Annotated in this window: 208 protein-coding genes, 4 tRNA genes, 1 other RNA gene and 27 pseudogenes (2 of these 240 cut by a window edge); 120 read left to right on the top strand and 120 right to left on the bottom strand. The window is 56.8% G+C overall.

Annotated elements, in window-relative coordinates; translation table 11 throughout:
* The 4 genes from QTO30_RS04410 to QTO30_RS04395 form a co-directional block, all read left to right on the top strand.
* Positions 1-905, top strand: partial view of a Gfo/Idh/MocA family protein gene (locus tag QTO30_RS04410; RefSeq protein ID WP_340422759.1) — the 3' portion only. It extends 199 nt beyond the left edge of the window; the window shows 905 of its 1,104 coding nt (coding positions 200-1,104); the start codon falls outside the window, past its left edge; its stop codon occupies positions 903-905.
* A 13-nt stretch (positions 906-918) separates the two neighbouring features.
* Positions 919-1,809 (top strand): TIM barrel protein, encoded by an 891-nt coding sequence (locus QTO30_RS04405; protein WP_340422758.1) that lies wholly within the window; start codon positions 919-921, stop codon positions 1,807-1,809.
* A gap of 23 nt (positions 1,810-1,832) precedes the next feature.
* Positions 1,833-2,987 (top strand): Gfo/Idh/MocA family protein, encoded by a 1,155-nt coding sequence (locus tag QTO30_RS04400; protein ID WP_340422756.1) that lies wholly within the window; start codon positions 1,833-1,835, stop codon positions 2,985-2,987.
* A 416-nt stretch (positions 2,988-3,403) separates the two neighbouring features.
* A complete protein-coding gene (locus QTO30_RS04395) occupies positions 3,404-3,943 on the top strand; it encodes a hypothetical protein (protein WP_340422755.1) in 540 nt (179 codons plus the stop codon).
* Between the two features lie 148 nt (positions 3,944-4,091).
* Here the strand turns inward: QTO30_RS04395 and QTO30_RS04390 are convergent, their stop codons facing one another.
* From QTO30_RS04390 to QTO30_RS04365, 6 genes are all read right to left on the bottom strand, one after another.
* Positions 4,092-5,087 carry a LacI family DNA-binding transcriptional regulator gene (locus QTO30_RS04390; RefSeq protein ID WP_340422753.1) on the bottom strand — a complete coding sequence of 332 codons (996 nt, stop codon included), beginning with the start codon at positions 5,085-5,087 and terminating at the stop codon, positions 4,092-4,094.
* A 1-nt stretch (position 5,088) separates the two neighbouring features.
* A complete protein-coding gene (locus QTO30_RS04385; RefSeq protein ID WP_340422752.1) occupies positions 5,089-5,340 on the bottom strand; it encodes a hypothetical protein in 252 nt (83 codons plus the stop codon).
* The gene (locus tag QTO30_RS04380) at positions 5,324-6,097 is read right to left on the bottom strand and encodes an ATP-binding cassette domain-containing protein (protein WP_340422750.1); all 774 of its coding nucleotides are present in this window, start codon (positions 6,095-6,097) and stop codon (positions 5,324-5,326) included. The genes QTO30_RS04385 and QTO30_RS04380 overlap by 17 nt, the downstream gene beginning before the upstream one ends.
* Positions 6,098-6,110: 13 nt before the next feature.
* Positions 6,111-7,184, bottom strand: coding sequence for an ABC transporter permease (locus QTO30_RS04375; protein ID WP_340422749.1), 1,074 nt, complete (start codon positions 7,182-7,184; stop codon positions 6,111-6,113).
* A 97-nt stretch (positions 7,185-7,281) separates the two neighbouring features.
* Positions 7,282-8,226 (bottom strand): substrate-binding domain-containing protein, encoded by a 945-nt coding sequence (locus tag QTO30_RS04370; protein WP_340422748.1) that lies wholly within the window; start codon positions 8,224-8,226, stop codon positions 7,282-7,284.
* 73 nt (positions 8,227-8,299) lie between these two features.
* On the bottom strand, positions 8,300-9,103 hold the full coding sequence (locus tag QTO30_RS04365; protein ID WP_340422747.1) for a TIM barrel protein: 804 nt from the start codon (positions 9,101-9,103) through the stop codon (positions 8,300-8,302).
* Positions 9,104-9,261: 158 nt separating this feature from the next.
* Here QTO30_RS04365 and QTO30_RS04360 point away from each other — a divergent pair, with 158 nt between their 5' ends.
* The 6 genes from QTO30_RS04360 to QTO30_RS04335 all read left to right on the top strand — a co-directional run bounded on the left by QTO30_RS04360 (position 9,262) and on the right by QTO30_RS04335 (position 18,266).
* Positions 9,262-11,058: a sensor histidine kinase gene (locus QTO30_RS04360; RefSeq protein WP_340422745.1), complete on the top strand. Its 1,797-nt coding sequence runs from the start codon at positions 9,262-9,264 to the stop codon at positions 11,056-11,058.
* On the top strand, positions 11,055-12,392 hold the full coding sequence (locus tag QTO30_RS04355; RefSeq protein ID WP_340422744.1) for a sigma-54-dependent transcriptional regulator: 1,338 nt from the start codon (positions 11,055-11,057) through the stop codon (positions 12,390-12,392). The genes QTO30_RS04360 and QTO30_RS04355 overlap by 4 nt, the downstream gene beginning before the upstream one ends.
* Positions 12,393-12,613: 221 nt before the next feature.
* Complete coding sequence (locus tag QTO30_RS04350; RefSeq protein WP_340422743.1) at positions 12,614-13,594, top strand: TAXI family TRAP transporter solute-binding subunit; 981 nt, start codon at positions 12,614-12,616, stop codon at positions 13,592-13,594.
* A gap of 119 nt (positions 13,595-13,713) precedes the next feature.
* Positions 13,714-15,933, top strand: coding sequence for a TRAP transporter permease (locus QTO30_RS04345; protein ID WP_340422742.1), 2,220 nt, complete (start codon positions 13,714-13,716; stop codon positions 15,931-15,933).
* Positions 15,934-16,182: 249 nt separating this feature from the next.
* Complete coding sequence (locus QTO30_RS04340) at positions 16,183-17,163, top strand: calcium/sodium antiporter (RefSeq protein ID WP_340422740.1); 981 nt, start codon at positions 16,183-16,185, stop codon at positions 17,161-17,163.
* A 17-nt stretch (positions 17,164-17,180) separates the two neighbouring features.
* Positions 17,181-18,266, top strand: coding sequence for a GNAT family N-acetyltransferase (locus tag QTO30_RS04335; protein WP_340422739.1), 1,086 nt, complete (start codon positions 17,181-17,183; stop codon positions 18,264-18,266).
* Here QTO30_RS04335 and QTO30_RS04330 read toward each other — a convergent pair.
* From QTO30_RS04330 to QTO30_RS04310, 5 genes are read right to left on the bottom strand one after another with little or no spacing between them, the layout of a single operon-like run.
* A complete protein-coding gene (locus QTO30_RS04330; RefSeq protein ID WP_340422737.1) occupies positions 18,254-19,330 on the bottom strand; it encodes an ATP-grasp domain-containing protein in 1,077 nt (358 codons plus the stop codon). The genes QTO30_RS04335 and QTO30_RS04330 overlap by 13 nt on opposite strands.
* A gap of 48 nt (positions 19,331-19,378) precedes the next feature.
* Positions 19,379-20,644 carry a CoF synthetase gene (locus QTO30_RS04325; RefSeq protein WP_340422736.1) on the bottom strand — a complete coding sequence of 422 codons (1,266 nt, stop codon included), beginning with the start codon at positions 20,642-20,644 and terminating at the stop codon, positions 19,379-19,381.
* Positions 20,598-21,392, bottom strand: coding sequence for an MBL fold metallo-hydrolase (locus QTO30_RS04320; protein WP_340422735.1), 795 nt, complete (start codon positions 21,390-21,392; stop codon positions 20,598-20,600). The genes QTO30_RS04325 and QTO30_RS04320 overlap by 47 nt, the downstream gene beginning before the upstream one ends.
* Positions 21,389-22,375 carry an NAD-dependent epimerase/dehydratase family protein gene (locus tag QTO30_RS04315; protein WP_340422733.1) on the bottom strand — a complete coding sequence of 329 codons (987 nt, stop codon included), beginning with the start codon at positions 22,373-22,375 and terminating at the stop codon, positions 21,389-21,391. The genes QTO30_RS04320 and QTO30_RS04315 overlap by 4 nt, the downstream gene beginning before the upstream one ends.
* Positions 22,375-23,343 (bottom strand): 3-oxoacyl-[acyl-carrier-protein] synthase III C-terminal domain-containing protein, encoded by a 969-nt coding sequence (locus QTO30_RS04310; RefSeq protein ID WP_340422731.1) that lies wholly within the window; start codon positions 23,341-23,343, stop codon positions 22,375-22,377. Before QTO30_RS04310 ends, QTO30_RS04315 begins: the two co-directional genes overlap by 1 nt.
* Before the next feature lie 155 nt (positions 23,344-23,498).
* Here QTO30_RS04310 and gndA point away from each other — a divergent pair.
* Positions 23,499-24,900 (top strand): annotated as a pseudogene (gndA, locus tag QTO30_RS04305) (NADP-dependent phosphogluconate dehydrogenase).
* On the opposite strand, the gene phoB reads toward gndA, so the two are convergent.
* The 7 genes and pseudogenes from phoB to QTO30_RS04270 all read right to left on the bottom strand — a co-directional run bounded on the left by phoB (position 24,897) and on the right by QTO30_RS04270 (position 32,256).
* Positions 24,897-25,583 (bottom strand): phosphate regulon transcriptional regulator PhoB, encoded by a 687-nt coding sequence (phoB, locus tag QTO30_RS04300; protein ID WP_340422729.1) that lies wholly within the window; start codon positions 25,581-25,583, stop codon positions 24,897-24,899. The pseudogene gndA and the gene phoB overlap by 4 nt on opposite strands.
* 4 nt (positions 25,584-25,587) lie before the next feature.
* Positions 25,588-26,295 carry a phosphate signaling complex protein PhoU gene (gene phoU, locus QTO30_RS04295; RefSeq protein ID WP_340422727.1) on the bottom strand — a complete coding sequence of 236 codons (708 nt, stop codon included), beginning with the start codon at positions 26,293-26,295 and terminating at the stop codon, positions 25,588-25,590.
* A gap of 12 nt (positions 26,296-26,307) precedes the next feature.
* Positions 26,308-27,108 carry a phosphate ABC transporter ATP-binding protein PstB gene (gene pstB, locus QTO30_RS04290; RefSeq protein ID WP_340422725.1) on the bottom strand — a complete coding sequence of 267 codons (801 nt, stop codon included), beginning with the start codon at positions 27,106-27,108 and terminating at the stop codon, positions 26,308-26,310.
* A gap of 11 nt (positions 27,109-27,119) precedes the next feature.
* Positions 27,120-28,463: a phosphate ABC transporter permease PstA gene (gene pstA / locus QTO30_RS04285; protein WP_340422724.1), complete on the bottom strand. Its 1,344-nt coding sequence runs from the start codon at positions 28,461-28,463 to the stop codon at positions 27,120-27,122.
* A pseudogene (gene pstC, locus QTO30_RS04280) lies at positions 28,460-29,942 on the bottom strand (phosphate ABC transporter permease subunit PstC). Before pstC ends, pstA begins: the two are co-directional and overlap by 4 nt.
* A 128-nt stretch (positions 29,943-30,070) precedes the next feature.
* Positions 30,071-31,101 (bottom strand): annotated as a pseudogene (locus QTO30_RS04275) (substrate-binding domain-containing protein).
* A 117-nt stretch (positions 31,102-31,218) separates the two neighbouring features.
* Positions 31,219-32,256 (bottom strand): sensor histidine kinase, encoded by a 1,038-nt coding sequence (locus QTO30_RS04270; protein WP_340422721.1) that lies wholly within the window; start codon positions 32,254-32,256, stop codon positions 31,219-31,221.
* Between the two features lie 154 nt (positions 32,257-32,410).
* On the opposite strand from QTO30_RS04270, the gene QTO30_RS04265 reads away from it, so the two are divergent.
* Positions 32,411-32,809, top strand: a complete 399-nt coding sequence (locus tag QTO30_RS04265) for a hypothetical protein (protein ID WP_340422719.1) — start codon at positions 32,411-32,413, stop codon at positions 32,807-32,809.
* Between the two features lies 1 nt (position 32,810).
* Here the strand turns inward: QTO30_RS04265 and QTO30_RS04260 are convergent, their stop codons facing one another.
* The 3 genes from QTO30_RS04260 to QTO30_RS04250 are packed head-to-tail and all read right to left on the bottom strand — an operon-like array spanning position 32,811 to position 34,849.
* Entirely contained in the window at positions 32,811-33,332 is a 522-nt protein-coding gene (locus QTO30_RS04260) for a gamma carbonic anhydrase family protein (RefSeq protein WP_340422718.1), read from the bottom strand.
* Complete coding sequence (gmk, locus tag QTO30_RS04255) at positions 33,329-33,967, bottom strand: guanylate kinase (RefSeq protein ID WP_340422717.1); 639 nt, start codon at positions 33,965-33,967, stop codon at positions 33,329-33,331. Before gmk ends, QTO30_RS04260 begins: the two co-directional genes overlap by 4 nt.
* A 3-nt stretch (positions 33,968-33,970) precedes the next feature.
* Positions 33,971-34,849, bottom strand: coding sequence for a YicC/YloC family endoribonuclease (locus tag QTO30_RS04250; protein WP_340422715.1), 879 nt, complete (start codon positions 34,847-34,849; stop codon positions 33,971-33,973).
* A gap of 204 nt (positions 34,850-35,053) precedes the next feature.
* Here QTO30_RS04250 and QTO30_RS04245 point away from each other — a divergent pair, with 204 nt between their 5' ends.
* Positions 35,054-35,692, top strand: a complete 639-nt coding sequence (locus tag QTO30_RS04245; protein WP_340422713.1) for a PAS domain-containing protein — start codon at positions 35,054-35,056, stop codon at positions 35,690-35,692.
* Here QTO30_RS04245 and QTO30_RS04240 read toward each other — a convergent pair whose 3' ends face one another.
* Positions 35,693-37,063 carry a class II 3-deoxy-7-phosphoheptulonate synthase gene (locus tag QTO30_RS04240; RefSeq protein WP_340422711.1) on the bottom strand — a complete coding sequence of 457 codons (1,371 nt, stop codon included), beginning with the start codon at positions 37,061-37,063 and terminating at the stop codon, positions 35,693-35,695. It lies immediately after the preceding gene.
* Between the two features lie 257 nt (positions 37,064-37,320).
* Here QTO30_RS04240 and QTO30_RS04235 point away from each other — a divergent pair, with 257 nt between their 5' ends.
* The 22 genes from QTO30_RS04235 (at position 37,321) to QTO30_RS04130 (ending at position 55,118) form a co-directional block, all read left to right on the top strand.
* The gene (locus tag QTO30_RS04235) at positions 37,321-38,253 is read left to right on the top strand and encodes a GlxA family transcriptional regulator (protein ID WP_445327176.1); all 933 of its coding nucleotides are present in this window, start codon (positions 37,321-37,323) and stop codon (positions 38,251-38,253) included.
* Between the two features lie 9 nt (positions 38,254-38,262).
* Complete coding sequence (locus tag QTO30_RS04230; protein ID WP_340422708.1) at positions 38,263-39,408, top strand: DUF1963 domain-containing protein; 1,146 nt, start codon at positions 38,263-38,265, stop codon at positions 39,406-39,408.
* A gap of 4 nt (positions 39,409-39,412) precedes the next feature.
* Positions 39,413-39,940, top strand: a complete 528-nt coding sequence (locus QTO30_RS04225) for a DUF1963 domain-containing protein (RefSeq protein ID WP_340422706.1) — start codon at positions 39,413-39,415, stop codon at positions 39,938-39,940.
* A 158-nt stretch (positions 39,941-40,098) separates the two neighbouring features.
* Positions 40,099-41,292, top strand: coding sequence for an ABC transporter substrate-binding protein (locus QTO30_RS04220; RefSeq protein ID WP_340422704.1), 1,194 nt, complete (start codon positions 40,099-40,101; stop codon positions 41,290-41,292).
* A gap of 92 nt (positions 41,293-41,384) precedes the next feature.
* A complete protein-coding gene (locus tag QTO30_RS04215) occupies positions 41,385-42,170 on the top strand; it encodes an ABC transporter ATP-binding protein (protein ID WP_340422703.1) in 786 nt (261 codons plus the stop codon).
* The gene (locus tag QTO30_RS04210; RefSeq protein ID WP_172796222.1) at positions 42,167-42,325 is read left to right on the top strand and encodes a hypothetical protein; all 159 of its coding nucleotides are present in this window, start codon (positions 42,167-42,169) and stop codon (positions 42,323-42,325) included. The genes QTO30_RS04215 and QTO30_RS04210 overlap by 4 nt, the downstream gene beginning before the upstream one ends.
* Entirely contained in the window at positions 42,322-43,149 is an 828-nt protein-coding gene (locus tag QTO30_RS04205; RefSeq protein ID WP_340422701.1) for an ABC transporter ATP-binding protein, read from the top strand. The genes QTO30_RS04210 and QTO30_RS04205 overlap by 4 nt, the downstream gene beginning before the upstream one ends.
* The gene (locus QTO30_RS04200) at positions 43,146-43,490 is read left to right on the top strand and encodes a hypothetical protein (RefSeq protein WP_340422700.1); all 345 of its coding nucleotides are present in this window, start codon (positions 43,146-43,148) and stop codon (positions 43,488-43,490) included. Before QTO30_RS04205 ends, QTO30_RS04200 begins: the two co-directional genes overlap by 4 nt.
* Positions 43,491-43,523: 33 nt before the next feature.
* Positions 43,524-44,534, top strand: a complete 1,011-nt coding sequence (locus QTO30_RS04195; protein WP_340422699.1) for a branched-chain amino acid ABC transporter permease — start codon at positions 43,524-43,526, stop codon at positions 44,532-44,534.
* Positions 44,531-45,832, top strand: coding sequence for a branched-chain amino acid ABC transporter permease (locus QTO30_RS04190; protein WP_340422698.1), 1,302 nt, complete (start codon positions 44,531-44,533; stop codon positions 45,830-45,832). The genes QTO30_RS04195 and QTO30_RS04190 overlap by 4 nt, the downstream gene beginning before the upstream one ends.
* 57 nt (positions 45,833-45,889) lie before the next feature.
* On the top strand, positions 45,890-48,355 hold the full coding sequence (locus tag QTO30_RS04185; protein ID WP_340422697.1) for a penicillin acylase family protein: 2,466 nt from the start codon (positions 45,890-45,892) through the stop codon (positions 48,353-48,355).
* A gap of 208 nt (positions 48,356-48,563) precedes the next feature.
* A complete protein-coding gene (gene mobC / locus QTO30_RS04180) occupies positions 48,564-49,016 on the top strand; it encodes a plasmid mobilization relaxosome protein MobC (protein WP_340422696.1) in 453 nt (150 codons plus the stop codon).
* On the top strand, positions 49,013-49,420 hold the full coding sequence (locus QTO30_RS04175) for a hypothetical protein (protein WP_340422695.1): 408 nt from the start codon (positions 49,013-49,015) through the stop codon (positions 49,418-49,420). The genes mobC and QTO30_RS04175 overlap by 4 nt, the downstream gene beginning before the upstream one ends.
* Complete coding sequence (locus QTO30_RS04170; protein WP_340422694.1) at positions 49,377-50,237, top strand: hemin-degrading factor; 861 nt, start codon at positions 49,377-49,379, stop codon at positions 50,235-50,237. Before QTO30_RS04175 ends, QTO30_RS04170 begins: the two co-directional genes overlap by 44 nt.
* A complete protein-coding gene (locus QTO30_RS04165) occupies positions 50,237-51,052 on the top strand; it encodes a heme/hemin ABC transporter substrate-binding protein (protein WP_340422692.1) in 816 nt (271 codons plus the stop codon). The genes QTO30_RS04170 and QTO30_RS04165 overlap by 1 nt, the downstream gene beginning before the upstream one ends.
* A 47-nt stretch (positions 51,053-51,099) precedes the next feature.
* Entirely contained in the window at positions 51,100-52,179 is a 1,080-nt protein-coding gene (locus QTO30_RS04160) for a FecCD family ABC transporter permease (RefSeq protein WP_445327128.1), read from the top strand.
* A 2-nt stretch (positions 52,180-52,181) separates the two neighbouring features.
* Positions 52,182-52,997, top strand: a complete 816-nt coding sequence (locus tag QTO30_RS04155; protein ID WP_340422691.1) for a heme ABC transporter ATP-binding protein — start codon at positions 52,182-52,184, stop codon at positions 52,995-52,997.
* Positions 52,994-53,389 carry a VOC family protein gene (locus QTO30_RS04150; RefSeq protein WP_340422690.1) on the top strand — a complete coding sequence of 132 codons (396 nt, stop codon included), beginning with the start codon at positions 52,994-52,996 and terminating at the stop codon, positions 53,387-53,389. The genes QTO30_RS04155 and QTO30_RS04150 overlap by 4 nt, the downstream gene beginning before the upstream one ends.
* Positions 53,386-53,769, top strand: a complete 384-nt coding sequence (locus QTO30_RS04145; RefSeq protein ID WP_340422689.1) for a hypothetical protein — start codon at positions 53,386-53,388, stop codon at positions 53,767-53,769. The genes QTO30_RS04150 and QTO30_RS04145 overlap by 4 nt, the downstream gene beginning before the upstream one ends.
* Positions 53,766-54,359, top strand: a complete 594-nt coding sequence (locus QTO30_RS04140; protein WP_340422687.1) for a MotA/TolQ/ExbB proton channel family protein — start codon at positions 53,766-53,768, stop codon at positions 54,357-54,359. The genes QTO30_RS04145 and QTO30_RS04140 overlap by 4 nt, the downstream gene beginning before the upstream one ends.
* Entirely contained in the window at positions 54,349-54,720 is a 372-nt protein-coding gene (locus tag QTO30_RS04135; protein WP_340422685.1) for an ExbD/TolR family protein, read from the top strand. The genes QTO30_RS04140 and QTO30_RS04135 overlap by 11 nt, the downstream gene beginning before the upstream one ends.
* Positions 54,720-55,118, top strand: coding sequence for an ExbD/TolR family protein (locus QTO30_RS04130; protein ID WP_340422684.1), 399 nt, complete (start codon positions 54,720-54,722; stop codon positions 55,116-55,118). The genes QTO30_RS04135 and QTO30_RS04130 overlap by 1 nt, the downstream gene beginning before the upstream one ends.
* Here the strand turns inward: QTO30_RS04130 and QTO30_RS04125 are convergent.
* On the bottom strand, positions 55,115-55,396 hold the full coding sequence (locus tag QTO30_RS04125) for a hypothetical protein (RefSeq protein ID WP_340422682.1): 282 nt from the start codon (positions 55,394-55,396) through the stop codon (positions 55,115-55,117). The genes QTO30_RS04130 and QTO30_RS04125 overlap by 4 nt on opposite strands.
* On the opposite strand from QTO30_RS04125, the gene QTO30_RS04120 reads away from it, so the two are divergent.
* The 4 genes from QTO30_RS04120 to QTO30_RS04105 all read left to right on the top strand — a co-directional run bounded on the left by QTO30_RS04120 (position 55,386) and on the right by QTO30_RS04105 (position 57,395).
* Entirely contained in the window at positions 55,386-56,048 is a 663-nt protein-coding gene (locus QTO30_RS04120; RefSeq protein WP_340422680.1) for a cell envelope integrity protein TolA, read from the top strand. The genes QTO30_RS04125 and QTO30_RS04120 overlap by 11 nt on opposite strands.
* A gap of 350 nt (positions 56,049-56,398) precedes the next feature.
* Positions 56,399-56,743 (top strand): hypothetical protein, encoded by a 345-nt coding sequence (locus QTO30_RS04115; protein ID WP_340422679.1) that lies wholly within the window; start codon positions 56,399-56,401, stop codon positions 56,741-56,743.
* The gene (locus QTO30_RS04110; protein WP_340422677.1) at positions 56,736-56,948 is read left to right on the top strand and encodes a hypothetical protein; all 213 of its coding nucleotides are present in this window, start codon (positions 56,736-56,738) and stop codon (positions 56,946-56,948) included. The genes QTO30_RS04115 and QTO30_RS04110 overlap by 8 nt, the downstream gene beginning before the upstream one ends.
* 264 nt (positions 56,949-57,212) lie before the next feature.
* Complete coding sequence (locus QTO30_RS04105; protein WP_340422676.1) at positions 57,213-57,395, top strand: hypothetical protein; 183 nt, start codon at positions 57,213-57,215, stop codon at positions 57,393-57,395.
* A gap of 33 nt (positions 57,396-57,428) precedes the next feature.
* On the opposite strand, the gene QTO30_RS04100 is transcribed toward QTO30_RS04105, so the two are convergent.
* Positions 57,429-57,518: transfer RNA gene (locus QTO30_RS04100), tRNA-Ser, on the bottom strand.
* Between the two features lie 129 nt (positions 57,519-57,647).
* Between QTO30_RS04100 and QTO30_RS04095 the strand changes: the two genes are divergently transcribed.
* Positions 57,648-58,763 (top strand): AI-2E family transporter, encoded by a 1,116-nt coding sequence (locus QTO30_RS04095; RefSeq protein WP_340422674.1) that lies wholly within the window; start codon positions 57,648-57,650, stop codon positions 58,761-58,763.
* A gap of 27 nt (positions 58,764-58,790) precedes the next feature.
* Here the strand turns inward: QTO30_RS04095 and QTO30_RS04090 are convergent, their stop codons facing one another.
* From QTO30_RS04090 to QTO30_RS04015, 15 genes and pseudogenes are all read right to left on the bottom strand, one after another.
* Entirely contained in the window at positions 58,791-59,444 is a 654-nt protein-coding gene (locus tag QTO30_RS04090) for a M35 family metallo-endopeptidase (protein ID WP_340422672.1), read from the bottom strand.
* Between the two features lie 4 nt (positions 59,445-59,448).
* Positions 59,449-60,165 carry an alanyl-tRNA editing protein gene (locus QTO30_RS04085; RefSeq protein WP_340422670.1) on the bottom strand — a complete coding sequence of 239 codons (717 nt, stop codon included), beginning with the start codon at positions 60,163-60,165 and terminating at the stop codon, positions 59,449-59,451.
* Positions 60,162-62,482: pseudogene (locus QTO30_RS04075) on the bottom strand (mechanosensitive ion channel family protein). The gene QTO30_RS04085 and the pseudogene QTO30_RS04075 overlap by 4 nt, the downstream one beginning before the upstream one ends.
* Entirely contained in the window at positions 62,479-63,507 is a 1,029-nt protein-coding gene (locus QTO30_RS04070) for a cysteine synthase A (RefSeq protein WP_340422665.1), read from the bottom strand. The pseudogene QTO30_RS04075 and the gene QTO30_RS04070 overlap by 4 nt, the downstream one beginning before the upstream one ends.
* A gap of 69 nt (positions 63,508-63,576) precedes the next feature.
* Positions 63,577-64,692: an NUDIX domain-containing protein gene (locus QTO30_RS04065; RefSeq protein WP_340422663.1), complete on the bottom strand. Its 1,116-nt coding sequence runs from the start codon at positions 64,690-64,692 to the stop codon at positions 63,577-63,579.
* A gap of 2 nt (positions 64,693-64,694) precedes the next feature.
* Positions 64,695-65,138 carry a TrgA family protein gene (locus QTO30_RS04060; RefSeq protein WP_340422662.1) on the bottom strand — a complete coding sequence of 148 codons (444 nt, stop codon included), beginning with the start codon at positions 65,136-65,138 and terminating at the stop codon, positions 64,695-64,697.
* Positions 65,139-65,177: 39 nt separating this feature from the next.
* Positions 65,178-66,386 carry a cyclopropane-fatty-acyl-phospholipid synthase family protein gene (locus QTO30_RS04055; RefSeq protein ID WP_340422660.1) on the bottom strand — a complete coding sequence of 403 codons (1,209 nt, stop codon included), beginning with the start codon at positions 66,384-66,386 and terminating at the stop codon, positions 65,178-65,180.
* Positions 66,387-66,512: 126 nt separating this feature from the next.
* Positions 66,513-67,909 (bottom strand): annotated as a pseudogene (locus tag QTO30_RS04050) (cryptochrome/photolyase family protein).
* A 50-nt stretch (positions 67,910-67,959) separates the two neighbouring features.
* Positions 67,960-69,180, bottom strand: coding sequence for an aminotransferase class V-fold PLP-dependent enzyme (locus tag QTO30_RS04045; protein ID WP_340422658.1), 1,221 nt, complete (start codon positions 69,178-69,180; stop codon positions 67,960-67,962).
* Positions 69,181-69,248: 68 nt separating this feature from the next.
* Entirely contained in the window at positions 69,249-70,934 is a 1,686-nt protein-coding gene (locus QTO30_RS04040) for a BCCT family transporter (protein WP_340422657.1), read from the bottom strand.
* A 209-nt stretch (positions 70,935-71,143) separates the two neighbouring features.
* Positions 71,144-72,127 carry an acryloyl-CoA reductase gene (gene acuI / locus QTO30_RS04035; protein WP_340422656.1) on the bottom strand — a complete coding sequence of 328 codons (984 nt, stop codon included), beginning with the start codon at positions 72,125-72,127 and terminating at the stop codon, positions 71,144-71,146.
* A gap of 88 nt (positions 72,128-72,215) precedes the next feature.
* A pseudogene (locus tag QTO30_RS04030) lies at positions 72,216-73,315 on the bottom strand (dimethylsulfoniopropionate demethylase).
* A gap of 2 nt (positions 73,316-73,317) precedes the next feature.
* Complete coding sequence (locus QTO30_RS04025) at positions 73,318-73,821, bottom strand: DinB family protein (protein ID WP_340422655.1); 504 nt, start codon at positions 73,819-73,821, stop codon at positions 73,318-73,320.
* On the bottom strand, positions 73,818-74,531 hold the full coding sequence (locus QTO30_RS04020) for a DUF1326 domain-containing protein (protein WP_340422654.1): 714 nt from the start codon (positions 74,529-74,531) through the stop codon (positions 73,818-73,820). Before QTO30_RS04020 ends, QTO30_RS04025 begins: the two co-directional genes overlap by 4 nt.
* A 15-nt stretch (positions 74,532-74,546) precedes the next feature.
* Complete coding sequence (locus tag QTO30_RS04015; protein WP_340422653.1) at positions 74,547-75,314, bottom strand: DUF2182 domain-containing protein; 768 nt, start codon at positions 75,312-75,314, stop codon at positions 74,547-74,549.
* 83 nt (positions 75,315-75,397) lie between these two features.
* On the opposite strand from QTO30_RS04015, the gene QTO30_RS04010 reads away from it, so the two are divergent.
* The 12 genes and pseudogenes from QTO30_RS04010 (at position 75,398) to QTO30_RS03955 (ending at position 84,228) form a co-directional block, all read left to right on the top strand.
* A complete protein-coding gene (locus tag QTO30_RS04010; RefSeq protein WP_340422652.1) occupies positions 75,398-76,132 on the top strand; it encodes a FadR/GntR family transcriptional regulator in 735 nt (244 codons plus the stop codon).
* Between the two features lie 213 nt (positions 76,133-76,345).
* Complete coding sequence (locus QTO30_RS04005; protein ID WP_340422650.1) at positions 76,346-76,951, top strand: SCO family protein; 606 nt, start codon at positions 76,346-76,348, stop codon at positions 76,949-76,951.
* 71 nt (positions 76,952-77,022) lie between these two features.
* Positions 77,023-78,372 (top strand): oxygen-independent coproporphyrinogen III oxidase, encoded by a 1,350-nt coding sequence (gene hemN, locus QTO30_RS04000; protein ID WP_340422649.1) that lies wholly within the window; start codon positions 77,023-77,025, stop codon positions 78,370-78,372.
* 66 nt (positions 78,373-78,438) lie between these two features.
* Entirely contained in the window at positions 78,439-78,783 is a 345-nt protein-coding gene (locus QTO30_RS03995) for a DUF4345 family protein (RefSeq protein WP_340422647.1), read from the top strand.
* A gap of 42 nt (positions 78,784-78,825) precedes the next feature.
* Positions 78,826-79,174, top strand: a transfer-messenger RNA (tmRNA) gene (gene ssrA, locus QTO30_RS03990).
* 84 nt (positions 79,175-79,258) lie between these two features.
* Complete coding sequence (locus QTO30_RS03985; RefSeq protein WP_340425865.1) at positions 79,259-79,909, top strand: DUF1194 domain-containing protein; 651 nt, start codon at positions 79,259-79,261, stop codon at positions 79,907-79,909.
* A gap of 72 nt (positions 79,910-79,981) precedes the next feature.
* Positions 79,982-81,235 (top strand): chromate efflux transporter, encoded by a 1,254-nt coding sequence (chrA, locus tag QTO30_RS03980; protein ID WP_340422645.1) that lies wholly within the window; start codon positions 79,982-79,984, stop codon positions 81,233-81,235.
* A gap of 64 nt (positions 81,236-81,299) precedes the next feature.
* On the top strand, positions 81,300-81,779 hold the full coding sequence (locus QTO30_RS03975) for an SspB family protein (RefSeq protein WP_340422644.1): 480 nt from the start codon (positions 81,300-81,302) through the stop codon (positions 81,777-81,779).
* A 22-nt stretch (positions 81,780-81,801) separates the two neighbouring features.
* Positions 81,802-82,362 carry a hypothetical protein gene (locus QTO30_RS03970; protein ID WP_340422643.1) on the top strand — a complete coding sequence of 187 codons (561 nt, stop codon included), beginning with the start codon at positions 81,802-81,804 and terminating at the stop codon, positions 82,360-82,362.
* Positions 82,363-82,431: 69 nt separating this feature from the next.
* Complete coding sequence (fumC, locus tag QTO30_RS03965) at positions 82,432-83,823, top strand: class II fumarate hydratase (protein ID WP_340422641.1); 1,392 nt, start codon at positions 82,432-82,434, stop codon at positions 83,821-83,823.
* Positions 83,820-83,996 carry a DUF4169 family protein gene (locus QTO30_RS03960; RefSeq protein ID WP_340422639.1) on the top strand — a complete coding sequence of 59 codons (177 nt, stop codon included), beginning with the start codon at positions 83,820-83,822 and terminating at the stop codon, positions 83,994-83,996. The genes fumC and QTO30_RS03960 overlap by 4 nt, the downstream gene beginning before the upstream one ends.
* A pseudogene (locus QTO30_RS03955) lies at positions 83,996-84,228 on the top strand (ribbon-helix-helix domain-containing protein). The gene QTO30_RS03960 and the pseudogene QTO30_RS03955 overlap by 1 nt, the downstream one beginning before the upstream one ends.
* Here QTO30_RS03955 and QTO30_RS03950 read toward each other — a convergent pair.
* The 4 genes and pseudogenes from QTO30_RS03950 to QTO30_RS03935 form a co-directional block, all read right to left on the bottom strand.
* Positions 84,213-84,371 carry a hypothetical protein gene (locus QTO30_RS03950; RefSeq protein WP_340422638.1) on the bottom strand — a complete coding sequence of 53 codons (159 nt, stop codon included), beginning with the start codon at positions 84,369-84,371 and terminating at the stop codon, positions 84,213-84,215. The pseudogene QTO30_RS03955 and the gene QTO30_RS03950 sit on opposite strands and share 16 nt — an antisense overlap.
* Positions 84,372-84,701: 330 nt before the next feature.
* Positions 84,702-86,059 (bottom strand): annotated as a pseudogene (locus QTO30_RS03945) (cytochrome P450).
* On the bottom strand, positions 86,056-87,330 hold the full coding sequence (locus QTO30_RS03940; RefSeq protein ID WP_340422636.1) for a hypothetical protein: 1,275 nt from the start codon (positions 87,328-87,330) through the stop codon (positions 86,056-86,058). The pseudogene QTO30_RS03945 and the gene QTO30_RS03940 overlap by 4 nt, the downstream one beginning before the upstream one ends.
* Before the next feature lie 30 nt (positions 87,331-87,360).
* Positions 87,361-88,116 carry a cytochrome c biogenesis CcdA family protein gene (locus tag QTO30_RS03935; protein ID WP_340422634.1) on the bottom strand — a complete coding sequence of 252 codons (756 nt, stop codon included), beginning with the start codon at positions 88,114-88,116 and terminating at the stop codon, positions 87,361-87,363.
* Between the two features lie 106 nt (positions 88,117-88,222).
* On the opposite strand from QTO30_RS03935, the gene QTO30_RS03930 reads away from it, so the two are divergent.
* The gene (locus QTO30_RS03930; RefSeq protein WP_340425864.1) at positions 88,223-88,450 is read left to right on the top strand and encodes a sulfurtransferase TusA family protein; all 228 of its coding nucleotides are present in this window, start codon (positions 88,223-88,225) and stop codon (positions 88,448-88,450) included.
* Here QTO30_RS03930 and denD read toward each other — a convergent pair.
* The 7 genes and pseudogenes from denD to purC form a co-directional block, all read right to left on the bottom strand.
* Positions 88,429-89,415, bottom strand: coding sequence for a D-erythronate dehydrogenase (gene denD, locus QTO30_RS03925; RefSeq protein WP_340422632.1), 987 nt, complete (start codon positions 89,413-89,415; stop codon positions 88,429-88,431). The genes QTO30_RS03930 and denD overlap by 22 nt on opposite strands.
* Positions 89,397-92,023: pseudogene (locus tag QTO30_RS03920) on the bottom strand (Rne/Rng family ribonuclease). Before QTO30_RS03920 ends, denD begins: the two are co-directional and overlap by 19 nt.
* A 417-nt stretch (positions 92,024-92,440) precedes the next feature.
* A complete protein-coding gene (locus tag QTO30_RS03915) occupies positions 92,441-93,772 on the bottom strand; it encodes a sigma-54-dependent transcriptional regulator (RefSeq protein WP_340422630.1) in 1,332 nt (443 codons plus the stop codon).
* An 11-nt stretch (positions 93,773-93,783) separates the two neighbouring features.
* Positions 93,784-95,535 carry a sensor histidine kinase gene (locus QTO30_RS03910; protein ID WP_340425863.1) on the bottom strand — a complete coding sequence of 584 codons (1,752 nt, stop codon included), beginning with the start codon at positions 95,533-95,535 and terminating at the stop codon, positions 93,784-93,786.
* Positions 95,536-95,582: 47 nt separating this feature from the next.
* Positions 95,583-96,252, bottom strand: a pseudogene (gene purQ, locus QTO30_RS03905) (phosphoribosylformylglycinamidine synthase subunit PurQ).
* Positions 96,252-96,482: a phosphoribosylformylglycinamidine synthase subunit PurS gene (purS, locus tag QTO30_RS03900; protein WP_340422629.1), complete on the bottom strand. Its 231-nt coding sequence runs from the start codon at positions 96,480-96,482 to the stop codon at positions 96,252-96,254. The pseudogene purQ and the gene purS overlap by 1 nt, the downstream one beginning before the upstream one ends.
* 15 nt (positions 96,483-96,497) lie before the next feature.
* Positions 96,498-97,262 (bottom strand): phosphoribosylaminoimidazolesuccinocarboxamide synthase, encoded by a 765-nt coding sequence (gene purC, locus QTO30_RS03895; RefSeq protein ID WP_340422628.1) that lies wholly within the window; start codon positions 97,260-97,262, stop codon positions 96,498-96,500.
* Positions 97,263-97,398: 136 nt separating this feature from the next.
* Here purC and QTO30_RS03890 point away from each other — a divergent pair, with 136 nt between their 5' ends.
* Together QTO30_RS03890 and bmt are read left to right on the top strand one after the other, a co-directional pair.
* Positions 97,399-97,713 (top strand): DUF1476 domain-containing protein, encoded by a 315-nt coding sequence (locus tag QTO30_RS03890; protein WP_340422627.1) that lies wholly within the window; start codon positions 97,399-97,401, stop codon positions 97,711-97,713.
* Positions 97,714-97,866: 153 nt separating this feature from the next.
* Entirely contained in the window at positions 97,867-98,883 is a 1,017-nt protein-coding gene (bmt, locus tag QTO30_RS03885; protein ID WP_340422626.1) for a betaine--homocysteine S-methyltransferase, read from the top strand.
* A gap of 250 nt (positions 98,884-99,133) precedes the next feature.
* Here the strand turns inward: bmt and QTO30_RS03880 are convergent, their stop codons facing one another.
* On the bottom strand, positions 99,134-100,216 hold the full coding sequence (locus tag QTO30_RS03880) for a PA0069 family radical SAM protein (RefSeq protein ID WP_340422625.1): 1,083 nt from the start codon (positions 100,214-100,216) through the stop codon (positions 99,134-99,136).
* 134 nt (positions 100,217-100,350) lie between these two features.
* On the opposite strand from QTO30_RS03880, the gene QTO30_RS03875 reads away from it, so the two are divergent.
* From QTO30_RS03875 to QTO30_RS03865, 3 genes are read left to right on the top strand one after another with little or no spacing between them, the layout of a single operon-like run.
* Positions 100,351-101,058, top strand: coding sequence for a corrinoid protein (locus QTO30_RS03875; protein ID WP_340422624.1), 708 nt, complete (start codon positions 100,351-100,353; stop codon positions 101,056-101,058).
* Positions 101,059-101,108: 50 nt separating this feature from the next.
* Positions 101,109-101,312 (top strand): hypothetical protein, encoded by a 204-nt coding sequence (locus QTO30_RS03870; RefSeq protein ID WP_340422623.1) that lies wholly within the window; start codon positions 101,109-101,111, stop codon positions 101,310-101,312.
* Positions 101,312-101,938 (top strand): DUF1638 domain-containing protein, encoded by a 627-nt coding sequence (locus tag QTO30_RS03865; protein ID WP_340422622.1) that lies wholly within the window; start codon positions 101,312-101,314, stop codon positions 101,936-101,938. Before QTO30_RS03870 ends, QTO30_RS03865 begins: the two co-directional genes overlap by 1 nt.
* Here the strand turns inward: QTO30_RS03865 and QTO30_RS03860 are convergent.
* From QTO30_RS03860 to purM, 4 genes and pseudogenes are all read right to left on the bottom strand, one after another.
* Positions 101,935-102,345 carry a SufE family protein gene (locus QTO30_RS03860; protein WP_340422621.1) on the bottom strand — a complete coding sequence of 137 codons (411 nt, stop codon included), beginning with the start codon at positions 102,343-102,345 and terminating at the stop codon, positions 101,935-101,937. The genes QTO30_RS03865 and QTO30_RS03860 overlap by 4 nt on opposite strands.
* 61 nt (positions 102,346-102,406) lie before the next feature.
* Positions 102,407-103,564, bottom strand: a complete 1,158-nt coding sequence (gene rnd / locus QTO30_RS03855; RefSeq protein WP_340422620.1) for a ribonuclease D — start codon at positions 103,562-103,564, stop codon at positions 102,407-102,409.
* A 67-nt stretch (positions 103,565-103,631) separates the two neighbouring features.
* Positions 103,632-104,227, bottom strand: a pseudogene (gene purN / locus QTO30_RS03850) (phosphoribosylglycinamide formyltransferase).
* The gene (gene purM / locus QTO30_RS03845) at positions 104,224-105,267 is read right to left on the bottom strand and encodes a phosphoribosylformylglycinamidine cyclo-ligase (RefSeq protein ID WP_340422618.1); all 1,044 of its coding nucleotides are present in this window, start codon (positions 105,265-105,267) and stop codon (positions 104,224-104,226) included. Before purM ends, purN begins: the two are co-directional and overlap by 4 nt.
* A gap of 126 nt (positions 105,268-105,393) precedes the next feature.
* Here purM and QTO30_RS03840 point away from each other — a divergent pair.
* The 4 genes from QTO30_RS03840 to typA all read left to right on the top strand — a co-directional run bounded on the left by QTO30_RS03840 (position 105,394) and on the right by typA (position 109,436).
* Positions 105,394-105,470, top strand: a tRNA-Ile gene (locus QTO30_RS03840).
* A 95-nt stretch (positions 105,471-105,565) separates the two neighbouring features.
* Entirely contained in the window at positions 105,566-106,774 is a 1,209-nt protein-coding gene (locus QTO30_RS03835) for an NADP-dependent isocitrate dehydrogenase (protein WP_340422616.1), read from the top strand.
* 106 nt (positions 106,775-106,880) lie between these two features.
* On the top strand, positions 106,881-107,510 hold the full coding sequence (locus tag QTO30_RS03830) for a DUF4328 domain-containing protein (protein ID WP_340422615.1): 630 nt from the start codon (positions 106,881-106,883) through the stop codon (positions 107,508-107,510).
* 108 nt (positions 107,511-107,618) lie between these two features.
* On the top strand, positions 107,619-109,436 hold the full coding sequence (gene typA, locus QTO30_RS03825; protein WP_340422613.1) for a translational GTPase TypA: 1,818 nt from the start codon (positions 107,619-107,621) through the stop codon (positions 109,434-109,436).
* Here the strand turns inward: typA and QTO30_RS03820 are convergent.
* From QTO30_RS03820 to recA, 4 genes and pseudogenes are all read right to left on the bottom strand, one after another.
* Positions 109,433-109,903 (bottom strand): MOSC domain-containing protein, encoded by a 471-nt coding sequence (locus QTO30_RS03820; protein WP_445327127.1) that lies wholly within the window; start codon positions 109,901-109,903, stop codon positions 109,433-109,435. The genes typA and QTO30_RS03820 overlap by 4 nt on opposite strands.
* Positions 109,900-110,187 (bottom strand): DUF1330 domain-containing protein, encoded by a 288-nt coding sequence (locus QTO30_RS03815; RefSeq protein ID WP_340422611.1) that lies wholly within the window; start codon positions 110,185-110,187, stop codon positions 109,900-109,902. The genes QTO30_RS03820 and QTO30_RS03815 overlap by 4 nt, the downstream gene beginning before the upstream one ends.
* Positions 110,184-112,840: pseudogene (gene alaS, locus QTO30_RS03810) on the bottom strand (alanine--tRNA ligase). The gene QTO30_RS03815 and the pseudogene alaS overlap by 4 nt, the downstream one beginning before the upstream one ends.
* A gap of 213 nt (positions 112,841-113,053) precedes the next feature.
* On the bottom strand, positions 113,054-114,136 hold the full coding sequence (gene recA, locus QTO30_RS03805; protein WP_340422609.1) for a recombinase RecA: 1,083 nt from the start codon (positions 114,134-114,136) through the stop codon (positions 113,054-113,056).
* 194 nt (positions 114,137-114,330) lie between these two features.
* Between recA and QTO30_RS03800 the strand changes: the two genes are divergently transcribed.
* Together QTO30_RS03800 and QTO30_RS03795 are read left to right on the top strand one after the other, a co-directional pair.
* Complete coding sequence (locus QTO30_RS03800; RefSeq protein WP_340422608.1) at positions 114,331-114,933, top strand: gamma-glutamyl kinase; 603 nt, start codon at positions 114,331-114,333, stop codon at positions 114,931-114,933.
* A 56-nt stretch (positions 114,934-114,989) separates the two neighbouring features.
* Positions 114,990-115,484, top strand: a complete 495-nt coding sequence (locus QTO30_RS03795; protein WP_340422607.1) for a hypothetical protein — start codon at positions 114,990-114,992, stop codon at positions 115,482-115,484.
* A gap of 146 nt (positions 115,485-115,630) precedes the next feature.
* Here the strand turns inward: QTO30_RS03795 and glpK are convergent, their stop codons facing one another.
* Both glpK and glpD read right to left on the bottom strand, forming a co-directional pair.
* Positions 115,631-117,121 (bottom strand): glycerol kinase GlpK, encoded by a 1,491-nt coding sequence (glpK, locus tag QTO30_RS03790; protein ID WP_340422606.1) that lies wholly within the window; start codon positions 117,119-117,121, stop codon positions 115,631-115,633.
* A 26-nt stretch (positions 117,122-117,147) separates the two neighbouring features.
* Positions 117,148-118,689: pseudogene (gene glpD / locus QTO30_RS03785) on the bottom strand (glycerol-3-phosphate dehydrogenase).
* Positions 118,690-118,863: 174 nt separating this feature from the next.
* Here glpD and QTO30_RS03780 point away from each other — a divergent pair.
* Positions 118,864-119,616: a DeoR/GlpR family DNA-binding transcription regulator gene (locus QTO30_RS03780; RefSeq protein ID WP_340422605.1), complete on the top strand. Its 753-nt coding sequence runs from the start codon at positions 118,864-118,866 to the stop codon at positions 119,614-119,616.
* A 367-nt stretch (positions 119,617-119,983) separates the two neighbouring features.
* Positions 119,984-120,529: an acyloxyacyl hydrolase gene (locus QTO30_RS03775; protein ID WP_340422604.1), complete on the top strand. Its 546-nt coding sequence runs from the start codon at positions 119,984-119,986 to the stop codon at positions 120,527-120,529.
* A gap of 171 nt (positions 120,530-120,700) precedes the next feature.
* On the opposite strand, the gene QTO30_RS03770 is transcribed toward QTO30_RS03775, so the two are convergent.
* Positions 120,701-121,417 carry an RlmE family RNA methyltransferase gene (locus tag QTO30_RS03770; RefSeq protein ID WP_340422602.1) on the bottom strand — a complete coding sequence of 239 codons (717 nt, stop codon included), beginning with the start codon at positions 121,415-121,417 and terminating at the stop codon, positions 120,701-120,703.
* 14 nt (positions 121,418-121,431) lie between these two features.
* Positions 121,432-122,544: a Ppx/GppA phosphatase family protein gene (locus QTO30_RS03765; protein WP_340425861.1), complete on the bottom strand. Its 1,113-nt coding sequence runs from the start codon at positions 122,542-122,544 to the stop codon at positions 121,432-121,434.
* Positions 122,545-122,786: 242 nt separating this feature from the next.
* Between QTO30_RS03765 and QTO30_RS03760 the strand changes: the two genes are divergently transcribed.
* The 3 genes and pseudogenes from QTO30_RS03760 to QTO30_RS03750 all read left to right on the top strand — a co-directional run bounded on the left by QTO30_RS03760 (position 122,787) and on the right by QTO30_RS03750 (position 125,138).
* Positions 122,787-123,083: a virulence factor gene (locus QTO30_RS03760; protein ID WP_340422601.1), complete on the top strand. Its 297-nt coding sequence runs from the start codon at positions 122,787-122,789 to the stop codon at positions 123,081-123,083.
* Between the two features lie 44 nt (positions 123,084-123,127).
* On the top strand, positions 123,128-124,057 hold the full coding sequence (locus QTO30_RS03755) for a methylenetetrahydrofolate reductase (protein WP_340422600.1): 930 nt from the start codon (positions 123,128-123,130) through the stop codon (positions 124,055-124,057).
* A 12-nt stretch (positions 124,058-124,069) separates the two neighbouring features.
* A pseudogene (locus QTO30_RS03750) lies at positions 124,070-125,138 on the top strand (methyltetrahydrofolate cobalamin methyltransferase).
* Here the strand turns inward: QTO30_RS03750 and QTO30_RS03745 are convergent.
* From QTO30_RS03745 to QTO30_RS03720, 6 genes and pseudogenes are all read right to left on the bottom strand, one after another.
* Positions 125,135-125,902: an HpcH/HpaI aldolase family protein gene (locus QTO30_RS03745; protein WP_340422599.1), complete on the bottom strand. Its 768-nt coding sequence runs from the start codon at positions 125,900-125,902 to the stop codon at positions 125,135-125,137. The pseudogene QTO30_RS03750 and the gene QTO30_RS03745 overlap by 4 nt on opposite strands.
* Before the next feature lie 83 nt (positions 125,903-125,985).
* A complete protein-coding gene (locus QTO30_RS03740) occupies positions 125,986-127,077 on the bottom strand; it encodes an ABC transporter ATP-binding protein (RefSeq protein WP_340422598.1) in 1,092 nt (363 codons plus the stop codon).
* Complete coding sequence (locus QTO30_RS03735) at positions 127,059-128,741, bottom strand: alpha-amylase family glycosyl hydrolase (protein ID WP_445327126.1); 1,683 nt, start codon at positions 128,739-128,741, stop codon at positions 127,059-127,061. Before QTO30_RS03735 ends, QTO30_RS03740 begins: the two co-directional genes overlap by 19 nt.
* A gap of 58 nt (positions 128,742-128,799) precedes the next feature.
* A pseudogene (locus QTO30_RS03730) lies at positions 128,800-129,958 on the bottom strand (carbohydrate ABC transporter permease).
* A complete protein-coding gene (locus QTO30_RS03725) occupies positions 129,958-130,965 on the bottom strand; it encodes a carbohydrate ABC transporter permease (protein WP_340422597.1) in 1,008 nt (335 codons plus the stop codon). The pseudogene QTO30_RS03730 and the gene QTO30_RS03725 overlap by 1 nt, the downstream one beginning before the upstream one ends.
* A 115-nt stretch (positions 130,966-131,080) precedes the next feature.
* The gene (locus QTO30_RS03720) at positions 131,081-132,439 is read right to left on the bottom strand and encodes an ABC transporter substrate-binding protein (RefSeq protein ID WP_340422595.1); all 1,359 of its coding nucleotides are present in this window, start codon (positions 132,437-132,439) and stop codon (positions 131,081-131,083) included.
* Positions 132,440-132,717: 278 nt separating this feature from the next.
* Between QTO30_RS03720 and QTO30_RS03715 the strand changes: the two genes are divergently transcribed.
* From QTO30_RS03715 to QTO30_RS03705, 3 genes and pseudogenes are all read left to right on the top strand, one after another.
* Entirely contained in the window at positions 132,718-133,740 is a 1,023-nt protein-coding gene (locus QTO30_RS03715; protein ID WP_340422594.1) for a substrate-binding domain-containing protein, read from the top strand.
* 10 nt (positions 133,741-133,750) lie between these two features.
* Positions 133,751-135,073 (top strand): GH1 family beta-glucosidase, encoded by a 1,323-nt coding sequence (locus QTO30_RS03710; RefSeq protein WP_340422592.1) that lies wholly within the window; start codon positions 133,751-133,753, stop codon positions 135,071-135,073.
* A gap of 8 nt (positions 135,074-135,081) precedes the next feature.
* Positions 135,082-136,049, top strand: a pseudogene (locus QTO30_RS03705) (glucokinase).
* Here QTO30_RS03705 and QTO30_RS03700 read toward each other — a convergent pair.
* The 6 genes and pseudogenes from QTO30_RS03700 to guaB all read right to left on the bottom strand — a co-directional run bounded on the left by QTO30_RS03700 (position 136,046) and on the right by guaB (position 141,209).
* Positions 136,046-137,107, bottom strand: coding sequence for an ATP-binding protein (locus QTO30_RS03700; protein WP_340422590.1), 1,062 nt, complete (start codon positions 137,105-137,107; stop codon positions 136,046-136,048). The pseudogene QTO30_RS03705 and the gene QTO30_RS03700 overlap by 4 nt on opposite strands.
* Before the next feature lie 29 nt (positions 137,108-137,136).
* Positions 137,137-137,982 (bottom strand): hypothetical protein, encoded by an 846-nt coding sequence (locus QTO30_RS03695; RefSeq protein ID WP_340422588.1) that lies wholly within the window; start codon positions 137,980-137,982, stop codon positions 137,137-137,139.
* On the bottom strand, positions 137,979-138,386 hold the full coding sequence (locus QTO30_RS03690; RefSeq protein WP_340422586.1) for a hypothetical protein: 408 nt from the start codon (positions 138,384-138,386) through the stop codon (positions 137,979-137,981). Before QTO30_RS03690 ends, QTO30_RS03695 begins: the two co-directional genes overlap by 4 nt.
* 170 nt (positions 138,387-138,556) lie before the next feature.
* Positions 138,557-138,961, bottom strand: a complete 405-nt coding sequence (locus QTO30_RS03685) for a hypothetical protein (RefSeq protein ID WP_340422584.1) — start codon at positions 138,959-138,961, stop codon at positions 138,557-138,559.
* Entirely contained in the window at positions 138,958-139,725 is a 768-nt protein-coding gene (locus QTO30_RS03680; RefSeq protein ID WP_340422583.1) for a hypothetical protein, read from the bottom strand. The genes QTO30_RS03685 and QTO30_RS03680 overlap by 4 nt, the downstream gene beginning before the upstream one ends.
* Before the next feature lie 33 nt (positions 139,726-139,758).
* A pseudogene (guaB, locus tag QTO30_RS03675) lies at positions 139,759-141,209 on the bottom strand (IMP dehydrogenase).
* 290 nt (positions 141,210-141,499) lie between these two features.
* Between guaB and QTO30_RS03670 the strand changes: the two are divergent.
* The 3 genes from QTO30_RS03670 (at position 141,500) to QTO30_RS03660 (ending at position 144,449) form a co-directional block, all read left to right on the top strand.
* Positions 141,500-143,536 (top strand): ASKHA domain-containing protein, encoded by a 2,037-nt coding sequence (locus QTO30_RS03670; protein ID WP_340422581.1) that lies wholly within the window; start codon positions 141,500-141,502, stop codon positions 143,534-143,536.
* Between the two features lie 48 nt (positions 143,537-143,584).
* A tRNA-Gly gene (locus QTO30_RS03665) sits at positions 143,585-143,658 on the top strand.
* A 296-nt stretch (positions 143,659-143,954) separates the two neighbouring features.
* On the top strand, positions 143,955-144,449 hold the full coding sequence (locus QTO30_RS03660) for a hypothetical protein (protein ID WP_340422580.1): 495 nt from the start codon (positions 143,955-143,957) through the stop codon (positions 144,447-144,449).
* A 542-nt stretch (positions 144,450-144,991) separates the two neighbouring features.
* On the opposite strand, the gene QTO30_RS03655 is transcribed toward QTO30_RS03660, so the two are convergent.
* The 10 genes and pseudogenes from QTO30_RS03655 to QTO30_RS03610 all read right to left on the bottom strand — a co-directional run bounded on the left by QTO30_RS03655 (position 144,992) and on the right by QTO30_RS03610 (position 154,017).
* Positions 144,992-145,450: a prepilin peptidase gene (locus QTO30_RS03655; RefSeq protein ID WP_340422578.1), complete on the bottom strand. Its 459-nt coding sequence runs from the start codon at positions 145,448-145,450 to the stop codon at positions 144,992-144,994.
* Positions 145,451-145,498: 48 nt separating this feature from the next.
* Positions 145,499-147,100, bottom strand: coding sequence for a glucose-6-phosphate isomerase (pgi, locus tag QTO30_RS03650; RefSeq protein ID WP_340422576.1), 1,602 nt, complete (start codon positions 147,098-147,100; stop codon positions 145,499-145,501).
* A gap of 3 nt (positions 147,101-147,103) precedes the next feature.
* Positions 147,104-147,775, bottom strand: coding sequence for a 6-phosphogluconolactonase (pgl, locus tag QTO30_RS03645; RefSeq protein WP_340422574.1), 672 nt, complete (start codon positions 147,773-147,775; stop codon positions 147,104-147,106).
* Between the two features lie 92 nt (positions 147,776-147,867).
* Positions 147,868-149,323, bottom strand: a pseudogene (gene zwf, locus QTO30_RS03640) (glucose-6-phosphate dehydrogenase).
* Between the two features lie 83 nt (positions 149,324-149,406).
* Positions 149,407-149,994, bottom strand: a complete 588-nt coding sequence (locus tag QTO30_RS03635) for an HNH endonuclease (protein WP_340422572.1) — start codon at positions 149,992-149,994, stop codon at positions 149,407-149,409.
* 224 nt (positions 149,995-150,218) lie between these two features.
* Positions 150,219-150,854 (bottom strand): GGDEF domain-containing protein, encoded by a 636-nt coding sequence (locus QTO30_RS03630; protein WP_340422570.1) that lies wholly within the window; start codon positions 150,852-150,854, stop codon positions 150,219-150,221.
* A 101-nt stretch (positions 150,855-150,955) separates the two neighbouring features.
* Positions 150,956-151,624, bottom strand: a complete 669-nt coding sequence (locus QTO30_RS03625; protein WP_340422569.1) for an alpha/beta hydrolase — start codon at positions 151,622-151,624, stop codon at positions 150,956-150,958.
* A complete protein-coding gene (locus tag QTO30_RS03620) occupies positions 151,621-152,232 on the bottom strand; it encodes a DNA-3-methyladenine glycosylase family protein (RefSeq protein WP_340425860.1) in 612 nt (203 codons plus the stop codon). The genes QTO30_RS03625 and QTO30_RS03620 overlap by 4 nt, the downstream gene beginning before the upstream one ends.
* 14 nt (positions 152,233-152,246) lie before the next feature.
* Complete coding sequence (locus tag QTO30_RS03615) at positions 152,247-152,969, bottom strand: cobalt-precorrin-6A reductase (RefSeq protein WP_340422567.1); 723 nt, start codon at positions 152,967-152,969, stop codon at positions 152,247-152,249.
* Positions 152,966-154,017: pseudogene (locus tag QTO30_RS03610) on the bottom strand (cobalt-precorrin-5B (C(1))-methyltransferase). The gene QTO30_RS03615 and the pseudogene QTO30_RS03610 overlap by 4 nt, the downstream one beginning before the upstream one ends.
* A 98-nt stretch (positions 154,018-154,115) precedes the next feature.
* Between QTO30_RS03610 and cobA the strand changes: the two are divergent.
* The 3 genes and pseudogenes from cobA (at position 154,116) to QTO30_RS03595 (ending at position 157,546) form a co-directional block, all read left to right on the top strand.
* Complete coding sequence (cobA, locus tag QTO30_RS03605) at positions 154,116-154,967, top strand: uroporphyrinogen-III C-methyltransferase (RefSeq protein ID WP_340422565.1); 852 nt, start codon at positions 154,116-154,118, stop codon at positions 154,965-154,967.
* 69 nt (positions 154,968-155,036) lie between these two features.
* Positions 155,037-156,288: pseudogene (locus tag QTO30_RS03600) on the top strand (cobyrinate a,c-diamide synthase).
* Between the two features lie 43 nt (positions 156,289-156,331).
* Positions 156,332-157,546 carry an MFS transporter gene (locus tag QTO30_RS03595; protein WP_340422564.1) on the top strand — a complete coding sequence of 405 codons (1,215 nt, stop codon included), beginning with the start codon at positions 156,332-156,334 and terminating at the stop codon, positions 157,544-157,546.
* Here QTO30_RS03595 and QTO30_RS03590 read toward each other — a convergent pair.
* The 4 genes from QTO30_RS03590 to cysS are packed head-to-tail and all read right to left on the bottom strand — an operon-like array spanning position 157,543 to position 161,785.
* Positions 157,543-158,310, bottom strand: coding sequence for a squalene/phytoene synthase family protein (locus QTO30_RS03590; protein WP_340422563.1), 768 nt, complete (start codon positions 158,308-158,310; stop codon positions 157,543-157,545). The genes QTO30_RS03595 and QTO30_RS03590 overlap by 4 nt on opposite strands.
* Positions 158,300-158,734, bottom strand: coding sequence for a hypothetical protein (locus tag QTO30_RS03585; protein ID WP_340422562.1), 435 nt, complete (start codon positions 158,732-158,734; stop codon positions 158,300-158,302). The genes QTO30_RS03590 and QTO30_RS03585 overlap by 11 nt, the downstream gene beginning before the upstream one ends.
* Positions 158,731-160,350 carry a citramalate synthase gene (gene cimA / locus QTO30_RS03580; protein ID WP_340422561.1) on the bottom strand — a complete coding sequence of 540 codons (1,620 nt, stop codon included), beginning with the start codon at positions 160,348-160,350 and terminating at the stop codon, positions 158,731-158,733. Before cimA ends, QTO30_RS03585 begins: the two co-directional genes overlap by 4 nt.
* Position 160,351: 1 nt before the next feature.
* Positions 160,352-161,785, bottom strand: a complete 1,434-nt coding sequence (gene cysS / locus QTO30_RS03575; protein WP_340422560.1) for a cysteine--tRNA ligase — start codon at positions 161,783-161,785, stop codon at positions 160,352-160,354.
* A gap of 421 nt (positions 161,786-162,206) precedes the next feature.
* Between cysS and QTO30_RS03570 the strand changes: the two genes are divergently transcribed.
* The gene (locus QTO30_RS03570; RefSeq protein WP_340422559.1) at positions 162,207-162,545 is read left to right on the top strand and encodes an MmcQ/YjbR family DNA-binding protein; all 339 of its coding nucleotides are present in this window, start codon (positions 162,207-162,209) and stop codon (positions 162,543-162,545) included.
* On the opposite strand, the gene QTO30_RS03565 is transcribed toward QTO30_RS03570, so the two are convergent.
* Together QTO30_RS03565 and QTO30_RS03560 are read right to left on the bottom strand one after the other, a co-directional pair.
* Positions 162,532-162,918, bottom strand: coding sequence for a VOC family protein (locus QTO30_RS03565; protein WP_340422558.1), 387 nt, complete (start codon positions 162,916-162,918; stop codon positions 162,532-162,534). The genes QTO30_RS03570 and QTO30_RS03565 overlap by 14 nt on opposite strands.
* A gap of 2 nt (positions 162,919-162,920) precedes the next feature.
* Positions 162,921-163,097 carry a hypothetical protein gene (locus QTO30_RS03560; protein ID WP_340422556.1) on the bottom strand — a complete coding sequence of 59 codons (177 nt, stop codon included), beginning with the start codon at positions 163,095-163,097 and terminating at the stop codon, positions 162,921-162,923.
* Between the two features lie 77 nt (positions 163,098-163,174).
* Here QTO30_RS03560 and soxR point away from each other — a divergent pair, with 77 nt between their 5' ends.
* The 3 genes and pseudogenes from soxR (at position 163,175) to QTO30_RS03545 (ending at position 165,663) form a co-directional block, all read left to right on the top strand.
* Positions 163,175-163,618: a redox-sensitive transcriptional activator SoxR gene (gene soxR, locus QTO30_RS03555; RefSeq protein WP_340422555.1), complete on the top strand. Its 444-nt coding sequence runs from the start codon at positions 163,175-163,177 to the stop codon at positions 163,616-163,618.
* A gap of 32 nt (positions 163,619-163,650) precedes the next feature.
* Positions 163,651-164,834, top strand: a pseudogene (locus QTO30_RS03550) (pyridoxal phosphate-dependent aminotransferase).
* A gap of 19 nt (positions 164,835-164,853) precedes the next feature.
* Positions 164,854-165,663, top strand: a complete 810-nt coding sequence (locus tag QTO30_RS03545; RefSeq protein WP_340422554.1) for an isocitrate lyase/PEP mutase family protein — start codon at positions 164,854-164,856, stop codon at positions 165,661-165,663.
* 100 nt (positions 165,664-165,763) lie between these two features.
* On the opposite strand, the gene QTO30_RS03540 is transcribed toward QTO30_RS03545, so the two are convergent.
* Together QTO30_RS03540 and QTO30_RS03535 are read right to left on the bottom strand one after the other, a co-directional pair.
* Entirely contained in the window at positions 165,764-166,393 is a 630-nt protein-coding gene (locus QTO30_RS03540) for an outer membrane protein (protein ID WP_340422552.1), read from the bottom strand.
* A 213-nt stretch (positions 166,394-166,606) separates the two neighbouring features.
* On the bottom strand, positions 166,607-167,713 hold the full coding sequence (locus QTO30_RS03535; protein WP_340422550.1) for an anhydro-N-acetylmuramic acid kinase: 1,107 nt from the start codon (positions 167,711-167,713) through the stop codon (positions 166,607-166,609).
* 63 nt (positions 167,714-167,776) lie between these two features.
* Here QTO30_RS03535 and tyrS point away from each other — a divergent pair, with 63 nt between their 5' ends.
* Complete coding sequence (gene tyrS, locus QTO30_RS03530; RefSeq protein ID WP_340422549.1) at positions 167,777-169,027, top strand: tyrosine--tRNA ligase; 1,251 nt, start codon at positions 167,777-167,779, stop codon at positions 169,025-169,027.
* Here the strand turns inward: tyrS and QTO30_RS03525 are convergent.
* Positions 169,024-169,164 (bottom strand): hypothetical protein, encoded by a 141-nt coding sequence (locus QTO30_RS03525; RefSeq protein WP_340422547.1) that lies wholly within the window; start codon positions 169,162-169,164, stop codon positions 169,024-169,026. The genes tyrS and QTO30_RS03525 overlap by 4 nt on opposite strands.
* Positions 169,165-169,221: 57 nt before the next feature.
* Between QTO30_RS03525 and QTO30_RS03520 the strand changes: the two genes are divergently transcribed.
* Genes QTO30_RS03520 through QTO30_RS03490 form a run of 7 tightly spaced genes read left to right on the top strand, consistent with a single transcriptional unit; the run spans position 169,222 to position 174,650 of the window.
* The gene (locus QTO30_RS03520) at positions 169,222-170,052 is read left to right on the top strand and encodes a GNAT family N-acetyltransferase (protein ID WP_340422545.1); all 831 of its coding nucleotides are present in this window, start codon (positions 169,222-169,224) and stop codon (positions 170,050-170,052) included.
* 34 nt (positions 170,053-170,086) lie between these two features.
* Entirely contained in the window at positions 170,087-170,953 is an 867-nt protein-coding gene (locus tag QTO30_RS03515) for a PhzF family phenazine biosynthesis protein (protein ID WP_340422543.1), read from the top strand.
* Positions 170,954-171,012: 59 nt separating this feature from the next.
* Complete coding sequence (locus tag QTO30_RS03510; RefSeq protein WP_340422541.1) at positions 171,013-171,432, top strand: Fur family transcriptional regulator; 420 nt, start codon at positions 171,013-171,015, stop codon at positions 171,430-171,432.
* Positions 171,433-171,435: 3 nt separating this feature from the next.
* A complete protein-coding gene (locus QTO30_RS03505) occupies positions 171,436-172,326 on the top strand; it encodes a DMT family transporter (protein ID WP_340422539.1) in 891 nt (296 codons plus the stop codon).
* A gap of 40 nt (positions 172,327-172,366) precedes the next feature.
* A complete protein-coding gene (eno, locus tag QTO30_RS03500; RefSeq protein WP_340422537.1) occupies positions 172,367-173,644 on the top strand; it encodes a phosphopyruvate hydratase in 1,278 nt (425 codons plus the stop codon).
* Complete coding sequence (locus QTO30_RS03495) at positions 173,641-174,234, top strand: GNAT family N-acetyltransferase (RefSeq protein ID WP_340422535.1); 594 nt, start codon at positions 173,641-173,643, stop codon at positions 174,232-174,234. The genes eno and QTO30_RS03495 overlap by 4 nt, the downstream gene beginning before the upstream one ends.
* Entirely contained in the window at positions 174,222-174,650 is a 429-nt protein-coding gene (locus QTO30_RS03490) for a cupin domain-containing protein (protein ID WP_340422533.1), read from the top strand. Before QTO30_RS03495 ends, QTO30_RS03490 begins: the two co-directional genes overlap by 13 nt.
* Here the strand turns inward: QTO30_RS03490 and QTO30_RS03485 are convergent.
* Both QTO30_RS03485 and QTO30_RS03480 read right to left on the bottom strand, forming a co-directional pair.
* The gene (locus QTO30_RS03485) at positions 174,647-176,608 is read right to left on the bottom strand and encodes a cation:proton antiporter domain-containing protein (RefSeq protein ID WP_340422532.1); all 1,962 of its coding nucleotides are present in this window, start codon (positions 176,606-176,608) and stop codon (positions 174,647-174,649) included. The genes QTO30_RS03490 and QTO30_RS03485 overlap by 4 nt on opposite strands.
* 208 nt (positions 176,609-176,816) lie before the next feature.
* Positions 176,817-180,464, bottom strand: coding sequence for a vitamin B12-dependent ribonucleotide reductase (locus QTO30_RS03480; protein ID WP_340422531.1), 3,648 nt, complete (start codon positions 180,462-180,464; stop codon positions 176,817-176,819).
* Positions 180,465-181,100: 636 nt separating this feature from the next.
* On the opposite strand from QTO30_RS03480, the gene QTO30_RS03475 reads away from it, so the two are divergent.
* From QTO30_RS03475 to QTO30_RS03465, 3 genes are all read left to right on the top strand, one after another.
* On the top strand, positions 181,101-181,331 hold the full coding sequence (locus QTO30_RS03475; RefSeq protein ID WP_340422529.1) for a hypothetical protein: 231 nt from the start codon (positions 181,101-181,103) through the stop codon (positions 181,329-181,331).
* A gap of 83 nt (positions 181,332-181,414) precedes the next feature.
* Complete coding sequence (locus QTO30_RS03470) at positions 181,415-181,864, top strand: glycosyltransferase (protein ID WP_340422528.1); 450 nt, start codon at positions 181,415-181,417, stop codon at positions 181,862-181,864.
* A gap of 35 nt (positions 181,865-181,899) precedes the next feature.
* A complete protein-coding gene (locus QTO30_RS03465) occupies positions 181,900-182,367 on the top strand; it encodes a hypothetical protein (RefSeq protein WP_340422526.1) in 468 nt (155 codons plus the stop codon).
* 67 nt (positions 182,368-182,434) lie between these two features.
* Here the strand turns inward: QTO30_RS03465 and QTO30_RS03460 are convergent.
* The 4 genes from QTO30_RS03460 to pdxH form a co-directional block, all read right to left on the bottom strand.
* Positions 182,435-182,511 (bottom strand) — tRNA-Pro (locus tag QTO30_RS03460).
* A 44-nt stretch (positions 182,512-182,555) separates the two neighbouring features.
* Complete coding sequence (locus QTO30_RS03455; RefSeq protein ID WP_340422525.1) at positions 182,556-183,032, bottom strand: DUF192 domain-containing protein; 477 nt, start codon at positions 183,030-183,032, stop codon at positions 182,556-182,558.
* Positions 183,029-183,556, bottom strand: coding sequence for a cold-shock protein (locus QTO30_RS03450; RefSeq protein ID WP_340425859.1), 528 nt, complete (start codon positions 183,554-183,556; stop codon positions 183,029-183,031). Before QTO30_RS03450 ends, QTO30_RS03455 begins: the two co-directional genes overlap by 4 nt.
* A gap of 113 nt (positions 183,557-183,669) precedes the next feature.
* Positions 183,670-184,275, bottom strand: coding sequence for a pyridoxamine 5'-phosphate oxidase (pdxH, locus tag QTO30_RS03445; protein WP_340422523.1), 606 nt, complete (start codon positions 184,273-184,275; stop codon positions 183,670-183,672).
* Positions 184,276-184,428: 153 nt separating this feature from the next.
* On the opposite strand from pdxH, the pseudogene fabI reads away from it, so the two are divergent.
* The 6 genes and pseudogenes from fabI (at position 184,429) to trpE (ending at position 191,042) form a co-directional block, all read left to right on the top strand.
* Positions 184,429-185,235: pseudogene (gene fabI / locus QTO30_RS03440) on the top strand (enoyl-ACP reductase FabI).
* Positions 185,236-185,238: 3 nt separating this feature from the next.
* On the top strand, positions 185,239-185,850 hold the full coding sequence (locus QTO30_RS03435; RefSeq protein WP_340422522.1) for a LysE family transporter: 612 nt from the start codon (positions 185,239-185,241) through the stop codon (positions 185,848-185,850).
* Between the two features lie 11 nt (positions 185,851-185,861).
* The gene (gene gpt, locus QTO30_RS03430; RefSeq protein ID WP_340422520.1) at positions 185,862-186,365 is read left to right on the top strand and encodes a xanthine phosphoribosyltransferase; all 504 of its coding nucleotides are present in this window, start codon (positions 185,862-185,864) and stop codon (positions 186,363-186,365) included.
* 82 nt (positions 186,366-186,447) lie between these two features.
* Positions 186,448-187,623 carry an aminotransferase gene (locus QTO30_RS03425; RefSeq protein ID WP_340422518.1) on the top strand — a complete coding sequence of 392 codons (1,176 nt, stop codon included), beginning with the start codon at positions 186,448-186,450 and terminating at the stop codon, positions 187,621-187,623.
* A 63-nt stretch (positions 187,624-187,686) separates the two neighbouring features.
* Positions 187,687-189,525: a peptidyl-prolyl cis-trans isomerase gene (locus QTO30_RS03420; protein ID WP_340422517.1), complete on the top strand. Its 1,839-nt coding sequence runs from the start codon at positions 187,687-187,689 to the stop codon at positions 189,523-189,525.
* 8 nt (positions 189,526-189,533) lie between these two features.
* Positions 189,534-191,042, top strand: a complete 1,509-nt coding sequence (trpE, locus tag QTO30_RS03415; RefSeq protein WP_340422516.1) for an anthranilate synthase component I — start codon at positions 189,534-189,536, stop codon at positions 191,040-191,042.
* Positions 191,043-191,107: 65 nt separating this feature from the next.
* Here the strand turns inward: trpE and QTO30_RS03410 are convergent, their stop codons facing one another.
* The gene (locus tag QTO30_RS03410; RefSeq protein ID WP_340422514.1) at positions 191,108-192,712 is read right to left on the bottom strand and encodes a divergent polysaccharide deacetylase family protein; all 1,605 of its coding nucleotides are present in this window, start codon (positions 192,710-192,712) and stop codon (positions 191,108-191,110) included.
* A gap of 124 nt (positions 192,713-192,836) precedes the next feature.
* On the opposite strand from QTO30_RS03410, the gene QTO30_RS03405 reads away from it, so the two are divergent.
* The 7 genes and pseudogenes from QTO30_RS03405 (at position 192,837) to lexA (ending at position 198,327) form a co-directional block, all read left to right on the top strand.
* Positions 192,837-193,418 (top strand): anthranilate synthase component II, encoded by a 582-nt coding sequence (locus QTO30_RS03405; protein WP_340422512.1) that lies wholly within the window; start codon positions 192,837-192,839, stop codon positions 193,416-193,418.
* Positions 193,415-194,432: pseudogene (gene trpD, locus QTO30_RS03400) on the top strand (anthranilate phosphoribosyltransferase). Before QTO30_RS03405 ends, trpD begins: the two are co-directional and overlap by 4 nt.
* A complete protein-coding gene (locus QTO30_RS03395; protein ID WP_340422510.1) occupies positions 194,432-195,073 on the top strand; it encodes a uracil-DNA glycosylase in 642 nt (213 codons plus the stop codon). Before trpD ends, QTO30_RS03395 begins: the two are co-directional and overlap by 1 nt.
* A complete protein-coding gene (gene trpC, locus QTO30_RS03390) occupies positions 195,070-195,876 on the top strand; it encodes an indole-3-glycerol phosphate synthase TrpC (RefSeq protein ID WP_340422508.1) in 807 nt (268 codons plus the stop codon). Before QTO30_RS03395 ends, trpC begins: the two co-directional genes overlap by 4 nt.
* Positions 195,876-196,352, top strand: a complete 477-nt coding sequence (moaC, locus tag QTO30_RS03385; protein WP_340422506.1) for a cyclic pyranopterin monophosphate synthase MoaC — start codon at positions 195,876-195,878, stop codon at positions 196,350-196,352. The genes trpC and moaC overlap by 1 nt, the downstream gene beginning before the upstream one ends.
* Positions 196,349-197,519, top strand: a pseudogene (locus QTO30_RS03380) (molybdopterin molybdotransferase MoeA). The gene moaC and the pseudogene QTO30_RS03380 overlap by 4 nt, the downstream one beginning before the upstream one ends.
* 121 nt (positions 197,520-197,640) lie before the next feature.
* Entirely contained in the window at positions 197,641-198,327 is a 687-nt protein-coding gene (gene lexA, locus QTO30_RS03375) for a transcriptional repressor LexA (RefSeq protein ID WP_340422505.1), read from the top strand.
* Here lexA and QTO30_RS03370 read toward each other — a convergent pair.
* Positions 198,321-199,904: a ComEC/Rec2 family competence protein gene (locus tag QTO30_RS03370; RefSeq protein ID WP_340422503.1), complete on the bottom strand. Its 1,584-nt coding sequence runs from the start codon at positions 199,902-199,904 to the stop codon at positions 198,321-198,323. The two genes, lexA and QTO30_RS03370, sit on opposite strands and share 7 nt — an antisense overlap.
* A 37-nt stretch (positions 199,905-199,941) precedes the next feature.
* Complete coding sequence (locus QTO30_RS03365; RefSeq protein ID WP_340422502.1) at positions 199,942-200,451, bottom strand: DUF4131 domain-containing protein; 510 nt, start codon at positions 200,449-200,451, stop codon at positions 199,942-199,944.
* Positions 200,452-200,533: 82 nt separating this feature from the next.
* Between QTO30_RS03365 and gltX the strand changes: the two genes are divergently transcribed.
* The 3 genes from gltX (at position 200,534) to QTO30_RS03350 (ending at position 203,853) form a co-directional block, all read left to right on the top strand.
* Positions 200,534-201,928 carry a glutamate--tRNA ligase gene (gltX, locus tag QTO30_RS03360; RefSeq protein WP_340422501.1) on the top strand — a complete coding sequence of 465 codons (1,395 nt, stop codon included), beginning with the start codon at positions 200,534-200,536 and terminating at the stop codon, positions 201,926-201,928.
* Positions 201,929-202,023: 95 nt separating this feature from the next.
* On the top strand, positions 202,024-203,319 hold the full coding sequence (locus QTO30_RS03355) for a citrate synthase (RefSeq protein ID WP_340422499.1): 1,296 nt from the start codon (positions 202,024-202,026) through the stop codon (positions 203,317-203,319).
* Positions 203,320-203,355: 36 nt separating this feature from the next.
* Positions 203,356-203,853 (top strand): GNAT family N-acetyltransferase, encoded by a 498-nt coding sequence (locus tag QTO30_RS03350; RefSeq protein ID WP_340422497.1) that lies wholly within the window; start codon positions 203,356-203,358, stop codon positions 203,851-203,853.
* On the opposite strand, the gene QTO30_RS03345 is transcribed toward QTO30_RS03350, so the two are convergent.
* From QTO30_RS03345 to QTO30_RS03295, 11 genes are all read right to left on the bottom strand, one after another.
* Complete coding sequence (locus QTO30_RS03345; protein WP_340422495.1) at positions 203,838-204,614, bottom strand: enoyl-CoA hydratase-related protein; 777 nt, start codon at positions 204,612-204,614, stop codon at positions 203,838-203,840. The genes QTO30_RS03350 and QTO30_RS03345 overlap by 16 nt on opposite strands.
* Before the next feature lie 60 nt (positions 204,615-204,674).
* Positions 204,675-205,124 (bottom strand): cytochrome c-type biogenesis protein, encoded by a 450-nt coding sequence (locus QTO30_RS03340; RefSeq protein ID WP_340422494.1) that lies wholly within the window; start codon positions 205,122-205,124, stop codon positions 204,675-204,677.
* A complete protein-coding gene (locus QTO30_RS03335; RefSeq protein WP_340422493.1) occupies positions 205,121-207,097 on the bottom strand; it encodes a heme lyase CcmF/NrfE family subunit in 1,977 nt (658 codons plus the stop codon). Before QTO30_RS03335 ends, QTO30_RS03340 begins: the two co-directional genes overlap by 4 nt.
* 75 nt (positions 207,098-207,172) lie before the next feature.
* The gene (locus QTO30_RS03330; RefSeq protein WP_340422492.1) at positions 207,173-207,376 is read right to left on the bottom strand and encodes a pseudouridine synthase; all 204 of its coding nucleotides are present in this window, start codon (positions 207,374-207,376) and stop codon (positions 207,173-207,175) included.
* Positions 207,366-207,866: a holin family protein gene (locus QTO30_RS03325; protein WP_340422490.1), complete on the bottom strand. Its 501-nt coding sequence runs from the start codon at positions 207,864-207,866 to the stop codon at positions 207,366-207,368. Before QTO30_RS03325 ends, QTO30_RS03330 begins: the two co-directional genes overlap by 11 nt.
* Positions 207,857-208,468 carry a holin-associated N-acetylmuramidase gene (locus QTO30_RS03320; RefSeq protein ID WP_340422488.1) on the bottom strand — a complete coding sequence of 204 codons (612 nt, stop codon included), beginning with the start codon at positions 208,466-208,468 and terminating at the stop codon, positions 207,857-207,859. The genes QTO30_RS03325 and QTO30_RS03320 overlap by 10 nt, the downstream gene beginning before the upstream one ends.
* A 45-nt stretch (positions 208,469-208,513) precedes the next feature.
* On the bottom strand, positions 208,514-208,984 hold the full coding sequence (gene ccmE, locus QTO30_RS03315) for a cytochrome c maturation protein CcmE (RefSeq protein WP_340422487.1): 471 nt from the start codon (positions 208,982-208,984) through the stop codon (positions 208,514-208,516).
* Positions 208,981-210,009, bottom strand: coding sequence for an N-acetyl-gamma-glutamyl-phosphate reductase (argC, locus tag QTO30_RS03310; protein ID WP_340422485.1), 1,029 nt, complete (start codon positions 210,007-210,009; stop codon positions 208,981-208,983). The genes ccmE and argC overlap by 4 nt, the downstream gene beginning before the upstream one ends.
* Positions 210,010-210,045: 36 nt before the next feature.
* Complete coding sequence (locus QTO30_RS03305; RefSeq protein WP_340422483.1) at positions 210,046-210,858, bottom strand: glutamate racemase; 813 nt, start codon at positions 210,856-210,858, stop codon at positions 210,046-210,048.
* Positions 210,836-211,744: a lysophospholipid acyltransferase family protein gene (locus QTO30_RS03300; RefSeq protein ID WP_340422481.1), complete on the bottom strand. Its 909-nt coding sequence runs from the start codon at positions 211,742-211,744 to the stop codon at positions 210,836-210,838. Before QTO30_RS03300 ends, QTO30_RS03305 begins: the two co-directional genes overlap by 23 nt.
* A 56-nt stretch (positions 211,745-211,800) precedes the next feature.
* Entirely contained in the window at positions 211,801-215,232 is a 3,432-nt protein-coding gene (locus tag QTO30_RS03295; RefSeq protein WP_445327125.1) for an indolepyruvate ferredoxin oxidoreductase family protein, read from the bottom strand.
* 158 nt (positions 215,233-215,390) lie between these two features.
* On the opposite strand from QTO30_RS03295, the pseudogene QTO30_RS03290 reads away from it, so the two are divergent.
* The 4 genes and pseudogenes from QTO30_RS03290 (at position 215,391) to grxD (ending at position 219,796) form a co-directional block, all read left to right on the top strand.
* Positions 215,391-216,298: pseudogene (locus QTO30_RS03290) on the top strand (LysR family transcriptional regulator).
* A 358-nt stretch (positions 216,299-216,656) separates the two neighbouring features.
* Positions 216,657-218,816 carry a phosphoribosylformylglycinamidine synthase subunit PurL gene (gene purL / locus QTO30_RS03285; protein ID WP_340422479.1) on the top strand — a complete coding sequence of 720 codons (2,160 nt, stop codon included), beginning with the start codon at positions 216,657-216,659 and terminating at the stop codon, positions 218,814-218,816.
* A gap of 98 nt (positions 218,817-218,914) precedes the next feature.
* Complete coding sequence (locus QTO30_RS03280) at positions 218,915-219,148, top strand: BolA/IbaG family iron-sulfur metabolism protein (protein WP_340422478.1); 234 nt, start codon at positions 218,915-218,917, stop codon at positions 219,146-219,148.
* 288 nt (positions 219,149-219,436) lie between these two features.
* Entirely contained in the window at positions 219,437-219,796 is a 360-nt protein-coding gene (gene grxD / locus QTO30_RS03275; protein ID WP_340422477.1) for a Grx4 family monothiol glutaredoxin, read from the top strand.
* Positions 219,797-219,821: 25 nt separating this feature from the next.
* Here grxD and QTO30_RS03270 read toward each other — a convergent pair whose 3' ends face one another.
* Complete coding sequence (locus tag QTO30_RS03270; RefSeq protein ID WP_340422475.1) at positions 219,822-220,208, bottom strand: cell division protein ZapA; 387 nt, start codon at positions 220,206-220,208, stop codon at positions 219,822-219,824.
* On the bottom strand, positions 220,195-220,665 hold the full coding sequence (locus QTO30_RS03265) for a hypothetical protein (RefSeq protein ID WP_340422474.1): 471 nt from the start codon (positions 220,663-220,665) through the stop codon (positions 220,195-220,197). The genes QTO30_RS03270 and QTO30_RS03265 overlap by 14 nt, the downstream gene beginning before the upstream one ends.
* 262 nt (positions 220,666-220,927) lie before the next feature.
* Between QTO30_RS03265 and tkt the strand changes: the two genes are divergently transcribed.
* The 6 genes and pseudogenes from tkt to QTO30_RS03235 all read left to right on the top strand — a co-directional run bounded on the left by tkt (position 220,928) and on the right by QTO30_RS03235 (position 226,434).
* Positions 220,928-222,946: a transketolase gene (gene tkt / locus QTO30_RS03260; protein WP_340425858.1), complete on the top strand. Its 2,019-nt coding sequence runs from the start codon at positions 220,928-220,930 to the stop codon at positions 222,944-222,946.
* Between the two features lie 18 nt (positions 222,947-222,964).
* Positions 222,965-223,507 carry a DUF4329 domain-containing protein gene (locus tag QTO30_RS03255; RefSeq protein ID WP_340422473.1) on the top strand — a complete coding sequence of 181 codons (543 nt, stop codon included), beginning with the start codon at positions 222,965-222,967 and terminating at the stop codon, positions 223,505-223,507.
* Between the two features lie 279 nt (positions 223,508-223,786).
* A pseudogene (gene gap, locus QTO30_RS03250) lies at positions 223,787-224,790 on the top strand (type I glyceraldehyde-3-phosphate dehydrogenase).
* 81 nt (positions 224,791-224,871) lie between these two features.
* Complete coding sequence (locus tag QTO30_RS03245) at positions 224,872-225,015, top strand: hypothetical protein (RefSeq protein WP_340422472.1); 144 nt, start codon at positions 224,872-224,874, stop codon at positions 225,013-225,015.
* A 71-nt stretch (positions 225,016-225,086) separates the two neighbouring features.
* A complete protein-coding gene (gene gap, locus QTO30_RS03240; RefSeq protein ID WP_340422470.1) occupies positions 225,087-226,088 on the top strand; it encodes a type I glyceraldehyde-3-phosphate dehydrogenase in 1,002 nt (333 codons plus the stop codon).
* A 187-nt stretch (positions 226,089-226,275) separates the two neighbouring features.
* Positions 226,276-226,434, top strand: coding sequence for a hypothetical protein (locus QTO30_RS03235; protein ID WP_247225823.1), 159 nt, complete (start codon positions 226,276-226,278; stop codon positions 226,432-226,434).
* A 48-nt stretch (positions 226,435-226,482) separates the two neighbouring features.
* Here QTO30_RS03235 and QTO30_RS03230 read toward each other — a convergent pair whose 3' ends face one another.
* From QTO30_RS03230 to QTO30_RS03215, 4 genes are all read right to left on the bottom strand, one after another.
* Positions 226,483-227,256, bottom strand: a complete 774-nt coding sequence (locus QTO30_RS03230; protein WP_340422469.1) for an alpha/beta hydrolase — start codon at positions 227,254-227,256, stop codon at positions 226,483-226,485.
* Positions 227,253-227,747, bottom strand: coding sequence for a pantetheine-phosphate adenylyltransferase (gene coaD, locus QTO30_RS03225; protein WP_340422467.1), 495 nt, complete (start codon positions 227,745-227,747; stop codon positions 227,253-227,255). The genes QTO30_RS03230 and coaD overlap by 4 nt, the downstream gene beginning before the upstream one ends.
* A gap of 68 nt (positions 227,748-227,815) precedes the next feature.
* Entirely contained in the window at positions 227,816-228,250 is a 435-nt protein-coding gene (locus QTO30_RS03220; RefSeq protein ID WP_340422466.1) for a CBS domain-containing protein, read from the bottom strand.
* A gap of 37 nt (positions 228,251-228,287) precedes the next feature.
* Positions 228,288-229,190 (bottom strand): LysR family transcriptional regulator, encoded by a 903-nt coding sequence (locus tag QTO30_RS03215; RefSeq protein WP_340422464.1) that lies wholly within the window; start codon positions 229,188-229,190, stop codon positions 228,288-228,290.
* A gap of 100 nt (positions 229,191-229,290) precedes the next feature.
* Here QTO30_RS03215 and QTO30_RS03210 point away from each other — a divergent pair.
* A pseudogene (locus QTO30_RS03210) lies at positions 229,291-230,686 on the top strand (CoA-acylating methylmalonate-semialdehyde dehydrogenase); it runs 105 nt beyond the window's last position.

Below are 230,686 nucleotides of genomic sequence, written 5' to 3'. Positions count from 1 at the left end.
TGGTGAATGATCCGCGGGTTGAGGCGGTTATCATCGCCTCCCCGCAATCCACCCACCGCGATATTGCCGAAGCGGCTTTTGCGCTGAACAAACCTGTCTTCTGCGAAAAGCCTTTGGGGGTGGATGTCGCCGACAGTCGCGCGATGGTTGCCGCAGCCGAGGCATCGGGACAGATCAATATGTCCGGCTTCAATTACATCCGTACCCCAGCCTCACAGTTCGTGAAACAAATGCTCGACGCGGGTGAGATCGGTGAAGTCACCGGGTTTCGCGGCGAACATACGGAAGACTTCATGGCCGACCCGGCCGAGCCCGCCACATGGCGCAGCCACGGCCAGGCCAACGGCTGCATGGGCGATCTTGCACCGCACCCGGTCAACTGCGCTTTGCGCCTCATGGGCCCGATCACCGAGCTGATTGCCGAGGTCGAAACGGTGATCCCCGAACGCCCCGGCGGCAAAGTGACAAATGATGACCACGCACAGATCATGTGCCGCTTTGCCTCGGGCGTGTTGGGCAATATCTATGTCAGCCGCGTCGCCACCGGGCGCAAGATGGGCTATAAATACGAAATCACCGGCACCAAGGGCGCGATCTATTTTGACGGTGAGGACCAGAACGCGGTACATCTTTACAAGATCGCGGGCCCGGCTGCACAGCGTGGCTTTACCAAGATCCTGACCGGTCCTGAACACCCCAATTATGAACCCTTTTGCCTCGGCCCCGGTCATGGCACCGGCTATCAGGATCAGATCATTATCGAGGCCAAAGACTTCCTGACCGCGATACACACCGGCCAAAACATCTGGCCCACATTCCGTGACGGGATGGAGGTCAACCAGATCGTTGCCGCCTGTCACGCCTCATCCGCCGCGCGTAGCTGGCGCAATATCTCTGACTTTTAAAGAAAGCCCTGCCATGACGATCAAAATCGGCAACGCCCCCTGTTCCTGGGGCATCGAATTCGCCTCTGACCCTGCTTACCCTACGTGGCAGTCGGTGCTGAGCCAATGCGCTGGCGCTGGTTATAAAGGGATTGAACTCGGCCCGATCGGGTACATGCCTGAAGACCCCGCGATCCTGCGCGATGAGCTGGCCAAGAATGACCTGAACATCATCGGCGGCGTTGTTTTCCGCCCCTTCCACGACGCGGCCAAATGGGACGAGGTTATTGATGCGTCCAAGCGCACCTGCGAGGCGTTGGTCGCGCATGGGGCCGAACACCTTGTGCTGATCGACAGTATCTCACCCCGTCGCGCACCGACCGCTTACCGTGCAGATGAAGCGGAACAGATGGATACCGCCGAATGGGCTGCCTTTCGCGACCGCATCGCAACCATCGCCAAAATAGGCACTGAGGAATACGGCCTGACGGTTGGCATGCACGCGCACGCGGCTGGTTTCATCGACTTTGAGCCCGAGCTGGAGCGGCTGCTGGATGAAGTGGACGACAGCATTCTTAAGATTTGCTTCGACACGGGCCACCACTCCTATGCCGGTTACGATCCGGTCGCATTTATGAAGCGGCATATCAGTCGCATTAGCTATATGCATTTCAAGGACATTGATCCGGTGGTGAAGGCCGATGTGGTTGCTAAGCGCACTGATTTCTACAAAGCCTGTGGCCAGGGCATTTTCTGCAACCTCGGCCAAGGCGATGTGGATTTCCCTGCGGTGCGTCAGGTCCTGCTGGATGCTGGTTTTGAAGGCTGGTGCACGGTTGAGCAGGATTGCGACCCGTCCATGCCGGGCACGCCGCTGGAAGATGCTGAAAGCAACCGCAAATACCTTGAATCAATTGGCTTTTAAGCCCCTCGCGAAAGACGAAGACTATGACAAAACTGAAATGGGGCATGATCGGCGGCGGCGAAGGCAGCCAGATTGGACCAGCACATAGGTTAGGTGCAGGGCTGGATAGCCTTTTTGAATTCAGCGCGGGCGCACTGGATCACCGGCCCGAATTTGGGATCGATTATGGGCAACGACTGGGCCTTGGTGACCGCGCCTATGGCGGCTGGGAAGAGATGCTGGAAGGTGAAAAGAAACGCGATGACCGCGTTGATCTGGTAACCGTCGCGACGCCGAACTCCACCCACTTTGAGATCACAAAGGCCTTCCTGGAAAATGGTTTCCATGTGCTCTGCGAAAAGCCGATGACCATGACCGTCGAGGAAGGTGAAGAGATTGTCGAAATCGCCAAGAAAACCGGCAATATCTGCGCTGTCAACTATGGCTACACGGGCTATTCGCTGGTGCGCCATATGAAGGCGATGATCGCCCGCGGTGACATCGGTAAGGTGCGCCTTGTGAACGCGGAATTCGCGCATGGCCACCACGCTGACGCGACTGACGCGGACAATCCACGCGTCCGCTGGCGGTATGATCCGGCGCAGGCCGGTGTCTCAGCACAATTCGCAGATTGCGGCATTCACGCCATGCATATGGCGAGTTTTGTCACCGGTCAGGAAGTCACGAAATTGTCCGCAGATACCGTATCTTGCATTGATGTGCGTACTTTGGAAGACGACGCGATGGTGAACTTCCGCATGGACGGCGGCGCCGTCGGGCGGCTCTGGACCAGCTCAGTTGCGATTGGGCGGCAACACGGGCTGGGGATTCAGGTGTTTGGTGAAACCGGCGGGCTGCGTTGGTCGCAGGAACAGCCCAACCAGCTTTACTACATGCCGCTTGGTAAGCGTTTAGAGGTGATTGAGCGCGGAGAGGCAGACCTATCGCCCGAGGCAGACCGCACGTCACGCGTGACCATTGGCCATGCCGAGGGGATGCCGCTGGCCTTTGCGAACATCTATTGCGATCTGGCCGAAGCGATTTCGGCACGCAAGGAAGGCCGGACGATGGACCCGGCGGCCAATCTCTATCCCCGTGCTGAGGATGGCTTGCGGTCGATGGCAGCGGTCTATGCTGTGGCTGAATCAGGCAAGGCAGAGGGAAAATGGCTCGACGCGCGCCCGCCGCTGTTTCGGTAAAATGGCTTGCTGCATCACCCACGCCGCCCGAAGATGCTGTACTAAGGTCGGATCTTCTGGTCCAAAGTGAGCATTCGCAGAAAACTTGAAGTACTGGCAATTTTTCCAACGAAACTGCCACTCGACTTATTTGCCGATGCTGTCAACTTAACTTTGCAACCTTCTTGGGTTTGTCGGTTGCGACCTGCAACTCAAAGAACTAGCCATGCAGCATGCGAGCACTACCCATAGAACTTCGAGTAGATAGTGAAAAACATCGCCTCGGCTACATTCGCGGAACGGGCCACCGTTTGGTTGTAAGTATAAGCGGTGTTGGAAATAGACGCCGGTTCTTTCCGCCCTGGGAATTCATCGCAACCGCATCAGACAATGGACAAAACCATGTCTTGTTAGTCTCGGATATGGAACGCTCGTGGATGAACAGTCCAGTCCTGCCCGAGTTGATCTCAAGTGAAATCGAAAGTATCAAAAGTACTGAAGAAATTGATGAAGTTGTTGCACTTGGTAACAGCATGGGTGGGTTCATGGCCCTCGTCTTGCCGCAATATACGCCAGTGCAGCGAGTGGTTGCTATTTCACCACAGTTCTCGGTGCATCCAGATATTGTGCCAGAGGAAGAGCGCTGGGCATATTGGCGGCAGAGAATACGCTGTTTCAGACACCAAGATATTGGAGGCATCGACGTCGAGAAACGTGGCTACTTCATTCTCCATGGCGGCACCAAAAACGAGAACCTTCATTGGGGCAGGTTTCCCAGTATTCCCAATCTGCATCACTACATATTGCAAGGCAAAGGCCATGCTGTGGTTGTAGCGATGAAAGGGTCTGGGCTAATGCGCGACGTTTTGCATCTTGCAATTGTTGGGCAGAAAGCAGAGGCAATCTCTATTTTGCCCAAGAGATTCAACTCTATTGGGCGTGATCAACTGCCTGATAAACAGAAGTTCCTATGGTGAGGCTGGGTAAGATTGGTGAACGCAACTTTGGGTTCTCAACTGCCTTTCACAGCAACTTGCACCGATATCTGTTTTCTAGTTCAGACTAGATTGGCATTCAAGGATCAAGGTAGACTAACAATTCGCGCCTGCACACATGTTTGCTCATCTAAGGGATGGGCCGTAGCGTGCCCCGTTCCACAATTGTACAAGCGAACAGCCGCGCCTCTGGGTAGCGGCTGTCGTCGTTCAACGACGCCTCTATCAATTCAATCGAAGACGCAATGATCTGCTCAACCGGATTGCGGATAGTGGTCAGGTTGATGTTCGCCCAGCCCGCCATTTCCATATCATTCAGACCGATAAGACCAATATCTTGCGGCACGTGCAGGCCGACATCTGCGATCGCGGACAGCGCCCCGATGGACAGCACATCGTCACCGCAGAAATAGGCCTCAGCCGGTGTGCTTTGCAGCAAGCGCTGCATTTCTGCACGGCCAGCGTCAAAGGAATAGTTCGAGGCATAGGTGACGGTCATCTCGATGCCAGACGCACCAATGACCTCGGCAAAACCTGCAAAGCGATCCTGCGTTGACGTCGCAGACTTCGGCCCCCCCAGAAACGCGACACGTTTATAGCCACGATCAATCAGCGTTTGACCGGCCATGCGCCCGGCCTCGATGTTATCAATACCCAAAACGTTCACTTTGGGGCTGGGTGATTGGCGCCCGAAGGAATGCACAACCGGCACACCGGCGTCCTTGAAAGCTTCTGCGAATGTGGCGGGCAATGTAGAGGAGGCAACAATCACGCCATCCACCGAATAGGCGCGCAGCATGCGAATGGAATTCTCTGGGTCGACCTCATCCGTCAGGTTCACCAGCAGAGGGCGCAATCCACGCGCCTGCAGACCCTTGGTGAAAAGGTCAAAGACCTCCAGAAAAATGGGGTTGTGAAAGTTGTTCGACACCAGCCCGATCAGCTTGGTCCGTCCCGTGGTCAGCGATGAGGCCAGCGCATTGGGGCTATACCCGAGTGCATTTGCCGCCTTCTCGACCTTGGCCCGGGTCTTTTCGGACACCGACGCGCCTTCGGTATAGGTACGCGATACAGCAGAGCGGGAAACCCCCGCGCGTTCTGCTACATCTTTCAGCGTGACCGCCACTCTAGCCGCCTCCCCTCGCGTCCTTTTCGGCTTGCGCGGCCACCGCCGCCCAGTCCGCTGTATAGAACTTCCATATCGCCGTGACGCCCAACGCAAAGAAAATCAAGGCCCAGAAGGATTCTCCATTCGCCAGTTCGACTGTCGCCCAAAGAATGGGCACAATGGCGGTCAGTACCCTCCGCCAAATGGGCAAAAAGAACGGGACTGCCAGGTCAAAGAACTTTGGCTTGGGGCGATCAGGCGGCGCCTTCATATTCTGCTCCGGTTTTTGCGCCGGTGATATATGCCACGACGTCCTGACCGTCTGTATCCTCTTTATTGAGGTTCGCGACAATACGCCCGCGCCGGAAGACGATGATCCGATCCACCAGATCAAACACCTGCCGCATGTTGTGCGAGACAAGGATCAGGCTTTCCCCCTGCTCTTTCAGCGTCCGGATGATGTTTTCCACCTGCGCGGTCTCTTGCACACCAAGGGCGGCCGTCGGTTCGTCCATGATCGTCAGTTTACTGGCAAAGGTTGCCGTGCGTGCGATGGCAACACACTGGCGCTGACCACCTGACATGTTGGCAATGGTGTTCTTGATGTTGGGAATCTTGACGCCGGTCTTCACCAAACCTGCCTTCGTGTCCTCGCGCATCGCGGCATAGTCGAGAAAGCGAAACGGCCCCAGCCAATCGAACTTTGTCTTTTCACGGCCCAGGAACAGATTGTCCGGGACGTTCAAATCATCGGCAAGCGCAAGAGTTTGGAACACCGTTTCAATCCCGGCTTCGCGGGCATCCAATGGACCAGCAAAACTCACTTCCTCGCCATCAAACACAACGGTGCCACGGGTGCGTTGTTCGACGCCCGTGATCTGGCGGACAAAGGTGGATTTCCCTGCCCCGTTGTCCCCCATGATCGCGACGTGTTCGCCATGCTTAAGCACAAAGTCCGCGTCTTCAAGGGCATGTACACCACCATAGTGCTTGGTGAGGCCTTTGGTTTCCAGAATGATATCTGACATGTCTCTTGCCTCCTTATGCCCGCGCCGCAGCACGTTGTTGTTGCCATTGATCAAGTGCCACAGCACCAACGATGATCATGCCCAGCACCATTTCCTGATAGAATGCGCCAAGACGCAGAAAGGTGAAGCCAGAGGTAATCACCCCGATAATCAGCGCGCCTATGACGGTCCCGATGATGGACCCACGTCCGCCAAACAGCGACACGCCGCCGATCACGGCCATGGCAATCGCCTCCAACTCATAGGTCAGGCCCATGCCGGATTGCGCGGTAAGGTTCTTGGAGGTCAGGATCACGGCGGCCAGACCGGCCAGCATACCCGCAATCACATAGACCAGCACAAGATGGCGCGGCACGTTGATGCCCGACATTCGCGCGGCCTGCTCGTTCGAGCCAATCGCATAGGTGTGTTTGCCGTAAACGGTGTAGTTCATGATGATGTGGAACAGCACAGCCAGTGACAGGAAGATGATCACCGGCATCATGCCTGCGCCGATCTTTGCATAGGCCTCAGTGGGGAAAGACACCGGGTTACCCAGCGACCACCACTGCGCGACGCCGCGCGCAAACAACATCATGCCAAGGGTCGCAATGAAGGGTGGAATGCGCGAATAGGCGACCAATATTCCGTTGATCAGACCGGCAGTGAAACCCACCGCAAGACCGACGAAAACTGGCACAATGACAGGAAGATCAAGCGCCCATTCCCCAAAGATAGCCTTTGGGTTTGGCGCACCGTTTACCGTGGCAACTTGCGCAAAGCTCATCGCAATCATTGCCGTCGCGCCAACGACGGAACCAGATGACAGGTCAATGCCCGCGGTGATGATCACCTGTGTGACGCCAATTGCAATAATGCCGATAATGGCGACCTGAATAATGATGATGCGCAAACGCGCCTCGTTAAAGATGCTGTCGAAGCGATCGTTTGAGTCAAAGAGCAAGCTTTGGCCCACAAAAAACGCGCCCAATATCTCAAAGACAATGATGATGAGGATAAGCGCACCAAACACATTCAACTCGTTTGGCCATTGGCGCTTCGATTTATCAAACGTCAGCCCACCGACGCCGTCACTATTCTCTGACATCTGTCAGATCCCTCCCCCTAATCGTCATCTCTTGTTTGGTGGTTGTGTGAGGACAGTCGCCCGCCCTCACACAGTTCATCAAGCCTATCGGGAAGGCTTATTGAATGAAGTCAGACAGGTTGTCCGGCGTAACCAACTTGAACGGGATGAAGACGGTCTTGTCCACGTCTTCGCCCTTCACGAGCGCCATTGCAGTCTCGATAGAGCTTAAGCCCTGACCTGCAAGGTCTTGGAACACGGTAACGTCCATGTCGCCAGCAGACATTGCCAACAGCGCATCGGATGTCGCGTCAACGCCACCAACGACGACGTCGTCCATGGAAATGCCAGCCGCTTTCATTGCCTGAATAGCACCCAATGCCATCTCGTCATTGTTGCCAAAGACCGCGTCGAATTCATCACCTGAGGACAACCAGTTTGTCATCAAGTCATTCGCTTCGTCGCGGGACCAGTTGGCTGTCTGCTCGTCAATGATGGTGATGAAGTTACACATGTCCATGCCGATCACGTCATGGAAGTCCTTTGTGCGCTGAACTGCCGCCTGGTTGGACAGCTGACCCACCAGAACATAGGCCTGCGCACCACCGGCTTTGCCCTCAGCACGCAGCTGACGGCACATCTGGAATGCAGCCAATGTACCGGACTCGATTTCGTTGGATGCCACGAAGGCCTGACCGTCCGGCAGTGTGTCCATGTTGATTGGTTGACGGTTGACGTACACCAGTGGCACACCAGCCGCCGCAGCCGCATTTGACATCGCCTCGGTCGCGTTTGTGTCCACAGCGTTTACGATGATCGCATCTACGCCAGACGCGATGAAGTTGTTGATCTGGTCAAGTTGCTTGGCCACATCATCGGTTGCGTCTTCCATTTGCAGGCTGACCTCATCGCTTGCATCGTCATAAGCTGTCATACCGTTACGCATGACGGTCAGACCATTGTCGTCGAAACGCGCAACGGAGACGCCGATTTGCAGTTCCGCCATCGCGGTGGTGCCCATCATGAGCGTGGAAAGGCCAGCGGCCAATAGGATCTTCTTCATGGTTTCCTCCCAAGTTTCGTGCCCGGCGCACGAGATACTAAAACCGGGACCTCTGTCTGAGGCGATTGGTTCATCACGCCGCCCCCACCGTCACATCGGCAAGCTGCGAATTGATGAATGCGATTGACCCGGCCAAGGCGGCGGTCGGGTCTTTCATGTCGTGAATGCTGGGGGCGAAGGCTTCGAATGAGGCGGGCCCGGTGTATCCAGCAGCGTTTAATTTGCGGAGCTGTTCGATATTGTCCAGCCGATCATCCCGATCAACCAGCACGCGGTGCGCATCGGTCATCTGATCAGCCTTCGGCACGGGATCAGTGACGCCAGAGATATGCACGATAGCGGTGAGATCGGCATAGATGCTCGCCTCACCCGCAACGTGGTGATGAAAGGTGTCGTGCACGATGCCAAAACAGGCCGGACGATGCATATCATCCAGCACGGCAACCACATCTTCTTTGAAGCGCAGCGTGCTAGTGGGAAAGCCCAATGGCTCAATCAACCCCTTAAGACCGACGTTTTGCAAAAGCGGTTGCAAAACGTCCAGCGCGCGGCGCAGCGCGATCCGTTGATCATCCCGGCTGGTCTCTTCAGATGCAACGGCGGGGATCAGAGCCACACCTTCAGCACCACACGCGACGGCAGTATGGATGAGTACTTGCGCCGCTTCTTGTTTGTCATCCGGATTTTTATTGAAGGCCTTTACCTCTGCCAAAGCCAATATCCGTTGACCTTTCGCGGCTGCGGTTGTTGCAATTGCCGTCGCGTCTTCACCTTCAAACAGCGTGCGCCCAAGGTCATTTCGCAGCTCAACGCCCACGCAACCCAAAGCTTCAGCTACCTCTAAAAGCTGATAGGTTGAGGCGTTTGGGACTGTCATATGGTTTAGTCCAATCGGCAACATTGGATGTAAATTCCCCCCGGTAGTGCGACTCACTCTAGCGGGGTTTCATTTTTTTGCAACCGGTTGCATTCGATTTGTATTGGATGGTCCACCCTTTTGAAGCGGCAATTTTGACGTTGTATGCGCATCAGACTATGCCCCATACTTATGCGATGAAGTTTTCACGCCACCGCATATTTGGATTGATTGCTGTAATCGCCGTAATAACGGCATTGGCCGGTGCCGCATCGTTTCCCGCTCTTGAGCGCCATTACATGCGCCAACAAGCCTCCCAAGACACCGTCCCATTGAACCTTGCCGCCGAAGGCCTGCGCGCGGCCCTGGAACGGTATGCCCCCCTGCCCGCCCTTATCGCTGAAAGACCCGAACTTGCACGGCTGCTGAGCCGCCCCAGTGATCCAGCACTCATCAATACGGTTAACGAAGACCTGCGCCAGACGGCTGCAACTGTGAAAGCATCTGACGTCTACCTGATGGATATCTCTGGGCTGACCATCTCCGCAGCCTCTTACCGCGAGGCGGGCAGTTATCTGGGACGCAACTTCAGCTATCAAAGCTACTTCACCCAAGCGCTGAACGGCGACCTGTCCAGTTTCTCGGTTTACGGCACAACGACGGGTGAACGCGGTTATTTTTATGCCGCGCCCGTTGAAGAAGGTGAACGGATCGTCGGTGTACTGGCGATCAAATTCAACATTTCCGCTTTTGAAAGCATCTGGCGTGGTGCCGACAGCGAATTTATGGTCGCCGACCGGAACGATTTCGTCTTCATGTCGTCGCGCCCGGATTGGCACTTTCGAGCGGTGCGCCCCCTAAGTGACGCCACTTTGCGGTTGATCGCGCAGAACCTGCAGTATCCCATCGATCGGATTGATCTGCTGCCAATGACGTCAACGCCGCTAAATGACGACGCCCAGCAGGTCTATATCGAAGGCAATCCGCGCGAGAGTTACGTCCTGACATCGCTACGTCTGAATGATCTGGATTGGACGATGTCGGCGCTCTCACCACGCCGACCCGCCACTCTGGATGCCCTGAATACCCTTTTGATCGCAGGGCTGACCGCCCTGCTCGCCCTTGCGGCCCTGCTTGCCTATCTGCTGAAACAGGCCCGCCAGGCCGAGGCCTTTGCAAAGGAGCAGGAGGCGAAACGCATGCTGGAGGCAGCAGTTGCCGAACGCACAGCGGACCTGCAAACCGCCTTAGGTGATCTGAGACAAACCCAGACCGATCTGATTCAGGCAGGCAAGCTGTCCGCGCTTGGGCAGATGTCAGCGGCGCTAAGCCATGAATTCAACCAGCCGCTGGCCGCAGTGAAATCCTACGCTGACAATGCCAGCGCGTTTCTAGAGCGTGACCGGCTGCCGGAGGCACAGGACAACATCTCACGTATCTCAAAAATGGCAGACCGGATGGCAACAATCTCGGCTCATCTGCGTAACTTCGCCCGACGACCGCAGCAGGCGACAGGCCCCTTGCTGCTCAATGCCGTCATTCAAGACGCGCTTGCCGTGGTCGAGATGCGTTTGGCGTCAGAGGGCGGCGAAATTGCCTATAGCCCCCCGACAGCCGAAATTTGGGTGACAGGTGGCCATGTCCGCCTGCAACAGGTCATCGTAAACCTGATCAACAATGCGCTTGATGCGATGGAAGATCAGACCAACCGGATCGTGACCCTGACGATTGATGACACCACTTTACAGGTCCGCGATACCGGGCCCGGTATCGCGCCAGACAGAATTGCCAATATCTTTGATCCGTTCTTTACGACTAAAGCACCGGGTAAGGGGCTGGGGCTTGGCTTGTCGATCTCTTATAATATCGTCAGCGACTTTGGGGGCACACTCTCGGTCGCAAATCACACCGACGGCGGCGCTGTATTCTCCGTTGCTCTACAGCTTGCCACACCGATTGAAGTCGCTGCGCAATGAAACAGACAGTATTATTCGTCGATGATGAAGAAGAGTTGCGGCACGCGACCGGCCAGACCTTGATGCTGGCCGACATCCCCGTGACAATCCTCGATAAGGCAGAATTGGCTCTCGCACAGATTAGCCGCGGCTTTCCCGGTGTGTTGGTCACCGACATTCGCATGCCGGGTCATGACGGGCTTTGGCTTATGCGCAAGGCACTGGAAGTTGATCCAGAGTTCCCCGTGATCCTGGTGACAGGCCATGGTGACGTGAACCTCGCCGTCGAATCCATGCGCGAAGGGGCCTACGACTTTATTGAAAAGCCCTTTGCACCGTCGCGTCTGGTCTCGACAATCCAGCGCGCCTTGGACAAGCGCCGCCTGACAATTGAGAACCGCGCGCTCAAGCGTGAAGTTGGCGGACGCGACAAGCTGGAGGCGCGGTTGATTGGCCGGTCCGATGCGATGGTTGCGCTACGCAAGGAAGTCCGGACCATCGCCGCGACCGATGCTGATGTTCTGATCACGGGCGACACAGGGGTCGGCAAGGATGTCACTGCCCATGCGCTGCATGACCTGTCCGCACGCGGGCCGCACCCCTTCGTTCATATCAATTGTGCCGCCCTGCCTGTCGATCTTGTTGAAAGTGAATTATTTGGTCATGAAGCTGGCGCCTTTCCCGGTGCCATGCGTGCCCGTTTCGGCAAGTTTGAGTTCGCGCGCCAGGGCACCGTCTTTCTTGATGAGATCGACAGCTTACCGGTGGCCGTGCAGGCAAAACTGCTCCACGCTATACAAGAGCGGCAGATCACCCGGCTGGGGGCCAACGATCCTGTTGCGCTGGATATCCGCGTGATCGCCGCCGCGAAAACCGACCTTGCGGCAGCGGTCAATGCCGGCACGTTCCGCGCTGACCTGCTGTATCGTCTGAATGTCGTGACATTGCATGTCCCACCGCTGCGCGACCGCCGCGATGACGTGCCGTCGCTGTTTCTCAACCTCGCAGCGCAGGCGGCGGCGCGGTATTCAAAGCAACTGCCTGACATACCGGCCGATGTGCTGTCGGCCATGGCAACGCAAGACTGGCCGGGCAACGTGCGTGAATTGCGCAATGCGGCGGATCGCTTTGTGCTCGGGCTTGATCCAAGCAGTGGTGCAGCCCCGGATGAGACCGCAACGAGCCTTGCCAACAAAATGGCCGCACACGAAAAGTCACTGATCCTTGCGGCGCTCACATCGCAGAACGGCAGTCTGAAGCAAACCTATGAGACATTGGGTTTGTCCCGTAAAGCGCTCTATGAGAAGATGCAAAAACACGGGATATCAAAGGCCGATGCAGACAGTGATGCCTGACATGTCCCCTTTTGCACCCATGTTTTGGGCCAATTGATCCCTTTTCGACCCATCCTGCGATCCAAATGCTGTCTGTTATCGCAAACATAGCTTTATGCATCTTGTTTTGCGATGAAGGCTAGGTGGAAGAACCCCGCATCTGGCCTAACTGCATTCACAGTGCATTACGTCACGACCTGATCCAGGGGGGATCAGCAAATAAATAGTGGAGGACGACCCTTATGAAACTCGCAGCACTTATCGCGACAACGGCCCTGACGGCCACAACCGCATTTGCCGACGGCCACACAGCCGATTGGCCAGAAAGCTTTACAGTCGGCACGGCATCCCAAGGCGGCACATATTTCGCCTATGGGTCCGGCTGGGCGAACCTGGTCGCAGAAGAGCTGGGCCTGACAGGTGGCGGTGAAGTCACCGGTGGCCCCATGCAGAACATGGCACTTGTGCACACAGGTGACGCACAGTTCGGCATGACAACAATGGGTCCAGCAGCGGAATCCATCGCTGGCACGAACCCAATTGCACCCGGTCTGCAAATGACCAACGCTTGTGCAATGTTCCCTATGTACCAGACACCATTCTCGGTCACGGCATTGTCTTCATCCGGCATCACATCCATCGATGAGATCCCTGACGGCGCACGCATCGGCTTTGGCCCGGCTGGCTCCACATCCGACACATACTTCCCGCGGATGATGGAAGAGCTTGGCGTGAACTTCGAGCGCCGCAACGGCGGTTGGAACGACCTTGGTGGTCAGTTGCAGGATGGCCTGCTGGACGTGATCGCATTTGCGGCTGGTGTGCCAGTGCCTGCCGTATCGCAGTTGGAAGTGCAGACAGACGTCAACATCATCGAATTCACAGAAGAAGAGCAGGCCCAGATTCAGGCAGCCTTCCCAGTGGCCTCTTTCGATATCGCGGCTGACACCTACACAACACTGGAGAGCGATGCGCGTTCCGTGTCCATGTGGAACTTTGCAATCGCGAACTGTGATCTGCCCGCGTCCTTCGTCAAAGCAGCTGTCGATGTCGTCATGTCCGACAACGAGCGTATGGTGAACATCCACCGTGCGGCACGGTCCACATTGCCAGAGAACTACACAAAGAACGCAGGCGTTCTGCCATGGCACCCCGGTGCGGCGGAGTGGTTCATTGAGAACGCAGGCGCAGACATCCCTGCTGACCAGATCTTTGGCAACTAAGCCCTGATCTGTCCGAGGCCGCGTTCCATACGCGGCCTCGGCACACTTGATTTATCCGATATGATTGATGCACGCTTGAAGTCCGTCAGGGCATTCTGGCCGCATGCGAGGACCACACCATGAGTACCGATACCCAAAAAGACGACCAGACCGAAGGCCCGGTCCTTGCCGATGGCGTCGATGACGAGCCGGTCGAACACAACCGCCGCATCTTTACCGGACGCACGTATCTGGTCATCGCTGGTATCTCGGCCTTCTACGCGCTGTTTCATATGGCGGCGCTCAATGGCTGGTCGATCCGGGGTTGGACCGGAATTGATATCCCCTTTCTGCCCGTCTTTCCCATGGAGACATGGAACTTCCGCATCGTGCATATTGCGGGCGCGTTGATCCTTGGGTTCACACTGTATTCAGCACGCGCCTTTCCTGATAAAGACGCTGACCCGCACAGTCCATTGGACTATCTGGCCTACGCCGCTCTACTTCCAGCCCTCTATGCCTGTTATACCGCTCTTGGCTTTGCCGCAGACATTCAAGGCGGCGTGATGTGGAACGGCATTGATGAGGGTATCAGGAACACTGAAATCTATCACTACGGCTATCCGCTGATCACAGCGACGATTGCCGGGATCGTGTTGGGCTGGGTCCGCCCCCGCGTGCGCGGCACCATCGCCCCCGCTGATCTGGTGCTGAGCGTTTGCGGCATTGCTGTTGCTATGTATCTCATCACGATCTTTGGCACGCTAATGCGGAACTCAACCGGCACGGCCTTCGCCCCTATTGGCATGAGCCTTGCGGCGGTCGCAGGCACAGCACTTATCATGGAACTGACCCGCCGCGTTGCCGGCATGGCGCTAATCATCATCGCGGGCGTTTTCCTTGTTTATGTGTTCGTTGGCGATCTGTTGCCCGGTTTCCTGAACGCACCCGACATCACATGGCAGCGCTTCTTCAGCCAGGTCTACACAGATGCGGGCATTCTGGGACCGACAACTGCAGTGTCATCCACATACATCATCCTGTTCATTATCTTTGCGGCCTTCCTGCAGGCGTCCAAAGTTGGCGATTACTTCGTCAACTTTGCCTTTGCCTGTGCGGGGCGCGCACGCGGTGGTCCCGCGAAAGTGGCCATCTTTGCCTCTGGCCTGATGGGCATGATCAACGGGACATCTGCCGGTAACGTCGTGGCGACGGGTTCGCTCACGATCCCACTGATGAAAAAGGTCGGCTACAAACCAACGACCTCTGGCGCGGTTGAGGCCGCGGCCTCGACTGGTGGGCAAATCATGCCGCCAATCATGGGCGCTGGTGCCTTCATCATGGCCGAGATTACGGGCATTCCCTATACAGATATCGCGATCGCGGCGATCATTCCGGCGGTCCTCTACTTCGTCTCCATCTACTTCATGGTGGATTTTGAAGCGGCGAAACTGGGCATGCGCGGTATGCGAGAAGACGAGTTACCCAAATTCAAAGAGATGGTGCGCCGCGTGTTCCTGTTTTTGCCGATCATCATCCTGATTGGCGCGCTGTTCATGGGGTACTCGGTCATCCGGGCTGGGACCTTGGCTACCGCATCCGCCGCCGTCGTCAGCTGGTTCACACCTTACCGCATGGGCATCCGCTCGGTCACCAAGGCGTTTGAACTGGCAGGTATCATGTCGATCCAGATCATCGCGGTCTGTGCCTGTGCGGGGATCATTGTCGGTGTCATCTCGCTGACGGGCGTTGGCGCGCGTTTCTCATCCGTGCTTTTGAACATTGCCGAAGCCAACCAATTGCTCGCACTCTTCTTTGCGATGTGTATCGCGATCCTGCTGGGCATGGGGATGCCGACAACAGCGGCTTATGCGGTTGCGGCCTCGGTCGTGGCACCTGGCCTCGTGCAGCTAGGCATTCCGATGCTGACCGCGCACTTCTTTGTGTTCTACTTCGCGGTTGTTTCGGCCATCACGCCGCCGGTGGCCTTGGCCAGTTATGCCGCGGCAGGCATATCAGGATCGAACCCCATGGCGACATCCGTGGCCTCGTTCAAAATCGGTATCTCGGCCTTCATCGTGCCGTTCATGTTCTTCTACAACGGCGCGATCTTGATGGACGGGACGTGGTTCGAAGTTATCCGTGCCGGGATCACTGCCATCTTCGGTGTGTTCCTGCTGTCATCTGGCGTCCAGGGCTGGTGGGTCGGCGACCGGGCGGCCTGGCCGATCCGGATCGCCCTGCTGATCGTGGCGCTGTTCATGATCGAGGGCGGCTGGGTGTCCGACCTGATTGGTATCGGCGGCGCCGTGGCACTGTATTTTCTGGCCCAGATGACACGGCCAAAAGTCGCGGCCTAGCAAGCCCGACCTTAGAAACAACAAAACGGAGTGTGGCGAAAGCCACGCTCCTTTTTGGTTTTTTGGATGAGGCCCGCACAATACCTTTAAACCCGCGCTGGACACGCTACATAGACGCGGACGGCCAAAGCCGCGTTTCAGGATTGTCAGATCAGAAGGTAGCGATATGGCTATTACACTCAGCCGCAAAATACGCTATCCCCGCCCGCACACGGCTGTGCAAAATGCCCATCAATCAGGACAAACACTTTGATTGCACTCACCACCTACGAGCTTTTTGTGTTGGCCGCAGGCGCGATGGCGTTTGGCCTTTATTTGCTGATCAAAGGTGGGGATTGGACGGTTGATGCAGCCGTTTTCGTTGCAGAACGCACCGGCCTGTCACCGCTGTTCATTGGTGCCACCATTGTGTCTTTCGGCACATCGGTGCCCGAGTTATTCACATCCGTGAACGCCAACTTGCAGGGATATCCGGGGATTTCGCTGGGCAATGTGCTGGGGTCAAACGTGGCCAACATCTTGTTGGTTCTCGGTGCGACTGCCTTTGTTTTCAAGGTAACGGCAGACCCACGGCATCTGGTAAAGGACCTGACCATGATGCTGTTTGCAACAGCAATCATGGCATACGGCATGCTGACCGATAGTTTCAGCCACGTCTTTGGTCTTATCATGTTCGCCATTTTGGTGGCCTTTGTTGTCTACCAGTACACGACAGATAGCATCGTGTTGGAAGACGACGACGACGATGAAACCGGGCCACGTATCACCACCATGAAAGCTGCGGTCGTGATCTTGCTGGGCGGTCTTGCGGCGCTTGCCGTAGGGTCAGAACTGTTGGTCAAGGGGGCGGTACAGACCGGCACAGCCATCGGTGTACCAGAGGCCGTGATCGGTATCACGGTCGTGGCATTCGGCACATCCTTGCCCGAGCTTTCAACCTGTATCGCAGCGGCGCGCAAGCAGTCGGTTGGGTTGATTCTGGGAAATATCATCGGATCAAATACGTTCAATATCCTGTCAATCATCGCATTGACGGCCGCAATCAAACCATTAGCTGTCGATCCTGTGTTGCTTGGCATGCAACTGTGGGTGACCGTTGCTGTCGCTGTCGTATTCGCCATCTGGATGTTGATTATCGGCAAGATAACCAAGCCTGTTGGGATCGTGATGATGGCAGCTTATGTGCTCTTTATCGCGGTGCAGTATCTGCAGCCACATATGGCTGCGTAAAACCCATGGGCAAGGATGTGGCAAATGACCCTTCGCTTGTTGCAAATCTGGTCAAAGTCATCAGCCGGGGTCCAAGCACCGCGCTGATCACAAACCTTGACATCGAAATGCTGGCGTATGATGTGGTAAGCGTCAGTTTCCCACTCAGTATCAGTGATCCGCCAAACTGCTATATCTGCAGTCCCAGCACAGCCTATATTGATTATGCCCAGGAGGAGACACGCCACTTCACCGCCAATCCAGTGTTGCACAAAACACTGACCGGCATCATCAAAAGTTGCCGTCCATTGATGCGCGCCACCGGGCTGGACCATCAGGTGCAACCGAACAACTGGCTGTTCTCGACAAACCCCGTTCCATCAATAGATCACAGCATTGCGGAAGCACTGCGCGATGATTTGATTCAGCGGCACCCGAACCGGGCGATTGTCATACGCTCTCTCAACCCGGTGGCTGATCAACACAGCATGACATCACTGCAAGGGGCAGGCTTTCAGATGCTGCCTGCACGGCAGATCTATCTGGTTGACCCGGCGCAGGCTAAACCACCCTCGGCGGACATGAAGCGTGATGCCAAAATGCTGGCAAACACCAATTACGCCCAGGTTGATGCCCACCGCTTCAGCGCCGAGGATTGGACCCGTGCAGCCGCGCTCTATCATATGCTTTACATCGACAAGTATACCGTCCTTAATCCCCAATATACGCCCGGTTTTCTTGCGCAGGCCCATCAAATCAGGCTTTTGCAGATTGTCGGCTTACGCGGGCCGGATGACACGCTGGATGGTGTATTGGGCATGTTTACGAACGGGCGCACGATGACCGTTCCGTTATTGGGATATGATACGGGTAAACCACAAAAGACAGGCCTTTACCGGATGTTGAATGCAATTGCGCAGTCTCAGGCAGCGCATCATGGGTTTTTCTATAACCTCAGCGCAGGGGCCGCCGCATTCAAACGCCATCGCAACGCGGTACCAGCGATTGAATATACAGCTGTCTATGTTCGACATCTGCGCGTATCTGCACGCATCAGCACGCGGATCGTGCAATCTGTACTTACCCGCCTGGGTGTTCCCATCATGCAACGCTATGGGCTTTGATCCCCATCCCATGCGATGTCATGGGTCGTTGCTGTGGTCAAACCAATGCGATGCCGCAACGCAACCGCTGCCATTTCAAGTGTCGCAAGGATCTGGCGCCGGAACGGGCGAGGATCGCCAGGCCACGCAATCACGTCTTGCAAATGCTTAGTATCCCGCCAGATGCCGCGGGGGTTCTGCAGCGGACCGTAAAGCGCCAGCGCCAGTTTCACCGCAAGAGGATATGCGATGTCCGGATGGCAACCCTGTCCACTCAACAGTCCGCTAGCAAAGTCATCTGCTGAGGTAAAAAAATGGATGCCGCTTGTCGCGCGGGGATTGCACTCAATCGCAACGATTTTGCCGTCGTGCTGTCTGATAAAATCAAACGAAAGCTGCCCGTGCCAGCCGGTACCTTCGACAAACCGCCTGACAAAATCCGCAACGGCCGGATCATGATCTGGTGCAAAGGCAATCCCTGCCCCGGTGCCCGCACGATAGATCGGCGCGTAAGCCGCGCAAGCTACAAGCCGACCGTCATAGGCCAAGGCGTAGGCGCAGACTTCCTGCCCAGCGACAAAGTGCTGCGCGACCCACGGGTCTTCAGCAGATGGTCGAATTGATACCGAGGATGGCCGGACCAGCACACGCGTCGCAAAGCGCGACCAGACAGGTTTGAACACCAATGCATCCAGGGGCGTCGTCAGGGCGGCGATATCGCTAGCCCCCGTCAATTGCCATGTTTGCGGCACGTTGAGCCCAAGCGACGCGGCCAATTGTACAAATGCGTATTTGTTATGGGCGGCCGCCAGCAGATCAAATTCCGGGGCGTAGAGGCGTGCAGGCATGTCTGCCTGAGCCCATGCCCGCACAAGGTGGAAGACCTCTTCACAGGTCGGGATGACCAGATCAATGTCATGAACCCGCAGGGCTTTGCGCACCGCCGCCGCGTAGGCCTGCAAAGGTCCATTGGCTGCTGGCAAACGGACGTAGGCGGTGCAAGCTTTTGAGACCGCACTGATTGGCCAGCGCAGGCTGTCGGCCATCACCACATGATGGCCAGCCTCATCCAACAGTCGCGCCATATGCAAAGCCGCTAAGCGCACGTGCCCCGGTGATCAGCACCCGATATGTCACGAATGCGGCCTATGCCGGTTTTCCACCCGCCGCAGCTTGCGCGACATATCGGGAAGGATATGCGCCTGTGAGACTGTCACCTCTGCCTGCACACACCGCCGCTCAAGAACCTTTTGCATCGCGCGCAAGACCGCTTGGATATCGCACCCAAAGGGGATCGTAATTTCTATTGTCGCGGCATCGGTTTGCACGATCCGATAATCTGTGATCTTCCGGTCCGCGTCTACAACCGCGTTGCGCATAACATCCGGCGTTATCATGCCGCCGGGTAGATGAAAGCAATCGTCCGCGCGCCCCACAACCTGGGCCACTGTCCGATGCGGCAGACCGCATGCGCAGGGTGGGCCCAAACGGATCAGATCGTTCATCCGATAGCGCGCCATGATCTGTACCTCGCGGCTGAAGTCGCTGATGATCACCTCACGCAGGTTGGGATCATCACCAAAGGCGGGTAGTTCAAAATGCATCGTGTCTTCACACAGGTGCAACGAACCTTGGGCACAGGACACCGCCAACAACCCTTCGGTCGCCATATAGATCTGTCCGAGAGGTTGCTTGAAAAACGCACCGATCACTTGCTTATCAAGATCATCCAGCGCTTCAGCCCCTGCAAAAACCCGCTGCGGTGACACGGGCAACGCCCCTTCGGCGATCTGTCGCAGGACCTTTGGTGGCGCTATGACGACGGTCGGATCGAACACACATAAATCAGCCTCCCAATCGGCCCCAAGATCAAAAAAACGCAGCTTCAGGCGTTGCAACCGGTTTGCGCTGTCATAAAGCGGCGTATTCAATGGCAGCAGAACCGCCACCCGGTGTTTTTGGCGCCAGAAACCCGGCAGCGCCTTGGCAAGAATTGTGCCCAGCCACCGAAACCGCTCGGCCTGAGAAATCACGAAAAGACCGCGGTTACCGCTGGTGCCAGTGCTGGCTCCGACAATGAAATCGCCGATCTGACGGGTTGTCTCAAAGGCCTGCCCACCCTGCTCTGCCGTTACCCCGGCGGTATTGAACGCGGCAAAATCGGCCATCAACATGGATTTATCGACAATGGGCAAGTCTTCCAGCCGCTCACCCTTATGCTGGCGATAAAATGGCACCTTCGGCACCGCATCACGCAACCAGCGCGCCAATCGTTTGCCCCGCAAGGCATCTAGCTGCGCGCGGGTTCTGATACGTCGTGCAGACCAATAGGCCAAAAGCGCATGACGCAGATCAAACATCGCCCGGCGACCAATCATATGGGTTGGGGGTTGGATCATGGCACAGCACGACCATGCCGCCTGCCAGCGCGAAACGCCGAACCAAGGCCACACTGTCGCGTAAAGCAGCCGGATCATGCGCCAATAGGTTGGCCGGGAAACCGGGAATGCGGTCTTCCATGATGCCGGGCATCAGCCATTGCGCATCTACCGCATAAAGCAGAGGCTGCGCGCCTGTGAAGCAAAGGCCGTAGTGTCCGCGCGCATGACCCGGTAAAGGCACGCCCAGCACGGTGCCATCGTCAAAAAGATCAAACCCGTCACCAAGTGCGAAGGGCAGTGCCCCCTTGGGACTGTCGCGCAGCATCTCTTGGCGGGTCGCAAAATCATCTGGCAGAAGCTCAGGAAAAACGCCGTGCCTGATACCGCCAGTGCCGACATTGTCGGTCACGAAACGCGCGTTCGGGAATGCCTCAAGATAGGCAATATGGTCAGCATGCAAATGAGTGACAAAAATGCGCACCACATCCGTGGGCGCAAACCCGTGTGCAGCCAAAAGGGCCATGGGGCTGGTATGATGGTGGATGACTGGACCAAGCATACGATTGTAAAGGCGCAGTCCGAAACTGCGCTTTGGGTCATCCGTTAACCGTGGCCCGCACCCGGCATCAATCAACACCGGTCCCAGCGTAGGATGCACAATCAGCCCACAGCGCACTGGGAGCGTCAGTTTGCCCTTGCCGCCGCGCAGGATCAGGCCCGCCCGCGTCGTAAATGATGCCGTGTTGGTGAAAATCGGGCGGATCATAGCACCCCTGGGCGCAGCGCGCCGTCCTTGAAAGTGCGCGCAACACCTTCCTGGAAGCTGACCTGAGGTTGCCAGTTGAGCTGCTTTTTTGCCGCGTCGATATTCATCGTCTGACGGTAGCGCAGAATACCAAGGGCGTAGGCGGTAACTGGTGGCTCGGGATAACCCGGCATGCACTTGGCAAGGCGTTCCATCATGCGCACAGTGGCAAGGGTTGGCGCAAAGGGTAAATCGCGCCAGCGCGGTGTGACGCCTGTGGCTATACAGGCCGCCGTTATGACGTCAGGTAAAGCAACGCCCACACCGCCCGACACGTTGAATATCGCACCGCCCATGTCGTCCGGCGCATCCAGCGCCGCTATGCAGGCCGCAACGACATCATCCACATGCGTTACATCCGTGGCACCGGCTGGTGAGAAACACGGCATGCGTCGCCGTGCTGCCACCCGCATTAAGCGTGGCAATAGGGTCGTGTCCCCTGCCCCGTAGATACCTCGGGGGCGGATCACAACGGGGCTCAAATCACCATGAGCGAGTACAGCAATCTCTGCCTGATGTTTCGTTGTCGCATAGGCGTTCACGAATTCTGGCGGAAGGTCCCCCTCCCGCAGCCCATCCTGATCGCAAAACTGGAAATAAACACTTGCCGTTGACACAAAGACAAAACGTTTTGCGCCCAACTGCCTCGACAGTTCCAACAGATGTTGCGTTGCATCGACATTTGCGGCCTGAAATGCAGATTGACGCCCCCACGGCGACGAAAGCCCCGCACAATGCACCACGGCCTCTACAGGGCCAATCCGATCACGATCAGCCGCAGATACGTGAAAGGCCAGGTCCATTGGCAAGCCGCGCAGCCCAAGTGCTGTCAGACGGGCCAACTTGCCCCGATCACGGCCTGTTACAACAACGCCCCGGTCCCGCAGCGCCATTGCCAGATGTGACCCTAGAAAATCCGTTGCACCTGTTACCAGAACCGCCATCAGAATGTTACCGCGGCACCGCCAAAGGACACACCAGCCGAGGTACCCAGCATTAATACCTTCGTGCCGGGCGAAAGGCGCTCTTTGGCTGTTGCCAAAGCGAAGGGAATGGAAGCCGCGATCTGATTGCCAACATCGGCGCAGATATCGACCACACGTTCTGCGTCGAAGCCGCATTGTCGGATCATATGTTGCAGTGCTGCGGGGCTGGCCTGGTGTGGCACCACCAGATCGACATCATCTTTTGTCCACCCAGCCTTGGCCAGCAGGCGATCAACAAAAGGAACGAAGACAGTGGCACTCAGCCGAAACAGCGCTTTGCCATCCATATCAAACAGGCTGTGTGCGGCGAATTGGGCCGCATCAGCGCGAAAATCAAAACGCGTCCCCCCAGCCCCGATCCCGCATTTATCAAAGCCACTTGGATGTGTTTCAAAGGCCGTTACCAAAGGTGTCGGACCGGCAGTCACAACCACCGCTGCTGCCCCATCGCCAAAAAGCCCCGCAATTTCAGGGTGGTCCGCCCATGGCAGGGCACGGGATGCCACCTCGGAGGAAACAATAAGAGCATGGGTATGGCCGCCGCGCACCAGCATGTTTTCGACCATATCAAGTGCTGTCACAAAGCCCAGACAAGTGGCATTTACATCAAAGGCAAAGGCCGCACCATCGCCGATACCCAACCCAGCCTGATAGGCGGGCGCTGTTGCTGGGATCGGCTGATATGGCACAGCCGCTGCGCCAATGATCAGGCCTATGTCACGCGCATCCACGCCTGCATCCGCCAGAGCTGCTTTTGCTGCTGCCACGCCCATTGCGATCTGATTCTCGCTGTCATCACAGACATGGCGCGCCCGTACCCCCGTTAAGGCAGCAACATGCCCTGTTGGCCAACCAAAGCGGTCATCACATTGCGTCGACTGCAACAGCTCTTGGGGCAGATATGATCCAATACCAACAATTTCCACGGCTATTCCAGCCTCCAATCAATTTTTATGAACATTGCTCATGAATGGTCAGATTACAAGAGGCGCGTGCTGATTTTATGCAACCCTGCCCGTTTTCATTTCAGCTGATAATGCTTATGTCTAACCCCATACAGTAATTTGAAGGACCCCCTGACATGAGCACAGCAGAGATCGGGCTAATCGGCCTGGGCACCATGGGGGCCGCCCTTGCATTGAACATCGCCGACAATGGTTTTGACATCGCGGTCTGGAATCGCACGGTAGAGAGAACCCAGGCGTTTCATCATGATGCCGGTGATTTGACCGGGCGGATTACACCAACGCAAACTCTGGCAGAATTCGTTGGCGCGCTCAAATCCCCGCGTGCGATCATCCTGATGGTTCCCGCCGGGGACGCGGTAGATGAACAGATCGCAGCACTCCGGCCTTTGCTGGATGATGACGATATGATCATTGATGCAGGCAATGCAAATTTTCATGACACCAATCGCCGGGCCTCTGACGCTTGGCGACCGCCCTTTTCTGGGGATCGGCGTATCGGGTGGCGAAGAAGGTGCGCGCTTTGGCCCATCAATCATGGGCGGCGGCAAACGGGCCTATTGGGATCGTGTTTCGCACATTCTAACCGCGATATCGGCCAAACACAAAAACACGCCCTGCGCCACATGGATGGGCGAAGAAGGTGCGGGCCACTTTGTGAAGGCGGTGCACAACGGGATCGAATACGCCGACATGCAGATGATCGCCGAGGTTTACGGCATCATGCGTGACGGTCTGGGCATGGACACAGATGCCATCTCAGACACTTTTGCCACATGGGACAAGGGCCCGCTTCGCAGTTACCTGATTGAAATATCGGGTAAAGTTGCCGGAACGCGGGACCCTGAAACCGGGCAACCGATGTTGGATGTCATTGTTGATGCTGCTTACCAAAAGGGCACCGGGCGGTGGACTGTGATTGAGGCGCAGCACCTTGCGGCTCCCATCCCGGCTATTGAAGCCGCTGTTGTGGCCCGCAACCTGTCCTCGCAGCTTGACGCACGTGCCGCTGGCGAAGCGCTCTTTGGCGCGGCACCCCGCCACATCGCGCATGATGTCCTGCCGCTTGCAACGTTGGAAGAAGCGCTGATCGCCGGTAAAATCCTTTGCTACGCCCAAGGCTTCGGCATGATTGCACAGGCATCGCAGACTTTTGGGTGGGCCCTGCCCCTGCCTGCGATTGCCGAAGTCTGGCGCGAAGGTTGCATCATCAGATCAGCGATGCTGGATGACATGGCCACCGCCCTTCGCGAGAATCCAGAGCGCAGCCTGATGATGGCGCCGCGTTTCGCCGATACCTTGAAAGAGACCCACGGCGCATTGCGACAGGTCGTGGCGCAAGCCGCACTACACGGTTTGGCGCTGCCTGCCCTGTCATCCGGCTTAGCATACTTTGACGCGATGCGGACGGCACGAGGCACGGCAAATATGATCCAGGGACAACGCGATTTTTTTGGTGCACATGGGTTTGCGCGCATTGACGGCGCGGCTGGCCAGCACGGACCCTGGGGTAGTTAACCCAGCGCGTAGCCTGCCCCTCGCACCGTGCGAACGGGGTCATCGCCGCCATGCTGCGTCAGCACCTTGCGCAGGCGACCGACATGGACGTCGACGGTGCGCGTATCCACATAGATATCGCGCCCCCATACCCGGTCCAAGAGCATATCGCGTGACCAAACCCGGCCCGGCTTTTCCATAAATGTGGACAGAAGGCGAAACTCGGTTGGGCCCAGTTTCAACTGGGTATCGTCACGCGTCACGCGATATGTCTCAGCGTCCAGCACGATATCATCAAAGGTCAGCACCTGTCCGACAGTGGCCGGTCGCACACGGCGCAATTGCGTGCGCACACGCGCCATCAGTTCTGACACCGAATAAGGTTTGACCACATAGTCGTCAGCACCCGTTTCAAGCCCACGCACCTTGTCGACTTCTTCAGATCGGGCCGACAGCATGATAATCGGGATGCCGCGGGTCTCATGCTTGATCTTCAGGCGGCGGCAAACCTCGATCCCGGACAGGTTCGGCATCATCCAGTCCAGAACGATAACATCGGGGGCATCTTCTTCAACACATAAGAGCCCCTCATCACCATTCTCGGCGCGGGTCACCCGAAACCCCTCGGCTTCAAGGTTATATGCCAAAACTTCCCGCTGCGCGGCCTCATCCTCAACAATTAGAACATGTGGTTGCTGTGCCATTTTCTTAGCTCGGGTTTGTCACATATGCTGTTTTATCGCTCTTTGGACGTGCTTCGTCTGGCATCTCACCGGTGACCTGATAGATGACCTGTTCGGCCATATTGGTGGTCAAATCGCCCATGCGTTCGATATTCTTGGCCATAAAATGCAAGTGCATGCAGGCCGTAATGTTGCGCGGATCCTCCATCATGAAGGTCAGGAATTCGCGGAAAAGCGCGTTATACATCTGGTCGACTTCCTGATCGCGCTGGCGCACATCCTCGGCCAACTCAGCATCGCCGCGAATGTATGAATCAAGTGTGTCTTTCAACATCTGCTCAACCTCACGGGCCATGCGGCGCAGGGCAGCGTCTGATCCGTTCACCGGGCTCATTTCCACCAGAACGCTGGTGCGTTTGGCGATATTTTTGGCATAGTCACCAATCCGTTCCAGCGATGCAGCCAAACGCAGCACTGTAAGAACGGAGCGTAAGTCCTTGGAAACAGGAGCGCGCAACGCAATTGTGCGTGCAGCTTCTTCGTTGATCTGGATCTCGATCGCGTCAATGGCCTTGTCGCCTTCGCGGACTTCCTCGGCCAGTTCAACGTCGCGATCGGCCAGTGATTTTGCTGCCTTCAGAATGGCCTCTTCGACAAGGCCGCCCATCTTCATGATCAGGGTCGTAATGCCCTCCAGATCGCGGTCATAGGCTGACGAAATATGTTCGTTCATTACCACTGCTCCTTACCCGATCCGGCCGGAAATATAGCTTTCCGTGCGCGGGTCCTGTGGGTTGGTGAAAATCTTGTCTGTGTCGTCGTATTCAACAAGGTTGCCCAAGTGAAAGAAGGCTGTCTTTTGACTGACACGCGCGGCCTGTTGCATTGAGTGCGTCACGATCACGACTGAAAAGCTCTGGCGTAACTCGTCAATCAATTCTTCAACTTGCGCGGTCGCGATGGGGTCAAGCGCGGAACACGGCTCGTCCATCAACAGCACCTCAGGCGCTGTCGCGATCGCGCGGGCGATGCACAAACGCTGCTGCTGCCCCCCCGACAGGCCTGTACCGGGCGCGGCAAGGCGGTCTTTGGCTTCGTCCCACAGCGCGGCTTTGCGCAAGGATTTCTCGACAATCTCGTCCAGCTCCTCTTTGTTGCGCGCCAGCCCGTGAATTTTGGGGCCGTAAGCCACATTGTCATAGATCGACTTGGGGAACGGGTTTGGTTTTTGAAACACCATGCCAACCTTGGCACGTAGCTGCACCGGATCAACCTTGGCATCATAGATATCTTCGTTGTCGATACGGATATCACCCATCACCCGGGCAACATCAATTGTGTCGTTCATCCGGTTGAGGCAGCGCAAGAAAGTTGATTTTCCACACCCCGATGGACCGATAAAAGCGGTGACCGTTTTGTCATCGATATCGACGTTCACGTCTTTGATGGCATGGGTGTCACCATAGTAAACCTGTACGCCGTGGGCGGTGATCTTTACATCTTGCATCGTGCTTAACTTTCGGTCGACTGGAATCATATCATTCATAGTATGCGCTCCTACCAACGGCGTTCAAATCTGCGGCGCAGAATGATTGCGATGATGTTCATGGTCAGCAGGAAGATCAAAAGGATGATAATCCCACCCCACGCCTTTTCAAAGAAGGCTTCGTCAGACCGTGCGGCCCAGGTATAGATTTGTGCAGGCATCGCAGAGTTTGGGTCCAGCAGACCCGAGGCCAAACCGTCGGGATATTCCCTTGCCACATACCCCACCATACCGATCAGCAAAAGCGGCGCCGTTTCACCCAAGGCCTGCGCAAGCCCAATAATCGTACCCGTCAGAATACCCGGCATGGCCAGCGGCAGCACATGATGAAAGACAGATTGCATCTTGGAGGCCCCGACGCCCAGAGCCGCATCACGGATGGAAGGCGGCACCGATTTTAGCGACGCCCGTGTCGAGATAACGATTGTTGGCAGGGTCATCAGCGTGAGCACAAGCCCCCCGACAAGCGGCGCTGATTGCGGCAGATGCGCGAATTGAATGAACACCGCAAGGCCAAGGATACCAAAAACAATCGATGGCACGGCAGCCAGATTTGAGATGTTCACTTCAATCAGATCGGTAAAGCGGTTCTTGGGTGCGAACTCCTCAAGATAAATCGAAGCGGCCACGCCAATCGGCAGCGAGAGCAGCAGCACAACCACCATCATAAAGAACGACCCGATAACAGAGGCACCAATACCTGCGCCACCGGGGTTATCCACGCCGGTATCGGTCCCTGTGATAAAGTTCCAATCCCACGCAGTACCGATAATGCTTACCTCGACCATCGCATCCACCACATCCAGGTCAGCCACCTCAAGGAACCGCCCATCGACGACCATGTCGCGCGTCAGTTTGCCTTGCAGGTAACGCTCAACCCTGCTGGCAGCCGACAATTGGAAGTCTACAGGTTGTCCAATCTGGCTGGGGTCTTCGCGATAAAAGCTGCGCAAATCGCCACCGACTTTGCCAAGCAAGCGTTCGACTGTGGCACCATCAAAATCAACGTCCAGCCCGCGCTCTTGAAACTGTGCCGTGATGTTGTTCACAAAGATCTCAGTATAGGCGGCTGTCTTGAGCATCTTGCTCTCAGCCTCATCAAACTGCTCTTGTGTCAGTGTAAACTCAACGTTCACAACCGTTTGCGTAAAAGCCGGAATGCCGTTGCGCAGGATTGAAAACGCAAGGAAGATCAGGAACGCGAGGCCAATGGTGATGGCAAAGATGCCATACATCTTGAACCGGGTCTCAGCGGCGTTGCGTTTCTTCATCCTTGGGCTTTCAGACAACAAAGATGCATGTGCCCGTGTCGCCGGTGTTCCCTTGGGCAGATCTGATGAGGTCGCGTCGGTCATTCGTACTGCTCCCGGTACTTACGGACGATGTAAAGGGCAAAGATGTTCAGGCCGAGGGTTACAACAAAAAGGCTGATACCAAGGGCAAAGGCAACCAGCGCGACGGGTGAGGAAAAGTCACTGTCGCCGGTCAGCTGGCTGACAATCTTTGCAGTCACCGTCGTCATCGCATCAAACGGGTTCAGTGATAGACGCGCGGCGGCACCGGCACCAAGAACAACAATCATCGTCTCGCCAATCGCACGGGATGCGGCCAGCAGGATTGCACCGACAATCCCGGGCAGCGCGGCCGGGATGATGACCTGACGCACAGTTTCCGAATGCGTGGCCCCAAGGCCCAGCGATCCATCACGCATGGCCTGCGGCACCGCATTGATAATGTCGTCAGACAATGAGCTGACGAAAGGGATCAGCATCATGCCCATTACCAGCCCGGCAGTCATCACAGCCGTGCCGCCGGACATCCAATTCACCCCAAGTACACCGCCGTCGCCAAAGACATCGACAAGCAGCGGACCCACGGTCAGCAGCGCGAAGAGACCATAAACAATCGTGGGGATACCGGCGAGCACCTCCAACATCGGTTTCGCGATAGAGCGCACCGACTTGGACGCATATTCAGAGAGATAAATCGCGGCAAACAACCCGATGGGAACCGCGACCAAAAGCGCAATAAGCGAGATATAGAGCGTACCCCAAAGGAGCGGCAGAATACCCAACTCAGACGAACCACCGCGGCCCGAAAAGCTCGGGGACCAGTTTGTGCCAAAGAAAAAGTCCCAGGCTGAGTAGAGCTTGAAGAACTCATAGGTGTTAAAAATCAGGGACAGCACGATGCCAACAGTCGTCAGGATCGCAATTGAGGCCGCTGCGATAAGCACCAGCATGATGCCTTTTTCAACAACGTTCCGCGCGCGATAATCGCGCGTGATCAGGCGCCAGGAAATACCAAGGCCTGCGACCGAGATCACCAAGACCAAAATTGCCTTCACCCAATTGCCTGTCAGCGCCATCGCGCGATAGCTTTGCGCGGCGAGCAACGTTTCACTCGTCACGCCGGAACCGAGGGCGACACCTACTTCCACCAGACGTTCACGTACGTCGCTGAACTCTGCGCGCGGATCCGCTGCCATTTCCGGTGTTATTGCGCCTTCGCTCACCGCGACATCCAGCCCATCGGCGACACGGCGTACATCGGACATGATCAGGCTGAGTGAGCTGCCTTCGGCAATTGCCTCTTGATCAATCGTGCCTGATACAGAGTTATTGATGAACAACGGCTGTGCAACGAGCCAGATGAAAAGAACGATGGAGGCGGGCACAATCGTGTTCAGGCCAACGTTAGCGCCATAGTAAGCAGGAAGAGAATGCAGGTTGCGTCGATCACCGCTGCACTACGGCCATCGCGCGTGATCGGCCAGCAAAAAAACCAAATACGCCTAGCCCAATAATCGCGAGCAAAATCAGTGTATTCGACATTGCGTGCCCCTTTGCGGCTCTATCTCAAAGAACCCTCAGGTTCTGAGTAACAATAGATCGCATTGCAGCAATCCGAAATCAGAAAGGTCGACCCCAACCGCTGCCGGGGTCGACATAAGCCAAGCGGCTTAGTTCATGGTCACGTTTTCCATGACCATCTTTTGTGTGTCAGCCAGCTCTGGGTCGGATACCAAACCGTAGGCCGCCAGAGGACCGGATGGGCCAGCAACTTCGTCAGAGATGAAGAAGTCAGCATATTCCTGCAGGCCAGGGATCACGCCGATGTGTGCTGCTTTAACGTAGAAATACAGCGGGCGTGACACCGGGTAGACGCCTTCTGCGATTGTTTCGGTTGTTGGCTCAACACCCGACATCGTGGCAACCTTCAGCTTGTCTGTGTTGTTCTCGTAGAACGCCAGACCAAACACGCCGATACCGTTCGAGTTGGCGTCGATACGCGCCAGTGTTTCGGTGTAGTCGCCGTCAATGTCGACAGACTTACCATCTGTGCGAACAGCCAAACACGCATCTTCAGCGTCGTCCTCGGACATGCCGCCAGCCATCATGGCTTCGAAAGCACCCGTGGCTTCGCAACCGGCTGCGATCACTTTTTCTTCGAACACTTCACGTGTGCCGTGCTTTGTACCTGGGATGAAGGCCAGGATCTCTGCGTCTGGCAGATCGGCGTTAAAGTCGGACCACATTGTGTGTGGGTTCTCAACCAGCGCACCATCAACCATGACCATTGGGGCCAGGGCATTGAAGATGTCGGATGGTTCAAAAGCTGTGAAGGCAGGGCCGTCAGTTTGTGATGCAAACACGATGCCGTCATAGCCGATGCGCACTTCGATAATGTCAGTCACGCCGTTTGCGGCACATACTTCAATTTCCGAATCGCGGATCGCGCGGGATGCGTTTGCGATGTCGATGGTGTTTTCGCCAACACCTTCGCAGAAACGCTTCAGACCAGCGGAAGAACCGCCGGATTCGACAACAGGTGCCGAGAAGTCAAAGTTGTCGCCGAAAGCCTCTGCAACGATTGATGCATAAGGCAGAACTGTTGAAGAGCTTAAGCAACCTGCACGTTGTCGCGTGCAAAAGAAGTTGTGGCAGTAAGGGCAATGGCCGCAGTCGTCGCGGTCAGTTTCATGAAAGACATCAAATCACTCCTGTCAGTCAAACATCGGTGACGCGCGAGCCGCACCACCATCGCGATCCGGTTAAGCGGCCCACTCAACGCTTTTGTGACAGTATTGTAAAAGTTTTATGACACACTCTAAGCCACCGGGCCGACCGGTAGAAAAACAGAGACCTGTGTACCGCGCCCTTCTTCGCTTTCAATCAGTAATCGGCCACGGTGGCGATTGATAATATGCTTGACGATGGCAAGCCCCAGACCCGTGCCCCCCACTTCGCGGGACCGGTGATTGTCGACCCGATAGAACCGTTCGGTCAGACGCGCGATGTGATGTTCTGCGATACCATCACCTTTGTCCGTTACTTTGATCTGGATGGCATCACACCGCAGTCTCTGGTTCATCGCGCGGGGCAACAACTGCACCGTAACTTCTTCCCCCGAGGCACCGTATTTGATAGCGTTTTCAACCAGATTGGTGAAGACCTGCACCAGTTGCCCCGCATCCCCTTGAACCATCTCATCCGAGGTGACCAGATCAAGTGTTACGGTAACACCCGCCGCATTGACCTGCGGTTCCAGCCCTTTGATCACCGAGGACAGCAGTGCGCTCAGATCCACATGTTCGCGCGGGCGGACACGCTCATCCTCTTCGACACGGCTCAGCGACATCAGATCGTCAACCAAACGCGTCATCCGGTTCGCTTCATGCGCCATGATGCCCAAGAACCTGTCTCGTGCGACAGGATCTTCCTTTGCGGCGCCGCTAAGTGTTTCGATAAACCCTAAAAGGGCTGTCAAAGGTGTGCGCAACTCGTGGCTAACATTGGCCACAAAATCGCGGCGCATCTGACCGGCCTCTTCTGCGGCGGTCTGATCTTCAAAAGTCAGCAGTATATCCCCTTCCGCAGCGGCCACACTGACCCGATATACTGTATCCTTAGGGCCATGCCGCCCGGTGTAGCGCGCAACGCGAGGGTCTTGGGTTCTGCTAGTCTCTGCAATGGCCGCAATAATGGCCGGTTGGCGCAAAGCGGTAATATGATGTTTGCCGATCAGCTCCGGACCGAGGATAGAATCAACCATGCTATTGGCTGCCCGCACACGCTCATCCGGCCCGATCAACAAGACAGGCAAGGGCAAGGCGTCAATCACGGCTCCGATGCGTTCAGCGGTCATGTTGTTTCCTTAAGCTTTTTCAAACGTTTGTGAAAGCCTGAGACAAAATGTCTCAACAGATCGGAAAATAAGTCATCGGCGAAATATTGCCATGCAACCCCTGCGACCCATAGTCAAAGAGGCGCAACCGTAGATAATACAAACGGCGAGGAACATGGATAACATTGTGCGCAAGAGCGCAAGGCATTTGGGATTGAGCCCAAGTCCGACCCCCCCCGAGGCGACCTTGATCATTGGCGACTTGGCACGTTGGAGTGCCGAAGGGCGCAAACTTATGGCTGCGGACAATTTTCAGTTCAGTGATTTGAAATCGCTCTCTGCGCCGTTTTTTGCGGATATCGCACCAACAATCGTCTTATCACCGCTGTTCGGTGATGATTTTGATGTGATCGATGTGGCCACACGACTTGATGAGCTGGGATATCGAGGGCAATACCGCGCGATCACCGAAAACCTGCCCGATGATGACATGATCCGCAAAGAAGTCCGCGCCCATGCCCCGGAACTGGATTTTGACCTCTTAATGATGCAACGGGTCGCCAACGACGGCTGAGTTATGCGGGTTTCAGGTCGCGCCCAAAGCGCGCGGCGTTTTCTTGATAGTGCAACGCGGACAAGCGTAGGCCCGCAATTGCGGCCTCATCAAGCTGGCGAACCACTTTGCCGGGCACACCCATTACCAACGAACCGTCAGGAATGCTCTTGCCTTCAGTGATCAGCGCCCCTGCTCCAATAAGGCAGTTTTTGCCAATTTTTACACCATTGAGGACCGTCGCCCCCATCCCAATGAGTGAATTCTCACCGATTTCACAGCCATGCAGCATTGCCTTATGTCCGATTGTACAACCCGCACCGATGCTGAGCGGGAACCCCATGTCGGTGTGCAGGACACAGTTTTCCTGCACGTTGCTGCCAGCACCAATTGTAATCCGCTCATTGTCGCCGCGCATCGTGGTCCCAAACCAGACCGAGGCTTTCGCTTCAAGGACGATATCACCTATAATATAGCAGCCGGGCGCGACCCAGGCGCTTTCATCGACCTGCGGGGTGATATCACCTAGGACAAAAAAGCTCATACCAATTCTCCAAACTGGGATTGCAATGTGCGCACATGGTCGACCAAATGCGGCTGCCTGCTGCGTCGCAGACGTTCAGCGCTGATGATTGTTTTCAGCTGCTCTTCCGTTTTATCCAGATCATCATTGATCAAAACGAAATCATATTCACCCCAGCGGCTGATCTCATTCATGCTTTTTTGCATGCGGTCGGCAATGACCTGCTCACTGTCCTGGCCGCGGCTGACCAACCGGCGATGCAGCTCGGTGATCGATGGTGGCAGTATAAAGATCGACAGAACATTTTCGGACAGGGACGAATTGTTGATCTGCTGCGCCCCCTGCCAATCAATGTCGAATAGCACATCACACCCGTTTTCTATGGCGCCCTGCACAGGTGTTTTGGGCGACCCATAGAAATTGTCGAAAACGATAGCATGTTCTAGCAGCCCGTCGTTCGCAACCAGATCATCAAATCCATCCTTGGTAACAAAGTAGTAGTCCTTCCCATCTACTTCACCCGGACGTGCCGCACGTGTGGTAGCCGAAACCGAGAATTGCAGCGTTTCGTCCCATGCGCGCAACCGCCCCGCCAGGGTTGATTTCCCCGCACCTGAAGGGGACGACAAGATAATCAGTAAGCCGCGTCGGGTCATCGGTTACTCCACATTCTGAATTTGCTCGCGCATCTGGTCGATGACGGCCTTGAGGTCGAGGCCAATGGCCGTCAGATTGGGCGCTTGCGCCTTGGCACAAAGCGTATTCGCCTCTCGGTTGAACTCCTGTGCAAGGAAATCGAGTTTACGGCCCGCAGGCTTGTCCTGCGCCAGCAGTTCACGGGCAGCCGCAACATGTGCCTTAAGCCGGTCAATCTCTTCCAGGACATCCGATTTGACGGCCAAGAGGGCAAGCTCCTGTGCAACGCGCCCCTCTTCGATCTCGGCGACATCCTCCAAAACGCGGCGTAGTGCATTTGTCAGATTCTCTTTCACCTGTGGTGCACGTGCGGCCGCGGCAACCGCCGCCGCCTCGGTCAGCTTGGCGATATGATCAAGCTGACCCGCAACAACGCCCTTCAGCGCGGCACCCTCAGCCGCACGCATTGCCACGAAATCAGCAATCAGGGGGGCCACATCCGCCATCAACGCTGCCGTTAGCGCCTCAGTCTCATCTTCCGGTTTCCCCGCAATCAGCACCCCACGCTGCACCAGAACATCCGCTGCCGTTGGCTGACCCAGCGTGACCCCCATCGCAAAGGCCCGCTCTTGCACCTGATCCAGCGCTTTGAGCACCTCATCCAGATAGCCCTCATCAACGGCCAGTGCGCCGCCCAGCTCTTCACGGCTGAGCCGCAGGTTTACGGTCACATTGCCACGCGCCAGTGCCTTGGTCAGCGCCCCGCGCATCGCTGGCTCCAGCCCCTCAATGCCGTCGGGCATGCGCAGGCGGATATCAAGGCCACGCGCATTCACACCACGCATTTCCCAACTCCATGACACCGCCCCCAAAGTACCGGTGCGGCTTGCGAATGCTGTCATGGAATGCGTCATCTTGTCTTTTTGCCTGTCGTTTATTGCCCGTGCACATAAAGCCAATCTGACGGGCGGAGCAAGTGCGCGCGGATGTCTTGGCGTTAACCACTTAACACTTTGTTAAATGGTTAACGTGAAAGAGTTTGTTAAAAACCTATTAAAGCGAAAACTAGTTTGGCGCATCTTGAGGCCAGTAACGAGGATAAGATTATGGATATCAACGATCAATCACGAGAGCGTCGCGACGTGCTGAAACCGGGACAAAATGATCCGATCCTGCAAAGCCTCGAACAGTATTGGCAAACCCTGCGCAACGCCCAGCAACTGCCCGCGCGTACCGAGATTGCCCCCAGCAAAATTGATCGCGCCTTGCCTTACGCCTTCATCTTGCAACGCGTCGCGCCCGGCACATGCCGCTTCCGCGTCGCAGGTCAACGGCTGCATGACCTGTTGAAAATGGATGCCCGCGGGATGCCGCTGACAACGCTGTTCCATCCGGACGCCCGCGCACAGGTGCAGCAGCTTCTGGAGGAGGCGTTCACCGGTCCCGCCATTGTCAGCATTCCGCTATCATCACCCGGTTCTATGCTGCGGCCGACCTTGACAGGCGCAATGCTGCTTTTGCCGCTACGTGACCGCGAGAATAAGGCCACCCGCATGTTAGGTGCTTTGGTGACAGATCAAGACGGCGGCACGCGGCCCCGGCGGTTCGTTATCCCCGCTGGCGCACGCATCAGGCATGAACCCATTGGCATTCAGCTTGCCGCAGCACAGCTGATCCCGCGGCTGCATGAAAAAAGGCCGGACGCTGAACGCCCGGCCCTCAAACTGGTCGTCAATAACGGCTGATTAGCCCGCTTTGGCCTGCGCGATTGTATCGCGACGCGCAGAGAGTTCTTCGGCAACAAGAAAGGCCAGTTCCAATGACTGTGATGCGTTCAGGCGCGGATCACAGGCTGTATGGTAACGGCTGGACAGGTCTTCATCAGTCACAGCACGCACACCACCGGTGCATTCCGTCACGTCTTTGCCCGTCATCTCAAAGTGCACGCCACCGGGGACAGTGCCTTCAGCATTGTGGATCGCAAAGAACTCTTTCACTTCGCGCAGTACGCTTTCGAATGGACGGGTCTTGTAACCGCTAGATGACTTGATGGTATTGCCATGCATCGCGTCACAGGTCCAAACGACGTTGGCACCCTCTTCTTCCACCGCCTTGATAAGACGCGGCAGATGCTCACCGACAGAACCCGCACCAAAGCGTGCGATCAATGTCAGGCGGCCTGCCTCATTTTCAGGGTTGAGTGAGGCCATCAGCGCCTTGAGGTGACCAGAGGTCATTGATGGACCACACTTCAGGCCAATGGGGTTCTGCACACCTTTGCAGAATTCCACATGCGCCCCGTCAGGCTGGCGCGTGCGATCGCCGATCCAGATCATGTGGCCAGACCCGGCCAACCATTTACCGGAAGTCGAATCCAGACGACACAGCGCCTCTTCATACTCCAGCAGCAAAGCCTCGTGGCTGGTATAGAAATCAACGGTTTGCAGTTCATGGTTCGTGTCGGTGGTCAGACCCGCAGCTTCCATGAAATCAAGTGTATCACTGATGCGCGCCGCCATATCGCTGTATTTCTTAACTTCATTGCTATCGGTGAAGCCAAGCGTCCACTTGTGGACCTCATGCACATTCGCGAAACCACCGGTTGAAAAGGCACGCAACAGGTTCAGCGTTGCCGCTGCCTGCATGTAGGCCTGCATCATCCGCTCCGGATCAGGAATGCGGCTTTCAGACGTGAAATCAAACCCGTTGATGATATCACCACGGTAGCTTGGCAGTTCCACACCATCGACCGTCTCTGTCGGGGCTGAGCGTGGTTTGGCCATCTGACCAGCCATCCGGCCCACTTTGACCACAGGCACTTTCGCGCCATAAGTCAGGACCATTGCCATTTGCAGCATCACTTTGAAGGTGTCGCGAATGCTGTCGGCGCCGAATTCTGCAAAACTCTCAGCGCAATCACCGCCTTGCAACAAGAACGCCTCGCCCCGGCTGACGGCACCCAACTCGGCCTTCAATTTACGTGCCTCACCGGCAAAGACCAAAGGCGGATAGCTGGCAAGACGGCCTTCAACATCGCTTAGCGCGGCTGCATCGGTATACTCAGGCATCTGGACCCGGGGCTTTTTGCGCCAGTCAGATTTTTGCCAGTCAGTCATTGTCTTGCTCCATATCAGCTAGGTTAGCGTTATCAGGCCTTGCGTATAGCGTGCAGCGCACCGCGCGCCAATGGAAAAGTGGCGTTCTGAAACGGAGCAGACACCGCACGCCTACGTGACTTTTCCCTTGTCGCCAGCGTGCAAACCTGATGAGGTCTTATACGCAATACGCGACCACGGAATATGGCGATGTCGATCAACCCCAAGTTGTTGAAGTTGACCACGAAGGCAAACCCCGCCGGTTCGTTTTCGTGCTGATGGAAAACTTCACCATGCTGTGCTTTGCCGCGGCTGTTGAAAGCCTGCGCATCGCCAATCGGACCGCCGGGAAACAGCTCTATAGCTGGACTATTGTCAGCGAAGAAGGCGCTGAGGCATCATGTTCGAACGGCTGTGTCTTTCGCGTTGACGGCGATCTGCACGAATTGGATCGCGACGATACGATCATGCTATGTGGTGGCGTCGATGTCCAAAAAGCAACCACAAAGCGCATCTTGAACTGGATCAGGCGCAGATCGCGCCGTGGCGTAACCATCGCAGGGCTGTGTACGGCTGGCTATACGATGGCCCGCGCGGGTTTGCTGGACGGCAAGAAGGCCACAATTCACTGGGAGAACCAGGACAGTTTTTCCGAGGAGTTCGAAGAAGTCGAACTGACAAAATCGGTCTTTGTCGTCGATGGGAACAGGATCACAACAGCCGGTGGAACCGCATCAATCGATTTAATGATCAAGCTGATTGCCGATGACCACGGTGAAGACCTTGCCAATGCGGTCGCTGACATCCTGATCTATTCTTCGATCCGTACCGATCAGGACACCCAACGCCTGTCGATCCCCACAAGAATCGGTGTGCGTCACCCCAAGCTCAGCCGTGTCATTCAAATGATGGAACAGAACATCGAAGATCCGATCAGCCCGGCTATTCTGGCCAAAGACGTCGGCATGTCGACCCGCCAGCTTGAACGCCTGTTTCGCCGCTATCTGTCTCGTAGCCCCAAGCGTTACTACATGGAATTGCGCCTACAAAAGGCCCGCAACCTCTTGATGCAAACGGATATGACGGTGATTAACGTCGCACTCGCCTGCGGCTTTGCCTCACCTTCTCATTTCTCCAAGTGTTATCGGTCGCATTATGACACGACACCATATCGCGAACGCGGCAGCCATGCCGCGCGACTGTCGGTCTGATCGGGCGCGATGGTCTTACGGTTTCTCAAATCACTCGTCTGGATTTGCGCGACCTTGACGATTGGCTTGGCAGTTTATGCCGAAGTGACACAGGACCTTGACTTGCGGCTGACTGCGCTCAGCATTCTGGCCATCGTCATTGCAGCCGCATTTGCATTGGGGATGTTTCAACGCGAGAAGAAGACCGTTCAATCCCGCCCAATACCTGTTGTACAAGCCACAGAGATTATAAGACCCATTCCGCGACCCGCACCAATCAAATCCGAACCGGCGCTACCGCCGGACGAAGACCGTGAAGCGATTAAGGACGATGAACTCTACATTGTCTTCTCTCGGCTTGCCGGATTCAAAACCGGCGATGCCTTCCGCAACAATCTCGATACGATCATTTCCGCGAACGGGCTTGCCCCGTTGGCACCTGATGAAGTTGATCGGCTTGCCAAAGAGATTGACCGGCGCGATCTGCGCGGCAAAACCTTTATCCGCACCCCCGGTATCGCCCTTGTGCGCCTGCAACGTTTTGATCTGGATGTAGAGTTTGGCGGGACAAGCTGGCTTGGCGGGTTGCCAACCCTTGGCGACACGCCCTGGCCGCGCGATGAGTTGGGTCGTGCAATGCATCATCTGGTGCAGATTGATCTTGGCACGGTGCCCGATCCGCTCCTGCCCGCAGGCATGCCCACCACCGGTGCCATGGCCTTCTTTTTGACGACCTCGACCGACGGGCCACATCGCGGCAAGGTCGTTTACTTACCGACCATCGGGAATGTGGCAACCGAACCACCCGGCGACCTGGTCCCGATCTATGACGGACCGAACTGGGGCTACTATGTCAAAGGGCATGCCCGCGAAAATGCGCCCGATACCTTTCCCCGCTGGCCCGTCGAATTTGTGCTTCTGCCGCTCGCAGATCAGACAAAGGATGACGACGCACATGAGTTGATAGCCGAACTGTTGCCCTATCAGGCATCAGAAGATCTTTCGCCCACGAACTATCGCACGTCCCTGCCCGATTTCTCGCGACCCTGGTTTTGGGATACCGCGCATCGGTTTACCATGTCGATCCGTTTGGCGCGCGACGACATCGTCAAAACCATCGCACAAACCGAAAAACGGGTCGCCAGCTATGGGGCCGCCTATGAGCTAAGCACTTGAGACGTTGCTTAACCAGCAGGATGAATTCTCGGCCTTTGTAGATGAAGTCAGTATCTGGGCCGTATCGCATGAACCCTGGGATGAGATGACAGCCGATGATATCTCGGTTTTGGAAGGTTATTTTGGACAGGTGCGTGACATCGGCAGACAACCGGCGCCCTTCAAACCTTTCTACCAGTTCACCCAAGGTGAATTGCTCAGCGGACAGGAAGCCACGACAGCCACACTGGTTGCCGCCGCGAACGCCAGCCCCGAGGTCTTTGCCAAGCTACCCTTTGAGGTGCGCGACGATATCGATACCAAGTATCGCATTGCGTCCAAAGGGCGCTGGCACCAGATGTTTGGGCTGGGCACCGAGTTTAACACTGCAGTCGCGGACCACACCCATCACCACCTGCTGATGCAGTTGCATTCCGACCAATTGGTAAATTGGATGTGGGGTGACGGAGGCGTCGTTCAGTTCTGGATTACAGAAGAAGATATGCTCGCCCAGAATTGGGACGCGGTCGAGCTGACCGTTGAAAGCGAATAGACCACAAATCACCAAAGCGGGTGTATGGCACCGCAATCCAGTCTAACCGCTTGCTGCCGACCATTTTAAGGGAGACTGACCACGGGTTCCGACTTTCCTTTTGGAAACGGCCTGCTAGATTGGCGCGCAGGGTAAAAAATCCAACTTGGGAGAACGATATGAAGAAACTACTTTTGGCGGCATCTGCCGTCGCTATGATGGCTGGCGGTGCATATGCAGACGGCCACAACGAAGTGAAGATCGGTGTGGTCCTTGGCTTTACCGGCCCACTTGAATCTATCACTCCTGCAATGGGTGCAGGCGCGGAGCTTGCTATGGCGGAGGTCACCGAATCCGGTGCACTACTAGGCGGCGCGACCGTGACATCCGTACGTGGTGACAGTACATGTATCGACGCAGGCGCAGCAACAGCCGCAGCCGAGCGTTTGGTCACATCTGACAACGTTGACGCCATCATGGGTGCTGATTGTTCCGGCGTCACTGGTGCGATTCTGCAAAACGTGGCGCGTCCAAACGGTGTTGCGATGATTTCGCCATCCGCCACATCCCCTGGCCTGTCTACGGCTGACGATGACGACCTTTTCTTCCGCACAGCGCCATCTGATGCCCGTCAGGGTGTGATCATCACAGAAATCCTGCAGGATCGCGGTGTCAGCGAAGTGGCTCTGACCTATACAAATAACGACTACGGCAAGGGTTTGGCTGACGCATTTCAGGCGGCATTTGAAGCGGCTGGCGGCTCTGTCACGATCTCTGCGGCTCATGAAGACGGCAAGGCAGACTACTCCGCCGAAGTTGGCGCATTGGCATCTGCCGGTGGCGAAGTCCTGGTCGTTGCGGGCTATGTTGACCAGGGTGGGTCCGGCATCATCCGCTCCAGCCTTGATAGCGGCGCGTTCGACACATTCTACCTGCCAGACGGCATGGTCGGTGCAGTCTTGAACGACAACTTCGGTGCGGAACTGAACGGCTCTTACGGCGCCTACCCCGGTACAGACAACGCCGGTGCTGGCATGTTTGTTGAACTGGCTGAGGCTGCAGGTTTCGACGGCACAGGTGCCTTCTCACCAGAAAGCTATGATGCGGCGGCACTGATCATGTTGGCAATGCAGGCGGCTGGGTCGAAAGACTCTGCTGACTTCAAAGATCACGTCTTTGACGTTGCCAATGCGCCCGGCGTTCAGATCATGCCCGGCGAACTGGCCAAGGGTCTTGAGCTGATCGCGGCTGGTGAAGACATCGACTATGTTGGCGCCTCTGCGGTTGAGCTGATCGGACCCGGCGAATCCGCTGGCAACTATCAGGAAATCGAATTCGCCGATGGCGTATATTCGACGATCAACTACCGTTAAGCGGTTGATCTGACAACAGAAGCGGCGCGGGTTTTGCCCGCGCCGTTTTGCAAGACAAAACACGCATAAAGACGTGCGCGAGGGGACAAGACATGATTGTCGTTGAAGATGTGGTCAAAACCTTTGGCGGTTTCCGCGCCGTAGACGGTGCGACCATGACCATCGAAGAAGGCACAATCACCGGTCTGATCGGCCCCAACGGTGCAGGAAAAACGACTCTTTTCAATGTGATCGCAGGCGTTCTTAAACCAACGTCGGGGCGCGTGACAATGAAGGGCGAGGATATCACCGGCCTGCCCCCGCATGAATTGTTTCACAAAGGGTTGCTGCGGACCTTCCAAATCGCACATGAATTTTCATCCATGACGGTGCGCGAAAACCTGATGATGGTCCCTGGCGGGCAATCGGGTGAGGCACTCTGGAACACATGGTTTGGCCGCAAGCGGATCGCTGATGAAGAGCGCGCGTTGCAAGCCAAGGCCGATGAGGTCATCGAATTCCTGACCATTGACCACCTGAAAGAAGAAAAGGCGGGCAATCTGTCCGGCGGGCAGAAAAAGTTGCTCGAACTAGGGCGCACCATGATGGTCGATGCCAAAATCGTCTTTCTGGATGAGGTTGGCGCAGGCGTAAACCGCACCCTGCTGAACACCATCGGCGATGCGATCATCCGCCTGAACAAAGAACGGAACTACACATTCGTCGTCATCGAACACGACATGGATTTCATCGGTCGTCTTTGCGACCCCGTGATCTGCATGGCGGAGGGCCACGTGTTGGCCGAAGGGACCTTGGCGGAAATCAAGGCCAACGAACAGGTGATCGAGGCTTATCTCGGCACCGGGTTGAAAAACAAAGATAAGGTAAGTGCGACATGAAATTTCTCCTGACTGTTCTGCTGGGGGCGATCCTCGGCTCTGCTGCAACGTTTTACTACATCTACGTGAACCATGCTGATGGGACCGAGCAGGCGCTGATGCGCGATACACTGCTGACCTATGCACCGTTCCTGGAAGAGTACATCACCCCGTGACCCAAAACCCCTACCAAGATGACCGGGGGAACAAGGACCGGTCGATCACCAATCCTGGTGGCGGGACGCTAACGGCGGCCAAGAATACAGCGCGCGACAGTGTTGCGCAGACCGGCGAACCTTTCCTGATCGGTGATGCAATGACGGGTGGTTACGGCAAAGGCCCCGACATCCTGCATGCGTGCACGATTGCCGCTGAGAAAGGCGAGATTGCTGTGATCGTCGGCCCGAACGGTGCCGGTAAGTCTACAGCGATGAAGGCGGTCTTTGGCATGCTCAATGTCAATGAGGGGGCAGTGCGTCTGGATGGTGAGGATATCACCCACCTTTCCCCGCAACAGCGTGTGGTCAAGGGCATGGGTTTTGTGCCGCAGACCTCAAACATCTTTACGTCGATGACCGTGGAAGAAAACCTTGAGATGGGCGCGTTTATCCGCCGCGATGATTTCAAAGACACGATGACGCAGGTCTTCGACCTTTTCCCGATCCTGAAGGATAAACGAAATCAGGCGGCGGGCGAACTCTCGGGCGGGCAACGCCAGCAAGTCGCCGTGGGACGTGCGCTGATGACGCAACCCAAAGTGCTGATGCTGGACGAGCCGACGGCGGGCGTGTCACCCATCGTGATGGATGAGCTTTTCGATCGGATCATCGAGGTTGCGCGGACCGGTATCCCGATCCTGATGGTGGAACAGAACGCACGGCAAGCGCTTGAAATTGCAGATAAAGCCTATGTCTTAGTACAAGGGCGCAATGCGCATACCGGCACGGGCAAAGAGCTGTTGGCCGACGGACAAGTCCGGCGGAGCTTCTTGGGCGGATGAAGGCGGCAACTGCAATCTGTGCCGCAATGGCTGGGCCGACGATGGCCGAAGTCGTCTCTTGCGACTTCTCAGGCACGCCTATCCAGTTTGAGATCGACTATGCCCAATTTGCCCCTCCTATGAACCCCGATGAGCCGACACAACGGCGGGTCACGACAGTGCAGCTGGGTGAAGCCACATTTCCCGCAGAGCCAATTCTGCTAGGTGACATCCGCGGGTTCTGGGCCGACGGCATGGGCGGATCAGATGTCATGATGGTGATGCAGGGTGACGGTTCTGCCGTCTACGCCAATACCCGCGCAGGCGAACGCCTGACGGGCACGTGTGAGGTGCTTCAATGAACAACATAATGATTTCCAAGGGTGATCTCTAAAATGGACTTCCTCAACGCCATCGTCGCCTTCGCGAACTTTGTCTTTGTTCCCGGCCTTGCCTATGGCGCGCAGCTTGCCATTGGCGCACTGGGTGTCACGATGATCTACGGTATCTTGCGGTTCTCGAACTTCGCCCACGGCGACACAATGGCCTTTGGTACCGCGATTACGATCCTGTTCACCACCGCCTTCGTCGGCATGGGGATCACCTTTGGCCCGCTGCCAACAGCCCTGCTCGCCCTGCCCTTTGGCATTGGCGCGACCATCCTTCTGCTGCTGGGGACCGATTGGGGTGTTTACAAGTTTTACCGCGAACAAAAAGCCTCGCCCGTGATCCTTGTTATTGTATCGATGGGCGTCATGTTCGTTATGAATGGCGTTGTGCGGTTCATTATCGGCGTGCGCGACATCCGGTTTGCCGATGGCGAACGATTCATCATCACAGCGCGCGAATTCAAGGAAATGACCGGCTTGAACGAAGGCCTGGCGATTAAGACAACGCAAGCGATCACCGTCGTCGTTGCACTGATTGCCATGGCGCTGTTGTTCTGGTTCCTGAACAAGACACGGACCGGGAAATCCATGCGCGCGTTTTCCGACAACGAAGACCTCGCCCTTCTGTCCGGCATCAACCCTGATTGGGTCGTCAAGGTCACATGGATGATCGTCGCGGCCCTTGCGACCACTGCTGGTGTGCTCTACGGCCTCGATAAATCCTTTAAAGCCTTCACCTATTTCCAACTGCTCCTGCCGATCTTTGCCGCCGCCATCGTCGGCGGTCTCGGCAATCCATTGGGGGCCATTGCGGGTGGGTTTGTCATCGCGTTCAGCGAAGTCACAATCACCTACGCGTGGAAGAAGGTGCTGACCTATCTGATGCCTGAAAGCCTTGAGCCAGATGGCCTCGTCCAGCTTCTGTCCACCGACTACAAATTCGCCGTCAGCTTTGCGATCCTGATCATCGTACTGCTGTTCCGCCCTACGGGCCTGTTCAAAGGACAATCGGTATGAGTACCCAAGTCAGAGATACCGCCCTTTTTGGTCTTGTCGCCATCCTTTTGATTGGCACCGGGATGATTCAGGGCTGGAATTCAGCCCTTCTGATCCTGAACATGGGGCTAATTTCGGCCATCATGGCACTGGGTGTAAACCTGCAATGGGGCTTTGCAGGGCTGTTTAACATCGGTGTCATGGGGTTTGTCGCCCTTGGGGGCCTCGCCGCCGTGCTGGTCTCAACCGAACCTGTGCCAGAAGCGTGGCAGGCTGGTGGTCTGCGTATCATAGCCGGGTTGGTGTTGGGTGCATTGACTGTCGTTGCAGCTGTGCAAGCCCAAAAGCGCCTTGAAGGCCGCACCAAGACGATTGCGACGCTTGTGATCCTTGTGGGCGGTTTCTTCCTTTATCGCGCCGTCTTTGATCCCGGCAAGGTCGCGGTGGAAGCGGTCAACCCGGCTGTCAGCGGCAATCTTGGTGGTCTGAACCTGCCAATCCTGCTCAGCTGGCCTGTGGGTGGCTTGCTGGCCGCTGGGGCCGCTTGGGTGATCGGGAAGACAGCCCTTGGTCTGCGCTCTGATTACCTTGCGATTGCCACGCTGGGGATTGCCGAAATCATCATTGCCGTGCTCAAGAACGAAGATTGGCTCGCACGGGGCGTCAAGAATGTCATCGGTCTGGATCGGCCCGTGCCATATGAGATCGACCTGCAACAGGACCCCGGGTTTGTGGAACGTGCCGCCAGCCTTGGGCTGGACCCGGTGACCGCATCGACGCTTTACACCAAAGTCGGCTACGCGATCCTGTTCACCATCGTCCTGCTGATCATCCTGTGGCTGGCGCAAAAGGCACTCAACAGCCCCTGGGGCCGCATGATGCGCGCGATCCGTGACAATGAAACGGCGGCCGAAGCCATGGGCAAAGACGTCAAGGGACGTCATTTGCAGATCTTCATCTTGGGCTCTGCCGTCTGCGGCGTTGCTGGTGCGATGATGACAACATTGGATGGGCAGTTGACGCCCGGCACCTATCAGCCGCTGCGCTTTACCTTTCTTGTCTGGGTCATGGTGATTGTCGGCGGGTCCGGCAACAACTTTGGTGCTGTTCTGGGTGGTATGCTGATCTGGTGGCTTTGGGTGCAGGTGGAACCGCTTGGCCTTGGGCTGATGAACATCCTCAGCAGCGGTTTGGAAGATGGCAGCGCGTTGAAAGAACGGATGATCGAGTCCGCGGCGCATATGCGCTTGCTGACCATGGGCGTTGTTCTTTTGCTGGTGTTGCGGTTCAGCCCCCGTGGCCTGATCCCGGAACGCTAACTTGTTCCTGCTGTCTGCCCTGCTAAAACAGGGCAGACCCAACTCTCCGAGGATCCTATGGCGTTGATCTTTCGCTGGCTTGTCCGGCTTGCCTCTGCCCTGATTGTACTTGTCGTCGCTGCGATTTCGCTGGCCTATTATTTCGCCTCCCGGTCCCTGCCCGACTATAACGCCAACAGCGACGTTGCCGGTATCTCGGCACCGGTCGAGATTGTGCGCGACAACGCCAATGTGCCGCATATCTTTGGCGAAACCGATGAGGATGTTTACTTCGCCCTCGGCTATGCCCATGCACAGGATCGCCTTTGGCAGATGACGATGCTGCGGCGCACGGCCCAAGGGCGGCTGTCGGAACTGTTTGGCGAGCGGACCGTTGGCATTGACGAGGTTTTGCGCCGGTTTGATCTCTACACCCTGTCGGTGTCGTCAGTTGATGCGCAAACGGATGAAGCAAAGGCCTATCTCAACGCCTATTCCCGCGGTGTGAATGCGTGGATTGCGGAAGTGAACAAAGGTGCACTGGGCCGCGGTGCACCCGAGATGTGGCTCTTCAACCATGCGATTGCACCGTGGCAACCGGCAGACTCGATTGCCATACTCAAACTGATGGCGCTTGACCTGACATCAGACCTTGAAGATGAAGTGCTGCGCGCCCGGGTCTCGCTTTTGCTCGATAATGATCGGCTCAGTGACATCCTGCCCGACGATCCCACCGGCGGGATCGCGGCCCTGCCCGAATACAGCAGCCTTGTACCCGGTGTTGCGCCTTACACACCCAACATGCGCCTGGCCTATGATCGGCTCTCACCCATTAGACCCGCACCATTGCGGGGTGCATCCAATGCATGGGCGGCCAGCGCGTCGCGCGCGACAACCGGCTCTACGCTGCTGGCCAATGATCCCCATCTGGGTCTGACCGCCCCGTCGATCTGGTATCTGGCGCGGCTGGAGCTTGGGACAGGTGGCATCATCGGCGGAACAATCCCGGGCATGCCGCTGGTCCTGAGCGGGCGCAGCGATGCCTTGGGATGGGGCGTGACCACGGCAGGCGTTGACGATGTGGACATCATGGTCGAAGAGGTGAACCCCGATAACCCCGAAGAATACCGCAGCCCCAACGGTTGGGTCCCGTTCCGCACACGTGACAGCATCATCAACGTCAAAGACGGCTCGGCGGTCACACTGCGCCTGCGATGGACCGCCAATGGGCCGGTCATGCCGCGCGACAAATATGATCTGGGCACAATCACTCCGCCCGGCCATGTGACAGCAATTTCATGGACGGCCCTGTCAGACCGGGACACCACCATATCCGCCGCCTTCGCATTGAACCACGCGCGCACGGTAGAAGAGGCGATTACGGCGGGTGATGCCTTTATCGCCCCGGCGCAGAACCTGACGTTGGCAGATCGCAATCGGATCGCGATGAAAACCGTGGGCGCCATCCCCGCACGTGATGCCAACCACCAAAGCCAGGGCCGCCTGCCCGCCTTTGGGTATTTGCCCGAAAACCGCTGGCAGGGGCGCTTTCCCTACCGTGACAACCCAGAGTTCCTTGATCCACCGGGTGGTATTCTCGGCAACACCAACAACAAGACTGTTGACCGCCCGTTTCCGCGTCACGTCACCCATTCGTGGGGTGACACACAGCGGATCAACCGCTGGCGCCGTCTGATGCAGGCGCGCGAGGTGCATACGCGCGACAGCTTTATCGAAGCACAGCTGGATACGGTCAGCTTCACCGCACGTACGCTCTCCACCCTGATGGGTGCTGACTTGTGGTTCACCGGCGACGCAGCCCCTGATGGCACGCCCGAACGACGGCGCCAGATTGCCCTGAACCTGCTGTCAGCATGGAACGGTGAGATGAACGAACATCTGCCCGAGCCACTGATCTACTCGGCCTGGGTGCGCGCGGTCCAGCAACGCCTGATCCGCGATGAATTAGGTCCGCTGGCCGATGAGTTCACCCACGTCGAACCGGTTTTTATCGAACGCGTGTTCCGCGACATCAATGGTGCAAGTATCTGGTGCGATGTGATTCAATCCGCCCCGGTTGAAACCTGCACCGATATCGCCCGGCAATCACTGGATGACGCGCTCCTCTGGATTGCCGAGAACCATGGCGGCGCGGTCGAGGCTGTACGCTGGGGCGATGCGCATGTGGCGACCCACGATCACCCCGTGCTGGGCAACACACCAATCCTTGAATGGGTGGTAAATATCCGGCAATCGACCAGCGGCGGTGATCATACGCTGCAACGGGCCAAAACCTCTGGCGTTGATCCCTACCCGTTTCAAAATGTGCATGCGGGGGCCTATCGGGGGGTCTATGATTTCGCCGACCCCGACAGTTCAGTCTTCATTACGTCGACCGGACAATCCGGGCATCCGCTGTCACGGCACTACGACAATCTGGGCGAGTTGTGGCGGCGTGGTGAGTACATTCCGATGTCACTCGACCCCGATCTGGCGCGAGCTGCAGCGGTTGGGGTGACTGTTCTGCGACCAACCGGGAATTAGGTCCGCCGGGAATTTCGGTCCTGCCCGCCTTCAAATCGGATCTAGAGTTGCGCATTTCTGTTTGAGGAGTTTGACTTCAAACATACGGATCAAACTGCAAGGAAGTGGCGGACCTGACGGGAGAAAGTTCGAACTCTCTCTTTGAGGTTTTAGAGGACTGGGAAGCCCAGTTGAAGCCACATGAAGCCGATTTGCCGGGGATGGGACCATGAGCCATCTGCGACAATCCTTTCCCGCTTCAACACGTAAACCCCGCCCCGCGGCTCGGAAGAAAAGATCACAATCCGCTCGCAAGAAAACACCGCCGCCATTCTCTCTGCGTCTGACTGAGGAAGAGCGGGAAAAGCTGGACCATGCTGCGGCTGGAACACCGCTTGGCTCCTATATCAAAGCCAAGGCGTTTGACAGTGATCTGTCTCCTCGACGGACACGCGGAACTGCTCCCGTCAAAGACCACGCCGCGCTGGCGCGGGCGCTTGGACTGCTCGGCAACCTCCGTCTGGCGAATAATCTCAATCAGCTTGCCAAGGCCGCGAACATGGGTGCGCTGCCTCTATCGCCGGAAGTCGAAGAGGAACTCATGGCAACCTGCGCGGCTGTGCTGGCCATCCGCAACGAACTAATGAACGCACTTGGCTACGAAAGCGAGGACCGCTCATGATCATCGTCGGCAATCAGCGCGGGAACGGTTTGAAGCTCGCAGCTCACTTGATGAATGATCGCGATAACGATCATGTCGAACTCCATGATCTGCGGGGGTTCACGGCTGACAACCTGCACGGTGCTTTTCAGGAAGCCGATGCGATTTTAAAAGGCACGAAATGCCAGCAGTTCCTATTCTCGCTTAGCATCAATCCTCCTGAGACTGAGAAGGTCTCCATCCATCAATTCGAAACGGCGATTGAACGGGCGGAACGGACGCTCGGGCTGCAGGACCAGGCACGGGCGATTGTCTTCCATGAAGCGTGGGCGGTCTCTGACACGAAGGAAGCCTTTGGCCATGCTCTTGAAGAGAAAGGTTATGTCCTTGCCCGTGGTGACCCGAAACGAAAGCGCTGTGCATGAGCGTGTCGGCACCTATGGTGAATACCACAGCGGTGCACATGCATCGATGGTCCTAGGCAAAGAGATCGACCTGCGCATCTTTTCCAAGTACTGGGCACATGCCTTTGCGATTGAGCAAGAGACGGAGCGTGGTCTGCGCCGCACCTTGCAGGTCTTTGATGCAGCTGGTGATGCTGTACACAAGGTCTTTCTGCGTGAGGATTCCAATCACGATGCGTGGTCGTCTGTTGTGGACAGTCTGGCGATTGACGGCAGTGAAAAACTTGATGTTGCGGAGCGCACACCGCCGGAAGCGCCGAAAGAGAATGCCGCGAAGCGGGACGCGCTCTTGTCTGAGTGGGCCAAAATGACAGACACGCACCAGTTCATGCGTATGACATCCAAACTCGGGACGAACAGGCTGGGAGCCTATCGCATGGTTGCAGGTGAAAGCTGGGTCAGGCCGCTGACCAACGACACACCCTCCCAGCTTTTGGAGGCGGTCGCAAAGGCCGGTCAGGAGGTCATCCTGTTCGTCGGCAATCGCGGCATGATCCAGATCCATTGGGGAACATTGGAGAATATCAAGCCAATGGGTCCATGGCTCAACGTGCTTGATGACCGGTTTGATCTGCACCTCAGAGGTGATCATGTCGCCGAAGTCTATGCTGTTACAAAACCGACAAAGCGCGGTGCCGCCATCTCGATCGAGATGTTTGACGCTGCTGGCATGCTGATTGCACAGGTGTTCGGACAGCGGTCCGGCGAGAATAACGATCTCTCGGGCTGGGAAGAGATTGTCGATGCGCTACCCACAAAGACACTGGAGACGGCGTGATGCTTCGTAAGACATTTTTCGGCGCGGTTTGCCTGGCGCTTCCCTCATTCTTGCAAGCCGAACGTTACCCAACAGCCGATGCAATTGTCTCTGTTGGTGGCCCGATCACGGAGATCATCTACGCTCTTGGTGAAGAAGATCGCATCGTTGCGCGCGACACGACCTCGGTGTTTCCGGAGGCCGTCAATGATCTGCCGGACGTTGGTTACATGCGGCGTCTGTCAGCCGAAGGTGTTCTATCCGTCGGGCCAGATCTCATCATCGCGCGATCCACATCAGGCCCCGTTGAAGCGCTGGATCAGTTGCGGGGCGCTGCAGTGCCTATCGTTTTTGTCGAAGATGGCTTCACCCCAGACGCCGTCCTTGCATCCATTGGCACTGTCGGCGAGGCACTTGGTGTTGAGGACAAGGCCGATACCCTGATCGCGCAGTTGCGGACAGACTTTGCCGCGCTTGACGCGCAACGTGCGGCATCAGACACACCGCTCCGTGTCCTTTTCGCTCTTTCCGTCGATGGCGGGCGTTTGAACGCCTCTGGCAGTGGGACTGGCGCCCATGGCTTGATCGAACTTGTGGGCGGTACCAACGTCATGGCCGAGAGCTTTGAGGGCTACAAGCTTGTCAATGATGAGGCTGTCATCCTCGCCGCGCCAGATGTGATCGTCATGATGGACGGGCGCGGTGATCACAGCGGTCGTGCCGACGAGGTGCTCGCACTGCCGTCGGTAGCACTCACGCCTGCGGGTGAGAATGCGGCATTCCTGACGATCCCCGGCGCCCTTGGTTTTGGGCCGCGCACGCCAGAGCTTGCTTAGGCGATTTGCTTGCGCAGCTCGAAACACTGTCAGTGGGAGAGTAACGCGTGACTTTCAGCAGTTCCCTCGCAGGGCAAAGGCACGCGACGCGCCCACAGGGTGACCGTCGCGTGCTGGCGCGATTGCTGACAGCGCTGCTTGCAGGCGCATTGCTGCTGACAATGCTCTTGAGCCTCGGTTGGGGCGCGGCCTCTGACACGGATGTAGTGGGTGCTCTGATTGGGGCCGATGATGTATCGCTGCGCGATAGAACCATTGTATGGGACATTCGACTGCCACGCACACTTATTGGGGCATTGGTTGGTGCAGCGCTGGCCGTGTCTGGTGCGGTCTTGCAGGGCTTGTTCCGAAACCCGCTTGCGGACCCAGGCCTGGTCGGTGTCAGTGCTGGCGCAAGCTTTGGTGCGGTGATCGCGATCGTCCTAGGCGGTTCGGCACCCTTTTGGCTGCAAGCTTCTCTGGGATCTTTCATGGTTCCCTTCGCGGCCTTCTTGGGTGGCTGGATCACAACGATTCTGCTCTACAGCGTGGCAACACGCAATGGACGCACATCTGTAGCTACGATGCTCCTTGCGGGCCTTGCTCTTGCAGCACTCGCGAGCGCGTTGACGGGCGTTCTCGTCTATTACGCAACAGATGATGAACTCCGTGATCTGACGTTCTGGGGACTGGGATCTGTTGCAGGGGCCAATTGGCAGAAGTTCTGGTCTGCAGCGCCGCTTATCATTGTCTGCCTGCTGGCTGCACCGTTTCTGGCACGCAGCCTCAATGCTTTGGCTTTGGGTGAAGCCGCTGCCGGGCATCTGGGTATCCGTGTCCAGGCCATGAAACGGATCGCCATTCTCACGGTTGCATGCAGTGTTGGTGCCTCTGTCGCTGTAACCGGCGGTATTGGCTTTGTCGGGATCGTCGTCCCCCATCTGCTCCGCCTTGTACAAGGGCCAGACCATAGGGGCCTCCTCATCAACTCAGCTTTGCTGGGTGGTGTCATGCTTTTGCTTGCAGATGCGATCGCACGCACTGTCATTGCGCCAGCGGAGATGCCCATCGGCATCATTACGGCAATCATCGGTGGCCCGTTCTTTCTTTGGATACTGATGCGCAACCGCGCCTTGGTGGATCTCTGAACATGGCGTTGATCGCAAATGACATCGTCGTGCACTTCGGGGCCACGCAAATCCTGCATGGGGTTGATTTTAGCGCATCCGCGGGCACCTTCGCGGCCATCATCGGCCCCAATGGTTCTGGCAAGACTACTCTCCTGCGTGCGATGACTGGCGAAATCAGCTATAGTGGGACCGTCCAGATCAACGGGCAAAATACCCACAGTATCCGCCCTGAGATTCTGGCCAAAGAACGCGCTGTGCTGGCGCAATCCACGCAACTTGCGTTTCCCTTCACGGTTCTCGAAGTTGTGCGCCTCGGGTTGACCGCAGGTGTGGCAACAGGTGACCCGACGGATGCTGCGGACCTTCCATTCCAGGCTCTTGTGCGGGTTGGCCTCGAAGGCTTCGAAGGGCGCTTCTACTCCGAGCTTTCGGGCGGTGAGAAGCAACGGGTGCAGCTTGCACGTGTCCTTGTGCAAATCTGGCTCCCTGTGCTCAACGGTAAGCCAAGGTGGCTGTTCCTTGATGAGCCGGTATCGTCCCTCGACATTGGTCATCAGTTGTTGGTGATGCAGATCGCAGCGGACTATGCGCGCGCAGGCGGCGGTGTTGTTGCCGTCATGCACGATCTCAATCTCACCGCGATGTATGCGCAGAAAGTTACGCTCCTTAACGAAGGTCGTTGTGTCGCAACAGGCGCGCCAGCCGACGTGCTGACCAATGCAAGACTGAGCGAGGCTTATGGCTGCACTCTGGCGATCAATTCAGCGCCAAATGACGGGACACCGTGGATCTTGCCGCACGCCGCACGCTTATCAGGACATGGAGCCATTGCATGACTGACCTCATGACCATTCCCATCCTACGCTCCCCGGATCTGTCCAAAACCTCAGATTTCTATAGCGCCTTGGGATTTGTGCCCGAGCGCATCGGCGAGTACCTCATCGTGCGCAGACCGGGCATTGAGTTGCACTACTGTCCGCCAGACTTCACGGACGGACGCCCAACCGAGAGCAGCTGCTACATTCGCGGTGGAGGTATCGATGGGCTCCACGCCGAGTGGACTGTAGCGGGCGTGGCGGGTCTGACACACATCTATCATCGCCCCTGGGGAATGTATGAGTTTTATATTTCTGATCCGCACGGTTGCCTTTTGAAGTTCGGTCGCTCCGATCAAGAAGGCGATCCGCCAGACGCCTACGAACCTCGCCATCCCGGAGACCCGACATGATAAGAAACCTCGCAGCGGCAATTTTCATGTTGCCAGTGGCAGCGACTGCCGACGGTATGAAAATCGAACTCAATGGCGTTTCAGTGCAAGAAGGTGCGTGCCGCCTTGTCTTTACGGCAGAGTCAGATGCAGGTGTCGAAGGGTTGGTTCTGGAAACCGCCTTGTTTGATACGAGCGGAGCCGTCTTGCTTCTCACACTCTTTGATTTCGTTGATTTGCCCGCGGGCAACCTGCGGGTGCGGCAGTTCGACATTGCGGACCAACCCTGCGCTGAGGTTGGACGCATTCTGTTCAATGGCATTGAAAGCTGCGCAGGCATGGGGTGCGACGCGCCGCTCTCTGTCGCCTCCCGTGTCGAAGCTGTGGAGGTGCTGGGATGATCACTCCCGCCAGAGACCGCATTTTGGGATTGCTTGAGCTTGGCGGACCGGTTGTTGCCCTTCTTCTGGCACTGTCGGTGATTGCGCTGACCGTCGCCATTTGGAAGGCCATCATCTTTATGATGGAAGGGGTCGGACGTGGCGCAGACCATGGTTTCGTCAAAACGATCCTGATGGATATGCGCACCCCCGGCGGTCACGTCGACGTCGCCCGTGCCGAAGCCACTGCACAATTGGATGCCGCATTTGGTGAGATGTCGCGCGGCCTACGTGTGCTGGATCTGACCGCCCAGCTTGCACCACTTCTGGGGCTGTTTGGCACTGTGCTCGGCATGATTGAAGCATTTCAGAACCTGCAGGAAGCGGGCAGCACCGCTGATCCTTCTTTGCTGGCGGGTGGTATCTGGGTGGCTTTGATGACGACCGCCGTCGGGCTATGCGTGGCGATGCCAGCCTCTGTTTTGCTAGCCTGGTTTGACGGGCGTTTGCTTGCGCATCGCCTCGCGGCAAATGTGGCACTTGAAGAGCGGCTGGGCAGCAAGACGCCTGCGAGGGCAGCCACCGGCAATGCGTTGCAACATGCTGGTTAGAAAACGCACGCGGTTGCCGATGACGTCTCTGATTGACGTCATCTTCTTACTGCTCCTATTTTTCATGCTGACCTCAACCTTTTCTCGTTTCGGAGAAATTCCGATCACGCTTGGTGGAGCTGGTGAGGTCGCCAGGACCAATGTAACCGCACCGGTGCTTGTGCGAATAACCGCAAGCGGGCCGAGCATAAATGGGACACAAACAGCGGCATCCGAGCTGGCCGAGGCCGTTTTGATGCTAGCAGAAACCGCACCACAAGTTCTTGTAACAACGACCGGAGACGCAACGGCGCAAATACTTGCGGAAACGTTGCACGCGCTACGCGCGATCCCCGATGCACAAATCGTGGTGCTGGAGTGATGGCTGGTTTTCTGCAGACACAAACAGTTCGGGAGAAAGGAGAACCGACGCTGCCGCTAATCAACATCGTCTTTCTGATGTTGATCTTCTTTCTGGTCACCGCCCAGATGGCGGCACCGCTGGATCCTGGAATTGAGCTGGTGAATACCGAGGATGATGCATTTGTGCCGCCGCCGGACGCGCTTGTCATCGATGCGTTTGGACAGATTACCTTTCGTGGCGTTGCATCCTCACCTGACGCCGCACTCACAATCTTGGCCAGTGAGGCATCTGGCGCACTCAAGGCCCGTATTTTGCCAGATCGGCGCGCACCGGCCGATGCCGTCATAGCGTTAGCGCAGTCCTTGCGCCGCGGCGGTGCCGAGGCGGTCTTCATCGTGACCGAACAGGCGCTTTAGCGATGCACAAGCGGGTCCTTCTTTGCGCAGTCTTGTCCTCTTGCGGCATTCATCTGGCGGTCGCGGGTGTTTGGCCAGAGACGGAAGTGCTCATGGAAGGCGGCGAAATGGCGGGTGAAGTGGCTTTGGGGACCAGCTTCGCCGACCTCGTGGCTAAGCACACTGGAAAGCGCATCACCTGATGGAGAACTAAGCCCGACATCGGCGGACATGCCAACCACGCCGGTTTCTCCGCCGCAGGCAGCCAAAGCGCCTATCAGACCAACGGTGACAACCACAGCGCCACCGGTATCGACAGATACGCAAGCCCCCATCCCGACGCAAACACAGCAACCGACATCAACAGCTCAGGCCGCGCTTAGCGAAAAAGAGACCGCCGTTTCCGAACTGGCTGTCGTTACTTCACGTCCGGCAACCATGGTCGTTACTCCCTCTGAAGGACGCGAGACTTTGGCGCTTACCGTCAGTATGCGCCCAACCGCACGCCCCGACCAACAGTCGGAAACACAGCCTGCGCCAACGCACGATGACGCAGCGCCAGCGCGTCGTGGAAATGCCGAAGTTAATGCTGCACGCGGACAACAGGCCGGATCAGAAGGTGGCACTGTCGCGCAGTCTTCGGGGGCTCAGCAAACTTCTGCGCAGCAGGTCGGCCAGGGCGAGGTCAATGATTATAAATCGCGCGTTGCGTCCCGCGTGATACGCGTTGCTGACCGCATGCGCTCACGTGGCTCCTCCGGTGACGTGGTGGTCGGCATGCAGATTGCGGGAAGTGGCCATTTGGCAGCGGCGACAGTCGTGCAAAGTTCCGGCAATCAGGCAGCCGATACAATCGCGCTGGACGCGATCCGGCGCGCAGCGCCATTTGATCCAACGCCCGGTGGTCAAGGCATCACTTTCCGTTTCGCCGTTAGACTAGTTTCGGACTGATTATAGGCATTGCCCTTCCACATTTGGAACAATCGTTAAAAGTGTGTCGTGCAAGGGTTCGGTCGGAAATATTGGGGTTGATTTTTCCCGATAAAAACTGTCAGGTACGGCTATCAATAGCCAATCCCTTGTCGAGCTCTGTTTTCAGATTTGCCAGATAGGACGCCATCCTGATGCAAAAGAGGTCTCGACATGCCGCATTCCAAAGCGACCAATCACTGTGGCCGCCAACCGCTTCCAAAAGAGGTTCTGAGGTCAGATGCTTAAGCTTCGACTATGTAGAAGACAACATCCTCACGTTGGCGCGGTTCTACTTTCAGTCCTTTGCAGTACCTGAATCACAGGCATGGATGCACGGGCTCGACCTGGCCGAAGCGATGTTTGGTGAAAAGGATGGCCCCGTCATCGCGTTGCGACTTCTCGATGCGTTGCGCTGCATGCGCTTTGCGCGCAAATCTGTCTTCTGCTTTAGCGCGCCAACCTGCGAGGGCTGCGCCGCGATCGTGACCGAGCATGAGCGGCGTCTGATGGCCGCGTTACGAGGTGTGCGTCTTGGTCAGTTGGGTCGGACCCAGACCGAACTGATGATGCTTTGCGAAGGCAACGACATCACGCAAACCGTAGGTGCGTTCGCACGCCTTGCAGCGCTTCTTCCCGAGTTCGAGAAAATGCAGGATGTGTCAGCCTATGTCTAACATATTCAAAGACTTGCTAGCGATGGACCAACTCGCGCAGAAGACGGGTGCGGGGCTGAACCCACGTTTGCGCGAAGCGATTGAGGCAGACCTGCACTTTCACACACGTCGCGCGGGCCCTGATCCGGAAGTGGCACCAGAGGACCTTCCCGAAGAGGTTTCGGTTTTCCCAAAGGCACCCGAGAAGACAAAGAAGCAAGCATGACATTGCACCATGCCGATGTAATGCCACGAGCTGATCAGCTCGATCCGGTCAACAAAGCGTTGTTGCGCCTGAAACAATGGGATGGCGCACCGGTCTGGCAATAGCGACGGGCACCTGGGGTGAGGGGCGCGGCCTTGCCATCGCCAATGCCACGCAGATTTTTGTAGCTGCGATCCTGCGCAGCCGACCTGTGCCACTGAACTATCAGAACCCGCTTGACCTTGATGCAAGGAAACTCTTGGGGTCAACAAAACGGCCCACGGTGTGCGTAAATACCTCTCCACCTATATGGCCGAACGAGGCGCGAACTTGGAGCAGCGCATGGCAATTCTGGGCCACGACACCACCGCACAGACCCGCGACTACAGCAAGACAGCCGATGCCAAAAAGATCATAAGTGGAACACAAATTGACAACTCGTCGGAACCAGTTGCCAAAAACGGCTAAAAACACAATAAAATCAATGGGGTTCTAATGAGGTGGCGGACAGACAGGGATTCGAACCCTGGAGACGGTCTCCCGCCTACACACTTTCCAGGCGTGCGCCTTCGACCACTCGGCCACCTGTCCGTGGGGCGCGGTTTAGCCTCATCACCTACCCTTTTGCAAGACCCTATACATATGTTTGTGAGGGCTCTTTACCTCTCCCCCAACTGCGCTTTACAAATGAGGCTTCGATGATGAGAGGCCAATCAGCAAATGCTTCACGATCCGCCGAAAACCGGCAAAGCTGAAAGGCCAAGCGAGACAACGCGCCTGCAAACGGGTGCATTGATAATTATCGCCTTTGCGGTTGTACTATTCTTGCTCGTGCAAGCGCGGTTCGTTCTGATTTCACTGGCAACGGCGATCATTCTGTTCAGCCTCACCAGTGATGTGATCAACTTTATCGCACGACAGCGCATTGGGCCGTTTCGCATCCCCAACACACTCGCCAGTATTGCGGCGATGGTATTGATTGCGGCGGCGCTGTTGACGCTGAGTTCGATCCTTTTGGCACAGGTCAATACTGTGCTGGTCACCACGTTGTCCTATGCCGAACGCGCGCCCTCAGCGGTTGCATCGCTCTTTTCCTTCCTTGGTGATGATAGCCAGATGGCGGTCTTTAATGCGCTGCAGTCCGTGAACGTATCCAGCTACCTCAGCGGGGCCGCCAGCCAGGCAAGCGGCATGACACAAGGGACGGTGCTGGTTATTCTTTTTGTGGGCTTTCTCTTTGCGGAACGGATCTGGTTTGAAACCAAACTCCTCAGCCTTGTCGGCGATGAGGCGCAGGCGGAACGGGTAGGAAAAATTATCCAATCCATCATCCACCGTGTGAACTACTACCTGCTTGTGAAGACGGTCATCAGCGCCATCACCGGTGCAATGATCTTTGTGCTGGCGCAGGCGTTTGGATTGGAGCTCGCCACATCGCTCGGCATCATTACCTTCGTTTTGAACTTCATTCCCAACATCGGGTCCATCGTGGCGACCGCTTTGATCGCGCTTGTGGCCCATGTTGAAATTGGTGACCCAACCATGACGCTGGCCATCTTTGCCATTGCGGGCGTCATTCAGTTTGTGAATGGCAGCATCATTGATCCGATGTTGATGGGCCGCGCGTTGCGGCTGTCGTCCTTCGGGATTATCCTGTCGCTGGCCTTCTGGGGTGCTGTCTGGGGTATCCCGGGTATGTTCCTGTCGGTGCCAATCATGGTGATGCTGCTTGTGGTCTGCAGTCACGTGCCCAACCTGCGCAATGTGGCGGTGTTGTTGTCACGTGAAGGGCTTCCCAGAATCCGAAAAGATGCTCGATCAGCCGATCGAGCGTGATCTGTTCGGCCAAGACCTGCGCCGCGACTAGCGGTTCGCGCGGGGTGCCGGTGGTGGCTTGTTGGCCAAAGGTTGACGCGCGAAATAGGTCACGTCTTCCGTGAAATATTGATAGCTGTCCGCATTCTCGATCGCGCGTCGCGCATCCCCTTGCGCCATCCGTGAACAATCTGTCCTTGAATAGCAGTGGTCCTCGGTCTGCGCGACGGGCCGAAAGTGGGAAATCTCGTGCACGAGCGTGCCTTCTAACGTGCCATTGTCTGAGCGCCGCTCACCCGGGCGAAGTGCCGTCAAAGGTGGGAGCGTAAAAAACGGTGGGCATAGATGCATCAGGTAGGGCTCATGGGCGTAGACCCATGCGTAGGTGCCGCCGCCACATCCATCATCTGCGGCCAGATCACATTGTGCTGTTACCCCGCCACCGCGCAATGCGGTTACGACGGATTTGAGGTTGGCGCGAACCTGTTCTGCATTCGCTTCGGAATACTCACCAAACCAGCGCTGATAGCTTGGTGTATCGCCCACCGCGACCGCAGCCTTCAGCGTAAGATCCTTGGCGGTGCCTAGCGCCTCATCAATAATCTTTGTTTGCTCTGCATTGCAGCCTTCAAACCGTTCGTCAGCGGTTGCAGGGAAAGCCGTGCCGATCAGCCCGGCCAGAAGAAACGTAAACCGCCACATAGTCTTACTCCAAATGCAGATAGACACGCCGGTTCTGGCGGCCCTTCTTTTCGATCTTTCCGATACGCACCTGCCCGATCTCTTCGGTGTTTGACACATGCGTGCCTCCGCAAGGTTGCAAATCAGCTGTTTCATTGCCGACGCCGATACGTATGAGGCGAATTTTACCACTCCCGCGTGGCGGTTGCACGGACATCGTCTTAACCAGCTCAGGCTGGGCATCAAGTTCAGCATCCGTAATCCACTCTTCGGTTACATTCATGTTGCAGGCAATCAAACGGTTCAGATCACCTTCCAGCGCCGCCTTATCCCCGGCTGCGTCCGGCATATCGAAATCAAGGCGCCCTTTCTCGGCCCCGATAGCCCCACCTGACACGGGCAAAGGGATCACCACAGACAACAGATGCAAGGCCGTGTGGACGCGCATATGGCGATAGCGGCGATCCCAGTTCAGCACCTGTGTTACCTCTTGCCCCAGGGTCGGCATCCCCGCAGGTTCAGCCGGGACCAACACAACTGTATCGCCAGCCACCTTTACGGTGGTCGCGATTTCGATCTCGCCCCCTTTCCAGCGCAGTATTCCGCTGTCACCTGGCTGGCCACCGGAGGTTGGATAAAAGATCGTCCCATCCAAAACGATCCCGCCTTCCGACGTGATCTCGGTCACCTTACCTTTTGCTTCGCGGGCATAAGCGTCTTTACGGAAAAGCAGTTCGGTCATGATGGTGTCGGGTCCTTCAGCACTTCGGGATTGCGCAGCCAGATGTCACGCTGGGCGAACGGGATCTCAATGCCCGCTGCAGCAAATTCTTTGGCGATGGCGTGGTTCATCTCGGATTTTGTCACCAGCACATAGTTAACATCACGCAGGATCGCCCTGATCTCAAAATCCAGGAATCCGCGCCAAAACCCTGAAACAGAACGGCTGGTGGCGGTGCCATAACGACCAGCGGATGCGCTTCGGCGATCCCCTGCAATATCTCTGTCACCTTATCAACGTCACTGCCATAGGCGACACCCACGGGCACAATCACGCGGCCCACCAAGTTGCCACGGGTCCAGTTCGTCACCTGCCCGCTTACCAGATCAGCGTTCGGAATGATCACATCGGTCCGGTCAAAGGTTTCTATCCGCGTCGAGCGAACAGAGATTGCGCGCACATAACCCATCTGGCCGCCAACTTCGATCCAGTCGCCTTCGCTGACGGGTCGTTCGATCAGCAGGATAATGCCTGAGACAAAGTTCGAGACGATGTTTTGCAGGCCAAAACCAATACCCACCGATAGCGCACCGGCGACAATCGCCAGATTGGACAGGTCAATTCCGGCGCTGGTGATCGCGATGATCGCCGCAAGAATGATACCAACATACCCAAACCCCGCAACGATGGCGTTCTGCCCGCCCAGATCAAGCCGGGTGCGCGGCAGAACTGACTTACGCAGCGTGCTTTGGATGAACCGGGTCAGCACGTAGCCAACCGCAAATACGGCCGCGAACATCAGAAAATCTGTCGGCGATATTCGCGTATCACCCAAGGCAAACCCCTCGCGAAAGCGGGTCCAGAGTTCGGTCAGATCCGCAACGCGCGCCCCCCAGATCAGCGCAAAGATCGGCAAGCTCATCAAGAAAAGCACAAAGCTGATGAAGACCGGGATTAACGCATAAACACCACGGAAGTCTTCTTCGTTCTCCGGAGTGCGTGTGACCTCATGCACGATGCGTTGTAGCAGAAACAATACACCGATTAGCGCCACAGACACGATTGCCGGACCCAACAGCGCCGTCCCAGCCTCTGAATAGCCAAACGCGGCCAACAACGGCCCCAATATCGCGACGATGGTCACGGCCCGTCCAAGATAGCCGCGCATCCGCCCTGCTGACAACACCGCTCCGGCACGTTCAACCGGTTTTGTGGAAATCGCCCGACCAAGACGCCAAAACAAGAAACCAAGGGTTACCAGAAATGGCCAGGTAAATGCCGCCTCTGCACCGCGCGTCATCTCCATTGTGCGCAGTCCTGATCCGACAAGTGTTCCGATCGCCATCACCCAGGCGATCGCGCTGCCCAACCTGCGGCCCTTGGCACGTGTCTTCGCACTATACCCCAGATAGCCGACGTCCTCACCTGCAGGAAAGATCAGACGCGATAACCACCAACCCAGAATAACAAATGATCCAGCGACCGGGATCGCCTCAACAACATCACCGCCGCGCAGGCCAACAATATCCAGTGAATGCAGCGCCTCTGATAAAATAAAAATACCAAGTAGTGGCACTATCAACTGCGCAGCGGAAAAGAAAAATCTAAAGAACGGGTGCCACGGCCCCCCCACGTCTTTGTCAAAATTGGTGCGCCAACGCGTCACCAAGCGCCTTCCCGCCCCTAACAACGCAATACCGACCACGAACAATAGCACTGATCGCGGCAAGGCCTGACCCAACTGGCCAGATTGCCATTTGGTCGCAAAGCCCACACGGATTTCGACGCCGATCACCTCGATTAGCCCCCAGACTGCTGCCATTGCGCCCGTGATGTGCGATGGGTTCAACGGCGAGGGGCCACGGTTCGTCAGTTGACTGGTTTGCTGTTGCAGCGATTGCGCATCAAATTCACTGATCAGCCCGTTCGCCCGGGCATGCGCCTCCTGCGCCAGTAGCCGGGGTGCCATCAGCGCGGTGCGTTGTGCCACCAGCGCATCCCGACGGGCCGCGACACTTAACGCCTCTTCGCCACTTTCGGGGACCGGGCCCAATGCCGAAAGCTGTGCATCAACTGTAGCCAGGCGCCCTGCATTCACATTCGAACGCACTAGAAACTCATCGCGCCAAACCACAAGTTCGGCACGTAACCGACTGATTGAAAACGATGAAGCTTCTTGGTTTGCGGCCAAAGCCTCGGCCCTTTGGGCCAAGCGCTCAAAGACTTCAGTATCGTCGAAGACAGTTTCCGCGATATCCTGTTCTTGTGCGGCCGCCGCTACAGGATGGGTGACCAAGCACAGACACAGCAGAAAAAATGCTATGTAAGAGCGGATCATACGTCTTCGAACACCTCTGGTACGTCGACCTCGGCTTCCATCCACACGGGCACGGGCAAGCCTTTGTCGCGCAGGAAGGTTGGATTAAAAATCTTCGATTGGTACCGGGTGCCATAGTCACACAGGATCGTCACAATGGTATGTCCGGGGCCCATATCACGGGCCAGACGTATTGCACCCGCGATGTTGATGCCTGTCGAGCCCCCCATGCAGAGACCCTCATGCTGCAGAAGATCAAAAACGATGGGTAACGCCTCTGCATCCGGGATCTTATACGCAAAATCAGGGGTAAAGCCTTCGAGATTGGCCGTAATCCGGCCCTGCCCGATCCCTTCGGTGATGGAGTTGCTAGCTGGTGGCACCTGATCAGTGTAAAGCTTGTACAGACCTGACCCATCAGGATCGGAGATACCGACTTTGACGCCCTTTGGCTGCAGCACCTGACCAACACCCGCCAGCGTACCCCCAGATCCGCAAGCGCAGGTGAAGCCATCGACTTTTCCGTCTGTTTGGTCCCAAATCTCGGGGCCCGTGGTTTCGATATGGGCCTGTCGGTTCGCAGTGTTGTCAAACTGGTTCGCCCAGATTGCACCATTCGGTTCGATTTCATTGAGGGCCGCAGCCAGACGCCCGGAATACTTCACATAGTTGTTCGGGTTGGCGTAAGGCACCGCTGGAACCTCAACCAATTGGGCGCCCGCCACACGGATCATGTCCTTCTTTTCCTGACTTTGGGTTTCGGGGATCACAATCACCGTCTTGAACCCCATAGACGCCCCAACAAGCGCCAGGCCAATCCCTGTGTTGCCCGCTGTGCCTTCAACAATCGTGCCACCCGGTCTAAGCGTGCCACGCGCAATCGCGTCTTTGATCATGAAGAGCGCTGCGCGATCCTTGACCGATTGGCCGGGATTCAGGAACTCGGCCTTGCCCAGAATGGTGCATCCCGTCGCCTCGGACGCGGCACGCAGTTTGATCAGGGGCGTGTTCCCAACGGCATCTGCAAGATCGGTTCTAATGGTCATGTCACGGCCCTTTCACTCGGTTGCGTTCTGTGTAGGACTGCCATCAGCCAACATCAAGCAAACAAAGGATCAGGCCCGCATACGCAGACGGTCCCTATGGCGTAACAACCAATGCAGCAGGAAAAGTGCCGGACCAGTGGAGATTTCGCCGCTGTCAGCCAGATCCAAAGCGGCGTCAAAAGACATCGGATGCAGGCGCAGATCCTCTGCCTCTTGTTCAAGCCCACCGCCATAGGCCTGCTGCTGTGGCAGATCGCATAGCCCGACATAGGTGTAGAAGTAATCAGTCGTCGCCCCCGGAGACACATAAAATGAACCCGCTGGAACCAGTTCTTTCACGTGAAGACCCGCCTCTTCTTCGCATTCGCGCCGGGCGGCACCTTCGGGCGTTTCGCGTGCATCAATAATGCCCGCAACAGGCTCCAGCATCCACGGGTTCGGATCATGCCGCAGCCTCGGCCCGACGCGCGCCTGTTCGACCAGCAACACACGATCTCTGCCCGCATCATAGGGCAAAACTATTGCGGCATCGATGCCGTAAAACGCCTCGCGTGTCAGCTCTTCGCTCATGCTGCCGTCAAATCGGCGGTGAACCAGATCAACGGTCTGAAACAAAAAGAAGTTTCCGCGTGGCGCATGCGCGCATTTGATGTCAAAGTCGTTGGCCGCCGGAGCATACCGCGATGTCGCAGGGCCGGTCGTCGCACGATGCTTCGCCCATGCCCGCGCTTCGATCATCGGCCACATCTTGCGCAGTGCAACTGACGAGGGGAGTGGATCGCGGGCAAAGAGCTCAGTCGCCGCCAAGATGGCCGGTGCAAGATGGTGCTTTTCCCAATCCTTCAATGACCATGTTCCATCCCCTGCCGCGATATCATCAGGCGGCAGATAACAAGAGACATCACAGGGACCAGCCTGCGTTCGCACGGTGACCGAGACCATGCGATAACCAAACGCGCCTTCATAGAGGTTCAGGCGATCTATCTGTGTGGCGGTTACATCCGTGTAAATGACACCTTCGGCAACGGAATGCGGCTGTTTGGCAATGAACGGCACCACATTGCCTTCGACTGGAAAAACACCGTATCCGTCAAGTTGGGCTGGAATGCCGATCTGTGGTGCACCACCTGAAACGGCGGCCATCAAAGCGGGCGAGCGCAACGTCCCATAAACAAAAAGATCCATCCTTAGGGAAAGCGCTGACCAAAGTATTCAGTCACCCAGGCGCAAACCACACCACCGATGAACAAGGTCGCAATCAACGTGACATCGTAAAACATGACCGAAAACTCGATCATTTGGTTGAACACATCAATTACCGCTTCCATCGTGCCATCATTGTAGCGGTTGCGTAGCGCATTGCTGATCATCTGGTTGAGCGATAACGCAAAAATCGCGCAAAACGCAATGGCAAAGCCGCAGGTCAGCCCGACACCAGTCGCCGGGTTATAACCCCGTCCTGCACGGCTCCCACAAACACGCCACCCGACAACCAGAGAAATCGCACTGACCACAGGAAGCCAGAAATCCGGGGCGTTCGATTCTGGAAAGAATGGAATTGTCAGCCCGGCAATATACCACCCGAACAAACCAAAAATAATTGCACCTGCAAGACGTCCGGCTGTGGGCATGTCACTGCGTCCTTTTTATTGACGCGCGCGACCCTTAACTCAACTCGGTCGCGACACGGTAATCTGCGTTACGTCACAGTTTCTGCTATCAAATGTCGCGGCACAAGAGGTCAGATAAAAATCCCACATCCGCTTGAAGCGTTGATCAAAGCCCAATGCCTCGACCTGATCCCATTTTTCGTTGAATGTTTCATACCAGCGGCGCAGGGTCAGCCCATAGCTTTTGCCGAACTCGATTGAACCATTCACATTTAATCCTGCCTTTTCAACTTCTTGCCGCAATACCTTCGGGCTGGGCAGCATGCCGCCGGGGAATATGTACTTCTGGATAAAGTCCACCCCTTTGCGGTAGCCCTCCCACCGTTCCTCTTTCACCGTGATAATCTGAAGTGTTGCGTGTTTGCCCGGTTTGAGACGTTTGCGGACCGTTTCAAAGTATGTGGGCCAATACTGCTCGCCCACCGCTTCGAACATCTCGATGCTGGCAATACCATCATAGAGCCCCTTTTCATCGCGGTAATCCTGCATCTTGATTTCAACCATGTCGGAAAGACCCGCTTTGGCCATCCGCGCAACCGCAAAGTCGTGTTGTTCCTGACTGATTGTGAGCCCGGTCACTTTGATCCCGCGCTCTTTGGCCGCGTATTCGGCAAAGCCGCCCCAACCACAACCGATTTCCAGCACATGATCGCTTACCTTGGCACCCATCTGATCAACCATGCTGGCATATTTGGCCGTTTGCGCTGCCTCGGTACTTTCCTGGCCAGTTTCAAAGATGGCTGATGAATAGGTCATCGTATCGTCAAGCCACAGGCCGTAGAATTCATTTCCCAGATCGTAGTGATAGCTGATGTTCTTACGCGCTTGTGTCTTGGAGTTGCGCTGCATCCAAAACCGGACCCGTTCATAGAACTGGATCAGCTTTTGCGCGGGAAACCCATCATAGATGTGATCGGCCTCATCATGCATGAAATCCATCACGGCCATCAGATCAGGCGTGGTCCACCAGCCGTCCAGATAGGCTTCCGAAAATCCCATATCGCCTTCACGGATTGTGCGCGAGAACAGATCATCATTATGCACATGCACCTCGGCCACATAGCCCGGCTCTGGTCCTTCAGCCCGGAAATGCCGTCCGTCGGGCAAAATGATATCGACCCGTCCCTTCTGCAGATCTTTGATCTGATCAAACACGCGGGCAAAGTACCGCGGGAGACCGGTTTGGTTGTCGGTACTGGTTAAGATCATCTTACTTCCTGTCGTCTTCTGGTCATGCATGGCCGTTGGTCGCCACTTCTTTTTATGGCAAGTTAACCTTTGATACGGCGAAGTCACGGAAAACGTTCAAAAATAGTTACCCTGACCTAGCGGAAGTCAGAACCCCCGGTTCTGATAGGCGTCCAAGGCGCGCTTGCGTCCTTCATCTGCGGGAACAATTGGATCAGGATAACGATCCTGCGCCGTCATGCCCCAACTAAGCGGTATCATATCATAGTATGCCAAAGCCGTCGCGCTGGGGGTCTTGGCTCCTTCCGCGATCCATTTTTTGACGTACGCGCGATCTCTATCAAACTTGTCAAGCTGAGTCACCGGATTGAAGACACGGAAGTACGGTGTCGCGTCCGGGCCAGAGCCAGCCGACCATTGCCAACCCATCGCGTTGCTGCAGGGGTCCCAATCAATCAGGCAATCGGCGAACCAATTCAGACCGATCTTCCAGTGACACAGCAGATGCTTGGTCAGATAAGAGGCGACGATCATCCGACCACGGTTGTGCATTGTGCCGGTCACATACATCTCGCGCATGGCCGCATCGACAAAGCGGATGCCCGTGCGCCCCTGTTTCCAGGCCTGTACCTCGGGGCGATCTTCATCAGTGTTCCACGGAAACGCATCCCAGTCTTCTTTCCAGTTGCGGCTTGTCATGCGCGGCGTGTGAAAAGCCAGATGATAGGCAAATTCACGCCAGACCAGTTCTTTCAGGAATACTTCGGCGTCATCTCCCCCCTCATTCAACGCCGCCCATCCGGCATGCCAGCAGGTCCGCGGGCTGATTTCGCCATAGGTCAGATTTTCGGACAGGCGTGAGGTGCCATCGACCGCAGGCAAGTCGCGATTCACCACATAATTCGACACTTGGTTAGCAATGAACCTGTGAAGCCTGTTCAGCGCAGCCGCTTCACCAACAGTGCAATTGCTTTTGAGCCCATCCGCCCCCGGTGCATCGCCGCATCCATCTGCCAGTCGCCGAGGGCATCCGATTGCGGCCACGCCTCTGGCGCCGGGATTTTACCGGGCGCGGGCAGCGCCGCTGGCACTGCACGGTTGCGCACAGACTTCCACATCGGCGTATAGACTTTGTAAAACCCACCAGTCTTGGTCGCGACCGTCCAAGGTTCAAACAGGACATGGCCCTCAAAGCTCTCGGCAACGATACCGTCGTCCTTCAGCGCCGCCTTCAGTGTCGTATCGCGTTCGCGGCTTTGCGGATCGCAAAGGCGTGACCAATAGACGGCCCCTGCCCCAGTTTGCGCGATCAGATCCCGCAACACATCTAACGCCTTGCCCCGCCTCAATATCAAACGGCTGCCCTTCTGCGCGAGCGATCCGTTCAGGTCCGTAACAGATAATCCCAAGCGCATCTTTGGGGCCGCGCCCATGGCGTCAGTTAGCTCATCGTAGATAAAGACCGGAATCACAGGGCGGCCCGCCGTACAGGCTGCTGTCAGCGCCGCGTGATCGCCAAGGCGCAGATCACGCCGGAACCACATCAATATGGGGGTTTGCCCATCAGACCTCCGCGCAGGGCTGTGTCGCCTGCTTACAAAACCTGATCTAGCGCACCCATCAGCGCGTCAACCTCATCCTTTGTCGTGTAATGCACAAAACTGACGCGCAAGACGCCTTTAGACAGGTCGACACCAACCGCAGAAAGCGGGCGCTGCGCGTAGAAATCGCCACCACCGGCCATAATGCCATGAGGGGCCAGCTTTGCCGCCGCTTCTTCGGCATCCCCCTCCAACGCCATAGCAACGGTTGGCGCACGGCGCGAAGCGTCCGTAGGACCGACAAGCCGGACCGAGTTCTTCGCTGCCACATAATCCAGCAGCGGCTGCAATAGCGCGACCTCTTGCGCCCGCATCAAATCATGCGATGTGCGGGCCGCTGCGGCGCCCGTCCCGCCCCCATGATGTACCGACAGCGCCTCAAGGTAATCCGCCATACCGACACTGGCCGCGACCTGAGCGTGATCAGGGCCAGCTAGAAGCGTAAAACGCTTGTAAAGGCTGTCGCCATTGAAATGGTGCCCCTGGTTGGGGAGCTCCATTCCCCAGTCTTCGCGGATCACCATGATGCCCTGATGCGGACCATAGGTCTTGTAGGCGCTGAAAAGATAAACGTCGCATCCCAACGCGCCAACGTCAGGAAACCCATGGGGCGCGTAAGATACGCCATCCACACAGGTTCGCGCACCAGCATCACGCGCCAGCTTTGCAATGGCCGCAACATCATTGATCGCGCCAACGACGTTTGAGCAATGCGGAAAGACGACCAATGCAACATCCTGCTCCAGAAGCTCGGCCAAATCCTCCAGGTGCAACTCTCCCGTCTCAGGATCAATCTGCCATTCGAGGACCGACACACCTTCGTCCGCCAATCTGCGCCAAGGGCCACTATTGGCCTCATGGTCCTGATTGGTGACCACAATGCTTTGACCGGGCTTGATCCACTTGCGCACCGCCTGCGCCAACACATAGGTATTCTGGGTCGTGGACGGCCCAAAGGACACCTCATCAGTCGCCACACCCAGCATTTCGGCAAGGCGCCCACGTGCCTCATCCATCTCCGCGCCCCCAAGACGAGAAGACTCATAGGGCGCATAGGGCTGCACCTTCCGCTGGGTATAAAAACGATGCAGGCGGTCAATGACCTGACGGCAGGTGTAAGACCCGCCCGCATTCTCGAAAAAGGCTTGGCCCTGCAAGGACAGTTCATCAAAGGCGGGGAATTGGGCGCGCACCCATGCGATATCTAGACTCATATCCCCATGGATACGAAAAAGGCCCCGATGCGCAAGCACCGGGGCCTTTGTTTGTAAATTTTCGACGATTACTCGGCTGGCGTTGCTGCCGCGGCCTGGATCTCGCCATGGGTCGTTGGCACACCCGCTGCTTCACGGCGTCCGTCGTTGTAGATCGCCTTGATCAGGGCAAGACACATCAACACCATCACCACCGAGAAGGGCAACGCGCCAATCACCATCGCGGTTTGAATGGCTCCGGTTCCGCCAGATATCAGCAAGCCTGCCACAACAAGGCCCAGAGCAGCACCCCAGAACAAAATGTGCGGACGCGCCTTCGGCCCTTCGTCCCCAGCCGCATTGATCGTGTTCACGATCAACACAGCAGAGTCAGCCGAGGTCACAAGGAACGTCAAAAGCAAGACCACGATCATCACCGCCATGCCCCACGCCAGTGCCTGGCTGACAGGTGACAGCATGAACTCGGTCATCGCAAAGATCTTGTCACCATTGGCCGCATCAAGGATCAAGCCACCAGCATCGCCATTGAGTTCAAGATCAACGGCCGTCCCACCGGCCCATGAAAACCAGACAAAGCACATCAGCGAGGGTACGATCATCGCGCCCAAGACGAACTCGCGGATTGTCCGGCCACGTGAAATACGCGCCAGGAACAGGCCAACGAAGGGTGCAAATGCGATCCACCATGCCCAGTAGAACACAGGCCACCAGCCCTGCCACTGCGCCAGCAAGAACGCTTCGGACCCTTCAACACCGTCAGAACGGTAGACGTTGAAGCTCAACCATGGCAGCTGGATCAGATAGTCCCAGATACCCACGAAGAACGCTGTCGCACCGAACCATGTTGCCCCAAACAGGATGAAGAAGCTCAACAAGACAATCGAGAGCGTCATATTGATGTTCGACAGCCACTTGATGCCTTTGCCAACACCCGAAAGCGCGGACAGCGTCGATGCCCCCATGATCACCAGCAAGGCCACGACAATGCCTAAGGTGGTCGCAGACCCATCATCCAGCGCCAGACCGCCAATACCAATGCGTGTCAGACCGGCCACAAATTGTTCGACACCGAAGCCGAGTGTTTGTGCAACACCCAGGATAGTCGCAACAACCGCCACAATGTCGATGATATGACCTACTGTCCCAGACAAGGACTTGCCAAACAAAGGTGTCAAAGAAGACCGGATCGTCAGTGGCAATCCACGGCGATAGCTAAAGAATGCAAGCGCAAGGCCCGCAACAGCATAACACGCCCAAGCACCCAAACCCCAGTGCAGGAAAGACCATACATAGGCCGTGCGCACGTTGTCGGCTTCCAGCGCCGTTGTCACACCCTGAATAACCGAGGGGTTGTTTTTGAAGTGCGCAATCGGTTCGGCCACAGCCCAGGTCAGCATGCCGACACCGATACCGGCACCAAACATCATCGAGAACCAAGAGAAATTGGAGAACTCCGGTTTCTCACCTGGTTGACCTAGATTGAGCCGCCCCGCTGTTGGCCAAAGCGCCAATCCGAGACAAACGATAACAAAGAATGCGACCGTCCAAATGTACCAGGATGCAAAGTTGTTCAGGATGACCGCGTTCCACGCGCCCAGTACCTCGCCAGCCCACTCAGGCCAGACGATCGCCCAAACGACAAGGATGCTGATGATGATCTTACTGATGACAGTCACATTGACGCTGAACCCTCGATAAAAACCGACGTCGGCGGTCTTAATCGGAAGTTCCGATAGTGGTGGTTTTGGTGCCATGATATATTCCCCGTTGGCTATTTTTATCCGATCATCTTGACGGATCGGTGGGGCGAGTTAACCCGATAATGCGCCACATTGTCACGCCGAAACGACGCTGCACATGCGCAAAAACCTTTGCAAACGCAGCATTCTGGGCCTTTCTGCGTACCTTCAAACAAAAAGACCGCCCCAGTGGGGCGGTCTTTGAAACCGTGTTTTCAGTGAGCCTAGGCGTTCACATCTACAACAACGCGCCCTTTGACCTGACCTTTCAGTATCCCGCGGCCCAGCTCTGGCAAATCCGTCAAAGTGGCCGGTTGGATCATGGCCTCAAGTCTGTCCATCGGCAGATCCTTTGCGATCCGCGCCCAAGCCCGGACGCGATTGTCATAGGGCTGCATCACACTGTCGATACCCAACAAATTCACACCACGCAGCAAGAACGGGATGACCGATGCAGGCATCCCTGCCCCACCCGCCAAACCAACGGCAGAAACTGAAGCACCATATTTCATCTGCCCCAGCACGCGCGCGAGCATCTCACCGCCCACGGCATCGACACAACCGCCCCAGGTTTCCGCCTCAAGTGGACGGCGGGTGATTTCATTGATCTCTTCGCGCGGTACGATCTGCGTCGCCCCCAGCGAAGTCAGATAGTCAGCGGTTTCTGGCCGTCCGGTCACCGCAGCGACCTGATGACCCAAATGCGCCAGGATCGCTGTCGCAACAGAACCAACACCACCTGCGGCCCCCGTCACCAGAACAGGCCCATCCTTGATGCCATGATCTTCCAGCGCCATGACGGCCAGCATCGCCGTAAACCCGGCAGTCCCCACCGCCATCGCCTGACGGGTATCAAGACCTTCGGGCAAGGGTACCAGCCACTCTGCCTTGACACGGGCCTTCTGGCTGTAGCCCCCCCAATACGCCTCACCGACGCGCCACCCTGTCAGCACGACCTTATCGCCGACCTTGTAGCAGGGATTGTCCGACGCCTCGACCGTGCCCGCCATGTCAATGCCCGGTACATGTGGATAGTTGCGCACCAAACCGCCGCCCGGACCGATGCACAAACCGTCCTTGTAGTTAACCGTTGAATACTCGACCGCCACCGTCACATCGCCTGCGGGGAGTTGTTCAAGTGACAGCTCCTGCACTGCGGCACTGGTTTTGCCATCTTCGTCCTTTTCAACGACCAAAGCCTTAAACATCCGTTTTCCTCTCATAAGGGGTGCTACGTCCCCAGCTTCCTATGTCTCTTCAAACCTCCGACGGGGCCTCCGACGGCGGAACTGGTTACTAGATCCAGAAATTCTCGTGCACTGTGGCCGTGCGCGGCCCATCCTGCGTATGCACATCCAACACTGTGCCTTCGTCCCAATGGGTCATCCGCACCATACCGATGGCAACGTTGGTATCATAGTCCGGCGATTTCGCCGCCGAGGTCACCTGCCCGATCCGTTTCCCCTTGGCCATAATCGGCCAGACCTGATCACAGACCGGCATGTCACCATCAATCGCGATGGCGCGAATTTGTTGGGTTGGCCCCTCTTTCGCGACCCGCAGCAGCGCGTCGCGGCCAACACAGCCAATGGCCGTCTGGGTGGAGCAAAACCGACCCAATCCACACTCGTGAGGGGTATTCTCGCGCGTCATGTCATTTCCGTAAGACAGCAATCCCCCCTCAATCCGTTCGATCAGGTTGGGGCATCCGGCATGTACATCCAGATCCTTACCCGCCTCAAAAGGGCGTTCCAGAGCGGCATCCCGTTCTTGGTGCCATCCACGTAAATTTCATAGCCGCCCTGTTTGGAATATCCCGAACGGGCCACCGCCATGCTGACACCCTGAAAATCAAACCAGCCAAAGCGGAAGAACTTGATCGCGCGCACAGCATCGCCAAATACGCGGGCCATCAGATCCTCTGCCAGCGGACCCTGCACAGCCAGCGGCGACACGTCAGGCTCATCCACCAAAACATCCAGACGATACCCGTAGGCCAGCGCCTTCACCCAAAACAGCAGATCGCTGTCGGCGATTGAAATCCACCAGCGGTCCTCAGACAGCTTCAACGCCACCGGATCATTCAGCATGCCCCCGGTTTCATCCACAATCGGCACATAGTAGCACTGCCCCGGCAACATTCCACGCAGATCGCGCGGGGTCAGCATCTGCATCAAGCGCGCCGCGTCGGGGCCACGCAGTTCAACCTGGCGCTCAACGGCGACGTCCCAGACCTGCACGGCGGTTTTCAGGTGGTGATAGTCTTCTTCGACGCTGCGGAACACGGTTGGCAGCAGCATATGGTTATAGACGGTATACCCCTTCACACCTGCGGCTTCGACGCCGTCCGTAAATGGGGTCCGCCGGATGCGGCGGGAAGGTGCAATCACAGCCATGGTTAGTCCTCGGGCATGAAGGGAAGGTCAGTATCGTTCGGCTTAAGACCCATCGCCGTTAGCATCGCGTGGACTTGACCACGGTGATGGGTTTGGTGGTTGAACAACTGTACAACACAAAGCCCCATCGGCTCGGACATCGTGGTATCCGAAAGCGCTGCGGTCCATGTCAGGTCACCGACCAGATCAATTGCGCTCACACTTTCCGCCCAAAGTCTGATGCGGGCGTCCATGCGGAAATTTTCGGCGGCCCAGACAGCAGGTGTTGGCGTCATCTCAAGATGTTCCTTGGCGGGCACCGTTGGCCCTTCACCGCCATCAAACCGGCTGATCCAAATCGTATCGGCCCACAACAAATGATTGAGGGTACCCATGATAGACCCAAAGAACGCACCGCGATCACGGTACAGCGCATCCCGGTCGATATTGGCAATCATGTCACGCAGGCCCTTGTTTTGCCAGGCATTGTAGCGCGCCATCATTTGACAGTACGCTGGCGTGATCAAGGCTTGGGCCCTTTCCAGTCAATCGGGCAAATCTCAGCCGACTTGCCGCCAAAGTCCCAGACACGGCCATAGTCGCGCACCCGCGACTTCGTGCCAGCCGCTGCGATAATATCGGGGCCCATCCAGTATTTTGAGTTGCTGATCATCACCGGATGATCCGGGCTTGCCCCTTTCATCATCTCAATCTCACCCTGGATCTTGCGCCCGATATAGATGCCGCGCTTGTCGCCTTCACGCACAATCTCGACCTTCTCGCGCTCGGCGCCGATGATCTCGGACACCAGCATCGTGAAAAGACCCGTGGTGCCGCCAGCCGCCCCGCTAAAGATTTTCAGGACGCCATTGTAAGCCTTCTGCGTAGAACGCTCATCGACATAGGCCGCGACTTTCCAGTTGCCCTCGGCCATACGGCCCGGAATATCGACAAGAAGGCCGACGTTCAGACCTGAGAGGTCCTCGCCTTCAAAATGCCCTTCATCAATGGCAATCGCCATCCATGCATGGCAGTGCCCTTCTGTTGGCGGATGAGCGCCAAGGCTTACGACGCAGGGGCAGAAGACCGTGCACGAGCAGTTCAGAAAAAGCTCGCCCTTAATGGCCCATTCTGTCGGCTTCATTTTCCGACGTAGCGGGTTGCTTTCCATCCGCTGGTCGATCCGCTGCGAGATCGGCAACCGATCGGCAGGTGCGCGTTCCGTCTTTTCAGCCATATCTCGTCCCTTTCCTTAAAAGACAGCCAAAGCCAGACCAGCGGCAATCAGTGCCACGCCGGTTGGTTTGATCACACGATGCCCGATATCAGGCAGTTTTTCGAACACCATCAATACTGTCGCCAGACCCATCCAGGCCAAGCTCATCACACCACCAACAAAACCAAGGGCCATGAAGCCCCAGCAACAGACCACACAAAATGCGCCCAAACCCAACCCCATGCGCAAACCGCCGGAAAAACCTGTTTTCCAATGGCCCAGAAAATAGGTCATTGGTGCGTGGCACACACCGTGACAGACTTCCTTAACGCGGGTGAACTGAAAGGCGCCTACAACAATCAGCAAGGCGGCAGACAGCCAGACCGGCGCAATCCCCAGCATATTGATCACCCCGCCAAAGAGCAGCGCCAGTTGAACAGCCGTAATCAGAGCGGCAAAGCCAACCCAAACAATGAAGTATCCCAGCAGCACGCCCAGCCACCCGGCGCGGGTGCCATCGGCACTGACCATCAGCCGCTCATAAGTGGTCAGTGTCGGTACCAGTGTCGGCAACATCATCGCCGCCATCATAATCGCCCACATTGCAAAAAGCGGTCCAAAGCGTGCCATTGGCATATCCATCGGCATGCGCGGGTCCATATCTGCCATGGCTTGCCCCATCGGCCCCGGACGCCCCAGCAGATCAAGGTCCATGTCCATCGCCATGACGTACATCATCCACCATGCAAACAGGATCGCGCCGAAGAACGACAACCACAGTGATGATCGAACCAGATGCGACACGGCGTCCTCCCAAACGGTCCCAAAAGGCTAAGTGCGACTCAGGGCTTGCACAATGATATGTCAGACGTTTAATTGTCTGACAAATGAAAATTGATCCCAAGAACCCCGCCGACTTATCGGCGCAAATTGCCAAGGCCATTCGCGATGCAATCATCTGTGGCGATCTGCCCGTGGATGAGCGTCTGCCCTCGGAAGCGGAACTGGCAGAACAGTTTGATGTCTCACGGCCCACAGTGCGTGAAGCGCTGAAACGATTGGCGGCACAATCGCTTATTCGCACACAACGCGGGGCCACCGGCGGCGCCTTTGTGAACAGGCTGAAGTTCGAAGATGCCTATGGACAGCAGATCACGACATCGACCTTGTTGTTGTCGATGAACGATATTGGTTTCGCGACAGCCTGCGAAGCGCGCTATGCGCTGGAGCGGGCCTGCGCACCCCTATCGGCGATGCGCCGGACGGCTGATCATCTGGCCACCATGCGCGCCGAGGCACACAGGCAATCGCAACCGGGACTGACGGACGAAGCGTTTTGCGCGTCAGATGTCGCCTTTCACCGGGCGTTGGTCGATGCGGCGGACAACCCGGTTCTGTCTTATCAACTGGCCGGTGCGGTCGAGGCTATGCAGCCATTGATGAACATGATCACCTTCAGCGCGCGATCACGCGAAAAGATCGTCGCATTTCACAGCGATATTGCAGATGCGATCGAGGCCCAGGATGGGCTTGCAGCAGATGCGCATTTGGCCGCATTGGCCCACTATACGCAAGAGCTGGCACAGGGGGTGATTGCTCAGCGGCGGGCCAAGCGCGGTTAATTCTTCGCGGTGGATCGTAACCACCTTGCAAGCCGGCCTCTGAGACTCATCAAAATAGTCTTTGGAGGCGGCCCCAAGACAGTTGCGAAACACAATCTTGTGACGCCATCGCGACAATTGTGCTGCTGCGTCGTGCGGCAAGAAAGCATATTGTGAAGCGAAGCGTTGCGCGATACTGCGCCAACAGAATTATTCTCATTTCAGGAGGCCACCTTGAAAGCTGTCATCTTTGGATCAACCACGCTCGCTGCCGCAGCCGCTATCGGGATCTACGCTTGGCAATCGCAATCGGGTCAGGCACATCCCTGCGGTGATACTGCCGTGGCAGGCAGCGCCATCGGCGGTCCGTTCGAACTAATCTCGGAAACCGGGGAAACCGTGACTGATGCAGATGTTATCACAAAACCGACGCTGGTCTATTTTGGCTATACATTCTGCCCCGACGTCTGCCCGTTGGATTCCGCACGCAATGCGCAGGCGGCATATATACTTGAAGAACAGGGACTTGACCTTGGTACTGTTTTTATCTCGGTGGATCCACAAAGGGACACTGTGGAAGTGGTCCGGGATTTCACCGACAACTTTCATGACGACATGATCGGATTGACGGGCTCGCCCGAACAGGTGAAAGCCGCAAGCCAGGCCTATAAGACCTACTACCGTGTGGTGGAGGGTGACCCTGAGTACTACCTCGTCGATCACTCAACGCAGACATATCTGATGTTCCCCGAAACAGGTTTTAAGACATTCTTTCGCAGGGACCACTCACCCGAGCAAATCGCCGAGATTTCGGCCTGTTTCATCAACGAGTTGAGCTAACAGCCGCAGAATTCTTGCGCCACTTGATCTGGCGCAAGAAAACCCATGCAGCACTCTGCCAGAGTGAATGTATGGAACACCTTGATAATCTTCGCCGCATGGGCCTTTTTGATGCCCGCGTCCCGCGCTACACCAGCTATCCGCCCGCCACCGCGTTCAGTGCAAAAACTGGCGAGGCATTTCAGGTCAGTTGCCTCAAAGCGCTAAACCCTGCGGTTCCAGTATCGGTTTATATCCACATCCCCTTTTGCGAACGTCTGTGCTGGTTTTGTGCATGCCGGACGCAAGGCACTACCACACTCAAACCGGTTGCAAACTATCTGCGCGTCGTCAAAGACGAGTTGGCGTTACTGCGCGCCGCGCTACCCGCGGGCATTACGATGGGGCAAATGCACTGGGGCGGCGGCACACCGACCATTTTGCCCGCCCCCATGATCCGCGAACTGGCGCAGGCCGTTAAAGAGGTCATTCCGCCCGCCCCCAACTTTAGCTTCTCGGTTGAGATTGATCCCACCTTGGTCGACGACGATAAAATCACAGCCCTTGCCGAAATGGGCATGACCCGTGCCAGCATTGGCATCCAGGATTTTGCGCTTGATGTGCAAGAGGCTATCGGGCGCAAGCAAAGCTATGCGGCCACGCGCGCATGTGTCGAAAGCCTGCGTGCCGCAGGGATCACATCTTTGAACGCTGATCTGGTCTATGGCCTGCCCCATCAGACACCTGCAAAACTGGCCAATACAATCGCCAAGGTCCGCACCCTTGATCCTGACCGCATCGCCCTTTTTGGCTATGCACATGTACCGACCTTTTCAAAACGACAAAAACTGATCCCACATGATGCTTTGCCCGATGAAGAGGCCCGCTATCACCTTGCCCGCCAAGCGGCGAAAGCTTTTACGGGCAGCGGCTATCACGCCATCGGGATCGACCATTTTGGCAAACCCGAGGACAGTTTGACCATCGCAGCATGCAGCGGACATTTACGCCGGAATTTCCAAGGCTATACAGACGACACCTGCCCAACCTTGATTGGGATCGGTGCCTCGTCGATTTCGCAGTTCGCACAAGGCTATGTGCAAAACGCATCCGCGACCGCCGCCTACATCGAACGGGTTGAGGCGGGTAAGTTATCAGGTCATCGCGGCTATGAGATAACAGCTGAAGATCGGCTGCGCGCATCCGCCATCAACATGTTGATGTGCGATTTTGAAATTGATCTTCAAAAGCTTGATCAGCATCCCAATGCGCGTGATCTTTTGCCGATACACAAGGCCATTCTAGAAGAATTTGCAGGCTTTGTTGTCGCAACGGGTCAAGGTCTCAGAATCACCCAAGCAGGCAGGCCACTCACGCGGATCATTGCACAGCGCTATGACGGCTTTAGCGATATCGTCGCACAATACTCGCAGGCGTCTTGAACCGTCACCATTGATCTTATCGCCGATTGCGCCAGTTTCATCGGGGCAGGCACACAGGGCACGGTCATGGACATCCTCAACATCATCTTCGCTATTCTCAGCATCGGGCTGGGCTGTTTTGGCTGGCTTGCCCCGCGTTACACGCTGGGCGCGCTTGATCTTGAGATGGGTGAAACCACGATGGGCATGTCCGAGGTTCGCGCCTCGGTTGGTTGTTTATTCGTTGGCATGGGGCTCGGGGCACTGTGGCTGGGGACGCCTGAAGCCTATGTGATGCTTGGGTTCTGCTGGTGCGGGGCAGCCGCTGGGCGTTTGACCTCTATTGTTCTGGACGGGGCGTCGCAAAAGAAATGGGTTTACTTCGTTGTAGAGGCCGCCGTTGGCATCCCGGCCATCGTGCTGAACCTTTAAGCCACCGCATAGAACCATATGACCAGTAACGTTCATCGCTTCAGACTTGCACGACAAGGTGACCTTCCCTATGTACTGTATGTCCTTCGGGACTATGGACATAAACGCGCTCGTAATAAGCGGATCGGACCCGGGGGCGGTACCCGGCGGCTCCACCAAACACCCTTCATTTGGGGGCTATGGGGCCGAAATAGGATCGACGAACGTCTAAAGGGGTTTGCTTTGTTTCGGTGAGTTACCACCGTTATCGGTACAATTAAGCTAGTTGCAAATGACAACAAAGCACCGATGGCACTCGCAGCTTAAGCTGTGCGTAATATCGAAACTTAACTCCCTAGGTTTTGCGACCTAGGGCGGGGTTCGCAGGTACCTGGCAACAGAAACCTGCACTTCCACCCTATCAAACAGCATTTTGTCAGACACCCCCCAATCTTGTGACTTGCAATGCAAGACAGGCTCTGTGCACGATAACCCGATGTTGCGGCTTGCTTTTGTGTCACTTCTCTCCTCGTTGCCTGTTGTGGCACAGGCGTGCGATACCGCGTTGATCCTGACTATTGATGTGTCCAACTCAATTGATCCCGCTGAGTACCGCCTGCAAACGGATGGGCTGGCTGATGCCTTGCGTGATCCTGAAATCGTTGACACGATGGTGGTCGGCGAAAACTATCTGGCGGTTGTGCAATGGTCGGGCGTTGACAGACAAACCGTCTCGATCCCCTGGACCCAGATGCGCACAGCGCTGGATGTCGAAGCTTTTGCGCAAAAAGCACGCCTGATGGAACGAGCTTTTGTGCTCTCTGATACGGCACCGGCCGAAGCGATCTATTTTTCGCTTGAGCTGTTTGATGAGGTCACCGGCTGTGACCGGCGCGTGATCGATGTATCTGGTGATGGAACGCCGAATGGAGGCTCCGACGTGCGCGCCGCGCGCAACGCGGCTGAGCGCGCAGGGGTCACAATCAACGGCATAGCCATTGAATCGATGGGGCTGGCGATTACAAACTTCTTTCGCGGCGCTGTGATCACCCGCGATGGCTTTGTCATGACCGCCCGCACCCATCGCGAATACCCACAAACAATCCGTGCCAAAATCTTGCGCGAGATCAGCCGGATTTTTGGCTGAACTTACACAGGTTTTACATTCCCACTGTGTTGTGATCTTCAGCAAACCAAGACGGCTGAAAGGATCTCGTGCATGACAAAAGAGCTTCTTCGCGTCTTCGGGCGTATTGGGCTGCTTTCGTTTGGTGGACCAGCGGCACAGATCGCCTTGATGCATCAAGAACTTGTCGAAAAGCGCGATTGGCTCACTGAAAAGCAGTTTCTACGCGCCTTGTCCTTTTGCATGCTGTTACCGGGGCCAGAGGCGATGCAGCTGGCCACCTATGCAGGATGGAAGCGGCAAGGGATTGTCGGCGGGCTGATCGGTGGTGGGCTTTTTGTGTTGCCCGGTGCTGTGGTCATCATGGTGCTGGCACTGGCTTATGGAACCTATGGAAATCTGCCGGTGGTGCAGGCGCTGTTTCTGGGGGTTAAGGCGACAGTGGTGATCATCGTCGTCGAGGCGTTGGTCAAAATTGCCAAACGCGCATTGATCAAAACCAAACATCTGATCCTTGCTGGCGGCGCTTTCATCGCGCTATTTTTCTTCGCCCTCCCCTTTCCGCTGGTTATCCTTGTAGCTGCCGTCATTGGCGCAATCGGGCAACCGGGTGAAACAACTGCGCATGCTCCGCAATCAGGCACATTGGTCCGTAGTCTGAAAATCGCCATGGTTGGCGGGTTGATCTGGGCCGCCCCTTTCGGACTGGTTGCGCTGACGGGCAATAGTTTCTTGCACGATATAGGTGTTTTCTTTTCAACACTCGCCGTTGTTACTTTCGGTGGGGCATACGCTGTGCTCGCCTATATGACCCAAGAGGTCGTGGTTTCCTATGCATGGCTGTCCACACCGCAAATGATGGACGCGCTGGGGCTGGCTGAAACGACCCCCGGACCGCTCATCCTTGTGACACAGTTCGTCGCAATGATCGCAGGGTTGGCAGAGGGCGGCTGGGGTATGGCTTTGATCGCCGGTGCGTTGACACTTTGGGTGACGTTTGTCCCCTGCTTCATCTGGATCTTCGCGGGTGCCCCTTTGATCGATTGGCTGGATGGGCGGCCACGATTACGTGGCGCGCTTGCGGGCATCACTGCTGCCGTCGTCGGCGTGATTGCCAATCTGTCGCTTTGGTTCGCTTGCCACGTCTTTTTTGGCGCGGTCAGCACAGTCTCCGCCGGGCCAATACAGACGATTTGGCCAGATCTGACCACCTTGCAACCTATCGCCATCGGGCTCGCGATTGTCACTGGCGTACTTTTGCTCGGGCGGCATTGGCCCCTGCCGCTTGTGTTGCTTATTTCCGCGGCACTCAGCCTTGCGGTATCCGCCGCAATGGGTCTGATCTGAAACGCACCCTTTCAACCCCCATCGAATCCCTTATGGTAACCATATGACGAAGGGGGCCATTACCGTGACCAGCACGATCGACTATGGAAATCTGATGCACCGGGCGATGCGCGGTCTTATTCAGGAAGTCCTGACAGATGTGCAAAAAGATGGGCTGCCCGGCGCGCACCATTTCTTTGTGACATTCGACACCATGCACCCGGATGTTGAGATCGCAGATTGGCTGTCGGATCGCTATCCCGGCGAGATGACGGTCGTGATCCAGCATTGGTTCGACAATCTGGATGTCACAGGCGAAGGTTTCACCATCACGTTGAACTTCGGCGACAACCCCGAGACGCTTTATATCCCCTATGATGCGATCAAGACATTCGTTGATCCATCAGTCGAGTTCGGCCTGCGGTTTGAAACGCAGGACGACGACGAAGACACCCCGGTTGCCGATGTTGAAGAGGCTCCGATGGATGAAATGGTTGAACCGGAGGAAGAAGATGACACCCCGAAAGAAGCGGAAGTTGTGAGTTTGGATCAATTCCGCAAGTAATCACCAACCACCGAGACATCGCATGACTGAACCCGTTTTTCTGACAATTCGGCTCCCGCTCAAAATCGGCCCGCTTGAACGATATGAATTCTGGGAAGAACCGCTCGAAGAGCATCTGAAATCCGTTGGAGAGGGTGAAGTCTCTGGCGGCGGCACCATGATGGATGAAGACGGTGAGATTCAATTTTCTGATCTTGAGTTGGCCCTACCGGATCTGTCCGATGACCGGTTGACCCAGTTGGAGACGGCCATGGTCGCACTTGGGGCACCAAAGAAAACCCAATTCCTGAATGACGATGGCAACACGCTACGCGAGTTTGGGACTGTCTGTGTGGTTGGCGTCGGCCTTGATGGCACAGGCCTGCCAGACAGCGCCTACGAAGATTTCGACCCCGATACATTCAGCGATGAGATCGTCGCGGCCCTCGGTGATGGCTACAGCTATGGCGGCAGTAACGCAGGCGAACGTTATACGTTTTTCTACTACCATGGGGCCGATGATGCCGTGATGGAAGAGAAGCTTCGGGCCGTCGCAGATAGCAAACCAATCGGCCAAAGCGCGCAGTTCGTTCACTTGGCATAGCTATTGCGATATTGCGATTTGGACCCCTGCTGCCTATAGGTCAAAGTGACTTAGCCAGAGGGGATCACCATGACCGACACACGCACAGAAACCGATAGTTTTGGCCCGCTTGAGGTGCAGGCCGACCGCTATTGGGGCGCGCAAACACAGCGTTCGATCATGAACTTCCCAATCGGTTGGGAAAAGCAGCCGGTGGCGATCGTGCGTGGACTTGGGGTCATCAAACAGGCCTGTGCCATGGCGAACAAAGAACGCGGCAAACTGGATGCGGAGCGCGCCGACGCCATCATTGCTGCCGCGGCCGAGGTGGTGGCTGGCAAGTTGGATGATCACTTCCCGTTGGTGGTTTGGCAAACCGGCTCTGGCACTCAATCCAACATGAACGCCAATGAAGTTATCTCAAACCGCGCGATTGAGATGCTGGGCGGCACCATCGGATCAAAAGACCCGGTGCACCCAAACGATCACTGCAACATGGGGCAGTCCTCGAACGATACATTCCCAACCGCGATGCACATCGCCGTCGCGATGACCGCCCATGATGTGCTTCTGCCGGGCCTGGCCAAACTGCATGCCGCGTTAGAGCAAAAACAGAGCGAGTTTGATGATATCATCAAGATTGGTCGCACCCACACCATGGATGCAACGCCGCTGACATTGGGTCAGGAATTCTCTGGCTATGCGCATCAGGTCGCGATGGGCATCCGCCGTGTGAAGGCCGCGCTGCCCGCTGTGTACGAACTGGCCCAAGGCGGCACCGCCGTTGGCACCGGATTGAACACACCAAAAGGTTGGGGTGAAACCGTTGCCGCGAATATGGCTGAGATCACCGGCCTTCCCTTCGTGACCGCACCCAACAAATTCGAGGCATTGGCCGCCCACGACGCGTTGGTCGAAATGTCCGGCGCGTTGAAAACCGTCGCTGCAAGCCTCTACAAAATCGCCGCTGACATCCGCATGTTGGGATCCGGCCCGCGGTGTGGGCTTGGCGAATTGATGCTGCCAGAAAACGAACCCGGGTCGTCCATCATGCCCGGTAAGGTGAACCCGACACAGGTTGAAGCCCTGACGCAGGTCTGCGTCCATGTCATGGGCAATGACGCAGCCGTGGGTTTTGCGGGCTCGCAAGGTCACTTTGAACTCAACGTCATGAAACCAATGATGGCTTATAACGTATTGCAATCCATGCAGCTTTTGGGCGATGCTTCAGTGACATTCACCGACAACTGCGTGGTCGGTATTCAGGCAGACCGGACACGGATTGAGAAGCTGATGCGGGAATCACTGATGCTCGTCACTGCTCTTGCCCCGACCATCGGCTATGACAATGCCACGACTGTGGCCAAGACCGCACACAAGAATGGCACGACCCTTAAGGAAGAGGCCATCAAGCTGGGCTTTGTTGATGAAGCGACCTTTGATAAGGTTGTCCGCCCGGAAGACATGATTGGCCCGAAATGAAACCAATCAACTTGAACCAAGCGCGCAAAGCCAAAACACGCGCTGAGGCCAAGGCCAAAGCGGATGAGAATGCCGTCCGGTTTGGCCGCACCAAGGCGCAGAAAGTGCTTGAGGCAACGCAGGCTCAGCAGGCGAGTGAGCGCCTCGCGCAGCTGAAGTTCGAGGATGATTGATGGGTCATCGCCGCCCTGTCAAACGGTCGCTAACGCTGCGTGGTCACCGCACCAGCGTATCGCTTGAAGACATTTTTGGGATACGTTTCGCGACTGCGCAGAAGCAGAGGGCGAAACGATCAATGGGCTTGCCGCAAAAATAGATGAAGCCCGAGGTGATCTCGGGCTTGCCTCTGCAATGCGGATTTTTGTGTTAGAGCGCGCGTTGGCGGGCCATCACTTGTCTGAGTAAAGCGCACCGCGCATGCTGGACAACTGTTCGCTGGCGTTGATTTCGGTCTCGCTTAGCTTGGCAGGTTTCACGGCCTTCGCTGTCCGCACATCCTTGTCAAACAGCTTGGCAATATCGGATCCACCCAGCTTTTTCTTTGACACGGCGGCCCCCTTCTTGTCGTCATTCTTGCGCTTAAAGAGTCCTGTGAGACCTTTTCTAGACGATCCTGGAAGTGAAATTGTCATGTGCAGAAAACCTCAACGGGTTGAATCGGATAATTCGTTAACACGGGTATGACATAATTCGGGCAGTCGTGCAATTCTGCCATTTTTAGTTAAACGCGCCAAACCATGCTTAACGCCTTGTTTTATTGGCGTTTAACCATATCTGCTCACAAAGTTTCTACTTATGGTTGCCACATTTGTGTTTCCTTTACTACGATTTTGGACGCGGAGGGCTCGTTCTGTAGGCAAAATGGAAACAGAATCAGGTTAACGCCGCCCGATCTGAAGCCATATGCCATCCCGTGCACGCACGGTCAGATGCGCGACGGGCACCGGATCACGCCCTTCCAGCGCTTCAAATGTGAAATGCTTCATCAATCGGGCTAGAACCACTGTGCCTTCGATCAATGCAAAACCTGCGCCGGTGCAAATGCGCGGCCCAGCGGAGAAAGGCATATAAGCATCGCGCGCGCAGGTCTTGCCATTGTCAGTTTCCCACCGCGCCGGATCAAAACCGTCCGGATTGTCCCACATGCGGGTATGCCGGTGTAAGTGCCAGGGCGACAAAACCACTTGCGCGCCCGCGCGCACGGCCCGCCCTCGAAAGGTATCTGGCTGCGTCGCCTCGCGCACCATCATCGGAACAGGCGGATAAAGCCGGAGTGTCTCTCGGAACACATCGCGTGTGTGTTTCTGGGTGGACAAATCTGCAAATGCGCCACTGAACGCTGCAGCCTCTTGCGCGACCTTTTCTTGCCAATCCGGGTGCGTCGCAAGCAAATAAAGCGCCCAGGAAAGAGCGGAGGCGCTTGTTTCATGCCCCGCCAAAAAGAAGATGGCGACCTGATCGACCATTTCATCCAGTGTGAAGGTTTTGCCCGTCAGCGGGTCCTTGGTCGTGAGGATCTTGGTCGCAAGGTCATCGGGGGCATGTCCAGTCGCAATCAGATCCAACCGGCCCTGGGTCAACTTGGTGATCAGGACGCGGATTTGCCGCGCGGTGCGGCGCGTTTCAGACCGAAAGAATCGTGGCATCCAGGCTGGCCCGCGTACAAAGGCCGCAAGGTTCAAGATGGGTTGCGTGCGTTGATAGGCGCGGAATGCCTCAAAGACTTCCTGGGCTGTTTCATCTTCAATTGGGATCGAGAAAAGCGTGCGAAAGATCACATCTGCTGCGATATGGCTGGTGATCGCCTCAATCTCTTGCGGGGTGCCATCCGCTGTTTTGGCAAGCCGGGCCACCCCAGCATCGGCCGCCGCGCAGATACCCGGATAGGTATCGCGCAACCGTCCACCCGCAAATGCGGGGTCAATGATCCGGCGTTGCCGCTTCCACGTCTCGCCGTTGGTCAGAAAGACACTATCGCCCAGCAATGGACGCAAGCCTAAGCACCGATCCGGTCAGACTTTGGAAACGCATCCGGGTTGCGCGTCAGCACTTCTTTGACCAATGCCGGGTCGTTTACAAGATAACTGCGAAAGAACGGGGTGCGAAACTCTGCCATCCATGCACGGTACAATTTGGCGGGCTGTGCGGACAGAATATCCTGACGAAACAGACGCATATAGCGCCACAAAGACACTTTTTCGGGGCGTGAGGGCGGTTTGGGCGGCAGCACCGTCATGGCAGCAGCGATGTGTATTTGGACACAGGCACATGGATGCGCGACCCTGAAGGTTTACGGCCCGCATAGCGATCAGCCAGCAGGATGGGCCCCGCAGTGATCTGGAAGTAGTCATAGTCTTTTGGCTGATCGAATGCGCACAAGTACTGGAAATGCAGCCGAAAGAACCGCCAGCGCAGTTCTTTCCAACGCGCGGACGACAGGCTTTGCGTGAAAGCGGCTGAGATGACCAAAGGCCATCGTTTGCCCTCTGGTGCGACACCGGTGACCGCGACCGGGTCGCATAGCGCAAAACAGCACCCGTCACCGGGGGCAGATACATCAACCCATGTGATATCATCACGCGTGGACAGGAAAGCCAGATCACTGCGTAACCGCCGTGCACGCGGCAGGAAGGACACCATGGGCACGACCTGCCCAAGCGACAGGAACGCCAGCTTTGGCCCATCATCCCGCAGGTGTCCCCCACGAATAAGGTCAGCAATAATAGACACTGCCAGATGCACGCCAGAGGAGTGCCCTACGATCAGCACCTCATCCCCGTCCATCGCCAATGCCTCGGCAATGATCGCGGTAAAGGCCGTCATCCGCGCTTGCAGCTCAGATGGTGTCTCGCCGCGCTTCTTCGCCGAATAGGCGTAGTCGTGCATCAGATAATGGGCAAAAAGCTTGTTGTCCTGCGCCTTGAACCAGCGGAGCAACACAACGACAATCCCGATCAGGAGCAACCAACCGATCGCCCAGGCCATCCATGCCACAACATCAAAAAATGCACCTTCGGTCACACCAACCAATGCCAGCGCCCCCATGATCAGGCCCTGCGCCCAGCCCCCAACCAAAGAGCCGACGACAAGCGCCAGGATCAGCTGTCCCAACAGCATCATCACTGGATAAAGCGCTGCAATCACCGGCCCTTTGCGCATCCACATCAGGCGGCGCAGCGTACCTGTACCGATGTATGTCCAAGCGGTCTGCACCAACTGCCAATAGGTCGCCGGAATCGACTGGGCCATACTGTCACGGACAATGTCAGCCCAAACCAGCACGTCAATCTGTGCCAACACCGATCGCCCATCAATACGAGCACCAACGGTCCAGCGAAATGTGTCGTCAGATCTATCGGCCTTCACCCCGATCTCGTACCCGCTGATATCGGCCTGGGCGGCCCCTTCAGTGCGATAAAGCTCACGGTAGCGGCGTGGCGGCATCGGGTCATAGCCCGGAATATGAAACACACGCCGTTTTCTGACCTGCCTTGATTGCGCACTCATTGCCGCCCCTTGCTGATGCTTGGGGGCAGGTTAGCCGATTAACGCCAGTGCTGGAAAGCGCTCAAGCAGCCAATAGCTGAACGCAGCAAACTGGCCCGTCATCATCATCAGCCCAACGGTCCAAAGAAGCAGGCCCGAGACCTTCTCAATCCGGTCCATATGGCGCTTCATCCACGCCATCACGCCCTTGAGGCGGGGAAAGAAAGCGGCGACCAGCAGAAACGGAATACCAAGGCCAAGGGCATATACCGCAAGCAAAACAGTGCCGCGGGACACATCCGCTTCTGACGCCGCAAGACTGAGGATCGCGCCAAGAATGGGCCCAAGGCACGGGGTCCAGCCGAACGCAAAAGCCAGCCCCAAAAGGTATGCACCAAAAGCCGATCCGCCTTTGTCGCCTGCGTCGACCCGCAGCTCGCGGTCAAGGAAACCAATACGGAAGACACCAACAAAATGCGCGCCAAGGATCATGATCAAGGCACCGGCGAAAATGACGAACCAATCCTGCACCTGCAACAGCATCCGCCCCATGGTCGAGAATGCGAGACCCAGAAGCAGGAAGATCGTCGACAACCCCAGCACAAAGAAAACGGCAGACACGAACACACGTTTGCGCGCGGTCTTGGTTTCCTCCATCTCGCTGACTGACACGCCGCCCATATAAGCCAGATAGGGCGGCACAACCGGCAACACACAAGGGCTCAGGAACGACAGAATGCCCGCCAACATTGCGATCAACATCGCTGGCAGCAAAGCGGCATCAAAAATGAGTGCGGTGTCGAGCATTCAGGTCTTCCTTTGCACCCTACCTATGCGAGCGCGGGCAATAGGTCACGGCCCAAGATGTCACAACTTAGTGGACAAAATGAAACATCACACATACCTCAGGTCCATGACCTATGACGCTGATCTTGATGCCAAAGGGCTGCTCTGCCCCCTGCCCGTTCTGAAGGCGCGCAAACGGCTGCAGGCTTTGACATCTGGTCAGGTCTTGCGTGTCTTAGCAGATGATCCGGCGGCTGTGATTGATGTCCCACATTTCTGCAATGAAGCGGGGCATGAACTGGTTTGCACCGAAGACGTCACCGATGGTCAACTCTATTTCATCAGGAAAGCCTGATCGAGGATCGCTTCAAAGCTTTCATCGCCGACAAACCCAAGGGATTGGGCAAGGCGCGTGTCAAAGAGCGTCGGCCAAGTCCCGACGATATCAATGATCCGCTGATCGGGCTTCATTTCAATGAGGTTTGCAGTGTCGTCGCCTGCGCGCGCGCGCAATGCGGCAATCATCTCCGAAACCTGTACGCGCAAGCCGGGCACGTTGACCGCGCCAAAGGCGGGCCAATCGGCTTTGGCAACTGAAGCCGCGTGCCAAAGTGCGGCGACAGCCGCATCTGGCGATGCCACCCAAAGCATCATCTCGGGATCAACCGGGCAGACCGCTGGAACACCGTTGAGCGGCTCGCGAATGATCGATGACGCGAAAGAGGATGCTGCCGCATTCGGTTTGCCAGGCCGCACTGTCACCGTGGGTAAACGCAGGGTACGCGCATCGGCCCAACCGCGTCTGTGGTAGTCGGCCATGACCAATTCCGCCATTGCCTTGGTGACGCCATAGGTATTCTGCGGCTGAATTTGCGTATCTTCGGTGAGTGGCTCTTGCGGGCTGCCCCCATAGACCGCCAGCGATGAGGTGCCAATCACAGGCATCCCGGGGCTTTTGGCCCTCGCGGCCTCTAACACAGCATTGGTGCCACCGAGATTGACCCGCATTCCCAGTTCGAAATCTGCCTCGGCCTGCCCGCTGACCACCGCAGCAAGATGATAGATCAAGACGACATCATCCGGCATCGCGGCCCGGACCGCATTTTTGTCTGCGATGTCGACGGCTTTAAAGTGCACCTTTGGCAAAACTGGCACCTGCGCGCCGGGCTGATCCCAAAGGTGAATTTGCGGTGACGTCAGATGCTGCCCGTCGGACAGCACTAAACCGTCATCAACGATCCGCTTTGAAAGGGCCGCGCCTAAAAAGCCGCAGCCCCCCGTGATCACAACCGTGCCCGGCATCAGCGGCCGAGCGACCACCAGCCCTTGCGTTTGGGCTTATCATCACTTGGTGTGGCTTCTGCAGCAGGTTCCGCCGCAGGCGTTGGCTCCGGCGCGGCAGGCATTTCTGTCACAACCTCTGCTGCGGCTTCAACTGGTGCCGCCTCAGCGGGTGCTGCCGCAACCTTTGGCTTGGCCAGGCTACGGCGCTTGGGCTTTGGTTTTTCTTCCGCAACTTCTGCCTCTGCCGGGGCTTCAGCCGCCTCGGCTGGTGCCTCTTCCACAGGATCAGCCCTCTTCCGGCGTGTCCGTTTCTTTGGTGCTTAAGCTTTTCTTCTGCGACGTCTTCGGCAGGCTTCTCCTCTGCCGGTGTCTCATCCGCATGTTTAGCAGTAGGCTCCGCCTTCTTGCGGCGGGTGCGGGTGCGCTTGGGTTTCTCTTCAGGCGCGGGCGCTTCCTCTGCTACTTCAGCGGCAGGCGCATCTGTTGCGGCCTCCGCCAGCGCTGCGTCAGCGTGTCCATCTGCATTCTCAGCATTCTGGTTCTGGTTTTCGCCGTTCTGGTTGTCGGCGTTGCCACCGCCACCCCGCCGACGCCGACGACGACGGCGCTTGCGCTTGGGACGATCTTCACCTTCGCTGGCGTCACTTGCTGCATCCTCAACAGACTCTGCATCAATGATGATCCCAGCATTGTCGTCTGCATCGTCATCCATCATGACCGCAGAACTGACCACGGGGGACGCGTCGGGCACGACGCGCGTGGCTGTCTTGAATTTCTCAATCGCATAGTCAGGAGAGACCAGCGTCGGGTCACATTCGATCCGCACGGACATGCCATAGCGCGCTTCAATATCCGCGATATGCTCGCGCTTCCCATTCATCAGGAAGTTCGCGATCGAAATCGGCGCCTTGATCAGCACCTCTTTAGACCGTCCGCGTACACCCTCTTCTTCCAGGCTGCGCAGGATGGAAAGGGCCACGTTGTCGTCAGAGCGTAACAGACCCGTGCCATGACAATGCGGACACATTTGTGTTGTCGCTTCCAGCATGCCCGGACGCAGACGCTGACGTGACATTTCCATCAGGCCAAAGCCGGAAATGCGGCCGACCTGAATGCGCGCGCGATCTGTCTTGAGCTTTTCCTTGAAGCGCTTTTCAACGGCGGCGTTATTTCGACGCTCATCCATATCAATGAAGTCGATAACGATCAGTCCGGCAAGGTCACGCAAGCGCAACTGACGGGCCACCTCATCGGCGGCCTCAAGGTTGGTTTTGGTCGCGGTCTGTTCAATCGACCCTTCTTTGGTCGCACGACCAGAGTTGACGTCGATCGCAACCAGTGCCTCGGTAATCCCAATCACAATATAGCCACCCGATGGCAGTTGTACCGTCGGATTGAACATACCGTTCAAATAGCCCTCAACCTGATAACGGGCGTAGAGCGGCAGTTGTTCGCTATAGTATTTCACGTTCTTGGCATGGGACGGCATGATCATCTTCATGAAATCCTTGGCGGTACGATAGCCTGCCTCGCCTGCAACGATCACCTCGTCGATCTCTTTGGAATAGAGATCGCGGATCGAGCGTTTGATCAGATCGCCTTCTTCGTAAATTCTGGCCGGGGCTGTCGATTTCAACGTCAACTCGCGGATCTGTTCCCACATACGTTGCAGGTATTCGTAGTCGCGCTTGATCTCGGCCTTCGTGCGTTGCGACCCGGCGGTGCGAATGATCAGACCCGCGCCATCCGGCACCGTCATCGCATTCGCAATATCTTTCAGTTTTTTGCGGTCAGCCGCATTGGTGATCTTGCGCGAAATGCCACCGCCACGGGCGGTGTTTGGCATCAGAACGCAGTAGCGCCCGGCGAGCGAGAGATAGGTGGTCAGGGCAGCACCCTTGTTGCCGCGCTCTTCTTTCACGACCTGGATTAGCAGGATCTGGCGAACCTTGATGACTTCCTGGATCTTATAGCGCTTCGGACGCGGCTTGCGCACGGGGCGTACATCTTCGCTATCGTCCTCTTCGGCGACGCTTTCGATGGTCTCATCCTTCGATTTTGGATCCGCCTCTGGCTGTTCCTCATCGTCGTCTTCGTCTTCTTCACCAGCGGCCGGTGTCTCCACCGGTGTTTCGGCAACCAGCTCCATGGGTGAACTGCCCTCGACACTGTCATCAAGATCGATGGTTTCCATACCCGCGATATCGCCAGAGGTTTCTTCCTCGGGGGTTTCAACCTCGGCCGTCACGACCGCATCATCGGTCTCTACCTCAGCCGCTTTCGCCTTGCTGCGGCGGCGACGCTTGGGTTTGGGTTTCTCTTCCTCGGCTTCTGCTTCGGCCTTCAGGCTTTCAGCATAGGCCTTTTCCTCAGCGATCAGAGCTTCGCGGTCTGCGACAGGGATCTGATAGTAGTCGGGGTGGATTTCCGAGAAAGCCAGGAATCCGTGGCGATTGCCGCCATAGTCTACAAACGCTGCCTGCAGCGATGGTTCGACACGTGTGACCTTGGCCAGATATATATTTCCAGCAAGCTGACGCTTGAACTGGCTTTCGAAATCAAATTCTTCGACTTTGTTTCCGTCGACCACAACCACGCGGGTTTCTTCCGCGTGTGTGGCATCTATGAGCATTTTCTTTGGCATTTTGTCCGTTCGCACATAACCCCGGTGGCGCCCCTGGAGGCGCTGTTGTCCGTGTTACATGTCTGATTAAGGCGATCTGCGCGCGGGCCGTACCAGCACCCCTCGGGGCGGCTGCATCGTGCCTCATGTTATGCGCGCTTTGCATCGCGTTTCTTCTCCGACCTCACACGTGGCGAGGCCCGTTCGTGGCCCGGTCGGCGGTGTCGCGCGATCCGTGGCGTTCTCCTGATCCCGGGGGATCAAATCAGCTGTTTTGCTTTGAACTGCCGTCAAAGGCGAAACAGAGAATCTCAATCGGCTGTCACCGCGCAATTGCTGCGCGAGCATCCGTTTCCAATACATAAGGGAGGAAGGGCACCTTGTACAAGTGGTTGTGTGCAAACTGCCCGAACAGAAACGCGGCTTGACCTTTAGCAGTTACAGATAGTCGGATCGCTGCAGACCATATTTCGCCATTTTCTCATTGAGCGTGCGGCGCGGAAGGCAGAGTTCTTCCATCACCGATACGATAGACCCTTTGTGGCGGCGCATCGTGTTGTCGATCAGCATCCGTTCAAACGCCTCGACGAACTCTTTCAGCGGCTTGCCTTCGGTGGTCATTGCGGGCTTCAACTCTTCAGTATCTGCCATCAACAGCGACGCGATCGAGCCTGTTCCGCGGCGGTTTTGCAGCACAGCCCGTTCAGCCACGTTAATCAACTGGCGGACATTGCCGGGCCATGGGGCCTGCAATAGCTGCGCGGCCTCTTGTGCGCTGACTTCTGGCGCATCGCAGCCATACTCCTCGGCGAACTGTTCACCCAGACGGGTGAAAAGCGTCAGAATATCCTCGCCACGTTGGCGCAGCGGCGGAACCGTGATCCGCAGCGCCGCGAGGCGGTAAAACAAATCAGGACGCAGAACGCTTTCACAGGTCTGGTCCTGTTCTTGCAGATTGCAGATCGCAACGATGCGGGTCTCTGCAGGGGTGCCCTGATTATTGATCGCTGTCAGCAAGCGCGCCTGCATCGAATGGCTGAGCGCCTCAATATCTTCCAACACCAACGTACCGCCGCGCGCCTCTTCCATCGCGGGGATTGGTTCGTCATCGTTGGCCGGGCCGAAGATGATGCGGCCCAGGGTTTCTTCGTCGTAGGCCGAGCAACTGAGCAGCACAAACTTCTTGTTTGCCCGCGCGCCCACGGCATGCAGGGCGTGCGCGACCAACGTCTTACCTGTCCCCGTTTCACCTTCGACGAGCACGTGGCCATCGGCTTGGCCCAGATCAAGAATATCTTCTTTCAGACGCTCCATCGGCGGCGACTGACCGATCAGTTTCTTGATCAAGGCAGAGCCGTCAGACAGTTCTTTGCGTAGCGCACGATTGTCCAATGTCAGGCGGCGCGCGGATGTCGCTTTCTTGGCCAGCTCCGTCATACGGTCGGGGTTAAATGGTTTTTCAAGGAAATCGAATGCACCGACGCGCATCGCTTCAACCGCCATTGGCACATCACCGTGGCCTGTGATCATGATGACAGGCAGAGAGCTATCAACACCCTTCAATTTCTTCAGAAACTGCATTCCATCCATACCGGGCATTTTAATGTCGCTGACCACAATGCCGGGATAGTCGTTACCCAAACCTTTCAGCGCATCTTCAGCCGACGCAAAGGTTTCGGTGTCGAAACCAGACAGCGCCAACCATTGTGAAATTGACTGACGCATATCTTTCTCGTCATCGACAATCGCGATCTTCATGACCTTACTCATGATCTTTTTCCTTACTCTGCCGCGGCGACATCCTGCCTTATGGTCGGCAGTTGCACCTCGAATATAGCCCCGCCATCAACTGCATTGCGTGCAGTCAGGCGCCCACCCAAATCGTTTACGATGCCGGAAGAGATAGCAAGCCCAAGACCCACCCCATCACCAGGTTGTTTGGTTGTGTAAAACGGCTCGAACAGATCATCGAGGTTTTCGATGCCCTCGCCGTTGTCGCGGATCTGAATGCTGACGATGTCACCTGCAGCGAGAAGAATTTCGATTGTTGGGTTCGCCGCAGATTTGGTGGCGTCGAGCGCGTTGCGCAGCAGGTTGATTATTACCTGTTCCAACCGCAGCCGATCACCCATGATCATCACCGGTTCGTTGGGCAATGTGCGGATGATATTGACGGCACGGGTTTTCAGCTGCGGCTCCATCAATGCCAGCGCAGTTGACACCGCAGCCCTTGTATCTACGGGCTCAAACGCCTCTGACCCCTTTCGCGCATAAGACTTCAACTGCCGTGTAATGGCCCCCATCCGCTCTAAAAGGTCGTCAATACGTTGGAAGGATGACAGCGCCTCTTCCGGTCGTTCGCGTTGCAGCAACAGACGTGCCCCTGCGAGATAAGTTTTCATCGCCGCCAGCGGCTGGTTCAACTCATGACTGACCGCCGCCGACATCTCGCCCAAGGCGGCCAGTTTTGACGACTGCGCGATTGTCTGCTCGGCGACTTCAAGGGTCTTTTCCACCTTTTCACGCTCGGCAATTTCCCGCTGTAGCCTGCGGTTCAATGCGCGAAGCTCTGCTGACTCGCGTTGGAAAAAGACCAGTCGCGACGCGGTGCGTCGCGAGGTCGACCAAAAGACCAGCGCCAGCAGAATGGCGAATCCCATGACCTGCAGCGCAAGAATGCCGTTTACCCGTTCACGCACCGACGTGTAGGTGGTGAAACTGACCATGCGCCAACCTTGATGCGGTACGCGCATTTCGCGGCGCAGCACCGCTTCACCGCGCAGGTAGGCATCCGCTGGCAGCGCTGCCCAGCCCTGCGTCGCCCGGATCGCGCGTTCAATCGCTGATGGGGCAGATTGGCGCGCCAAAGCATCTTCTTCCACCAATCCACGCCACCGGGGTTCGGTTGCCATGATGATGGTGCCTTCGCTGTCCATCACAAGCACCGCATCCGACACACCAGCCCAGCCGGTTTCTAACCTGTGGCCATCCACCTCAACCATGATCACGCCAAGTACTGCGCCGCGCACCTCAATCTGGCGTGAGTAGATATAGGCATAGGCGCCTTCATCGTTCAGATGGGTGGTGTAGACGGTCTGATTGTTGCGCAACGCATCAACAAAGTAAGGGGTGTTTCGGTGGTCAACGCCAATTTCGTTGCGATCCGTCGCGGCCACCGCGCGCCCATCGCGATCCAACAACGTCAGGGAGGCCGCACCGATTTCATCAACAAATGACAACAGTCGCGCGGTTGATCGCGAATAATTGCGGTTTTCCAGTGCATTGATCAGCTCTGGATCGCGTGACAACAATTGGGGCACGACAGAATTTCGCTGCAGTTCATTCATCAGGTTGGTCACATAAAGCGCCAAGCGTACCTCAGAGCGATTGCTGATCGTCTCTGTAAACCGTTGGGTCAACAACTGATTGGACACATAGATAACGATGACGGCCAAAAGACAGATCACAAGCACCGCAAGGCGCAAGTACCACCTGCCCCTGCTTTTACTGCCCGAAAGTTTTCGCAGCTTCATCATATGCGCAGTCTAGGCGCACACCTGAGTTGCAGCAAGTAAGCAGATCAGGCCTGGGCGAATTGCGCAATCAGCCCGCGGAAAAGCGCCTGCCCGTCCGTCCCGCCGTGACCAGCGTCAATAGCCCGCTCGGGGTGGGGCATCATACCAAGCACCCGGCGATTTTCCGATAAAACACCCGCAATGTCCGCGACCGATCCATTTGGATTGTCGCTATACGTGAATGCGATGCGATCCTCGGACTTCAGCTTGGCCAGAGTTGTCTCATCCACGGTATAGTTGCCGTCATGATGCGCGACCGGATAGCCAACAATGTCGCTTGGCATTATACCCTTCGGTAAAGGAAGATGCAGATGTTTCGACCTTTAAATCAACCGTCTTGCAAATGAACTTTAGGTTCGCGTTGCGCATCAACGCGCCCGGCAAGAGACCGGTTTCCGTCAAAACCTGAAAGCCGTTACAAACGCCCAGAACGTAACCGCCGCGTTCGGCATGTCCGACAACGGCCTTGCAGATCGGCGATTGCGCCGCAATCGCACCACACCGCAGGTAGTCGCCAAAGGAAAAACCGCCCGGCACAGCAACCAGATCAACGCCGTCAGGCAGATCGGCATCCTTGTGCCACACCATGCTGACGTCAGCGCCTGCGCCCTTCAGCGCCACAGCCATATCACGATCACAGTTTGATCCGGGGAAAACGATGACAGCGGCGCGCATCACAGCACCTCGACGCTGTAGCTTTCGATCACCGTGTTTGCGAGAAGTTTCTCACACATCTCGCCGATTGTTGCCTCGGACGTGCCATCCGCGAGGTCAAGTTCAATGATTTTGCCCTGGCGCACGCCCTCAACCCCATCAAAGCCCAGACTGCCAAGCGCGTGTCGTACGGCTTCACCTTGGGGGTCCAGAACGCCGTTCTTCAACATCACATGTACACGGGCTTTCATCGGATTGCAGTCCTCTTAATTGATCAAGGTTGGCTTTGGATTTGCATGGGTCACGTTGGACGGCATAACGCCCAGACGCTTGGCCACTTCGGTGTAAGCATCCGTCAGATTGCCCAAATCGCGGCGGAAGACATCCTTGTCGAGCTTCTGACCCGTCTCAATATCCCACAAACGGCAGCTGTCAGGGCTGATTTCATCGGCCAGGATCAGGCGCTGGAAATCATTGTCCCAGACCCGACCGATCTCGATCTTGAAGTCGATCAGTTTGATGCCGACGCCATACATCACGCCCGACATCCAATCGTTCACGCGCAACGCGAGACTGACGATATCATCCATTTCCTGCTGAGACGCCCAGCCGAAAGCGATGATGTACTCTTCCGGCACCAGCGGGTCGCCAAGACTGTCGTCCTTATAGGAAAACTCGACCACAGGACGTGGCAAGGCCGTGCCTTCTTCCATGCCCATACGCTTGGCCATCGTACCAGCCGCAAAGTTGCGCACGATCACCTCAAGCGGAATAATCTCGGCCTGGCGGATCAACTGCTCACGCATATTCAGACGCTTGATGAAATGCGTCGGGATGCCGAGGTTGCCAAGGCCGGTCATGAAGAACTCGGACAAGCGGTTGTTCAACACGCCTTTGCCTTCAATGACCTCTTTCTTTTCGGCGTTGAAGGCCGTCGCATCATCCTTGAAATACTGAACGAATGTCCCCGGCTCGGGGCCTTCGTAGAGAACCTTTGCCTTGCCTTCATAAATCTTCTTACGGCGCGCCATACTGATCCCTTGCCCCAATCATGCGGCCCGGTTTGGGCCGCGTCATATGCGCGTCATAGTGCAAGCCCCCCTTGCGGGCAAGCGTTCGGATGGGCATATCATAGACAACATCTATTCCAATCCGGAGAGCCTACACATGAGCACCTTTGACGACCGCGAAAATGCTTTTGAAAACAAATTCGCCCACGACGCTGAAATGCAGTTCAAAGCAGACGCGCGCCGCAACAAATTGCTGGGCCTCTGGGCGGCAGAGCTGATGGGCAAATCGGGTACGGAGGCGGAAGACTACGCCAAAGAAGTTGTGAAATCAGATTTCGAAGAGGCCGGTCACGAAGATGTCTACCGCAAGGTCTCTGGTGATTTGGGTAGCAAAGCAGACGAAGCCACAATCCGCGCCAAAATGGCCGAACTGATGACTGAGGCCAAAGCGCAGCTGATGGACGAAGTCTAGACTTACATTTGCCAAAGACACCACGATCGAAGCCGCGCCAGTCTGGGGCGGCTTTATCATTTTCTGCATAATCAATATGCAGACTTTGGGTTTGCACATCCACGTCGTTCATGAGAGCGGACGCTGAACACCCCACATCCACAGGAACACGCCATGACAAACGCACTCTCAACCCTGCTGCAAAAGCGCGACTGGTTGATGGCCGACGGGGCGACAGGCACAAACCTGTTCAACATGGGGCTGATGTCGGGCGATGCGCCAGAGCTATGGAACATAGACGAAACCGCCAAGATCACTGCGCTTTACAAGGGGGCGGCAGATGCTGGCAGCGATATCTTTCTGACCAACAGCTTTGGTGCGAATGCCTCGCGCCTGAAACTGCACGGCGCGGAGAGGCGTGTCATAGAGTTGAATAAAGCCGCGGCAGAGCTGGGGCGCGACGTTGCCGATGCCTCAGGACGTCAGATCGTGGTTGCAGGTTCCGTCGGCCCAACCGGCGAAATCATGGCCCCAATGGGCAGCCTCACCCATGAGATCGCGGTCGAGATGTTTCATGAACAGGCCGAGGGTTTGAAGGCGGGTGGCGCAGATGTTCTTTGGGTCGAAACCATCAGCGCCCCGGAAGAGTTTGCCGCGGCCGCAGAGGCGTTCGCGATAGCCGAGATGCCGTGGTGCGGTACAATGAGCTTTGACACGGCGGGCCGCACGATGATGGGCCTGACCTCAGCAGATATGGTCAAAAAGGTTGGGAAACTGCCCGATCAACCGCTCGCATTCGGCGCAAACTGCGGTGTCGGTGCATCTGACCTACTGCGGACGGTTCTAGGGTTTATGGCCGCCGGGCCTGACCTGCCTGTCATCGCCAAAGGAAACGCTGGCATCCCAAAGTATCACGATGGGCACATCCACTATGACGGAACACCAGCCCTGATGGCTGATTACGCCGTCCTTGCCCGCGATTGCGGCGCGACAATCATCGGTGGCTGTTGCGGCACAACGCCAGATCACTTGCGCGCCATGCGTGAAGCGTTGGAAACGCGGCCCAAAGGTCACGCGCCGTCATTGGAGGTCATTGCGCAAGCGCTTGGTGGATTTTCGTCTGAATCAGACGGAACGGATGGTGCTGGCCCTGAGGCATCACCACGTCGTGGGCGACGGCGGCGATCTTAAGCGACCATCGAGGGGGCGCTGCCCCCGCCTTCGGCCCCCGAGGTATTTAGGAACATGAGAAGCTGAAGCAAAAAGAAAACCCCGCATCAGCCCTTGGGCCAAGCGGGGCTTCTCACGTTACGGCCATCGGCTCCTCAGCCTGCACCGTGACACCAGATTGCACAAGCATAGTTAAGAAGTGCTGAACACATCTTCTCATGTTCAAAAATACCTCCGCCGGAGGCTCCGAACGCCACAACAAACGCATAGATCAAAAGAGTGAGAGCTGATCGCCCGTTTGCGCTGGTCGTTCAAACAAATCCGTCCGCAAAGACGGCAGTGATCGGTCCAGCCCAAGCTTACGCGTCGCCAGTCCGAACCGCTGCTTCATCACCGCAGCCCATTCACCCTGACCGACCATGCGCGTCCCAAAGTTCGGATCGTAATCCTTGCCACCGTGCAATTCGCGCACCCGCCCCATTACCCGTGCTGCACGTTCAGGATAATGTTCGGCCAGCCAATCGCGAAAAAGCCCGGCCACTTCACGCGGCAGTCGCAGCATGATGGATGATGCCGCCACAGCACCCGCCCCTTGTGCGACCTCAAGGATTTTCTCCACTTCATGATCCGTCAAAGCAGGGATAACCGGTGATACCATCACCCGCACCGGGATACCCGCATCTGTTAACCGCCGGATCGTCCGCAGTCGTGCGGCAGGCATCGGCACCCTCGGCTCCATTGCCCGAGAGACGTTGGGATCAAGTGTCGTGATCGAGACCCCCACGCGGACCAGACCCTGCGCCGCCATGGGGCCCAGAATGTCGACATCTCTTTCAATCAAAGTTCCCTTTGTGACAATGCCAACCGGGTGATTGAAGTCACGCAACACCCCCAAGACATCACGCATTATTTTACGTTTTTTTTCAATTGGTTGATAGGGATCTGTATTGGTTCCGATCGCAAGCATCTTTGGGACATAACGCGCATTTGAAAGCTCTTTGCGCAGTTGCGCCCCCGCGTTGGGCCGCGCCAGTAGCTTGGTTTCAAAATCAAGCCCCGGAGATAGCCCCAAATACGCATGACTGGGCCGCGCAAAGCAATAAATACACCCATGCTCACACCCGCGATAAGGGTTGATAGAGCGGTCAAACGACAAATCAGGCGATGTGTTGCGTGAAATGATTGAACGGGCAATCTCATCCGTCACTTCGGTGCGCAGGACCGGCAAATCTTCGTCTGGCGCCCAGCCATCATCCACCGCCTCGGCGTGCAATTTGTCGAACCGCACATCCGGATTTGACCCGGCGGCGCGGCCCGGCGTCCGATGCGATTTCTGAAGTGGCAAATCATCCATAATCTTTATTAGAACATTTCAAGAACATGGGCAATGACAGGTCGGTCACGATCATGCGAATGTCGGAAATCAGCAGGTAGATTTGCGCAAACAGGCGCACTACTGTTTTACAAACTACTGCAAAGGCTTGGCCCATGTCCGACGAAGAAGATGACATCATCCTGTCCGAACTGAATGACGAAGACCTCGTCGCTCAGATGTTCGATGACCTTTATGACGGTATGAAGGAAGAGATCGAGGAAGGGGTGAATATCCTTCTGGGACGCGATTGGGAGCCTTACCGCATCCTGACCGAAGCACTCGTTGGCGGCATGACCATTGTGGGCCACGATTTCCGCGATGGTATCCTTTTTGTGCCAGAAGTCCTTTTGGCGGCCAACGCCATGAAGGGCGGTATGGCCATCCTGAAACCGCTGCTGGCCGAAACTGGCGCGCCACGTGTTGGCAAGATGGTCATTGGCACGGTCAAAGGTGACATCCACGACATCGGCAAAAACCTTGTGTCGATGATGATGGAAGGTGCGGGTTTCGAAGTCGTTGATTTAGGTATTAACAATGCTGTCGAAGCGTATCTCGAAGCGCTTGAGGCTGAACAACCCGATATCCTGGGCATGTCCGCGCTGCTGACCACGACGATGCCTTACATGAAGGTGGTTATCGACACGATGGTCGAAAAGGGCCTGCGCGATGACTATGTCGTGCTTGTGGGTGGCGCGCCACTGAACGAAGAGTTCGGCAAAGCCATTGGCGCGGATGCCTACTGTCGTGATGCGGCCGTCGCCGTTGAGACGGCCAAGACGTTCATGGCACGCAAGCATAACCAAGGTGCCGCAGCCGTTTAATCTTATAAAATTGGCATGGCGTTCTTATCTGAAAGGCTCAGGAGGACGACATGCCAATTGAAAGACTGATCTTTATTCTTGTACTCGTGATGGCCCTTGCAGCCGCAACAATCGCTGTGGTGCTCGCCATGGTCGACGCGGTAAGTGCCTCACCTATAACAGGCCTCGCGATCTTGAGCCTTATCGCCCTTTGCGCATCCTTTGCATGGCGCTGGTTCATCGACCGTAAACGCGACAACACATCAGGTGAGTGATGACAACCGACGCGACCCTTACCGATATTGGTATGGCCCCAAAGGGCGAGGGACGTGTCTTGCTGATTGCGTGCGGCGCTTTGGCTCGCGAAATTCTCGCGATCAAAGCGACCAGCGCCCTGGATCACCTTGACCTGCAATGCCTGCCAGCCATCCTGCACAATCATCCTGACCGTATCGTGCCCGCAGTGCGCGAGGCTGTTGCAACCTATCGCGATTCCTATGAGCAGCTCTTCGTTGTTTACGCAGACTGTGGCACAGGCGGCCAGTTGCAAGCGGCCTGCGCCGAGATGGGCGTTGAAATGGTTGCCGGACCGCATTGCTATTCGTTCTTTGAAGGCAATGAAACCTTCGCCGCCCGCGATGAAATGACCGCCTTCTACTTGACCGACTTTCTGGTTCGCCAGTTTGAAGCTTTTGTTTGGAAACCCCTAGGGTTAGACCGCCATCCTGATCTGCGAGACATGTATTTTGGGAACTACGAGAAGCTGGTCTATCAGGCGCAAACTGATGATCGGGCTTTGACCGAGCAAGCCGAGATCTGTGCCGAAAGACTCGGCCTCGCCTTTGAGCGTCGTTTTACCGGCTACGGTGATCTGACGCCTGCGTTGAAAGCTCTCTCTTAAGCGGCTGTGGAAGCTGTTTCCCGAATACGCTCGACCATAGCCCGTAACCCATTTGAACGCTGCGCTGACAAATGGTCATTCAGCCCCAAGCGCCCCAGTTCCGCCGCCGCATCAATCTTGCCAATCTCACTGACGGGTTGATTGTTATACAGCGCAATCAGCACCGCAATCAGGCCGCGCACAATCATGGCATCGCTTTCGCCGCGAAAGGTGAAAGTATCGCCTTCAATCCTGGGCACCAGCCAGACCTGACTGGCGCAGCCGTCTACCTTGGTTGCAGGCACGCGCAATGCATCCTCTAGCGGGGCCATCGCTTTGCCCATGTCAATCACATGGCGATAGCGGTCTTCCCAGTCATCAAGGAATTCAAAAGTATCGACGAGGTCTTCAAAATCGGGGTTTGCCATAGGTGATCCTTGGGGTGCGTGCCTGATGTGGATGTAGGTTCCCTGCCCTGCAACGTCCAGATCAAAGCGCGACGGTGACGACCTTTTGGCCCTTCACAGCCAGACCAACCTGACCTTCGCAAAGTTGCAGGGCATCGTTGCCAAATACCTCGCGTCGCCATCCCTTCAAGGCGGCCACATCACGTTCGCCAGCCGCCAGTGCGTCCAGATCAGATGAGGTTGCGATCAGTTTAGGCGCGACCTCGGCATGATCCGTCTTGGCTTTCAACAGGACCCGCAGCATATCTGCCAAGGCTGGGTTTACCTGTAGCTTTGCACGCGCGTTATCAACCTTCGGCATATCCTCTGGTTTCACAGCCATGCCCGCCTTGATACCCGCCAGAATGCCCGCTGCAATGTCACCCTTGCGCGCCTCGCGCAGCAAGAGACGGGATCGACCCAAATCCTTCTCGGACTGCGGTTTGGTCGAGGCCAGTTCGACCAATGCATCGTCTTTAAAGACACGATTGCGCGGCACGTTGCGTTCTTGCGCATAGCCTTCACGAAACCGCGCCAATTCGCGCACGATCGCAAGAAACTTGCCTGATTGGGTACGTGTCTTGACCCGCTTCCACGCATTGTCAGGATCGGCCTGATAGGTCGACGGATCTTCCAATACGGCCATTTCCTCTGCGACCCATTTGGTGCGCCCAGATTTGGCAAGTCGCGCAGACAGGTACTCATAAATATCCCGCAGATGGGTGACATCGGCCACGGCATACTTTGCCTGCGCATCCGTCAGCGGACGGCGAGACCAGTCGGTGAAGCGGGATGATTTATCCAAATCGGATTTGGTGATCTTGCGCACCAGCGTCTCATATCCCACCTGCTCGCCAAACCCGCAGACCATCGCCGCGACCTGCGTGTCAAAAAGCGGTTCGGGAATAACGCCCGCATCGACATAAAAAATCTCAAGGTCTTGCCGGGCGGCGTGGAACACCTTTACGCAACCGTGGTCTTTAAAAAGGTCGTAAAGCGGCTCCAGCGACAGCCCATCGACCAGCGGATCGACCAGCACCGCATCCGCACCACTGTCATCCTGATACGCCAATTGCACCAGGCAGAGCTTCGAATAATACGTCCGTTCACGCAGGAACTCGGTATCGACGGTGACATAGGGGCGTTTTGCCGCCTCTTGGCAGAATGCGGCCAGATCTTCGGTCGTTGTGATTGTCTTCATGTCAGTCCGTCAGTGCAAAAGCTTTTCAAATTGATAGGCGATTGCCCGCGGGATGGAAAGCGCAGGGTCATCCTTGCATGGTGACCGGGGTGCGATCACCGGCTGCAAAGCGGCGCAAGACAGCCGGATAAAGCGCGTGTTCAAGCGGCAAAAGGCGGGCTGCCAGCGTGTCAGCCGTATCACCTGTCAACACAGGCATCCGGGCCTGCCCCAAGATCGGGCCATCATCCAATGCGGCGGTCACCTGATGCACCGTACAGCCATGTTCCGCATCGCCAGCCGCCAGCGCGCGCGCGTGGGTATGGAGGCCTTTGTATTTGGGCAACAATGACGGATGAATGTTCAGCATCCGTCCTTCCCATTTGGCGGTAAAATCGGGCGTCAGAATGCGCATAAATCCAGCCAGGCAGATGATGTCAGGCCGGGCGATGTCCAAGGCCTTATGCAACGCGTCTTCAAATCCGGCACGATCCTTGCCAAACGGCTTATGATCTATCGCCAAAGTTGGAATATGCATCTGGCGCGCTTTGGCCAGCCCGCCCGCCTCTGGATCGTTCGATAGCACAAGAACGGGCCTTGCCGGATGATCGCCACGCATGGACTGCGCCAGTGCGACCATGTTGGAGCCGCCCCCGAAATCAGGATCGCAACCCGTTTGCTCACAAAAGAGCACCGGTATAGCGGACACCTTCGCCTGCCGTCACAGTGCCCAAACGATGCACAGTTTCACCTTGATCCACCAGCAGTTTTGTCAATGGGTCTGCCTGGTCCGCATCCACGGAAAGCACCATCCCGATACCTGCGTTGAAGGTCTTGAGCAGTTCCGCCTCTGCCATCCCCCCGGTTTCAGCCAGCCAGCGAAACACCGGCGGTAAATCCCACGCGTCCAAATCAATCTGCGCGCCCATGCCTTCGGGCAAGACCCGTGGCAGATTTTCGGTCAACCCACCACCCGTGACATGGGCCAGCGCATGCACGCCACCTGCGCGCACCGCAGCAAGCGCCTGTTTGACATAAAGGCGCGTCGGCGCCAGCAGCGCGGCCCCCAGCGTGCCATCCGTGAACGGCGCATCGTCTGCCCAGGCCAGGCCGGACAAATCAACAATCCGACGCACCAGCGAATACCCATTCGAATGCACACCGTTCGAGGCAAGCCCCAACATCACATCGCCCTCTTGCACACCTGCGGGCAGTTCTGCCCCACGCTCCATCGCGCCGACGGCAAACCCGGCAAGATCAAAATCACCTTCGTGATACATGCCCGGCATCTCTGCTGTTTCACCACCAATCAAGGCGCAACCAGAGGCCTCACAACCGGCTGCGATGCCTTCGACAATGCGGGTTGCCTGATCAAGTTCCAGCTTCCCTGTCGCGAAATAATCAAGGAAAAACAGCGGCTCAGCACCCTGACACACCAGATCGTTCACGCACATCGCCACCAGATCGATGCCAATGCTATCTACATTACCGGTATCAATGGCAATCCGCAGCTTGGTACCGACACCATCTGTCGCAGCCACCAGTATAGGGTCAACATACCCTGCCCCTTTAAGGTCAAAGAGCGCGCCAAAACCACCCAAACCTGCCATGACCCCAGGGCGCGCCGTGCGCTTGGCGGCGGGTTTGATCCGTTCCACCAGTGTATTGCCCGCATCAATATCGACCCCTGCATCCGCATAGGTCAGGCCATTTCTGTTGGTCATGGGGCAGCTCCTGTAGTGTTTGGGGTTCGTTACCGTATCGTTTCATCAAAGGGAACAGGAATTGGCACGCAGGTTCATTCCAGTCTTGACGCACCGCCTGCGTCTGGTAGTCCCAAACACACAAGGGGGCCTGTAGCTCAATTGGTTAGAGCAGAGCGCTCATAACGCTTTGGTTGCGGGTTCAAGTCCTGCCGGGCCTACCACCCCCTATTCGGTATACCTATGCATACAGGGCTTCCCGCGTCGTCCATGATAGTCTATGCCGACAACCAGATTCCCGGCACTACGGAGACAGACCATGTCCAAGATTAAGGTAGAAAACCCCATCGTTGAACTCGATGGCGATGAAATGACCCGCATTATGTGGGACTTCATCAAGCAAAAGCTGATCCTGCCTTATTTGGACGTTGACCTGCTCTATTACGACCTCGCCATGGAGGTCCGGGACGAAACCAACGATCAGATCACCATTGATGCCGCCGAAAAGATAAAAGAGATCGGTGTAGGTGTGAAATGCGCAACCATCACGCCGGACGAACAGCGGATGGAAGAGTTCAATCTAAAAAAGATGTGGCGTTCGCCCAATGGCACGATCCGCAACATCCTTGGTGGCGTCGTGTTCCGCGCGCCGATCATCTGCAAAAACGTCCCGCGTCTTGTGCCGGGCTGGACTGATCCGATTGTGATCGGCCGTCACGCCTTTGGCGATCAGTACAAAGCGACCGACTTCCTGATGCCAGGCCCCGGGAAACTGACGATGAAATTCGTCGGTGAAGATGGCACCGTGATAGAGAAAGAGGTTTTCGACAGCCCCTCTGCCGGTGTGGCGATGGGGATGTACAACCTTGATGCCTCGATCATCGACTTTGCACGCGCGTCGTTCAACTATGGCCTAAACTTGGGTTGGCCTGTGTATCTCTCGACCAAGAACACAATTCTAAAGGCCTACGATGGGCGGTTCAAAGACCTGTTCCAGCAGGTGTTTGATGAAGAATTCAAAGAGAAATTTGATGAGGCCGGGATCGAATACCAACACCGCCTGATCGACGATATGGTCGCCTCGGCGATGAAATGGTCCGGCAAATTCGTCTGGGCCTGTAAAAACTACGACGGCGATGTGCAGTCTGACACGGTAGCACAGGGCTTTGGGTCATTGGGCCTGATGACCAGCCAGTTGATGACACCCGATGGCAAAATCGTCGAGGCCGAAGCCGCACACGGTACCGTCACCCGCCACTACCGCCAGCACCAAGACGGTCAAGCAACATCCACCAATTCGATCGCGTCGATTTTTGCATGGACAGGCGGGCTCAAGCACCGGGCGAAACTGGATGAAAATGGGCAATTGATGACATTTGCCGAGACTTTGGAAAAGGTCATCATTGATACCGTTGAAAGCGGCTTTATGACCAAAGACCTCGCCTTACTGGTGGGCCCGGATCAGGGTTGGCTGACAACCATGGGGTTCCTTGAGAAGATCGACGAAAACCTGAACAAAGCGATGTAAAACATCTACATCTGCACGAAAGCGGTGGCCTGCCTATGGTTGCCGCTTTTTGTTGTTTTGGGAGAGCAAGACACCCGCCGGGACTTTACACCGATTGGACATCACTTTGGCTGACTACATCTTTACCGACCTCAAAAAATCTGGGCAACGCGCAGTTTGGGCGACATGGGCTTATGCCGGGGCGCAGGTTACTTTTTCATTTGTGCATATCTACCAAAATATAGTCATCAATCGGTTTTTGGATGGAACGGCCGGTGTCGCCGAGTTGGAACAAAGCGATAGTGTTGTAATTGCTACATCCATCGGCTTCCTCGTCATATTGGTCGCCGCTCTATGCGTGAACGGTCGGTTTCTCTACCTCGCCAGCCGGAACGCCGCCGCCATCAATGATGATCCCAAGATGATCACACCCGGCTGGGCAGTTGGCTGGTACTTTGTTCCGATTGCCAATCTTTGGATGCCCTTTAAGGCCATGAAGCAAACGTGGAGCCGTCTGATCCCATCAGAGGCCCCACCGGCATGGCTCGGGCTCTGGTGGTTCAGTTGGATCGGCATGAGCATATTTGACCGGCTACTCGGCCGCATGCCAGAGCCTCGCGAATTGCCCGAGTACATTGACTACAACACGCTGTTCATCATTTCAGGTTTCCTTTGGCTGATCCCAGCCTACTTTTTTGCACGTATCGTGCGGACATTGGCGCAGACCGAACACAACCCAGCCGAGGTTTTTGCGTAACGCTGCGGCTCATCGTCCTTCATTCCACCGGGCGAGATCATATTAGGGCTGGCCAAGACTGCGGATGCGCGCTATCCGCGCGCCAACTTACCCTTAAAGGCTGATCCAATGGATATCCGCAATATCGCGATCATCGCGCACGTTGACCACGGCAAGACGACACTTGTTGATGAACTTCTCAAACAATCCGGCGTTTTCCGGGACAATGAGGCTGTGTCTGAACGTGCGATGGACAGCAACGACATTGAGCGCGAGCGCGGCATTACCATTCTGGCGAAGTGCACATCTGTGGAATGGAAAGGCACCCGCATCAACATCGTCGATACTCCCGGACACGCGGACTTCGGCGGTGAGGTTGAGCGGATCCTATCCATGGTCGACGGTGTTGTGTTGCTGGTCGATGCCGCCGAAGGGCCCATGCCGCAAACGAAATTCGTAACTTCCAAGGCGCTGGCACTCGGCCTGCGCCCTATCGTGGTTGTCAACAAGGTCGACAAACCTGACGGCGAGCCTGACCGTGCGGTTGATGATGTGTTTGACCTCTTCGCGGCCCTCGAAGCCTCGGACGAGCAACTCGACTTTCCGTCGATGTACGCCTCTGGCCGCTCCGGCTGGTGCGACGCCGAACTCGACGGCCCGCGCGAGAACCTCGATGCGCTGTTTGATCTGATCGTCGATCACGTGCCAACCCCCGCGCAAATCACCCGCAAGGATGAGCCGTTCCAGATGCTGGCCACCACGCTGTCAGCTGACCCGTTCATTGGGCGCATTCTGACGGGGCGGGTTGAGGCTGGTACATTGAAAGCTGGTGACACCATCAAAGCGCTCTCCCGGACTGGCGAAAAGATCGAACAATTCCGCGTCTCCAAAATCCTCGCGTTCCGTGGTCTGGCGCAGCAACCGATTGATCAGGCCGAAGCTGGCGACATCGTCACCATCGCAGGCATGACCAAAGCAACCGTTGCTGACACGCTGTGCGACCCAGGCATTGAGGCTCCTATCCCGGCCCAGCCGATTGACCCCCCAACCATCACCGTCACTTTCGGTATCAACGACAGCCCGCTGGCGGGCCGTGACGGCAAAAAGGTCCAGTCGCGCGTGATCCGCGAACGCCTGATGAAAGAGGCCGAAGTCAACGTTGCAATCAAAATTGCCGACACCCCGGGTGGCGATGCATTCGAGGTCTCAGGCCGAGGCGAACTACAAATGGGTGTTCTAATCGAAAACATGCGCCGTGAAGGGTTTGAGCTTTCGATCTCACGCCCGCAGGTCATCTTCACCGAAGAAGACGGGCAGCGGATGGAGCCGGTCGAAGAAGTCACCATCGACGTGGATGACGAATACACCGGCGTCGTGGTTGAAAAGCTGACCGGGCCCCGCAAAGGTGAGTTGGTCGAGATGAAACCTGCAGGCGCTGGCAAAACACGCATCATCGCGCATGTGCCTTCGCGCGGTCTGATCGGCTATCACGGTGAGTTCCTGACCGATACGCGCGGGTCGGGCGTGTTGAACCGCCTGTTCCACGGACAAACCGCCTATAAGGGCAAGATCGACGGGCGCCGCCAAGGTGTTCTGATCTCGATGGAAAACGGCACCTCAGTGGCTTTCGCCCTGTGGAATCTCGAAGATCGCGGCAAGATGTTTATCGGCGCGCAGGAAGCGGTCTACACTGGCATGATCATTGGCGAGCACAGCCGTGAGAATGATCTGGAAGTGAACCCGCTGAAGGGCAAGAAACTTACCAACGTGCGGGCCTCTGGCACAGATGAAGCGGTGCGCCTGACACCGCCGGTTACGATGTCACTGGAACAAGCAATTGCCTATATCGACGATGACGAATTGGTGGAAGTCACACCAAATGCGATCCGCCTGCGCAAACGCTATCTGGACCCGCACGAGCGGAAACGTCAGGCGCGCGCGGCCTAAGCAGGCACCACAGCATCACCAATATGAATAACGCCGGGCGTGGCCACGCTGGCATACCAGCCGCCATGCCCGCGCATCGCATTGTAGCCGCCCGGGCCCAGCTCCTTTTCCATCCGCGAACAAGGTGGGCAAGGGCCGTGAATTTCCAGGACGGCATCACCCACACGTAGCAAACCTTTGCGCAACGCCAACAGGTTCAGACCAGACACCATAAGATTGCGGCGCAAAGCGTCGGGCGTCACGTTGTCTCGCCCTGCGAATGCAGCAATCACCGGCAAATGCTCTGCCTGGATCAAGGTGACGGCCCGTTTCCCGGCGCGTCCATGATCGCCAATCAGGCCAGCGCCAAGCACCTCGGCCTGATCGACAACATTCATCGCCGCATAGCGTTCAGCCCGCAGCCCGATCCAATCCAGCTGTCCGGCCCGGGCATGGCGGGCCATCATTTCGCCAAGTTGACCTTTCAAGCGATCTCTTCGACGATGCTCAGCTCGCGCTGGCTGGCCCCTTTGGCAAAACTCAGCGCCTCTTGGTAAGCCTCTGAATAATAACAATCATGTGCCGCTTGTAGACTTGGGAAGCGGGCAACAACATTGCGCGGGCGATCCGGGCCTTCCAGCTGTTCATAGGCCCCGCCGCGGGCCAAAAAGACACCGCCATGGTCCGCGATCGCGCCTGTCGCACGCTTGGCGTATTCACCATAGGCCGCTTCATCCGTCACCGTCACATGGGCAATCCAAAGTGCGCTCATTTCAATCCCTCCAAAACTGCTTTCGCTGCTGCAATTGCGGCATCTGCATTTTCAACGGACGCACCACCACCCTGCGCCATATCAGGGCGACCACCGCCGCCCTTGCCGCCCAGCTCTGGTGTGGCCGCGCGCAAAATATCAACTGCCGAGACACGATCCGTCAGATCCGCTGTCACGCCAACGGCAACAGCGGCCTTATTGCCTGCATCCGCGATCAAAAGAACAGCGCCGCTGCCCATCGCCGCTTTCATCTCATCAATCAGTGCAGGGAGATCTTTACCCGTCACGCCGCTCAGTACTTGCGCCTGAAACGCGACACCATTTATCGCTTCAGAGGATGCAGCCTCTTTCGCGCCACCCCCATGGCGAGTTCACGACGCAACTGCGCGACCTCATTGCTCAACGCCTTGCGTTCATCCAGCAGCGCTTTGATCCGCTCTGCGACTTCGCTTACAGGCGCCTTAAGCGCAGTTGCGGCCAGACCCAGGCGCGCATCCTGTTCACGCAGGTGGTCGAGGGCCGCCTGCCCGGTCAGCGCCTCAATCCGGCGCACCCCCGCGCTTGAGGCACTATCGCCCAACGTCACAAACGCACCGATCTCACCCAACTGGCTAACATGGGTCCCACCGCAGAGCTCCAGAGAATAAGTATCCCCAGAGGTGCCTTTGCCAGAGCCTTCCTGACGGCCCATTGAGACAACACGGACCTCATCGCCATACTTCTCACCAAAAAGCGCCTGCGCGCCCATTGCACGGGCGTCATCCGGCGTCATGATCCGCGTCTCGACAGGGCTATTTTGGCGAATGATCGCGTTCACATCGCGTTCGACCTGCGCCAGTTCTGCGTCGGACAGCGCCTTGGTGTGGCTAAAGTCAAAACGCAAACGATCTGGTGCGTTTAGCGATCCACGTTGCGCAATGTGATCACCCAGCACCTCGCGCAATGCCTCATTGAGCAGATGGGTGGCCGAGTGATTGGCCTGAATACGCGCGCGACGCGCAGGATCAACCGCCAGCTCCGCCCCCTGACCCTTGTGCAGGTGGCCATCGGTAACCGTGACAAAGTGGACATAAACCTCACCAAACTTCTTGGTGTCGGTAATCTTGGCCGTGCCAGTCTCGGTGCGCAGCATACCTGCATCACCGACTTGACCGCCTGCCTCGGCATAAAACGGGGTCTGGTTCAGCACCACTTGCACTTCACCATCGGCATGGTCTGATGTGGCCCCATTGCGCACCAGCGCTACGATCTGGCCCTCAGCCGTCAGCGTATCATACCCCAGAAAGTCCGTGGCACCGCCTTCATCCGCGATGTTGAACCAAATGGCACTATCAGCAGCTTCGCCCGTGCCCGACCATGCGGCCCGGGCCTTGGCCTTCTGCGCGGCCATGGCAGCGTCAAAACCGTCCGTGTCAACTTCACGGCCCTTTTCGCGCAGGGCATCCTGCGTCAGATCAAGCGGGAAACCATATGTGTCATAAAGCTTGAATGCCGCCTTGCCCGGCAGTGCCGCATCCTTTGGCAGGCTATCCAGCTCTTCATCCAACAGCTTCAAACCTCGGTCGAGTGTTTGCTTAAACCGCACTTCTTCGTTCAATAACGTCTCTTCGATCAGCCGCTGGCCCTGACCAAGTTCCGGATAGGCGGCACCCATCTGCTGCACCAAGGCAGGTACCAAACGGTGCATCACCGGGTCCTTGCCGCCGAGTTGATGCGCATGGCGCATGGCGCGGCGCATAATCCGGCGCAGCACATAACCGCGGCCCTCATTGGACGGCAGCACACCTTCCGCAATCAGAAAGGACGTTGAGCGCAAATGGTCCGCAATCACGCGATGGTGGGTATTTCCCGGCCCATCCGGGTCGGTCGATGTCGCATCGGCAGAGGCTTCGATCAACGCCCGCATCAGATCAGTGTCATAGTTGTCATGCTTGCCTTGCAGCAACGCACCTATCCGCTCTAACCCCATGCCGGTATCAATGGACTGCATCTCAAGCGGTTTCATCGATCCATCATCAAACTGTTCATTCTGCATGAAGACGATGTTCCAGATCTCGATAAAGCGATCACCATCCTCCTCTGGTGATCCCGGAGGGCCACCCCAGATGTGCTCACCATGATCATAGAAAATCTCGGTACATGGCCCGCAAGGGCCGGTTGGCCCCATGCGCCAGAAGTTGTCATCTGTTGGAATGCGGATAATCCGGTCGTCCGGCAGGCCAGCAACCTTCTTCCAGATGTTCGCCGCCTCATCATCGGTGTGATAGACGGTGACCAGCAGCCGGTCCTTGTCGATCCCAAAGTCCTTGGTCAGCAACTCCCACGCAAAAGCAATCGCCTCGGCTTTGAAGTAATCGCCGAAACTGAAGTTCCCCAGCATCTCGAAGAATGTATGGTGGCGCGCCGTATAGCCCACATTATCAAGGTCATTGTGCTTGCCCCCGGCGCGCACGCACTTCTGGCTGGTTGTCGCACGGGAGTAGTCGCGGGTTTCGACGCCGGTGAAGAGATTCTTAAACTGCACCATGCCCGAGTTGGCAAACATCAGCGTCGGGTCATTACGTGGCACCAGAGGGCTGGAGGCCACGATCTCGTGCCCTTGTTTCCCAAAGTAATGCAGGAAGGTCGAACGGATGTCAGCAAGGCTTGTCATGGTGCGCTTTCGGGCGATCATTTCTGTTGAACCGCAGAAATAGCCCCGCACCAGCACACTGTCCACAGGCAATGAACCCACGGCTTTCTGCGCCCAATCAAACCTCCGCCCGACATATCTGGCGAAACGAAAAAGGGTGCCGCATTCTACGGCACCCTTTCACAGAATATGCTTACTATCACTTCGTGATGCTGGCCTTTGCGGATTACTGCCTTACACCTCTACCAGGTCGTCGTCGCCATCGTCGTGGCTGCCCTCTGGCAGATCAAAATCCAGCCCGTGTGCCGCACGGATCTTATCTTCAATCTCCAGCGCGATACTTGGGTTTTCACGCAAGAAAATCTTTGAGTTCTCACGCCCCTGCCCGATCCGTTCGTCACCATAGCTAAACCAGGCACCCGATTTCTCAACCACACCGGCCTTCACACCCAGATCAAGCAATTCGCCCATCTTCGAGATGCCTTCGCCATACATGATATCGAATTCGACCTGTTTGAACGGCGGGGCCACTTTATTCTTCACAACCTTCACGCGGGTGGCGTTGCCCACAACCTCATCGCGGTCCTTGATCGCGCCGATGCGGCGGATATCAAGACGGACAGAAGCGTAGAACTTCAACGCGTTACCACCGGTTGTCGTTTCGGGTGAGCCAAACATCACACCAATCTTCATGCGGATCTGGTTGATGAAGATCACCATGCAGCCAGAGCGGTTGATCGAGCCGGTCAGCTTACGCATCGCCTGAGACATCAGACGCGCATGCACACCGACAGAGCTATCGCCCATATCGCCTTCCAACTCGGACTTCGGCGTCAGCGCCGCCACCGAGTCCACAATCACCATATTCACCGCACCGGATCGGACTAGCGTATCGACAATCTCCAACGCCTGTTCACCCGTGTCCGGCTGCGAAATCAGCAGTTCATCCAGGTTGACGCCCAGCTTCTTGGCATACTGCGGGTCCAACGCGTGTTCGGCATCGACAAAGGCGCAAACACCGCCCTTCTTCTGCTCTTCCGCAATCGCATGCAGCGTCAGCGTGGTTTTACCGGAGGATTCCGGCCCATAAATCTCAATCACGCGACCCTTTGGCAGGCCACCAATCCCCAGCGCGATGTCCAGACCCAGCGACCCGGTCGAGGTCGCCTCGATATCGGCCATCTTGTTCTCGCCACCGAGCTTCATAATAGAGCCCTTACCGAACTGCCGTTCGATCTGCGCCAGCGCGCTTTCCAGCGCCTTTTCCTTATCCGCGGTCTTCTTGTCAGTCATTTTGAGGAGTTCTGCCGTTGCCATGTGTCCTGTCCTTATTTCACGCTGCCCTTGGGGCGGCAATCACTGCTTTTGTTCTCTTTGTGTTCTCAACGTTAATGAGATCAAAAGCAGAACATTGCAACATAAATTTTCACCTCTCACCCTCATCCAATGGTGGTTAAGGAATGGTTTATGGCCTAGCATTGCGGTGAAATAAGACGAAAGACAGCGAACAAATGCTTGTTTTCTGGAAAGAAAATCTGGTGCTGATGGCAGTGCCGAAGACGGGTTCGACGGCATTGGAAGGCGCATTGGCCCCGCGCGCATCACTCGTCCTGCGCGATCCGCCGGAACTGAAACATGCGCCCTGCTATCGCTATAAGCGATTCCTCAAGCCACTGTTCAAGCAGGTCGGCGAGCAAAACCCCGAACTCATGGCCATCGTGCGCAATCCGATTGATTGGTTGGGCAGCTGGTACCGGTACCGCACGCGCGAAGACCTGGTGGGACACCCAAACAGCACCCGCGATATCAGTTTTGATGACTTCGTGCTGGAATACTGCAAAGGCGCGCCCGCCCCTTTCGCCAATGTCGGATCACAGGCACGGTTCCTGACGATCAACGACGGTGAGATCGGCGCGCAGCACCTGTTTCAGTATGAGCAATGGGACAAGGTGATTGGGTATCTGGAAGAGAGGCTGGATGTGACGATTACGCTGAAGCAGAAGAACGTTTCGCCAAAGATGGAGTTGGAGTTATCCGCAGAGGTTGAGGCCAAGTTGCGCGAAAAACGGGCGGTGGAGTTTGCGGTTTGGGAGTGGGGACGGCGTAGAAACTAGTTTGCACTACTACATTTCTAGACAAGAACTGACAAATTTCGGGCGAAGGAGAATTTATGACCGAAGAACCAACAAAGGACTTATCCGAACCAATCTGGTTCGAGTTTTCAGGACATAAAGACACCCAAGCTGATATCGAAGACAATGTTAATGCGATAAGTGGGAAAAGGTTTCTGGAGGCTCTTAAGACCGCACTTCTGAGCGACGGATGGTCTGAAAGTACAGAGCGTTATGACAGTGAGGTGTTTCCGGAGGATTGGGGTTGGTGCGTTTTCTTACGCCATGAAGAAGCCCTTATGATGATTGGCTCGCATGTCCTCGAAAATAGCGATACTGACACTGATAGCTACCAAGCATACCTAAATCTTGATTGGATCGAAGCAGGTGTCTCTATCACCCACTTCCATAAACGAAGCTTAGGGGATCGTTTTCGCGGTCGAAACAAGGCTGATCCAACGGTTCACGAAAAGGCTTATCGGTCAGTTATGTCGGTACTTAAGAGCCTAAGTTATGTTCGCTGCGTATCGGCCAAACACCCGGATGACAGATAACATCTGTCGTGCGCTGACCGAACGTTGTCCACCTTGAAAGCTCAACTTGTGAGATTTTCAGTGCTGACTAACGTTTGGAGACTTGGTTGCGAGATAGACAACCGAGCAAAACTGACTTCAGCGCCAAAACAGCTCGCCGCGGTTCACTAACTCTTCGTCAAAGTCCTTCGTACCGCATCCTGCCACCCCGCGTACCGCCGCTCGCGCGTCGCCTCATCCATCTGCGGCTCAAACCGCCGATCAAGCGCCCAATTCGCCGCGAACCCGGCCTGATCAGGGTAAACCCCGGCCCGACTACCCGCCAGCCATGCGACACCGAGCGCCGTTGTCTCCAGCACCGTTGGCCTGTCCACCGGCGCACCAATGATGTCGGACAGAAACTGCATCGACCAATCGGACGCGCTCATGCCCCCATCAACCCTCAAAATACCATCCGCATCAGAGGCTTGCCAGTCGCTTTTCATTGCCTCCAACAGGTCACGCGTCTGGAAACCAACGCTTTCGAGGGCCGCTTTTGCAAACTCTGCCGGACCCGAATTGCGCGTCAGCCCATAGATCGCCCCCCGCGCCTCTGCATCCCAATACGGTGCACCAAGCCCGGTGAAGGCGGGCACCATGTAGAGTTCCTGGCCCTCGTCCGCGGTTTGAGCCAAAGGCTGCGTTTCCTTCGCCTCGCGGATGATCTTCAAACCATCGCGCAGCCATTGTACCACTGCCCCTGCGATAAAGATCGACCCTTCAAGGGCATAGGTTGGTTTGCCATCGAACTGATAGGCGATTGTGCCCAACAGCCGCTTCTTGCTTTCCACGAGCGTGTCGCCAGTGTTGAGCAGCGCAAAACACCCCGTCCCGTAGGTCGATTTCAGCATGCCGGGCTCAAAACACGCCTGCCCGATGGTTGCCGCCTGTTGGTCGCCCGCCACGCCGAGAATGGGGAGCTCTTTTCCAAAGAGGTCTGCACGGGTCATGCCAAAGTCGGCGGCACAATCCAGCACCTCGGGCAGCATCACGGTCGGAATACCGAAGCGTTCACAGATTGTCGTACTCCACCGCCCCTTGCGGATATCGTAAAGCATTGTTCTGGCCGCATTCGTGGCGTCCGTCACATGGCGCTTGCCGCCTGTCAGCTTCCAGATCAAATAGCAATCGACCGTCCCAAACAGCAGCTCACCTGCCTCAGCCCGCGCCCGCGCGCCCTCAACCTTGTCGAGGATGTAGTTCACCTTGGTCCCTGAGAAATACGGATCGGCCAGCAACCCGGTCTTCTGCGTGATCGTCGCCTCAAACCCTTCCTTGCGCAGCTCTTCGCAGAAAGGGGCCGTGCGCCGGTCTTGCCAGACAATCGCATTGTGGATCGGCTCGCCCGTCGTCTTGTCCCACACCAGCGTTGTCTCGCGCTGATTGGTGATCCCAATGGCGGCCACATCTGCGGCAGTAATACCGGCCTTTTCAATCGCGCCGCGGCAAGTGGATGCTACGGAAGACCAGATGTCCGACGGATCATGCTCAACCCAGCCAGACTGCGGGAAATGCTGTGTAAACTCCTCCTGCGCGGTCGCTTTAATCCGCATATCCGCATCAAAAATGATTGCGCGGCTTGATGTTGTGCCTTGGTCAATGGCCAGAATATAGGTCATGGTGTCCCCCCTTTTGTCGTTTTGTTTCAAGCCGCCATGAAAGCGTCAAGGGCCGCGATTTGCTCAGTGCTGAGGCGCAAGCCCAGCTTCGAGCGACGCCAGACCACATCTTCGGCGGTGCAGGCGTATTCCTTGGCCATCAGCCATTTGACCTCGGCCTCTGACAGGGTCGCACCAAAGTCCTGCCCTAGATCATGCACCGCCTTGGCCTCGCCCAAAATCACACGTGCCTCGGTGCCATAGCCCTTGATCAAGCGGAGCGCCCACCGTGCATCAAGAAACGGATAGTCGGTCTGCAAATCTGCAACCAGCTGATCGCGCTCTTTCACCTTGAAGTCACCACCTGGCAATGCGGCATCAGCCGTCCACACATCGCCACCACCCACGAGCGGTGTCAGCTTCTTCAATGCGTTCTCGGCCAGTTTACGATAGGTCGTGATCTTGCCACCAAAGATATTCAGCAGTGGTGCGCCATTCTGATCCAATGATAGCACATAATCACGGGTCGCGGCGGTCGCAGATTTGGCCCCGTCGTCGTAAAGCGGCCGCACACCTGAGTAGGTCCAGACCACATCCTCCCGCGTCACGGGCCTCTCGAAATACTGCGAGGCAAAGGCACAGAGGTAATCCTGCTCTTCATCCCTCGCATAAGGCTTCTCCGAGAGGTCCTCATGCTCGGCGTCCGTCGTCCCGATTAGGGTGAAATCCATCTCATAGGGAATGGCAAAGATGATGCGGCCATCTTCGCCTTGGAAAAAATAGCTTTTGTCATGATCAAACAGCTTTTTGGTTACGATATGGCTACCACGGACCAGCCGAACGCCCTCTGACGTGTTCAGCCGGGCCACGTCCCGCACGATGTTTTCCACCCAAGGACCACCGGCATTGACCAGCGCGCGCGCCGTCTGGGTCTGCTGTTCGCCGCCATGTTCGGTGACGATCTCCCAAACGCCATCCGCACGGGTCGCGCTGATGACCTTGGTACGTGTCATGATCTTGGCACCCCGTTCTTCGGCATCACGGGCATTGAGAGCGACAAGGCGCGAATCCTCTATCCAGCAGTCGGAGTATTCATAGGCCGTTTTGAACTTGCCCTTCAGCGGCGTACCCGTTTCACGCTTGGTCAGGTCCACCACATGCGTCCCCGGCAAAATCTTCCGCCCACCCAGATTGTCATACATAAAGAGGCCCAGCCGGATCAGCCACGCTTACCGCCTGCCCTTCATCCATGGCATCACCGTCGAGAGCAATTTGGACGTCGGCGTGTCATTCTCGAACCGCATGTCCTTGTGATACGGCAGTACAAAGCGCATCGGCCAAGAGATATGCGGCATGTTTTTGAGCAGGACCTCCCGCTCAACCAGCGCCTTCTTCACCAGACCAAACTCAAAGAACTCCAGATAGCGTAGACCGCCATGAAACAGTTTGGTCGAGGCCGACGACGTGGCCGACCCAAGATCATTCATCTCAGCCAAGCCAACCTTCAAACCGCGTCCCGCCGCATCACGCGCGATACCGCATCCATTGATGCCACCACCGACAATAAAGACGTCAAAATCCGTATGCATACCCGTGCCTCATATGTTTGCGGGTGGTTTAGACCCGTGGCCCATGGGTGCAAGTCAGAGCTGCCGGGATGTTCGCAGTTCTGGAAGCGAAGACCATACGAAAAGGTGATATGACATATTTTCATGTCATTCTTGTTGCATCGTGTTCGTTTAATTTCATAAACGAACATATGGATGCAGAAACCCGCCTCACTTACATCCGCACGCGCGCAAGCGCAAGGCAAGGTTATGGCGACTGACCTCTCGGCTGACCTCGGCGTTGCCGTGCAAACCATCCGGCGCGACCTGCGCCAGCTTTGCGCGGCAGGGCTGTTGGAGCGTATTCACGGCGGCGCCGTCCTCCCCTCCGGCGTCAGCAACATCGGATATGGCGACAGGCGGGCGCTCAACCGCGACATCAAGATCAGGATCGCCCGACGTACAGCGCAGCTGATCCCCGACAACGCCTCGCTGTTCCTCAACATTGGAACAACCACCGAGGCCGTGGCCCACGCCCTGCACGCCCACCGCAACCTGATGGTGGTGACCAACAACCTCAACGTCGCCAATATCCTCGCCAGCAACCCCAGCTGTGATGTGGTGGTGGCGGGCGGTAGCTTGCGGCGATCAGACGGCGGGCTGGTCGGCGACCTCGCCGCCTTGGCCATCGACCGGTTCAAGGTCGATTTCGCTGTGATTGGCGCATCGGCCATCGACGTCAGCGGCGACCTGCTGGACTTCGACCCCGAAGAGGTGCGGGTCAGCCAGCAGGTGATCAAAGCGGCAAGGGCGACGATCCTCGTGGCCGACAGCACGAAGTTCACACGCAAAGCGCCCGTGAAAATCGCATCACTGGCACAGATGGATCACTTTGTGACGGATAGGGTGCCGTCAGAGGCGTTGGTCAATCGGTGCGCGGATTGGGGGACAAGAGTGGGATTGGTATAGGTTTTGAGTTTTGAAGTCGGATTTGAGCCCAAAGTGCTGAATGCTGCGTGGTGCCTGAACGGCAGCTGCGCGCTAAAGGCGGACACTGCAAAAATGCAAGCTCGGACCAGTCCATAGCGTTCGGACCGCCTCGTGTACCAAGCGATAAGGCTGATCCGGTGTTGTGGCCGCTGCTGACGCGCTGTACCCTGCCCTTAAGTAGCGGTCATACAAGATGTATGTTGATAGTTCAGAAGCCGTTTCTTGTAGGGATTGCTCAAGGCTTTTTGTTTAGCTCCGCTGTTGCAGACAGATATGCGCCTTAGTTTTTCTGGCACTAGGATACCTTTCGGCAGGCTCCACCGGGCCACAAAAATAGGATGACATCATGGACGGTACACTTGGTCTACTCTGGCTGCTGACAAGTTTGACAGATATGGCGTTGAACGATTGCCCCAACGGTTGCCTTCGTACCGAAAAGCAAGAACCACAGATATTTTATCAGCTGGGACAACTGCAATCCGATGAATTTCAGAGTGTGAATGAGTTCTACCTTGGCTACGACAGCCATCGTCGACGCGGTCCCTCTCGCCCAACTTATGGCCTTTCGCTCACATCCGATGGGGCTGCATGGTTCGGGATCGGTGGGAAATGGAGCAGCCAATATGTTTACGACAGCCCATTGTTCATCGAAACCTCGCTGATGCCTGGTTTTTATCGACAAGGTGATGGCGCCGATCTTGATGGGACGCTGCAACTTCGAGCGGCACTTGGTATTGGCTATACGTTTGACAACGGCAGTAACTTGACAATCGTCTACGACAGCATGTCAAATGCAGATTTTCTCGATAACAGCCCAAGCCGCGAGTCCATCGCCATCCGTTGGACCACCAACTGGGAGGGAGAAAGTCTTCGTTCAAGACTGGGTTGGTGAAAGCGATACCCGGGCAAGGCAGCCTCGTCTTTCGGCAGGACTGTCTGGCGCACTGATCGCTGTGACCAATCATAACAGCAATCTTTACCTTTCATGCAGACGCTGGCCCGTAACGCACATGATTTGCGATGGATCAATCCAATGTCCCGCGAGGTTGACACTGCTATGCTGCTAACCCTTAAACCCCGTCGCAACCACAAACTTTTCTGAACTATCCGACCGCGAGGCGGGCGGTTTCACATTCGCCACCTTCGTAAACCGCGCCTTGAGCAGCTTTTGCAGATCACCCTCGGCCCCGCCCGCCAGAACCTTGGCAACGAAGGTTCCGCCTTCTTCCAGCACGTCGAAGGCAAAGTAAGCCGCCGCCTCACACAGCGCGATTATCCGCAAGTGATCGGTCTGTTTATGGCCAGAGGCCGAAGCTGCCATATCCGACATCACCACATCGGCCTTGCCGCCAAGCCAATCCTTCACTTTCAGATCAGCGTCATCTTCCATGAAATCAAGCTGGTGAATCTCTGCCCCAGCCACCGGCTCCACCTCTTGCAGGTCCACGCCCAGCACGTAGCCCTGTGCCTTGCTGGTTCGCTCCCCCAACGCATTCGCCCGTTTTACGGCTACCTGCAGCCAGCCACCCGGGGCACAGCCCAGATCAACGATGCGCGCACCCGGCACCAGAAACCGGTATTTATCATCCAGTTCCAATATCTTATAGGCCGCCCGCCCGCGATATCCCTCGGTCTGCGCGCGTTTCACGTAAGGGTCATTCAACTGCCGCTGCAACCATTGGGTCGAACTGAGCTTGCGCCCGCGCGCGGTTTTCACCTTGACGGTCAGATCACGCTGTCCGCGTCCGGAGGTGTTCTTTTTGGTTGGTTTCTTGGCCATGCCCCGCCTATCCCCTAAAACGGCGTGTCTTCCAAGACCCCATCTGCCGACATTTGCGCATAAAGCAGGCCTTCACGCAGGCCACGGTCGGCCACAGACAAACGATCGGTTGGCCAAAGCCGCATCAGCGCCTGCAAGATCGCCGAGCCCGACATGATCAGCGCCTGCCGGTCTTTGCCAATACGCGGATCAGCGCGGCGGCCTGCGGGCCCCAGCGTCAGGTAGTCGCGGATCACCGTATCAATCTGGTCCGAGGTCATGCGTAGACCGTCAACTTTGGTCCGGTCATAACGCTTAAGGCCCAGATGGCTGGCCGCCACTGTTGTCACTGTTCCGCTCGTGCCGATGATCTGAAAGCCCTCGCGCGCCTGCGCGGCGGCATAGGGTGAAAACTCCTCAAGGTTCTCTTCAAAAAACCAGCTCATCAAGGCGAACCGCGCCGCATCATCCTCAACATCCGAAAACTGGTCGCGCAGGGTGGCCACGCCCAAAGGCACAGAAATCCAATCTACCACCTTGGCGGCGGCAAATGGTCCGGGATCCGATTTGAACCCGGCGTGCAGACGCATAATCGCCCGTGGCCGTTCGCGTTTCGGGACATGGGTGAGGTCGATCCACACCAATTCGGTCGACCCACCCCCAATGTCCACGACCAGCAACTGCTCGGTATTGACGCTCACCAATGGTGCGCAGGAAATCACGGCCAGCCGCGCCTCTTCCTCCGGTTTGATGATCTCCAGCTTCAATCCGGTCTCGCGCCGCACCTGTGCTACGAAGTTCTGACCGTTGAGCGCACGGCGACAAGCCTCAGTCGCCACAAGGCGCATATGCTCGACCCTATGGCGTTTCAGCTTCTCACGGCAAATGCGCATTGCGGATATCGTCCGGTTCATCGACGCGCGCGACAACCGGCCCGTGTTCTCTAACCCCGCACCCAGTTGCACGGACTTTGAGAAACTATCGACGACATGAAACTGGCTGCCCTTGGGTTGGGCAATCAGCATGCGGCAACTGTTCGTACCTAGATCCAACGCGGCATAAAGGTCCGCCGGATCAGGCTGTTTTGGCGCGGGGGTCTCGACCGCTTTGGGGAACGCGCCCGCACCTTTGGGACGCTTGGGCGCCATCACTACGCCCTCCATTTTCGTGTTACATTCAAGCTAGGGGCGGAAATGGCTTTGCACAAGCCTTGTGATGGCCACGCTCAAAACCTTTATGCAGATAATGAGGTTTCGGCGCGCTATTCTGCGGGCGTGGAATGGTCTAGCTATTTGGTGCGGTCGCTGTGAGCACACCCAATGTCGAAAACCGACATTGGGCAAATCAATCGAATGCTAGAACGAGGCAAGAGGAACAAGGGGAATCACTCATGGCAGATGTTACCATCGTCTATTGGCGCGATATGCCAGCCCAGGTTATTGTGGGCCGTGGTCGTCGCGGTGTGAAGCTGCCCTTGCCCGAGCGGTTTGAGCAAGCCATCGACCGTGCCGCGATGAAATCCGGCGCGGCGGAGTCAGATGATTACATGGCTGGCTTCCGCAAGGCCGACCCCATTCCTGTTGATGGCAGCGACCAAGAGGCTGCTGAGGTCACAGTGGCCAACATCGACGCTGAATATGACCAGGAGCGGATCAAAACGCTTATCGCCAATGATGGTTGGGCTTGAACACCCCGCCCCGTACCCCTTTCCACGCCTTTCGGAGGTCGCTTATGTCCTTGCTTTCATTTCGCAAAACCAAAGACGCTACTAAAACAACAGTGAACCCCCAGCTGGAGGCGTTCCTGCAAGACTATTCCATCGAGGTGATGCCGCGCACGGCAGAAAAGGTCGACGACTTCCGCGATCTGCTGCCCGCCGGTACGCGCGTCTACATCGCCCATATCGAAGGCACACCGATCGAAGACATGGTTGCGACGGCCAAACGCCTTTCGGCTGATGGTTATAAGGTCATGCCGCACTTCCCGGCACGCATTATCAAAGATGAAGCGACCCTCGCCGATTGGATTGCCCGCTATCAGGGTGAGGCAGGCGTCGATCAGGCGCTTTTGCTGGCGGGTGGCGTAGCGCAGCCACACGGCGACTATCACTCTTCCATGCAACTGCTTGAAAGCGGCCAATTTGACAAGGCAGGCTTCAAGCACCTGCACGTCGCAGGCCATCCCGAAGGCAACCGTGACATTGATAAAGACGGCACCGACAAGCTGGTCATGGAAGCCTTGCATTGGAAACAGCGTTTCAATGACACCACCGACGCCGAAATGGCACTGGCCACACAATTCGCATTCGAGGCCAAGCCAATCATCGCTTGGGCCGATGCGATCAAAGAGGCAGGTGTAACCCTACCTATCCACATCGGCATTGCGGGTCCAGCCAAGCTGCAAACCATGATCAAATTCGCCATGGCCTGTGGCGTGGGCCCCTCGCTGAAAGTGCTGCAAAAGCGCGCCAAGGATGTCAGCAAACTGCTACTCCCATTCGAACCCACCGAGGTGCTGACCGATCTCGCTGCCCACAAAGCGGCCAACCCTGATTTCAACATCACCAACGTCCACTTCTTCCCCCTTGGCGGCATCAAGACCAACGCCAACTGGGCCATCGCAAATGGCGGCACCTCTGCCGTTCCTGCTTCTCAATCCTAAGGACCGCACCGTATGACACGCACGATTGTCAGAATCCAAAACCAAGACTGCCATTATTGGGTTCGATCAACCCTTTTGCGTGATTGGTGAACGGATCAACCCCACAGGGCGCAAGATTCTCGCCGAAGAACTGGAACGCGGCGACTTTTCCCGCGTCGAAGCCGATGCTTTGGCGCAGGTGGCCGCGGGTGCGAATATCCTCGACATCAATTCCGGCGCTGTGTTCTCGAACAAAATGGCGGAAGATCCACGTTATGCGGATAACAACTTTGTTGAGCCACCGCTGATGAAGGAAATGGTTGAGCGCGTACAGGCGATCACCGATATTCCGCTCTGCATCGACAGCTCGGTGCCCGGCGCTTTGGAAAACGGCTTGGCTGCGGCTGAGGGTCGTCCCCTGCTGAACTCGGTCACCGGCGAAGAAGAGCGCCTCGAACTCGTCTTGCCGCTAGTCAAGAAGTATAACGTGCCCGTCGTGGCAATCTCTAACGACGACACCGGGATCAGCGAAGACCCCGACGTGCGCTTTGCCGTCGCCAAGAAGATCGTTGAGCGCGCTGCCGATTTTGGCATTCCCGCCCATGATATCGTGGTCGACCCGCTTGTGATGCCCATTGGGGCGATGGGGACTGCGGGTCTGCAGGTCTTCACCCTCGTGCGCCGCCTGCGCGAAGAACTGGGTGTGAATACCACCTGTGGCGCTTCAAACATCAGCTTTGGTCTGCCGAACCGCCACGGTATTAACAATGCGTTCCTGCCCATGGCGATGACTGCTGGCATGACCTCTGCGATCATGAACCCGGTCGCGTTGCCCACTGGCCCAAAGAAGATCGCAGAAAAGAAGGCCGAGGTCACAGCGGCCGGTGTGATCCTGCCGGAAGGTATGGACGATGAGACCTTTGTACAGCTCTTCGGTATGGGCTCCACCAAGCCCCGCGCAGGTAAAGAGATGGAGGCGATCCGCGCCGCCAACTTCCTGACCGACAATGACGCCTCTGGCAACGAATGGATCAAGTTCAACCGCGCCCCTGCCAAACCGGGCGAAGGGCGTGCGCGGACCGGGCGCCGCCGCCGCGCCTAGGCTTTCACACGCGTTGCCAAACTGCGCAAGGCACCGTTCAGCACAGCCATATCACCACCAACGCCGAGGAAGGTCACACCTTTCTCGGCGTATTCTTTGAACCGGCCTTCATCGAACGTGATGATGCCTGGGATTTTGCCCGCTGCGACCGTTCGCGCGATCAGATGATCAATGGCTTTTTCGACCTCCGGATGATCCGGCTGACCCGGATAACCCATATCTGCCGAGAGGTCCGCGGGCCCAACGAAAACGCCATCAACGCCGTCAACCGCCGCGATCGCATCGATGTTTTCGACGGCTTTTGCACTTTCAGCCTGCACCAACAAACACATCTGTTCATTGGCTGAATGCGGGTAGTTTCCAACCGCACCCCAGCCGGTCGCGCGGGCCAAAACAGCACCCATGCCACGATTGCCATCAGGCGGATAGCGCATTGCATGTGCCATCTTTTGGGCGGTTGCTGCGTCATCGACCATTGGCACCAAAACAGTCTGGCACCCCAGATCAAGGGCTTGTTTGACCATCCAGGCCTCGGCGTTAGCGATCCTGATCACCGGCGACGTACCGCTGATCGCCAAAGCCTGTAATTGGGGTAGCATTTCAGACACCGTGTTGGGTCCGTGTTCCCCGTCAATCAGACACCAGTCAAAGCCTGCATTGCCCGCCAGTTCGGCCAAGACACCCGACCCTGACGTCAGCCAAATGCCGTGCTGCACTTGTCCTGCTTGAAGCGCCTTTTTCAGTGTGTTTTCCGGCGTTTGCATCACACCCTCCTAACAAATGAAGTCGCGCCGATGCGAACACATCGGCGCGACACACGCAACTCGTTAAGCTCGGGAGGAACCCCTTAACGATAATATAGCGACTGCCCATTGTGGAAAATCTGGACCTTCTCAGGTGCCGCCGCCATGCGGACGGATTTGCCGCGCAGATCAGCATGAATGCCGGGGAGCTTGCCGATGACGGCGTCATTATCGCCCACCTTGTCAAAGTAAAGCAGGGTAACTTCGCCGAGCGCTTCGGTGATGTTCACTTTTCCCTCAAAGGCGTAGTCCTCGCCATCAGTCTCGATCATGTCTTCGGGGCGGATACCGATGTTCACTTTGAGGCCCATATCAGACGCCTCGGTCGGCACCGCCGACTTCGCCAAACCGCCCGCGTCAAGCTTAACGGTGGTCTGCGCACCCGTCTCTACAATCTCACCCGACAGCAGATTCATGGCCGGTGAGCCGATGAATTGCGCCACAAATTCATTTTCGGGGCGCTCATATAGCTCAAGCGGAGAGCCGACCTGCGCAATGCCCTTGTTGGCGAGGACAACGATGCGGCTGGCGAGTGTCATCGCCTCAACCTGATCGTGGGTCACGTAGATCATCGTGCTTTCCGGCATCGATTCCTTCAGCTGTGCAATCTCAATCCGGGTCGCGACGCGGAGTGCGGCGTCCAGATTGGAAAGCGGCTCATCAAAGAGGTAGACCTTCGGGTCACGCACAATCGAACGGCCAATCGCCACACGCTGCCGTTGACCACCAGACAGCGCCTTTGGCAGGCGATCAAGGTATTCGTCCAATTGCAGGATTTTGGCCGCACGGTTCACAGCTTCGTCGATTTCGGCCTGCGTTTTCTTGGCCAGCTTCAGGGCAAAAGACATGTTATCGCGGACTGTCATGTGCGGGTAAAGCGCATAGGACTGGAACACCATCGCAATGCCTCGCTGTGCAGGCGGCACATCGTTCACCAGCGTGCCATCAATCTCTAATGTACCGCCGGTGATCTTTTCCAGGCCCGCAATCATGCGCAACAGCGTGGATTTACCGCAACCCGATGGGCCAACAAAGACGATCAACTCTCCCTGCTTGATGTCTAGGTTGATGTTCTTGAGAACATCAACCGTTCCCCCATAGGTTTTGGCGACGTCCTTTAGTAACAGATCAGCCATGTCTCACTCCCCTTAGAATTATGACTTGAGCGCGAGGCATACCTGCCAAGGCCCAAGGTGCAGTCTTCCGTCTGCAGATGTATGTGCGCTGCCCAACTCGGCACCAATTGGTGTCCAGCTCCCCCGGGCAGATCGAAATCAGATGGTGTTTCGCTGACATTGAAAGCGCAGAAAATCGTCTGACTACCTTCTGTCCTTGTAAAATAGACCACATCGCCTTTGGCTTTGACGCCATCATGTGCGCCAATGCTCAATGCCGGATGTGTATGACGGAACGAAATCGCCTTGCGATAGTGATGTAACAGCGCGCCCGGCTCGTCTTCTTGCGCGGCTGCTGACATATGAAGATGCTCTGTTGCGACGGGCAGCCAAGGCTTGCCTGCCGTAAAGCCACCATTCTGGTTGCTCTGTTCCCACACCATCGGTGTACGGCAACCATCACGGCCCTTGAACTCCGGCCAGAATTCGATGCCGTAAGGATCTTGCAGGTCCTCAAACGCCACATCAGCCTCGGGCAGGCCCAATTCTTCGCCCTGATAGAGGCAGACCGATCCGCGCAAGCACATGATCAGCGTCGCAAACATCCGCTGTGCAGCGGGGCGCAAATCCCAACGCGACGCATGACGCATCACATCATGGTTTGAGAACGCCCAACAAGCCCAGCCATCGCCCGCCACATCATCGACACGGTGCATGACGTCGACAATGCGCTTGGCCGTCGGTTGATCCTTGGCCAGGAATTCAAAGGCATAGCACATCTGCATCAGATCATCGCCAGCCGTATACTGGCCCATGATCTCAAGCCCCAGTTGGGCATCCCCCACCTCGCCCACAGCGGCAGCGCCATAGGGCTCCATCACCGCACGCAGTTTGCGCAGGAATGCGAGGTTCTCGGGTTGGTTTTTGGAATAGAGGTGTTCCTGATGATTATAAGGGTTCACGGACGGTGCAATCGTCGCGTTCCGCTTTTCTGGTGGCAGAGGTGGATTATCGCGCAACTGTGCGTCGTGGATATAGAAATTGATGGTGTCCAGACGGAACCCATCGCAGCCCCGGTTCAGCCAAAAGCGTGCAACATCCAACAGCGCGTCTTGCACCTGTGGTTCGTGGAAGTTCAAATCCGGTTGCGACACAAGAAAATTGTGCATGTAGTACTGCTCGCGCCGCGCATCCCATTGCCACGCCGACCCACCAAAGATCGAGAGCCAGTTGTTGGGCGGCGTGCCATCTGGCTTGGGGTCCGCCCAAACATACCAGTCAGCCTTGTCATTGGTCCGGTTCGCACGGCTTTCACCAAACCAAGCGTGCTGATCGCTTGTATGGCTGAGCACAAGGTCAATCATCACACGGATGCCTAACCGGTGCGCTGTCTCAACGACGGCATCGAAATCTGCCAATGACCCAAACATCGGATCGACGTCGCAGTAATCGCTGACGTCATAGCCAAAGTCTTTCATCGGTGACATGAAGAACGGTGAAATCCAGATCGCATCCACACCAAGCGAGGCGATATAGGGCAAGCGCTGTACGATTCCCAACAGATCGCCGATGCCGTCACCATTGCTGTCCTGAAAACTGCGCGGATAGATTTGATAGATTACTGCACCGCGCCACCAGTCCTTATCAATGGCCATCTCAGTGTTTGTGGCGAGCGCCGTCGTCATCGTCGTTTATCCTGTTTTTGTCGCAGTCCCGAGCCCACCCCGGGACTGCATTTGAAATTTACTTAACGGAACCGGCCAGTAGGCCGCGCACCAGATACTTCTGCATCGCAAAAAACACTGCCAGAGGCACCGCAATCGACACAAAGGCCGACGTCGCGAGGATTTCCCAATCACCGCCGCGAGTGCCCAAAAGCTCGACAATCTGCTTGGTCATCACGGTCGTCTGACCAGATGCATCAATCAGGAACACCAGTGCCACCAGCAAGTCGTTCCATGTCCAAAGGAACTGGAAGATCGCAAAGGATGCAAGCGCAGGAAAGCTGAGCGGTAGAATGATCTTGGTAAAGATCTGGAAATCTGTCGCGCCATCCACTTTGGCATTCTCAATAATGTCACGCGGCAGGCCAACCATGTAGTTGCGTAGCAAATAGATCGCCAAGGGCAGGCCAAAGCCGGTATGCGCAAGCCAGACCCCCAGATAGCCCTTTCCGATCCCAATCGCATTGTGCAGCGAAAGAAGCGGGATCAACGCCAGTTGGAGCGGGACCACCAACAATCCAACGATGACCGCAATCAGGATCGCCCTGCCGGGAAAGTCCATCCAGGCCAGCGCATAGGCCGCAAAGGCCGCGATCAGAATTGGAATAATCGTCGCCGGGATCACAACCGTCAGCGTGTTAAAGAACGCCTTTGCCATACCTTCGGAGTTGTTTTCGTCGAACAAGACGAAATTGTAGTTCTCAAGCGTGAAGTCAGGTGGCGTGACCACATCAAGGAACACACGCTGCGCCCGGCCGCTAATCTGGTCATCATCGCCTTCCCAGACATAAGATCCATCGGCTTGCAGCGTGAATGTCTCGCCATCGCCCAGATCGGCGGTCGCACCCGTCTCAAACTCACCCAATCGCTTAGCTAGAGGTGCCCCATGCGTTCAACTCACCTTCAAAGCCAGCACCCTCAAAAATGTTGCCTTCGACCATGAAACGTCCATTGCCTAGATCAACCCGATTATCATCGGGGTCCGCGGCACGGATTTGCATCGTCTGTTCCGCAGGGAACAGCGACGACCACCACCCCGACGCGGTGATCTGATCACCGGTCCGGAAGGATGAAATCAGCAAACCCAGTGTCGGGAAAAGCCACAGTGCCACCAACAACACCACGGAAATGTTCAGCGCCCAAACGACTGCGGGCCTTCTTCCTGCCATCGCATCCATCACTGCATCTCCTTACGGGCGTTGTAGACGTTCCAGACCAGGATTGGCGTCACCATCAGCATGATGATCATCGCCGAGGCTGACCCCATCCCCCAATCGTTCGCGCGGAACAGTTTGTCGTACATGTAGTTCGCCAAGACCTGCGTTTCCCACTGGCCGTTCGTCATCGCAAAGACGATGTCAAAGACTTTGAGCGTGGCAATCGTGATCGTTGTCCAGACCACCACAATGGTCGACATGATCTGCGGAATCTTGATCTTGAAGAAAATCTGGAACGGGTTCGCGCCATCAATGATGGCCGCCTCAACCGTTTCTTCCGGGATGCCGCGCAAAGCAGCGGAGAGGATGACCATGGCGAAACCGGTCTGAATCCAGATCAGCACCGCCATCAGGAAAAAGTTATTCCAGAACGGGACTTGCAACCATTGCACCGGCGCATCGCCACCGAAGGTTAGATAAAGATGGTTCAGGATACCGATCTGCGCCACGTCTTCGGGACGGGCCTCATAGATCAGTTTGAAAATAACCGCAGCACCGACAAAAGAGATCGCCATCGGCATGAAGACGATGGACTTGGCGATGTTACCCCAGCTGAGGCGATCCGTCAGCTGCGCCGCCAACAGGCCGAAACCGGTAGCAGCGGCAGGCACAACGACCAACCAAAGGACGTTGTTGCGCAGGGCTTCCATGAATTTGGGCTCTGCAAACATCTGGGTATAATTGTCGAAGCCGACGAAGGCGTATTGGTTGCCGGGAAGCCGCTCAAGGAAACTCAAACGCAATGTCGCGAAGACGGGATAAGCGAGATACAGCCCCAGTGCCAGCAAGGCGGGTAACAGAAACAACCATGGCCGGATCTGATTGGCGCGGTTGATGTTACGTCCTGCGTTCGGCCCGGTCGGCTTAAACAGCACTTTATCGAGAAATAGGTTCGCCCCGTAGAAGTAGCCGACGCAGCCGCCCACCCCGATAATGATCGTGATCAATCCTTGTAGTGCCGGATTCATAGCGCCCTCCCCTTCGCGATGTATCTCTTGCGGCTTTGGTTTGAGCCGCTTGCTGGTTCGGACGACAACCCGTCCGAACCGATTTCTTGTGAGACTAAGCTCTCGGAGCCACCGCTTACTTCAACGCATCCCAGCTGCTCTGGATCGCACCGGTGACTTCTTCAGCGGATGCGCCGCCGACGTAGTCCACCATTCCTGTCCAGAAGGTGCCTGCACCAATCGCACCGGGCATCAGGTCTGATGCGTCGAAGCGGAATGTTGTGGCGTTCAGCAGGATTTCACCCTGACCACGCAGGATTTCGTCACCATAAGCCGCGAGGTTCACACCAGAGTGTGGTGTCAGGAAGCCGGTCTGCGCCATCATCACTTCGTGCGCGATTGGCTGCTGCAGGAACTCCATGAAGGCCATTGTTGCGTCAGACGCATCAGTAACAGCCATCAAAGTACCACCGCCCAGAACCGGGTTGCCGAGGTCTTTTTCAGCAAAGGATGGGAAGTAGAAGAAGTCTGCATCTTCGCCTGGCACAACATCATCCGGGAAGAATGCTGTCGCAAAGGATGCCTGACGGTGCATGTAGCACTGTGGTGGCGATGAGAAGAGACCGGTTGGGCTGTCGCGGAAGTCTGTGGAGCCAACCGCAGCGGAACCGCTTACCACCATATCATCGTTCTTGGCAAACATGCCAAATGTCTCAACCGCTTCGATCACGCGTGGATCGGTGAAAGCAATCTCATTGCTGACCCAGCCATCATAGACCTCAGGTGCTTGCGTGCGCAGCATGATGTCTTCGACCCAATCGGTCGCGGGCCAACCTGTTGCAGCACCAGACCCCAGACCAATGCACCATGGCGTTTCCCCGTCGGCGATCATCTGTTCGGACAGCGCGATCAGGTCTTCCATAGTTTCTGGCACTTCATAGTCCGCGTCTTCAAAGTTCTCTGGTGAGTACCAGACAAGCGATTTGACGTTCACGTTGTAGAAGAAGCCGTAGAACTGGTCGTCACCATTCGCGTCACCGTATGTGCCCAGGTCAACCCAGGATTGACCTGCGGCGTAGTTGTCAGCAACCCAGGACCCCATGTCGTCGCCAAGTGGTGTCAAAAGCCCCTGCGCCGCCATCGTTGCAGCCAAGCCGGGCTGCGGGAACACAGCAATGTTTGGTGCAGAGCCTGCTTCGGCGTCAATCACGATCTGCTGCTCAAAGCCGTCAGAGCCCGTATAGGTGACGTTCGCACCAGTGGCATCGGTGAAGTAGGCGATCATGGAACGGAAGATATCATCTTCGGGCGCCAACCATGGGCCAAAGATTGTGACGTCCTGACCGGACAGATCGGGCGCACCCTCGGCCCATGCATTATAGCTGTCCCAGCTGAAATCGCCCTCACCCGGTGTGAACGGAAGATGGCCATCAGCGCTTGCGGCACCCGCTGTCAGGGCAACCGCTGCCACACTGGCATACAGTTTCGTTTTCATTGATTTTCCTCCCAATCGCGCCCAATCCGGCGCGTAACTTCTGTGCACACTCACGTGCTGTCATTCCCGGCACGCATTTGGAATCATCGGCCCAAAGCGCTTTGGATTTACCTACACTCAGCGATGTTTAAGCGTCTGTCAATACAGGTATGTTAGCGCTAAAAATTTTCTTGGATTCCCCTAAAATCATGCTAATCAACGAAGGCTCCCGGTGTAAAACCGTGCAACGGCGTTGCGAAAAACTTGAATAATAGCGCTTTGAAAGCTCGACCGACCCGATGAATTTAAAAGAACTTTCGCAGAATCTGGGCCTCAGCCAAACCACCGTCAGCCGCGCTTTAAACGGCTATCCGGAGGTAAGCCCCTCTACGCGTCGCCGCGTCGAAGAGGCCGCGAAGACATTCAATTACAGCCCGTCAACACGTGCCAAAGGGCTGGCCACAGGACAGGCTTTGGCCATCGGTCATGTGATTCCCCTCTCAAGTAAACATGAGATGGTGAACCCGATCTTTGGAGATTTCATCGCTGGCGCAGGCGAAACATATTCACGCCATGGATACGAAATGATCCTCTCGATCGTGGATGACGCGGATGAGCGGCGTATCTACGAAGGGCTGAAATCCCGCCGCGCTGTGGATGGGGTGATCGTCCACGGGCCGCGTATGGATGATCCGCGCATCGCGCTTTTGCAGGAACTGGCTTTACCTTTCGCGGTGCATGGGCGCGCGTCGGGTTTTGACCAACCTTACGCCTGGCTTGACGTCAACAACCGCAGCGCCTTTGAGCGCGCTACAAATTTCCTGTTTGATCTCGGGCATCGACGTATTGCCCTGATCAACGGCCTTGAAGTCATGGATTTCGCGCATCGCAGGCGCGATGGGTATGCGGCCTCTTTGCGCACCAATGACGTGGCCCTTGATCCCGATCTGATGCGATCAGGCGAGATGACCGAAGTCTTTGGCTACGAGAGCACGCGAAACATGCTGGCCGCGGAAAACGCACCTACGGCAATCCTGTGTTCTTCTTTGATCTCTGCATTGGGTGTCAGACGGGCAATCGAAGAAAAAGGATTGGTGATGGGCAGGGATGTATCGGTTGTGACCCATGACGATGCCCTGTCCTATTTACAGAACGGTGGAGATGTGCCCATTTTCACAGCCACCCGCTCATCCGTGCGCGACGCAGGTCGCAAGTTGGCAGAAATGCTCCTGACGGCAATTGCAAACCCACTGCAACCGCCACAACAACAATTGCTCGAAGCAGAACTGATGGTTGGGTCGTCAACCGGCCCTGCCCCCTGAAAGGACGAACATGGATTTCAAACGATCCGATTTCCCCCAAGGTTTTCTCTTTGGGGCTGCAACCGCTGCCTATCAGATTGAAGGGCATCAATTTGGGCGCGCTGGGGCCACCCATTGGGATACATTCGCGGCGGGCCCGGGCAACGTCGTGCGCGCCGAAGATGGTGCCGTGGCTTGCGATCATTATCATCGCTTTGCCGAAGACCTTGATCTGCTCAAGGACGCGGGGATGGATGCCTACCGCTTTTCCACATCCTGGGCGCGGGTGATGCCGGATGGTCGGACGCCGAACCCTGACGGGCTGGATTTCTACGACCGGCTGGTCGATGCAATGCTGGAACGTGGGCTCAAGCCCTTTCAAACACTTTATCACTGGGAACTGCCCGCGGCGTTGGCCGACAATGGCGGATGGATGAACCGGGATACCTGCAACTATTTCGGCGACTTTGCCGATATCATCACTGACAGGATCGGCGACCGCGTCGCTGCAATTGCCACGATCAATGAACCCTGGTGCGTCTCATATCTATCGCATTTCCTTGGGCATCATGCGCCGGGGCTGAGGGATATCCGGGCCACCGCCCGCGCCATGCACCACATCAATCTGGCGCATGGGGTTGCAATGACGCGACTGCGCGCCAAGGGCATACAGGACTGTGGGGTCGTGCTGAACTTCGATCATACTGAACCACAAGACAATTCTGCCAAAGCCATACAGGCGGCCACAACATGGGACGCGATCATGAACCGATGGTTCATCGAAGCGATCACGAAGGGCACCTACCCCGCCGAGGCGCTGGCTGGATTGGGCCCGCATATGCCCACTGGATGGGAAGACGATATGGCCGAGGTCAGTCAACCCATCGATTTTCTGGGTGTGAATTACTATACGCGCCATAAAGTCTTGGCGGATGAAACAGACGTCTGGCCGCGCCTCGTCGCAGAAGACGGCCCCGGCGACAAGACCCAAATGGGGTGGGAGATTTATCCAGATGGGCTCCGCTCTGTCCTGACGCGCCTTTCGCGCGACTACATCGGGGATATGCCTGTCTATGTGACCGAAAATGGCATGGCGTGGGATGACCAAGTTGAGAATGGTGCGGTCTATGATCCTGAGCGGATGGCATTTATCTCGGATCACGTAATGGCAACGAGGCAGGCGATTGCAGACGGTGCCAATGTCCAGGGCTTCTTCTACTGGTCTCTCTTGGATAACTATGAATGGGCCTTTGGCTATGAAAAGCGGTTTGGTATGGTCTATGTTGACTTTGAAACCTTGAAGCGGACGCCGAAAGGATCTTATCACGCGCTCAAATCAGCGATCGCGCAGTAAGGACGGCCATGGGACACCCCGAAAATAAATACTCTTTGGTTGCCGATATCGGCGGCACCAACACACGCGTGGCTCTGGCCGACGGGCGCCGCATTGTTGACCGTACAATCCGACGCTATCGCAATGCGGAATTTCAGGGGCTCGAGTCAGTGTTGACCCGCTACATCACCGATGAAGGCGGTGTTGATCCAATTGCGGCCTGCGTCGCGGTTGCAGGCCCGGTGCGCGATGGTCGGGCAACGATGACCAATCTGGATTGGACAATCGACAAAGAGACGCTGGCACGTGCCACGAAGGCCGAAACGGTGGCAATCCTGAATGATCTTCAGGCGCAGGGCCATGCATTGGGGCACATCGACGCAGCAAATATCCGCAGTATTCTGTCCGGGCCTGCAAGCAGTCCGAATGCTGCGAGGTTGGTGGTGGGGGTCGGGACCGGATTTAACGCGGCGCCGGTTTATGACCTGCCAAATGGGCGCATTGTCACTCCTTCTGAAAGCGGACACGCAAACTTGCCGATCCGCAATGAGATGGAGCTACGGTTGTGTCAATTCGTATCCACTGCGCATGGTTTTCCCGCCGTCGAAGACGTGTTGTCTGGCCGTGGCTTGGAACGCGCTTATGCGTTCCTGGGGCAAGAGGCAGATGACCCGCGCGAATGTGCTGCCAAAGATATTATGGCCGCATGCGCAGACGGATCGGATCCGCGTGCAGATGCCGCGGCACGGCTCTTCACCCGCATCCTGGGCACCGTCTGCGGAAACCTCTCGTTGATCCAATTGCCGTTCGGGGGGTCTATCTTGTCGGCGGCGTGGCCCGTGCTTTTGCCCCCCATCTCAACCACTTTGGCTTTGGCGAGGCATTCCGGGACAAAGGCCGTTTTGCCGGTTTTATGAACAACTTTTCAGTGCATGTTATCGAAGATGACTATGCTGCACTCACCGGATCAGCGGCACATCTGGTCGCCTTGGGCTAACCTTCCACAAGTTCCGCAGTTCCACGCAGTTGGTCTTGCACTGCATCCGTCAAATCCTTCAGTGAGAACGGTTTAGGCAGGAATGCCGCACCCAACACTTCCGGCTGTCCGTCGTCAAATGCATCCTCAGGGTACCCCGAGACGAAAACAACCTTGGTATCTGGGCGTGATTTCAAGGCTTGGCGCACCCAAGTTGGCCCATCAAGGCCGGGCATGATGACATCCGTGACGAAGATATCAACATGCAGGTCTTCATTTTCAAGCATTTCAAGCGCGGCCTCTGCATGGTCGGCCTCGAGCACGGTATAGCCGCGCAAGCGCAACGCGCGCGTCGCAAAGGCTCTGACAGGTGCTTCGTCTTCAACCAAAAGAACGACACCTTCGGCGCTTGTCTTAATGCGTGGCTGCGCGGCGGGCGGCGCATCTGATGCTGGTTTTTCCTTTTCAACGTGACACGGAAAGAAAAGAGAAAACGTAGTTCCTTCCCCGACAACCGTATCAACGAAGATGTATCCGCCGGTCTGCTTGACGATCCCATACGCCGTCGATAGGCCCAGTCCGGTGCCTTCGCCGGGGCGTTTGGTGGTAAAGAAGGGTTCAAAAATCTTGCCCAGCTTTTCGGCCAGAATGCCCTGCCCTTCATCAATCACCTTAACCAACACATAGTCACCGGCTGGCACGGTCGCCCGGTCACGATGCATTGCCTTGGTCAATGTTGTGTTTTTGGTAACAACGCGAATTTCGCCTGCGCCCTGCATGGCATCGCGGGCATTGACCACAAGGTTCATCAGAACCTGTTCGAGTTGCCGCTTATCTGCTCTGATATGCGCCAATTGGGGATCATGATCGAGAGTCAGGGTCACTTTTTCTCCAACCAGACGGTTCAACAGATGAGCCAGATCCGACAGCGTATCGCGCAAGTCAATCGTCTCGAGTTGTAGGTTTTGCTTGCGCGAAAACGCAAGCAGCTGTCCAACAAGACTGGCGGCACGATTGGTGTTTTGATGGATTTGGATCAAATCGCCATAGTCCTGATCATGCTCATCATGATTGCACAACAAAAGCTCACAGTGCCCCGAAATAGCGGTCAGCAAATTATTGAAGTCATGCGCGACCCCCCAGCCAGTTGCCCAATCGCCTGCATCTTCTGGCTTTGCACAAACTGCAACTCTAACGACCGCAACTCTGTCACATCGTTTAGTACGGCAATCAGGTGCAAGTCATCGGGCCCACCGGCGGTGTTGAGCGTGACTTGAACGAAAGTATCTTGTTTCTTGCCCCGCCCATGCAGGAACTGCGAGACGTTTCCGGCATGACCAGTCAATGCCTCGGACAGCCAATCATTGATCGGCCGACCGGGATCATTCAGAACGTCTGCAAGGTTGCATCCCGCTGTGCTGCCAATCCCCAAAAGTTGGCGCGCTTCACGGTTTGACCCCAAAACTGCACCATCCTGCGCGACTTTTAACAGCGGCACCGGCAAATCCTCAATCGCGTCCCATCCCGCCTCTAGTTGCGGCGGCATCTGCGTTGCGCTGGCCCCGGGCAGCAAATAGACGTGACTGGTATCCCCCTTGCCCGCGATCATCGCAACCACGACCGGAAGGGTACCATCCACCCCCCGCACACTGTGCACCTGCCCGTTACGTAGCGGCAAATCTTCAAAAATGTCGTCCAGATGCGCGTGCGACGACCCCACCAACACGCCAAAAGCGTCGTTCATACCCAACACACGACCGTCAGCAGCCACGGTCATCATGGCGAATGTCTGCTGATTGCCTTGTTTGTTGGGCCCAAGGCCGCCTTGGCTTGCATCATCAAGCCACCACATCTGGCATTGCGCACTCATGATCAGCAATCGCAAGCGGAAATGCCCGGCGCGCGTAACAATGTCTTCTGTCTGCGCGCCGGTCTGACTTGCCTGTGCGATCACCTGAGAAAGCACCCCCCTGGGTTCGCCAGCATCAGTTCAAAGACATTGGCCAGACTGCGCCCCTGGCTATCGCCAAAGCGATCCATGGCTGCTGCATTTGAAAACTGTACGACCCCGGCCCCATCAGTGACAAAACCGACACCAACATCATGTGCAATGATCCGACGTGCCGTTTCGCGCAGTCGCGCATTCGCAACCTGCGCACCCCGTTCCGACCATTTCGCGAAAACAGCCAAAAACAGCAATATACCACCACAAATGGCACATCCGTATTGCAACGGAACCAGCGGCGCTGCGGCAGCAGCGGCAATACACAAAAGCCCCGAAGCCAATAGGCTCACAACTGAGGGTGTTCTGGCGGTCACCAAGGCAGGTTTTATCTCAAACGATTGATCAAAAGGCACTCAACAAACCTCACTACGCGCACCCAGTTAAGCTCCGAATGGTTAACGCCCCCTTAAACACCAATAGCAAATCGCTCAAATCAATTCTAGGTTGTATCGTTGTTTCATAATGCCACAGGTGCAGAATATCATTGGCCGTGCTGCAGAACGCTCAGCTTCTTTCTTGGCTGTCAATCTCGGCGAAGCACACAACAGTAGAAACCATCGCTGCCCGACAGCGGCGTAAACTGCCGTTCGAGACCGATCGAGAAATCAGGATTTCTGGTCAGAAAATCCTGGACTTGCCGTTCGTTTTCGCAATCAAGCAAGGAACACGTCGCATAAACAAGATGCCCTTGCCGCTTAACGAGCTTGGCCGCACGATCAAGGATATCTCTCTGCAAACTCTGAACGTGATCAAGCTTTTCTGGGGTAAGCAACCACTTACCCTGTGGATCGCGACGCCAGGATCCACTGCCCGAACACGGTGCGTCGACCAGAACGGTATCAAACCACCGACCTTGTTCAATGTCTTTGGGCGAAACTCGCTTGATACGTGCGCCCGCACGGGCGGCCCTGACGGGCAAGTCTTTCATTCTGCGTTGATCGACGTCATATGCAAAAAACATGCCGACCGTGCGGTAACCACAGCCAGAACCTTGCCACCAGCACCTGCACAGAAATCGAGCAAGGTCTCGCCCTGTTTCAGCGGCACCATATCGGCAACGGCCTGGGATGAAGCATCTTGCAGTTCAACGGCCCCATTCTGATAGGACCGCGAATTCCTAATCTTCCGCGCGCCGTCAACGACTTGCAAAGCTGACGGAGACAGGGTGAGCGGCTTACAAATGACGCCTTCGTCAGCAAGTGCAGTGATCGCCTCTTCGCGATTCAGTTTCATGAGGTTCACGCGAAGATGCACGGGCGCTCTGTCCTGCATCGCCAACGCTATAGCCTGCGCATTGTATTGATGAGACCGCATCAAGTCCGGCCAAAGCCATTCGGGAAAGTCACGGGACTCGTTGGATCGAATTGGTGCAGACTGAACTAAAGACAGTTCTTCATCACTCAGTTTGGATGGCGCATATTGATCGGCACCGAAAACGGTCGCCGGATCTTGCCCGCCGTCACGAATGTAACCCAGCAAGAGCGCTCTTCCCGTCTCGCCCCCGCCGAGTGATGCGCAGCTTTGCTTCTTGCGCAGCACGTCATACACAATGTCGCCGATGGCGGCTCTGTCCTTTGAGTAAGCGTATCGGTTCTTGCGTCCCCAATCGGTCAGAACACGGTCTGCAAGTGCGCCAGCTTGAATGCGGTCGATCAAGCTGATGGCTGCGCTAATACGTGCGGCCGGTGTCATCGCTCACTTCCTGCTAAACCCTAAGTACCCACCCTAGCCGACCCGGTAGTTAGGGCTCTCGCGGGTGATCTGCACATCATGGACGTGGCTTTCTTTCAGGCCCGCGCCTGTGATTTTCACGAAACTGCAGTTCTTGCGCATCTCATCGACTGTAGCACAGCCGGTATAGCCCATAGCCGCCCGCAAACCGCCCACCAACTGGTGAACCACGGCATGGGCAGAGCCCTTATAAGGCACTTGCCCTTCAATCCCTTCGGGCACCAGCTTGTCGCTCGCCGCCTCTTTCTGGAAATAGCGATCCGCAGACCCGCTGGCCATCGCCCCAAGACTGCCCATCCCACGATAAGATTTGAACGAACGACCCTGATAGAGGATCACCTCGCCGGGGCTTTCATCTGTGCCCGCAATCATCGAGCCAACCATGGCGCAAGAGGCACCCGCCGCAATCGCCTTGGCAAAATCGCCCGAGAATTTGATACCACCGTCTGCAATCACCGGGATGTCACCCGCTCCGGCCGCACAATCCATAATCGCCGTCAGCTGCGGGACACCGACACCGGCAACCATGCGTGTTGTACAAATAGAACCGGGACCAATGCCAACCTTTACCGCATCTGCACCTGCGCCAATCAACGCCTTGGCCGCCTCGCCCGTGGCGATGTTGCCTAAGCAACAATTTGCACCTCGTTCGACAGCTTCTTAGCGCGCTCAACAGCCTGCGCGACGCCTTCAGAGTGGCCGTGGGCCGTATCAATCACGATCATATCAACGCCAGCATCAACAAGCGCCTCGGCGCGCGCGAAACCGCTGTCGCCAACGCCAGAGGCAGCCGCCACACGCAGCCGACCCAGCTCATCCTTACAGGCCATGGGGTTCAAGACGGCCTGTTCACTGTCTTTAAGCGTCAGAAGACCCTGCAACTTCCCCTGCCCGTCGGTAATCAACAGCTTCTCAATCCGGCGCGCCTGCATCAGCGAGCGGGCCTCATCAAGATCCGCGGGTTCTTGCAGCATCGCCAAGTTTTCAGTGGTCATCATCACGCTGACAGGTGTTTTGTCATCCTGCGCAAAGCGCATGTCCCGGTTGGTGACGATGCCGACGACCTTGCCATCTTCGCCTACAACAGGGAAACCTGTGATACGGTATCGTTCCATCAATGCCTTTGCATCAGTAAGGGTCTGATCAGGCCGCAAGGTAACGGGATTATAGACCGTACCCGAGACAAAGCGTTTGACCCGGCGGATTTCCTTGGCCTGTTCTTCGATGTTCAGGTTCTTATGGACAACGCCGATACCACCCGCCTGCGCCATCGCGATGGCCATACGGCCTTCGGTGACGGTGTCCATCGCACTCGACAGCAGCGGGATGTTCATCGCTATGGATTTGGTGACACGGGTCGACGTATCAGCCGTCGACGGCAGCACGCTTGATGCCCCGGGCACCAACAAAACATCATCAAAGGTGAGTGCCTCGCGAATCTCCATCAACCAGTCTCCTTTGTCGTGGTATCGTTGGCACGTCGCTATCGCATGGATATGTAAGGACGGAAAGGGGTAACTGGCATTTGATCCGTGCTGCAACGGCAAATGGCTCTTACGACAAAGCCGCGACAAGTTGATTTTGCGCCGACCGATGCCGCGGCGCTGGACCATGCTTTGATGAGCAGATTTGCACAATACACCATGCCGCTACTCATAGTTATTATGACGGATACGGGCCTTCCCATCGGGTGCGCAAAAGATACATTCAGGGCAGGTCAAATCAGGCGCGCATCATGTCCAACGATCCTCTCGTCATCTTTACCCCATCCGGCAAACGCGGGCACTTCGCAGTAGGTACGCCTGTACTGACAGCAGCGCGGCAATTGGGCGTCGATCTGGACAGCGTCTGCGGCGGGCGCGGCATTTGTTCGAAATGCCAAATCACGCCGTCTTATGGCGAGTTTTCCAAGCATGGTGTCACCGTCGCAGACAACGCGCTTTCCGAATGGAACAGCGTCGAGCAACGCTATGACGACAAACGCGGTCTGAAGAAGGGCCGCCGCCTGGGTTGCCAAGCCACCATCCAAAGTGACGTGGTCATTGACGTCCCCGCCGAAAGCCAAGTCCACAAGCAAGTCGTGCGCAAACGGGCTGAGGCACGCGACATCGTCATGAACCCTTCGACCAAGCTCTACTATGTCGAAGTGGCCGAACCCGACATGCACGACCCCTCAGGCGATCTGGAACGGCTCGTTTCTGCCCTGCGCCGCGATTGGGAATTGCCCGAACTTGAAGCCGACCTCGGCGCCCTCAAAACCCTGCAAAGTGCATTGCGCAAAGGGGAATGGAAGGTCACCGTCGCTGTCCACCTTGGCGATGCGGTCTTTAGCCCGCGCATTATCCACATCTGGCCGGGGTTTTACGAAGGCACGCTTTACGGCCTCGCCGTCGATCTGGGCTCTACCACCATTGCCGCCCATCTTTGCGACCTGCAATCGGGCGAGGTTGTCGCCTCATCGGGCATCATGAACCCGCAGATCCGCTTTGGTGAAGACCTGATGAGCCGGGTCAGCTATGGCATGATGAACCCCACCGGATCTGACGAGATGACCGTCGCCGTGCGCGAAGGCATGAACGCCCTTTTCGTGCAAATCGCGACCGAGGCGGAAATCGACCGTGACCTGATCGTGGATGCTGTGTTCGTCTGCAACCCGGTGATGCACCACCTTTTCCTCGGCATAGACGCCTACGAGCTGGGCCAAGCACCCTTTGCACTAGCAACTTCTGAGGCCATATCACTGCGCGCGTCAGAGCTGGACCTCAACCTGCATCCTGCCAGCCGCGTCTATCTGCTGCCCTGTATCGCGGGCCACGTGGGGGCCGATGCTGCGGCTGTCGCACTGTCAGAAGCGCCTGATAAGTCCGAAGACCTTGTGCTGGTCGTGGATGTGGGGACCAACGCGGAAATCCTGCTCGGGAACAAGGAAAAAGTGCTCGCCTGCTCTTCCCCCACCGGTCCGGCCTTTGAAGGCGCGCAGATCACCAGCGGGCAACGCGCGGCCCCTGGTGCAATTGAACATGTTGAAATCGATCCGGAAACCAAACTGCCGCGCTTTCAGGTCATCGGATCAGAGCTGTGGTCAGACGAAGACGGTTTTGATGCCGCGATTGCGCAAACCGGTATCACCGGCATCTGCGGCTCTGGCATTATCGAAGTGATCGCGGAAATGCGAATGGCTGGCATTGTCGACGGACCGGGCCTGATTGGATCGGCCGAACAGACAGGTTCACCCAACTGCTTCAAAGATGGGCGCACGAACTCCTACCTCCTTTACGATGGCACCGACAGTGACGGGCCGAAGATCGCGGTCACAAACACCGACATCCGACAAATCCAAATGGCCAAGGCAGCGCTCTATTCGGGCGCACGGTTGCTGATGGACAAATTCGGCGTTGATAAAGTGGATCGGGTCGTACTGGCAGGTGCCTTTGGCGCACACATCAGCCCTAAGCATGCCATGGTGCTGGGCATGATACCCGACGCACCGCTAGACAAGGTAACAAGTGCAGGCAACGCTGCTGGGACCGGCGCGCGGATCGCGCTTTTGAACACTGAAGCCCGTGCTGAAATCGAACAGACGGTCCACGATATTCACAAAATCGAAACCGCGATTGAGCCGCGTTTCCAAGAGCATTTTGTGAACGCTTCAAACATCCCCAACGCGGTCGAGCCGTTCCCCATCCTTGAAAGCATCGTCATGATCCCACAAGTCAACCACAACACTGGCGGTGGTGGAGAGGGCGGGCGGAGACGGCGGCGCACCCGCTGATTGCGGCTTGACGCCACCGGGCCGCACAATTACGCCATAAGTATCGGCGCGGGTATGGTGAAAAGGTATCACGAAAGCTTCCCAAGCTTCAGTTACGGGTTCGATTCCCGTTACCCGCTCCAATAATAATCAAGTACTTACAGGGCAATATGCATTTTTCCATATTCTTGAAGTGGAAAAAAAACGGGAACGTCTACGGCGCTTTGGGAACATGAGTCCCAGACTTTCACCCGGACCAGATCAAGCACTCTCAGGTTACCTTGGCACAGCCGCCCGCATGATGTGCCCGTAGAAATCATCCTCTTGCCCGCACCTCCGGCATTTGAGGTCCCGCTCCCAGAAACCACTGGCGGACAGTTTCCACTTTCTTGGCTGAGCAAGCGCCCTTGACTCGACATCAAGTCGTAAGCACCCTGCCATGAATGATCCAGTTGAAAGTCCTACGATGAATATGTTTTTACGTCTCGCTGCTCTGATGAGCGTCCTTTTTTGCATTCAATGTACACCGGTTGCCCTTGACGCTCCATTTGCTGCTGATCCCGCCCAGAGACAGCAATTTGTAAATACCACAATTGTCGGCACGACGACGAAGAGCGACTTGATCGCGCGCTGGGGCGCACCAACCGGCGGTCAGGCTATTGTCAGCGGGCCTTATCAAGACGGTTTGCGGTGGAGCTGGGTGTCTGGCACAAACCGTCAAGGTGCTGTTGTGAGCGTTCAAGTAGATGGTCAGGAGATCGTTCGCAGCGTCGAGTCTGTCAGTGTGGTAAATGGCCAACGCATCCCGGATGCAGCAGGCACGCCCCGAACGACTGTCAGCCCCACACCTTCTGAGCCACCGAGGGCACAGATCATCGACGCCGACGACGATGGAATAGGTATTGAGTTGGAGTGTTTGATCTTCTGTATCTAGGAGCTTTCACGTCACCAATGGCTGAACAAACGATAAAATGACCGAGCTGAGTCAAGGTTGCGATCAAATACCTTGGCATAGCACGGCTTCGAGCTTGTTTATCCAAAGTGCATATCCATCAGATCAGACACTATGTTCCGATCCCCAGGCATTCTGTCGGCACCTCGAATATAGCAGAAATTCGGCCATTCAGAAGGTCGATCGGCGTTAACCTGCGCCTCGGTCACTCGCGCAATCTCAAGGCACTACACTCTGGCAGTTCAGTTGATTGAACAGCCGCCGTTAACAGTTGCGCCTGGGGTTCAAGGCCTGCTTAGAGAGCAACACGAAGGGTGGCAGAGAAGACGAATGCAGCGGGCCGTAAGTCTGTTGGGTAAAAGCCACGCTGGTTCGAACCCTTGACTGGCAATTACTCAACACTGCGATCGCAAGATTTTGCTGAAATTCCACATAAAATACATGTAAGTCAATTCGTTATGCATGCGCAAAACGTTCTAGAATGCAGTTGCTGGTTCGATTCCTTTTGCTCGTTCCAAAATCCGCTATTGCAAGAACATGCCCGTCAAACCGGCGACCCCGATGGAAAAACTCAGCGGGATGACGGCGTTCGCCATGAGATGCCATGAGCTATCTTCGCTACCAAATGCCTTGCGGATCTGAACAAAGACAAATGAACTAAAGAAAAAGACCAGAAAGAAGATGACCGCCGCAAGAAGCGCATTCGACAGAGGGATGAATAGTGCTGTGCCAGTCATCAGCTTTACCGCACCTGCGCCTGACCCACCGATTGCAAACATGATAATACCAAAAACAAAGACACCCAGGGCAAGTGCCAGCTGCCAATAGAGCGGTGTCAGGTCATCGGACACAAACAGAAGCACGGCAAATAGGACAAATGGCAAGACAGTCAGCCAGTTCGGAATACGGCCCGTCTTTATCTCCAACAGCATAGCCACAACCAGGATGGCACCCATAGCCAGTGGTATCATTTCGACAATCATTTCTTCGTCCTTCAAGCGTTTAGCGCCACTTATGTCAAAACGCGTGTTTCAAGACACCCCATGCATTTGTAGAAAGTCGACAAGTGCGGCAGTTGAGCCATCCTTGCCCGCCGCGCTCTCTTTGCCCTCAACAACAGGCTGCAACGCCGTAGCAAGCTCCTTGCCCAGTTCCACCCCCCATTGGTCGAAGGAATTGATGCCCAGCACCACACCTTCGACAAACACCCGGTGCTCATAGAGTGCCACAATCTGGCCGAGCACTTCGGGCGTCATCTGCGGGTAAGCGATGGTGACAGACGGACGATTGCCCTTAAACACACGGTGACGGGCCTGCCGTTCCAGTTCTTCACCTTCGGATCTATCGGCAACCTTGCTGCGCGCCTCATCCAACGTACGCCCGCGCATTAACGCCTCGGATTGCGCAAGACAGTTTGCGACCAGCAGCTGGTGCTGATGGTGCAGATCATCTTCATGCCCACGGGCCGCAACCAAGAACTCACATGGGATCACGCGTGTCCCCTGATGGATCAACTGATAGAACGCATGCTGCCCGTTCGTGCCCGGCTCGCCCCAAACAACCGGGCCGCTGGGCACGTCCAAATCAGCGCCATCCATGCTGACGCCCTTGCCGTTGCTTTCCATTTCGAGCTGTTGAAGATAGGCCGGTAACCTGCTGAGAAGGTTATCATAAGGCAGCACAGCACGGGTTGCATAGCCGCATATCTGATTGTGCCAAATGCCAACAAGCGCCAGAAGCGCAGGCAGGTTGTCCGTCCAATGGGCGGTCTGGAAATGCCGGTCCATCGCCTGCGCGCCGCGCAGAAAAGCGCGAAATGCGTCCGGCCCGATGGCGATCATCAAGGACAGACCAATTGGTCCCCACATCGAATAGCGGCCACCGACCCAATCATCGAACCCAAAGACGCGCGAGGGATCAATGCCAAAGGCAGCAGTCTTGTCCTCGGCCGTTGAAAGGGCGGCAAACTGCGCGCCCGTATCTTCGACACGCTGGCGCATCCATGCCTGCGCTGTACGCGCATTGGTCATGGTCTCGATTGTCGTAAATGTCTTCGAGGCCACAATCACAAGTGTCGTTGTCGGATCGCAGGCACGCAAGACACCCGCAATATCGGCAGGATCAACATTGCTGACAAAATGGCAGCGTGGACCGTCATGATAAGGCGCCAGGGCCTGTACGGCCATCGCGGGCCCCAGATCGGAGCCACCAATGCCGATATTGACCACATCCGTAATCTTGCCGCCCTGCCCGGCGAAGCGACCATCGCGGACATCCGCCGCGAAACGTTCCATACGCGCAAGCGTATCCAGAACGTCCGGCATGACGTCCTTTCCATCGACGACAACCGGATCACCATCCAAGTTGCGCAGCGCCGTATGCAGCACTGCACGCCCTTCCGTTTCATTGATCGGGGCGCCGGCAAACATGGCGTCGCGCTTGGCTGCAACGCCCGCTTGCGCCAACAGGTCAATCAGCAGCGCGCGGCCTTCTGCGTCGATATTCGTCTTGGCGTAGTCGAAACGCATGTCACCCATCTGGGCGCTAAAATCCGCTGCGCGTCTCTTATCAACAAGCGTTTCAAAGCGACGATCCGCGACCTGCGCGTGATGCGCGCGAAGTTTATCCCACATGACCTATCGCTCCGCCCAGTGAACTGTTGTACCGCTCAGGATCGCGGCCACCGGGGCTTCCTCTGGCGGCAAATTGCGGGCCCGTTCCAGCGCGTCGCGTTTCTCACCGCCGATGATCACCATGTGGCGGCTCATGGCGGATTTCAGTATCTTGGCTGACAGGGTTATCCGCGGCTCGGGCGCACCGGGCGCGCGCATGGCAACCAGCAGGTCATCGCCGTTCAGGGCAAGGTCTAACTGATCGGCGCCGGGAAAGATCGAGGCGGTGTGCATATCCGCGCCCATGCCCAACAGCATCACCGATATTGGCAGCTCTGGCACCAACGCCTTTGCCAGCTCTGGCAGCTTTTCTTCGGGCGTTTCAGCATCGGCGTAAAGCGGGACATATGTCGCCGTCGCCGCGCGGCTTGTCAGCAACCGCTCGCGCAGCAGCCGCGTATTTGACCTTGCAGAGGTTTCCGGCACCCAGCGCTCGTCTGTCAGCATGACATGCACACGGGACCAATCCAGATCCGCCGCACAAAGGCTGTCAAAGATGGGTCCGGGCGTCGTGCCACCGGGCACAGCGAAAGACGCATGATCATGCACCAACAAACAGTTCTTCAACTCACCGGCCAGTGTATCGGCCAGATCCATCATCATCATTTCCGCGTCGGGATACTCAACAAGTTTCATGGGAGCAGTCCTTTTGTTTGGTCAGGGCATGTTCGCACCGGCAACCCCGGGCCAAGATGCACCCATAAATGTAAGGTCTTTAGTAGTCAGCGTCAGCCCTTGATCTCGCGCCATTTGCGCCCATCACGGTGCAACAGCATCATCGCATCCTCTGGACCTGCAGAGCCAGCATCATAATGCTTGGGCACGTCATTGCGCGCTTCCCAGCCTTCAATCAGCGGATCGGTCCAGGCCCAGGCCGCCTCAACCTCATCTCCGCGCATAAAGAGTGTTTGGTTGCCCCGGATCACATCCATAATCAGGCGCTCATAGGCATCGGTCACATCCTGTGCGTCATCGCCCAGTGCCTCGGCAAAGGTCATGTCAAGCGGCACGTCAATCAGGCGCATGCCACCGGGCCCGGGCTCCTTGATCGTCACCTGTAAATCCATGCCTTCGTTCGGCTGCAGCCGAATGGACAGAATGTTGCGGTGGCGCGCTTCGTCGCCTTCGAAAATCGTGTGTCCAAGGTCTTTGAAAACAACTGCAATCTCGGACGACCGGGCCTTCATGCGCTTCCCCGTGCGCAAATAAAACGGCACACCTGCCCACCGCCAATTTGCGATATGACACCGCATGGCGATAAAGCTTTCGGTAAAGCTGCGCAGATTCTCTGCATCTTCGCGATAGCTGGGCCCATCGGGGCCTTCGTCATACTGGCCGCGCACGATGTGATGATGATCAATGGGCTGTAAGGCATTGATGACCTTGAGTTTCTCGTCACGCACGGCATCGGAATCAAACTGGCCGGGCGGTTCCATGGCGATAAGGCAAAGCAATTGCATCAAGTGGTTTTGCACCATATCACGCATCGCGCCGGATTTGTCATAATAGGCCCCGCGCCCGCCAACACCGACAGTCTCGGCCACCGTTATCTGGATATGATCAACGTAATGGTTGTTCCAAAGCGGCTCAAACAACACATTGCCAAAGCGCACGGCCATCAGGTTTTGGACAGTCTCTTTGCCAAGGTAGTGATCGATCCGATAAATCTGGCGTTCGTGGAAATGCGCGGCCAGCGTTTCATTCAATGCGCGCGCAGTTTCCAGATCCCGGCCAAATGGCTTTTCCACCACGATCCGGCTTTTCTTGTTGGCAATCTTGTGCGTGTGCAACCGTTCAGCCAAATCACCAAAAAGCGACGGTGCAACAGAGAAATAGAATGCCTGCACCACATCCTGACGCACGTTCTTGGCAAGCTCGGCCCAGCCACCATCGCCGCGCGCATCAATGGCGACGTATTCTAGCTGTTTAAGAAAGGCCTCCAAGCCCTTCTTATTGCTTGATTCTTCGCCGCCAAATTCGGCAACGGCGTTCGCAATCATGTGACGGTACCCAGCGCTATCCAGATCTGACCGGGCCGCCCCTATGATCCGCGACCCGGCTTAAGATCTGACCAGACAAGAAACGACGAAACAGTCCGGGCAGGATTTTGCGCCGGGCCAAATCGCCGGTGCCGCCGAAAATCACCAAATCGAACTCTTCGACCGGAATGACGCGAGAAACCATAGCAAACTCCCCTATGGATGGTGCGTTAGCGCTAACGCCGCCTTCCTACCCCGGTCACGTCCACAAGTCTAGCGCGGTGTGACTTAGGCCTCGAGTTCGGCATCCCAATAGAGGAAATCAACCCAGCTGTCGTGCAGGTGGTTTGGTGGAAACTTGCGTCCTACGTTATGCAATTGCTCTGGCACGGGGCGGCGCGGCGGTTTCTGTAGGCTCATGCCAGATTCCTTGAGCGACCGCGAGCCTTTGCGCAGATTGCAGGGCGAACAGGCCGCGACGACGTTTTCCCAGCTGGTGACGCCGCCGCTGGCGCGTGGCACCACGTGGTCAAAGGTCAGATCGCCCTTTGCTCCGCAGTATTGGCAACTGAATTCATCCCGCAGAAACAGGTTGAAGCGCGTAAACGCCACCTGTTTTTGCGGTTTAACATAGTCTTTGAGCACAACAACCGACGGAATTCTTATGACCGTGGAGGGGCTGCGCACCACCTCGTCGTATTCGCTGACGATATCGACACGATCCAGCCATGCGGCCTTCACGGCCTCCTGCCACGGCCAAAGCGACAGAGGGTAATAGGACAACGGGCGATAGTCTGCATTCAGCACCAACGCCGGATAATGCTTGAGCGCACCCGGCTCGCGCACAAAGTCAGTTCTGAATTCGGTCTGCGTCATAGGTCACACCCCAGATAGGCTGTGCGGGAGCAGTCAAAGCGGCAGTCCCGCATTCTTCTTATGACAATGAACTATATATCGCGTCAGAAATGTGACAACCCCCAGAATATGCGACAAAAACCGCTACTGTGGTGTTGTTCAGGCGGCGATTTGCCCGTCCGACATCATCACCTGAGCGCGACCACGCGCCTTTGCGCGCAACAGAGCCGCTTCGGCTTGCTGCATCAGTCTGGCCAATGTCGTTTCGCCATCGGCCAATGCCACGCCGACAGAGACGGTAACTTCAAACCGCGTACTGCCTGTTGTGACCTGTATGCCCTGCGCAAGGCGTTCTGCGGCAGCACGGCCCGATCCAACGGTGTGCCGGGCAGATAGACCGCAATTGTTGCCCCATCAATCCGCCCGACCACATCCGTATCGCGTGTCACTTCGCGCAGCCGTATTGCCAAGGCCATCAGACACAGATCGCCTGCGTGATGGTCATGTTTGGCGTTAATCTGTCCAAGCCCATCAATATCCAGCATCAAGAGCGTACCGGTTTGATGCAACTTACGATCGGTGCGTCGCAGAAAGGCCTGACGTTGTAGCAAACCTGTCATCTGGTCTGTTTCGGCAGCCTCAATCAATTGGACGCGCAAACGACCCATATCGGCCATGATCCCTGTGGCAACGGCATAGAGCGGCAGACCAATCATCACCATCGCGCCAATGTACTGTGCGGTATTGCCATGAAAGGCGTTGTCAGTGATTACATCATGCGCAAAAACAGTGCCAACCACCCCCATCGCCAGAATGGTATAGCGTATAAACCAGCCAAGCCGGTTCTTTGGGCCCAAAAGTGAAACGATGGGGCTGTGCATATCTAGACCCGTCCTACCCAAGGGGCCCAATGACCCTTTGGAACACAATTACATGGAGTTTGTAAGGAACACTTAACAGAAGAAAACATCACACTCTCCCGTTAACTCAATCCCAGCCTATCACGCATAAACGCCAGCGCAACTGAAAGACCATCGGGCGCAATCCCATGCCCTGTCCCCTTCATGATATGCGCATAAACCTCTTTCCAGCCAGCTTCCTGCAAAGCTTCGGCCGCCTGTGGCAGCGATTGGGGCGGCACCACGTCATCCGCATCCCCATGGATCAACAAAACCGGCGGGCGGCTTTGGGTTTCATCGGCCAGCAATTCGGGTTCCAACAGACGACCCGAAAAAGCGACGATCCCGGCAATCGGATCCTCGCGGCGCGGGACCACATGCAGTGCCATCATTGTGCCTTGCGAAAAACCCAAGACCATCACCTGTTCGGGCAGAAGATCTTCATCGACCATCACACCATCCAAAAAAGCATCCAGATCAGCGGCGGCGCGCTCAAGGCCAAGTTTGCTCTCTTCTTCACTCGATCCGTCAATCCAAGGGATTGGAAACCACTGCCGACCCATGGGCGCACCCCGACACTCTTCGGGCGCATCGGGGGAAATGAACAGCGTATCGGGCATATGCTCACCCAAGGGATCAGCCAGACCAATCAGATCAGCGGCATTGGCCCCGTAGCCATGTAAAAACACCACGCAAGACCGTATCTCGCCCGATACCGGTTCGCGCCGCTGGGCGTCCAAAGCTCGTGTCATCTGATGCCTTCCCGTTGTTTGTGCTGCTTGTAGTAGGCCCACATGATCCGCGCCGCAACCGACCGCCAAGGGGACCAAGCGTCAGCCATGACCCGCAAGTCCTTTTCTTTGGGCCGTTCTGGCAACGCAAAGATCAGTTTCGCCGCTTCTTGCAGCGCCAGATCTCCCGGTGCAAAGACATCCGCCCGGCCCAGCGAAAACATGGCATAAACCTCTGCGGTCCAGGCACCGATCCCTGGCACTGCGGTCAATATCTTGATGACATCGCGCGCGGGCAACCGATGCAGCTCATCATAGTTAATCCGAGCATTAGCCAAAGCACGTGCATATTTTGCCTTTTGCCTGCTTAGACCCAATGCCCGAAGGTCTTCTTCGGTGGCACCGGAAACCCGAACAGGATCAGCCATCCCTGCCTCTTGCAACCGGCCCCAGATGGCATTGGCAGACGCGACACTGACCTGCTGGCTTACAATCGCGCTCAGCAACTGGGCAAATCCATCCGGCTTCAAGCGCAATGGCAAGGGCGGCAACCCAGCCATCGCCTGCGCAAACCGAGGCTCTGCGGTACATAGCCAAGCCGCCCCTTCTGAGACACAAGCGTCTGACATGATAACGCGTTCGGTCACAGCGCTTGTACCCACCCCAACGCACCCTCAACGGTGTCCACTATCGGCCAATCCCCTTGCGGCGGGCGAGCTATCATCAAAACCGAAATACCCAACTGTCTGGCCGCAGTCAGTTTTGTGCGACTTGGTGCCCCACCGGCATTCTTGACCACCAGAAAATCAACGCCAAGCTTCTGGAACAGGGCAATCTCATCCGCGACCGAGAACGGCGGTCGTCCCACAAGATATCGCCCACCGGGAAACGGGAATGGCCCGTCCGGCGGATCAATCTGGCGACAAATCACTTCGCGCCCTGTTAGATTGGCAAAGCGCTCTAAGGTCTGTCGGCCCGTTCCCAAAAACACGATTGATCCCTGTGGGATATGAGCGGCAGCCTCCTGCTCGGACAGGATCTCGATCCAGTTGTCCCCCGGCTCTGGTTGCCATCCGGGACGCAGAAACTGAACATAAGGCAGCTGTCGCGCATGACACACCTCTGCTGTCCGCGCCGTAATGCGATGCGCAAAAGGATGGGTCGCATCCAGAACCGCTGTGATCCCGGCATCCTGCAAATAGGTCTTGAAACCAGATACGCCACCAAAGCCCCCAATGCGGGTCGGCAGGGGCTGCGCCTCGGGGGTGCGTGTGGCACCGGCAAGCGAAATCACGGCATCCTGCCCCTGAAGACGCGCCGCGATCTGGCGCGCCTCGCCCGTACCCCCCAGTAAAAGCAAGGTCATACGCCCGCCCTCGCGATAATTGTGCCTTTGCGGTCAATCACAACGATATCGAACGCGATGTCGGGCGTTCCGAACCGATCTTTCACTTGAAACAGAGCCTGTTCCGCAACCGCCTGCGCCAAGTCAGGCCCGGCAATCTCATAGGCTTCCAAGGCCGTATTGGCATCCCTCAACCGCTGATCGTTCGCCATCTCGGCCAGTTGCGCGAAATCCACCTGACTGCGCCCCGAGTGCAGATCAATGGCCCCCTGCGCCAGTTTGGTGATCTTGCCAATGCCGCCGCCAATGGTGACACGACCAACAGGATGTTTCACGAGATACTTCAGCATGCCCCCCGCAAAGTCACCCATATCCAGCATCGCGTGATCGGGCAGATCATAAAGCGCTTGTACTACGCTCTCAGAGGTCGCCCCCGTGCAGCCTGCGACATGCGGCAAGCCGCCGGCGCGCGCGACATCAATGCCCCGATGGATCGACGCGATCCAGGCAGCGCAGCTAAAAGGGCGCACAACCCCGGTGGTCCCGAGAATAGACAAGCCACCTTCAATCCCTAAACGCGGGTTCCATGTTTTGTGGGCAAGCTCCTGCCCACCCGGCACGGACACTTCTAGGGTTACGTCGGGTGGATGGTCGAACTGCGCGGCCATGTCCTGCACGACCGCCGTCATCATTTGACGCGGCACCGGATTGATCGCTGGCTCGCCGACACCGATTGGCAATCCCGCCTTGGTCACAGTGCCCACACCGTCACCCGCAGCAAATAGCACGCCACCCAAGGACGCCGACACCGTCACAACGATCATGGCGCCATGGGTCACATCCGGATCATCCCCGGCATCCTTAGTAATCCCCACACGCGCCCAGCCGTCGCTTAAGCCTCTGCCACGGCCAGTGGAAACACCGGCGTTTCGCCCTTTGGCAGCGTAATCCCGACCTCACGCGGAAACGCGCCGCCCCACAGACGCATCAACGCCGCTTTTGTCGCTGCTGTCGCACACGCGCCTGTGGTCCAGCCGCGGCGCAATTCTGTGGTGGTCTCATCGGTCATTGCGCGCGACGATAGGCAGGCACGCCCATGACGGCAATCACCAATCCAAGGTCGTTTGTCACCTTTCCAAGCCCGCCATTCGGCGGCATAAAGACGCTATGAGCACTGACATCCCCCTCCCCAGCCACACGTGGCCTACGTTAGAACCCGGCTGGGTTTGGCTTTGCGGGGCCGGTCCGGGTGATCCGGGATTGCTGACGCTGCATGCGGTCAACGCGTTGCGACAGGCTGATGTGGTGATCTATGACGCCTTGGTACAGGAAGAAATCCTGACATGGGCACCGCAAGCCGAACATATCTATGCAGGCAAGCGCGGCGGCAAACCCTCCGCCAAGCAACGCGATATCTCATTGCGGCTGGTCGATCTGGCGCGCGCAGGTAAACGTGTTCTGCGGCTCAAAGGCGGTGACCCTTTCGTCTTCGGACGCGGCGGCGAAGAAGCGCAAACGCTGGTGCAGCACGACATCCCCATCCGCATCATCCCCGGTATCTCGGCTGGCATTGGTGGGCTGGCCTATGCAGGCATCCCTGTTACCCACCGTGACGTGAACCAATCCGTCACATTCGTGACGGGACATGATCAGTCCGGGAATACGCCCAGCTCGCTTGACTGGGTCAGCATATCGAAGGGCAGTCAGGTCATCGTAATTTATATGGGCATGAAACACATTGCCCAAATCGCAACGCAGTTGATGGACGCGGGACGCAGCCCGTATGAGCCCGCCGCTGTGGTGACAACAGCCACAACCGATGAGCAGCAGGTGTTGGAAACGACGCTTGGCACAATTGTCGCAGATATCCATGCGGCAGGTCTTTCACCACCAGCCATCATATGCGTCGGACAATCTGTACTGATGCGGCAAGTGCTTGACTGGCAAAACATGGCCTTGGGGCAAGCACCGCGCAACCTTGATCCATTGGGACGCGGACGCCCTGCAGAATCGGCCTAGACCGATGCACCACCCTATCATCTTGCCCACAAGACGTCCGCCTGAGGCTGCCCTCAGCCTCCAAGCGCGATGAGCTTTGTGATTGCCGCGCCATCCTCTGGCAGCGGCAAAACCACACTCACCCTTGGCCTGTTACGCGCCTTCAGAAGACGCGAAGTGCCCGTTAGGGCCGCCAAGTCGGGCCCAGATTACATTGATCCGCGGTTTCACGAAGCCGCCTGCGGTCATGCCTGCCTCAATCTTGACGCCTGGGCGATGGCCCCTGCCCGCCTCAAAGCGCTCAGCGCGGGTCCAATCCCCCTGATTATCGAAGGAGCCATGGGGCTCTTTGACGGCGCGCCACCAGACGGGAAAGGCGCTACGGCGGATCTTGCACGCTGTCTTGACCTCCCCGTTGTTCTGGTGATCGACGCCGGAAAAATGGCAGGATCAGTCGCACCTCTGGCACAGGGGTTCATTCAACATGATCCAAAGGTGCAGATTGCGGGCGTCATCCTCAACAATGTGGGTTCTGCGCGTCATGAAGGCATGTTGCGCCGGGCGCTTGGGGATATTTCCGTTTTTGGTGCGATTCCGCGCAGCAAAAAACTCACCCAGCCGTCAAGGCACCTTGGTCTCGTTCAAGCGCAGGAAAGACCCGATCTTGATAGCTTTCTGGATGGTGCCGCAGATTTGGTTCTGGCGCATTGCGATATACCTGCGCTGAAATTGTTGCTCAAACCCATGAAGACGGCCGCGTATGACCGAAAGCCCAAACCACCCGCGCAAACGATTGCCATTGCGCAAGATGCCGCATTTGCCTTTAGCTACCCCCATCTTCTGCGGGATTGGCAAGACGCTTAAGCGCAAGCCTGCACTTCTTTTCGCCGCTTGCAGATGAACCCGCACCGGACGTCGAAATGATTTACCTGCCGGGGGGTATCCTGAACTTCACGCAGGGAAGCTCGCCGCAAATACAACCTTCCTGTCGTCACTGCGCACCAGTAGGGCGCAGATTTATGGCGAGTGCGGGGGCTACATGACCTTGGGTGAAACGCTGACCGATAAAGACGGCCACCAGCACAAAATGGCGGGGCTGCTGCCGCTCGAAACATCATTCGCCGCACCGAAACTACACCTTGGCTATCGTGATCTATCCGCGCGCGATGGACCCTTTGCTGGTGCTTGGAAAGGGCATGAGTTTCACTATGCCACCACCCTGCGCGCCGAAGGGACACCGCTCTTTGATGCCTGCGATGCTGAAGGCACCACCCTGCCGCCTATGGGCTTGATCCAGAACAATGTCAGCGGCAGCTTCGCCCATATTATTGATCAGGTATAAGCAGTCCTTGCACCTTTCCCAGAGCGGGCGTACCGATACCACCATGACTTACATTGACGATACACGGGCCAAACGCAATGTGGCCGTACTGGTGCTTGCGCAAGCTATCCTTGGCGCGCAGCTCCCCATGATTTTCGTGGTTGGTGGACTGGCAGGTGGGCAACTCGCCTCCAACCCTTGTCTTGCCACCCTGCCCATCTCGTTTATCGTGTTCGGCTCCATGACAACCGCACCCTGGATCAGCCCGCTGATGCAACGCAATGGGCGGCGTTTCGGGTTTTTCCTTGGTGCATTCGCCGGGGCAACCGGGGCCGCGGTATCCGCTTATGGTCTCTACACCAGTTCCTTTGTGATACTGCTTGCCGGATCATATTTGACTGGTATCTATATGTCCGCACAGGGTTTTTACCGTTTTGCCGCGACGGACACAGCATCCGATGCCTTCCGTCCCAAAGCTATTTCATACGTGATGGCCGGTGGGCTATTGTCCGCCATCGTTGGCCCACAGCTGAACAAGCTGGTGCAAGATGCTTATGTCGTTCCTTTTCTGGGCACCTATATGGCCATCATCGTGTTGAACCTCGTGGGTATGTTCCTTTTCCTCTGGCTGGACCTGCCGAAAGGCTCCAAGAAAGAGCCCGAGGCTGCGCCCGTCGCCGGACGCACCCGGATGGAGCTGCTGCGTGATCCGCGTATCCTCGTCGCGATCATTTGTGCGATGGTGTCCTATTCGCTGATGAACCTTGTGATGACCTCGACGCCGCTGGCAGTCGTTGGCTGCGGCTTTACCACGGATGACGCCAACGACATCGTCTCAGCCCATGTGCTGGCCATGTTCGCCCCTTCTTTCGTTACCGGACATCTTATTGCGCGCTTCGGCGTTGAGCGGATCGTTTCACTTGGCCTGATCATTCTCGCGCTGGCCGGTGGTGTCGCATTGTCCGGCGTGGAACTGGGGAACTTCTATATCGCGCTTATCCTGCTGGGCCTTGGGTGGAACTTTGGGTTCATCGGTGCCACCACAATGCTTGCGGGCGCACACAGACCCGAGGAACGCGGCGCCGTGCAAGGCATGAACGACATGATCGTCTTTGGGATGGTGACCGTTGCATCATTGGCCTCTGGCGGGCTGATGAATTGCTCTGGCGGCTCGCCTGTAGAGGGCTGGAATGCAGTCAACCTCGCGATGGTGCCGTTCCTGGTATTGGCAGGCGGATCGCTGATCTGGTTGGTGCGCCAGCCCAAAATGGCTGTCTAGCGCCACCAACCACGTAAAGAGACGTTCAAAAACCGCAGACTGTCGCGTGCTGGGTTTGTGTCCAGCGCGTCGGCCATGACGCGCCCCGGCGCCTCTTGCACCATCTGCAACACCGGACGCGCATGGTAACCTGCCACCAAAGCTGGGCCCGATGCTTTTGGGACGGTACGCCGTTGCGACTTGGCTTTGTTCAATCGCACCGAACCTTGCGCAGCGAGCGCCTTGATTCCGGCGTCGGAGGTATCAATCAGCGGCTGGCGCGATTGCGCGGTGAGCGCTGGGACAGCCTGAAAGATATTCGCGATCCCCACGCCATAAGCAAAATCGCGCACGGTGCTTTCATCCGCCGCCCCCAGCAAACGCGCCGCTGTCCACATCAAATGGCCTGATGTGGCGTTGATGTATTCGTCAAAATGATCCGGGCCCTCAAATGGGTCTTTATACACATCCCACCGCCGCGCCGCGACCAACCCGTCTAGGCACTGCGCGCCCTCTGGATCCAGACAACCTGCCAGAGCATCGACCACCTCATGACGACGGGATGTCTTGCCCGCAGCAATCTCGTCCAGCGCATCGCGCCACCATTGCAGGCGCATCTCGGCAATCATCGCCTCTTGGGTCACCCAAGGCGCGCGCGCCACTTCGACGTTGAACGCATAAAGCGGAAACAGGATTTGACGCACTGCCACCGGCGCCGCCATAGCGACGCGAAAACGCAACGGATCGGCTTTTTCGACCAGAGCAGCGCAAGCCTCAAAGCTCATGTGCGAAACCCGGATTTGATGCGGCAGTTCTGATCGCATTCCGACCCGCAGTCACCGGCGGGTATGGGCAACTGACATCGACACGGCTAACCTCGTTCTCGGACAGAGACACTGCAATGAAATCAGAACCATAGTCCAAGCAAGCTTGCGTTTCGTCAGGCACGACAATGCTATCGAGTTGCAGAAGCGCGACCTTTTGTAGGGCAGCAAAAGTACCCTGTGGTAAAACAAAGCGCTCTTCTTTCAAGCTATCCGGCGTCCCGCCCCAGCTGCGCACAACAACCGTATCATCGGCGAAATAGGTGGTTGCGCTTCCGCCCCAAATGGAACCACCTGATCCAACCGAAACGGAGGGTAGAAAAGGTTGTTGTTGCTGCGTGCAGGCCGTTAGCAAACCAAGGCATAAAACAAATGCCCTGATCATGCCTTCGCCCCATCCCGGATCAGCTTCCAATTGATCGCATCAATCAATGCATCAAAGGAGGCATCCACGATGTTGGCGCTGACACCCACAGTCGACCAGCGGCGGCCCTTGCCGTCTTCGCTATCAATGATCACGCGGGTCACAGCCTCGGTCCCGCCATTGGTGATGCGGACTTTGAAGTCGACCAACTGCATATCGTCGATGATCTCCTGATAAGGTCCAAGATCCTTGGACAGCGCGCGGGAGAGCGCGTTGACCGGGCCCTGATCAGACCCATCCGGCCCCTGACTTTCGCTGACATTCAGCATCTTCTTGCCATGGACCTTCGTGACCACAACCGCCTCGGAGATTGACACCATCTGATTGCGCTTGTTCTTGCGCCGCTCAACCGTCACCCGGTAGCGTTTCACTTCAAAAAACTGCGGCAATGTCCCGAGCTCTTCGCGCGCCAGAAGCTCAAAACTGGCTTGCGCCGTATCATAAGAATAGCCTTGCGCCTCGCGTTCCTTGATCCGCTCGACAATGCGGGGCAAGGCCGGGTCATCCGCCGCGACCTCCAGTCCTGCCTCTAGCAGACGTGTACGCAGGTTGGACTGCCCGGCCTGATTGGACATCGGTACAATGCGGGTATTGCCCACCGCCGCCGGATCAATGTGTTCGTAAGTGGCCGGATCTTTCGCAATCGCCGACGCATGCAGCCCTGACTTATGCGCAAAGGCCGAGGCGCCGACATAGGGCGCTTGCTTGGCAGGCACCCGGTTGAGAATGTCATCAAGCAGGCGCGACGCGCGGCGCAACCCCTTCAGAGCGTTCGGTGACACACCCGTTTCAAACATGCTGGCGTAGGGTTCTTTCAACAGCAGCGTCGGGATCAATGTCGTCAGGTTCGCATTGCCGCACCGCTCACCCAGCCCGTTCAACGTCCCCTGCACCTGCCGCGCACCTGCCAGTACGGCAGCCAATGTATTAGCCACCGCACTCTCGGTGTCATTGTGGGTATGGATCGCCAGATGCTCACCAGGAATGCCGCTCGCGATTACCGCCGTGACAATTTCGGACACCTCATGGGGCAGCACACCGCCATTGGTATCGCACAGCACGATCCAGCGCGCGCCCGCGTCATGGGCCGCATGGATCGCCTGCAAAGCGTAGTCAGGGTTTGCTTTGTAGCCGTCGAAGAAATGTTCGGCATCAAAAAGTCCCTCACGGCCCTGCGCCTTGATATGGGCAAAGCTGGCAGAGAGGTTTTCAATATTCTCCTCAAGACTGATCCCAAGCGCAGTCGTCACATGAAAATCATGCGCTTTGCCGACCAAGCAGACCGCTGGCGTGTCCGCATTCATCACCGCCGCCAGTACATCGTCATTCTCAGCCGAGCGGCCGCTGCGCTTGGTCATGCCAAAGGCGGTGAAGGTCGCTTTCGTTTTGGGCGGGCTTGCGAAGAACTCAGTATCGGTCGGGTTGGCACCCGGCCAACCGCCTTCGATGTAATCAAGGCCAAGGTCATCCAGCACAGCCGCGATCTGCTGCTTTTCCCCAGCAGAAAACTGCACCCCTTGGGTCTGCGCGCCATCGCGCAGGGTGGTATCAAAGAGGTAGAGGCGTTCCTTGCCCATGCTAGACCCCCTCCAATTTCGCAGCATCAAAGTTGGGCCCGGGCGCCCAAGTGGCCTGCCCACCGACGTCCGTGACCTGCACACCTGCCGCATTCAGGATATCGCGCACCTCATCTGCGCGCGCCCAATCCTTGGCCGCCCGGGCCGCTGCCCGATCCGCCAGCAAGGCATCCACGCGTTCCGCAACCGCCGTGGCCACACCGGCACCCGCTTCGCCGCCATCAAACTGTGGGATCGCGGACCAATCGTTGACCAATCCCAACATCTGCAAACCGTAAGCAAAGCCCGCCAAAGCAACGGGCGTCTTTCCCTTGGCAAGAACATGCAAGCGCGCCAAAGCGCCGGAGGTATTCAGATCATTGGCCAAAACACCAAGAAACTCTGCGTCAGGCTGCCATTTGCCCTCCGCCTCCAAGGCCGCAATCAACTCTGGCCCAAAGCCATGTCCGTGCAGAATGCCGTACCATTTGCGCAATGTGCCTTCGGCTTCGGCCCGCCGCGCCTCGGTCCAATCCATTGTCTTGCTATAGTGTGTGCCCAGCATCACCAAGCGGATCACCTCACCCGGTACACCCTGATCCAGCAGATCGCGGATGGTGAAAAAATTGCCCAAGGACTTGGACATCTTCTTACCTTCGACTTGCAGCATCTCGTTATGCACCCAGTAGCGGGCGAATTCACCATGGGGATGGGCACAAGCAGATTGCGCAATCTCATTCTCATGATGCGGGAATTGCAGATCATTGCCGCCGCCATGAATGTCAAAGCTCTCACCCAGCAATTCATGGCTCATGGCCGAGCATTCGATGTGCCAACCCGGACGACCGTAGCCCCAGGGGCTGTCCCATCCCGGCACACCATCACCAGACGGTTTCCACAGCACAAAATCCATCGGATTGCGCTTGTAGGGGGCCACTTCGACGCGCGCGCCGGCGATCATATCGTCGATCGAACGCCCCGAAAGCGCACCGTACTCGGCATAGCTATCAACCGCGAAAAGCACGTGACCTTCCGCCGCATAGGCATGACCCTTCGCGATCAAATCGGCGATCATCGCAATCATTTGCGGAATATGCGCGGTCGCGCGTGGCTCATGCGTGGGGCGCTGCAAGCCTACGGCATCCAGATCATCGTGATACCACTGGATCGTTTCTGCCGTGATGTCGCCAATCGCCCGGCCCGATTCAGCGGCGCGCGCATTGATCTTGTCATCAACATCCGTGAAATTGCGCACATAGGTCACATGATCTGCGCCATAGACTTCTTTCAGCAGGCGAAACAGCACGTCAAACACCAGCGAAGGCCGCAGATTGCCCATATGCGCACGGTCGTAAACCGTTGGCCCGCAGAGGTACAAACGTATGTTTTGCGGTTCAATCGGTACAAACTCCTCGCGCTTGCGGGTCTTTGTGTTGTTCAGGCGGATGGTCGTCATTTGGGCCTCGCGCAGGGTTACGCCGCGGGCTTACCAAGTTCAGTTTTGATTGGAAACGTGAAAGAGCAACCCGCGACAGATGTCAGCAGATAATAATGCAGCAGGTAATGATGCAGATGCTCTTCATGGGGGTGGGATAGCAGTTGGCAGTGGTTTCGTCCAGTCTGGATAAATGAGCAACCTCATTTGTCCAGCGCACCCATTGAACAAAGAGCTATCATGCTATTCACGCAAAGTGTGGCGTAAATATGCAAATAAAAATCTGCCGTTATCCCATCCGGATCTGTGGTGGTGCCCTTGAAAACGGTTGCGCTCCCCTTCGGATTGAGATGGCGCTTTGAATGGACATAGATGTCAGTGGTGAGCCCGGCATAAGCCGCGTCATCTTGCCAGACTTCCGTACATCCGTCATCCTAAAGCCATGTCACGTGCCCTCGTCAACCAGATCTGCGCCGCCTACTCCGGAGCGACTGCATCCGATCCCACGACCGAACTGGACAGCTGGAAGGTTGGCGGCAAGATGTTTGCCTGCTTTGGCGACCGCATCGACGGCGTTTGTGTCAAGACCGATAGCGTGGACACCGCCACCATGTTGATTGATGCCGGTGCCGCCACCAAGGCCCCTTATTTTCACAAAAGCTGGGTGTTGGTCGGTTTCGACAGCGCCGAAGACGAGCTGCGCCACCGGATCGCTGTATCTTACGACATTGTCCTGGGCGGGCTGACCAAGAAGGCGCAGGCAGAGATCAAGGGTAGCTGATCACTTCGTATTCGACGCCATCAAGATCGTGAAAGTAGAACCTCTTGCCCGGTTCGTAGTCCGCGTGGCTATGGGTTTCTAACCCCTTCGCTTTCACTTTCTCTTCCATCGCATCCACATCATCGACCACTACGCCCACATGGTTGAACCCAGCCCGTTGCAGATAGCTGTTATCGGCAGGCTTCTGATGCGGTGCCCCACCGGGACCGGTATAAAGCGCGATGTAGCTGCTCTCAGTGCCAACGTGGACAGTATAACCGCCGTTGATCGCGGCCCCTTCCCAACGGACATGCCAGCCAAAAAGATCCGACAACATCTGCGCTGTTTGCTGAGGGTCGGCTACGGTGATGTTGACGTGCTCCACATAAGCCATCTTCAGGTCTTCCTTCTAAATGCAGCAATGATACGGGCAATGCCGCCAGGCCCGACGTTGTGGTTCTGATCATGAAAACAACCACAGTCCAAATCATGCCCCCAGCCCAGTCCGTCATGTTTCATCGCCATCAATGCCTCCGGATCGGCACAGTAGCGGAATGTTGCAGGTTTTGGCATGTCTTTTCTCCTCTGTCCAAAAGCGTTCGAATCTGTTTTCATTCCTCAAGTTAACTTGAGATCAAGGATTATTTTGCATGTCACAAGGACTGACCATTGGCGATCTGGCGGCGCGGACCGGTTTGGCCGTGTCAGCGATCCGGTTTTATGAGACGCATGACATCGTCAAACCCCTGCGCAACAAGGGTGGACATCGCCGTTACGGGCGCTCTGACATTCGCAGACTGTCCTTCGTGATGGCGGCCCAGAAACTGGGGTTCAGCCTGTCCGAAATCGCCCCGCATTTGCGGCGCTTGCCGGATCACAGGGCCCCGTCAAAGGCGGATTGGACCCGGATCAGCCGCGCGTTTCGTCAGGATATTGATACCCGCATTGCCGCGCTGGAAGACCTGCGCGACAAGCTGGATGGCTGTATCGGATGTGGCTGTCTGAGCCTGAAATCCTGTGCGCTTTACAACCCGGCAGACGTGAAAGGTGCAGAAGGTCCGGGGCCACGCAATCTGCGTGCGACAACCACTTGACTTCACCTTGCGAAGGCCGTTCCTCTGCACCTATGAAACTCTCACATCGTATCACCCATATCACTGGCGGCGGCTCTGACGGCTGGGACGTCTTTTACAAGGCAAGACGCATGGTTGCCGAGGGCATTCCGGTGACGGAACTGACCATTGGCGAACACGACATTGGCACAAGCCCAGACATTCTGGACGCCATGCATGCCGCGGCTGTTGGCGGACACACGGGTTACGCCATGGTCCCGGGCACACACGCGTTGCGCAAAAGTGTTGCGGCTCGGATTGCGACTCGCACCGGTGTACCCACAACCGCCGACAACATTCTAATCACACCCGGCGGTCAGGCCGCTCTGTTTGCCGCGCATACAGCCGTCTGCGATCCCGGTGACACAGCGGTCTACATAGACCCCTATTACGCGACCTATCCCGGCACCATCCGTGGCGCAGGGGCTGTGCCGAAGCCCATCATCACGACACCAGACACCGCGTTTCAGCCCACATCCGAGATGTTGATTGAAGCAACTACGGGTGCCGCATCATTGCTGGTCAACACGCCCAACAACCCCACGGGCGTGGTGTATTCGGCGGCGACGTTGCACGCGATTGCAAATGCATGTACCGCCAATGACCTTTGGCTGATTTCGGATGAAGTCTATGATACCCAAGTCTGGGAGGGCCGCCACATCACCCCTCGCAGCCTGCCGGGCATGGCCGAGCGCACGTTGGTTGTGGGGTCAATGTCGAAAAGCCATGCCATGACCGGCAGCCGGGTTGGCTGGATCTGCGGGCCCGCTGACGCAATTGAACATATAATTAATCTTGCCACGCATACGACCTATGGTGTGGCTAAGCTTCATTCAGGATGCCGCTGACTTTGCGTTGAACCAAGGCGATATGGTTGAAAAAGAAGTCGCGGAACCCTTCCGCCGTAGGCGTGCGCTGACCATGCAGGCGCTTGAAGGGCAAAACGTTGTGCGCGTAGTGCCCGCACAAGGGGCGATGTACGTGATGCTAGACCTCCGCGCGACGGGAATGACCGGAGAAGACTTCGCCAATGCCCTGCTCGATGCAGAACATATCGCCGTCATGCCGGGTGAAAGCTTTGGTCACGCCGCGGCGGGCCATGTGCGTGTGGCGATGACTATTGCGGATGATCAATATGTCGACGCGCTCGCGCCTGATTGCCTTTGCCAGCGCAAAAGCGGGACAAACGCCACCTTAGCCCATAAAGGACAACGGCCATGACAGATATTGCTGCAGGTTTTCGCGCCCTCCACATCAAAGGCGATCCATTCCTGATGGTGAACGTCTGGGATCGTGGATCGGCCAAAATGATGGCAGCGATGGGGGCCAAGGCGCTGGCGACCTCTTCTGCCGCGCATGCCTTTACACTGGGGCGGCCTGATGGCGGCACGGTCACGCGAGATGAAGCCCTCGCGCATGCGGCAGAGATCGTATCGGTCGTGTCAGTTCCGGTTCAGGGCGACTTTGAGAACGGATTTGGCGATGACCCGGACACCTGTGCCGAAACGGTACGCATGGCTGCCGAAGTCGGGCTGGCCGGGGTATGCATCGAAGATATCGCCCTGCCCTCACCAGAGGCATATGATTTTGATCTTGCCGTGGAACGAATCCGCGCCGCTGCCGCGACAGCACGCGCCTTGCCGCATGATTTTGTGCTGACCGCCCGTGCTGATGGGATCATGACGGGTGTCTACGACACTGACGAAGCGATCCACCGTTTACGCGCTTTTGAGGTCGCAGGGGCAGATTGCCTTTATGCCCCGCTTCCGCCTGATATGGATGCCTTGGCAAAAATTTGTGCCAAGACGACCGCGCCGGTGAACGCCTTGGTGGCAGGCCCCTACACGGCCCAGACGCAGGCTGCCTTTGCCAGGATTGGTGCTGCGCGTCTCTCGGTCGGGTCAGCTTTGGCACGTGTTACCCATCGGGCGCTTTTTGACGCCGCACAAGGAATGCTGGAGGGTGGTGGTTTTTCCGTCCTGAAGAATGGGATCAGCAGCGACATCATTGACGATCTGCTGACATGAAAAGGGGCCTGTCAGCGCGGTGACAGGCCCCAATAAGCATCCCTTGCATCGGTTTTTTGGGGAAGGGACAGTGCGGTAGGATGCTTATTCCCAAAAGGGTTTAGAATTTGAACGACGCACGCAACGAAAGTGTTGTCGCGTCGACATCGACACCATCGCTGTCGGCAAAATCCTCAAACTGATGTTGCAGGACCTCACCACCAAGGATGATCGCATCGTTCATCATGTAAGACACGCCCAGACCGGCAAAGCTGCCGTCTGTGTCACCATCAAGTGCATCGGTCGTTTCTACGCGCGCCACACCGGCAGTGATGTAAGGCATAAACTGGCCCGCATCATAACCGAGCTTTGCTTTGGCGCGGGCAATTGAATCCACTTCAGAAGACGGATCGTCGACTTCGATGTTGGTCAGATCATAATCGATCTCACCACCCAGCACGATGCTACCGAAATCATAGTTGTAGCCTGCGTGCACACCGTAGATCGCACCTTCTGGATCGTCATCGTCAAGGATGGCATCAGAATCCAGTCGTCCAAATCCAAGCTGGCCACCGGCATAAAAACCGGTCCAGTCATTGCCGACTGCGACGGGCGCAGCCGCAATGGGCGCTGGGGCTGGCGCAGGTGCCGCAATAGGCTCTGAGATACCGCCAGCTGACGCCATACCTGTGGCCAAAGCCAAAGGTGCGGCCAACATGCTCGTGCGGGCGAATTTCAATGTCGTATTCATTTTTGTCTCCGTTAATCCGGTTGTCGTGTTCGGTACAGGTGACACTTTGAGCGAGGGGTTCAACGGGTCTCATGACGCTGTGAATCTGATCGGCGGGTTCGAGCGGATTGCGCTGCTGAATATCGGCCAATCACTGCCTATGCTTGACACAATTACATCAAATCGGCGTGATTGTGCACGGATCGGCAGGTTTTAGCGCTTGTTTTCGGGAATTTAGCCCGCGCTCTTGAAAGCCGGTGCAATCCGCCCACCCGTCATTGATCGGGCTACACCAGTGGTTTGTGGGCTTGTAGTCGGCAAACCGCGTGCGACTCGGACGGCCAGATAGGCAAAGGCCTGCGCTTCAAGCATGTCACCGTCCAAACCAACAGCCTCGACCGGGGCCACATCGCAGGGCAAACTATCGGCCAGGCCCGACATCAGCGTTTTATTGTGCCGCCCACCGCCTGTGACCAGCAGCTTTTCAGGGTTCGTAGGACAAATAGCACAGGCTGCGACGACACATTCGATCACGGCTTGCGCCAATGTGGCAAGCGCATCTGCATCAGACAGGGCCGTTACGGCGCGGCTCAGGTCGCCGAAGGCGTCGCGATCAAGTGACTTTGGGATCGCCTTGCGAAAGTAAGGATGTGCCATGAAAGCTGCGACAATGGCCGCATCAACTTGGCCTTGCGCCGCCAGTTCGCCGCCCACGTCATATGCCATATCATGCCGTGTGCGCATCAGATCGTTCATCGGGGCATTGGCTGGCCCCGTATCAAAAGCCATCAGGGCCGCCGGGTCCGCCGGATCATCGCGAGATGGATCAACCCAGGTGATATTACCGACACCGCCTAGGTTCAGGAAAGCGACAGGCGCGTCAGCCTTGATCCATTTTGCCAAGGCAAAGTGATAGAATGGGGCCAATGGCGCACCCTGCCCGCCTGCTGCGACGTCCGCTGTGCGGAAGTCCCATGCCACCGGATATCCCAGTACTTTTGCCAGCCTTGCACCGTCGCCACACTGATGCGTCCCGCGCCCGCCGGGATCATGGGCCAAAGTCTGTCCGTGAAAGCCTGCAATATCAACGACGCCCATTGGCTCCATCACCTTGAGATGATGGTCTTCAATAATTCTTGCTACCACGCCCAAGTCATCGCCTGGCCACCGACCGAGGTAGTCCTTGATAGTCGCTTGCTGCTCTTGGGTGTATGCGCGGTAAGACGTGGGGCCAAACTCAAAAATCTGCTCCCCATCGGTCTGTAAGATCGCCGCATCAACGCCATCCAGCGAAGTGCCAGACATCGTCCCCAAAGCCGTCACCACGCCTGTTCGCAACATCCGCTTTCCCTAGCCTGCCGTCCTGACTATAGAGTGCACCGAGACAACGCCAGGAACAAGCCAATGACCTACCACCCCAAATCCGATTTCATGAATGTCATGATGACGCGCGGCTTTCTGGCCGACTGCACGGATTATCAAGGGCTGGACGAGGCGCTGAGCAAGGGTGTGACCCCCGCCTACATCGGCTTTGATGCAACGGCCAAGTCACTGCACGTGGGTTCACTGATTCAGATCATGATGCTGCGTTGGCTGCAAAAAACTGGACACAAGCCCATCACGCTGATGGGTGGAGGTACGACGAAAGTGGGCGATCCGTCGTTCCGTGCAGATGAGCGCCCTTTACTGGGGCCGGATCAGATCGACGACAATATTGCGGGCATCAAACAGGTGTTTTCGGCCTACCTGACCTATGGTGATGCGCCCACCGATGCGATGATGATCAACAATGCCGAATGGCTGGACGGGCTGAACTACCTCGACTTTCTGCGCGATATCGGGCGGCATTTCTCGATCAACCGCATGCTATCGTTTGAAAGCGTGAAATCAAGGTTGGACCGTGAACAGTCACTGTCGTTCCTCGAATTCAACTACATGATCTTGCAGGCCTATGACTTCCTTGAACTGAACCGCCGCTATGGGTGCCTGTTGCAGATGGGTGGCTCGGATCAATGGGGCAACATCGTGAACGGGATCGACCTGACGCGCCGGGTGCTGGATCAGGAGATTTACGGGCTGACCTCACCTTTGCTGACCACCAGTGACGGCAAGAAGATGGGCAAATCCCAATCCGGCGCTGTCTGGCTGAATGCTGATATGTGCAGCCCCTATGAATTCTGGCAGTTCTGGCGCAACACAACCGATGCCGACACCGGGCGTTTCCTCAAGCTCTACACGGAGTTGCCGATTGATGAATGCGACCGTCTCGGCGCATTGCAAGGGTCCGAGATCAACGCGGCCAAGATCATTCTGGCCAACGAGGTCACAACCTTGCTGCACGGAGCAGAAGCCGCGCAAACGGCGGAAGCGACGGCGCGCGAAGTCTTTGAAAAAGGTGGCGTTGGTGATGATCTGCCCACATTGACCTTGGCGGCGGATGATCTGGGCGATGGCATTTCCATCGTGCAGTTGATCGTCAAGTCCGGCCTTGCCAAAAGCGGTAAGGAAGCCAAACGCCTGATTGCGGAAAATGGCGCCAAGATGAATGACGCCCCATTGACCGAGGCGGGTCTGGTCATTGATGCCAAAGCCCTTGCCACGCCCATCAAACTGAGTGCCGGGAAGAAACGTCACGCATTGGTGCAGCTGGGCTAAAGCAAAAGCAGCCCCACGAACAGGACCGTGACGGCCACCGGAAACGTCATGATCACGGCGATAAGGGCCGCACCCAGCACCGTGGGGCGCGGCGCTGGCGCGACGACGCCAGAAACAGATTGTGCGTGTTTTTTCATGGCGCCATTAACGGTGACTTAGGTTTCAAATGGCTTAACGGGGCGATGCGATCTGATGTGCCCCTCCCCTTGCAGCAACACCCCTTTTTTGCGGCAGCGCTCGCACGATTGGGGCGGCAGGTCGCATTTGTTGATCTTGACGGTGCCGCCCCGGTTCTGACCGTTCAGCAGTTTGGACAGCACATGACCTCACGCGGACCCATCTGGCATGAAAACCGGAACCAGGACGGCTTGCACCGTACAGACCTGCGGATGATCAATGCCGATACGCCGCAAGATGCAACGCTGCGCGCTGCCGGGTTTCGCCGCGTTATGACGAATGCATATGTCGCAGAACTCGATTTAACCACCCGCGCGGATGAACGCTCCCGCGCGTTGAAACCAAAATGGCGCAATGCTTGGCGCGCGGCACAATCCGCACCGCTTTTCCTGGCTGAGCAGCGCTATAACATCAACACGCATGCCTGGCTTTTGCAGGCTGATCTGGCCCAACAACGCAGCAAACGGTTTCGTGGCCTGCCGCATGATCTGATCAACGCTTATGCCGTCGCGACCCCACGCGCCGTACGGGTTCTGATCGCTTACGAGGGTGACACACCCGTTGCTGGCATGTTGTTCCTGCTGCATGCGCCGGTGGCGACCTATCACATTGGATGGACCAATGCGCGTGGGCGGGCGCTCTGCGCGCATCACCGGATGATCATGCAAGCGGCTGACGACCTTGCAGAGCGTGGCTATTGCAGGCTGGATCTTGGTCTGGTCGATACGGATACAAGCCCCGGCCTTGCCCGGTTCAAGATCGGCACAGGTGCAAAGGTACGCCCATTGGGCGGAACCTGGTTACGGATACCGGGCTGCCAAAGGATTTCGGCGGTTGCGCAGAACTGATGCTTACTCAAATGTAGGGCGCATTGCGCAACACATGAAAAGGCAAACCATGTCCACCTACTTTGTCTATGACGTTTTTACCGACACTGCTTTTGGCGGGAACCAATTGGCCGTGTTTCCCAACGCAACCGATATTGCAGAGGATCATCTGCAAAATATCGCACGCGAATTCAACTTTTCTGAAGTCACGTTTGTCTATCCACCCCACGACACCGCGCATACTGCCAGAGTACGCATCTTCACACCAACCATGGAAATCCCCTTCGCCGGGCATCCCACTATTGGCACCGCAATCGCCCTGCGCGACGAAGGCCATGCCGGGGCGATGATCCTCGAACTTGGCGTCGGGCCAATCCCCTACCTTTTTGAGGGTGGCAAGGCCGCCTTTACCATTGCCGCACCGCTTGAGCGGACTGCCACGCCAGAACCGCAATTGGTGGCGGCAGCTTTGGGCCTGTCGGCAGATACAATCAATGTGCAGACGCACGCCCCGGTACAGGCCAGCGTCGGCCTCCCATTTGTTATGGTTGAGTTGCAAACCAAGGACCATCTGGCCGCCTGCATGCCGTCGATGGATCACATTCGCGAAGGTGCGCTTAAGCATCCGGCAGGATTGGATTTCGCCATCTTCGCCTACACCCGCAACGGTATGCAGATTGACGCGCGGATGTTTGCGCCGCTTGATAACATCCCCGAAGACCCAGCGACCGGCAGCGCCTCTGCCGCGTTGGCCGCATTGCTGACCGAGGCGTTAGGCAAGGATCTGACCCTGAATATTCTACAAGGCGAGGTGATGGGGCGGCCTTCCTACATCACTGCATCGACAAAACACGCCAACCCTGTTCCGGTGACCATCAGCGGTCAGGCCGTGCGCGTGATGCAAGGCACGCTTTTGGTCTAATCCACTGGAAACCAGCTGCCCGCCCGGCTATCAGGGGATCAGTGAAAAACGAGGCCGGTATGACGACGACCATTCTTGAACGCTGCGAGGCAAACGGGCTGCGGATGACGGACCAGAGACGCACGATTGCGGGCGTGTTACAGGACGCGGTTGATCACCCGGATGTGGAAGAATTGTACAATCGTGCCGCAGCTGTCGACCCGAAGATTTCGCTGGCGACAGTCTATCGCACCGTGAAGTTGTTTGAAGAAACCGGCATTCTGGAAAAGCATGAATTCGGCGACGGGCGTGCGCGCTATGAGGCCGCTGACCGTGACCACCATGATCACCTGATCGATTTGCATTCTGGCGAAGTCATTGAATTCGTCGATCCCGAGATTGAAGCGCTACAAGAACGGATCGCCGAAAAGCTGGGCTACCGTTTGATGGGCCACCGGTTAGAACTTTACGCCGTCCCCCTGACCGACAAGGACAACTGACCCTTGGACAATATCCGCGGCGCGGCCTTCATGGTCTTTGCGATGTTCTGTTTTGCCGTTGAAGACGGGATCATCAAGCTTTTGGCGCAGGATATGCCTGTTGGCCAGATCATCTCGGTCACGTGTCTGGGTGGGCTGATCGGGTTTTTAGGATGGGCGGTTCTTAAAGGGGACCGGCTTTGGCAACCGGCTTATCTGAACGTCAAAGTGAACCTGCGCAGCCTGTGTGACACCTGCGGTTCGCTCATGTTTGTGACGGCTCTGGCACTTGTGCCGCTGACGACAGCCTCGGCCGTAATTCAGGCCACACCTTTGGTTGTTGCGTTGGGGGCGGCTGCATTCCTCGCACAACCCATTGGCTGGCGCCGCTGGATCGCGATTATTGTGGGTTTTATCGGGGTGCTGATCATCATCCGCCCCGGTATGGATGGGTTCATCCCTGCCACGCTTTTAGCGGTCGGCGGCATGTTGGGGTTGGCCGCACGCGACCTGTTTACGCGCAGCCTGACCGTGCAGTTGAGCGGCCCGCAACTGGCCACGCATACGTTTTCAATGGTCGTACCGGCGGGCTTTCTTTTGATGGCCTTTCAAGGGCAGTCCATTGTTGTGCCCGATGGGCGACAATCGCTCTTGCTGATGGCCAGCATCGTTGTTGGCATGATCGCCTATCTCGCCATTGTCGCCGCAACCCGTGGCGGCAATGCAGGCATCATTTCATCCTTCCGTTACAGCCGGATGATCTTTGCCCTGATCATCGGCTTTGTTATGTTTTCAGAAATCCCCGACGCGCCAACGCTGATCGGCGCTGCGATTGTCATTGCATCCGGCATCTACACCCTGTGGCGCGAAACCATTCTGCACCGCGCTTCCCTAAACGAAAATCCCGCGCTATAGAGCGCCTGATACCGCTAACATTCCGCTTAAGGAGCATCCCATGAGCACGATCATCGACATTCACGCCCGCGAAATTCTGGATAGCCGGGGCAACCCGACCGTTGAAGTCGACGTGATCCTGGAAGACGGCACCATGGGCCGCGCTGCAGTACCTTCAGGTGCGTCAACGGGTGCCCACGAGGCCGTCGAAAAGCGTGATGGCGACAAAACCCGCTACATGGGCAAAGGCGTGTTGGAGGCAGTCGCTGCCGTGAACGGTGAAATAGCCGAAGCCATCCTGGGTTTTGACGCAACCGAGCAGGTCGCCATCGACATGGCGATGATCGAGTTGGACGGAACGCCAAATAAAGGTCGTTTGGGTGCGAACGCGATCTTGGGTGTCTCTATGGCCGTGGCCAAGGCGGCAGCCGATTTCACCGCACAGCCCCTTTTTCGCTACATCGGCGGCACCTCTGCACGCACCCTGCCCGTCCCGATGATGAACATCATCAACGGCGGCGAACATGCCGATAACCCCATCGACATTCAGGAATTCATGATCATGCCCGTCAGCGCGGAAAACATCCGCGAAGCCGTGCGCATGGGGTCGGAAGTGTTCCACACACTGAAGAAAGAGCTGTCCGCCGCTGGCCACAACACAGGTATCGGCGACGAAGGCGGCTTTGCACCGAACCTCGCCAGCACACGTGTTGCGTTGGACTTCATCATGACGTCGATTGAAAAAGCTGGCTACAAGCCCGGCGAAGATATCTACCTCGCGCTCGATTGTGCGGCGACCGAGTATTACAAGAACGGCAAATACGAGATGGTGGGAGAAGGCGTGTCGCTCACATCAGAAGAAAACGCGGCTTATCTGGCGAAACTGGCCGAGGACTACCCGATCATCAGTATCGAAGACGGCATGTCCGAGGATGACTGGGACGGCTGGAAAGCCCTGACCGACATGATCGGGGACAAGGTGCAGCTGGTGGGTGACGACCTCTTTGTGACTAATCCAACCCGCCTGGCAGATGGCATCGCCAAGGGTTCTGCCAACTCCATGCTGGTCAAGGTGAACCAGATCGGATCGCTGACTGAGACACTGCAGGCCGTTGATATGGCGCACCGCGCCCAGTTCACCAACGTCATGTCCCACCGCTCCGGTGAGACGGAGGATGCAACGATTGCCGACCTCGCTGTGGCCACGAACTGCGGCCAGATCAAGACCGGCTCCCTGTCGCGCTCTGACCGTCTGGCGAAGTATAACCAGTTGATCCGCATCGAGGAATTACTAGGCGAGACGGCTGTCTACGCAGGCCGGAGCATCTTGAAAGGATGATGCTTACGGCAAATACTTATGATGTCCCGGCCGGGCATGTGGCGACGGTTGTCACAACACTAGAGATGACCGCGCCCAAGCGTGCCGCGCGTTTGCCATTTCCTGATGGGACCGCTGCCCGCAAAGAGGACCTGAGCGTAGACGAATTTCGCAACCTTTTTCGCAAGGTCGGAGCACCATGGCTTTGGGTCTCTGGATTGTCAGACAACAACGATGAGATCGCGTCGACGCTATCTGACCCAAACGTCGACTACTGGGTGGTTTATCGAGGGCAAGAGTCCATTGGTCTCATTGAGCTTGATTTCCGACAAGAAGGCGCCTGCGAGCTTGTTCTTTTCGGCATGGTGACTTCGGCAACGGGGCAAGGCCTTGGCGGACCAATGATGGCGCTGGCGCAAGCGGAAGCTTTCGCACGCGATATCACGCGGTTTCATGTCTGTACCTGTCATCTTGATTCACCAACCGCGATGCCGTTCTACCTCAAAGCGGGGTTCACACCTGTCAAACGCGCGGTTGAGGTCTTTGCCGACCCACGCCTGACCGGCCACCACCCTGCGGACGTTGCGCCACATATCCCATGCCTGCCCTGACCGCCGATCAGATCATCGCACAGCTTGATCTGGCCCCGCATCCGGAGGGCGGGTTCTATCGGCAAACATGGGTGGCGGAAAGCAACGGCCGCGCCACGGGTACCTGCATCTACTTCCTTCTGAAAGCAGGGCAAGAAAGCCATTGGCACGCCGTTGACGCGGTTGAGATCTGGCATTTCTATGCGGGTGCTCCTCTCATCTTGTCGCTGGCCCCAACCCTTGCGGGCCCAGCGTCTGATCTTCTGTTGGGTCCCGATCTAGCCAATGGCGAAACCCCGCAAGTGATCGTGCCAGAAGGGCACTGGCAAAAGGCCGCAACGACCGGCGATTGGACACTAGTGGGCTGCACGGTTTCGCCCGGGTTTCAATTTGAAGGCTTCATCCTTGCTGATCCGGGCGTAGATATCCCGCGCTAGCCAGTGGGCCCTTCATAGAAATGATCTTCCTCCGGCATCTCACCGGTTTCCAGAATATGCATCATTTCAGCATTCATCGCAGCTTCGCGTGGTCCCAATATCTCTTGGACACGGGCAATGTAGGGCTCGTTCTCCATCACCGGTATCGCGGGATCATAGACATCCGCTAAAGAGATCATCGAAGCACGGTCGGCCCGGTTGAACGCATCAACCATCATCTGCGCGCGATCACGGGGTATGTTCAGCGCCTCAAGCGATGACCGCCCCATACGGAGCGCACTGTCATAGTTCTCACGTATGATATCGCGGCAGCCTACCGCCCAGAGTTCATAAACATGGTGACGGTCAACAGCACGGGCGATGATATGGACATTGGGTGCGGTCGCATGGACATAACGCACCAGCTCAGTCAGTTTTTCGCGGTCGTCGATCGCCGCGACAAATACCTTGGCGTCATGCAGGCCTGCGGCATGCAACAGATCAGGCCGCGTGGCGTCGCCATAGTAGATACGTGCCCCAAAACGGCGCATGTTTTCAAGGTGTTGCGCGTTGTAGTCGATGACCGTCAGGTTATAGCCCGCCGCACTGAGAATGCGACGGACAAGTCCACCAATCCGCCCCCCGCCTGCGATGATCACCTCACCCTGCTCTTCTATTTCATCGGCTTCGCCTGCGTCCGCTACGGCATAACGCGGCACGATCACCCGGTCGTAGAAGATAAACAAAAGCGGGGTCAGCATCATGGAAATCGCAACAACCAGCAGCAATTGATCCGCCAGCATTTGTGGCAAAATCGCGTTGGTTACCGAGAAGGACAGCAGGACGAAACCAAACTCGCCCGCCTGCGCCAGGCTCAGCGCCAAGAGCCAACGGTCCGCGCCGCGCAGTTTGAAAACCACGGCAAGAACCGCCAGAACCGCCGCCTTTATGGCAACCAGCAACACCGTCAATGCCAGGATGAGCATCAGATTGTCAGCGAGCAGCGTAAAGTTGATCGCAGCACCGACTGTCATGAAGAACAAGCCCAACAGCAGCCCTTTAAACGGATCAATATCCGATTCCAACTCATGCCGGTATTCGCTGTTGGCTAGTACAACACCGGCCAAGAACGTGCCCAAAGCAGGCGACAAGCCCACCAGCGACATCAACAGCGCGATGCCGATCACCATCATCAGCGCCGTTGCGGTGAACAGTTCACGCAGGTTCGCACCGGCGATAAAGCGGAAAATCGGACGCGTCAGAAAGCTGCCCGCCCCCACAACAGCCGCAATCGCCACAATATTGACCAGTGCGGTTTGCCACCCGTTCAGACCTGCAACAAGGCTCATCCCCGCCCCATGATCATCGCCGCCGTGATCATCGCCATGGTTGTCACCATGTGCGGCCTCGGCGCCATGTCCGGCGTCCCCGCCATGTGCTACATCACCCGCCATATCCAACAGTTCCGGCATGGCCAGCAACGGCATCAGCGCCAGCATGGGGATGACGGCAATATCTTGGGCCAGCAGAACCGAGAAACTCGATTGGCCGCCGTCGCTTTTCATTAAGCCTTTTTCATTCAATGTTTGCAAAACAATAGCGGTTGAACTTAAAGCTGCAATCAACCCCACAGCAAGCGCGACCGTCCAACTCAGCCCAAACAGCAGGCCAATAGCCATCACCGCCGCCGCGGTGATACCAATCTGCCCACCGCCAAGGCCAAGCAACTTGCCCCGCATCGCCCAAAGCCGCTTTGGCTCCAGCTCCAGCCCCACAAGGAACAGCATCATCACCACGCCGAATTCGGCAAAATGCTGGATCGAGATCACATCGACATTCAACAATGCCAGAATGGGGCTGATCACAATACCCGCGATCAGATATCCTAGCACCGATCCCAGACCCAACCGTGTCGCAATCGGTACCGCAACAACGCCTGCAATCAGGAAAATGAAAGCAAGCAACAGAAAATCAGTCATGGTACGGTCCCTTTGTTGCGAAAATCATGCACGGCAAGGGACAACATTGAAAGAGTGAAACAACATAGAGCAACGACCCGACATAAAAAAGGGAGGGCAATGCCCTCCCTGAGTTTCGCTGATCAGGCTCACTCATTATGTACCGCTCGGTTTATTTGCCTGCGGCCCAATCCGCGTCAGAGCGAGCGCACCCGCTCCGAAGCTCGTTTTAACTACACCCGGATGTCGCACCACATGTGTTGCATTTCATACAGGTGCCATTGCGCACCAAAGTGTAGTTGCCGCACTCGCCACAAGGATCGCCCTCATAGCCCTGCATCTTGGCCTTATCGCGGGCCGAGATTGTGGTGGCGGTTCCTGTGGCCACGATGCTCTCGCTGACTTCCGGCACCAGTGTTTGCAGCGCTGCGGCCGCATCCGTACCTGTTGCCAGTGCCGTCGCACCGGCACCGCCCTGCAAAACAACCAGATCCTGCGGCATCCGCTTGCGCAGGTAACCGGTGGACGAGATTTGCTTGAGCACTTCCAAAGAGCGTGTTGCCGCATTCTCGGTTGGGGCCTGCACGTTTGACACGCCTTCTTCCTCACCACGGCCCACATCGTCGAATGATGCGCCCTCTGGCTTCACATGCGCCAGATCAGTGCGGTCGAGGTAGGACACGGCCAATTCGCGGAAGATGTAATCAAGGATCGACGTCGCATTCTTGATGCTGTCGTTGCCCTGCACCATGCCCGCAGGTTCAAACTTGGTGAATGTGAAGGCATCCACAAACTCTTCCAGTGGCACGCCATATTGCAGCCCAACTGACACCGCGATGGCGAAGTTGTTCATCATGGCGCGGAAACCAGCGCCCTCTTTGTGCATATCGATGAAGATTTCGCCCAAGGAGCCATCTTCATATTCACCGGTGCGCAGATATACTTTGTGGCCGCCAACGATGGCCTTCTGAGTATATCCCTTCCGGCGCTGCGGCATCTTTTCACGCTCGCGGTTGCGAATCTCTTGCACGATGATCTTTTCAACGACCTTCTCGGCAAGCACAGCAGCTTTCTCCTGCGGTGTGCCGGTTTCAAGCGTCTCTTGCGCGTCTTCGTCATCTTCGACCAAGGCCGCCGCCAAAGGCTGCGATAGTTTGGAGCCGTCACGGTAGAGCGCATTCGCCTTCACACCCAAGGACCAGCTCAGTTCGTAAGCTTTCTGGCAATCCTCAATGGTTGCATCATTCGGCATGTTGATCGTCTTGGAGATCGCACCCGAGATGAAAGACTGTGCCGCGGCCATCATATAGATATGGCTGTCCACGCTCAGATAACGCTTGCCTTTCTTGCCACATGGGTTGGCGCAGTCAAAGACGTTGTAGTGCTCTTCCTTCAGGAATGGCGCGCCTTCCAGCGTCATCGTCCCGCAAACGTGATCGTTGGCTGCATCAATGTCCTGCTTGGCATAGCCGAGGTGGCGCAGCAGATCGAAGGTTGGGTCGTTCAGCTTTTCGGCTGGGATGCCCAGCGTCTTGGTGCAGAAATCCTCGCCCAGCGTCCACTGGTTGAAGACAAAGCGGATGTCGAAGGCAGAGGCCAGTGCTGCTTCGATCTTGTCCAGTTCCGCCTGACCAAAACCGTGGCCGATCAGCGAGGTGTGGTTGATCGCAGGTGCCTGCCCGATGGAGCCGTGACCGACCGCATAGGCAATGATCTCTTCGATCTGGGCCGAGCCATAACCCAGCTTTTCAAGGGCTGCTGGCACCGACTGGTTGATGATCTTGAAGTAACCACCACCGGCGAGTTTCTTGAACTTCACCAGCGCAAAGTCAGGCTCAATCCCTGTTGTATCGCAGTCCATAACCAGACCGATGGTGCCGGTTGGCGCAATGACAGAAACCTGCGCGTTGCGATAGCCGTGCTTCTTGCCCAGCTTCAGCGCCTCGTCCCAGCTGCCCACGGCCAATGCGATCAAGCGTTGATCCGGGCAGTTTGCGTGGTCCAGAGGCACCGGCTTCACGTCCAGCTTGTCGTAGCCGTCGACCTTGCCCAATGCTGCCTGACGGTGGTTCTTGACCACACGCAGCATGTGTTTGCTGTTTTTCTTGTAGCCCGGGAATGCGCCCAACTCGCCCGCCATTTCAGCGGAGGTCGCATAGGACACGCCCGACATGATCGCAGTCAACGCAGCACCCATCGCGCGGCCTTCGTCACTGTCATAGCCCAGCCCCATGTTCATCAAGAGGCCACCGATGTTGGCATAGCCCAGACCAAGGGTGCGGAAATCATAGGACCGCTGCGCGATTTCCTTGGAGGGGAACTGCGCCATCATGACCGAGATTTCCAATGTCACGGTCCACAGACGCGTGGCGTGCATGTAGTCTTCGGCCTGAAACGCGCCATCCTTGTAGAAGGTCAGCAGATTCATCGATGCGAGGTTACAGGCCGTGTCATCGAGGAACATGTATTCAGAACAAGGGTTTGAGCCACGAATCTCGCCGTCTTCGGGGCATGTGTGCCATGCGTTCACGGTATCATGGTACTGAATGCCCGGATCGGCACAGGCCCAGGCGGCGTGGCCGACCTGCTCCCACAATTCGCGTGCCTTAATGATCTTGGCGCACTCGCCGTTCTTGCGGTTGATCAGCTTCCAATCGGCATCATCTTCGACAGCCTTCAGGAAGGCATCGGTGACACGGATCGAGTTGTTGGAGTTTTGACCAGAAACGCTGGAATAGGCTTCGGAATCCCAGTCCGTATCATACGTCGGGAACTCAATGCTGGAGTAACCTTGCTTGGCATAGTCCAACACGCGCTTGATGTAAGTCTCTGGAATCGCTGATTTTTTGGCGTCTTTGACGGCTGCGGCCAATGTGTCGTTTGTCTTGGGGTCGTAAGCAGACACCTCTTCCCCGTCCCATGATTTGATCGCGGCAAAGATCGCGTTCAGGTACCGCGCATGCATCTTGGAGCCCGCGACGATAGACGCCACCTTCTGCTCTTCAATGACCTTCCAGTTGATAAACTCCTGAATATCAGGGTGGTCGGCATCCACGATCACCATCTTGGCCGCACGGCGCGTCGTGCCGCCGGATTTGATCGCACCGGCAGCGCGGTCACCAATTTTCAGGAAACCCATAAGGCCCGAGGACTTGCCACCACCGGACAACGGCTCCCCCTCACCGCGCAAAGACGAAAAGTTGGTGCCCGTACCAGAGCCATACTTGAACAGACGCGCTTCGCGGACCCAGAGGTCCATAATACCGCCATCGTTGACCAGATCGTCGTCAACGGACTGAATAAAGCAGGCGTGTGGCTGCGGGTGCTCATAAGACGAGGTGGATTTGGTCAGCTCACCTGTCTGATAGTCGACATAGTGGTGGCCTTGGGCCGGGCCATCGATGCCGTAGGCCCAGTGCAGACCTGTGTTGAACCACTGAGGGCTATTTGGGGCGGCCCGCTGCGTCGCCAGCATGTATCGCATCTCGTCAAAATAGGCGCGCGCGTCTTCTTCGGATGAGAAGTAACCGCCCTTCCAACCCCAATAGGTCCAGGCACCAGCCAAACGATCGAAAACCTGCTTGGCTGAGGTTTCACCACCGAACGTCGCATCTTTGGCCGGTACCGAGCGCCACAGGAACTCTGGCACGCCCTTTTCTTTGACGCGTTTCAGTTCAGACGGCACGCCGGCTTTCCGGAAATACTTCTGCGCAATGACATCAGAGGCCACCTGGCTCCAACCAGTTGGAATTTCACAATCGTCAAGTTTAAACACGATCGTCCCATCAGGATTGCAGATCTCGGATGTCGTCGTTTTGAACTCAAGCTCACCATAGGCGCCTGTCTTTGCTTTGGTGAAGTTACGGTCAATTTTCATTGGTCTGCCCCATCTCATATGCGCCGACGTTGCGGCTTTCTTCTCAACAGTGCCGCATGCGCGACTAAAAACGCTCGGGCATCGTTCATTTTAGAAGTCACATGTCCTGCCCCGATCAAAGATCAGGGGGCACGTGATTGAGCGCCATATTTGGTGCACTCGCCTGTTGAACTGTCCCCGTGCCGCTACCACATCTTGTGTTGTGATCGTCGGCCCGCACAACCTGACGCATCTAGCCCTCGTGGGTCAACGGATTTTTAACACAAAATGTGGATTAATTCAGTTGACGCCTGCCTGTGGTCATGGGCCGTGATTGTGTCGGGTGATTCACTCACACAGTTGTCCACAAACGGTCGCCATGGCAGGATGGAACAGAAAGCGTTCAACTTCGGAAACTTAGCCGGAATGGTTCAGCCGATACCTCAAGACGTACAATGATTGACCTGTGCTTCCTTGTGTGACTTCACTGGTGACCTGCGTTTTGCATGATCGCGTTGTAAGCTTACGTCACGTCACCTTTTTCTGTACAGTTTTTGTTGACTGCATGCTCAGAGTATTGTTTTGAAAGGGCATGCTGGCGGCCGATCGACGATTTGGTGCCTTGAACGCATAAAACAGTAGATTGGGAGAGTATAGATGAAGAAATTTTGGATTGTGCTGGGTGCACTGATCGTTGCGGGCGTTTCCGCCTACGCGGGCGGTTTGGCCGACGCCATTACAGAGACAGTGCCAACAATGGCAGATCCAGTTGCGGCAGAATCAAGCGTGCCAGGCTGGGTGATCCCCGCCGCAATCATCGCGGTTCTGATCGGCGTGGCAGTTCTGGCTGACGACGACGATGATGATGACCCAGTGACTTGCGAATAATCACTTAGTCACTTCGCAAAGCACGAAAGAGTCGGATCAGGTTTGAATTCAAGTTCGACTAGACCGCGCATTGCAATCGGAATATGCACGCGGCAGCGCAATGCGCTGCTGCGTCTTCTTTGGAAAGTGTTTGGAACCAGCCCATTCCTTCCAACTATGACGTTGAAATCATCATCGTCGACAACAACGACATCCCGACCGTGACGTCTGATGTCATACCTGTCCCCACCAAATTCAAGGTTAGCGTTTTCCATGAGGCAAAGGCAGGCCTTGTCAACGCACGTAACCGGGTTCTGGATGAGGCGAGCTCTGCTGATTGGATCATCGGTGTTGACGATGACGAACAAGTCGAAAGTGATTGGCTCGCGCATTTCATAGAGGCGTTTGAAACCCTTGGAGCGGACATAATCGTCGCAGCAAGGCACCTGATCTATGCAGAAACGACCAGTCCTTTCATCGAACGTACTCAACAGTACCAACTGCTTAAGCGGGTGAAGATTCTAAAGTGCTCTCCTCGGCGAATTTCGCGCTAAGCAAGAATGTATTTGATCCTCAAAATGGACTAGGAATGCGCTTCGACCTGTCACTCAACGAAAGTGGCGGCGAAGACTTTGAGTTCATGTTGCGCGCAAGGCTTCGCCACGGACTGAGCGTCGTGAAATGGCCATATGCGATAGCAACAGAGAACTTTGATGGTAGACGCGCCACTTTTCGATACCAGTTCAAACGCCGTTATCTAGATCAGTTGACGCGCTATCGGATCGCTGAACTCCATCGCAGAGGCGGCATTCGTGGCACGCGGGCTGGAAACCTCGTAAAACTACTTAGGTTGACTAACAAGTTCACCGTATTTGGCGCTATCGATATAGTTCGCGGAGGGGGACTACTGATTGCAGGTCGCGAGGCTGGACGCCAGTTTATTGGCGTTGGCTTACTAAAGTGGGCGCGTGCGCTCGCAATCTTTCCTTACTTGTTAGGTAAATCGGCTGTGCACTACGGCGGTACGGTAGATGCCGATAGATCAAAGATGTCTTGAGACGATCCTATCAACGACCTGAAGGCTCTACCAGAAGTTACTATTCGAGACTGTGCTGATTTAGAAATGGTCGGGGCGGAGAGATTCGAACTCCCGACCCTCTGTTCCCAAAACAGATGCGCTACCAGGCTGCGCTACGCCCCGGACCATGCGCTGTCTTTAGCCCCGCCAAACTGATTTGAAAAGCCCTAACTGTCAGTCTTTTCATCACAAGGCAAAATAGCCTCAGGACCAAAGCTGGGATGCTGCATAACCGCCCCTTCAGACAACCCCAGCCGCGATGACAACCCACCGTTAATCTCGAGAACCATCTGCACGCCCTCCCCTCCGGGAATCGGGGTCAGGTCGCCGGGAATGGCATTTTCGTGGATGCGCAAGATTTCCCCGTCAGGGGCGGCAAAGATCATGTCGAGAGGGATCAGCGTATTCTTCATCCAGAAGCTCACGCTCTGCGGACGTTCATATACAAACAACATACCAGAAAGCGTTGGCATCTGATCAACAAACATCAGACCTTGCGCGCGTTCCTGCGGGTCATCCGCAACATCGATTGAAAACGTGGCCTGTCCAAAGTCACCCTGAATGGTCAGCTTGTCATCGGCACATACGGCCCAAAGCGGCTGTGCCAGCCACACCAAACTGAACGCAATCGGGGCAAGTTTCACTTGGCCGCGACCTCCCAGCCGATCACTTCGATTGCCATGCGCCCACGTTCACCATCCACCATGCGAATACCGATCGCTTCGCCTGATTGCAGATCAGACAGGCCCGAGCGCCGCAACACTTCGACATGCACAAACACATCTTCGTTGTTGCCAAACACATTTGCGAAACCAAAACCCTTGGCCTTGTCGAACCATTTCACACGTGCCGGTTCAATAGGTTTGCTGGCGATATCTTCGGCCGAAAACTCCACCATATCACGCAAAGGCAGACTATCTTCGGTCTCGGGTGGGGTAATCGACAGCACTTCGGTCGCTTGAAGCCCGCGTTGTGTATCCTGCACCATGATGGCTATGGCAGAGCCATCAACAACGGACCCTTGCCCAAAGTTGCGTAAAACATTCGCATGCAACAAAATGTCGGGCCCTCCCTCCTCAGAGACCACAAACCCAAATCCCTTTGTCGGATCAAACCATTTTACTTGTCCAAGCACCTGACGTTGAGTGCCGGCGTCGTGCGTTTCCATCTTGTATTCCTTTTGAACAGCGGCACTGGGCGCGTCGCTATCCATTGTTGTCTCATCGCGAGATCGCAATTGCTGGTCCATTTTCTCTCTCCATCCTCCCTGTCCCGAGGGAGTTAAGGTGAGAGACGCTTGACCTCCCAATCATGATCAACTTCACTGCGCGACCACCGAAACCGGTCGTGCAAACGAAATGCGCCGTCAGACCAAAACTCAATTTCCAGAGGCACAATCCGGAAACCGCCCCAAAAAGGTGGCCGTTCGGGGTCCGCACCTTTTTGTACTGTTACTTTAGCCACATCTGCCATCAAGGTCGCACGCGACGTCAAGGGCTGTGATTGTTTTGATGCCCACGCCCCCAGCCTGCTCTTAAGTGAGCGGGACTTATAGTAGGCGTCAGCAATCGGACCGTCCTCTTTCGAAGCCAGCCCCCGCACTCGTATCTGCCTGGAAAGTGATTTCCAATGCATAACGAACGCGGCCTTACCGGATTGAGCAATTTCTTGCCCCTTCCGACTGTCATAGTTGGTGTAAAACACAAAAGCGTCCATCTCGATATCTTTGAGAAGCACCATGCGTACATTTGGCATGCCATCTGGATCAACTGAAGAGAGGGCAATCGCGTTGGGATCACTGGATTCTGTTCGGCTCGCGTCGTCAAGCCATTGCTGAGCAATGACGAACGGGTCAGGGCCCGCAAAAATGCCGTCACGGTCAGACATGTCTGATCCCTAAACAAAACCCCCATCCTCACGCTAAGAGTAAACGTGCACAGTGGCAAGCATTTTGCGCCATTGTTCAGATACTTGCCGCTTTGCAAGCAATCGCCTAAACGGTGACCATGCCGTTGGCCAAACAATAAAGGAAAACACGCGATGACATCTGATCTGATGAAGGGCAAACGCGGCCTGATCATGGGGCTCGCAAATGACAAGTCGATCGCTTGGGGGATCGCGAAAGCCTGTGCTGATGCTGGCGCTGAGTTGGCCTTCTCCTATCAAGGTGAGGCGCTCAGGAAACGCGTTGATCCGCTCGCAGCCTCTGTCGGGTCGGACATCGTACTGCCTTGTGATGTCGGCGATGAGACCTCTATCGACGCGCTATTTTCAGAGCTTGAAACACGCTGGGGCAAGCTGGATTTTATCGTACATGCCATTGGTTTTTCCGACAAAGGTGAGCTGCGCGGCCGTTACGTCGATACCACGCGGGGTAACTTCCTGACCTCAATGGATATCTCGGTTTATTCCTTTACCGCGGTCGTCCAACGCGCCGAAAAGATGATGACCGAGGGCGGATCCTGCCTGACGCTCACGTACTACGGCGCTGAGAAAGTCATGCCGCACTACAACGTCATGGGGGTTGCGAAAGCAGCACTTGAGGCATCGGTGCGCTATCTGGCCGAAGACCTCGGCAAAGATAAGATCGCGTCAACGCGATTAGCGCCGGAACGATCAAAACACTGGCCGCATCAGGCATCGGTGATTTCCGTCTGATTATGAAATGGAACGAGTACAACTCGCCTCTGCGCCGCACTGTGACACAAGAAGAGGTCGGAAACTCCGCCCTTTATCTGCTCTCAGACCTTGGAAGCGCCGTAACCGGCGAAGTACTGCATGTGGATGCTTAGCTATCACGTCGTCGGCATGAAAGCCGTTGACGCACCTGACATCACGAAAGAGTAGCCAATGGCAGTTTCTGCCCTACTGACACTGATTGGGTTGCAGGCGCTGATCGCAATGAGCCCAGGACCAGCCGCGGTCATTACAATCAAAACGGCTGCGGCAAACGGCGTGAAGGCAGGATTTTTCGTAAGTCTGGGCCTTGCACTTGCCATCGTTCTTTGGGCGATGGCTGCCCTGGCCGGACTGGCGATCATTTTTGAAATAGCTCCCTTCTTGCAAACAGGTCTCCGTATTGCTGGCGCTATCTTTCTGATCTGGATTGGTTTTTCCATGATCCGGCACGCGTCCCAACCGATATCAGACGCGCAGGCCGCAGCACCGGCACCGGCGTGGCATCTGATCCGTTTGGGGCTGATCACAAACTTGGCAAATCCGAAAGCACTGGTCTATTTCTCAGCTGTTTTTGTCACCGTGATGCCTGCTGATCCCGGTATCAATGTGGCAATGCTGGTGTTAACAGTGATCTTCGTCGTTGAGCTGCTGTGGTATGCTTTGCTTAGCCTGATGTTTTCACGCCCCACACCGGCCCGGCTCTACCGCCGCGCTAAAACCCACCTTGATCGCTTGTTTGGCGGTCTTATCGCCCTGCTGGGTGCCCGGCTTGCCTATAACTAGAAAGTACCACCATGACAGATCGCCTTCCTCACGAAAAAGGGTTCCATATCAGTTGGGATCAAATCCACCGCGATAGTCGCGCGCTCGCTTGGCGACTTGACGGGCAAGGCCCGGACAACGGAGCATGGAAGGCCGTTGTCGCCATCACCCGTGGCGGGATGGCACCGGCCATGATCGTGGCACGCGAACTTGATATCCGGACAGTCGATACCGTCAGTGTCAAAAGTTATGATCATCAGGAACAATCCGAGGCCAAGATACTCAAAGCACCCGACCCGAACCTGATGGGCGATGGGATGGGCATTTTGATTATCGACGATCTGGTCGATAGCGGCAAAACCCTCGAACTGGTCCGCGACCGCTATCCGAACGCCCATTTTGCAACCGTTTATGCCAAACCAAAGGGGCGCCCGCAGGTTGATACATTTATCACTGAGGTCAGTCAGGACACTTGGATTTTCTTCCCCTGGGACATGGCGCTGCAATACGTCGAACCCTATCGAGGCAAGGATTAACCTGCTTCTCATGTTCAAAAATACCTCCGCCGGAGGCACCATGTAATGTCGCGCGGCGCAGCCGCTCCTTTTGGATAAAGCCATGACACAGTCCCGCACCGCCGCCACTTTCGCGCCACCTGTGATGGAGGCGCGCCGCTGGCTTGAGGGTGTCACCCATCCCGCCGACCGTCCTTTGCTGAATGTCAGCCAGGCCGCACCTGTTGATCCACCACCTGCGCCGCTCCGCGAAGCGATGGCACAAATCGTCATGGACGATGCAGAGGCACATCTTTACGGCCCCGTCCTTGGTCTGCCAGAATTACGCCAAGAAGTCGCAAAGCAATGGTCCGCAAGCTACAGTGGCCGCGTCAATCATGATCAGGTTGCCATCACATCAGGCTGCAACCAAGCGTTCGCCGCCGCCATCGCGACACTTTGTGCTGAAGGGGATGAAGTCGTGATCCCGGTGCCTTATTATTTTAACCACCGTATGTGGTTGGATATGTCCGGTGTCAAAACCATACCGCTGATGGCAGGTGATGGGATGATCCCGGATGCGGGCGATTGCGCCGCACTGATCACCGACAGAACCCGCGCCATCGCCTTGGTCAGCCCCAACAATCCTTGCGGGGTCGAGTATCCGGCTGAGACACTGCGCGCTTTCCGCGATCTTGCCCGGGCACACGACATTGCCTTGATTGTCGATGAAACTTACCGCGATTTCGATAGCCGAACCGGCGCGCCACATGATCTTTTTTCTGATCCGCAGTGGGATGACACGCTGATCCAGCTTTATTCCTTTTCAAAGGCTTACCGCCTAACAGGCCATCGTATCGGCGCCGTGATCGCCGCAAGTGAACGTCTGGCCGAGATCGAGAAATTCCTCGACACCGTTACGATCTGTCCCAACCAACTGGGCCAACGGGCGGCCCTTTGGGGCATGCAGAATTTGGGGGATTGGCTGGCTGGTGAACGTCGCGAAATTCTTGATCGGCGTGCGGCGATCGAAGACAATTTCCATCTGCTTGCTGACAAGGGCTGGGAACTTCTGGGCTGTGGTGCCTACTTTGCCTACGTCAAACATCCTTTCGCGATGTCGTCAGCCGATCTGGCCCCGCTTTTGGTGAAAGAGGCGGGTGTTCTGCTTCTGCCCGGCACCATGTTTATGCCCTCCGATATGCCCGGTGGCGAAACTCAGCTGCGTATTGCCTTCGCCAACATCGACAAGGCCGGTGTTCGGACACTTTTCGAACGGCTGTCATCCTTGCAACTCTAACCCTTGCACCCCTGGCCTCGCGCCCGTATTCAGGCGCAAACCAGCGGGTGGAGCGGTCAGCACATGGCAGATAAAAAGAAACCTCGTTACGGCGCGTGGATCATTGTTGGCGTGATCCTTTTGGGCCTTGCCGGGTTCGGCACGGGCGGCCTGAGCGGGAATATTCGCAATATTGGTACTGTCGGCGACAAAGACGTGACCGTCGCATCCTACCAGCGCGCGCTGAATGATCAGATGCGCGCCCTCTCAGCCCAGTTCGGTCAGCAGATTTCGTTCCAGCAGGCGCAGGCCTTTGGTGTTGATCAGCTCGCCCTGAACCAAGTTGTCCTACTGCGTACTCTTGATAACGAAGCCAGCAATTTGGGCATCTCTGTCGGTGACGCGCGGGTCTTTGAGCGCTTGCAGGCGATCCCGTCTTTTCAGGGGGCCGGTGGCTTTAACCGCGAGACATATCGCCTTTCTTTGCAGCAAACCGGCCAATCCGCTGCAGAGTTCGAAGTCGGCATTCGCGAAGAAACTGCCCGCACCCTGCTGCAAGGCGCTGTGGTCAGCGGGATTCCCGCACCTGACGCCTATGCCGATGCGCTGGTACAATACGTCAGCGAAACCCGCAGCATTACATGGGCTGCCGTTGGCGAAGACGCCCTGACGGCCCCGGTGCCGGGTGCAACGCCAGCCGCCCAGCAAGAGTATTATGACGCGCACCCGGATGAATTCACCCTGCCCGAAAGCCGGGACATCACCTATGTCTGGCTCACACCCACGATGATTATCGAAGATATGGTTGTCGCGGATGAGGCGATAGCGCGCATGTATAACCAACGTATCAACGAATTTGTCCAACCTGAACGGCGGTTGGTCGAGCGCCTTGTCTATCTTGATCAGGCACGCGCGGAGGATGCGATAACACGCGTCAACGCAGGTGAGGCCACGTTTGAAGACCTTGTCGCCGAACGCGGCTTGAGCCTGACGGACATTGATCTTGGTGACGTCAGCCAAGGCGACTTGCGCAGTGCTGGCGAAGCCGTCTTTGCCGCTGAAACAGGCGACGTGGTTGGCCCGTTCAACTCACCTTTGGGCCCTGCCCTGTTTCGGATGAACGCCGTACTGGCCGCGCAAGAGACCCCATTGGAAGAAGCTGCCCCGTTACTACGTGATGAGTTGGCCGCCGATGCAGCGCGCGAATACATCAACGACAACGCCGACCCGATTATCGACCTGCTGGCTGGTGGTGCCACGATGGCCGATGTGGCCGAGCGCACCGATATGCGCCTTGGTTCCATCAACTGGACGCCGGAGAATACCGAAGGGATCGCCGCCTATGATGCCTTCCGCCGCGAAGCCGCAACTGTTCAGGACGGCGCATTCCCCGAGGTCCTTGATCTGGCCGATGGTGGTATCTTCGCGCTAACGCTCGACGGCGTGGTGCCGCCGACATTGCAGCCGCTGGACGACGTCCGCGAAGAGGTATCCACCGCCTGGCAAGCGCAGGCGCGCCAAGAAGCAATTGTTGCAAAGGCGGAAGAGATTTCAGCAGATGTCCTGCCTTTGACCGATTTTGAAACGCTTACGCTAACACCGCAGATCGAAGACAACCTCAGCCGCCGCACTTTTGTGGAAGGCACACCACCGTCTTTCAACGATGAGGTCTTTGGAATGTCCGTGGGCGACGTGCGTGTCATTGATGCCGAGAACCGTGCGCTGATTGTACGCCTTGATGACATTGCCGCGCCTGACCTATCGAACGAATCCGTTGTGGCGCAGCGGGATGCATTGGCCGAAAACGCACGTGCGGGGATCGCGCAGGATATCTTTGATGCTTATGCGACAACGGTGCAGCAAAACACTGAACAAAGCCTGAACCAACAAACGATCAACGCGGTCAACGCGCAGTTCCAATAGGCGGATCCATGGCCCTTTTGCCCGACTATGACAGTTTCGCCCAAGGGTATGACGCGGGCGCCAACCAGATTGTCTATACCCGGATCGCTGCTGATCTGGACACGCCCGTCTCGCTGATGCTGAAACTGTCGGGTGCGGGTAAAAACGCTTTCATGCTGGAAAGTGTGACTGGTGGCGAAGTGCGGGGGCGCTATTCCATCGTCGGTATGAACCCGGATCTGATCTGGGAGTGTCGCGGAACCACATCGCGCATCAACCGTTCGGCCCGGTTTGATGACACCGCGTTTAAACCGCTGACAGACGACCCGCTGACATCATTGCGCGCACTTCTTGCCGAATCGCGTATTGATCTGCCCGCTGATCTGCCTGCCGCCTCTGCCGGGCTCTTTGGCTATTTGGGCTATGACATGATCCGGCTGGTCGAACATCTGCCAGACATCAACCCCGATCCGCTGGGGCTGCCGGACGCCATGATGCTGCGCCCCTCTGTGGTCGCCGTACTTGACGGGGTAAAGGGCGACGTGATTCTTGTCGCACCTGCCTATGTGAATGCGGGCCTGTCCGCACGCGCAGCCTATGCGCAGGCCGCGGAACGGGTCATGGACGCCCAACGCGCATTGGAACGCCCCATGCCAAGCGAAGCGCGCGATCTGGCTGAACCTGCGCCCGTTGCGCCACCTGTGTCCAACTTTGCGCATAGCGCCTATCTTGATGCGGTCGAGACGGCCAAAGAGTATATCAGAGCGGGCGACATCTTTCAGGTTGTCCCATCTCAGCGCTGGACGCAGGACTTCCGCGAACCACCCTTCGCGCTTTATCGTTCATTGCGGCGCACGAACCCTTCGCCGTTTATGTTCTTCTTCAACTTCGGTGGTTTTCAGGTGATCGGGGCCAGTCCGGAAATCTTGGTCCGGGTTTTCGGCAACGAAGTCACAATCAGACCCATCGCAGGCACCCGGCCCCGCGGTGCGACAGCCGACGAAGACAATGCCAACGAAGCCGATCTGATGGCCGACCAGAAAGAACTGGCCGAACACCTTATGCTGCTGGACCTGGGTCGCAATGATACCGGCAAAGTCAGCAAAATAGGCACAGTGCGCCCGACCGAGCAATTCATCGTGGAACGCTACAGCCACGTCATGCACATCGTCTCGAACGTGGTGGGTGAACTGGCCGATGATCAGGATGCGCTCAGCGCGTTCTTTGCGGGTATGCCAGCCGGTACTGTTTCTGGCGCACCCAAGGTCCGCGCGATGGAGATTATTGACGAATTGGAGCCTGAAAAGCGCGGCGTCTATGGCGGCGGCTGCGGCTACTTCAGCGCAAACGGCGACATGGACATGTGCATCGCATTGCGCACCGCCGTGTTGCAGGATGAAAAGCTCTATATTCAGGCCGGTGGCGGCGTAGTCTATGACAGCGACCCGGAGGCCGAATACCAAGAGACGGTTCACAAATCGAACGCGATCCGCAAAGCGGCTGCTGATGCAACAATGTTCCGCAGCAGTGGGAATTGAAGATTTTTAGCTAAAAATCTTGATCACGCAAAAAATTTCAGGAAAACTTTTGCGTATCACCACGTTCACTCCAACTGCAAAAGCACAGCAGATACTGGCGCAATTGCCAGTGTATCACGATCAACGTCAGCCGCCCAATCCTTGAGGGCCGCCAGCGTGTCCGGGGTCATGCGGCCCAGCAAAACGGCCTGTCCCGTTTGGCGCGCCCGAAACGCCGCTTGATCCAACGCACGCAAAATCGCCCGGCGATCTTCACCGGCCCCATCGATGTCGCGCTGGATCGTGATCGCCGGAACACCGGCCTGCTCAGCGGTACGCGCAGCGTTGCTCAATCCACGTTGTACGGTGACAAACCCATACCCATCAGAGGCCAGGATTTCCATGACCTGCGCTGTAACCACCCGGTCCTGCATCGCACCGGTACCGTCAGAGAACAGTATCCCGGCCTCCGGAACCAGCCCCAAGGCGGCCTCAAAGGCGACTTCCACGTCTGTGGGTTGCGCGCCCGCCGGCAATACGGCCTGCATAGCAATTTCAGCACCGGCAGCATGATGGGCGGCGGCAAGATCTGTTGATGCGGAGGACAGCGCATTGACGGCCACAGTTGCAACAAACCCAAGGTCCGCTACGGCAGCCGGTGCATCAGACATTTGCCCTTCATCCACCAGAACGATGGCAATCAGCGCAGTTGCCTCTGCTTGCGCAAAAGGGACCCCGTAGCGCAACAACGCTGGTGCGTCTTCGGGGATCGCATCTGCCGCGGGTGTTTCGGGGGCGTCGTCCGGCACGTCTACAACGGTCGTGCCTGGACGGTTAATACGCACCGTGCTGGTCGTCTGTGGCAAAGCCTCTGCTACAACTGCTGCTTCCGTTTGCGGTACGTTGTCACCTACCAAGTCTGTCTCGGTATCGGTCGATGCCTCTGGTGTTTCGCTCGGCGTCACCGGGTCTAGTGCCAGGCGGGTTTCGGGTTCATCTGCCTGCTGTGCCGGTTCGGCGATGACATCTGTGGATTGCGTCTCATCGTCAGGATTTGCGACAGGCGCAGGCGCTTCGGCAATCGCTTCATCGGCACCAATCACAGGCGCCGATGCAATTGGCGTTTCGGGTGTCTGTGGCGCCGGTGTGTCGGCGCTTGCAAGATCGTCTGTTGCGATCACGTCCGGCTGTTCAACTGCCGTTGTGCTGGCCACATCTTCTTCCGGTGCCTCCGGGATTGCTGGTTGCACATCTGCCGGGGCAGTCTTGACCACAGGCACATTGCCTTCTGCTGGCGGCGCTACCAACGCTGTTTCAAAACGCGGCACTGTCGGTGCGTCCACAGGGCTGCCAAGGTCAGAGTCTGCAACTGTCTCAGGCGGTTCAATCGCCGTTGCCACATCACCGGCCTGCGGCAAACTGGCCGGTTCGGTCGACACATCAGGTGCCGTTTCCGCCACGTCGGTCGCCGCGTCCAACGGCTGGGCGGGTGCAAACTGGGGCGTTTCATCGCTGCTGCCCTCAAACGAGACGGCTGGCCCCGGCGCTACCGTGTTCAACGCAGGTACGGATAACTGGGGCGCCGCTGGCCCTTGTGCGAACTGGGGCTGCTCACCCACGAGCGATGCAATGCTCAGGCCAGACACCCCCAGCACCACCCCCCAAAAACCGCCTTGCAAGAAGCCCTTCATCGCCCCACACCTTTTTGTTCGACCTTGACGCCGCCTTGCGTCCCGGCCCATGTATGGCGGGCTTATACCGTTCTCTTATGGGGATGCGGTAGTCCCTTTTTTACGACTTGCGCGGGAATTCACCATGCTGCTTTTGATCGATAACTACGACAGCTTTACATACAATCTTGTGCATTATCTGGGCGAGTTGGGGGCCGAGGTTGTGGTCAAACGCAATGATGCGCTGAATGTGCAAGAGGCCATGGCGATGCGCCCGGCAGCAATCATGTTGTCACCGGGGCCTTGTGAACCATCGCAAGCAGGGATTTGCCTATCTATGGTGCATGCCGCTGCCGAAACAAAAACCCCGCTAATTGGTGTTTGTCTGGGCCATCAGGCCATTGGAGAGGCCTTTGGCGGCAAAGTCACCCGCTGTCATGAAATCGTGCACGGCAAAATGGGCAATATGCAGCACACGGGCAAAGGGCTTTTTGCCGGTCTGCCCAGTCCATTTAAGGCAACCCGCTATCACTCATTGATTGTCGCGCGTGAAAGCTTGCCTGACAGTCTGGAAGTCACAGCTGAATTGGAAGATGGCACCATTATGGGCTTGCAACACCGGGAATTGCCGATCCATGGCGTGCAGTTCCACCCTGAAAGCATACGGTCCGAGCATGGCCACAAGATGCTGGAAAACTTCCTGAAAATGACAAAGGTGCCCGCATGAGCGACGCAATGAAGCCCCTGATCTTTGCCGCATCCGAAGGCCCGCTTTCCCGCGCGCAAGCGGAAGAAGCCTTCGGTTACTTGTTCGAAGGTATAGCCACACCGGCGCAGATCGGTGGTTTCCTGATGGCATTGCGCGCCCGTGGTGAATCGGTGGCAGAGTATGCCGCAGCCGCTGCTGTGATGCGCGCCCATTGTGTCCCCGTCAAAGCACCTGAAGGTGCCATGGACATCGTCGGGACCGGGGGGGATGGGAAACACACGCTCAACATATCGACGGCAACCGCCTTCGTTGCCGCTTAGCGCGGGTGTCCCGGTCGCCAAACACGGCAACCGCAACCTGTCGTCGAAATCCGGTACGGCCGATGTGCAAAGCGCGCTTGGCATTAACGTGATGGTGGGGCCAGAGACCGTTGAAAAAGCCATAGCAGAGGCTGGGATTGGGTTCATGATGGCCCCAATGCACCACCCGGCAATGAAGCATGTAGGCCCAATCCGTGTTGAGCTGGGATCAAAAACGATCTTTAACATATTGGGACCATTGACAAACCCGGCTGGCGTTAAACGACAACTGACCGGTGCATTCGCGCCTGATCTGATCTTTCCAATGGCTGAAACACTGCAACAGCTTGGGACTGAGAAGGCCTGGCTTGTCCATGGGAGCGATGGCACGGATGAAATCACAATCTGTGGAACAACTGCTGTCGCAGCCTTGGAAAACGGCAAGATCACATCACGTGAAATCCATCCCGAGGATGCGGGTCTGCCTGTCCATGATTTCCGCGATATCACTGGTGGCACACCCGAGGAAAACGCCCAAGCCATGCTGGCCTTATTTGATGGCGCGAAGGGTGCGTACCGCGACGCCGTACTGCTCAACACTGCGGCGGCTTTGGTGGTGGCCGACAAGGTCGCAGATCTGAAATCTGGTGTTGATCGCGCGCGCGATAGTATTGACGCAGGCAAGGCAAAGCAGGCTGTTGAGACGCTGGCGCGCATTACATCTGCGGCGTGATGTTTGATCTGACGGGTCTTGGCGACTGGGGCAATTTGTCTTTCTTTGCCGACGACCTACCCGAGATAGCCGATGCGATTGCGGGTGATATTCTCCCGCCGCATGCACTTACCTTCACCGCGCTTGTACGCACACAACCTGCTGACACACGCGTCGTGATCCTTGGCCAAGACCCCTATCACACCCCGGGCAAGGCTGATGGTCTGGCGTTCTCGATCCCGACGGCGTTTGGCGGCAGGCTAGATAGCCTTGGCAATATCTTCAAGGAAATTCAAAGTGATACGGGAAGCGTGCGCACAAAAACCGCGCTGCATGATTGGGCCGACCAAGGTGTTTTGCTCCTCAACACGGCCCTGTCTGTGCCGCCGGGCCAGCCGAAGGCACATGCCAAACTGGGGTGGTCCGCGCTTGTGCAACAGGCACTACAGCACCTGAACGATCGTCCGCGTGCGTTCATCCTTTGGGGCAACCCAGCACAGGCTTATGCCAAACACTTGGCACCGCATCATTTGATACTGCGATCCGCGCACCCTTCCCCACTCTCGGTCCATCGCGGGTTTTTCGGGTCGCGCCCATTTTCAAAGGTGAACCAGTGGCTTATTGATCAGGGCCAAGAGCCAATCAACTGGGCGGACCCATGAGCGACATTCTCGAAAAAATCAAAGCTTACAAATTGGAAGAGGTCGCGTCGCGCAAGGCATCCGTGCCACTGGATGAGGTCGAAGCGCGCGCCAAAGCCGCACCCGCAACACGCGGGTTTGCCGCCAAGCTGGCCGATGCTGCACGAGAAGGCTATGGGCTGATCGCCGAGATCAAGAAGGCCAGCCCCTCCAAAGGTTTGATCCGCGCAGACTTCGACCCACCCGCGCTCGCAGAAGCCTATGCCGACGGCGGGGCCACATGCCTTTCCGTCCTCACAGACGGCCCGTCCTTTCAAGGCGATGACAGTTACCTGACCGCCGCGCGCGCCGCCGTTGATCTGCTTACCCTGCGCAAAGACTTCATGTATGACACGTATCAGGTGGCCGAAGCACGCGCCCTGCACGCCGATTGCATCCTGATCATCATGGCCAGCGTCAGCGACGCACAGGCGCAAGAACTTGAAGATGCGGCATTTTCCTGGGGGATGGATGTTTTGATCGAAGTCCACGATGCCGCAGAGCTGGAACGGGCTACGGCGCTCAAGTCTTCGCTCATGGGGATCAACAACCGCAACCTGAAGACCTTTGAGACAACACTCGATACCACGCGCACCCTGTCAAAACTGGTGCCAACCGACAGGATGATTGTCTGTGAAAGCGGGTTGAACACGCCCGCTGAACTGGCCGATATGGCCCGCTACGGCGCCCGAACATTCCTGATCGGCGAAAGCCTGATGCGGCAAGATGATGTGGCAGCGGCCACCCGCGCCCTGCTGGCCAATCCAGCCACAGGAATGATGTGATGGCGGGCCTTTCGCATTTCGATACTGACGGCAAAGCACATATGGTTGATGTCTCGGACAAGCCCGTGACCGCGCGCACCGCGATTGCGGAAGGCCATATCAAGATGACGACTGAAACACTCGCGTTGATCACCGATGGCCGCGCCGACAAAGGCGATGTCCTTGGCATCGCGCGGATCGCTGGCATCATGGGGGCCAAGAAAACCGCTGAACTGATCCCGCTTTGCCACCCGCTGCCTATCACCAAGGTCGCGCTTGTACTAACAGCGGACACCGATCTACCGGGCATCCGCATCACCGCGACAGTCAAAACCGGCGGCCAAACCGGGGTTGAGATGGAGGCCCTGACCGCCGTCAGCACCGCCGCCCTGACCATCTACGACATGGTGAAAGCCGTGCAGAAAGACATGGAAATCGGCGGCCTGCGGCTGACCTTCAAAGATGGCGGTAAATCCGGGCGGTTCGAGAACCCATGATCTCGGTCGCGGATGCGCTATCGCAGCTTTTCGCCCTCGTTTCACCGCTTGAGGCTGAAGAGGTTCCACTCACACAAGCTTGCGGGCGCGTGCTGGCGCGCAATGTGATGGCGGCGCGGAACCAGCCGCCTTTTGCCGCCTCAGCGATGGATGGCTACGCGGTAAAGGCCGCAACGATCAGGCCGGGCCAGAGCTATGATGTCATTGGCGAAGCTGCGGCTGGGCACAGATGGGACGGTACCGTCGGCCCGTCTCAAGCCGTGCGGATATTTACGGGCGCACCGCTGCCTGACGGGACTGACCACGTCATCATTCAAGAAAATGTCGCGCGTAAAGGCGACGTGATCACCATTGACCACAGCGCCAATGACAAATCCCATGTCCGGCCCGCAGGTGCCGACTTCAAAAGCGGAGACGTCATCAAAGCGCCGCGCCTGCTGTCACCGGCAGATGTTGCCCTGCTGGCTTCTATGAACATTGACGCGGTTCCGGTCATCCGGCGCCCCGTTGTCGCGATCATCGCAACCGGCGACGAATTGGTCCAGCCGGGGGAAACACCCGGTGATGACCAGATCATCGCCTCCAACAGCTACGGCCTCGCCGCACTTGTTGAGACACTCGGCGCTCAGGCCCGCTTGCTGCCGATTGCACGTGACACAACGGCATCCTTGGCACTCACATTCGATCTGGCGGCCGATGCCGACCTGATTGTTACCATCGGCGGTGCGTCGGTCGGAGACCACGATCTGGTCGGCGAAGTGGCGCAGGCCAAAGGTATGGACCGGTCATTCTACAAAGTCGCAATGCGCCCGGGCAAACCGCTGATGGCCGGGCGCATGGGCAAGGCGGCGATGATCGGCCTGCCGGGCAACCCGGTATCTGCAATGGTCTGCGGGCATATCTTTCTCGCCCCCATGATACGTAAGATGCTGGGACTTGGCGCGGCCCCCGCCCAACGCGAAACCCAAACACTCGCAAAGGACGCCCCCCAAACGGCCCCCGCGAACACTACATGCGCGCGCATATCGGCGTTGACGGGGTCACTCTCTTTGATCGCCAGGACAGCGCGCTCCTTACAGTTCTTGCCGACGCCAACTGTCTTGCGATCCGCCCCCCAACGATCCGGCACGCAACGCAGGCGAACCGATCAAGATCATCCGCCTCTGATGTTCTGCTTCCCGTCAAACTTTCGTGGCAGGCATCTTGCAGTATCAACACCACCATACAGTGTTGACACAAAACAAGAACATGAATAGAACATATGCAAAACGTGACAACGGAGCCGCCTATGTTGACCAAAAAACAGCTCGACCTGTTGGAGTTTATCCACAAGCGCGTACAACGCGACGGTGTCCCCCCCAGTTTTGACGAGATGAAAGAGGCGCTGGATCTGCGATCTAAATCCGGCATTCACCGTCTGATCACCGCTTTGGAGGAACGCGGTTTCATCCGCCGCCTTGCCCATCGCGCGCGGGCTTTGGAGATTGTCAAACTCCCTGAAGCCATGCAAACGAAAACGGGGTTTACGCCGCGCGTCATTGATGGTGACAAACCCGACAGCACCCCAGTGACCGCGCTTCCCGTCGACAAGGGATCTGTCGATCTGCCAATGATGGGCCGGATTGCCGCTGGTGTCCCGATTGAGGCGATCAGCGAAGCATCACGCAACGTTTCTGTCCCACAATCCATGGTGGGTGCTGGCGATCACTACGCACTTGAAGTGAAAGGCGATTCAATGATTGAGGCGGGCATCAATGATGGCGATGTCGTTGTCATTCGTGAAACGACTGTAGCCGATAATGGCGATATTGTCGTGGCCTTGGTTGAAGGGCATGAAGCAACCTTGAAACGGTTCCGCCGAAATGGGGCTGCCATCGCCTTGGAGGCGGCAAACCCGGCTTATGAAACCCGCGTGTTCCGCGACGATCAAGTCAAAGTGCAGGGGCGTTTGGTCGGCCTCATCCGTACCTATTGATCCCTACGATTTGCACTGAAGAGGGTCGCATCGGCGGCCCTTTTTTGTTGCTCAACGGACATCCGGTGTATTGCAGGCACATCCCCCTGCCGCATGTTCCATGGGCGTTGACCTGACCAATGATGCGCCGTGTCGATCACCAGGTCTCCATTTGCTGCAAGATTGAAGGCCAGCGCGCCAGTATTGCGTAGTCGCGCAAGGTCGTACACGGCGCAGGGCCGCTCGATATCGTCCACCTGATTGCTGATCAAGATGTCTGCGCCATCACATCCGGCGAGATCGGCGAGCGCTGTTTTGCCAGACACTTGCAAAACCCGCCATCCACCAACAGTCGCTTCCGTCACCCGCCCTTCGGTGCGCAGCCCTTCGCGGCTGGCTGCTTGGTCCTGCGCTACCGGTGCCCCATCGTTTTCCAGCCAGATCCCGGCAACAAAACCGCTACCCCGTGCCTTTGACAAGGCGCGCCCCTGCTCGCCCAACACACCCATCAATGCGCCACTATCGGCGACCAATACCTCTGGTCGCTGGGTTTGCTGCCAAAGACCGAAGGCGCAAACAGCGGCTATGGCGCCCACAAGCCGCCCCCGCCCGGCAACCAGAACGAACCATAACAACCCTAGCGACAAGATCGGCAATACGTACCAGTCAGGTGCCCAGACGTGCCCCAGCGCGCCATCCCGCGCTGACACAGTGGCGGCGACAAACAAGATCCACCGCAGGCCGATCTCCATCAACCACAGACCGATGCCCCACAAGCCAAAGGGGGCAAGGCACACGGCCAACACAGCCGCTGGCATGACCAAAACCCCCATCAGTGGCACGCTCACCACATTGGCAATCAAACCGTAATGCGCAATTTGGTTAAAATGTGCGGCGGCAAACGGTGCTGTCGCCAATCCTGCGATAAAAGATGACAGCACCACTGATAAGACAGGTCGTAACCAGCGCGGCAGACCCGATAAATTCATGCGCCGCAATGCGCCAAAGGCCACGACAAGCGCCGTTGTTGCTGCAAAAGACATTTGAAACCCCGGCCCGATCAAAGCCTCGGGTTGCCACAATAAAACAATGATCGCTGCCATTGCGACCGCGCGCAGAGTCAGCGCACGCCGCCCTAAAAGGATCGCCACGAACATCACGGCGACCATGATATAAGCGCGTTCCGTCGACACGCTGCCACCTGACAGGGCCAGATAGAATGCCCCCACGATCATTGCGCAAACCGCCGCGATCTTCTTTGTTGGCCAGCGCAGGGCTACACCGGGGATCAGCGCCAATCCATAGCGCACAAAGGCAAAGATAAAGCCTGTCAGCAGCCCCATGTGCAGCCCCGAAATCGCGAGCAAATGTGCCAGGTTCGACGTGCGCAAATCGGTCAGTGTCTCTTGCCCCATCGCCGACCGGTCTCCGGTCATGATGGCGGCGGCAAAGGCCCCCGTCTCACCGGGCATCGCGGTTTGGACGGCTTGCGAAAGCGACATCCGCCAACCGAAGATCCGGGTCCCAATATCCGGGCTGTCCGGCACGCTTAGCCGCAAAACGGGCGTGCGCGTGTAGCCAACCGCCCCCAGCTGCAAGAACCAAGCGTGGCGTTGAAAATCAAAGCCGCCCGGTTCAGCAGGCCCCGCCGCATGGCGACAGATGCCCCGTCAGGATCAGCACATCGCCGGGTATGAACACCTTCAGGACCTGATCGCCATGCAAAGACACCCGCACCCGTTCAGGTGTGCGGTCCGGTGCCATGCGGGCCAGAACCACGCGGTCAAGCGTCAGCCTTATCGCGTCACTCGCAGATCGGTCGATATTGACGACCCTGCCTTCGATGGGGCCGTAGTAGCGGAAGTTCAGGATGGGCGCTTCAACGGTGGTCACCCGATATTTGGCGACACCAATCCCGGCGAAAACCAAGGCCACAGCGACCAGCAAGGGCGCAAAGGCCACCGGCACCATCCGCGCAGCAACCAAAGCGGCAAAGACCCCAAAACACAGGCAGATCATGACCAACAAGTCAGGCTCTGATCGCAGGCCAAAGTAGGTGCCAACACCCAGCCCGAGACACACAGGGACCCAGCCGATCAGCGATCCACGTTGCGCCAGAAGTGCTGCTTCAATCTGCGCGCGCACTTGTCCTTCACCCCGCAGTCTTCTATCCCACGCTTAAGCCGGAACCCTACCGGAAGGCTGGTTAGCGAAAGGTTAATACCCCATGTCCGTTGTCACGCGTTTCGCCCCGTCGCCCACAGGTGCCTTGCACATTGGTGGAGCGCGGACCGCTTTGTTTAACTGGCTTTATGCCCGTGGACGTGGTGGTAAGTTCCTGTTGCGGATCGAAGACACGGACAAGGCGCGCTCAACGAATGAAAACCGACAGGCGATTCTGGACGGGCTGACTTGGCTGGGGCTTGATTGGGATGGCGAACCGTCCAGTCAGGCTGCTAACGCGAACCGCCATGCCGCGGTCGCGCATGAGTTGCTGGCCAAAGGCGCCGCTTACAAGTGCTTCAGCACGCAGGACGAAATTGAAGCTTTCCGGGAGAAAGCGCGGGTCGAAAAGACATCCACCCTCTTCCGCTCGCCGTGGCGCGACGTGGCAGAGGCAGACCATCCTGACGCGCCATATGTGATCCGCATCAAGGCCCCGCGCGAGGGCCAGACGACACTGTATGATGAAGTGCAAGGCGATGTGACCTGGTCCAACGACCAGCTCGACGATATGATCCTGCTGCGTTCGGACGGGACGCCGGTTTATATGCTCGCCGTCGTGGTTGATGATCATGATATGGGTGTCACCCATGTGATCCGTGGCGATGACCACCTTGCCAATGCATTCCGGCAAAACCTGATCTACGATGCGATGGGTTGGAACAAACCGACCCTGGCCCATATTCCGCTGATTTTTGGCCCGGATGGCAAGAAACTCTCTAAACGGCACGGCGCGACCGGTGCCGCCGAGTATCAGGCGCTGGGTTATCCAGCCGCTGGCATGCGCAACTACCTCACCCGGCTGGGGTGGAGCCATGGGGACGACGAATTCTTCTCGGATGCACAGGCGCGCGAGTGGTTTGATCTGGGCGGGATCGGCAAATCACCGGCGCGGTTTGATTTCAAAAAACTCGCAAACATCTGCGGCCAACACATTGCCGTCGCGGACGATGCTGCGCTGCTGCAAGAACTACAGGGTTTCCTTGCGGCAACCGGGGCCGAGGCGCTGACTGAAACACAAACAGACGGAATGGTGAAGGCGATGTACTGCCTCAAAGAGCGGGCGAAGACATTCCCGGAACTCATTGATAAAGCATACTTTGTCCTGGCAAACCGTCCCATTGTTCCGGAAGAAAAAGCCGCGACCCACCTCACCGATGTATCCCGTGGTATACTGAATGAATTGACGCCGCAGCTGCAAAATGCTAGCTGGTCCCGAGACATCCTAGAGGGGATCGTCGCATCCACTGCCGAAGCTCATGACATGAAACTAGGCAAGTTGGCCGGGCCTTTGCGCGCGGCACTCGCAGGACGCGCGGTTTCACCCAGTATGTTCGATATGATGTTGGTTCTGGGGCAAGATGAAACCATCGCCCGCCTGCAGGATGCCAGTCGCTGAAACCTATTCGTTACGAATAGCAGCTAACCGGATGCCAACGACGATTGAAGCCGCCCCTGTCTTCACCAGACACGGGGACCGAAAGGGGAATACACATGGCCGAGAACACTGATACCGCGAAGCTGACGCTGAAGGGCGAAACCTACGAATTGCCCGTGCACTCCCCAACTGGCGGACCCGATGTGATCGACATTCGCAAGCTTTATGGGCAAGCGGACGTCTTTACCTACGACCCCGGATTTACCTCGACTGCTGCCTGCGACAGCACAATTACATTCATCGACGGTGATGAGGGTGTGCTCTTGCACCGTGGTTATCCGATTGATCAGTTGGCTGGCAAATCGCACTACCTCGAAGTCTGCTATCTGCTGCTCTACGGTGAATTGCCGTCTGCAGAGCAGTTGGAGAAGTTCGAGTGCCTTGTGACCAATCACACGATGATCCACGAGCAGATGCACAACTTCTTCCGCGGCTTCCGCCGTGATGCACACCCCATGGCCACAATGGTCGGTGTTGTGGGGGCGATGTCCGCGTTCTACCACGATTCAACCGATATCAATGACCCGCACCAGCGCGAAGTCGCCACGATCCGTCTGATCGCCAAGATGCCAACGGTCGCGGCGATGGCTTACAAGTATTCGATCGGCCAACCGTTTGTGTACCCACGCAATGACCTCGATTATGCCGCGAACTTCTTGCACATGTGCTTTGCTGTGCCTGCGCAGGAATACGTTGTTGACCCGATCCTCAGCCGTGCGATGGACCGGATCTTCACGCTGCACGCCGATCACGAACAGAACGCGTCGACCTCAACTGTCCGTCTGGCGTCGTCTTCCGGGGCAAACCCATTTGCCTGCATCGCTGCTGGTATCGCCTGCCTTTGGGGTCCTGCCCACGGTGGTGCAAATCAGGCATGTCTTGAGATGCTGAAGGAAATCGGCACCGTTGACCGCATTCCAGAGTTTATCGCGCGTGCCAAAGACAAGAACGACAGCTATCGCCTGATGGGCTTTGGTCACCGTGTGTATAAGAACTTCGACCCGCGCGCGACCGTGATGAAGGAAAGCGCCGATGAGGTGCTTGATCTGTTGGGTGTCGAGAATAACCCGATCCTGCAAGTCGCCAAAGAGCTTGAAAAACAAGCGCTCGCCGATCCGTATTTTGCTGAGAAAAAACTGTTCCCCAACGTGGACTTCTACTCTGGCATCATTCTTGAGGCGATGGGTTTCCCGACCTCGATGTTTACGCCAATCTTTGCATTGGCGCGTACGGTAGGCTGGATTTCGCAATGGTCCGAACAACTGGCCGATCCACAGTTAAAAATCGGTCGTCCGCGCCAGCTTTATCTGGGTGAGATGCAGCGCGATTATGTCGACATCGAAAAACGCTAGGATGTCTGGGCTGCCTTCGGGCGGCCCTTTTTGCACATGGCTATAAGAACTGAGCGCTTGATCCTGCGTGGTGCCAAGCAGGACGACCTGATGGACCTCTACGCGATCTTTAGCGACACGCACGCCATGCGGTACTGGTCAACCGCAGCGCATGAAAACCCTGAACGGACGCAACAAAACCTAGACCGGCTGATTGCAACGGCCGAACGGCAGCTGACATACTTTGTCATCGAAATGGCTGGGCGTGCAATTGGCACCGCAGGGATGCACAAGACCGATGAGGTCGGCTTCTTGTTGCATCCGGATTTCTGGCGGCAAGGGATTGTGACCGAGGCGATGAACGCGATCATTCCCTATCTTTTTGAGGTGACGGATCATACGCAATTGACCGCGGAGGCGGACCCGCGGAACGCCGCCTCGGTGGAACTCCTGAAATCGCTGGGATTTCAGGAAACCCACCGGGCCGAAAGGACATTCTGCATCAATGGCGAATGGTCCGACAGCGTTTACTTCGCGCTTCAGCGCCCTTCGTAAACCGCCTTGCGCTTCTCCAGGAACGCGACCACACCCTCTTGGAAATCGCGGGTCTTGCCGCAACGCCCTTGCAGTTTTGCTTCCAAAGCCAGTTGATCGTCCAAAGAGTTCTCAAACGACCCTCGGATCGCTTTCTTCAACTGGCGGTAAGCGACCGTCGGCCCCTGCGCCAGATGCGCCGCCCGACCCTGCACATGTTCAAGGAAAGTGGCCGCCGGGGCGGTTTCATAGATCATACCCCAGTCGCAGGCTTGCTGCGCGCTGATCTTATCGGCAAAGAGCGCCGCACCCATCGCCTTGGCCGCCCCCATCTGACGTGGCAACCAATAGGTGCCGCCGGCATCCGGGATCAGGCCAATGCGGGTAAAGGCCTGAATGAAATACGCCTCATCCGACGCAATCACCACATCCGCCGCCAAGGCAAGGTTCGCACCTGCCCCAGCCGCTGGGCCGTTGACCGCAGAAATGGTTGGCACGCGGCAATCAAAGATCGCTTTGAGCATCGGGACGTATTCATCACGCAACGTCCTCTCCAAATCCATGGAAGCTGCATTCCCCCCATCGCCAAGGTCCTGACCGGAACAGAACGCTTTGCCCGCGCCCGTCAGCACGACGACGCGTGCCTCTTGTTCTGCCACCTTCATTGCGTGGGTAATCTCGGCCCGCATTTGGGTGTTGAGCGCATTCATCATGTCGGGGCGATTCAGTGTGATCACTGCGACAGAGTTCCGAATGACAAGTTTGATGGCCTGATAGTCCATGCGCGGGATCCTTTTGCAAAGTTTCCCCTAAGGTAATGAACTGATCAGTTTAGGAAAGCCCTACGGCGCGTCACGCCCCAAGATTTTCTCCAATTCGGCCTTTTCGGCCTCAGTCAGGCCTTCTGCGACCTCGCGTTTGGCACGGATCGTGGTCCAGCCAACGATAAGCGCGATCAGCAGCATTACAGGCGCTGCGAGCCAGAGGATCAGGTTCGCGCCGCTGGTGTCTGGACGCAGCATCACAAATTCGCCGTACCGCGCGACCATAAAGTCCAGGGCGTCCTGATCGGTATCACCTGCGACGATCCTTTCGCGCAGCACAATCCGCAACTCCTGCGCCAAAGCCGCATTGCTTTCATCAATGCTTTCGTTGCGGCAGACTGGGCAGCGCAGCTCCTGCGAAAGGGAGCGTGCACGCTCTTCCAGCACCGGATCATCAAGGATCTCTTTCGGGTCAACCGCCCAAAGCGGAGACGCCAATAACAGCATGACTACCAGTAACCGTCTCATTCCGCTGGCACCGCCTTTGGTGTTGTTTTCTTGGCCGAAGCCGCACCGATCCGCAAACGACGGTCAGAGAGTGAGAAACAGCCCCCGAGCGCCATGAGGATCGCGCCGCCCCAAATCCAGTTGGCAAACGGCTTGAGATAGATACGAACAGCCCAGCCGCCGTTTTCCTGCGGATCACCGACCACGACATAGATGTCGCGGATCACACCATTGATAATGGCGGCCTCTGTCGTGGGCATATTTGCCACCGGATAGAACCGTTTTTCGGGGTGTAGATCACCGACCTGCCGGTCACCCCGCCAGACCGAGATATCGGCCATCGTCGTGATATAGTTCGGCCCTTCAAGCTGGTTCACCCCATCAAGCCGGAATTCAAACTGCCCGACGGTCCACGCATCACCAATCTGGGCGACACGGATGTCTTCCTTCTCCCACGCCAGCATGGCCGCGATCCCAAAGATCGTCACACCCATCCCGATATGCGCGGTGGCCTTACCCCAGTCTGCGCGGGGCAGGCGCGTCATCCGGCGCAGACGATCCGCTAAGCTGTCACGCCCGCTACGCATCCACAGATCCGCGATGGCACCGCCAACCACCCAGACGCCCAAGGCCACACCGATGGGGCCAAGCGCCGAGTTGCCGCTTTGGATGGCGTAGGCAAGTCCAGCCATCACGATGGCGAGCACAAGCCAGCCCCAAAGGGATTTAGAAGCCCGGCCCAGCGTGCCCCGCTTCCAAGCAAGGATGGATCCCAGCGGCAAGGCAATCGCCAAGGCCACCATGAAAGGCGTAAAGGCTGCATCAAAGAACGGCGGCCCCACTGACACGGTCCGGTCAAACAGCAACTCGGACACCAGTGGCCAGATGGTGCCGATGAAGACAACAAAACAACTGACCGACAATAGGATATTGTTCAGAATCAGCGCGCTTTCGCGACTGACAGTTGAAAACACGCCCTTGGATTCCATGGACCCTGCGCGCAATGCGAAAAGCGTTAGTGCACCACCAAGGAAAATCGCGAGGATGATCAGGATCAGCATGCCTCTCTCAGGGTCATTGGCAAAGGCGTGCACCGACGTCAGCACACCTGAGCGCACGATGAAGGCACCCAGAAGCGAGAACCCAAACGCCATGATCGCCAGCAGAATGGTCCAGCTTTTCAGCGCCTCGCGCTTTTCAACCACAATGGCCGAATGAAGCAGGGCCGCCGCAATCAGCCAAGGCATAAAGGACGCGTTCTCGACCGGGTCCCAGAACCAGAAGCCACCCCAACCCAATTCGTAGTAGGCCCACCAGGAGCCAAGTGCGATACCGACCGTCAGGAACATCCAGGCGGCCAGTGTCCAAGGACGGACCCAACGGCCCCATGCGGCATCCACGCGACCCTCAATCAGGGCAGCAATGGCGAAGGAGAAGGACATACTCAGACCCACATATCCAAGGTAGAGGAACGGTGGGTGGAAGGCTAAGCCGGGGTCTTGCAGCAGCGGGTTGAGGTCGCGGCCATTGAGTGGTGGCACTTCAAGGCGCAGGAAAGGGTTGGATGTGAACAGCACAAAAGCAAAGAACGCCACCGCAATGGATGCCTGCACCGACAGCACCCTTGCCCGCAAGCGCGCTGGCAGACCATCGCCGAACCATGCGGCACAGGCCCCAAAGAGCGTCAGGATCACCATCCAGAGCAGCATCGACCCTTCGTGGTTCCCCCAGACACCCGTGATCTTGTAGATCATTGGCTTGTCCGTATGGGAGTTGAGGTAGACGAGCTGCAATGAAAAATCAGACGTCAGAAACGCCCATGTCAGCACGGCAAATGAAAAGGCGGTTAGCAGAAACTGCACCGTCGCAGCCGGTTCGGCCAAGGCCATCCAACCGGCGTTGCCACGATGCGCGCCGACCATTGGCACGATCATCTGGATAATGGCGATACCAAAAGCCAGAATCAAAGCGAAGTGTCCGAGTTCTATCAACATGAGGAACACATACCCCATTCAGAAACCGGACGACACACCAGACCGCTCACATCTGCGGTACATTTTGGCGCACCCTCAGATGGCCAATCCGCCCTGCATCGCGTAGGTGACACCGGCCATCAGAAGCCCGCCGATGACCAAGCGCACCAGCCACTTCAAGGTATCCTCAATCGCGCTTAACCGATTGGCAACATTCGCGCGATGGACATCGTCCACGGCATTACGCATCTCCAACGCGATGATGCGGCGCTCAAGTTGCCCGGCGCCTTCACTCTGCACGGCTGGCCTGCCAGTCCTGAAGCGCGGGATTTGTAGATGACGGTTGAGGCTGTGGCGCCGTGACCTGACCTGCAGCCAAACTCAATGCGATAGCGCGCTGAAATTCCTGTGATTTCACCTGGTGGCGCGCGCCGAAATAAAAGCTCACAATCGCCCCCATCAGCCACCACAGCGGTTCCGGCACAATGGCCAGCCCTTGCATGCCCTTACTAAATTGCTCGGGCTGCTGCATTGCCATGATGAAAAGCCAGATTGTGCCAAGCGCCAAGGCGGGACGCGGCAGCCGGTTCAAACCATCAACAATCCGGTCGAACACACCGCGACGGGGATGCACAAATTCTGCCGCAAACTGTGCAAGGCTATCTGATCGCGCAGATGCGGCACGCACCGCGCCATTCTCTGCATTCTCGCGAAACACCTCGGCCGTTTCGGCCACTACATTGCGCCCGTCCCCAAACAGGAACGTCATGATCCCAGATATCAAACCCATTGTGCCACCCGTGCTTTGTGTTGCGCCGCGGTCAGATGATAGCGATCCGAGATGAATTCTTCCGCCCTCTTGATCCATCCGCCTTTCCCACCATCACGCCTGCGGGCATATTTGCGGCTGGCGGGGCGGCGATCCGCGAGGTCATAGTAGTAGTTGCGGCGCGCGATCCCATAAGCATCCACCAAATGATCCGGTGCCGCCGCCATCGCCTGTCTGGTTGCAGCGATGGTGCGCGGGCCAATCACCCCATCAACGGTGACGTCAATCCGCATCTCGACCAGCAGCCGTTGCAAGATCTTCACCGCATTGGCCCCGGCATTGACATACATGTCAAAAACGCTGGCGTGCAACGGCGCAGGCAGCCGGTCAATCCGCGGCCCGCGAAAATAGTGTTCAACAAAGATCGACACCGCATGCGCCCGCGTCAGAACCCGGACGTCATCACTGTCGACCTGCCCATCCTTGGTCAGATCAAGGCCCAACCGGCGCATCGTATGGATTGTCACGCCATAGTTTGTCGCCCCGCCGGGATCATCGGGGTCATTCACATAGCCACCCTCACGGGCAACAATCTCTTTGGCAATTTGGGTAACGTTCTGCATCTTGGCCCCTTCCATAAGGTCGGGACAAAGACTGCGATCTATTGGTTAATGTGTGACGACAGTACCGTCCGGGTCCACATAGGTACCCTGCTCATTCAAGGCATCAATCACCTCAGACGGCATATACGTCTCATCATGTTTCGCAAGAATTTCAACAGCTTCAAAGCGACCGTTGATGTAATTTCCCTGCGCCACCATGCCCTGACCTTCCTCAAACAGGTCCGGCAGGATGCCTGTATAAACAACCGGCACAACCGCGCCACCATCGGTCACAGAAAAGCTGACCTGCTCACCCTGACCGCGCACGATCGACCCTTCGGCGACTAATCCGCCGATGCGGAACCGCTCATTTGGTGGTGGCGGTGCTTCTGCCACTTCCGAAGGAGAACGGAAGAATTGGAAGCTGTCATCTGGCAAGAACCATAGCAGCACGAGGACCAGCGCAATGCTGACCCCCGCCATGGACATCACCTGAACACGGCGGCGCTTTTTGAGGCTTTTGAGGCCCCCGCTCATGGGAACACAGGGGCCAGCATCAGGCCCTCCGTCTCTGGCAGGCCCAGCATCAGGTTGGCATTCTGCAACGCCTGGCCCGAAGACCCTTTCGTCAGGTTATCCAAAGCAGCGATCACAATCGCCCGCCCCGGCACGCGGTCGGCGACCACGCCGATATGACAAAAATTCGACGCCCTTACATGTTTCATCGACGGCGTTTGTCCCATCGGCAGTACCTCAATAAACGGCTCATCCGCATAAGCTGCAGCCAGCATATCATATATAGTCTCCGGATCGCCCTGCACATAGGTGGTGGCCAAAATGCCGCGGTTGGCCGGGATCAAATGCGGGGTAAACTGCACGTGAACCGGGCGCCCGGCGATGGCCGAGAATTCCTGATCAAACTCACCAAGATGCCGATGGGTGCCGCCAACGGCATAGCCCTGGGCCCCTTCTGACAGCTCTGCGTGCAACAGGTTCTCCTTCAGGCTGCGTCCTGCGCCTGATACTGCCGCTTTTAGGTCGATGATGATCTGATCGAGATCAATAACACCCGATTCAATCAATGGACGCAGTGCATATTGGCCCGTGGCCGCGTTGCAACCCGTACCGGCGACCAAACGCGCACCCTTGATTTGGTCGCGATAAAACTCGGTTAGGCCATAGACGGCCTCACCCTGCATCTCGGTCGCGGCATGGCCTTTGCCGTACCATTTTTCATAATCGGCCGGGTCACGCAGCCGGAAGTCGGCAGAAAGGTCGATGATCTTCAGGTTCTGCGGCAGTTTCGAAATGACCGCCTGCGATGTGGCATGCGGCAAGGCGCAAAACACCAGATCGACATCTGTCAGGTCCATCTCTTCAATTGTTGTCAGCGCGGGCAGGTCGAGATGGCGCAGATGTGGGAACACATCGGCCATGGCCATACCGGCCTTGGAATTCCCCGACAGGCCCACAATTTGCAGGCTGGGGTGTGTTGCGATCAGGCGCACGAGTTCGGCACCGGTGTAACCAGAAGCGCCAAGAATGGCGACGTTATAGGTCATTGGATTATCCCTTGGGATGAATGGTCGTAAATGGGTTCAGGCGGCGTCAAAGGTGATTTGTCGTCGCAAAAACTGGGTCGCACGACTGGATACTTGAGCCGGATCACCAGTTGTGAGGAACGCAGAATCGGTTCCCGGCCCGACCATTTCAGGCCGCCGATCCAGATAATCGGCAAGGCTTTCTGCCACCAATTCAGCCTGGCTAAACACTTTCACATCGGGGCCAAGCGATTTCTGAAATTCCTGCGCCATCAACGGATAATGTGTGCACCCCAGAACAGCCGCATCCGGTTCTGGCATCTTGCGCTTAAGCGCGTCCACATGGCTATTCACCAATGCCTCGGCCAAAATCATATCGCCCTCTTCGATGGCATCCACAACACCGCCGCAGGCCTGCGCCTCTACATCCACGCCAATCGCGCGAAACGCCAGTTCGCGCTGAAACGCCCGGCTCGATACAGTTGCGGGCGTTGCAAACAGTGCCACGTGCTTCACATCCACCTCGCGCGGCGGGGAGTTGTCGCCCCATTGCCGCTCTGTCAGTGCTTCAATCAGTGGCACAAACACCCCCAAGACGCGCTTGCCCTCGGGCACCCAACCTTCCTGCATGCGGCGCAGGGCCGCGGCAGAGGCGGTGTTGCAGGCTAGGATCACCAGATCACAGCCCGCGTCAAACAGGCGCTGCGTGGCTTTCGTGGTTAGATCGTAGATATCGTCAGAGTCCCGCACACCATAAGGCGCATGCGCGCTATCGCCCATGTAGACCAGTGGCAGATCAGGCAAGCGTTTCGCTACGGCGTCCAGCACCGTAAGGCCGCCTAGCCCACTATCGAATATGCCCACTGCCATTGCGTGCCTTGTACTTCTCTTCAAACTCATGACCCAGGTGAGTTGGATCCACCGGGCTTGGGCTCAACTCATACGTGGCTTTTCGCAGGAAATCCATGCACCCCTTGGGGTCTTTTTTGAATTGGGCGAGCATGTCGGCGGGTATGGGTTCGCCGATGACAACGCGAACGGGTTTGTTGATCTTAGACTTGAACTCGCGAATGAACATGCCAGTGCGCAATGTGCTGTGCAAATGGCTGGCCAGCTGGAACAGGCGGCTGTTGTGGCCCTCAAAGAAAACAGGGACAACGGTTGCGCCGGATTTTGCGATCATCTTGGCTGTAAACGTACGCCAGCTTGGGTCCATCGGCTTGGAGAAAGGTGTCGCCGAGGTCGACACGGTGCCACCGGGAAAAATGCCGATTGCACCGCCGGATTTGAGGTACTCAACCGCTTTGCTGCGGGTCTCAAGATTCAACTTGGCGGCTTCTTTCGTTTCGTCAAAAGAGATCGGCAATATGATCTGCTCTAAATCCGCAGCACGGCGGAAGATGCGATGTGCAAGGACACGGAAATCGCCCTGACGACGTTCGGACAGAATGCGCCCCATCATCAAACCGTCCAGAATGCCATAAGGGTGGTTTGAGACCACAATCAGTGACCCCTCGGTCGGGATATTGTCTAGCGAGCCGGTCACCACATTGAGGCTGACACCGTAGCGCGCTGACATCACCTGCCAAAAATCCGCACCTGCAGCGACTTCCGCGCCATAGCCACGGGCCTTTCGGATCAGGCGCAAACGCCCAGTGGCGTTCTCCAACACACGGATTACGGCGCGCCCGCTGCGCCGCTTAGCAGATGAGGCATAGGTGATATCGCGGGCCGCTTGGCGTTCGGGTGCTGTCATATGCAGTTCTTACATTGGCAAAAGTACCAGTTGCATATCACGCTCAGGCGACAATCCTATGACAATCTGTTGTTACTCTGCCGCCTGTTGCATCGGCGCTGCACGCAAGGTCGCCAAAGCTCCTCGCGCCGCTTAGCAGCTTTGCGCGCATTTGCCTCTTTCACGGGGCCGAAACCGCGTATCTCACGTGGTAAGGCTGCCAAAGCAATCGCCGCATCGCGGGTATCGGGGCGCAGGATACGCAAAACTTCCGCCATATCGTCCTCATACTCCTTGATAAGGGCGCGCTCCATCCGGCGCTCAGCGGTGCGACCAAACGGGTCAAATGGGGTGCCGCGCAGCCATTTCAACTTGGCCAGTTTGGGAAACGCCCACGCCATGCCCGCACCATATTCTTTCTTGGCGGGCCGTCCGTCTGAGCCAGTCTTGGTCAGCATGGGCGGGGCCAGATGATAGGTCAGCTTCAAATCACCATCGAATTCTGACGCGGCCTTCTCTTGCGTCTTGGTCAATAAGCGCGCGACTTCGTACTCATCTTTGTAAGCAAGCAACTTATGGTAGCCCAAGGCAATCGCTTCACGCAGCGGCGTATCCTGTACCTGATCTACGAATTTGCGGTAGCGCCGCGCCAATCGCTTGCCTTGATAGTCGATCAGATGCGCTTCGCGAAACGCGATTTTTTCGTCAAGTGACTTCGGCAACGCCGCCACATTGGGCGTGAGCAAAGCAGCGGCATCCTGCGGATATAGATAGGCCCAACGGCCCAGTTCAAACGCGCGTATGTTGCGGTTCACAGCGGCACCGTTCAACTCAATCGCTTGTAAGATCGCCTCATAACTGACTGGAATTGCGCCCATTTGCCATGTCGCGCCAAAGACCATCATATTGGAATAGATGCTGTCGCCCAAGAGCGCCTTGGCCAGATCAGAGGCATCAAACATCGTCAGTGCATCCGACAACCGCGCCTCGAGTGAGATTTTCAATTCATCGGATGGCAAACGAAACTCGGTGTCACGGGTGAAATCGCCGGTGATGATTTCGTGACTGTTCACCACACCTTTGGTGCGCCCGGTTTTCATCAAACCAATCGTTTTGGCCCCGGCAGACACCACCAGATCGCCACCAATCAAGGCATCGCATTCACCTGTGGCAACACGGATTGCACTGATATCGATGGGCTTTTCACCGATACGGCAATGGATATGCACCGCCCCACCCTTTTGGGCCAGCCCCGCCATCTCCATCATACCGGCGCCTTTGCCGTCGATATGGGCGGCCATGGCCAACACCGCGCCAATGGTCACGACACCCGTCCCGCCGACGCCGGTGATCACTACGTTATGGGTCCCGTCAATGGCGGGCAGTTCTGGATCAGGCAGATCAGGCAGCTCCACCTCTGCCGTTGCCTCTTTTCGAATCTGCGCACCTTCGATGGTGACGAACGACGGGCAGAACCCTTTCACACAGGAAAAATCCTTGTTGCAAGACGATTGATCAATCGCGCGCTTGCGGCCCAGTTCCGTTTCAACCGGCACAATGGACACACAGTTCGATTGTACCCCGCAATCGCCACAGCCTTCGCAGATGTCAGTGTTGATAAAGACGCGCTTGTCCGGGTCAGGAAATTGGCCACGTTTGCGGCGACGGCGCTTTTCGGCAGCACAGGTCTGCACGTAGACAATGACAGACACGCCTTTGTAATTGCTGAATTTCTCTTGCACCGCAGGCATGTCGACGCGTTCGTGCACATCGAGTCCTTTGGGGAAAAGGCCGAGATCGACATCTTCCTTCTCATCATAGACCAGTGCGATATTGCGCACGCCCATGGCCTGAACTTCGCGGCAGATCTGATCAGCCGTCAGCCCACCGTCGTTGCCTTGGCCGCCGGTCATCGCAACCGCGTCGTTATAGAGGATTTTGTACGTGATGTTCGTCCCGGCCATCATTGCAAAGCGAATGGCCTGTACACCGGAGTGGTTGTATGTGCCGTCGCCAAGGTTCTGGAACACATGATCCCGTGTCGAAAACGGCGCTTCACCGACCCAATTGGCCCCTTCGCCGCCCATCTGTGTAAAGCCGACGGTGTCGCGGTCCATCCACTGCACCATGTAATGGCATCCAATACCAGCGTAGGCCCGCGATCCTTCCGGTACTTTCGTCGAAGAGTTATGGGGGCAACCCGAACAGAAATACGGCAATCGCTGCGCAATCTCGGGTGCATTGTCGGCGCGGCGCGCTTCTGACAAGGCCAGCAGGCCCGCTGTTACCCGCGCAGAGCCGCAGCCCTCTTCCACAAGAATGCCGCCCAGTTTCTCGGCCACGACAATCGGATTGATATCCGCCTTGGTTTGAAACACCTCTTCACGGCGCCCTTCGGAGTGCTCGTCGCCTTTGTGCCAACCGTAAACGCGGCGGCCCCGGCGGTCATCAAAGATCGCTTCTTTAACCTGCACCTCGATCAGCTTGCGCTTTTCCTCAACCACGACGATCAAGTCCAGCCCCTCGGCCCATTCATGGAACGACATCATATCCAGCGGCCAAACCTGACCAACCTTATAGGTGGTGATCCCCAACCGCTCAGCCTCGGCCTCATCAATGTTCAACAGCGACAGTGCATGCTGCAAATCGAGCCAGTTCTTACCAGCGGCAACAAAACCAATCTTTGCCCCCGGCTTGCCCCATTTGCGCTGGTCCATCTTGTTCGCGCGGCTGAATGCCTCGGCCGCAAAGCGTTTGTGGTCGATCATCCGCGCTTCTTGCAGCTGCGGCGTATCGACCAGTCGGATGTTCAAGCCATCCTCGGGCATTGGAAAATCAGGGCGTATAAAGGACACGCGATCCGGGTCACCATCGACAACAGACGTGACCTCAATCGTGTCTTTCATGGTCTTCAGGCCAACCCAGACGCCCGCAAAGCGCGACAGCTCCCATGCATAAAGGCCGTAATCGAGGATTTCCTGAACACCCGCAGGCGATACGATCGGCATATAGGCGTCGATCATCGCCCAGTCGGACTGATGCAAAGTGGTCGAGCTTTCGCCTGTGTGATCATCGCCCATCGCCATGATCACCCCGCCACTGGGCGACGTTCCCGCCATATTGGCATGGCGCATCACGTCGCCGGAACGGTCCACACCGGGGCCTTTGCCATACCACAGACCGAACACCCCGTCGTGCTTGCCTTCACCTCGCAGTTCAGCCTGCTGGCTGCCCCAAAGGGCGGTCGCGGCTAAGTCTTCGTTCAATCCTGGTTGGAATGTAATCTGCGCAGGCTCCAGCACGTCTTTGGCGCGCGTCATCTGCATATCAACCGCACCAAGCGGCGATCCACGATAACCGGTGACATAACCCGCTGTGTTCAGTCCAGCTTTCGCGTCGCGCGCCCGCTGCATCAGCATCAACCGCACCAGCGCCTGTGTCCCATTCAGCAAAATCTGATGTTTGTTCAGGTCGTACCGGTCATTTAGGGACACATCTTGATGGGTCATTTCGCACCTCCCCGCGCTTCAATTTCCTGTCCAAACTATAGGTCAAAAAGACTGACCTACAAAGAGGAAAATTAATCCGATGTGTGTTTGCATCGGAACACCGTCTGCGCGTAATGTTCTGCCAAAGATAGCGATAACAAGAGTGGTGGCGGGGCGATATGGACTGGGACAAGCTAAGAATATTTCACGCGGTCGCTGACGCAGGATCACTGACCCACGCGGGCGATACGCTGCATCTGTCGCAATCGGCCGTCAGCCTAAGCAAATTCGGGCGCTGGAAGAATCACTGAACACCACACTTTTTCACCGCCACGCGCGCGGACTGATCCTGACCGAACAGGGTGAGCTGCTTTTTGACGCCACCAAATCCATGAACAAAAGGCTAGAGGCCGCGTCCGCCCGCATCCGCGACAGTGAGGAAGAAGTCTTTGGCGAATTGCGGGTCACGACGACGACCGGCTTCGGCACGCTTTGGCTGGCCCCACGGCTGCCCAAGCTTTACGAACTCTACCCCGACTTGAAAATTGACCTGATGTTGGAAGAGCGCGTCCTGGATCTGCCGATGCGCGAGGCCGATGTGGCCATCCGCATGAAAGAACCCTCGCAAGCTGACCTGATCCGCAAGCGGCTGATGTCCGTCCGCATGCGGCTTTTTGCAACACAATCCTATCTGGAAGAGAACGGGACACCTGTCGAACTCTCGGATATGTCCAAACACCGCCTGATTGGCCAAAGCCTGAATTCCATTCAAGTGGCCGCCGGGGCGACATTGCTGCAGCACCTGATGACCGCTGATATTCCGAACACATTCACCGTCAATAACTACTTTGGGGTATTGCAAGGGGTACTGCATAACATCGGCATTGGCGTGCTGCCCGACTACGTGACAGAGGACTTCCCCGATCTGGTGCGCGTTCTGCCAGACCTCGAAAGCGGCGAAGTCCCTGTCTTCCTCGCCTACCCCGAGGAATTGCGTCAATCCAAACGGATCGCGGCTTTTCGTGATTTTGTGCAGGACGAAATCTTTGCACACCGCCGCAAGATGCGGGAAACGGCTGATGGCTAAGCACCTCATTCCATTGACAGAAGTTGGCGGTCACCCTTGCCGATCCCTCAGCTATGCACAGAGCACATAGCGGCTTTGCGCTGTTTTACCCCCATTTTTTCTTGAATGGTCAAAAAACGCACCCTATCTCAACTCTCGAAGGCGGTGATGCTTAAGCGCTCATCATCTTCACCTCCCTGTTGGACTACGCCGGGCTTCGCGCCCGGCATTTTTTTTGCCGTCGCATCCCCGGTCCGATATCCTTCCATACCCGATCAAGTGACCCCGGTAAGGCATCTGCGCATACAAATCGACACTTCCCTTTCCCTCTCAGGCGCAACCCCTTAAAACACGCGCGACTCAAGCCCCGGGGGACAAGATGCAAGAGCTAGCCATCACCGAAGACCTGATCGCAGCCCATGGGCTTTCGCCTGACGAATACCAGCGCATTCTTGAGATCATCGGACGCGAGCCAAGTTTTACCGAACTGGGCATCTTTTCGGCGATGTGGAATGAGCACTGCTCTTACAAGTCTTCGAAGAAATGGCTGCGTACCCTGCCTACCGAAGGTCCGCAGGTCATCTGCGGCCCCGGTGAAAACGCGGGCGTTGTCGATATTGGCGACGGTCAAGCGGTCGTATTCAAAATGGAGAGCCACAACCACCCCAGCTATATCGAACCCTACCAAGGGGCAGCGACCGGCGTGGGTGGCATCCTGCGCGATGTCTTCACGATGGGGGCGCGGCCTATTGCTGCGATGAACTCGCTTTCATTTGGCGAACCAGATCACCCCAAGACGCGTCAACTGGTCAACGGCGTCGTCGCTGGTGTTGGTGGCTACGGCAACTGCTTCGGTGTACCCACTGTCGGCGGCGAAGTTCGGTTTGATCCAGCATATAACGGCAATTGTCTGGTCAATGCGTTCGCCGCTGGTCTCGCAGACGCCGACAAAATCTTCTACTCAGCCGCCTCTGGCATCGGCATGCCCGTCGTCTATCTCGGCGCCAAAACAGGCCGCGATGGGGTTGGCGGCGCCACCATGGCCTCTGCCGAGTTTGACGACACGATTGAAGAAAAGCGCCCCACCGTGCAAGTCGGTGATCCTTTCACCGAAAAGCGGCTGATGGAGGCGACGCTGGAACTGATGGCCACAGGTGCCGTGATCTCGATCCAGGATATGGGGGCCGCTGGCCTGACATGTTCGGCTGTAGAGATGGGCGACAAAGGTGGCCTTGGCGTCAAGCTGAACCTCAACGCCGTTCCCCAGCGCGAAGAGAACATGACCGCCTATGAGATGATGCTGTCAGAAAGCCAGGAACGCATGCTCATGGTCCTCAAACCAGAGCTCGAAGCCGAAGCGCGTGCCGTTTTCGAAAAATGGGACCTCGACTTTGCGATCGTGGGTGAAACCATCGCTGAGGACCGCTTCCTCGTTGAACACGATGGCGAAGTCATGGCCGACCTACCATTGGCCACCCTCTCCGGCTCAGCGCCCGAATACGACCGCCCGTGGGAGCCGACACCGACCGCCGACCCATTGGGTGAGATCGCAGGTGTGCACCCCATCGACGGCCTGAGGGCGCTGATCAACAGCCCCAATTATGCAGGCAAGCAGTGGGTCTATGAACAATATGACCAACAGGTCATGGGCGACACGGCCCGCGCGCCCGGTGCAGGCGCGGGCATCGTGCGCGTGCATGGCACCGACAAGGCGCTGGCCTTCACCAGCGACGTCACTCCGCGCTACGTCAAAGCCAATCCGGTCGAAGGCGGCAAGCAAGCGGTGGCTGAGGCCTATCGCAACCTCACCGCCGTTGGTGCAACCCCGCTGGCCACAACTGACAACATGAACTTCGGCAACCCTGAAAAGCCGCGCATCATGGGGCAATTCGTCGGCGCGATCCAAGGGATCGGCGAAGCCGTTGCCGCCCTCGACATGCCCATCGTCTCCGGCAACGTGTCACTTTATAACGAAACCGACGGCAAGGGCATCCTGCCCACACCCACGATTGGTGCTGTTGGCATAATCAACAATCCCGACCACATGATCACAGGCGAGATACGCGAAGGGCACCTCCTCTTGCTCTTAGGCGAAACCAACGGCCACCTCGGTCAATCCGCCCTGCTGGCAGAGGTCTATGACCGTGCAGAGGGTGATGCGCCACCGGTTGATCTGGCCGCAGAAAAGGTACACGGCGATTTCATCCGTGCCAACCACGCGCATATCAAAGCGTGCACCGATCTCGCCGATGGCGGGCTCGCTCTGGCGGCGTTCGAGCTTGCCGAAGCTGCTGGCGTTGGCGTCGCCCTCGATATTGAAGACACACCCACCCTCTTCGGCGAAGATCAGGCACGCTATCTGATTGGCTGTAACTTCGATCATGCCGAAGCACTGATGATCGCCGCAAACCAAGTCGGTGTGACACTCACGACGGTTGGGAAGGTTGGCGGCGATCAAATCACTTTCGGCAGCCAAAGCGCCCCGCTTTCAGAGTTGTCCGCGACGTTCCGCAGCGCCTTCGCAAGTGCCGTCGCCTGATCAACGTCATGCGTCAAATACTATCTCGCAAGTTATCCCCACTTGTCCGTCGGCAACCGCGGCCCTAGTTTAGATGCAACCGAGCAAAAGGACCGCCGATGCCTATCACCGCCCATGAAATCGAAACACTGCTACGCGAGACCTTCCCGGACGCGAAAATCAGAATTGAAGGTTCTGGCGTGAAGTATGCGGCGGAAGTGATTGATGAGAGCTTTCGTGGCAAAAACCGCGTCCAGCAGCACCGCGCAGTGAACGCGGCGCTAAAAGGCAAAATGGATGGGAATAATGGCGAGCTTCACGCGCTTGCGTTAACGACAAAGGCCCCCGACTAGTGGCTTCAGAGGTCTATTTCTTTATCGCAGTTGGTATCTTAGCGGTGATTTCCGCCGTCATTGTCGGTTGGAGCAAACTGCAACGGTTTCTCAATCGGCCAACAAGGCATCATCATGGGTCAAAGAACGAGGTAGAGCTCGGCATGGAAGCAACCGACATGAGGGTCGTTGACAAAGCCGAAACAGAAAACCGTCGCCTAGCATGGAGATCACGCGCAGATCGCAAATGGCCAGCAAAATAATGAGAAGCGTTAAGCCTTCTACGTTTGAATAAATCGGAGACAGAAAATGACAGCCCAGGACCAAATCAAAGAAACCGTCACCAACAATGACGTTGTCCTTTTTATGAAAGGCACCAAGAGCATGCCGCAATGTGGCTTCTCGTCCCGTGTGGCCGGTGTCCTGAATTTCATGGGCGTCGACTTCAACGACGTGAATGTGCTGGCAGACGACGACATCCGCCAAGGCATCAAGGATTACTCTGACTGGCCCACCATCCCGCAGCTTTACGTCAAAGGTGAGTTTGTCGGCGGCTGCGATATCATCACCGAGATGACATTGTCGGGCGAGTTGGACACGCTTTTTGCTGAGAGTGGTGTGACTTTCGACAAAGACGCTGCGGACAAAATCCGCGAAGCGAACGCCTAAAGTCAGTTGGCGGGCATATTGCCCGCTAGCGCGTTTCGACCTGCTCGGCCAAAGCCTCGGCACGTGCAGCGATCTCGGCTAATGCATCCGTGACAGTGGCAGGCACCACAGGCACCTCCACGCGCACTGGTTCCGGCGCGGGCTGGGCTTGCAACGTTTCCATATCCACTCGCATCTTCGCAGCTTGCGCTTCTAGCTCGCGCACCCGGTCTTCCAGACCTGCGGTCTTATCGGCCAGCATCAGACCCGCCATCAACAGCATGCGGGCCTCTGGTACGCGCCCGATCTGATCGGCCAGATGGGCCGCTTCAGCATCTAACATCGTTGCGGCGGAATGCAAAAAATGCTCTTCGCCCTCCTGACAGGCAACTTCAAAGGTCCGACCTCCGATTTCAATCTCAACCTGCGGCATGGGATGCCTCCTCGATCAGGGGTTTCAACTCGTCGAGTATTGCTTCCACCTCTGCAGCATCCGCGGACCGCTGGACATGCAGTGCTTCCATTTCAGTGGTTACCGCTGCATCGTGCAACTCCGGGGCCAAACCCGCCGTCACCGTCTCGCGCAACCTGGTATTCATTTCGCGCAACTGGACGTTAGAGGCCCGCAATTGCTGCAACTCCTCATCCAGCTTCATCAGGTGCTTGCTTTGGGTTTCCGCCCGCAAAGTCAGGTTTGCGACCTGCGTATCCTGACGCTCTTTCAAAACGCGCACCCGCTCGACCAATTCGGCGTTCTGCGCGCGCTCCTGATCAAGCGACGCTTGCAATTCAGGGTCGGCGGCGGCCTGCCCACCGGAGGTTTCCAATCCTTGCCTGATCCTGTCCAGCGCCGCCGTGATACGGCTTTCCAATGTACTGATGTCACTCATCCGCCCGTCCTTTCGTGGCGCGAGGATCCCCTCGTCTTTGCCATAACCTTTGTAGCGCACATGTTTTTCTTGCCCCACCTGCGGGGCGCAATGCGCCGAATCGTGCCTCTTGCGTCCAAGCGTAAGCGATCATTCGTCTGCTCGCAAACCGGCAGGCCCCAAGAATATGAGTAACTTAGCTGTCATGCTTGATCTTGGGGGCCTGCCTGTTATGACGCTCCCACGCCCGTTATTCACCTTTCGTAAATAGGACCTGATGACCTTGGATATTGCAGCACTGCGGAACGCCCACCCTGACCATTGGATGAAAGCGACAGCCATCCGCACTTTGACACTGGATGCGGTGGCCGCTGCCAACTCTGGCCATTCTGGCATGCCGATGGGCATGGCCGATGTGGCGACGGTTCTGTTTGAAAAGCACCTCAACTTTGATCCCAAGGCCCCACACTGGCCCGACCGCGACCGGTTCATTCTGTCTGCTGGCCACGGTTCCATGTTGCTCTACGCGCTGATGTATCTGACGGGTTACGAAGATATGCCACTCGAGCAGATCAAGGATTTCCGCCAATGGGGCGCACGCACGGCAGGCCATCCTGAGTTCGGCCATGCACGCGGGATCGAAACCACCACCGGTCCTTTGGGCCAAGGCATTGCCAACTCTGTCGGTTTCGCCATTGCCGAAGAAATCCAGCGCGCCACATGGGGCAAGAAGATCATTGATCACCACACCTATGTGATGGCGGGTGACGGCTGCCTGATGGAGGGCGTCAGCCAGGAAGCCATTGCATTGGCTGGTATGCAAAAACTGTCCAACCTCATCGTGTTCTGGGACAACAACAACATCACCATCGACGGCACCGTCGATATCGCCGACATCACCGACCAGCCGATGCGCTTCAAAGCCTCTGGCTGGCATGTGCAGGAAATCGATGGCCACGACCCCGAGGCGATTGATGCGGCCATCACCGCCGCAAAAAAGGCCGGAAAGCCGTCCATGATCGCCTGCAAGACCCATATCGCCCTGGGTCACGCCGCGCAGGATACCTCCAAAGGTCATGGCGCGTTGACCGACGCCGAACAATTGAAAGCCGCGAAAGAGGCTTATGGCGCGCCAATGGGCGACTTTGAAGTCTCCCCAGAGTGCCTTGCAGAATGGGCGGCCATCGGCGCGCGAGGTGCGGCGGCACATCAGGAATGGCAGGACCGTTTCAACAAACTCTCCGCCAGCAAGCAGGCCGAATTTAACCGGACCTATGCCGGCGAAGCACCCAAACGTCTGTCGGCCACAATCCGTGCGCTGAAAAAGCAGATCACCGAGGGTAAACCAAAGGTCGCCACCCGCAAATCATCCGAGATGACGCTCGAAGTCATCAACCCGATCATGCAGGAAACCATTGGTGGTTCGGCGGATCTGACCGGGTCCAACAACACGCTGACCAAAGACATGGGCGTGTTCCACCCTGATACCCGCAAGGGGCGCTACATCTACTACGGTGTGCGCGAACACGGGATGGCGGCTGCGATGAACGGCATGGCGCTGCATGGTGGCGCCCGCCCCTACGGCGGCACCTTCATGTGCTTCACCGATTATGCGCGCGGTGCCATGCGCCTGTCTGCCCTGATGGGTATCCCCACGACCTACGTCATGACCCATGACAGCATCGGGCTTGGCGAAGACGGGCCAACACACCAGCCCGTCGAACACCTCGCCATGCTGCGTGCGACACCAAACATGAACGTCTTCCGGCCAGCCGATACTGTTGAGACGGCAGAAGCTTGGGAACTGGCACTGACGTCGCAGAAAACGCCAAGCGTGCTTGCCCTGACCCGTCAGGGGCTGCCCACCGTGCGCACCGAGCATAAGAACAAGAACATGGTCGCCCAAGGTGCCTATGTTCTGGCTGATGCAGAAGGCAAACGTCAGGCGATCCTGATGGCCACTGGTTCGGAGGTCAGCATCGCCATGGAAGCCCGTGACCTGCTGCAAGCCGAAGGCATCGGCACGCGTGTCGTCTCAATGCCCTGCTGGGAAATCTTTGAAGAGCAAGACGAAGCCTACCGCAAGCGCGTCCTGCCCGGCGGTCCGGTACGCGTCGCCATCGAAGCAGGTATTCGCTTCGGTTGGGACCGCTGGCTGTTTGGCGAACGCGGCAAACGCGAAAAATCCGGGTTTGTTGGCATGCATGGCTTTGGGGCCTCTGCCCCTGCGGACCGACTCTACAAAGAGTTCGGGATCACAGCACAAGACACCGCTGACAAAGTCAAATCACTGATCAAGTAAAAGATGAAGGCCACGACGATGACATATCTTAAAATCGGCACCGTCGTGGCCGCCATTGGCCTTGTCGCACTGGTCAGCTGCACTGAAGAGCCCCCAATCATTGCGCAGACTGGTGATATCGACGCTTTCGCCATGCGGGTGCTTGACGGCATTCAGCCTGCCTCAATCGCGGAAAGCCGTGAATATTGCGGCTATATCTATGAGACGGAGACCGGTGGTCTGGCCGCTACTGCCCCCGCTCCCGGACGGGAGGATTATTGCGATTTGCCAGAACCTAACGACAGTGTTCTGGCCTCTTACCATACACATGGCTCATTCTCGGACGTCTACGACAATGAAGTGCCGTCAGTTGATGACGTCACGGGTGATTTTGATGCCAGGATTGATGGCTACATCGGCACGCCAGCCGGTCGCGTTTGGCTTGTGGACTATGACGCACAAATCGCACGGCAGCTTTGCAACACAATGTGCATCACGTCAGACCCCAACGATGATCCCGAAGAGGCCGGTTTCGTCCCACAGACATTCACCCTGCAAGAACTGCAAGCCCGTTTCGAGTAGCGTTTTTGATGTGTCAACGACACCGTGCCAATCTCGCTTCAGCTTCTGATCCCACGCATCTCTGCCCGTACTTTGCTTGCGGCCTGCGGCAAACGCAAAGATCGATTCGACAGCGCTGAAAACTGTTTGCGATAACATTCCTCCGGCATGTGATTTCGTTATCGCTAACACCATTTGTTAACGATAACATACTGAGCTACAAAGCTTTTTCCTTTGGCTCTTACCGCATACCCCCGTATACGAAGCAACAACTGGAACCTGTACCAAAGGACCGCAGTCATGACAGTCACCATCGGGATCAACGGGTTCGGACGCATCGGACGTTGTACTTTGGCACATATCACCGAGGCCGCCCGCAATGACGTACAGGTCGTCAAGATCAACGCCACCGGGCCAATTGAGACAAACGCGCATTTGTTGAAGTATGACAGCGTGCATGGCCGCTTTGGCAGTCCGGTTACGGTCAAGGGCAACGCACTTGATCTGGGCCGCGGACCGATTGACGTGATGTCGACCTATGAACCCGAAGAACTGGATTGGGACGGCGTTGATGTGGTGTTGGAATGCACCGGCAAATTCAACGATGGTCAGAAATCGGACGTCCACCTTAATCGCGGTGCCAAGAAAGTCCTGATTTCGGCCCCCGCCAAGAACGTTGACCGCACGGTTGTCTATGGCGTGAACCACCGCGACCTGATCGCGAACGAGCGGATGATCTCGAACGGGTCCTGCACAACGAACTGCCTTGCGCCGCTTGCCAAGGTGCTGAACGATGCGATTGGCATTGAACGCGGCATTATGACAACGATCCATAGCTACACCGGCGACCAGCCCACGTTGGACCGGCGCCATAGTGACCTCTACCGGGCACGTGCGGCCGCCATGGCGATGATCCCAACCTCGACCGGGGCCGCCAAAGCCCTCGGCGAAGTCTTGCCGGAATTGGCTGGCAAACTGGACGGCACCGCCATGCGGGTTCCGACCCCGAATGTCAGCGCTGTCGACCTGACCTTTGAGGCTTAAGCAAGTCCGTGACGGTCGCCGACGTCAACGCCATCGTCGCAGAGGCCGCGGCAGGTTACATGGGTATGGTCATGTCTTATGATGACGAGGCCAAAGTCAGCATCGACTTCAACCACACGACCGAAAGTTCGATTTTTGCACCGGATCAAACCAAAGTCGTCGGCGGCAAAACCGTGCGTGTGCTGGCATGGTACGACAATGAGTGGGGCTTCTCGGCGCGTATGGCTGACGTTGCTGCGACCATGGGTCGCCTGCACTAACCCCAAGTACCAAGCGGAAAACCTGACAAGCCCGCGCAAGCGGGCTTTGCCATTTTCCGCAGCGCTCGGTAGACCATAGTTATGACCAATAAACTTGCGCTTATCATCGGCGTCTGCATCGCAGCGCTCTTTGCATATGACTATGTTCAGCATGACTGGGCGAACACCGTATTTCTGATGCGTAAACTGACCACATTGATCGAATGGATGGCCTTCTGGCGCTAAAGGCGATCAAAGGTTGACCTTTCCGCATAAATCGCAATGTTAGCGCCAACATTGACCCTGAGGAGATTACCATGGCCGTCAAAGTAGCTATCAACGGATTTGGCCGCATCGGCCGCAACATCTTGCGCGCAATCATCGAAAGCGGACGCACCGATATTGAGGTTGTTGCGATCAACGACCTTGGACCTGTCGAAACCAACGCCCATCTGCTGCGCTTTGACAGCGTACATGGACGTTTCCCTGCAACCGTTACCACCACAGAAACCACCATCGACGTGGGGCGTGGCCCAATGCAAGTCACGGCGATCCGTAATCCGGCTGACCTGCCTTGGTCTGACGTGGATGTGGTTTTGGAATGTACCGGTATCTTCAAAAGCAAAGAGGCCTGTCAGGCGCACCTTGATAACGGTGCAAGCCGTGTGTTGATCTCGGCACCCGGAAAGGACGCTGACAAAACAATCGTTTATGGCGTGAACGATGACGTACTCACCAGCAATGACATCGTCGTTTCCAACGCCTCCTGCACCACAAACTGCCTGGCCCCGGTGGCGAAAGTGCTGCACGACGCGGTCGGCATTACCAAGGGCTTCATGACCACAATCCACAGCTATACCGGCGATCAGCCCACGCTGGATACGATGCATAGCGACCTCTACCGCGCGCGTGCTGCTGCACTGTCGATGATCCCGACTTCTACCGGGGCGGCCAAGGCCGTCGGGCTGGCACTGCCGGAATTGAACGGCAAACTGGATGGTGTTGCCATCCGCGTGCCCACGCCAAATGTCTCTGTGGTTGATCTGACCTTTGAGGCACCAAAAGCCACGACTGTAGAAGACGTGAACAATGCTATCATTGCTGCAGCCGACGGCCCTCTGAAAGGGGTTTTGGCCTACACAGACCTGCCCATGGTCAGCTCTGACTTCAACCACGATCCGCATTCATCAATTTTCCACCTTGATCAAACCAAAGTGTTGGACGGCAATATGGTGCGTATCCTGACGTGGTACGACAATGAATGGGGCTTCTCGAACCGGATGGCCGATACGGCTGTCGCGATGGGCAAGCTGATCTAAAGAGTTCCGACATCGACGTCGAAGAAGCCGGTCCATTTTGGGCTTGGCTTTGTTTTTGTGCAGTTTGCAAATTCCGCCATGCATTCTCAGCATAGCTGCTAGCGCTAACTGTCAGTTGTTCTGCGCTGCAGCATTGCTAAATGTGAGTCACGAAACGAAAACGCGATGACTTAAAAGGAGCACGCAAATGACCGTATTGAACACAGTTCGCACCGCCGTCCAGAAACGCGTGGCCTACAGCCGCCTGAAGCGCGAGCTGGAAATGATGCCCGTCGAAACCGCAATCGACCTGGGCATGTTCCGCGAAGACGCCAGCAAGGTCGCATCCAAGGCGATCTACGGCTAAATCACTGGCCAGACACGAAAAACAGCCGCGCCTCCGGGGGCGGCTTTGTTATTTCTGGACTTCAGCTAGGAACGCAGTGATCCGGTCCTGATATCCCGGTTGTCCCGGCAGGTTGTTGTGTGTCGCGCCTTCAACCGCATGAAATGTCACCGCCAGCCCCGCCTCTTCCATCGCGGCGGCCAATTGTGCGCTATAGGCAATAGGTATCAGTTGATCCGCTGTCCCATGTTGGATCAGAACAGGGGCTGACAAGGCTGTCACGTCATCAATTGACCGCCATTTCTGAACGCCGGGCAGATAACATGCGGGCAGATACGACGCCTTTGTCATCAATGCGCAAAGCGTGGCATAAGGCGCATCCAGCAAAATGGCATCAACTTCGCGCGCGGCAGCGACATGGATCGCCAGACCAGTGCCAAGCGAAAACCCATGTACCGCAATCGGCCCTGCATGTTGCGTCGCCAGCCAATCATAGGCGGCCAATGCATCTGCCTTCAAACGTGCCTCTGACGCCCGGCCCGGGATGCCGCCACCTCCTGGATACTCCATCGCGGCCACAGTGCGACCTGCGTTTTGATGGGCATCCAACGAAAAAGTAAAATACGCCAAGGCGCCGCCGTTCCCCATAAAGAACAACACGGCCAAGTCATCGTCGCCATCGGCAATGGCCATCGCAACATCACGATCCGAGACGACCTCCTGATGAAACGTCGGGTTGTCAAACACATCTGGACCAAACGGATAGATGACGCGTGGGTGCATCGCGACCATCGCGGCGGCGTAAATCAGATAGGTGCCAACAATCATCCAGAACCAGTTCAACCAGCGAACCGCTCTTTCAAGGCGGCGTTGACCGCTGGCGTCACGAATTTGGACACATCACCGCCCAGTCGCGCAATCTCTTTGACCAGTTTGGATGCAATCGCCTGATGCTGCGCTTCGGCCATCAAGAACACGGTTTCAATGGAGTTATCCAAAACACGGTTCATACCAACCATTTGATATTCATACTCAAAATCCGCCACCGCGCGTAAACCACGAATAATGACCGAGGCGCCAACATCACGCGCACAATCAATCAGCAGGTTTTCAAATGGGTGCGCCACGATCACGCAGCCGGTTTCAGCCTGCAAATGTGATGTTTCGGCTTCAATCATCGCAACCCGCTCTTCCAGCGTGAACATTGGTCCTTTGTCGCGATTGATGGCCACACCAATCACCAAACGGTCCACCAGCGAACAGGCGCGGCGAATGATATCGAGATGCCCATGCGTGACCGGATCAAATGTACCGGGGTAAAGTCCTACGCGCATGGGAAACCTCGTCGTGTCTTAAGTCGGTGCCACGCAACAATATTTCGGGCAGGAATGCAAGGAAGGGCTTAATGCCCCATGATCATCCCTTCGAGGGACTCTTTCTCCATCGCGAGCTGCGCAAGACGCCCTTTGACCGCATCCCCGATGGATATCAGACCAACCATCTTGCCGTCGTCCATGACCGGCAAATGGCGAAAGCGCCCATTGGTCATGATCTCCAGCACCTCAAGCGCGCTGTTCGATGGGCTGCATGTGGTCAAGTTGGCCGTCATTAAATCGCTGACGGGATCGTTCAGGCAACCGGCACCCCGCTTGCCAAGCTCCCGCACGATATCGCGCTCTGATAGAATTCCATTCAGCGCTTCACCATCTTCGGAAACCACAACGGTACCAATCCGGTGCTCTGACAAAAGTTTGGCCGCATCCGTCACAGTTGATGATGGCTTGACCGAGATCACACCCGTCTCAGGTTTCGATTTCAACATTTGGGATACAAGCATTTCGGGCTCCTTGATGATGCTCCGGGCCTTCAGCGTCTCAAATGGGGGGCTGTGCTGTCAAGCGTGCCGTGCGTTCCAACCGCACAACCTCGTCTTGCACGCCTTGGCGCAGGGCAGCCGCAAAACGGGTCAACCGATCAGAGCGTCGGTCAGAGGTATGACGGACAAGATAGAATGACCGGGTCAGTGCAATTTGATCGGTTAGCACCATCTGCAGTTCCGGCGCAAAGGGCAACGCAAAATCGTGCACGATCCCAACACCAGCCTGCCGGATCATCTGCAACTGTACGGCGACTGAATTTGACGCCATCTGCACGCCTGTGGCGTCAATCTCACCCAGATAGTCCAACTCTTTGTCAAAGATCATATCAGGAATATAGCCGACAATCTGACGCCCGCCGAGGTCATCCAGACTTTGTATTGGGGGGGCATCTGTGCGCGTCGCAAGGTGTAATCGGTAGTCGGTGATCTTTTGCACCGTCAACCGTCCTGCTGCGGGTGGGCTGACGGTGATGGCCATATCCGCCTCGCGCCGCGACAGATTGACCACGCGCGGCAAGGCCAAAATTTGCACCTCGAGTTGCGGGTTCCTGGCCTGAATGGCGGCGCAGACCTGTGGCAGCAGGAAATTAGCCGCCCCATCGGGCGCACCAATCCGAATCTGCCCTGTCAGTGCCGCAGTGTCCCCCTGCCCTTCATCGCGGGCCCGCGCCAGATGCACTTCGGCCTCGGCGGCACGGGCCTTCATCCGCTCACCCAGATCGGTCAGCGCATAGCCTTGAGGCGATTTGACAAAGAGTGCGGCACCTAGGTCTCGCTCCAACCGCACGATCCGCCGTCCAAGCGTAGAAGGGTCCATCTTCAAAAGCGGTGCCGCCCCGGATAACCCCTCGGCACGCGCTACCGCCAGAAACACCCGCACATCATCCCAGTTTTCCATGCTGTCCTTGCGTTTTTGCAAAATGGTTTTGGCATATTGGTTCTTCTACCCGAAAAAACGCAAGGGTATACTTCGTTCAAACCATTCTGCGGAGGATTCCATGCAAGAGTTGACCCACTACATCGGCGGCGAACACATCAAAGGCACGTCTGGCCGCTTTGCTGACGTCTTCAACCCTGCCACAGGCGAGGTGCAGGCCAAAGTGCCGCTGGCCAATGCCGAAGAAATGGCCAAGGCGGTTGAAATTGCCGCCAAGGCCCAGCCCGCATGGGCCGCCGTCAACCCACAACGCCGTGCACGTGTCATGATGGCCTTCGTCGGTCTTTTGAACCGCGACATGGACAAGCTGGCCGAGGCACTCAGCCGCGAGCATGGGAAAACGCTGCCAGATGCCAAAGGTGACGTGATCCGTGGGCTTGAGGTGGTGGAGTACTGCATCGGCGCGCCACAAATGCTGAAAGGTGACTTCACCGACAGCGCTGGCCCCGGCATCGACATGTATTCCATGAAGCAAGCGCTGGGTGTTACCGCCGGCATTACGCCCTTCAACTTCCCCGCCATGATCCCGATGTGGATGTTCGCCCCTGCCATTGTGTGCGGCAACGCCTTTATCCTGAAACCATCCGAGCGTGACCCATCCGTGCCGCTGATGCTTGCCGAGTTGATGGAGGAAGCAGGACTGCCCAAAGGTATCTTGCAGGTCGTGAACGGCGACAAGGAAGCCGTTGATGCAATCCTCTATGATGACACGATCCAATCTGTTGGCTTTGTCGGGTCCACCCCGATCGCGGAATACATCTACGGCACCGGCTGCGCGCAAGGGAAGCGTGTGCAGTGCTTTGGCGGCGCGAAGAACCACATGATCATCATGCCAGATGCGGATATGGAACAGGCCGCCGACGCATTGGTCGGCGCGGGCTATGGTGCCGCCGCACGAACGCTGCATGGCGATCTCTGTGGCGGTGCCTGTGGGTGACGACACTGCAGATCGTCTATTGGAAAAACTAGTACCTAAGGTCGAAGCGCTGAAGGTCGGCCCCTATACGGCTGGCAATGACGTGGACTATGGCCCGGTTGTGACGGCAGCCGCCAAGGCCAATATCGGCCGCCTTGTCCAATCCGGCATTGATCAGGGTGCAAAGCTGGTGGTTGATGGCCGCAATTTCAATCTGCAAGGCTATGAAGACGGTTTCTTTGTCGGCGCACATTTGTTCGACAACGTGACCAAAGACATGGACATCTACAAAACCGAGATCTTCGGCCCCGTCTTGTCCACCGTCCGGGCGCAGTCCTATGAAGAGGCCATCGGCCTTGCTATGGACCACGAATATGGCAACGGCACCGCGATCTTCACCCGCGACGGTGACACCGCCCGTGATTTCGCAAACCGCATCAACATCGGCATGGTCGGTGTGAACGTGCCAATCCCCGTGCCGCTGGCCTATCACACCTTCGGGGGTTGGAAGAAATCCATGTTCGGCGATCTGAACCAACAT

Origin of the sequence: Yoonia sp. GPGPB17 (genome assembly GCF_037892195.1) — a bacterium.
In the GTDB taxonomy this organism is placed as follows: Bacteria; Pseudomonadota; Alphaproteobacteria; order Rhodobacterales; family Rhodobacteraceae; genus Yoonia.
The sequence above is the reverse complement of the archived record's forward strand: the minus strand, read 5'-3'. Positions and strand labels throughout refer to the sequence as shown.

Coding starts and splice junctions, on each gene's coding strand:
- QTO30_RS03535 (WP_340422550.1), bottom strand. CDS start 167,713: ATGTTGCGAACAGGCGTGGTGACGGCTTTGGGGACGATGTCTGGCACT.
- QTO30_RS03765 (WP_340425861.1), bottom strand. CDS start 122,544: ATGGCGCCCAAGCGTCCCAAAGGTGCGGGCGCGTTCCCCAAAGCGGTC.
- QTO30_RS03495 (WP_340422535.1), top strand. CDS start 173,641: ATGATGCTTACGGCAAATACTTATGATGTCCCGGCCGGGCATGTGGCG.
- QTO30_RS03720 (WP_340422595.1), bottom strand. CDS start 132,439: ATGAAAACGAAACTGTATGCCAGTGTGGCAGCGGTTGCCCTGACAGCG.
- QTO30_RS04095 (WP_340422674.1), top strand. CDS start 57,648: ATGCTTCACGATCCGCCGAAAACCGGCAAAGCTGAAAGGCCAAGCGAG.
- QTO30_RS03745 (WP_340422599.1), bottom strand. CDS start 125,902: ATGCAAACGCCGGAAAACACACTGAAAAAGGCGCTTCAAGCAGGACAA.
- QTO30_RS04345 (WP_340422742.1), top strand. CDS start 13,714: ATGAGTACCGATACCCAAAAAGACGACCAGACCGAAGGCCCGGTCCTT.
- QTO30_RS03710 (WP_340422592.1), top strand. CDS start 133,751: ATGGATTTCAAACGATCCGATTTCCCCCAAGGTTTTCTCTTTGGGGCT.
- QTO30_RS04165 (WP_340422692.1), top strand. CDS start 50,237: ATGCTTCGTAAGACATTTTTCGGCGCGGTTTGCCTGGCGCTTCCCTCA.
- QTO30_RS03470 (WP_340422528.1), top strand. CDS start 181,415: ATGCACGCGGCAGCGCAATGCGCTGCTGCGTCTTCTTTGGAAAGTGTT.
- rnd (WP_340422620.1), bottom strand. CDS start 103,564: ATGAAGACAATCACAACGACCGAAGATCTGGCCGCATTCTGCCAAGAG.
- QTO30_RS04115 (WP_340422679.1), top strand. CDS start 56,399: ATGCACGGGCTCGACCTGGCCGAAGCGATGTTTGGTGAAAAGGATGGC.
- QTO30_RS04040 (WP_340422657.1), bottom strand. CDS start 70,934: ATGGCACCAAAACCACCACTATCGGAACTTCCGATTAAGACCGCCGAC.
- QTO30_RS03525 (WP_340422547.1), bottom strand. CDS start 169,164: ATGAAAAAACACGCACAATCTGTTTCTGGCGTCGTCGCGCCAGCGCCG.
- QTO30_RS03995 (WP_340422647.1), top strand. CDS start 78,439: ATGGACATCCTCAACATCATCTTCGCTATTCTCAGCATCGGGCTGGGC.
- eno (WP_340422537.1), top strand. CDS start 172,367: ATGAGCACGATCATCGACATTCACGCCCGCGAAATTCTGGATAGCCGG.
- phoB (WP_340422729.1), bottom strand. CDS start 25,583: ATGGCACAGCAACCACATGTTCTAATTGTTGAGGATGAGGCCGCGCAG.
- QTO30_RS03475 (WP_340422529.1), top strand. CDS start 181,101: ATGAAGAAATTTTGGATTGTGCTGGGTGCACTGATCGTTGCGGGCGTT.
- QTO30_RS04215 (WP_340422703.1), top strand. CDS start 41,385: ATGATTGTCGTTGAAGATGTGGTCAAAACCTTTGGCGGTTTCCGCGCC.
- bmt (WP_340422626.1), top strand. CDS start 97,867: ATGACAAACGCACTCTCAACCCTGCTGCAAAAGCGCGACTGGTTGATG.
- QTO30_RS04190 (WP_340422698.1), top strand. CDS start 44,531: ATGAGTACCCAAGTCAGAGATACCGCCCTTTTTGGTCTTGTCGCCATC.
- trpE (WP_340422516.1), top strand. CDS start 189,534: ATGGCCCTTTTGCCCGACTATGACAGTTTCGCCCAAGGGTATGACGCG.
- chrA (WP_340422645.1), top strand. CDS start 79,982: ATGACAAAAGAGCTTCTTCGCGTCTTCGGGCGTATTGGGCTGCTTTCG.
- QTO30_RS03740 (WP_340422598.1), bottom strand. CDS start 127,077: ATGGCTGATCTGTTACTAAAGGACGTCGCCAAAACCTATGGGGGAACG.
- QTO30_RS03485 (WP_340422532.1), bottom strand. CDS start 176,608: ATGACTGATTTTCTGTTGCTTGCTTTCATTTTCCTGATTGCAGGCGTT.
- QTO30_RS03465 (WP_340422526.1), top strand. CDS start 181,900: ATGCGCTTCGACCTGTCACTCAACGAAAGTGGCGGCGAAGACTTTGAG.
- QTO30_RS04250 (WP_340422715.1), bottom strand. CDS start 34,849: ATGACAGCATTCGCAAGCCGCACCGGTACTTTGGGGGCGGTGTCATGG.
- QTO30_RS04395 (WP_340422755.1), top strand. CDS start 3,404: ATGAACAGTCCAGTCCTGCCCGAGTTGATCTCAAGTGAAATCGAAAGT.
- QTO30_RS04220 (WP_340422704.1), top strand. CDS start 40,099: ATGAAGAAACTACTTTTGGCGGCATCTGCCGTCGCTATGATGGCTGGC.
- QTO30_RS03270 (WP_340422475.1), bottom strand. CDS start 220,208: ATGCCGCAGGTTGAGATTGAAATCGGAGGTCGGACCTTTGAAGTTGCC.
- QTO30_RS04240 (WP_340422711.1), bottom strand. CDS start 37,063: ATGACTGACTGGCAAAAATCTGACTGGCGCAAAAAGCCCCGGGTCCAG.
- tyrS (WP_340422549.1), top strand. CDS start 167,777: ATGACCTACCACCCCAAATCCGATTTCATGAATGTCATGATGACGCGC.
- QTO30_RS03220 (WP_340422466.1), bottom strand. CDS start 228,250: ATGCTTGTATCCCAAATGTTGAAATCGAAACCTGAGACGGGTGTGATC.
- QTO30_RS04155 (WP_340422691.1), top strand. CDS start 52,182: ATGGCGTTGATCGCAAATGACATCGTCGTGCACTTCGGGGCCACGCAA.
- purC (WP_340422628.1), bottom strand. CDS start 97,262: ATGGCGCGCCGTAAGAAGATTTATGAAGGCAAGGCAAAGGTTCTCTAC.
- QTO30_RS04175 (WP_340422695.1), top strand. CDS start 49,013: ATGATCATCGTCGGCAATCAGCGCGGGAACGGTTTGAAGCTCGCAGCT.
- QTO30_RS04070 (WP_340422665.1), bottom strand. CDS start 63,507: ATGACCATTAGAACCGATCTTGCAGATGCCGTTGGGAACACGCCCCTG.
- coaD (WP_340422467.1), bottom strand. CDS start 227,747: ATGCGCGTAGGACTTTACCCCGGTACATTTGATCCGGTCACGCATGGG.
- QTO30_RS03935 (WP_340422634.1), bottom strand. CDS start 88,116: ATGCTCGACACCGCACTCATTTTTGATGCCGCTTTGCTGCCAGCGATG.
- QTO30_RS04090 (WP_340422672.1), bottom strand. CDS start 59,444: ATGTGGCGGTTTACGTTTCTTCTGGCCGGGCTGATCGGCACGGCTTTC.
- trpC (WP_340422508.1), top strand. CDS start 195,070: ATGAGCGACATTCTCGAAAAAATCAAAGCTTACAAATTGGAAGAGGTC.
- QTO30_RS03335 (WP_340422493.1), bottom strand. CDS start 207,097: ATGTTGATAGAACTCGGACACTTCGCTTTGATTCTGGCTTTTGGTATC.
- QTO30_RS03860 (WP_340422621.1), bottom strand. CDS start 102,345: ATGGCAAACCCCGATTTTGAAGACCTCGTCGATACTTTTGAATTCCTT.
- QTO30_RS03325 (WP_340422490.1), bottom strand. CDS start 207,866: ATGGGTTTGATATCTGGGATCATGACGTTCCTGTTTGGGGACGGGCGC.
- QTO30_RS03265 (WP_340422474.1), bottom strand. CDS start 220,665: ATGAGTGACATCAGTACATTGGAAAGCCGTATCACGGCGGCGCTGGAC.
- QTO30_RS04200 (WP_340422700.1), top strand. CDS start 43,146: ATGAAGGCGGCAACTGCAATCTGTGCCGCAATGGCTGGGCCGACGATG.
- QTO30_RS03815 (WP_340422611.1), bottom strand. CDS start 110,187: ATGAGCGCACTTTGGATTGCCCATGTGACGGTGACGGATGAAGCGGCC.
- QTO30_RS03780 (WP_340422605.1), top strand. CDS start 118,864: ATGCAGAAACCCGCCTCACTTACATCCGCACGCGCGCAAGCGCAAGGC.
- glpK (WP_340422606.1), bottom strand. CDS start 117,121: ATGACCTATATTCTGGCCATTGACCAAGGCACAACATCAAGCCGCGCA.
- QTO30_RS03635 (WP_340422572.1), bottom strand. CDS start 149,994: ATGACGCAGACCGAATTCAGAACTGACTTTGTGCGCGAGCCGGGTGCG.
- QTO30_RS03680 (WP_340422583.1), bottom strand. CDS start 139,725: ATGACACCGGCCGCACGTATTAGCGCAGCCATCAGCTTGATCGACCGC.
- soxR (WP_340422555.1), top strand. CDS start 163,175: ATGTCACAAGGACTGACCATTGGCGATCTGGCGGCGCGGACCGGTTTG.
- QTO30_RS03760 (WP_340422601.1), top strand. CDS start 122,787: ATGGCAGATGTTACCATCGTCTATTGGCGCGATATGCCAGCCCAGGTT.
- cimA (WP_340422561.1), bottom strand. CDS start 160,350: ATGGGCAAGGAACGCCTCTACCTCTTTGATACCACCCTGCGCGATGGC.
- QTO30_RS04055 (WP_340422660.1), bottom strand. CDS start 66,386: ATGATCTTAACCAGTACCGACAACCAAACCGGTCTCCCGCGGTACTTT.
- QTO30_RS04370 (WP_340422748.1), bottom strand. CDS start 8,226: ATGAAGAAGATCCTATTGGCCGCTGGCCTTTCCACGCTCATGATGGGC.
- grxD (WP_340422477.1), top strand. CDS start 219,437: ATGACAGCCCAGGACCAAATCAAAGAAACCGTCACCAACAATGACGTT.
- QTO30_RS03915 (WP_340422630.1), bottom strand. CDS start 93,772: ATGAGTAAGGTCATGAAGATCGCGATTGTCGATGACGAGAAAGATATG.
- QTO30_RS03630 (WP_340422570.1), bottom strand. CDS start 150,854: ATGCACAGCCCCATCGTTTCACTTTTGGGCCCAAAGAACCGGCTTGGC.
- QTO30_RS04260 (WP_340422718.1), bottom strand. CDS start 33,332: ATGAGCTTTTTTGTCCTAGGTGATATCACCCCGCAGGTCGATGAAAGC.
- QTO30_RS03490 (WP_340422533.1), top strand. CDS start 174,222: ATGCCTGCCCTGACCGCCGATCAGATCATCGCACAGCTTGATCTGGCC.
- QTO30_RS04210 (WP_172796222.1), top strand. CDS start 42,167: ATGAAATTTCTCCTGACTGTTCTGCTGGGGGCGATCCTCGGCTCTGCT.
- purS (WP_340422629.1), bottom strand. CDS start 96,482: ATGAAAGCCCGTGTACATGTGATGTTGAAGAACGGCGTTCTGGACCCC.
- QTO30_RS04195 (WP_340422699.1), top strand. CDS start 43,524: ATGGACTTCCTCAACGCCATCGTCGCCTTCGCGAACTTTGTCTTTGTT.
- phoU (WP_340422727.1), bottom strand. CDS start 26,295: ATGAACGAACATATTTCGTCAGCCTATGACCGCGATCTGGAGGGCATT.
- QTO30_RS03355 (WP_340422499.1), top strand. CDS start 202,024: ATGGCCGAGAACACTGATACCGCGAAGCTGACGCTGAAGGGCGAAACC.
- QTO30_RS04060 (WP_340422662.1), bottom strand. CDS start 65,138: ATGCCCACAGCCGGACGTCTTGCAGGTGCAATTATTTTTGGTTTGTTC.
- QTO30_RS04145 (WP_340422689.1), top strand. CDS start 53,386: ATGATAAGAAACCTCGCAGCGGCAATTTTCATGTTGCCAGTGGCAGCG.
- QTO30_RS04385 (WP_340422752.1), bottom strand. CDS start 5,340: ATGAAGGCGCCGCCTGATCGCCCCAAGCCAAAGTTCTTTGACCTGGCA.
- QTO30_RS03890 (WP_340422627.1), top strand. CDS start 97,399: ATGAGCACCTTTGACGACCGCGAAAATGCTTTTGAAAACAAATTCGCC.
- QTO30_RS03940 (WP_340422636.1), bottom strand. CDS start 87,330: ATGAGTGCGCAATCAAGGCAGGTCAGAAAACGGCGTGTGTTTCATATT.
- QTO30_RS03625 (WP_340422569.1), bottom strand. CDS start 151,624: ATGACACGAGCTTTGGACGCCCAGCGGCGCGAACCGGTATCGGGCGAG.
- QTO30_RS04065 (WP_340422663.1), bottom strand. CDS start 64,692: ATGGATCTTTTTGTTTATGGGACGTTGCGCTCGCCCGCTTTGATGGCC.
- QTO30_RS03595 (WP_340422564.1), top strand. CDS start 156,332: ATGACTTACATTGACGATACACGGGCCAAACGCAATGTGGCCGTACTG.
- QTO30_RS03620 (WP_340425860.1), bottom strand. CDS start 152,232: ATGTCAGACGCTTGTGTCTCAGAAGGGGCGGCTTGGCTATGTACCGCA.
- gap (WP_340422470.1), top strand. CDS start 225,087: ATGGCCGTCAAAGTAGCTATCAACGGATTTGGCCGCATCGGCCGCAAC.
- QTO30_RS03910 (WP_340425863.1), bottom strand. CDS start 95,535: ATGAAGCTGCGAAAACTTTCGGGCAGTAAAAGCAGGGGCAGGTGGTAC.
- QTO30_RS04245 (WP_340422713.1), top strand. CDS start 35,054: ATGGATATCAACGATCAATCACGAGAGCGTCGCGACGTGCTGAAACCG.
- QTO30_RS03405 (WP_340422512.1), top strand. CDS start 192,837: ATGCTGCTTTTGATCGATAACTACGACAGCTTTACATACAATCTTGTG.
- QTO30_RS03255 (WP_340422473.1), top strand. CDS start 222,965: ATGACATATCTTAAAATCGGCACCGTCGTGGCCGCCATTGGCCTTGTC.
- QTO30_RS03340 (WP_340422494.1), bottom strand. CDS start 205,124: ATGAGACGGTTACTGGTAGTCATGCTGTTATTGGCGTCTCCGCTTTGG.
- QTO30_RS03395 (WP_340422510.1), top strand. CDS start 194,432: ATGTTTGATCTGACGGGTCTTGGCGACTGGGGCAATTTGTCTTTCTTT.
- cysS (WP_340422560.1), bottom strand. CDS start 161,785: ATGACGACCATCCGCCTGAACAACACAAAGACCCGCAAGCGCGAGGAG.
- QTO30_RS03560 (WP_340422556.1), bottom strand. CDS start 163,097: ATGCCAAAACCTGCAACATTCCGCTACTGTGCCGATCCGGAGGCATTG.
- QTO30_RS03985 (WP_340425865.1), top strand. CDS start 79,259: ATGTTGCGGCTTGCTTTTGTGTCACTTCTCTCCTCGTTGCCTGTTGTG.
- pdxH (WP_340422523.1), bottom strand. CDS start 184,275: ATGTCTGACCGTGACGGCATTTTTGCGGGCCCTGACCCGTTCGTCATT.
- QTO30_RS03660 (WP_340422580.1), top strand. CDS start 143,955: ATGAATGATCCAGTTGAAAGTCCTACGATGAATATGTTTTTACGTCTC.
- QTO30_RS04265 (WP_340422719.1), top strand. CDS start 32,411: ATGGATAACATTGTGCGCAAGAGCGCAAGGCATTTGGGATTGAGCCCA.
- QTO30_RS03930 (WP_340425864.1), top strand. CDS start 88,223: ATGACCTATGACGCTGATCTTGATGCCAAAGGGCTGCTCTGCCCCCTG.
- QTO30_RS03410 (WP_340422514.1), bottom strand. CDS start 192,712: ATGAAGGGCTTCTTGCAAGGCGGTTTTTGGGGGGTGGTGCTGGGGGTG.
- argC (WP_340422485.1), bottom strand. CDS start 210,009: ATGACCTATAACGTCGCCATTCTTGGCGCTTCTGGTTACACCGGTGCC.
- QTO30_RS03300 (WP_340422481.1), bottom strand. CDS start 211,744: ATGACAGCACCCGAACGCCAAGCGGCCCGCGATATCACCTATGCCTCA.
- QTO30_RS03420 (WP_340422517.1), top strand. CDS start 187,687: ATGGCAGATAAAAAGAAACCTCGTTACGGCGCGTGGATCATTGTTGGC.
- QTO30_RS03510 (WP_340422541.1), top strand. CDS start 171,013: ATGACGACGACCATTCTTGAACGCTGCGAGGCAAACGGGCTGCGGATG.
- QTO30_RS04330 (WP_340422737.1), bottom strand. CDS start 19,330: ATGGCGCGACTGTTGGATGAGGCTGGCCATCATGTGGTGATGGCCGAC.
- QTO30_RS03570 (WP_340422559.1), top strand. CDS start 162,207: ATGTCACGTGCCCTCGTCAACCAGATCTGCGCCGCCTACTCCGGAGCG.
- QTO30_RS03540 (WP_340422552.1), bottom strand. CDS start 166,393: ATGAATACGACATTGAAATTCGCCCGCACGAGCATGTTGGCCGCACCT.
- QTO30_RS03565 (WP_340422558.1), bottom strand. CDS start 162,918: ATGGCTTATGTGGAGCACGTCAACATCACCGTAGCCGACCCTCAGCAA.
- QTO30_RS04230 (WP_340422708.1), top strand. CDS start 38,263: ATGGTCTTACGGTTTCTCAAATCACTCGTCTGGATTTGCGCGACCTTG.
- QTO30_RS04130 (WP_340422684.1), top strand. CDS start 54,720: ATGGCTGGTTTTCTGCAGACACAAACAGTTCGGGAGAAAGGAGAACCG.
- QTO30_RS03545 (WP_340422554.1), top strand. CDS start 164,854: ATGACAGATATTGCTGCAGGTTTTCGCGCCCTCCACATCAAAGGCGAT.
- QTO30_RS03970 (WP_340422643.1), top strand. CDS start 81,802: ATGACTGAACCCGTTTTTCTGACAATTCGGCTCCCGCTCAAAATCGGC.
- QTO30_RS04405 (WP_340422758.1), top strand. CDS start 919: ATGACGATCAAAATCGGCAACGCCCCCTGTTCCTGGGGCATCGAATTC.
- QTO30_RS04350 (WP_340422743.1), top strand. CDS start 12,614: ATGAAACTCGCAGCACTTATCGCGACAACGGCCCTGACGGCCACAACC.
- QTO30_RS04325 (WP_340422736.1), bottom strand. CDS start 20,644: ATGATCCAACCCCCAACCCATATGATTGGTCGCCGGGCGATGTTTGAT.
- QTO30_RS03715 (WP_340422594.1), top strand. CDS start 132,718: ATGAATTTAAAAGAACTTTCGCAGAATCTGGGCCTCAGCCAAACCACC.
- QTO30_RS03585 (WP_340422562.1), bottom strand. CDS start 158,734: ATGATCAGGGCATTTGTTTTATGCCTTGGTTTGCTAACGGCCTGCACG.
- QTO30_RS03685 (WP_340422584.1), bottom strand. CDS start 138,961: ATGAAAGACTTGCCCGTCAGGGCCGCCCGTGCGGGCGCACGTATCAAG.
- moaC (WP_340422506.1), top strand. CDS start 195,876: ATGGCGGGCCTTTCGCATTTCGATACTGACGGCAAAGCACATATGGTT.
- QTO30_RS03235 (WP_247225823.1), top strand. CDS start 226,276: ATGACCGTATTGAACACAGTTCGCACCGCCGTCCAGAAACGCGTGGCC.
- QTO30_RS03775 (WP_340422604.1), top strand. CDS start 119,984: ATGGACGGTACACTTGGTCTACTCTGGCTGCTGACAAGTTTGACAGAT.
- purL (WP_340422479.1), top strand. CDS start 216,657: ATGCAAGAGCTAGCCATCACCGAAGACCTGATCGCAGCCCATGGGCTT.
- QTO30_RS03770 (WP_340422602.1), bottom strand. CDS start 121,417: ATGGCCAAGAAACCAACCAAAAAGAACACCTCCGGACGCGGACAGCGT.
- QTO30_RS04140 (WP_340422687.1), top strand. CDS start 53,766: ATGATCACTCCCGCCAGAGACCGCATTTTGGGATTGCTTGAGCTTGGC.
- QTO30_RS03280 (WP_340422478.1), top strand. CDS start 218,915: ATGCCTATCACCGCCCATGAAATCGAAACACTGCTACGCGAGACCTTC.
- QTO30_RS04045 (WP_340422658.1), bottom strand. CDS start 69,180: ATGAGTCTAGATATCGCATGGGTGCGCGCCCAATTCCCCGCCTTTGAT.
- QTO30_RS03755 (WP_340422600.1), top strand. CDS start 123,128: ATGTCCTTGCTTTCATTTCGCAAAACCAAAGACGCTACTAAAACAACA.
- QTO30_RS03800 (WP_340422608.1), top strand. CDS start 114,331: ATGCTTGTTTTCTGGAAAGAAAATCTGGTGCTGATGGCAGTGCCGAAG.
- QTO30_RS03835 (WP_340422616.1), top strand. CDS start 105,566: ATGTCCAAGATTAAGGTAGAAAACCCCATCGTTGAACTCGATGGCGAT.
- pstB (WP_340422725.1), bottom strand. CDS start 27,108: ATGAATGATATGATTCCAGTCGACCGAAAGTTAAGCACGATGCAAGAT.
- acuI (WP_340422656.1), bottom strand. CDS start 72,127: ATGTTTAAGGCTTTGGTCGTTGAAAAGGACGAAGATGGCAAAACCAGT.
- QTO30_RS04355 (WP_340422744.1), top strand. CDS start 11,055: ATGAAACAGACAGTATTATTCGTCGATGATGAAGAAGAGTTGCGGCAC.
- QTO30_RS04380 (WP_340422750.1), bottom strand. CDS start 6,097: ATGTCAGATATCATTCTGGAAACCAAAGGCCTCACCAAGCACTATGGT.
- QTO30_RS04270 (WP_340422721.1), bottom strand. CDS start 32,256: ATGACCGCTGAACGCATCGGAGCCGTGATTGACGCCTTGCCCTTGCCT.
- purM (WP_340422618.1), bottom strand. CDS start 105,267: ATGACCAACAGAAATGGCCTGACCTATGCGGATGCAGGGGTCGATATT.
- QTO30_RS04360 (WP_340422745.1), top strand. CDS start 9,262: ATGCCCCATACTTATGCGATGAAGTTTTCACGCCACCGCATATTTGGA.
- gpt (WP_340422520.1), top strand. CDS start 185,862: ATGACAGATCGCCTTCCTCACGAAAAAGGGTTCCATATCAGTTGGGAT.
- QTO30_RS03590 (WP_340422563.1), bottom strand. CDS start 158,310: ATGAGCTTTGAGGCTTGCGCTGCTCTGGTCGAAAAAGCCGATCCGTTG.
- typA (WP_340422613.1), top strand. CDS start 107,619: ATGGATATCCGCAATATCGCGATCATCGCGCACGTTGACCACGGCAAG.
- mobC (WP_340422696.1), top strand. CDS start 48,564: ATGAGCCATCTGCGACAATCCTTTCCCGCTTCAACACGTAAACCCCGC.
- QTO30_RS03875 (WP_340422624.1), top strand. CDS start 100,351: ATGTCCGACGAAGAAGATGACATCATCCTGTCCGAACTGAATGACGAA.
- QTO30_RS04135 (WP_340422685.1), top strand. CDS start 54,349: ATGCTGGTTAGAAAACGCACGCGGTTGCCGATGACGTCTCTGATTGAC.
- pstA (WP_340422724.1), bottom strand. CDS start 28,463: ATGACCGACGCGACCTCATCAGATCTGCCCAAGGGAACACCGGCGACA.
- QTO30_RS03880 (WP_340422625.1), bottom strand. CDS start 100,216: ATGGATGATTTGCCACTTCAGAAATCGCATCGGACGCCGGGCCGCGCC.
- QTO30_RS03295 (WP_445327125.1), bottom strand. CDS start 215,232: ATGACCCATCAAGATGTGTCCCTAAATGACCGGTACGACCTGAACAAA.
- QTO30_RS03425 (WP_340422518.1), top strand. CDS start 186,448: ATGACACAGTCCCGCACCGCCGCCACTTTCGCGCCACCTGTGATGGAG.
- QTO30_RS03670 (WP_340422581.1), top strand. CDS start 141,500: ATGTCCAACGATCCTCTCGTCATCTTTACCCCATCCGGCAAACGCGGG.
- ccmE (WP_340422487.1), bottom strand. CDS start 208,984: ATGAGCGGGGGCCTCAAAAGCCTCAAAAAGCGCCGCCGTGTTCAGGTG.
- QTO30_RS04375 (WP_340422749.1), bottom strand. CDS start 7,184: ATGTCAGAGAATAGTGACGGCGTCGGTGGGCTGACGTTTGATAAATCG.
- QTO30_RS04150 (WP_340422690.1), top strand. CDS start 52,994: ATGACTGACCTCATGACCATTCCCATCCTACGCTCCCCGGATCTGTCC.
- cobA (WP_340422565.1), top strand. CDS start 154,116: ATGAGCACTGACATCCCCCTCCCCAGCCACACGTGGCCTACGTTAGAA.
- QTO30_RS03350 (WP_340422497.1), top strand. CDS start 203,356: ATGGCTATAAGAACTGAGCGCTTGATCCTGCGTGGTGCCAAGCAGGAC.
- recA (WP_340422609.1), bottom strand. CDS start 114,136: ATGGCAACGGCAGAACTCCTCAAAATGACTGACAAGAAGACCGCGGAT.
- QTO30_RS03735 (WP_445327126.1), bottom strand. CDS start 128,741: ATGACGACGGCGCTCGCCACAAACACTGAGATGGCCATTGATAAGGAC.
- QTO30_RS03515 (WP_340422543.1), top strand. CDS start 170,087: ATGAAAAGGCAAACCATGTCCACCTACTTTGTCTATGACGTTTTTACC.
- QTO30_RS03320 (WP_340422488.1), bottom strand. CDS start 208,468: ATGCAGAACGTTACCCAAATTGCCAAAGAGATTGTTGCCCGTGAGGGT.
- QTO30_RS04320 (WP_340422735.1), bottom strand. CDS start 21,392: ATGATCCGCCCGATTTTCACCAACACGGCATCATTTACGACGCGGGCG.
- QTO30_RS04020 (WP_340422654.1), bottom strand. CDS start 74,531: ATGGCTGAAAAGACGGAACGCGCACCTGCCGATCGGTTGCCGATCTCG.
- QTO30_RS04365 (WP_340422747.1), bottom strand. CDS start 9,103: ATGACAGTCCCAAACGCCTCAACCTATCAGCTTTTAGAGGTAGCTGAA.
- QTO30_RS04010 (WP_340422652.1), top strand. CDS start 75,398: ATGAAAATTGATCCCAAGAACCCCGCCGACTTATCGGCGCAAATTGCC.
- fumC (WP_340422641.1), top strand. CDS start 82,432: ATGACCGACACACGCACAGAAACCGATAGTTTTGGCCCGCTTGAGGTG.
- QTO30_RS04400 (WP_340422756.1), top strand. CDS start 1,833: ATGACAAAACTGAAATGGGGCATGATCGGCGGCGGCGAAGGCAGCCAG.
- QTO30_RS03865 (WP_340422622.1), top strand. CDS start 101,312: ATGACAACCGACGCGACCCTTACCGATATTGGTATGGCCCCAAAGGGC.
- QTO30_RS04185 (WP_340422697.1), top strand. CDS start 45,890: ATGGCGTTGATCTTTCGCTGGCTTGTCCGGCTTGCCTCTGCCCTGATT.
- QTO30_RS04315 (WP_340422733.1), bottom strand. CDS start 22,375: ATGGCGGTTCTGGTAACAGGTGCAACGGATTTTCTAGGGTCACATCTG.
- QTO30_RS03615 (WP_340422567.1), bottom strand. CDS start 152,969: ATGACCTTGCTTTTACTGGGGGGTACGGGCGAGGCGCGCCAGATCGCG.
- QTO30_RS03655 (WP_340422578.1), bottom strand. CDS start 145,450: ATGATTGTCGAAATGATACCACTGGCTATGGGTGCCATCCTGGTTGTG.
- QTO30_RS03435 (WP_340422522.1), top strand. CDS start 185,239: ATGGCAGTTTCTGCCCTACTGACACTGATTGGGTTGCAGGCGCTGATC.
- hemN (WP_340422649.1), top strand. CDS start 77,023: ATGGAACACCTTGATAATCTTCGCCGCATGGGCCTTTTTGATGCCCGC.
- gltX (WP_340422501.1), top strand. CDS start 200,534: ATGTCCGTTGTCACGCGTTTCGCCCCGTCGCCCACAGGTGCCTTGCAC.
- QTO30_RS03795 (WP_340422607.1), top strand. CDS start 114,990: ATGACCGAAGAACCAACAAAGGACTTATCCGAACCAATCTGGTTCGAG.
- QTO30_RS04235 (WP_445327176.1), top strand. CDS start 37,321: ATGGAAAACTTCACCATGCTGTGCTTTGCCGCGGCTGTTGAAAGCCTG.
- QTO30_RS03345 (WP_340422495.1), bottom strand. CDS start 204,614: ATGGACTATCAGGCCATCAAACTTGTCATTCGGAACTCTGTCGCAGTG.
- QTO30_RS03725 (WP_340422597.1), bottom strand. CDS start 130,965: ATGAATCCGGCACTACAAGGATTGATCACGATCATTATCGGGGTGGGC.
- pgl (WP_340422574.1), bottom strand. CDS start 147,775: ATGAAACTTGTTGAGTATCCCGACGCGGAAATGATGATGATGGATCTG.
- QTO30_RS03870 (WP_340422623.1), top strand. CDS start 101,109: ATGCCAATTGAAAGACTGATCTTTATTCTTGTACTCGTGATGGCCCTT.
- lexA (WP_340422505.1), top strand. CDS start 197,641: ATGTTGACCAAAAAACAGCTCGACCTGTTGGAGTTTATCCACAAGCGC.
- QTO30_RS04110 (WP_340422677.1), top strand. CDS start 56,736: ATGTCTAACATATTCAAAGACTTGCTAGCGATGGACCAACTCGCGCAG.
- pgi (WP_340422576.1), bottom strand. CDS start 147,100: ATGTGGGATAAACTTCGCGCGCATCACGCGCAGGTCGCGGATCGTCGC.
- QTO30_RS03960 (WP_340422639.1), top strand. CDS start 83,820: ATGAAACCAATCAACTTGAACCAAGCGCGCAAAGCCAAAACACGCGCT.
- gmk (WP_340422717.1), bottom strand. CDS start 33,967: ATGACCCGACGCGGCTTACTGATTATCTTGTCGTCCCCTTCAGGTGCG.
- QTO30_RS03245 (WP_340422472.1), top strand. CDS start 224,872: ATGACCAATAAACTTGCGCTTATCATCGGCGTCTGCATCGCAGCGCTC.
- QTO30_RS03480 (WP_340422531.1), bottom strand. CDS start 180,464: ATGAAAATTGACCGTAACTTCACCAAAGCAAAGACAGGCGCCTATGGT.
- QTO30_RS03305 (WP_340422483.1), bottom strand. CDS start 210,858: ATGGCAGTGGGCATATTCGATAGTGGGCTAGGCGGCCTTACGGTGCTG.
- QTO30_RS04170 (WP_340422694.1), top strand. CDS start 49,377: ATGTCCTTGCCCGTGGTGACCCGAAACGAAAGCGCTGTGCATGAGCGT.
- QTO30_RS03450 (WP_340425859.1), bottom strand. CDS start 183,556: ATGGAAACGCACGACGCCGGCACTCAACGTCAGGTGCTTGGACAAGTA.
- QTO30_RS04085 (WP_340422670.1), bottom strand. CDS start 60,165: ATGACCGAACTGCTTTTCCGTAAAGACGCTTATGCCCGCGAAGCAAAA.
- QTO30_RS03215 (WP_340422464.1), bottom strand. CDS start 229,190: ATGGAAAACTGGGATGATGTGCGGGTGTTTCTGGCGGTAGCGCGTGCC.